Source organism: Flavobacterium sp. WC2409, assembly GCF_041200085.1.
Lineage (GTDB): Bacteria > Bacteroidota > Bacteroidia > Flavobacteriales > Flavobacteriaceae > Flavobacterium.
Genome location: NZ_CP165625.1, coordinates 2,761,512 through 2,992,197, shown reverse-complemented (window position 1 = coordinate 2,992,197; position 230,686 = coordinate 2,761,512). Strand labels below are relative to the sequence as shown.

195 protein-coding genes, 2 tRNA genes, 1 pseudogene and 1 riboswitch (1 of these 199 running past the window's edge) are annotated in these 230,686 nt (G+C 33.1%); of the genes and pseudogenes, 123 read left to right on the top strand and 75 right to left on the bottom strand.

What is annotated here, in order from left to right; all coding sequences use genetic code 11:
- The 3 genes in view from AB3G34_RS12895 to AB3G34_RS12885 are tightly spaced (at most 48 nt apart) and all read left to right on the top strand, a layout consistent with a single transcriptional unit that may run on beyond the window.
- Positions 1 to 6,582, top strand: the 3' portion of a protein-coding gene (locus tag AB3G34_RS12895) for a gliding motility-associated C-terminal domain-containing protein (protein ID WP_369752656.1). Its footprint begins 3,942 nt before the window's first position; only the last 6,582 of its 10,524 coding nucleotides appear in the window; its start codon lies beyond the left edge, outside the window; the stop codon is at positions 6,580 to 6,582.
- A 48-nt stretch (positions 6,583 to 6,630) separates the two neighbouring features.
- Positions 6,631 to 7,557: a type IX secretion system membrane protein PorP/SprF gene (locus AB3G34_RS12890; protein ID WP_367774075.1), complete on the top strand. Its 927-nt coding sequence runs from the start codon at positions 6,631 to 6,633 to the stop codon at positions 7,555 to 7,557.
- Between the two features lie 10 nt (positions 7,558 to 7,567).
- Positions 7,568 to 9,508 carry an OmpA family protein gene (locus AB3G34_RS12885; protein WP_369752655.1) on the top strand — a complete coding sequence of 647 codons (1,941 nt, stop codon included), beginning with the start codon at positions 7,568 to 7,570 and terminating at the stop codon, positions 9,506 to 9,508.
- A gap of 99 nt (positions 9,509 to 9,607) precedes the next feature.
- On the opposite strand, the gene AB3G34_RS12880 is transcribed toward AB3G34_RS12885, so the two are convergent.
- The 4 genes from AB3G34_RS12880 to AB3G34_RS12865 form a co-directional block, all read right to left on the bottom strand.
- A complete protein-coding gene (locus tag AB3G34_RS12880) occupies positions 9,608 to 10,192 on the bottom strand; it encodes a hypothetical protein (RefSeq protein WP_369752654.1) in 585 nt (194 codons plus the stop codon).
- Positions 10,193 to 10,276: 84 nt separating this feature from the next.
- The gene (locus AB3G34_RS12875; protein ID WP_369752653.1) at positions 10,277 to 13,708 is read right to left on the bottom strand and encodes a hypothetical protein; all 3,432 of its coding nucleotides are present in this window, start codon (positions 13,706 to 13,708) and stop codon (positions 10,277 to 10,279) included.
- Between the two features lie 84 nt (positions 13,709 to 13,792).
- Entirely contained in the window at positions 13,793 to 15,049 is a 1,257-nt protein-coding gene (locus tag AB3G34_RS12870) for an aspartate kinase (protein ID WP_367772314.1), read from the bottom strand.
- A 30-nt stretch (positions 15,050 to 15,079) separates the two neighbouring features.
- Positions 15,080 to 15,559 carry an N-acetyltransferase family protein gene (locus AB3G34_RS12865; RefSeq protein ID WP_367755582.1) on the bottom strand — a complete coding sequence of 160 codons (480 nt, stop codon included), beginning with the start codon at positions 15,557 to 15,559 and terminating at the stop codon, positions 15,080 to 15,082.
- Between the two features lie 168 nt (positions 15,560 to 15,727).
- Here AB3G34_RS12865 and fbp point away from each other — a divergent pair, with 168 nt between their 5' ends.
- Positions 15,728 to 16,747, top strand: a complete 1,020-nt coding sequence (fbp, locus tag AB3G34_RS12860) for a class 1 fructose-bisphosphatase (protein WP_367772310.1) — start codon at positions 15,728 to 15,730, stop codon at positions 16,745 to 16,747.
- A 46-nt stretch (positions 16,748 to 16,793) separates the two neighbouring features.
- Here fbp and AB3G34_RS12855 read toward each other — a convergent pair whose 3' ends face one another.
- Positions 16,794 to 17,231, bottom strand: a complete 438-nt coding sequence (locus tag AB3G34_RS12855) for a TerB family tellurite resistance protein (RefSeq protein ID WP_367755578.1) — start codon at positions 17,229 to 17,231, stop codon at positions 16,794 to 16,796.
- Positions 17,232 to 17,417: 186 nt separating this feature from the next.
- Between AB3G34_RS12855 and AB3G34_RS12850 the strand changes: the two genes are divergently transcribed.
- Genes AB3G34_RS12850 through AB3G34_RS12835 form a run of 4 tightly spaced genes read left to right on the top strand, consistent with a single transcriptional unit; the run spans position 17,418 to position 20,892 of the window.
- Positions 17,418 to 18,011 (top strand): HupE/UreJ family protein, encoded by a 594-nt coding sequence (locus tag AB3G34_RS12850; protein WP_367772308.1) that lies wholly within the window; start codon positions 17,418 to 17,420, stop codon positions 18,009 to 18,011.
- A gap of 4 nt (positions 18,012 to 18,015) precedes the next feature.
- Complete coding sequence (locus AB3G34_RS12845; protein ID WP_367774073.1) at positions 18,016 to 18,447, top strand: cytidine/deoxycytidylate deaminase family protein; 432 nt, start codon at positions 18,016 to 18,018, stop codon at positions 18,445 to 18,447.
- Positions 18,448 to 20,016 (top strand): S41 family peptidase, encoded by a 1,569-nt coding sequence (locus AB3G34_RS12840; protein ID WP_369752652.1) that lies wholly within the window; start codon positions 18,448 to 18,450, stop codon positions 20,014 to 20,016.
- Positions 20,017 to 20,061: 45 nt separating this feature from the next.
- Entirely contained in the window at positions 20,062 to 20,892 is an 831-nt protein-coding gene (locus AB3G34_RS12835; RefSeq protein WP_367772304.1) for an alpha/beta hydrolase, read from the top strand.
- Positions 20,893 to 20,941: 49 nt separating this feature from the next.
- Here the strand turns inward: AB3G34_RS12835 and AB3G34_RS12830 are convergent, their stop codons facing one another.
- From AB3G34_RS12830 to AB3G34_RS12815, 4 genes are all read right to left on the bottom strand, one after another.
- Positions 20,942 to 21,613, bottom strand: coding sequence for a lysophospholipid acyltransferase family protein (locus tag AB3G34_RS12830; RefSeq protein WP_369752651.1), 672 nt, complete (start codon positions 21,611 to 21,613; stop codon positions 20,942 to 20,944).
- A gap of 137 nt (positions 21,614 to 21,750) precedes the next feature.
- A complete protein-coding gene (locus tag AB3G34_RS12825) occupies positions 21,751 to 22,356 on the bottom strand; it encodes an FAD-dependent oxidoreductase (protein ID WP_367772300.1) in 606 nt (201 codons plus the stop codon).
- Positions 22,357 to 22,361: 5 nt separating this feature from the next.
- On the bottom strand, positions 22,362 to 22,565 hold the full coding sequence (locus tag AB3G34_RS12820) for a hypothetical protein (protein ID WP_367755567.1): 204 nt from the start codon (positions 22,563 to 22,565) through the stop codon (positions 22,362 to 22,364).
- A gap of 127 nt (positions 22,566 to 22,692) precedes the next feature.
- A complete protein-coding gene (locus AB3G34_RS12815; RefSeq protein ID WP_367772298.1) occupies positions 22,693 to 23,274 on the bottom strand; it encodes a MarC family protein in 582 nt (193 codons plus the stop codon).
- Between the two features lie 289 nt (positions 23,275 to 23,563).
- Here AB3G34_RS12815 and AB3G34_RS12810 point away from each other — a divergent pair, with 289 nt between their 5' ends.
- From AB3G34_RS12810 to AB3G34_RS12785, 6 genes are all read left to right on the top strand, one after another.
- The gene (locus AB3G34_RS12810; RefSeq protein WP_369752650.1) at positions 23,564 to 24,130 is read left to right on the top strand and encodes a DUF3109 family protein; all 567 of its coding nucleotides are present in this window, start codon (positions 23,564 to 23,566) and stop codon (positions 24,128 to 24,130) included.
- A gap of 343 nt (positions 24,131 to 24,473) precedes the next feature.
- On the top strand, positions 24,474 to 25,451 hold the full coding sequence (locus tag AB3G34_RS12805; RefSeq protein ID WP_187018179.1) for a ribonucleotide-diphosphate reductase subunit beta: 978 nt from the start codon (positions 24,474 to 24,476) through the stop codon (positions 25,449 to 25,451).
- Positions 25,452 to 25,630: 179 nt separating this feature from the next.
- On the top strand, positions 25,631 to 28,048 hold the full coding sequence (locus tag AB3G34_RS12800; protein WP_367755559.1) for a ribonucleoside-diphosphate reductase subunit alpha: 2,418 nt from the start codon (positions 25,631 to 25,633) through the stop codon (positions 28,046 to 28,048).
- 205 nt (positions 28,049 to 28,253) lie between these two features.
- The gene (locus AB3G34_RS12795; RefSeq protein WP_369752649.1) at positions 28,254 to 28,892 is read left to right on the top strand and encodes an NYN domain-containing protein; all 639 of its coding nucleotides are present in this window, start codon (positions 28,254 to 28,256) and stop codon (positions 28,890 to 28,892) included.
- Between the two features lie 182 nt (positions 28,893 to 29,074).
- Complete coding sequence (locus AB3G34_RS12790) at positions 29,075 to 29,266, top strand: hypothetical protein (protein WP_369752648.1); 192 nt, start codon at positions 29,075 to 29,077, stop codon at positions 29,264 to 29,266.
- A 233-nt stretch (positions 29,267 to 29,499) separates the two neighbouring features.
- The gene (locus AB3G34_RS12785; protein ID WP_367772295.1) at positions 29,500 to 30,000 is read left to right on the top strand and encodes an RDD family protein; all 501 of its coding nucleotides are present in this window, start codon (positions 29,500 to 29,502) and stop codon (positions 29,998 to 30,000) included.
- A 46-nt stretch (positions 30,001 to 30,046) separates the two neighbouring features.
- On the opposite strand, the gene metE is transcribed toward AB3G34_RS12785, so the two are convergent.
- The gene (metE, locus tag AB3G34_RS12780; protein ID WP_369752647.1) at positions 30,047 to 32,371 is read right to left on the bottom strand and encodes a 5-methyltetrahydropteroyltriglutamate--homocysteine S-methyltransferase; all 2,325 of its coding nucleotides are present in this window, start codon (positions 32,369 to 32,371) and stop codon (positions 30,047 to 30,049) included.
- Positions 32,372 to 32,524: 153 nt separating this feature from the next.
- Here metE and AB3G34_RS12775 point away from each other — a divergent pair, with 153 nt between their 5' ends.
- The gene (locus AB3G34_RS12775; protein ID WP_367755547.1) at positions 32,525 to 32,986 is read left to right on the top strand and encodes an Lrp/AsnC family transcriptional regulator; all 462 of its coding nucleotides are present in this window, start codon (positions 32,525 to 32,527) and stop codon (positions 32,984 to 32,986) included.
- Between the two features lie 212 nt (positions 32,987 to 33,198).
- On the opposite strand, the gene AB3G34_RS12770 is transcribed toward AB3G34_RS12775, so the two are convergent.
- Positions 33,199 to 34,254, bottom strand: coding sequence for a flavin monoamine oxidase family protein (locus AB3G34_RS12770; protein ID WP_369752646.1), 1,056 nt, complete (start codon positions 34,252 to 34,254; stop codon positions 33,199 to 33,201).
- A 234-nt stretch (positions 34,255 to 34,488) separates the two neighbouring features.
- Between AB3G34_RS12770 and AB3G34_RS12765 the strand changes: the two genes are divergently transcribed.
- On the top strand, positions 34,489 to 35,835 hold the full coding sequence (locus AB3G34_RS12765; RefSeq protein WP_369752645.1) for a deoxyguanosinetriphosphate triphosphohydrolase: 1,347 nt from the start codon (positions 34,489 to 34,491) through the stop codon (positions 35,833 to 35,835).
- Positions 35,836 to 35,837: 2 nt separating this feature from the next.
- Here AB3G34_RS12765 and AB3G34_RS12760 read toward each other — a convergent pair whose 3' ends face one another.
- Together AB3G34_RS12760 and AB3G34_RS12755 are read right to left on the bottom strand one after the other, a co-directional pair.
- On the bottom strand, positions 35,838 to 36,800 hold the full coding sequence (locus tag AB3G34_RS12760; RefSeq protein WP_369752644.1) for a DUF3078 domain-containing protein: 963 nt from the start codon (positions 36,798 to 36,800) through the stop codon (positions 35,838 to 35,840).
- Between the two features lie 35 nt (positions 36,801 to 36,835).
- Complete coding sequence (locus AB3G34_RS12755) at positions 36,836 to 38,617, bottom strand: 1-deoxy-D-xylulose-5-phosphate synthase (protein WP_369752643.1); 1,782 nt, start codon at positions 38,615 to 38,617, stop codon at positions 36,836 to 36,838.
- Positions 38,618 to 38,739: 122 nt separating this feature from the next.
- Here AB3G34_RS12755 and AB3G34_RS12750 point away from each other — a divergent pair, with 122 nt between their 5' ends.
- Positions 38,740 to 39,183 carry a nucleoside deaminase gene (locus AB3G34_RS12750; RefSeq protein WP_367774071.1) on the top strand — a complete coding sequence of 148 codons (444 nt, stop codon included), beginning with the start codon at positions 38,740 to 38,742 and terminating at the stop codon, positions 39,181 to 39,183.
- 49 nt (positions 39,184 to 39,232) lie between these two features.
- Here AB3G34_RS12750 and AB3G34_RS12745 read toward each other — a convergent pair whose 3' ends face one another.
- Entirely contained in the window at positions 39,233 to 40,273 is a 1,041-nt protein-coding gene (locus tag AB3G34_RS12745) for an ion channel (protein WP_367772287.1), read from the bottom strand.
- Between the two features lie 161 nt (positions 40,274 to 40,434).
- Positions 40,435 to 41,268 (bottom strand): AraC family transcriptional regulator, encoded by an 834-nt coding sequence (locus AB3G34_RS12740; protein WP_369752642.1) that lies wholly within the window; start codon positions 41,266 to 41,268, stop codon positions 40,435 to 40,437.
- A gap of 128 nt (positions 41,269 to 41,396) precedes the next feature.
- Here AB3G34_RS12740 and AB3G34_RS12735 point away from each other — a divergent pair, with 128 nt between their 5' ends.
- The gene (locus AB3G34_RS12735; RefSeq protein ID WP_367772283.1) at positions 41,397 to 42,563 is read left to right on the top strand and encodes an MFS transporter; all 1,167 of its coding nucleotides are present in this window, start codon (positions 41,397 to 41,399) and stop codon (positions 42,561 to 42,563) included.
- Between the two features lie 317 nt (positions 42,564 to 42,880).
- Here the strand turns inward: AB3G34_RS12735 and AB3G34_RS12730 are convergent, their stop codons facing one another.
- Positions 42,881 to 44,425, bottom strand: a complete 1,545-nt coding sequence (locus AB3G34_RS12730; protein ID WP_367755531.1) for an Rne/Rng family ribonuclease — start codon at positions 44,423 to 44,425, stop codon at positions 42,881 to 42,883.
- 367 nt (positions 44,426 to 44,792) lie between these two features.
- Positions 44,793 to 45,083 carry an HU family DNA-binding protein gene (locus AB3G34_RS12725; protein ID WP_016989051.1) on the bottom strand — a complete coding sequence of 97 codons (291 nt, stop codon included), beginning with the start codon at positions 45,081 to 45,083 and terminating at the stop codon, positions 44,793 to 44,795.
- Between the two features lie 134 nt (positions 45,084 to 45,217).
- On the opposite strand from AB3G34_RS12725, the gene mutY reads away from it, so the two are divergent.
- The 7 genes from mutY to AB3G34_RS12690 all read left to right on the top strand — a co-directional run bounded on the left by mutY (position 45,218) and on the right by AB3G34_RS12690 (position 51,799).
- Positions 45,218 to 46,252 carry an A/G-specific adenine glycosylase gene (gene mutY / locus AB3G34_RS12720; RefSeq protein ID WP_367755528.1) on the top strand — a complete coding sequence of 345 codons (1,035 nt, stop codon included), beginning with the start codon at positions 45,218 to 45,220 and terminating at the stop codon, positions 46,250 to 46,252.
- 51 nt (positions 46,253 to 46,303) lie between these two features.
- Complete coding sequence (locus tag AB3G34_RS12715) at positions 46,304 to 46,744, top strand: single-stranded DNA-binding protein (RefSeq protein ID WP_367755526.1); 441 nt, start codon at positions 46,304 to 46,306, stop codon at positions 46,742 to 46,744.
- 23 nt (positions 46,745 to 46,767) lie between these two features.
- The gene (locus AB3G34_RS12710) at positions 46,768 to 48,066 is read left to right on the top strand and encodes a gliding motility-associated protein GldE (RefSeq protein WP_367772277.1); all 1,299 of its coding nucleotides are present in this window, start codon (positions 46,768 to 46,770) and stop codon (positions 48,064 to 48,066) included.
- Positions 48,059 to 48,649: a gliding motility lipoprotein GldD gene (gene gldD / locus AB3G34_RS12705; protein ID WP_367772276.1), complete on the top strand. Its 591-nt coding sequence runs from the start codon at positions 48,059 to 48,061 to the stop codon at positions 48,647 to 48,649. The genes AB3G34_RS12710 and gldD overlap by 8 nt, the downstream gene beginning before the upstream one ends.
- A 268-nt stretch (positions 48,650 to 48,917) precedes the next feature.
- Positions 48,918 to 49,544 (top strand): hypothetical protein, encoded by a 627-nt coding sequence (locus tag AB3G34_RS12700; protein ID WP_369752641.1) that lies wholly within the window; start codon positions 48,918 to 48,920, stop codon positions 49,542 to 49,544.
- A gap of 196 nt (positions 49,545 to 49,740) precedes the next feature.
- On the top strand, positions 49,741 to 50,691 hold the full coding sequence (locus AB3G34_RS12695) for a hypothetical protein (protein WP_369752640.1): 951 nt from the start codon (positions 49,741 to 49,743) through the stop codon (positions 50,689 to 50,691).
- Between the two features lie 241 nt (positions 50,692 to 50,932).
- A complete protein-coding gene (locus AB3G34_RS12690) occupies positions 50,933 to 51,799 on the top strand; it encodes a DMT family transporter (protein ID WP_367755518.1) in 867 nt (288 codons plus the stop codon).
- An 82-nt stretch (positions 51,800 to 51,881) separates the two neighbouring features.
- Here AB3G34_RS12690 and AB3G34_RS12685 read toward each other — a convergent pair whose 3' ends face one another.
- Positions 51,882 to 53,297 carry a M16 family metallopeptidase gene (locus AB3G34_RS12685; RefSeq protein WP_369752639.1) on the bottom strand — a complete coding sequence of 472 codons (1,416 nt, stop codon included), beginning with the start codon at positions 53,295 to 53,297 and terminating at the stop codon, positions 51,882 to 51,884.
- A gap of 7 nt (positions 53,298 to 53,304) precedes the next feature.
- Complete coding sequence (locus AB3G34_RS12680) at positions 53,305 to 54,630, bottom strand: M16 family metallopeptidase (protein WP_367755514.1); 1,326 nt, start codon at positions 54,628 to 54,630, stop codon at positions 53,305 to 53,307.
- A 246-nt stretch (positions 54,631 to 54,876) separates the two neighbouring features.
- On the opposite strand from AB3G34_RS12680, the gene rplU reads away from it, so the two are divergent.
- A complete protein-coding gene (rplU, locus tag AB3G34_RS12675) occupies positions 54,877 to 55,299 on the top strand; it encodes a 50S ribosomal protein L21 (protein WP_369752638.1) in 423 nt (140 codons plus the stop codon).
- 23 nt (positions 55,300 to 55,322) lie between these two features.
- The gene (gene rpmA, locus AB3G34_RS12670; protein ID WP_007137428.1) at positions 55,323 to 55,589 is read left to right on the top strand and encodes a 50S ribosomal protein L27; all 267 of its coding nucleotides are present in this window, start codon (positions 55,323 to 55,325) and stop codon (positions 55,587 to 55,589) included.
- Between the two features lie 425 nt (positions 55,590 to 56,014).
- On the opposite strand, the gene ahcY is transcribed toward rpmA, so the two are convergent.
- Entirely contained in the window at positions 56,015 to 57,331 is a 1,317-nt protein-coding gene (gene ahcY, locus AB3G34_RS12665) for an adenosylhomocysteinase (protein WP_369752637.1), read from the bottom strand.
- A gap of 270 nt (positions 57,332 to 57,601) precedes the next feature.
- Between ahcY and AB3G34_RS12660 the strand changes: the two genes are divergently transcribed.
- A complete protein-coding gene (locus AB3G34_RS12660; RefSeq protein WP_369752636.1) occupies positions 57,602 to 58,249 on the top strand; it encodes a 4'-phosphopantetheinyl transferase superfamily protein in 648 nt (215 codons plus the stop codon).
- A 27-nt stretch (positions 58,250 to 58,276) separates the two neighbouring features.
- Here the strand turns inward: AB3G34_RS12660 and AB3G34_RS12655 are convergent, their stop codons facing one another.
- From AB3G34_RS12655 to AB3G34_RS12645, 3 genes are all read right to left on the bottom strand, one after another.
- Positions 58,277 to 58,666 (bottom strand): group III truncated hemoglobin, encoded by a 390-nt coding sequence (locus tag AB3G34_RS12655; RefSeq protein WP_369752635.1) that lies wholly within the window; start codon positions 58,664 to 58,666, stop codon positions 58,277 to 58,279.
- Between the two features lie 2 nt (positions 58,667 to 58,668).
- The gene (locus AB3G34_RS12650) at positions 58,669 to 58,950 is read right to left on the bottom strand and encodes a hypothetical protein (RefSeq protein WP_367772264.1); all 282 of its coding nucleotides are present in this window, start codon (positions 58,948 to 58,950) and stop codon (positions 58,669 to 58,671) included.
- A 75-nt stretch (positions 58,951 to 59,025) separates the two neighbouring features.
- Complete coding sequence (locus tag AB3G34_RS12645) at positions 59,026 to 59,622, bottom strand: Crp/Fnr family transcriptional regulator (protein WP_367772262.1); 597 nt, start codon at positions 59,620 to 59,622, stop codon at positions 59,026 to 59,028.
- Positions 59,623 to 59,724: 102 nt separating this feature from the next.
- Between AB3G34_RS12645 and AB3G34_RS12640 the strand changes: the two genes are divergently transcribed.
- From AB3G34_RS12640 to AB3G34_RS12620, 5 genes are all read left to right on the top strand, one after another.
- On the top strand, positions 59,725 to 60,462 hold the full coding sequence (locus AB3G34_RS12640; protein WP_369752634.1) for a geranylgeranylglyceryl/heptaprenylglyceryl phosphate synthase: 738 nt from the start codon (positions 59,725 to 59,727) through the stop codon (positions 60,460 to 60,462).
- Positions 60,459 to 61,082, top strand: a complete 624-nt coding sequence (pnuC, locus tag AB3G34_RS12635) for a nicotinamide riboside transporter PnuC (protein ID WP_369752633.1) — start codon at positions 60,459 to 60,461, stop codon at positions 61,080 to 61,082. The genes AB3G34_RS12640 and pnuC overlap by 4 nt, the downstream gene beginning before the upstream one ends.
- Positions 61,043 to 63,157 (top strand): DUF4301 family protein, encoded by a 2,115-nt coding sequence (locus AB3G34_RS12630; protein WP_369752632.1) that lies wholly within the window; start codon positions 61,043 to 61,045, stop codon positions 63,155 to 63,157. Before pnuC ends, AB3G34_RS12630 begins: the two co-directional genes overlap by 40 nt.
- A 24-nt stretch (positions 63,158 to 63,181) precedes the next feature.
- Complete coding sequence (arfB, locus tag AB3G34_RS12625; protein ID WP_367772254.1) at positions 63,182 to 63,586, top strand: alternative ribosome rescue aminoacyl-tRNA hydrolase ArfB; 405 nt, start codon at positions 63,182 to 63,184, stop codon at positions 63,584 to 63,586.
- A 288-nt stretch (positions 63,587 to 63,874) separates the two neighbouring features.
- Positions 63,875 to 66,085 carry a TonB-dependent receptor gene (locus tag AB3G34_RS12620; protein WP_369752631.1) on the top strand — a complete coding sequence of 737 codons (2,211 nt, stop codon included), beginning with the start codon at positions 63,875 to 63,877 and terminating at the stop codon, positions 66,083 to 66,085.
- A 57-nt stretch (positions 66,086 to 66,142) separates the two neighbouring features.
- Here the strand turns inward: AB3G34_RS12620 and AB3G34_RS12615 are convergent, their stop codons facing one another.
- Positions 66,143 to 66,556, bottom strand: a complete 414-nt coding sequence (locus AB3G34_RS12615) for a Rieske (2Fe-2S) protein (protein WP_367755490.1) — start codon at positions 66,554 to 66,556, stop codon at positions 66,143 to 66,145.
- A gap of 256 nt (positions 66,557 to 66,812) precedes the next feature.
- Here AB3G34_RS12615 and greA point away from each other — a divergent pair, with 256 nt between their 5' ends.
- From greA to AB3G34_RS12600, 3 genes are all read left to right on the top strand, one after another.
- Positions 66,813 to 67,289 (top strand): transcription elongation factor GreA, encoded by a 477-nt coding sequence (greA, locus tag AB3G34_RS12610; RefSeq protein WP_367755488.1) that lies wholly within the window; start codon positions 66,813 to 66,815, stop codon positions 67,287 to 67,289.
- Between the two features lie 49 nt (positions 67,290 to 67,338).
- Positions 67,339 to 67,728 (top strand): HIT family protein, encoded by a 390-nt coding sequence (locus AB3G34_RS12605; RefSeq protein WP_369752630.1) that lies wholly within the window; start codon positions 67,339 to 67,341, stop codon positions 67,726 to 67,728.
- 88 nt (positions 67,729 to 67,816) lie between these two features.
- Entirely contained in the window at positions 67,817 to 68,980 is a 1,164-nt protein-coding gene (locus AB3G34_RS12600; protein WP_369752629.1) for a transglutaminase domain-containing protein, read from the top strand.
- Here AB3G34_RS12600 and AB3G34_RS12595 read toward each other — a convergent pair.
- Complete coding sequence (locus tag AB3G34_RS12595) at positions 68,970 to 70,130, bottom strand: sensor histidine kinase (protein WP_367755482.1); 1,161 nt, start codon at positions 70,128 to 70,130, stop codon at positions 68,970 to 68,972. The genes AB3G34_RS12600 and AB3G34_RS12595 overlap by 11 nt on opposite strands.
- A 183-nt stretch (positions 70,131 to 70,313) precedes the next feature.
- Between AB3G34_RS12595 and AB3G34_RS12590 the strand changes: the two genes are divergently transcribed.
- Together AB3G34_RS12590 and AB3G34_RS12585 are read left to right on the top strand one after the other, a co-directional pair.
- On the top strand, positions 70,314 to 71,189 hold the full coding sequence (locus AB3G34_RS12590; RefSeq protein WP_369752628.1) for a flavin reductase family protein: 876 nt from the start codon (positions 70,314 to 70,316) through the stop codon (positions 71,187 to 71,189).
- Positions 71,190 to 71,217: 28 nt separating this feature from the next.
- On the top strand, positions 71,218 to 71,589 hold the full coding sequence (locus AB3G34_RS12585) for a DUF3127 domain-containing protein (RefSeq protein WP_369752627.1): 372 nt from the start codon (positions 71,218 to 71,220) through the stop codon (positions 71,587 to 71,589).
- Between the two features lie 67 nt (positions 71,590 to 71,656).
- Here the strand turns inward: AB3G34_RS12585 and AB3G34_RS12580 are convergent, their stop codons facing one another.
- Positions 71,657 to 72,388, bottom strand: a complete 732-nt coding sequence (locus AB3G34_RS12580; protein ID WP_369752626.1) for a phosphatase PAP2 family protein — start codon at positions 72,386 to 72,388, stop codon at positions 71,657 to 71,659.
- Positions 72,389 to 72,476: 88 nt separating this feature from the next.
- Here AB3G34_RS12580 and aat point away from each other — a divergent pair, with 88 nt between their 5' ends.
- The gene (gene aat / locus AB3G34_RS12575) at positions 72,477 to 73,118 is read left to right on the top strand and encodes a leucyl/phenylalanyl-tRNA--protein transferase (RefSeq protein WP_369752625.1); all 642 of its coding nucleotides are present in this window, start codon (positions 72,477 to 72,479) and stop codon (positions 73,116 to 73,118) included.
- 310 nt (positions 73,119 to 73,428) lie between these two features.
- Here the strand turns inward: aat and AB3G34_RS12570 are convergent, their stop codons facing one another.
- The 14 genes from AB3G34_RS12570 to rplM form a co-directional block, all read right to left on the bottom strand.
- Positions 73,429 to 74,139, bottom strand: a complete 711-nt coding sequence (locus AB3G34_RS12570; RefSeq protein ID WP_369752624.1) for a ThiF family adenylyltransferase — start codon at positions 74,137 to 74,139, stop codon at positions 73,429 to 73,431.
- Between the two features lie 65 nt (positions 74,140 to 74,204).
- Positions 74,205 to 75,329, bottom strand: a complete 1,125-nt coding sequence (gene thiH, locus AB3G34_RS12565; protein WP_369752623.1) for a 2-iminoacetate synthase ThiH — start codon at positions 75,327 to 75,329, stop codon at positions 74,205 to 74,207.
- An 89-nt stretch (positions 75,330 to 75,418) separates the two neighbouring features.
- Positions 75,419 to 76,189, bottom strand: a complete 771-nt coding sequence (locus AB3G34_RS12560; protein ID WP_369752622.1) for a thiazole synthase — start codon at positions 76,187 to 76,189, stop codon at positions 75,419 to 75,421.
- Positions 76,176 to 76,808, bottom strand: coding sequence for a thiamine phosphate synthase (locus tag AB3G34_RS12555; protein WP_369752621.1), 633 nt, complete (start codon positions 76,806 to 76,808; stop codon positions 76,176 to 76,178). Before AB3G34_RS12555 ends, AB3G34_RS12560 begins: the two co-directional genes overlap by 14 nt.
- Positions 76,801 to 77,556 carry a hydroxymethylpyrimidine/phosphomethylpyrimidine kinase gene (locus AB3G34_RS12550; protein WP_369752620.1) on the bottom strand — a complete coding sequence of 252 codons (756 nt, stop codon included), beginning with the start codon at positions 77,554 to 77,556 and terminating at the stop codon, positions 76,801 to 76,803. The genes AB3G34_RS12555 and AB3G34_RS12550 overlap by 8 nt, the downstream gene beginning before the upstream one ends.
- Positions 77,529 to 78,110: a thiamine phosphate synthase gene (locus AB3G34_RS12545; protein ID WP_369752619.1), complete on the bottom strand. Its 582-nt coding sequence runs from the start codon at positions 78,108 to 78,110 to the stop codon at positions 77,529 to 77,531. Before AB3G34_RS12545 ends, AB3G34_RS12550 begins: the two co-directional genes overlap by 28 nt.
- Before the next feature lie 27 nt (positions 78,111 to 78,137).
- Positions 78,138 to 79,961 carry a phosphomethylpyrimidine synthase ThiC gene (gene thiC / locus AB3G34_RS12540; protein ID WP_369752618.1) on the bottom strand — a complete coding sequence of 608 codons (1,824 nt, stop codon included), beginning with the start codon at positions 79,959 to 79,961 and terminating at the stop codon, positions 78,138 to 78,140.
- Positions 79,962 to 80,300: 339 nt separating this feature from the next.
- The gene (gene thiS, locus AB3G34_RS12535; protein ID WP_369752617.1) at positions 80,301 to 80,507 is read right to left on the bottom strand and encodes a sulfur carrier protein ThiS; all 207 of its coding nucleotides are present in this window, start codon (positions 80,505 to 80,507) and stop codon (positions 80,301 to 80,303) included.
- A 64-nt stretch (positions 80,508 to 80,571) separates the two neighbouring features.
- A riboswitch (TPP riboswitch) is annotated at positions 80,572 to 80,668 on the bottom strand.
- A gap of 113 nt (positions 80,669 to 80,781) precedes the next feature.
- Complete coding sequence (locus AB3G34_RS12530; protein WP_367772224.1) at positions 80,782 to 81,342, bottom strand: DNA-3-methyladenine glycosylase I; 561 nt, start codon at positions 81,340 to 81,342, stop codon at positions 80,782 to 80,784.
- A 1-nt stretch (position 81,343) separates the two neighbouring features.
- The gene (locus AB3G34_RS12525) at positions 81,344 to 82,000 is read right to left on the bottom strand and encodes a queuosine precursor transporter (RefSeq protein WP_367772222.1); all 657 of its coding nucleotides are present in this window, start codon (positions 81,998 to 82,000) and stop codon (positions 81,344 to 81,346) included.
- Between the two features lie 170 nt (positions 82,001 to 82,170).
- Positions 82,171 to 82,995, bottom strand: a complete 825-nt coding sequence (gene tsf, locus AB3G34_RS12520; RefSeq protein ID WP_367755452.1) for a translation elongation factor Ts — start codon at positions 82,993 to 82,995, stop codon at positions 82,171 to 82,173.
- Between the two features lie 139 nt (positions 82,996 to 83,134).
- The gene (rpsB, locus tag AB3G34_RS12515; protein ID WP_367772220.1) at positions 83,135 to 83,941 is read right to left on the bottom strand and encodes a 30S ribosomal protein S2; all 807 of its coding nucleotides are present in this window, start codon (positions 83,939 to 83,941) and stop codon (positions 83,135 to 83,137) included.
- A gap of 171 nt (positions 83,942 to 84,112) precedes the next feature.
- Complete coding sequence (gene rpsI / locus AB3G34_RS12510) at positions 84,113 to 84,499, bottom strand: 30S ribosomal protein S9 (protein WP_091083100.1); 387 nt, start codon at positions 84,497 to 84,499, stop codon at positions 84,113 to 84,115.
- The gene (gene rplM, locus AB3G34_RS12505; protein ID WP_367755447.1) at positions 84,499 to 84,954 is read right to left on the bottom strand and encodes a 50S ribosomal protein L13; all 456 of its coding nucleotides are present in this window, start codon (positions 84,952 to 84,954) and stop codon (positions 84,499 to 84,501) included. The genes rpsI and rplM overlap by 1 nt, the downstream gene beginning before the upstream one ends.
- A 351-nt stretch (positions 84,955 to 85,305) precedes the next feature.
- Here rplM and AB3G34_RS12500 point away from each other — a divergent pair, with 351 nt between their 5' ends.
- The gene (locus AB3G34_RS12500; protein WP_367755444.1) at positions 85,306 to 86,331 is read left to right on the top strand and encodes a LacI family DNA-binding transcriptional regulator; all 1,026 of its coding nucleotides are present in this window, start codon (positions 85,306 to 85,308) and stop codon (positions 86,329 to 86,331) included.
- Positions 86,332 to 86,406: 75 nt separating this feature from the next.
- Here the strand turns inward: AB3G34_RS12500 and polA are convergent, their stop codons facing one another.
- Positions 86,407 to 89,247, bottom strand: coding sequence for a DNA polymerase I (polA, locus tag AB3G34_RS12495; protein WP_369752616.1), 2,841 nt, complete (start codon positions 89,245 to 89,247; stop codon positions 86,407 to 86,409).
- Between the two features lie 386 nt (positions 89,248 to 89,633).
- Between polA and AB3G34_RS12490 the strand changes: the two genes are divergently transcribed.
- From AB3G34_RS12490 to AB3G34_RS12480, 3 genes are all read left to right on the top strand, one after another.
- The gene (locus AB3G34_RS12490; protein ID WP_367772215.1) at positions 89,634 to 91,079 is read left to right on the top strand and encodes a hypothetical protein; all 1,446 of its coding nucleotides are present in this window, start codon (positions 89,634 to 89,636) and stop codon (positions 91,077 to 91,079) included.
- A 180-nt stretch (positions 91,080 to 91,259) separates the two neighbouring features.
- The gene (locus AB3G34_RS12485; RefSeq protein WP_369752615.1) at positions 91,260 to 92,492 is read left to right on the top strand and encodes a metallophosphoesterase; all 1,233 of its coding nucleotides are present in this window, start codon (positions 91,260 to 91,262) and stop codon (positions 92,490 to 92,492) included.
- 73 nt (positions 92,493 to 92,565) lie between these two features.
- On the top strand, positions 92,566 to 92,862 hold the full coding sequence (locus AB3G34_RS12480) for a thioredoxin family protein (RefSeq protein ID WP_367755436.1): 297 nt from the start codon (positions 92,566 to 92,568) through the stop codon (positions 92,860 to 92,862).
- Between the two features lie 12 nt (positions 92,863 to 92,874).
- Here the strand turns inward: AB3G34_RS12480 and AB3G34_RS12475 are convergent, their stop codons facing one another.
- Positions 92,875 to 93,513 carry a polysaccharide deacetylase family protein gene (locus AB3G34_RS12475; RefSeq protein ID WP_369752614.1) on the bottom strand — a complete coding sequence of 213 codons (639 nt, stop codon included), beginning with the start codon at positions 93,511 to 93,513 and terminating at the stop codon, positions 92,875 to 92,877.
- 80 nt (positions 93,514 to 93,593) lie between these two features.
- Positions 93,594 to 96,905, bottom strand: coding sequence for a protein O-mannosyl-transferase family (locus AB3G34_RS12470; protein ID WP_369752613.1), 3,312 nt, complete (start codon positions 96,903 to 96,905; stop codon positions 93,594 to 93,596).
- A 238-nt stretch (positions 96,906 to 97,143) separates the two neighbouring features.
- Between AB3G34_RS12470 and AB3G34_RS12465 the strand changes: the two genes are divergently transcribed.
- Positions 97,144 to 97,214: transfer RNA gene (locus tag AB3G34_RS12465), tRNA-Gln, on the top strand.
- Positions 97,215 to 97,304: 90 nt separating this feature from the next.
- Here AB3G34_RS12465 and AB3G34_RS12460 read toward each other — a convergent pair.
- Positions 97,305 to 98,129, bottom strand: a complete 825-nt coding sequence (locus AB3G34_RS12460; protein WP_369752612.1) for a universal stress protein — start codon at positions 98,127 to 98,129, stop codon at positions 97,305 to 97,307.
- A 174-nt stretch (positions 98,130 to 98,303) separates the two neighbouring features.
- On the opposite strand from AB3G34_RS12460, the gene rimP reads away from it, so the two are divergent.
- The 4 genes from rimP to AB3G34_RS12440 all read left to right on the top strand — a co-directional run bounded on the left by rimP (position 98,304) and on the right by AB3G34_RS12440 (position 103,810).
- Positions 98,304 to 98,768: a ribosome assembly cofactor RimP gene (rimP, locus tag AB3G34_RS12455; RefSeq protein ID WP_367757989.1), complete on the top strand. Its 465-nt coding sequence runs from the start codon at positions 98,304 to 98,306 to the stop codon at positions 98,766 to 98,768.
- Between the two features lie 13 nt (positions 98,769 to 98,781).
- Positions 98,782 to 100,035 carry a transcription termination factor NusA gene (gene nusA, locus AB3G34_RS12450; RefSeq protein WP_367755428.1) on the top strand — a complete coding sequence of 418 codons (1,254 nt, stop codon included), beginning with the start codon at positions 98,782 to 98,784 and terminating at the stop codon, positions 100,033 to 100,035.
- Between the two features lie 110 nt (positions 100,036 to 100,145).
- The gene (gene infB / locus AB3G34_RS12445) at positions 100,146 to 103,013 is read left to right on the top strand and encodes a translation initiation factor IF-2 (RefSeq protein WP_369752611.1); all 2,868 of its coding nucleotides are present in this window, start codon (positions 100,146 to 100,148) and stop codon (positions 103,011 to 103,013) included.
- 254 nt (positions 103,014 to 103,267) lie between these two features.
- Complete coding sequence (locus tag AB3G34_RS12440) at positions 103,268 to 103,810, top strand: hypothetical protein (protein ID WP_369752610.1); 543 nt, start codon at positions 103,268 to 103,270, stop codon at positions 103,808 to 103,810.
- 381 nt (positions 103,811 to 104,191) lie between these two features.
- On the opposite strand, the gene AB3G34_RS12435 is transcribed toward AB3G34_RS12440, so the two are convergent.
- Entirely contained in the window at positions 104,192 to 104,581 is a 390-nt protein-coding gene (locus tag AB3G34_RS12435) for an SPOR domain-containing protein (RefSeq protein ID WP_367772198.1), read from the bottom strand.
- A 217-nt stretch (positions 104,582 to 104,798) separates the two neighbouring features.
- Between AB3G34_RS12435 and AB3G34_RS12430 the strand changes: the two genes are divergently transcribed.
- From AB3G34_RS12430 to queG, 10 genes are all read left to right on the top strand, one after another.
- On the top strand, positions 104,799 to 106,118 hold the full coding sequence (locus AB3G34_RS12430) for a cytochrome c3 family protein (RefSeq protein WP_367755420.1): 1,320 nt from the start codon (positions 104,799 to 104,801) through the stop codon (positions 106,116 to 106,118).
- Positions 106,119 to 106,150: 32 nt separating this feature from the next.
- On the top strand, positions 106,151 to 109,204 hold the full coding sequence (locus AB3G34_RS12425) for a TAT-variant-translocated molybdopterin oxidoreductase (RefSeq protein WP_369752609.1): 3,054 nt from the start codon (positions 106,151 to 106,153) through the stop codon (positions 109,202 to 109,204).
- Between the two features lie 38 nt (positions 109,205 to 109,242).
- Entirely contained in the window at positions 109,243 to 110,646 is a 1,404-nt protein-coding gene (nrfD, locus tag AB3G34_RS12420; protein ID WP_367772192.1) for an NrfD/PsrC family molybdoenzyme membrane anchor subunit, read from the top strand.
- Positions 110,639 to 111,163 carry a DUF3341 domain-containing protein gene (locus tag AB3G34_RS12415; protein ID WP_367755414.1) on the top strand — a complete coding sequence of 175 codons (525 nt, stop codon included), beginning with the start codon at positions 110,639 to 110,641 and terminating at the stop codon, positions 111,161 to 111,163. The genes nrfD and AB3G34_RS12415 overlap by 8 nt, the downstream gene beginning before the upstream one ends.
- Positions 111,164 to 111,170: 7 nt before the next feature.
- Entirely contained in the window at positions 111,171 to 111,716 is a 546-nt protein-coding gene (locus tag AB3G34_RS12410; protein WP_367755412.1) for a cytochrome c, read from the top strand.
- A gap of 27 nt (positions 111,717 to 111,743) precedes the next feature.
- Positions 111,744 to 113,102, top strand: a complete 1,359-nt coding sequence (locus AB3G34_RS12405) for a quinol:cytochrome C oxidoreductase (protein ID WP_367772190.1) — start codon at positions 111,744 to 111,746, stop codon at positions 113,100 to 113,102.
- A 19-nt stretch (positions 113,103 to 113,121) separates the two neighbouring features.
- Positions 113,122 to 114,276 (top strand): cytochrome c oxidase subunit II, encoded by a 1,155-nt coding sequence (locus tag AB3G34_RS12400; protein WP_369752608.1) that lies wholly within the window; start codon positions 113,122 to 113,124, stop codon positions 114,274 to 114,276.
- 28 nt (positions 114,277 to 114,304) lie between these two features.
- Entirely contained in the window at positions 114,305 to 116,101 is a 1,797-nt protein-coding gene (locus tag AB3G34_RS12395; RefSeq protein ID WP_369752607.1) for a cbb3-type cytochrome c oxidase subunit I, read from the top strand.
- Positions 116,102 to 116,179: 78 nt separating this feature from the next.
- Positions 116,180 to 117,202, top strand: a complete 1,023-nt coding sequence (gene ruvB / locus AB3G34_RS12390; protein ID WP_367755404.1) for a Holliday junction branch migration DNA helicase RuvB — start codon at positions 116,180 to 116,182, stop codon at positions 117,200 to 117,202.
- A 105-nt stretch (positions 117,203 to 117,307) separates the two neighbouring features.
- Positions 117,308 to 118,231: a tRNA epoxyqueuosine(34) reductase QueG gene (gene queG / locus AB3G34_RS12385; RefSeq protein WP_369754103.1), complete on the top strand. Its 924-nt coding sequence runs from the start codon at positions 117,308 to 117,310 to the stop codon at positions 118,229 to 118,231.
- A gap of 20 nt (positions 118,232 to 118,251) precedes the next feature.
- Here queG and AB3G34_RS12380 read toward each other — a convergent pair whose 3' ends face one another.
- The 6 genes from AB3G34_RS12380 to AB3G34_RS12355 form a co-directional block, all read right to left on the bottom strand.
- Entirely contained in the window at positions 118,252 to 119,283 is a 1,032-nt protein-coding gene (locus AB3G34_RS12380; protein ID WP_369752606.1) for a LacI family DNA-binding transcriptional regulator, read from the bottom strand.
- Positions 119,284 to 119,529: 246 nt separating this feature from the next.
- Positions 119,530 to 120,549 (bottom strand): LacI family DNA-binding transcriptional regulator, encoded by a 1,020-nt coding sequence (locus AB3G34_RS12375; RefSeq protein WP_367755400.1) that lies wholly within the window; start codon positions 120,547 to 120,549, stop codon positions 119,530 to 119,532.
- A gap of 149 nt (positions 120,550 to 120,698) precedes the next feature.
- On the bottom strand, positions 120,699 to 122,390 hold the full coding sequence (locus tag AB3G34_RS12370) for an alpha-glucosidase (protein ID WP_369754101.1): 1,692 nt from the start codon (positions 122,388 to 122,390) through the stop codon (positions 120,699 to 120,701).
- Between the two features lie 51 nt (positions 122,391 to 122,441).
- Entirely contained in the window at positions 122,442 to 123,344 is a 903-nt protein-coding gene (locus tag AB3G34_RS12365) for a carbohydrate kinase (RefSeq protein WP_367772184.1), read from the bottom strand.
- A complete protein-coding gene (locus tag AB3G34_RS12360; protein ID WP_367772183.1) occupies positions 123,334 to 124,671 on the bottom strand; it encodes a sugar porter family MFS transporter in 1,338 nt (445 codons plus the stop codon). The genes AB3G34_RS12365 and AB3G34_RS12360 overlap by 11 nt, the downstream gene beginning before the upstream one ends.
- Positions 124,672 to 124,694: 23 nt before the next feature.
- Positions 124,695 to 126,308 carry a glycoside hydrolase family 32 protein gene (locus tag AB3G34_RS12355; RefSeq protein ID WP_369752605.1) on the bottom strand — a complete coding sequence of 538 codons (1,614 nt, stop codon included), beginning with the start codon at positions 126,306 to 126,308 and terminating at the stop codon, positions 124,695 to 124,697.
- A 180-nt stretch (positions 126,309 to 126,488) separates the two neighbouring features.
- Here AB3G34_RS12355 and AB3G34_RS12350 point away from each other — a divergent pair, with 180 nt between their 5' ends.
- The 28 genes from AB3G34_RS12350 to AB3G34_RS12215 all read left to right on the top strand — a co-directional run bounded on the left by AB3G34_RS12350 (position 126,489) and on the right by AB3G34_RS12215 (position 169,122).
- Positions 126,489 to 128,495, top strand: a complete 2,007-nt coding sequence (locus AB3G34_RS12350; protein WP_369752604.1) for a glycoside hydrolase family 65 protein — start codon at positions 126,489 to 126,491, stop codon at positions 128,493 to 128,495.
- Positions 128,496 to 129,004: 509 nt separating this feature from the next.
- Positions 129,005 to 131,977: a SusC/RagA family TonB-linked outer membrane protein gene (locus AB3G34_RS12345; protein WP_367772178.1), complete on the top strand. Its 2,973-nt coding sequence runs from the start codon at positions 129,005 to 129,007 to the stop codon at positions 131,975 to 131,977.
- Positions 131,978 to 131,987: 10 nt separating this feature from the next.
- On the top strand, positions 131,988 to 133,508 hold the full coding sequence (locus tag AB3G34_RS12340) for a RagB/SusD family nutrient uptake outer membrane protein (protein WP_369752603.1): 1,521 nt from the start codon (positions 131,988 to 131,990) through the stop codon (positions 133,506 to 133,508).
- Between the two features lie 166 nt (positions 133,509 to 133,674).
- The gene (locus AB3G34_RS12335) at positions 133,675 to 136,992 is read left to right on the top strand and encodes an FG-GAP-like repeat-containing protein (protein ID WP_369752602.1); all 3,318 of its coding nucleotides are present in this window, start codon (positions 133,675 to 133,677) and stop codon (positions 136,990 to 136,992) included.
- A complete protein-coding gene (locus tag AB3G34_RS12330) occupies positions 136,985 to 140,242 on the top strand; it encodes a VCBS repeat-containing protein (RefSeq protein WP_369752601.1) in 3,258 nt (1,085 codons plus the stop codon). The genes AB3G34_RS12335 and AB3G34_RS12330 overlap by 8 nt, the downstream gene beginning before the upstream one ends.
- 35 nt (positions 140,243 to 140,277) lie before the next feature.
- On the top strand, positions 140,278 to 141,603 hold the full coding sequence (locus tag AB3G34_RS12325; RefSeq protein ID WP_367772171.1) for a vanadium-dependent haloperoxidase: 1,326 nt from the start codon (positions 140,278 to 140,280) through the stop codon (positions 141,601 to 141,603).
- Between the two features lies 1 nt (position 141,604).
- A complete protein-coding gene (locus tag AB3G34_RS12320) occupies positions 141,605 to 142,516 on the top strand; it encodes a hypothetical protein (protein WP_369752600.1) in 912 nt (303 codons plus the stop codon).
- A gap of 164 nt (positions 142,517 to 142,680) precedes the next feature.
- Complete coding sequence (locus AB3G34_RS12315) at positions 142,681 to 143,985, top strand: MFS transporter (RefSeq protein ID WP_367772167.1); 1,305 nt, start codon at positions 142,681 to 142,683, stop codon at positions 143,983 to 143,985.
- Entirely contained in the window at positions 143,978 to 145,153 is a 1,176-nt protein-coding gene (locus AB3G34_RS12310) for a glycoside hydrolase 100 family protein (protein ID WP_369752599.1), read from the top strand. Before AB3G34_RS12315 ends, AB3G34_RS12310 begins: the two co-directional genes overlap by 8 nt.
- 1 nt (position 145,154) lies before the next feature.
- Positions 145,155 to 146,093, top strand: coding sequence for a carbohydrate kinase family protein (locus tag AB3G34_RS12305; RefSeq protein ID WP_367772163.1), 939 nt, complete (start codon positions 145,155 to 145,157; stop codon positions 146,091 to 146,093).
- 29 nt (positions 146,094 to 146,122) lie between these two features.
- Positions 146,123 to 147,337 (top strand): sugar MFS transporter, encoded by a 1,215-nt coding sequence (locus AB3G34_RS12300; RefSeq protein WP_367772161.1) that lies wholly within the window; start codon positions 146,123 to 146,125, stop codon positions 147,335 to 147,337.
- Positions 147,334 to 149,205, top strand: a complete 1,872-nt coding sequence (locus tag AB3G34_RS12295) for a trehalase family glycosidase (protein WP_367772159.1) — start codon at positions 147,334 to 147,336, stop codon at positions 149,203 to 149,205. Before AB3G34_RS12300 ends, AB3G34_RS12295 begins: the two co-directional genes overlap by 4 nt.
- Positions 149,206 to 149,274: 69 nt before the next feature.
- Positions 149,275 to 149,709 carry a CBS domain-containing protein gene (locus AB3G34_RS12290; RefSeq protein WP_367755371.1) on the top strand — a complete coding sequence of 145 codons (435 nt, stop codon included), beginning with the start codon at positions 149,275 to 149,277 and terminating at the stop codon, positions 149,707 to 149,709.
- Between the two features lie 155 nt (positions 149,710 to 149,864).
- Positions 149,865 to 152,159 carry an NADP-dependent malic enzyme gene (locus tag AB3G34_RS12285; RefSeq protein WP_367755369.1) on the top strand — a complete coding sequence of 765 codons (2,295 nt, stop codon included), beginning with the start codon at positions 149,865 to 149,867 and terminating at the stop codon, positions 152,157 to 152,159.
- 44 nt (positions 152,160 to 152,203) lie between these two features.
- Positions 152,204 to 152,785, top strand: a complete 582-nt coding sequence (gene ruvA / locus AB3G34_RS12280) for a Holliday junction branch migration protein RuvA (RefSeq protein ID WP_367755367.1) — start codon at positions 152,204 to 152,206, stop codon at positions 152,783 to 152,785.
- A 24-nt stretch (positions 152,786 to 152,809) separates the two neighbouring features.
- Positions 152,810 to 159,955, top strand: a complete 7,146-nt coding sequence (gene sprA / locus AB3G34_RS12275) for a cell surface protein SprA (RefSeq protein ID WP_369752598.1) — start codon at positions 152,810 to 152,812, stop codon at positions 159,953 to 159,955.
- Positions 159,956 to 160,042: 87 nt separating this feature from the next.
- Positions 160,043 to 160,423: a glycine cleavage system protein GcvH gene (gene gcvH, locus AB3G34_RS12270; RefSeq protein WP_367755363.1), complete on the top strand. Its 381-nt coding sequence runs from the start codon at positions 160,043 to 160,045 to the stop codon at positions 160,421 to 160,423.
- Positions 160,416 to 160,787 (top strand): VanZ family protein, encoded by a 372-nt coding sequence (locus AB3G34_RS12265; protein ID WP_369752597.1) that lies wholly within the window; start codon positions 160,416 to 160,418, stop codon positions 160,785 to 160,787. Before gcvH ends, AB3G34_RS12265 begins: the two co-directional genes overlap by 8 nt.
- Positions 160,788 to 160,927: 140 nt before the next feature.
- Positions 160,928 to 161,671 (top strand): deoxyribose-phosphate aldolase, encoded by a 744-nt coding sequence (gene deoC, locus AB3G34_RS12260; RefSeq protein ID WP_369752596.1) that lies wholly within the window; start codon positions 160,928 to 160,930, stop codon positions 161,669 to 161,671.
- 19 nt (positions 161,672 to 161,690) lie between these two features.
- Positions 161,691 to 163,814, top strand: a complete 2,124-nt coding sequence (locus AB3G34_RS12255) for a gliding motility protein RemB (RefSeq protein ID WP_369752595.1) — start codon at positions 161,691 to 161,693, stop codon at positions 163,812 to 163,814.
- A gap of 184 nt (positions 163,815 to 163,998) precedes the next feature.
- Positions 163,999 to 164,901: a heme o synthase gene (gene cyoE / locus AB3G34_RS12250; RefSeq protein ID WP_369754100.1), complete on the top strand. Its 903-nt coding sequence runs from the start codon at positions 163,999 to 164,001 to the stop codon at positions 164,899 to 164,901.
- Between the two features lie 2 nt (positions 164,902 to 164,903).
- Complete coding sequence (locus tag AB3G34_RS12245; RefSeq protein WP_369752594.1) at positions 164,904 to 165,491, top strand: heme-copper oxidase subunit III; 588 nt, start codon at positions 164,904 to 164,906, stop codon at positions 165,489 to 165,491.
- Positions 165,492 to 165,533: 42 nt separating this feature from the next.
- On the top strand, positions 165,534 to 166,562 hold the full coding sequence (locus AB3G34_RS12240) for a cytochrome c oxidase subunit 3 (RefSeq protein WP_367772152.1): 1,029 nt from the start codon (positions 165,534 to 165,536) through the stop codon (positions 166,560 to 166,562).
- Between the two features lie 18 nt (positions 166,563 to 166,580).
- Positions 166,581 to 166,931 (top strand): cytochrome C oxidase subunit IV family protein, encoded by a 351-nt coding sequence (locus AB3G34_RS12235; protein WP_367755355.1) that lies wholly within the window; start codon positions 166,581 to 166,583, stop codon positions 166,929 to 166,931.
- A 74-nt stretch (positions 166,932 to 167,005) separates the two neighbouring features.
- Positions 167,006 to 167,656, top strand: a complete 651-nt coding sequence (locus AB3G34_RS12230) for a hypothetical protein (RefSeq protein ID WP_369752593.1) — start codon at positions 167,006 to 167,008, stop codon at positions 167,654 to 167,656.
- 1 nt (position 167,657) lies between these two features.
- Positions 167,658 to 168,344, top strand: coding sequence for an SCO family protein (locus AB3G34_RS12225; protein WP_367755351.1), 687 nt, complete (start codon positions 167,658 to 167,660; stop codon positions 168,342 to 168,344).
- Between the two features lie 6 nt (positions 168,345 to 168,350).
- Positions 168,351 to 168,896 carry a DUF420 domain-containing protein gene (locus tag AB3G34_RS12220; RefSeq protein WP_367772149.1) on the top strand — a complete coding sequence of 182 codons (546 nt, stop codon included), beginning with the start codon at positions 168,351 to 168,353 and terminating at the stop codon, positions 168,894 to 168,896.
- Complete coding sequence (locus AB3G34_RS12215) at positions 168,889 to 169,122, top strand: hypothetical protein (RefSeq protein ID WP_367772147.1); 234 nt, start codon at positions 168,889 to 168,891, stop codon at positions 169,120 to 169,122. Before AB3G34_RS12220 ends, AB3G34_RS12215 begins: the two co-directional genes overlap by 8 nt.
- 9 nt (positions 169,123 to 169,131) lie before the next feature.
- Here the strand turns inward: AB3G34_RS12215 and AB3G34_RS12210 are convergent, their stop codons facing one another.
- Positions 169,132 to 170,535: a DUF4403 family protein gene (locus AB3G34_RS12210; RefSeq protein ID WP_367772145.1), complete on the bottom strand. Its 1,404-nt coding sequence runs from the start codon at positions 170,533 to 170,535 to the stop codon at positions 169,132 to 169,134.
- Positions 170,536 to 170,708: 173 nt separating this feature from the next.
- Here AB3G34_RS12210 and AB3G34_RS12205 point away from each other — a divergent pair, with 173 nt between their 5' ends.
- The 7 genes from AB3G34_RS12205 to tsaB all read left to right on the top strand — a co-directional run bounded on the left by AB3G34_RS12205 (position 170,709) and on the right by tsaB (position 178,663).
- Positions 170,709 to 171,410: an ABC transporter ATP-binding protein gene (locus tag AB3G34_RS12205; RefSeq protein WP_367772143.1), complete on the top strand. Its 702-nt coding sequence runs from the start codon at positions 170,709 to 170,711 to the stop codon at positions 171,408 to 171,410.
- Positions 171,403 to 172,647 (top strand): ABC transporter permease, encoded by a 1,245-nt coding sequence (locus AB3G34_RS12200; protein ID WP_369752592.1) that lies wholly within the window; start codon positions 171,403 to 171,405, stop codon positions 172,645 to 172,647. The genes AB3G34_RS12205 and AB3G34_RS12200 overlap by 8 nt, the downstream gene beginning before the upstream one ends.
- Positions 172,648 to 172,649: 2 nt before the next feature.
- A complete protein-coding gene (locus tag AB3G34_RS12195; protein WP_367772139.1) occupies positions 172,650 to 173,915 on the top strand; it encodes an ABC transporter permease in 1,266 nt (421 codons plus the stop codon).
- Between the two features lie 37 nt (positions 173,916 to 173,952).
- Complete coding sequence (locus AB3G34_RS12190) at positions 173,953 to 175,068, top strand: efflux RND transporter periplasmic adaptor subunit (RefSeq protein ID WP_367772137.1); 1,116 nt, start codon at positions 173,953 to 173,955, stop codon at positions 175,066 to 175,068.
- A gap of 80 nt (positions 175,069 to 175,148) precedes the next feature.
- Positions 175,149 to 176,519, top strand: a complete 1,371-nt coding sequence (locus AB3G34_RS12185) for a TolC family protein (RefSeq protein ID WP_369752591.1) — start codon at positions 175,149 to 175,151, stop codon at positions 176,517 to 176,519.
- Positions 176,520 to 176,526: 7 nt separating this feature from the next.
- Entirely contained in the window at positions 176,527 to 177,822 is a 1,296-nt protein-coding gene (locus tag AB3G34_RS12180) for an efflux RND transporter periplasmic adaptor subunit (RefSeq protein WP_369752590.1), read from the top strand.
- 172 nt (positions 177,823 to 177,994) lie between these two features.
- Positions 177,995 to 178,663, top strand: coding sequence for a tRNA (adenosine(37)-N6)-threonylcarbamoyltransferase complex dimerization subunit type 1 TsaB (tsaB, locus tag AB3G34_RS12175; protein ID WP_367755332.1), 669 nt, complete (start codon positions 177,995 to 177,997; stop codon positions 178,661 to 178,663).
- A 3-nt stretch (positions 178,664 to 178,666) separates the two neighbouring features.
- On the opposite strand, the gene AB3G34_RS12170 is transcribed toward tsaB, so the two are convergent.
- The 4 genes from AB3G34_RS12170 to AB3G34_RS12155 all read right to left on the bottom strand — a co-directional run bounded on the left by AB3G34_RS12170 (position 178,667) and on the right by AB3G34_RS12155 (position 181,424).
- The gene (locus tag AB3G34_RS12170; RefSeq protein ID WP_367772131.1) at positions 178,667 to 179,491 is read right to left on the bottom strand and encodes a mechanosensitive ion channel family protein; all 825 of its coding nucleotides are present in this window, start codon (positions 179,489 to 179,491) and stop codon (positions 178,667 to 178,669) included.
- An 86-nt stretch (positions 179,492 to 179,577) separates the two neighbouring features.
- Positions 179,578 to 180,048, bottom strand: a complete 471-nt coding sequence (locus tag AB3G34_RS12165; protein ID WP_369752589.1) for a YtxH domain-containing protein — start codon at positions 180,046 to 180,048, stop codon at positions 179,578 to 179,580.
- 167 nt (positions 180,049 to 180,215) lie between these two features.
- On the bottom strand, positions 180,216 to 180,416 hold the full coding sequence (locus tag AB3G34_RS12160; protein WP_367755326.1) for a dodecin family protein: 201 nt from the start codon (positions 180,414 to 180,416) through the stop codon (positions 180,216 to 180,218).
- A gap of 108 nt (positions 180,417 to 180,524) precedes the next feature.
- Positions 180,525 to 181,424: a NifU family protein gene (locus AB3G34_RS12155; protein ID WP_367772127.1), complete on the bottom strand. Its 900-nt coding sequence runs from the start codon at positions 181,422 to 181,424 to the stop codon at positions 180,525 to 180,527.
- Positions 181,425 to 181,581: 157 nt separating this feature from the next.
- Between AB3G34_RS12155 and AB3G34_RS12150 the strand changes: the two genes are divergently transcribed.
- From AB3G34_RS12150 to AB3G34_RS12140, 3 genes are read left to right on the top strand one after another with little or no spacing between them, the layout of a single operon-like run.
- Positions 181,582 to 182,580 (top strand): type IX secretion system membrane protein PorP/SprF, encoded by a 999-nt coding sequence (locus AB3G34_RS12150; protein WP_367755322.1) that lies wholly within the window; start codon positions 181,582 to 181,584, stop codon positions 182,578 to 182,580.
- Positions 182,581 to 182,595: 15 nt separating this feature from the next.
- Positions 182,596 to 183,114 (top strand): gamma carbonic anhydrase family protein, encoded by a 519-nt coding sequence (locus AB3G34_RS12145; protein ID WP_367772125.1) that lies wholly within the window; start codon positions 182,596 to 182,598, stop codon positions 183,112 to 183,114.
- Between the two features lie 28 nt (positions 183,115 to 183,142).
- On the top strand, positions 183,143 to 183,445 hold the full coding sequence (locus tag AB3G34_RS12140) for a hypothetical protein (RefSeq protein ID WP_369752588.1): 303 nt from the start codon (positions 183,143 to 183,145) through the stop codon (positions 183,443 to 183,445).
- Positions 183,446 to 183,466: 21 nt separating this feature from the next.
- Here the strand turns inward: AB3G34_RS12140 and AB3G34_RS12135 are convergent, their stop codons facing one another.
- The 5 genes from AB3G34_RS12135 to AB3G34_RS12115 all read right to left on the bottom strand — a co-directional run bounded on the left by AB3G34_RS12135 (position 183,467) and on the right by AB3G34_RS12115 (position 187,518).
- Positions 183,467 to 184,180, bottom strand: coding sequence for a LytR/AlgR family response regulator transcription factor (locus AB3G34_RS12135; protein WP_367757981.1), 714 nt, complete (start codon positions 184,178 to 184,180; stop codon positions 183,467 to 183,469).
- A gap of 33 nt (positions 184,181 to 184,213) precedes the next feature.
- On the bottom strand, positions 184,214 to 184,924 hold the full coding sequence (locus tag AB3G34_RS12130; RefSeq protein WP_369752587.1) for a sensor histidine kinase: 711 nt from the start codon (positions 184,922 to 184,924) through the stop codon (positions 184,214 to 184,216).
- A 378-nt stretch (positions 184,925 to 185,302) separates the two neighbouring features.
- On the bottom strand, positions 185,303 to 185,662 hold the full coding sequence (locus tag AB3G34_RS12125) for a DUF4907 domain-containing protein (protein ID WP_369752586.1): 360 nt from the start codon (positions 185,660 to 185,662) through the stop codon (positions 185,303 to 185,305).
- Positions 185,649 to 186,653 carry a Kelch repeat-containing protein gene (locus tag AB3G34_RS12120; protein WP_367772121.1) on the bottom strand — a complete coding sequence of 335 codons (1,005 nt, stop codon included), beginning with the start codon at positions 186,651 to 186,653 and terminating at the stop codon, positions 185,649 to 185,651. The genes AB3G34_RS12125 and AB3G34_RS12120 overlap by 14 nt, the downstream gene beginning before the upstream one ends.
- A 16-nt stretch (positions 186,654 to 186,669) precedes the next feature.
- Positions 186,670 to 187,518: a DUF6268 family outer membrane beta-barrel protein gene (locus AB3G34_RS12115; RefSeq protein WP_369752585.1), complete on the bottom strand. Its 849-nt coding sequence runs from the start codon at positions 187,516 to 187,518 to the stop codon at positions 186,670 to 186,672.
- A 229-nt stretch (positions 187,519 to 187,747) separates the two neighbouring features.
- On the opposite strand from AB3G34_RS12115, the gene AB3G34_RS12110 reads away from it, so the two are divergent.
- Both AB3G34_RS12110 and AB3G34_RS12105 read left to right on the top strand, forming a co-directional pair.
- Positions 187,748 to 189,067, top strand: a complete 1,320-nt coding sequence (locus AB3G34_RS12110; protein ID WP_367772119.1) for a DUF4270 family protein — start codon at positions 187,748 to 187,750, stop codon at positions 189,065 to 189,067.
- Complete coding sequence (locus AB3G34_RS12105; protein WP_369752584.1) at positions 189,068 to 190,306, top strand: aromatic hydrocarbon degradation protein; 1,239 nt, start codon at positions 189,068 to 189,070, stop codon at positions 190,304 to 190,306.
- A 1-nt stretch (position 190,307) separates the two neighbouring features.
- On the opposite strand, the gene murI is transcribed toward AB3G34_RS12105, so the two are convergent.
- The 8 genes from murI to AB3G34_RS12065 form a co-directional block, all read right to left on the bottom strand.
- Positions 190,308 to 191,084 carry a glutamate racemase gene (murI, locus tag AB3G34_RS12100; RefSeq protein WP_367772115.1) on the bottom strand — a complete coding sequence of 259 codons (777 nt, stop codon included), beginning with the start codon at positions 191,082 to 191,084 and terminating at the stop codon, positions 190,308 to 190,310.
- Positions 191,085 to 191,199: 115 nt separating this feature from the next.
- The gene (locus AB3G34_RS12095; RefSeq protein ID WP_367755302.1) at positions 191,200 to 191,700 is read right to left on the bottom strand and encodes an OmpH family outer membrane protein; all 501 of its coding nucleotides are present in this window, start codon (positions 191,698 to 191,700) and stop codon (positions 191,200 to 191,202) included.
- Positions 191,701 to 191,725: 25 nt separating this feature from the next.
- On the bottom strand, positions 191,726 to 192,733 hold the full coding sequence (locus tag AB3G34_RS12090; protein ID WP_369752583.1) for an OmpH family outer membrane protein: 1,008 nt from the start codon (positions 192,731 to 192,733) through the stop codon (positions 191,726 to 191,728).
- Positions 192,734 to 192,768: 35 nt separating this feature from the next.
- Positions 192,769 to 195,498: an outer membrane protein assembly factor gene (locus tag AB3G34_RS12085; RefSeq protein WP_369752582.1), complete on the bottom strand. Its 2,730-nt coding sequence runs from the start codon at positions 195,496 to 195,498 to the stop codon at positions 192,769 to 192,771.
- Positions 195,431 to 196,171: an isoprenyl transferase gene (locus tag AB3G34_RS12080; protein ID WP_369752581.1), complete on the bottom strand. Its 741-nt coding sequence runs from the start codon at positions 196,169 to 196,171 to the stop codon at positions 195,431 to 195,433. The genes AB3G34_RS12085 and AB3G34_RS12080 overlap by 68 nt, the downstream gene beginning before the upstream one ends.
- Before the next feature lie 5 nt (positions 196,172 to 196,176).
- A complete protein-coding gene (locus AB3G34_RS12075) occupies positions 196,177 to 196,860 on the bottom strand; it encodes a DUF6089 family protein (protein WP_367772107.1) in 684 nt (227 codons plus the stop codon).
- Positions 196,861 to 197,027: 167 nt separating this feature from the next.
- A complete protein-coding gene (locus tag AB3G34_RS12070) occupies positions 197,028 to 197,912 on the bottom strand; it encodes an NAD kinase (RefSeq protein WP_369752580.1) in 885 nt (294 codons plus the stop codon).
- A gap of 56 nt (positions 197,913 to 197,968) precedes the next feature.
- Entirely contained in the window at positions 197,969 to 198,625 is a 657-nt protein-coding gene (locus AB3G34_RS12065) for a CBS domain-containing protein (protein ID WP_369752579.1), read from the bottom strand.
- A 115-nt stretch (positions 198,626 to 198,740) separates the two neighbouring features.
- On the opposite strand from AB3G34_RS12065, the gene AB3G34_RS12060 reads away from it, so the two are divergent.
- From AB3G34_RS12060 to AB3G34_RS11970, 19 genes and pseudogenes are all read left to right on the top strand, one after another.
- Positions 198,741 to 199,454 carry a pyridoxine 5'-phosphate synthase gene (locus AB3G34_RS12060; protein ID WP_369752578.1) on the top strand — a complete coding sequence of 238 codons (714 nt, stop codon included), beginning with the start codon at positions 198,741 to 198,743 and terminating at the stop codon, positions 199,452 to 199,454.
- 137 nt (positions 199,455 to 199,591) lie between these two features.
- Positions 199,592 to 200,359, top strand: coding sequence for an alpha/beta fold hydrolase (locus AB3G34_RS12055; RefSeq protein WP_369752577.1), 768 nt, complete (start codon positions 199,592 to 199,594; stop codon positions 200,357 to 200,359).
- A gap of 40 nt (positions 200,360 to 200,399) precedes the next feature.
- A complete protein-coding gene (locus tag AB3G34_RS12050; protein ID WP_367755285.1) occupies positions 200,400 to 200,744 on the top strand; it encodes a phage holin family protein in 345 nt (114 codons plus the stop codon).
- 98 nt (positions 200,745 to 200,842) lie between these two features.
- Entirely contained in the window at positions 200,843 to 201,211 is a 369-nt protein-coding gene (locus AB3G34_RS12045; protein WP_369752576.1) for a hypothetical protein, read from the top strand.
- Positions 201,212 to 201,361: 150 nt separating this feature from the next.
- On the top strand, positions 201,362 to 202,213 hold the full coding sequence (locus AB3G34_RS12040; protein WP_369752575.1) for a DUF3347 domain-containing protein: 852 nt from the start codon (positions 201,362 to 201,364) through the stop codon (positions 202,211 to 202,213).
- A 15-nt stretch (positions 202,214 to 202,228) separates the two neighbouring features.
- Complete coding sequence (locus AB3G34_RS12035; protein ID WP_367772095.1) at positions 202,229 to 202,924, top strand: DUF3347 domain-containing protein; 696 nt, start codon at positions 202,229 to 202,231, stop codon at positions 202,922 to 202,924.
- Between the two features lies 1 nt (position 202,925).
- Positions 202,926 to 203,396, top strand: coding sequence for a heme-binding domain-containing protein (locus tag AB3G34_RS12030; protein ID WP_367772093.1), 471 nt, complete (start codon positions 202,926 to 202,928; stop codon positions 203,394 to 203,396).
- 6 nt (positions 203,397 to 203,402) lie between these two features.
- Positions 203,403 to 206,630, top strand: a pseudogene (locus tag AB3G34_RS12025) (efflux RND transporter permease subunit).
- Positions 206,617 to 207,870 carry a TolC family protein gene (locus tag AB3G34_RS12020; RefSeq protein WP_369752574.1) on the top strand — a complete coding sequence of 418 codons (1,254 nt, stop codon included), beginning with the start codon at positions 206,617 to 206,619 and terminating at the stop codon, positions 207,868 to 207,870. Before AB3G34_RS12025 ends, AB3G34_RS12020 begins: the two are co-directional and overlap by 14 nt.
- A 2-nt stretch (positions 207,871 to 207,872) precedes the next feature.
- Positions 207,873 to 209,120, top strand: coding sequence for an efflux RND transporter periplasmic adaptor subunit (locus AB3G34_RS12015; RefSeq protein WP_367772089.1), 1,248 nt, complete (start codon positions 207,873 to 207,875; stop codon positions 209,118 to 209,120).
- Between the two features lie 2 nt (positions 209,121 to 209,122).
- The gene (locus AB3G34_RS12010; protein WP_369752573.1) at positions 209,123 to 210,337 is read left to right on the top strand and encodes an efflux RND transporter periplasmic adaptor subunit; all 1,215 of its coding nucleotides are present in this window, start codon (positions 209,123 to 209,125) and stop codon (positions 210,335 to 210,337) included.
- A gap of 115 nt (positions 210,338 to 210,452) precedes the next feature.
- Positions 210,453 to 211,013, top strand: a complete 561-nt coding sequence (locus tag AB3G34_RS12005) for a helix-turn-helix domain-containing protein (protein WP_367772085.1) — start codon at positions 210,453 to 210,455, stop codon at positions 211,011 to 211,013.
- A gap of 86 nt (positions 211,014 to 211,099) precedes the next feature.
- Complete coding sequence (locus tag AB3G34_RS12000; RefSeq protein WP_369752572.1) at positions 211,100 to 213,643, top strand: heavy metal translocating P-type ATPase; 2,544 nt, start codon at positions 211,100 to 211,102, stop codon at positions 213,641 to 213,643.
- Between the two features lie 51 nt (positions 213,644 to 213,694).
- Positions 213,695 to 213,832, top strand: a complete 138-nt coding sequence (locus AB3G34_RS11995; RefSeq protein WP_367772082.1) for a hypothetical protein — start codon at positions 213,695 to 213,697, stop codon at positions 213,830 to 213,832.
- Between the two features lie 23 nt (positions 213,833 to 213,855).
- Positions 213,856 to 216,177, top strand: coding sequence for a multicopper oxidase domain-containing protein (locus tag AB3G34_RS11990; RefSeq protein ID WP_369752571.1), 2,322 nt, complete (start codon positions 213,856 to 213,858; stop codon positions 216,175 to 216,177).
- A 271-nt stretch (positions 216,178 to 216,448) separates the two neighbouring features.
- A complete protein-coding gene (locus AB3G34_RS11985; RefSeq protein ID WP_369752570.1) occupies positions 216,449 to 216,622 on the top strand; it encodes a hypothetical protein in 174 nt (57 codons plus the stop codon).
- 166 nt (positions 216,623 to 216,788) lie between these two features.
- Complete coding sequence (locus tag AB3G34_RS11980) at positions 216,789 to 217,166, top strand: hypothetical protein (RefSeq protein ID WP_367755255.1); 378 nt, start codon at positions 216,789 to 216,791, stop codon at positions 217,164 to 217,166.
- A gap of 352 nt (positions 217,167 to 217,518) precedes the next feature.
- Positions 217,519 to 217,590: transfer RNA gene (locus AB3G34_RS11975), tRNA-Glu, on the top strand.
- A 184-nt stretch (positions 217,591 to 217,774) separates the two neighbouring features.
- The gene (locus AB3G34_RS11970; RefSeq protein WP_369752569.1) at positions 217,775 to 218,605 is read left to right on the top strand and encodes an MOSC domain-containing protein; all 831 of its coding nucleotides are present in this window, start codon (positions 217,775 to 217,777) and stop codon (positions 218,603 to 218,605) included.
- A 153-nt stretch (positions 218,606 to 218,758) separates the two neighbouring features.
- Here the strand turns inward: AB3G34_RS11970 and AB3G34_RS11965 are convergent, their stop codons facing one another.
- The 6 genes from AB3G34_RS11965 to AB3G34_RS11940 all read right to left on the bottom strand — a co-directional run bounded on the left by AB3G34_RS11965 (position 218,759) and on the right by AB3G34_RS11940 (position 223,918).
- Positions 218,759 to 218,977: a hypothetical protein gene (locus AB3G34_RS11965; RefSeq protein WP_367772076.1), complete on the bottom strand. Its 219-nt coding sequence runs from the start codon at positions 218,975 to 218,977 to the stop codon at positions 218,759 to 218,761.
- Between the two features lie 40 nt (positions 218,978 to 219,017).
- Positions 219,018 to 219,386, bottom strand: a complete 369-nt coding sequence (locus tag AB3G34_RS11960) for a hypothetical protein (protein ID WP_369752568.1) — start codon at positions 219,384 to 219,386, stop codon at positions 219,018 to 219,020.
- Between the two features lie 232 nt (positions 219,387 to 219,618).
- Positions 219,619 to 220,446, bottom strand: a complete 828-nt coding sequence (gene lgt, locus AB3G34_RS11955; protein ID WP_369752567.1) for a prolipoprotein diacylglyceryl transferase — start codon at positions 220,444 to 220,446, stop codon at positions 219,619 to 219,621.
- A 349-nt stretch (positions 220,447 to 220,795) separates the two neighbouring features.
- Positions 220,796 to 221,614 carry a hypothetical protein gene (locus AB3G34_RS11950; protein ID WP_369752566.1) on the bottom strand — a complete coding sequence of 273 codons (819 nt, stop codon included), beginning with the start codon at positions 221,612 to 221,614 and terminating at the stop codon, positions 220,796 to 220,798.
- A 150-nt stretch (positions 221,615 to 221,764) separates the two neighbouring features.
- Positions 221,765 to 222,715: a hypothetical protein gene (locus tag AB3G34_RS11945; protein ID WP_369752565.1), complete on the bottom strand. Its 951-nt coding sequence runs from the start codon at positions 222,713 to 222,715 to the stop codon at positions 221,765 to 221,767.
- 150 nt (positions 222,716 to 222,865) lie between these two features.
- A complete protein-coding gene (locus AB3G34_RS11940) occupies positions 222,866 to 223,918 on the bottom strand; it encodes a serine hydrolase domain-containing protein (RefSeq protein WP_369752564.1) in 1,053 nt (350 codons plus the stop codon).
- 447 nt (positions 223,919 to 224,365) lie between these two features.
- On the opposite strand from AB3G34_RS11940, the gene AB3G34_RS11935 reads away from it, so the two are divergent.
- The 6 genes from AB3G34_RS11935 to AB3G34_RS11910 all read left to right on the top strand — a co-directional run bounded on the left by AB3G34_RS11935 (position 224,366) and on the right by AB3G34_RS11910 (position 230,536).
- A complete protein-coding gene (locus AB3G34_RS11935; RefSeq protein ID WP_369752563.1) occupies positions 224,366 to 225,691 on the top strand; it encodes a trigger factor in 1,326 nt (441 codons plus the stop codon).
- 389 nt (positions 225,692 to 226,080) lie between these two features.
- The gene (gene clpP, locus AB3G34_RS11930; protein ID WP_367755229.1) at positions 226,081 to 226,755 is read left to right on the top strand and encodes an ATP-dependent Clp endopeptidase proteolytic subunit ClpP; all 675 of its coding nucleotides are present in this window, start codon (positions 226,081 to 226,083) and stop codon (positions 226,753 to 226,755) included.
- 87 nt (positions 226,756 to 226,842) lie between these two features.
- Entirely contained in the window at positions 226,843 to 228,075 is a 1,233-nt protein-coding gene (gene clpX, locus AB3G34_RS11925) for an ATP-dependent Clp protease ATP-binding subunit ClpX (protein ID WP_369752562.1), read from the top strand.
- 161 nt (positions 228,076 to 228,236) lie between these two features.
- Positions 228,237 to 229,469: a phosphoserine phosphatase SerB gene (serB, locus tag AB3G34_RS11920; protein WP_367772062.1), complete on the top strand. Its 1,233-nt coding sequence runs from the start codon at positions 228,237 to 228,239 to the stop codon at positions 229,467 to 229,469.
- Between the two features lie 192 nt (positions 229,470 to 229,661).
- Complete coding sequence (locus AB3G34_RS11915) at positions 229,662 to 230,072, top strand: VOC family protein (protein ID WP_369752561.1); 411 nt, start codon at positions 229,662 to 229,664, stop codon at positions 230,070 to 230,072.
- 29 nt (positions 230,073 to 230,101) lie between these two features.
- Positions 230,102 to 230,536 carry a VOC family protein gene (locus AB3G34_RS11910; RefSeq protein WP_369752560.1) on the top strand — a complete coding sequence of 145 codons (435 nt, stop codon included), beginning with the start codon at positions 230,102 to 230,104 and terminating at the stop codon, positions 230,534 to 230,536.
- Positions 230,537 to 230,686: the final 150 nt, after the last annotated feature.

Genomic DNA, 230,686 nt, shown 5'->3' with positions numbered 1-230,686 from the left:
GCAGGAGAGTACACGATACAATACACGATTTGTGAAAAACTAAACCCAAGCAATTGTGATACCGCTACGGTAACAGTAACCGTTGGAAAAGCGATAATCGATGCAATTGACGATGTGGTTGCCGGTCCAATCAATGGAAAAGACGGAGGAGACGCAGGAATCAATGTATTGGATAATGACACCTTAAATGGAGTAAAAGTAGTTCCAGCAGATGTAGTAATAACATCGACAGCGACTACCGCCTTAAGCGTAAACACCGACGGAAGCGTAAGTGTTGCTGCAGGAACACCAGCAGGAGAGTACACGATACAATACACGATTTGTGAAAAACTAAACCCAAGCAATTGTGATACCGCTACGGTAACAGTAACCGTTGGAAAAGCGATAATCGATGCAATTGACGATGTGGTTGCCAGTCCAATCAATGGAAAAGACGGAGGAGACGCAGGGATCAATGTATTGGATAATGACACCTTAAATGGAGTAAAAGTAGTTCCAGCAGATGTAGTAATAACATCGACAGCGACTACCGCCTTAAGCGTAAACACCGACGGAAGCGTAAGTGTTGCTGCAGGAACACCAGCAGGAGAGTACACGATACAATACACGATTTGTGAAAAACTAAACCCAAGCAATTGTGATACCGCTACGGTAACAGTAACCGTTGGAAAAGCGATAATCGATGCAATTGACGATGTGGTTGCCGGTCCAATCAATGGAAAAGACGGAGGAGACGCAGGGATCAATGTATTGGATAATGATACCTTAAATGGAGTAAAAGTAGTTCCAGCAGATGTAGTAATAACATCGACAGCGACTACCGCCTTAAGCGTAAACACCGACGGAAGCGTAAGTGTTGCTGCAGGAACACCAGCAGGAGAGTACACGATACAATACACGATTTGTGAAAAACTAAACCCAAGCAATTGTGATACCGCTACGGTAACAGTAACCGTTGGAAAAGCGATAATCGATGCAATTGACGATGTGGTTGCCGGTCCAATCAATGGAAAAGACGGAGGAGATGCAGGAATCAATGTATTGGATAATGACACCTTAAATGGAGTAAAAGTAGTTCCAGCAGATGTAGTAATAACATCGACAGCGACTACCGCCTTAAGCGTAAACACCGACGGAAGCGTAAGTGTTGCTGCAGGAACACCAGCAGGAGAGTACACGATACAATACACGATTTGTGAAAAACTAAACCCAAGCAATTGTGATACCGCTACGGTAACAGTAACCGTTGGAAAAGCGATAATCGATGCAATTGACGATGTGGTTGCCGGTCCAATCAATGGAAAAGACGGAGGAGACGCAGGGATCAATGTATTGGATAATGATACCTTAAATGGAGTAAAAGTAGTTCCAGCAGATGTAGTAATAACATCGACAGCGACTACCGCCTTAAGCGTAAACACCGACGGAAGCGTAAGTGTTGCTGCAGGAACACCAGCAGGAGAGTACACGATACAATACACGATTTGTGAAAAACTAAACCCAAGCAATTGTGATACCGCTACGGTAACAGTAACCGTTGGAAAAGCGATAATCGATGCAATTGACGATGTGGTTGCCGGTCCAATCAATGGAAAAGACGGAGGAGACGCAGGGATCAATGTATTGGATAATGATACCTTAAATGGAGTAAAAGTAGTTCCAGCAGATGTAGTAATAACATCGACAGCGACTACCGCCTTAAGCGTAAACACCGACGGAAGCGTGAGTGTTGCTGCAGGAACACCAGCAGGAGAGTACACGATACAATACACGATTTGTGAAAAACTAAACCCAAGCAATTGTGATACCGCTACGGTAACAGTAACCGTTGGAAAAGCGATAATCGATGCAATTGACGATGTGGTTGCCGGTCCAATCAATGGAAAAGACGGAGGAGATGCAGGGATCAATGTATTGGATAATGACACCTTAAATGGAGTAAAAGTAGTTCCAGCAGATGTAGTAATAACATCGACAGCGACTACCGCCTTAATCGTAAACACCGACGGAAGCGTAAGTGTTGCTGCAGGAACACCAGCAGGAGAGTACACGATACAATACACGATTTGTGAAAAACTAAACCCAAGCAATTGTGATACCGCTACGGTAACAGTAACCGTTGGAAAAGCGATAATCGATGCAATTGACGATGTGGTTGCCGGTCCAATCAATGGAAAAGACGGAGGAGACGCAGGGATCAATGTATTGGATAATGACACCTTAAATGGAGTAAAAGTAGTTCCAGCAGATGTAGTAATAACATCGACAGCGACTACCGCCTTAAGCGTAAACACCGACGGAAGCGTAAGTGTTGCTGCAGGAACACCAGCAGGAGAGTACACGATACAATACACGATTTGTGAAAAACTAAACCCAAGCAATTGTGATACCGCTACGGTAACAGTAACCGTTGGAAAAGCGATAATCGATGCAATTGACGATGTGGTTGCCGGTCCAATCAATGGAAAAGACGGAGGAGATGCAGGGATCAATGTATTGGATAATGACACCTTAAATGGAGTAAAAGTAGTTCCAGCAGATGTAGTAATAACATCGACAGCGACTACCGCCTTAAGCGTAAACACCGACGGAAGCGTAAGTGTTGCTGCAGGAACACCAGCAGGAGAGTACACGATACAATACACGATTTGTGAAAAACTAAACCCAAGCAATTGTGATACCGCTACGGTAACAGTAACCGTTGGAAAAGCGATAATCGATGCAATTGACGATGTGGTTGCCGGTCCAATCAATGGAAAAGACGGAGGAGATGCAGGGATCAATGTATTGGATAATGACACCTTAAATGGAGTAAAAGTAGTTCCAGCAGATGTAGTAATTACATCGACAGCGACTACGGCCTTAAGCGTAAACACCGACGGAAGCGTAAGTGTTGCTGCAGGAACACCAGCAGGAGAGTACACGATACAATACACGATTTGTGAAAAACTAAACCCAAGCAATTGTGATACCGCTACGGTAACAGTAACCGTTGGAAAAGCGATAATCGATGCAATTGACGATGTGGTTGCCGGTCCAATCAATGGAAAAGACGGAGGAGACGCAGGAATCAATGTATTGACTAATGATACCTTAAATGGAGTAAAAGTAGTTCCAGCAGATGTAGTAATAACATCGACAGCGACTACCGCCTTAAGCGTAAACACCGACGGAAGCGTAAGTGTTGCTGCAGGAACACCAGCAGGAGAGTACACGATACAATACACGATTTGTGAAAAACTAAACCCAAGCAATTGTGATACCGCTACGGTAACAGTAACCGTTGGAAAAGCGATAATCGATGCAATTGACGATGTGGTTGCCGGTCCAATCAATGGAAAAGACGGAGGAGATGCAGGGATCAATGTATTGGATAATGACACCTTAAATGGAGTAAAAGTAGTTCCAGCAGATGTAGTAATAACATCGACAGCGACTACCGCCTTAAGCGTAAACACCGACGGAAGCGTAAGTGTTGCTGCAGGAACACCAGCAGGAGAGTACACGATACAATACACGATTTGTGAAAAACTAAACCCAAGCAATTGTGATACCGCTACGGTAACAGTAACCGTTGGAAAAGCGATAATCGATGCAATTGACGATGTGGTTGCCGGTCCAATCAATGGAAAAGACGGAGGAGATGCAGGGATCAATGTATTGGATAATGACACCTTAAATGGAGTAAAAGTAGTTCCAGCAGATGTAGTAATAACATCGACAGCGACTACCGCCTTAAGCGTAAACACCGACGGAAGCGTAAGTGTTGCTGCAGGAACACCAGCAGGAGAGTACACGATACAATACACGATTTGTGAAAAACTAAACCCAAGCAATTGTGATACCGCTACGGTAACAGTAACCGTTGGAAAAGCGATAATCGATGCAATTGACGATGTGGTTGCCGGTCCAATCAATGGAAAAGACGGAGGAGACGCAGGGATCAATGTATTGGATAATGACACCTTAAATGGAGTAAAAGTAGTTCCAGCAGATGTAGTAATAACATCGACAGCGACTACCGCCTTAAGCGTAAACACCGACGGAAGCGTAAGTGTTGCTGCAGGAACACCAGCAGGAGAGTACACGATACAATACACGATTTGTGAAAAACTAAACCCAAGCAATTGTGATACCGCTACGGTAACAGTAACCGTTGGAAAAGCGATAATCGATGCAATTGACGATGTGGTTGCCGGTCCAATCAATGGAAAAGACGGAGGAGACGCAGGGATCAATGTATTGGATAATGACACCTTAAATGGAGTAAAAGTAGTTCCAGCAGATGTAGTAATAACATCGACAGCGACTACCGCCTTAAGCGTAAACACCGACGGAAGCGTAAGTGTTGCTGCAGGAACACCAGCAGGAGAGTACACGATACAATACACGATTTGTGAAAAACTAAACCCAAGCAATTGTGATACCGCTACGGTAACAGTAACCGTTGGAAAAGCGATAATCGATGCAATTGACGATGTGGTTGCCGGTCCAATCAATGGAAAAGACGGAGGAGACGCAGGGATCAATGTATTGGATAATGATACCTTAAATGGAGTAAAAGTAGTTCCAGCAGATGTAGTAATAACATCGACAGCGACTACCGCCTTAATCGTAAACACCGACGGAAGCGTAAGTGTTGCTGCAGGAACACCAGCAGGAGAGTACACGATACAATACACGATTTGTGAAAAACTAAACCCAAGCAATTGTGATACGGCTACGGTAACAGTACATGTAGTTGCAGCACCAATCGATGCAGTATCAGATATTGGAGGTCCAATCAATGGAGCAACGGGTGGAACAGTACCAAGTGTATTGACAAACGATACCTTAAACGGGGTACCAGTTAATCCATCAGATGTTGTATTGACAGGCACGCCAAACGGACCATTAACAGTAAATGCAGATGGAACAGTAAGTATTGCACCAAATACACCAGCGGGAGACTATACAGTACCATATACTATCTGTGAGGTATTGAACCCAACGAATTGTGATACGGCTACGGTAACAGTACATGTAGTTGCAGCACCAATCGATGCAGTATCAGATATTGGAGGTCCAATCAATGGAGCAACGGGTGGAACAGTACCAAGTGTATTGACAAACGATACCTTAAACGGGGTACCAGTTAATCCATCAGATGTTGTATTGACAAGCACGCCAAACGGACCATTAACAGTAAATGCAGATGGAACAGTAAGTATTGCACCAAATACACCAGCGGGAGATTATACAGTACCATATACTATCTGTGAGGTATTGAACCCAACGAATTGTGATACCGCTACGGTAACAGTACATGTAGTTGCAGCACCAATCGATGCAGTAGCTGATGTTGCAGGTCCAATCAATGGAACAACGGGCGGAATAGTACCAAGTGTATTGACAAACGATACCTTAAACGGGGTACCAGTTAATCCATCAGATGTTGTATTGATAAGCACGCCAAACGGACCATTAACAATAAATGCAGATGGAACAGTAAGTATTGCACCAAATACACCAGCGGGAGACTATACAGTACCATATACTATCTGTGAGGTATTGAACCCAACGAATTGTGATACGGCTACGGTAACAGTACATGTAGTTGCAGCACCAATCGATGCAGTAGCTGATGTTGCAGGCCCAATCAATGGAACAACAGGTGGAACAGTACCAAGTGTATTGACAAACGATACCTTAAACGGGGTACCAGTTAATCCATCAGATGTTGTATTGACAAGCACGCCAAACGGACCATTAACAGTAAATGCAGATGGAACAGTAAGTATTGCACCAAATACACCAGCGGGAGACTATACAGTAACATATACTATCTGTGAGGTATTGAACCCAACGAATTGTGATACGGCTACAGTAACTGTAACCGTGGCTGCAGGTCAAACGGAGTCACCAAGTATTTCAATTATAAAAACTGGAGTTTTCAACGATAGCAATAATGATGGATTTGCTCAAGTAGGAGAGACAATATCTTATAGTTTCCTTATTACAAATACTGGAAATATGCCTCTCTCAAATGTTACAGTTACCGATAATTTAACAGGATTGATTTTAACAGGTAGTCCAATAGTTAGCTTAGGTGCTGGTGAAACCAATAACACAGCATATAGTGGTGTTTATCCTGTAACGTTAAGAGATATTCAACTTGGATTAGTTACAAACTATGCGAATGTAACAGGGTCAATTTTAAATGGAACTATTGTGAAAGACGATACACAAATTGAAACGAAACTTAATGAAGAACCAATTGTTTTACCAGCTTTAGAATGTGTTATAGAAGTGTTTAATGCAGTGTCTCCTAATGGCGATGGTAATAATGATTTCTTTAGAATTGATGGTCTAGAATGTTATCCTGAAAATAAGGTTGAGATCTATAACCGTTGGGGAGTTCTTGTATTTGAAAGAGTTGGTTACAATAACACTGATAAATCATTTAAAGGTTTCTCAGAAGGGCGTGTAACTATTAGCCAATCAGAAGGATTACCTACAGGTACTTATTATTATATTTTGAAATATAAAGATAACGATGCTATAGGTCATGAAAAAGCTGGATATTTGTATTTAAATAGATAAATCTATTCCCTAAGAAATTTAATTTCTCAAGGCTTAAAATAAAAAATGATGAAAATAAAGTTATTATTAGTTTTACTTCTATTATCGGGATCGATTTATGCACAGCAAGATGCACAGTTTACCCAATATATGTACAATACGATTAATATTAATCCGGCGTATGCTGGATCAAGAGAGTCGATGAATGTGTTTATTTTGCATCGAGCCCAATGGGTTGGTCTAGATGGCGCACCGGTTACTAGTACAGCATCTATAAACACACCTATTGAAGGAAGCAATATTGGTTTAGGATTATCAATTATTAGTGATAAAATAGGACCGTCTGATGAAACCAATGTTGCAGCTGATTTCTCCTATAGTATTGAAACTTCAGATCGATATAGGTTGTCGTTTGGTTTAAAGGCAACAGCTAATTTACTGAACATTGATTTTAACAAATTGAACCAGTATGACAGTGGTGATAATATTTTTTCCACTAATGTGGATAATAAATTCTCGCCAAATATAGGAGTTGGTTTGTATTATCATTCTGACGATACATATTTTGGTATTTCTGCGCCTAACTTGTTAGAGACGAAACATTTTGATCGTTATGCAGGGACTGGTTCAAATACACATATAGCTACAGAAAAAATACATTATTATTTAATAGCTGGACATGTTTTTGACTTAACCGGAGATGTGAAATTCAAACCATCGATCCTAACTAAAGTGGTACAAGGGGCTCCTTTACAAGTTGATTTATCAGGAAATTTTTTGATAAACGAAAAATTTGTAGCAGGGATTGCTTATCGATGGAGTGCAGCTATAAGTGCTATGGTTGGTTTTCAAGCTAGTGATTCTTGGTTTATCGGTTATGGTTATGACTTAGAAACTACGAAACTTGCTAATTATAATTCTGGTTCACATGAAATCTTTTTAAGATATGAATTGTTCAATAAGTACGATAGAATAGTATCTCCAAGATTCTTTTAATTAATTTATTATGAAAATTAAATCCTACGTTTACATTGTCCTTTTAAGTCTGCTAAGTCTTAAGGGACATGCTCAAAAAGCCAAAGTAGCTGCAGCTGATAAAAAATATGAGCAGTATGCTTACATTGATGCAATTTCAACTTATGAAAGAGTAGCAGAAAAAGGGTACAAAGACGAAAAAATGTTTCAAAAATTGGGTAATGCTTATTATTTCAATGCAGAATTAGATAAGGCTGCCAAGTGGTACGGTGAACTTTTTTTGCTGAATGAGAATCAAGAGCCAGAATATCTTTATAGGTATTCACAAGCACTTAAGTCAATTGGAGAATATGCTAAAGCAGACAAAATGCTTGATCAGTTTAACAAGAAGTCTGGAAATGACTTAAGAGCTAAATTATACGAAAAGCATAAAGATTATTTAGAAGAAATTAAAGCAAATTCGGGCCGATTTAACGTCGAGGATGCCGGAATCAATTCGGAATTTTCAGATTATGGGACCTCTTTTTCAGGTAACAAATTGGTTTTTGCTTCAGCTCGTGATACTGGTGGGATTTCTAAAAAAGTTTTTAAGTGGACCAATCAATCTTTTACTAATTTGTATAGTTCTGAAGTACAATCAAATGGAAAATTAGAAGAACCAAAACGCTTTGGAAACAGAATTAATTCAAAGTTTCATGAATCTACACCCGTTTTTACAAAAGATGGTTCAACAATGTACTTTACCAGAAATAATTTTCTAGACGGCAAAAAAGGAAAAGACAGTAAAAGAATTACTTTACTAAAAATATATAAAGCAACTTTAGAAGACGGAGAGTGGAAGGATGTCACCGAATTACCATTCAATAGCAATCAATACAGTGTTGCTCATCCTGCTCTAAGTAATGATGATAAAACGTTATATTTTGCTTCAGATATGCCAGGAACTTTTGGACAGTCTGATTTATTTAAAGTAACAATTAATGAAGACGGAACATATTCAACTCCTGAGAATTTAGGCACAAAAATCAATACTGAAGGAAGAGAAACATTTCCTTTCGTCAGTGATGATAACGAGTTGTATTTTGCTACTGATGGCCGTCCAGGACTTGGAGGGTTAGATATTTATGTTGCTAAAATTGAAAAGGACAAAAGTTTTAACGAAGTCCAAAATGTAGGTGCTCCAATTAATGGACCTAAAGATGATTTTGGTTTTTTTATTGATAGCAAAAGCCGTATCGGTTTTTTTACATCTAATAGAGAAGGAGGAAAGGGATATGATGATATCTATAAATTTTCTGAAACAAAGAAGCTGACATGTGAACAAATCTTAAAAGGAACAATCACTGATAAAGAGTCAGGAGATTTCCTTGAAGATGCAAAAATGAGTTTGTTTGATGAGAAATATCAGTTGTTAAAAGGAAATGTAACTAATAAAAGAGGGCAGTATAGTTTCGAAGTTGAATGTGGAAAAACGTATTACGTACGTGCTGAGAAACGTAATTATGAAACGAAGGAAGGTTCGATTTCTATTGAAAAAGTAAATGGAGAAAGTTATTTGTCTCTTGAATTAGAAAAACGAATCAAACCAATAGGAGTGGGCACTGATCTTGCCAAAACTTTAGATATTCCAATTATTTATTTTGACTTAGATAAATCTTTCATAAGAAAAGATGCAGCTTTTGAGTTAGAAAAAATAGTTGCTGTAATGAATGAATTTCCTAAAATTAAAATTGATATACGCTCACATACTGATAGCCGACAAACAGCACAATATAATGAAGCATTATCTGATAGAAGAGCCAAGTCAACTAGAGATTGGTTGATTAAAAATGGTATAGATGCAAGTCGATTAACAGCTAAAGGATATGGAGAATCTCAATTGGTAAATAAATGTGCAGATGGTGTTCAATGTACAGAAGCCGAGCATCAAGCGAATAGACGCAGTGAATTTGTTGTTATTTCGATGGAATAATAAATGAAATATTTTTATTGCCTTTTGGTAATAGAACTAATATAAAAAGAGGCTTTTCCATTTTGAAAAAGCCTCTTTTTTTTAATTAAAAATGGAATATTACTCTTCAATATAAGTCTTGTTCCCGTTTTTGTTTATATAATATTTTCCTCCTCTAGGTCCAGTATAAACTTTTTTACCATTGTACTCACCAGTAATTTTATCAGCTACTTTTGGTGCTTTTTCTGTAGTTTCCTTAATTTTTGGTTTTACTTTTTTAGTCGTTGCTTTTGCACTTTTATTTGCTGAGCTAGTAGCAACTCTAAGGTTTTTCTTAGCTACACTAGTTGCTTGTTTTTTAGTCTCTTTCTCAGTTTCGATTTTTGTAGTTGTTTTTACAGCTTCCTTTTTTGCAGCAATTGTAGCTTTTCTCTTTTCATTTGCTGCTTGCTTTTTTGCTTCTTTCTCTGCATCAAGCTTTGCCTTTGCTTCCGCTTCTTTTTTAGCAGCAATAGTCGCCTTTCTTTTTTCGTTAGCAGCTTGCTTTTTGGCCTCTTTTTCTGCTTCCGCTTTAGCCACTGATTTGTCTGCCTTTTCTACCTTTTCTGTTGTAGCTTTAGTGACTTTCTTTTTAGCCACCGCTTCTTGTGCATAAAAACTATTTGACAACACAAATGCTAAACAAAACAACAATAATTTTTTCATAATAGTCTGTTTTTTAAGATTAAAGAATAAAAGTAATAAATTAATTATTACGAAAATCAAATCACAATAATTAAGCCAATTAATTTAAAAGTAGGCTCTCAGTTGAATGTTTCCAGTATGTATTGCTGGACTAGACTCACTCTTTCTTCCTTGGTAATTCAAGTTAATATCAAGGAACTCTGTTATGTTTTTTTGTAAGAGTAATCTCCAGGTAATATTTTGCCCTGTTTGTAGTCCTTCGAGCATTTGAAAACCTACTGAGGAGAATTCATTACCAGTAAATTTATTTTGATAAAAGGAAACTTCTCCATTCATCGTGATTTTTTTATCGTTGGCATAAGAAAAAGATGTTCCAAAACGATTTTGATTTAAAGTTTCTAAATTTCCAATGGTGTTTTCTTTGTTTTGTAATTCATAGAATATATCCCAACTTGTATTTTTGGAAAATAAATAACTGATTTTAGGAGCCAGTTGATATCCGGTAATGGTATAATTTTTTTCAGAAAAGTTTTCGGATAGTATTGAAGTTTTTATTGTTTTTGCAAATGTACTAAACAACCAACTTTTTTGGTATAAATGGGAATATTGGATTTGATGAGAATTGTTCTTGGATTGTTGTGATCCAATTGAAAGTAGATTTTTTGTTTGATTTTGAAGATAGGTATAGGTTACGGAATGCTGTTGTTTTCCTCTATTGTAAAACAAACTATTTCTGAAACTTGAACTCAGACCCAACATATTTTCTTGTGAAGATTTAAATGGATTAAATTCGAAATTATCTCCTTCATTTTTTGTTTTTCGATCGATGAGATAAGAAGTTTGATTATAAAAATAAGAGAGTATTCGTTTAAAGTTATCCTCATTTTGCCATTGATTTGGATTTAATATCAAGGATTGTGAAAACTTAGTTTGATGTGTTTTTATATAAACTCTATTTGGTAAATAAACCCGAATGTATTTTGCTTGATCAATAAAGGCGGCAATTTCAAACTCTTGTAATTCTTGAATTTTGTTATTATTGTAATCATTCCATGTATAGGCTCCTTGCCCGGCAGGAACTTCTAAGTAAGTGAATTCTTGTTGAGGAAGTGTGCCAGAATTCGTTTCGTACGAGCTGGTACTTTGAATTAATTGATTAAAAAAGCGGTCATTATACAGTATGCGTGAATTTAAGGAAGGCTCACTTTTTTTGGATTCTTCGTTATAATCCAAAACTCTATAGTTGGCATAAATTGACAAATCACTTTTGTTAGTTTGAATTAATTTAGATTTCAAATAATACGTTTTTGAGCTGTTTACTCTTTGCAATTGATTATTTTGAATACTATCATTCACCCGATTTAGAAAACCGAATTGAACATAGACTGCGGTGCTGTCACCACGTCCTGCAAAAAAACCGTATTCAGAAAATTTTTGGCTTAATGCTGTAAATTGATTTGTTGATTTGTTTTTTTCTTGGTTGTCTTCTAAACGTTGACTACTTCCAATCCAGTTTTTATAAAAATGGTAGCGTACTTGAGATTGATTTCTAATGAATTTTGAAGTATTAGTTATTGCATCACTTTTTAAGTAACTACTTTGGTTTTGAAAGCTCCAGTTTTTAAGCTGAAACTGACCCTTTAGAAGATTTCTATTTCCTGAAAAACTATCTGAGAAATCCAGTTTTTCAAATTGATAATTGATAATGCCGTTGCTTTGATTTTTATTATTTGGACTTAAATTAAAATTTAACCCCGTGACCAATAAACTTTGATTTCCTATAGTTGATCCGCCTAGGTTCCAGTCTCTGTCAAATTCTATGGTGTAAAGACGCTCGACAGTTTTAAAATTTTTCTGAGTGAATTGATAATTTGCAAATGCATCTATTGTCCATTTTTTTGAAAAAAGACGTTGCTTCGTGTTTATTTTAGCACTTATACCTTGGTTATTTGAGTCATCAATAGTTGAGAATAAATTTAGATCGTTGTTGCTAATTCCAAGTTCAAAATCAACTAAAGTTTTTTCAGAAGGATTATATTTTCCTAAAAATGTTGCTACTTGAATTTTAGTAGGTGCCACTAGTTGAATGATGGGCTCATAATCACCTTGAGGAATAGTATTTATTGGAGGAACATATTCATAAATTCGACTGAGGTTAGATGCGTCTTTTAAGACATAATTTCCTTTATTTATGCCCACTGAACTAAATCGAACATTGAATAATTCATCTTCTGAATTAGTAGAGTATTCAAAAATTTCAATAGTATTTACTATCTTTTTTGCATAGAGTACTTTATTATTCGAATAACTATCCGCATATGCCGAAGGAGCTACCATTAAACTAGTATTGTCACCTGCATTTACTAATATTTGCGCTTGTTCTGTAGATAAATTTTGTTGTAGAGGTTGATTTTTTATATCATTCTCAGAATAGATATAACTGCCAAAACTCCAGTTTTTATTTTCATGAGTTGCTCCAACATAAGTTACAAGGCGAGTGTAATTCCTGTCAGAATATTGATATTCGATTGCAATTCGCATCTCGGAAGTTATTGTAAAAAGAGGGGTGAAGATTATTTCTCCGGCATTGTAATCAATGGTGTAATCGTTATTTTCTCCTCTTTTCAGCAAAGTTCCATTGACATAAACTCTTTCCGAACCAGATACAACCAGCACATACAGCTCACCGTTTTGACCCTTCAATTTGTACGGACCTTGGTTTCCTTCAATACCAATAAAATTACTTTTGGCGTATTGCCCTTTAACAAGCGCTACTGATGTGAAAATATTAGTTTTGTTTTCGTCACTTCCAAATTCAAAATATGTCGAAAGTCCCTGTACTTTTTTATTGAAATTAAGGAATTGAGATTTATGATTTTCTAGAAATACATCACCAGCTCTTATATTCCATTTATCACTATATAGTTCCATGAAAACATTGTCAAACTGATCTAATTTTTGAGAATAACCCCCATCTTGTAAAGGGATGTTGCTGTCTTGAAGTGAAGCTCTTAAATTTACTTTTTCGGATATTTTTCCTGTAATTTGTAAATCTAAATTTGAATTTAAAACAGTATTCTGATTGTTTCCTATAGTAACGCCACGCGTAATACTTCCGGATGTACTTAATCCATCAAACGGCACGTTTTCTTGAATAGGAGTTGGATCAATTCTATACTGTTTTTCCGAATCAATATCAGTACTTACCAATCTGCTGGAATCGTAAATCTGGTATACTTTGGTTAGAAATTCTGGGTATTTTAAATAATATACAGTGATGGAATCTGTCTTGTTGTAGACTTCCTCATTTAAAATTAGTGTTCCTTTTTTAAAATCTACTTTGTAAGATTTAGAATCAATGAGTTGATTATTTGCGTTCAGTAGTTTTAGAAAACTGGAGTTTAGACTTTCGTTTTCTATATGGATGGTATCCTTAGATGGCGCAATTTTTTTGCTTTGATATAATGATTTGTTTTCCTGGGCATAAATCCCAGAAAAACAAATAATCATTAGTATTAGCAGTGCTTTTTTTAACATAAAGAGAATAACGTCTATATGTCAAAAGTAGTGTATTCTATATAATTTTCGTCTTGTAAAAAGACAGCGCAAAAGAAATGATATTTAATTTTCGCTAGTTACAATTTGCATCGTCTCCGTACTGACTTGCTTCAAAATTACTTTTTTTCCTTGTTCTACTGTTTGTGCAGCAGCATCGTTAAAATGTCTAATGGTATATAAAGTAACGTTTTGGCTAAAGTCAACTTTAAATTTCTTAGACAATATAGCATTCATTTCTGTAAAATTATCAAACTTATCTTCAACGCATACAGAGAAACTAATAGCCGAATTCTGGATTAAGTTCACTTTAAGTTTAAACTGATGGAATAAAGCAAAAATCTCACTGATATTTTCTTCCATGATAAAAGAGAAATCAATTGAAGAAAGAGAAATTAACAATTGGTTTCTTTTTACAATAAAACAAGGCAGGTAAGGTTCTAATGCAACTCCTTTTGAAACACTTGTTCCTTTTAGTAAAGGATTGATAAATGATTTTACATATAATGGAATTTCCTTTTTTTGTAAAGGTTGTAATGTTTTTGGGTGAATAACGGTTGCTCCATAAAAGGCTAACTCAATTGCTTCACGATACGATATCTGGTTTAATAAACTGGCATTTTCAAAATACCTAGGATCCGCATTCATTACACCAGGAACATCTTTCCAGATGGTAACACTTTCAGCATTTAGGCAATAAGCAAAAATGGCAGCAGTATAATCAGACCCTTCACGACCTAATGTTGTTGTGAAGTTGTTGTCATCTGATCCCAAAAATCCTTGAGTAATGTTTAAAATTTTTCTTTTTACATTTTTCGAAATATTTTTTTGTGTCAATTCCCAATCTACCTCGGCATCTCTGTAATTCGAATCTGTTTTTATAAAATTTCGAACATCTATCCACTGCGTTTTTATACCCATGAAATTCATGAAATGACTCAAAATGGTAGTAGAAATCAATTCACCATAACTTACAATTTGGTCATAAACAAAGTTGTAATTAGGTGATTTATTATGAGATAAGAAAAATTCTAAATCAGCAAATTGTAATTTTACAGCTTCAAACACATTATTTTTATCATCCTCAAATAAATCCAATAAGATTTGATTATGATATTTTTTTACTTCTTGAACAGAAGATTGTAATTCAGCCGATTTATCAAAATAGTTTTTGATAACCATTTCAAGGGCATTAGTAGTTTTTCCCATTGCAGATACTACTAATAAAACATCCTCGTAACCTACTTTTTGTAAAACGTCATAAACATTTTTAATTCCCTCAGCATCTTTTACAGAAGCTCCACCAAATTTGAATACTCTCATAATAATTTTTAAAAAATGTAATCTTATACTTTATTTTAACTTGTTTTCTAGAAAGTCATTAATTCCTTCTTCATCCATTTGGACATTATCCCAATCTCTTAATACTTTAGCGCCTGATTTTTCATAAAAATCTATTGCTGGTGTATTCCAGTCAAGAACATTCCATTCAATTCTACGAACGTTATCTTTTTTTCCTTGTTTTATAATTTCAGAATATAATGCGTAGCCTAATCCTGTTCCGCGCATTTTATCCTTTACCACTAAATCTTCTAGATGAAGTGTTTTTCCTTTCCATGTAGAATAGCGATAATAGTAAAGAGCAATACCTACTATTTCCGAATCTACTTCGGCTACAAAAACATGAAATAAGGGATTAGCACCAAAACCATCTCTTACTAAATCTTCAGCAGTTATTAAAACCGCATCTGGTTCTTTTTCAAAAATAGCTAATTCTTGAATAAGGTCAAGTACCGCAACCATATCTTCTGATTTTCCTCTTCTAATTTTCATGAATTCTTATTTTTTAGGTTATTTGCTAAAAATAAAGCTTTTTAAACACTTGTTTTTTCTTTTTTTTACACAAATATACAATAGACGCAAACTAACTAAATTTTATTCAATTCATTTTCACAAAAAAAACGATATTTGTGACTTCAAAAAAACTACAACGATTTCGTAATGAAAGAACGCAACACAACACTAGGAGAATTCATCATTGAAAACCAAAATGCCTTTCAATATTCGTCAGGTGAATTATCAAGGATTATCAATTCCATTCGTTTGGCAGCCAAGGTTGTCAATTACAAAGTTAATAAAGCAGGTCTGGTTGATATTATTGGGGCAGCTGGAGAACAAAATATTCAAGGAGAAGATCAGCAAAAATTAGATGTATATGCCAATGAAGTTTTTATTCAAACTTTAATCAATAGGGAAATTGTTTGTGGTATTGCTTCTGAAGAAAATGATGAATTTATAACAGTTGAAGGAAGTGATCATAGTCATAACAATAAATACGTTGTGCTCATGGATCCATTAGATGGCTCTTCTAATATAGATGTAAATGTTTCTGTTGGAACTATTTTTTCGGTTTATAGAAGAATAACTCCTATAGGAACACCTGTTACTTTAGAAGATTTTTTGCAACCTGGTACAAATCAAGTTGCTGCTGGATATGTTATTTATGGAACATCAACGATGATAGTTTATACTACAGGTCATGGAGTAAATGGTTTTACCTTAAATCCCGCTATTGGGACGTTTTACTTATCACATCCTGATATGAAGTTTTCTGAAGATGGAAATATCTATTCCATAAATGAGGGGAATTATATCCATTTTCCACAAGGAGTAAAAAATTATCTTAAGTATTGTCAATCCGAAGAAGGAGACAGGCCTTATACTTCTCGCTATATAGGAAGTTTGGTTTCGGATATTCATAGGAATATGATCAAAGGAGGTATTTATATTTACCCTACAAGTTCTAAAGCTCCAAAAGGAAAATTAAGATTACTCTATGAGTGTAATCCAATGGCTTTTATTGTTGAACAAGCTGGAGGAAAAGCGTCTGATGGTTTTGGAAGAATAATGGAAATTGAACCAACAGAATTGCATGAAAGAGTACCTTTCTTTTGTGGGAGTTACAATATGGTTGAAAAAGCAGAGGAGTTTATGCTTGAAGCCAAATTGAGTAAGTATTAAAAATATAAAAAAAGCTTCCGAAATTTCGGAAGCTTTTTTTATATAATTAGTTCATTTTTTCCGCTTTCTCTATTTCTAGTATGAAAGTATCTAAATCTGCTTTTTCATCTGCTAATGAAAGTGCTGTTGCAACAACAGCTTTTACGTTTTCGGGTGTGAATCCAATACCTAAACTAAGTTTTTCTAGCATCACTTCTTGGTTGTCACCTAAATGGTGATCAACGTTTACAATTCGAGCCAAATCAAATAAACGCTCAATTCTTTGAGAGTTTAAATAGGGAGGATTGATTGGGTATTTTGTTGGGTTCTCTAAAATTTCTTCGTATTCTGCTGCAGATATTTCAAGTCTTATGGCTAATTTGTCTAGAAACTCTTTTTCTTCTGGAGCAAAAACACCATCAGCTAATGCTAATCTTACTATAGAAGCAAAGTGACCTTTGTTTCTTTGTTTGAATTCGTTATCAAATAAATCTGAAAATGACATAGTTAATTTTTTATTTATATTCGACAAAGATAATTCAATTTTTAAATTATTAATTTTCTTTTTAATTTTTCTTTAACAACCTTAGTTTTAATTATAATATTATTCTTGGAATTGGGATTTCGAATCCAACATTTTCAAAATAAATCGTAAGTTTACAACCCCTTTATAAATTTAATAAAAAAACCTATGTCAGAATTTTGGATTTATTTTCAAATAGGATTAAAACATGTTTTAGATATACATTCTTATGATCATGTTTTGTTTTTAATCGCTTTGGCGGTTCCATTCTCTTTTAGAGATTGGAAAAGAATTATACTCTTAGTTTCCCTTTTTACAATTGGGCATACTATGGCCTTGATTCTTTCTGTATTTGGAATTATTGCTATTAAAGTTAATGTTGTAGAATTATTAATTCCTATAACCATATTAGTAACGGCGCTATTTAACCTTTTTACAGCTGGTAAGTCGAACAAGAAAGAAAGCATTAATTTGGTATTTTTTATTGTACTGTTCTTTGGGATTGTTCATGGTTTGGGATTTTCAAATTATTTTAAATCCATTCTTGGCGGAACGGCAACCTCTAAATTACTGCCATTAGGAGAATTTGCCTTAGGTATTGAGGCGGCACAAATTGTAGTTGTTTTTATTGTTTTAGTTTTGTCATATATTGTTCAAACCATTTTTAGGTTTTCCAAAAGAGATTGGACTTTGGTTATGTCAGCATTTATAATAGGGGTAGTATTGCCTATGATTATTGAAAATGAAATTTGGTTCAGATAATAAAATGGAAGATAAAAAGTTAAATAAGTACGATAAAGCCTACCTCAGAATTGCAACAGAGTGGGGGCTTTTGTCCTACTGTAAGCGCAAACAAGTAGGTGCTATTATTGTTCGCGACCGAATGATAATTTCTGATGGATATAATGGAACTCCTTCTGGTTTTGAAAATTGTTGTGAAGACGAAGAAGGATTAACACGTTGGGATGTTTTACATGCAGAAGCTAATGCCATATTAAAGGTGGCAAGATCTACTCAATCCTGCGAAGGAGCAACTTTGTATATTACACTTTCACCCTGTAAAGAATGTAGTAAATTGATACATCAATCGGGTATAAAGAGAGTAGTGTATCACAAAGGATATCGAGATGATTCTGGAATTCAGTTTTTAAAGAAAGCGGGTGTGGTGGTCGAACATATTCCATTATTAGAAGAATAAATGAACATCAATAAAATATATTTGCCTATAATTATTTGTGCAACGCTGTCGTTGGGGATCGTTCTTGGTAAGTATTTTAATAATTCCAATGATGATTTTCTAGTAGCAAAAAGTAGTTCTAAAAACAAACTCAATAAATTAATTGATTTCATTGATAATGAGTACGTTGATGATGTAAATACGGATTCAATTGTGAATATTACAGTTGATAATATTTTAGGACAACTAGATCCACATTCTGTGTATGTTCCGCCAAGTGAGCAAGCGCAAGTTGCAGAAAACATGAAAGGTAATTTTGTGGGAATTGGCGTTAATTTTTACATGTATAATGATTCAGTAGCGATAATAAAACCAGTTGAAAATGGCCCTTCGGCAAAAGCGGGAATCAAAGCGGGTGACCGAATTTTATATGCCGATAAGACAAAATTATTTGGTCGTAAATTATCTAGTGATAGTTTATATTCCTATTTAAAAGGAGAGAAAGGCTCGGAAGTATCGCTCACTATTTATAGAAAATCGGAGCATAAAAAATTAAAATTAAATATTATCCGAGATGTCATTCCTTTAAAAAGTGTGGATGTTTCATTATTACTAAATGCCAAAACAGGATATATAAAAATAAACCGATTTGCAGAAACCACTTATGAGGAATTTAAAGTTGGTTTGTTGAAATTGAAAAAAGAAGGTGCTCAAACATTGGTTATTGATCTTAGGGATAATGGTGGTGGATACATGGAAGAAGCCATTGAAATTGCTGATGAATTATTGAAAGATAAAGAGTTAATTGTTTTCACCAAAAATAAAAAAGGGAAGGTTGATAAAACCTATGCAACAAAAAAAGGAGACTTTGAAACTGGAAATGTTTTTGTTTTAATTAATGAGAATAGTGCTTCAGCAAGTGAGATTTTAGCGGGTGCTATACAAGATAATGACCGAGGAACTATTGTGGGACGTCGTTCTTTTGGGAAAGGATTAGTACAGCGTGAAATGGATTTTGACGATGGTTCGGCAGTTAGATTAACTGTTGCTAGATATTATACCCCCACTGGTCGCTCTATACAAAAACCGTACACAAAAGGAAATGAATCCTATTTTAAGGAGTCGGAATCTCGATTTGCTAATGGGGAATTGTACGAGAAAGACAGTATTAAAGTAGTGGATAGTCTAAAATTCAAAACGCCAAAAGGGAAACTAGTTTACGGTGGCGGAGGGATTGTTCCTGATGTTTTTGTTCCTATTGCTTTAGAACACGGAAATGAGAACACTGTTTATCTCATGCAATCTGGAATTGTTGGAAATTTTGTTTTCGAACAATTAGACAAAAACCGTACTGTTTTTAAAGGATTGTCTTTAGAGCAATTTGTTGCAAAAATGAACGAAACCGATTTGTATTTTAATGCTTTCCAAAAGTTTCTTTCCAAAAATGGATTGGATATAAAATTTGTCAAAAACAAGGCGATTGTGAAGCGATACCTTACAGCCGAACTAGCTAGACAGTTTTATGGAGAGAGCAGTTATTATGAGGTGATTTTAAAAGAAGACGCAATGATAAAAGCAGTCTTAAAATAAATACATCTCAATTTGTGATAGGTTAAGATTTTAATTTTAAAAATAATGATGAAGAAACTCTTTTTTTTACTGGTACTATTATCGACTTTTTCGGGAATTGCACAACAACAATATTCGTTAGAAAAAGACATTCATTATTATTCAGATTCACTAAGTAAAAGTGATAAATATATAGACTCTCAATGTACTTTGGATATTTATTATCCTAAAAAAACGAGCAATTTCGCTACAGTGGTTTGGTTTCATGGAGGAGGACTTACTGGAGGACATAAAGAAATACCAACTGCATTATTAGAAAAAGGTTTCGCAGTAATAGGAGTAGGCTATAGGTTTTCACCCAAAGTGAAAGCACCAGTGTATATTGAGGATGCTGCTGCGGCGATAGCGTGGGCTTTTCAACATATTAGTAATTATGGAGGGAATCCGAATTTAATTTTTTTATCGGGGCATTCGGCTGGCGGTTATCTTATTATGATGGTAGGTCTTGATAAAAAGTATTTAAGTAAGTATGGCATTGACGCCAATAAAATAGCAGGAAACATTCCTTTTAGTGGGCATACAATTACTCATTTTACCATTCGTAAAGAAAAAGGGATGAATGATATTCAGCCTTTAATAGATGAATATGCACCTCTTTATTTTGTTCGTCCTGATGCGCCACCCTTAGTACTTATTACGGGTGATCCTGAATTGGAAATGTTGGGACGTTATGAAGAAAATGCCTATATGTGGCGTATGATGAAACTTGCAGGTCACAAACGTACTACGTTATACAAGCTCGAAGGATTTGATCATGTCTCCATGCCTGAGCCTGCTTTTCCTTTATTGATAAAAGAAGTTAATGCTATTACAAAGGAAATTTTGGAGAAGAAATAAGATTCATTCCGTATCGGTTTCTTAGTAAATTGATTCTTTTTAAGGTCTTTTATTTTTCACTATCCCAATCTTTTCTAAAGCGAATAAGTTCTTTGTCAATCATTACTTTAGATGTATTTAATAAAAATTCAGCATCATCGGAATAGATTGGTGGGAAATAAGTAATCTTTATTTCGGTAGTTGGTTTTCCAAAACATTTTAAAAAATGAGGGATAAAAGTGTCGTCATTTACAAAGGCATCTGATTTTACTTTATAGTCTATTGCAACAGGAATTATTGCTGCTTTTATTTGAGTTGCAGTTTTAAACGAACCATAATTAAAAGGTAATGTGGTGGGTAAAATATCAGTTGTTCCTTCAGGGAAATTAATTATTGAAGATCCTTCATTTAGTGTTTTCTTGATCATGTCACACGTTTTCTGTCTGCTGTCTTGGCACTCTCGTTCAACAAAAATCACTCCTGATATTTTACAGAGATAGCCAATAAGTGGCCATGACGCTACTTCTTTTTTGCCTACAGGATAAGCATGAATATGACTTACAATTACTATTGGATCAAAATAAGAACGGTGATTGGCTACAATTAACCCTTGAGTTTTCGGTAATTCACCATAAACAATAGTGCGGATTCCTAAAATTTGATTTGTTGTTTTTATTATAAAATCACGTAGGATTAGGGCATTGCGATTTGTAGTTTTTTCACTCCAAAAAAAACTTGCCAAATAAAAGGTTAATGAAAAAAAGGAAATATATAGGATAAAAACGATAAGTCTGAGTAGGCCAAGTAGAAATGAAAACATAGTGTTGATTTATAAAAAAGGTAAATCTACTATTAATTTTCTAATATGCTAATTTCTATTTATCTAATGCTGTCGTGCGCATGGGTTTGGATGCCGTTATTCCACAAAGTAAGAATATCTGTAGCTACCGCAGCGCCACTTCCTGCAGCAATAGCCAGCTGGCTTCTCCATCCTGCCAAAGTTCCGATAACATAAATTCCATCAGCGACTTTATGATCTGAATTTTGTAGCTGGATTCGTTGTTTTTCGGGTAGTGCTTTTCGGTGTGGTTCTACATATTGCATTAATCCTTCAATAGCAAACGTATTTGCGGATCCTATACCAATAACAACAATTTTACTTGTATAGGTGTTTTTATTTGTAGTAATAGTAAACTCTGGATAAACCCCTTCAACTTTAAGGACTTTTTCGTTTGGTATTTGCTTTATATGAGGATAAGCCTCTGATAAATGTTGTGTACTTTCTTGTAGTAGAGTAGTCCCTAATGTTCCTGGAGCAATTCCATAGGCATTATTAAAAAGGGCGTCCTGAAGCGAAGATGCTTTTTGATGAGTGATAACCCCAATTTGCTTGTCAGTGACAAAGGATTTGTTTTTTGCAGAACCTAAGACAAGTGCACAAGATATCCCTGAAACCCCACCGCCAATAATTAATACATCGAACATAGGTGTTATAACTTATCATTCATTTTTTCTTCTATCTTTTTAGACATTCTAAAAATTAAAAGAATTAATACAGCACAAAACGAAGCGGCAATTCCTATAAAAGCAACTACGCTATCTCCTTGAAACGGGTGTTTGAAGTCTAACAAAGTAATATTGAAAACAATAAGTGCCAATGCTAGAAACACTAATATGTTAGTAAAGATTTTCATAATGTTTTTTTTTTTGTTCCGAAAATATAAAAAATATTGAGAGTGTTCTTTTTAAAAAATGTTTTTCTCTTAAAAATCAGATTATATTTACAGAGTACATTAGGGGGTAAATTTATAAAAAAATATATTAGACAAACAAACCTTTAACATTAGCGCCGAATAATTTAACAGCAATTGCCAGCAAAACAACTCCAAAAACTTTTCTGATGACACCTAAACCAGATTTTCCAAGCATTTGCTCGATTTTTGAAGATGATTTTAAAACTAGGTAAACGACGATCATATTGAGTAAAATGGCAATAATGATGTTGATTGTATGGTATTGAGATTTTAAGGATAACAAAGTGGTCATGGTTCCAGCGCCAGCAATTAATGGGAAGGCAATGGGAACGATTGAAGCAGTTGTAGATTCCTCTTCGTCCTTATATAAACGAATGCCCAAAATCATTTCTAAAGCTAGAAAAAATAATACAAAAGAACCAGCCACTGCAAATGAATTGACATCAATTCCAATTATGTTTAGCAATTCTTCTCCAGCAAAAAGAAATAGAATCATAATGATCATGGCTACAATAGTGGCTTTCTCAGACTGGATATGCCCTACTTTAGTACGTAAATCAACAATAATAGGAATGCTTCCTAAAATATCGATTACGGCAAACAATACCATTCCAACGGTAGCAATTTCTTTCCAACTTAACTCAAACATTTTTTTAATTTTTTATGGGCACAAAAGTACAATTATTTTTGATTTTTAAATGCTTTACGGAGATAGCTATTTCTCGCTCTTTTTTTGATGTAAATTGATTAAAAATGAACTATTTGTGTTAAAAAAAGAAATTGTTCCTAAATAAAAAACAGAGTTGCTGTACGGGTTTATTTATGGTCTTTAATAATAGTGGTTTAAACCGCAGTGGTTTTATTGCTTATGACGCTTTCCTTTGCAACTTGATTACTTTAATGCTACCTTTGCATTCTCAATAGTTATAAAAAAAAGCATGTTTCAGTTAGGAAAAACCATCGTCTCAGAAGATATATTAAGTAAAGATTTTGTTTGCAATTTGTCTGCTTGTAAGGGCGCTTGTTGTGTAGATGGAGATGCTGGTGCACCACTAAGTTTAGAGGAGACAAAAATTCTGGAAGAAATCTATCCAAAAGTAAAACCATTTCTTCGTAAACAAGGAATTGAAGCTATTGAGGCACAAGGAGTTTGGGTAAATGGAACAGATGGTGATCTTGAAACGCCACTGATTGACAATAAAGATTGTGCTTATGTTATTTTTGATGGCAAAACGGCACTTTGTGGTATTGAACAAGCCTACAATCAAGGAATAATTGACTGGAAAAAACCTGTTTCTTGTCATTTATATCCAATACGTGTAAAAGATTTTACTGAATTTGCCGCTGTTAATTATGACAAATGGGATATTTGTGATCCAGCCTGTTCACTAGGTCAAGAGCTTGAAGTACCTGTTTATAAATTTGTAAAAGAGGCTTTAGTTCGAAAATTTGGTGAGGATTGGTATTTAGAGCTTGAAAAAGTGGCTCTTGAGATGAAACTTTAATTCATTTGCATCTTAGATTAAAGTATTTTGTTTTCGATTCGATTATCCGAAACAAATTGTCTATTAATTTTTATTTGGAAGGAAAAAATTTAACAAAAAAACATTGTTAAATCATTGTATTTGGATTTTAAAAATCCTATGTATTACGGTGCTTAACGACACTTTTAAATTTTTAAAATACTGTTTTTCAGTCAATTGTATTTACGTCAAAAAAGAATCCTAATTTTTATGTTTGTTAAAAACTAGTGCCGATTGTGGATAAGTTTGGCTTTTAATAATGGCAATATTTTCCAATCTTTGTAATCCACGGAATACATAAATTTTCAAAAAATAAACAACTACAATGTCGCAAATTGAACCAATATTACAAGAGAATAAAAATCGTTTCGTAATTTTTCCTATCAAGCACCATGATATATGGGAATTTTATAAAAGTATGGAAGCTAGTTTTTGGACAGCTGAAGAAATAGATCTATCTCAAGATTTAAATGACTGGAATAATAAACTTTCTGATGACGAGCGTTATTTTGTAAAACATATCTTAGCTTTTTTTGCTGCTTCAGATGGTATCGTAAATGAAAATTTAGCTGAAAATTTTGTAAATGAAGTACAATATGCGGAAGCAAAATTCTTTTATGGTTTTCAAATCATGATGGAGAATATTCATAGTGAAACGTATTCTTTATTAATTGATACTTATGTAAAAGATGAAGCTGAGAAAGATGAATTGTTTAATGCATTAGAAGTTTTCCCTGCCATTAAGAAAAAAGCAGATTGGGCTTTACAATGGATTGAATCGGATTCATTTGCAGAACGATTAATTGCTTTTGCAGCAGTAGAAGGGATTTTCTTCTCAGGAGCATTTTGTTCTATTTACTGGTTGAAAAAACGTGGATTAATGCCTGGATTAACTTTTTCTAACGAGTTGATTTCTCGTGACGAAGGAGTTCATTGTGATTTTGCAGTGCATTTACACAACCATCACTTGGTGAATAAAGTGCCAAAAGAAAGAATTAGAAGTATTATTGTAGATGCGTTAAACATCGAAAGAGAATTTATTACAGAATCACTTCCTGTAAGTTTGATAGGGATGAATGCCGTATTGATGACTCAATATTTAGAGTTTGTGGCTGATAGATTATTGGTGGAATTAGGTTGTGAAAGAGAATACAATACTACAAATCCTTTTGATTTTATGGATATGATTTCATTGCAAGGGAAAACCAATTTCTTCGAAAAGAAAGTGGCTGAATATCAAAAATCAGGTGTGATGAACACGGATGGTGATGCTCAAAAAATATCTTTTGATGCTGATTTTTAGAAATTAGCTTTTAGGTTACCGGTGGCACCTAGCCCCGATGGAAGGGAATATCCTTTGTGTTTTTTTCTTTAAAAAACACAAAGATAGGAATGAGAGCGGGATTAGCTTCCCAAAAAAAATTAACAAATACCCAAAAAATAGAAAAGGGATTTTCTGTTTTTTAAAAAACAATTGAGCTTATGTATGTAATTAAAAGAGATGGTCACAAAGAACCAGTAATGTTTGACAAAATCACGGATAGAATTAAAAAGCTATGCTATGGTTTAAATGATTTGGTAGATGCTGTGAAAGTGGCAATGCGTGTTATTGAAGGACTTTACGATGGGGTTTCGACATCAGAATTGGATAATTTGGCAGCTGAAACAGCAGCGTCAATGACTATCGCACACCCTGATTATGCTCAATTAGCGGCTCGAATTGCCATTTCAAATTTACATTCGAATACCAACAAATCGTTCTCAGAAACGATGAACGAAATGTTTCATTATGTTAATCCAAGAAATGGTCAAAAAGCACCATTATTATCAGAAGAAGTACATAAAGTAATTCAAGAAAATGCTGAATTTTTAAATTCACATATTATATATAATAGAGATTTTAACTACGATTATTTTGGTTTCAAAACATTAGAACGTTCTTATTTGCTTAAAATAAACGGGAAAATTGTAGAGCGACCACAACATATGTTGATGCGTGTTTCTGTGGGGATTCACTTGGATGATTTAGATTCTGTTTTAGAAACGTATGACTTAATGTCTAAAAAGTTCTTTACACATGCTACGCCAACGTTGTTTAATTCAGGAACTCCAAAACCACAAATGTCTTCTTGTTTCCTTTTGGCTATGCAAGATGATAGTATTGATGGAATTTATGATACGTTGAAACAAACGGCAAAAATTTCTCAATCAGCAGGTGGAGTAGGTCTTTCTATTCATAATGTTCGTGCGACAGGTTCTTATATACGTGGTACTAACGGAACGTCAAACGGGATTGTTCCTATGTTGCGTGTGTTTAATGATACAGCACGTTATGTAGATCAAGGTGGAGGAAAACGTAAAGGAAGTTTTGCTATTTACATCGAAACGTGGCATGCGGATATCTTTGACTTCTTAGACTTGAAAAAGAATACTGGAAAAGAAGAAATGCGTGCTAGAGATTTATTCTTTGCGATGTGGACTTCAGATTTATTCATGAAGCGTGTACAAGAAGACGGGAATTGGACTTTAATGTGTCCTAACGAATGCCCTGGATTGTATGATGTGTATGGTGAAGAATTTGAAAAAATGTACACGGATTATGAAAAAGCAGGTAAAGGTAGGAAAACGATCAAAGCGCATGAATTGTGGGAGAAAATTCTAGAATCTCAAATCGAGACTGGAACGCCATACATGTTATATAAAGATGCGGCTAACCGTAAATCAAACCAAAAGAATTTAGGAACGATTCGTTCGTCTAACTTGTGTACGGAGATTATGGAGTACACCTCTCCAGATGAGGTAGCGGTTTGTAACCTAGCTTCACTTTCATTGCCCATGTTTGTTGAGAATGGAAAATTTGATCACGATGCTTTATACAAAGTAACCAAACGGGTAACTAGAAACTTGAATAAGGTAATTGATAGAAATTATTATCCTGTTGAAGAGGCTAAAAACTCTAATATGCGTCATAGACCAATTGGTCTTGGAGTACAAGGATTAGCGGATGCTTTTATTATGTTGCGTTTGCCTTTTACATCTGATGAGGCTAAAAAACTAAACCAAGAAATTTTTGAAACTTTATATTTTGCAGCTGTAACGGCTTCAATGGAAATGGCCAAAGAAGAAGGGCCGTATTCTACTTTCAAAGGGTCACCAATTTCTCAAGGAGAATTCCAACACAATTTGTGGGGAATGAAAGATGAAGAACTATCTGGTCGTTGGGATTGGGGTTCTTTAAGAAAAGAAGTGGTTGAACATGGAGTTCGTAACTCTTTATTGGTAGCGCCTATGCCAACAGCTTCTACTTCACAAATCTTAGGTAACAATGAAGCATTTGAACCTTATACGTCTAATATTTATACTAGAAGAGTACTTTCGGGTGAGTTTATTGTAGTGAACAAACATTTGTTACATGACTTAGTAGAACGTGGTTTATGGAACGAAACGTTGAAACAAGAATTGATGCGTAATAACGGTTCAGTTCAGGACTTAAACATTCCGCAAGATTTGAAAGAACTGTATAAAACTGTTTGGGAAATGTCAATGAAAGATATTATAGATATGTCACGTCAACGTGGTTATTTTGTAGATCAATCTCAATCATTGAACTTGTTTATGCAAAATGCTAACTATTCTAAATTGACTTCTATGCATTTCTATGCATGGCAATCTGGATTGAAAACAGGAATGTATTATTTAAGAACGAAAGCGGCAGTGGATGCGATTAAATTTACATTGAACAACGATAAAAAAACAGAACCAATAGAAATTAAAGAACAAGAAGTTGCAATTGCAGTGGAAGCAGTAGAACCAGCGGCCATGAGTGCCGAGGAATACAGAGCAATGATTGAACTGGCTAAAAATGCAGGTCCAGACGATTGTGAAATGTGTGGTAGTTAATATTTAGTTATAAAAAACAAAACCCTTGCTTATTAGTATTTAATTGCAAGGGTTCTTTATGTATTTTAAATGTGATTTCATCAATTCTTATTGTGAGAAATTGATAAGATTACTATGGGTATAAAAAAAGAAACGCCTCAAGAGAGGCGTCGGACTAAAGATGCTATCTTTAGTGTTGTTTATGTGTTGCAAATATAAGTAAAAAATGATGAGTGAAACAAATGTTTTAACAAAAAAAGAAAGAGTTATCGTTTATATAGATGGTTTTAACTTATATTTTGGGATGTTAGAAGCTGGGCTTGATTATTGTAAGTGGCTGGATTTGATTCTTTTGTCTAATAATTTATTGCAATCTAATCAGGTTTTAGTAGAGGTTAAGTATTTTACTAGTAGGGTAAGTAATAATCCTGAAAAGCAGAAAAGACAAAATACATACATTGAAGCACTTGAGGCTATCGGCGTTAATATTTTTTTTGGAAATTATCAGTCTGATAAAATTGAATGTAAAAGATGTCAAAATGTTTGGCCTAAATTTAACGAGAAAATGACTGATGTTAATATTGCAACACAAATTTTGATTGACGCTTATCAAGATAAATATGATATGGCAATGTTGATTTCTGGCGATAGTGATTTAGTTCCTCCAATGAGAGCAGTACATGAAATTTTTAAGAACAAAAGAGTTTTTGCTGCTTTTCCACCAAAAAGGCATAATCAATCTGTTTCATTGGTTGCAAAAGGGTCATTAACTATTGGTCGAAAAAAACTTGTAGATAGTCAATTTCAACTAGAAGTTATAAAGAAAGATGGATATGTTTTGAAAAAGCCAAAACATTGGTCATAATATAAAGAGCAGCTATCAATTTTGATAGCTGCTCTTTATTTGGAGTTATTTCGGTTTTTAATTGCAACTCAAAAAGCTAAACCGTTCTTTTTGTGAGGTATAATTATATAAAACTAACAAATAATTCTATAAAATGATTGAGCTGCATAGGAGGTATATTTGTAATATCAAATGGCAGAATTATGAGAGCAATTGAAAAAACTAAGGAAATAAGCAAAAAAATGATACATTTATTTTATGCTACTTGTACTAATGAATTGATTGTTTATTCAAAACAAGCTAGTAATATCGAGATATTTATTTTAGCCTTTTTTATAGAATGCAATCGTCTTTTTATTGCCGACAGTTTTTTCATGGATGTGTTTAAAAAATGAATTGAAGACTAACTCGTGTTGGCTTTTGCTAGATCGAGGATTATATTTTAAAATACAGAGCTGCCTTTTTTGGCAGCTTTTTTTTGTTCTGCCTATTCTTTATTTTTTATAAAATAGATTGATTATACTTCATAATCGTGAATATTCTGATTAATATTTTAAGAATAATTCACTATATTTGAGTAGGTTATGGTTTATTAAAATTCTTTTTTAAATTCTTAAAAAAAGCAATTATGAAAAATAAAACATTTACAATTACAGATCATTTGCTTGCTAGTCAAGGGCAGCGTTTCTTGAATCTACTACTTGACTTACTTTTCATTTATATTATTATTTTAAGCGTAGGGACATCCATTATTTTGATAGCCGATGTTGCTAATAAATTTACGGTCTCTGATTGGGTTGAAACCCTAAGTTGGGCCGCAATTTTATCCTATGGCTTGTTAATACTGTTTCTTTATTATTTTTTAACCGAGGTTTATTTCTCAAGAACACTAGCTAAATTAGTTACCAGAACTATCGTGGTTAAAAGTGATGGTTTAAAGCCTACAATCGATATGATTTTTATTCGAACTATTTGTCGTTTTATCCCTTTTGAGGGCTTGTCCTACTTAGGATCCGTTTCTTGGGGATGGCATGATCGCTTTTCAGGGACTTATGTAGTTAAGAAAAGGAAATTAGCGAAAAGCATACAGTACTTTAATCATCCAGAAGAATTTGGTAGAGCCGAATAATCAAAAAACCCTAGTGCGTATGAGACACTAGGGTTTTTGCTTTCAATTAAATAGTGGCGGTATTGGTAACGGCAATTCGCATTTTTTTAGCTGCGGCAACCATTTCGATCAATGCTTTTTTGGTTTCATCCCAATGGCGTGTTTTTAAACCACAGTCGGGGTTGACCCACAATTGATCAATAGGTATCACGGCAGCTGCTTTTTCTAATAAATGAACCATTTCTTGACTCGATGGAACGCGTGGTGAATGAATGTCATATACGCCAGGTCCAATCTCGTTTGGGTATTTGAAATAAGCAAAGGCGTCTAGTAATTCCATTTGGGAACGGGAACATTCTATTGTAATCACATCCGCATCCATATCGGCTATATTCTGAATGATATCATTGAACTCACTATAACACATATGTGTGTGAATTTGAGTGTCATCTTTTACACCACTTGCCGAAATTCTAAAAGCTTTTACGGCCCAATCCAGGTATGCCGCCCATTCTTCTTTGCGCAATGGCAATCCTTCTCTAATGGCTGGTTCATCAATTTGTATGATTTTGATTCCAGCATTTTCTAGATCTACCACTTCATCACGAATCGCTAAGGCAATTTGCGTACAGGTTTCTGATCTTGGTTGGTCATTACGTACAAATGACCATTGCAAGATAGTTACGGGTCCTGTAAGCATTCCTTTAACCCATTTAGGTGTTAAGGATTGTGCAAACTCGGCCCATTTGACTGTCATAGGTTTTGGACGAGATACATCACCATAAATAACGGGTGGTTTTACACAACGACTTCCGTAGCTTTGAACCCAACCGTTTTTTGTAAAAGCAAATCCATCGAGTTGTTCTCCAAAATATTCCACCATATCATTACGCTCAAATTCACCATGTACTAAAACATCAATGCCAGACTCTTCTTGAAAACGGATGGTTTCTTCGGTTTCTTTTCGAAGAAGGTCGTCATATTCCAATTGGGATAAGTCTCCTTTTTTAAATTTGGCTCTCCAGCTACGTACTTCAGGAGTTTGTGGGAATGAACCAATAGTGGTGGTTGGGAACAACGGTAATTGTAAAGCGTCAATTTGTTGTTGTCTTCTCACCGAAAAAGGGCTTTTTCTTCTCGAATCTTCTTCGACAATACTAGCAACTCTGTTTTTTACAGCCTCATTGTGAATGATTGTTGCTTTTTTTCTGTTGTTATTTGCCAATGTATTTTCTTCAAAAACAGCTTGATCGTTCTCCGTAATTTCGTTCGAAGCTAAATTTCTTAGAACAACAACCTCGTCCACTTTTTGTTTGGCGAAAGCCAGCCATTGTTTAATTTCTGGAGTGAGCGTTTCGTCATTGGTTTCTAAATCTAGGTCACATGGCGAATGAATTAAAGAGCAAGATGGAGCAATAAAAATACGGTCAGTTCCAAGAGCATCCTTAGCTTTCTGGATTAGTGCTAACGATTTTTTGAAATCATTTTTCCAAATGTTTCTACCGTCAATAACTCCTAGTGAAAGCGAAGTTGTTTTTGCTAATAAATTAGATTCTAGAATATCGTCTAGTTGCAATGAACAACGCACTAAATCCAAGTGGAAAGTATGAACTGGAAGGGATAAAGCAGTTGCTAAATTTTCTCCGAAGCAATCAAAATAGTTGGCAAGAATGATTTTGATGTTTGGGAATTTTTCATTGATTTTAGTATATACATACACTAATGCGGCTCTTTCAATATCCGTTAGATTTAAAGCCAAAAAAGGTTCGTCAAACTGAACATATTCTACTTTTTCCTCTTGTAATTTTTGTAAAATGTCAAAATAAACAGGAAGTAGTTTATTGATGAGGTCAATTCTATGAAAACCTTCTTGCTTTTCTTTTCCAAGAAGTAAATAAGAAACGGGTCCTATAATTACAGGTTTAGTTTGAAATCCTGCTGCTTTTGCCTCTTTGTATTCGTCAATAATTTTTTCTGAAAACAATTCGAATTCTTGATTTTTAGAAAATTCAGGTACAATATAATGGTAATTAGTATCAAACCATTTGGTCATTTCCATGGCTACAACATCTTGACCTTCTTTTTGAGCGCCTCTTGCCATAGCAAAATATAAATCGAGCACCGAATTCTCTTTTGCGAAAGCTTTATACTGCTCGGGAATAACGCCAAGCGTTAAAGATAAATCAAGTACTTGATCGTAAAAAGAGAAGTCATTTGACGGAATTAAATCAATTCCAGCATTAAATTGAAGTGCCCAGTTTTCTTTTCGGATGTTTTTTCCTGTAGAAATAAGTTCTTCGGCTGTGATTTTACCAGACCAGTATAATTCACTTGCTTTTTTTAATTCTCTGTTGCTGCCTATTCTTGGATAACCTAAATTGTTTGTTTTCATTTTTTAGTATTTATTTCTGAACAAAGGTATAAGCTTAGTATTAAATACTTAATTTTACGTTTTAACTAAGTAATATGAACTGTGTATTTTTAAAAATACAGTATTTAATTTTGTTTAGGATTTAAATAAATAACATTAGCAGTAAAAAACACTATGGAAAATCTAGATGCAACCGACATACAAATTCTAAAACACCTTCAAGAAGACTCTAATATCAACATAAAAGACCTAGCGAGTAAGTTGTTCTTAACCGCAACACCAGTTTACGAGCGTATAAAAAGATTGGAAAGGGAAGGATATATTATGAAATATGTCGCTTTATTGGATAAACAAAAAATGAATTTGGGTATGATTGTTTTTTGCAACGTACGGTTAAAAGAGCACGCTCGAAATGTAGGTAGCAATTTTGTTAAAGATATTGTTGCACTTCCTGAAATCATAGAATCGTACAATATTGCTGGAGATTATGATTTTATGCTGAAAATATTAGTGAAGGATATGGCAAGTTATCAGGACTTTGTAATGAATAAATTGTCCACTATTGACAATATTGGAAATACCCAAACTATTTTTGTAATGGGGGAAATTAAGCATAGTACAGCCTTGAATTTTTAATAGCAACAACGTTTTTTGTCGTTTTTGGAGCAGACGGTTTATTGGCTTTAGCAACATTGGTCCCGCTTTTCGCTATATCTCTAGTGTCTGCTTTCGCTTACACTAGAGGATGTCGCTACAATCGGGGCTAGCGATTACAATTGGTAGTTTTTAAGTAAATTTCCATTGGAAGTATCAATTTGGTGAAAACCAAATCCATTAATTAAAAGACTTTATTTTAATTTTAAAATAGCATTAACCGCATTTTCGGCAGCAATTACAGCCCCTTCCATATAACCAGGAAATTGATTTGCTGTTTCTGTCCCTGCAAAAAACAAACGATTTTCACAGTAAGATTCTCTAAATAAAGGATGTCCATTGTTTTGATGTGGATACATAAAACCAATTTGTTTTGCGCTTTTGGTTTGTTTTTCTTTGGCCCAAATTGTTTCGTGATAAGACATAAAATCTAGTGCGTCCTTACCAAAAACCTTAACCAATTGTGTTTTTAATTTTTCTAAACGATCTGTTTTAGAATACATTTCCATACCAGAACTAATAAAACCGCAAAGGGCAAATTTATCTAAGGAAACATTTGATTGATCGTAGAACTCGGTTATTGGACCCACATTGCTAAATAAAGTACCCGAATAATTCTTATTGCGCCAAAACGGTACTGCATAGACAAAAGCAACTTTAATAGAATCTTGCATCCAAGTATGGGTTTTATTTGCGATATCAGTTAGTTTTTGTGGAAGAGCAGGAGTAACGATAATGTCATTTGTAAACAAAGCTGGTGGCAAAGTCGAAATCACATAATCAGCCTCGAAAGATTGATTTTGAGTTTTAATTTGAATCTTTTCATTTTCAAAGTCAAGACTAGAAACGGTTTCGTTTAAGTGAATAGGAACAGTTGTTAGTTTGTTTTTTAAGGTGTCAATAAGTTGGCTTGTGCCACCCGAAACACGATAACTTGGGCTGTTTTCTGGAATCTGGATTTCTTGTACTGCAGCTGCTGAAAAGGGTTCGAAATAGGAAGTGCCTTGCATAAATTGTTCAAAATAATCCAATTCTAGTTCGCTTAAAAGATTTCTAAAGTTAACATGAATAGCATTAAACCAGGTCGCGCCCATTTCGACCTGAGCGCTATCTGTATTTATGGTGTGAATTCGTCCGCCTACGCGTTCTCTGGCTTCGATAATTTCGATTTCAAAACCTTTGTTTTGTAAGCGATAAGCAGTTAGTAATCCGCTTAATCCTGCTCCCAATATGATTATTTTTTTGGACATTGCTCTAGTAGTTATTGGTTGTAAAAATACAATCTGTTTGTTTAAAATTGACTTTTAGAGTATCAATTTATTAAATAATCTTATTGTTGTTTTTAATCATTTTTAAATGATGACTCCATTTAAGGCAAGGTTTTCTTTGGTCTCTTTTATAAATCAAGATAAACCTATTTTTAGTTATTGGTATTTCTCTATCTTTGAATAATTATCCAAATATTCAAATTCGACAAAAACAGTATGAACTGGGAACAACTTTTATCATTAAAACGACAAGGCGACACAAGCAAAAGATTACGTATTGAACAAGATGACACCCGATTGGGTTTTGAAGTAGATTACGACCGTATTATTTTCTCTGCCGCTTTTAGAAGTTTACAAGATAAAACACAAGTGATTCCCCTTTCTAAAACCGACTTTGTACACACTCGATTGACGCATAGTTTAGAAGTTTCAGTTGTGGGACGTTCTTTAGGTCGATTAGTAGGTAAAAAAATAATTGATAAATACCCACATTTAAAAGAAGTTCATGGCTACCATATGAATGATTTTGGCGCTATTGTAGCAGCAGCTTCATTGGCTCACGATATAGGGAATCCTCCTTTTGGTCATTCTGGAGAGAAAGCAATTGGAGAGTATTTTTCAATTGGAAAGGGTAAACAATACAAAGACCAATTGTCTAACAAAGAATGGCAGGATTTAATTGATTTTGAAGGGAATGCCAATGGTTTTTCGGTACTTACAGCAAGCCGTCCAGGAATTGAAGGTGGACTTCGTATTTCGTTTGCGACACTTGGTGCTTTTATGAAATATCCAAAGGAAAGTTTGCCTAAAAAACCAACCAAAAATATTGCTGATAAAAAATACGGATTCTTCCAAACGGATAAAAAGTTTTTTGAACATGTGGCTAAAGACATGGGCATGATTCCTAATAAGTCGGGCAGTGATATTGGATTTGAAAGACATCCACTGGCTTATTTAGTAGAGGCCGCGGATGATATTTGTTATACGATTATTGATTTTGAAGATGGAATTAATTTGGGATTAGTCTCTGAGGATTTTGCCTTGGAATATTTAATCAAATTGGTAAAAGACAGTATTGATACTTCAAAATACAAAACATTAGAAACAAAGGAAGACCGAATCAGTTATTTACGAGCCTTAGCTATTGGTAGTTTAATCAATGATGCTGTAAAAGTATTTGTAGATAATGAAGAAGCAATTTTAAATGGAAAATTCCCGCATGCTTTGACCGATAAAAGTAAATACAAAGCACAAATGGATGATATCATCAAAATCAGTGTGAATAATATTTATCAAAGTCGCGAAGTGATTGAAAAGGAAATTGTAGGCTACCAAATTATTCAAACATTACTAGATAAATTCATTACTGCATATGATAATAAATTTAATGGGAAGGCGTCTAATTATGATGAGCTTATTTTAAAGATGTTACCTGAAAAGCATCATTTAGAAAAAGAAAATCTGTACGAAAGACTCTTGCATATCTGTCATTATATTTCCTTATTAACAGACGGAAATGCATTAGAATTATTCAATACCATTAACGGAAAAAAAGGAATTTAGTATTAGAAAAGATAAACAATCCCAACTCCTAATACTTGTTTTAATTGAAGTTTAGGACCAACAGTGACTTGTACGCCACCAACATCTTCTTTAGCTTTAATATCGTCGTCGTAAATAAGATGAACCCCTATGTTGGTTCTCACATGTTCGTTTACGACTAAATCCAGCGATAGGTCATAATCAACATCGATATTCCCAAAGTGATGGATATAATCAGAATATAAACTTAAGCGGTTTTCAAGGGTGATATTTTTAACAATTTCTTGTTTGTAATATCCAGTCAATAAAAAACCAAGCTCAATTTTTGATTTTTCTCCTTGTCTAATTAGATTTCCGTTAATGTCATAAATTGCTTTTTCAACCCCAAAAGATCCTTGATTGGCTAATCTTTGATCCATAACAAAAGTCATTTTGGAAGTAAAAGGAGATAGATAAAGCATTCTGTCTTTCTTTTTATTGGCATATTCAGCTCCTAAACCTAAGAATATATAAGCTGGAGCAAAAGGTTTCGAAACGGAAATCTCTTTGTTTGGGTAGGAGTAACCATCCGTAAACTGAGTATTAAAATTAAATTTGGCGGTATGATACCAGTTTGAAATAGTGTCATTTCTATATCCAAAAGCAGAATTAAACTGGAAGACATCATCCGTTTTGCGAAGCTCGACACCATCTTGTTTATTCAAACCGTAACGCATAATGAGTTCGTTTGACCAATTGTAATTGTCCTTGGTATATATTCGGTTAAATTTGGTTTTCAATAAACCGGAAATAGAACTAGTTCCCCCGGCGTTCCAATTGACAAAGGCAATCTCTGATATGTCAAAACCTATTTTGTTTTTTTTAACCCAATGTGTTGTTGTGTCTTTAACTTTGGGAACGGGAAGTATAGTGGTTATAATTTTTTGTGAAAAAGTGTTAATAGAGAACAAAAATAGAAGACAAGCGAAAGAAAGAAGTTTGGTCATGGGTCGATTTGTTAAAGGGCGCAAAATAATTATTTTCATTTAGTTGAAAAAATTAATTCCAAACTTTTAACGTCAATTTTGCAAATTTGTTGTTGTTCTAATACACTTCCTTGCTCAATAAATAGATCAGGGATTCCTAATGTATTTATTTTAATAGTATATTCGTTTTGAGATGCAAATTCTAAAACTGCTGATCCAAATCCTCCGGTAATTGATCCATCTTCTATCGTTATGATTGATTTATATTTTTTAAATATAGTGTGTAGTTCCTTTTCGTCCAAAGGTTTAACGAAAGGAAAGTCAAAATGGGAGATTGTTTCTGGATTATTTAAATTATCCAAAGCCTCGATGACATTTTTCCCGATGGTTCCATTAGAAAGTACGGCTACTTCGCTTCCCTTTTTTAAACAAGTTGCTTTTCCAATTTCGATTTCTTCATAATTTCCTAGATGTTTGGATTGCCAATCAGGTGTTACGCCACGGCCTCTAGGATAGCGAATAGCGATAGGGTTTTTTAGACCTAACTGGGCAGTGTATAAAATGTTTTGAAGGGCAATTTCATTTAAAGGGGCATAAATAATCATATTTGGAATACAGCGTAAATACGAAATATCAAAAACACCATGATGCGTTGCGCCATCTTCGCCAACTAAACCAGCACGATCCAAACAAAATATAACAGGTAAGTTTTGTATTGCGACATCATGAATCACTTGGTCGTAAGCGCGCTGTAAAAAGGTCGAGTATATATTACAAAAAACGATCATGCCTTGAGTAGCCATTCCTGCTGAAAGTGTTACTGCATGTTGCTCTGCAATTCCAACATCAAAAGCACGTTCAGGAAGTGCTTCCATCATAAATTTTAGGGAACTTCCTGAGGGCATAGCTGGTGTGATACCTATAATTTTTTTATTTTTTCTGGCTAAATCTAATACGGTTAAACCAAAAACATCTTGGTATTTTGGAGCAAGATTTTCTTCCGACTTTAAATGAATTTCTCCCGATTTGGCATCAAATTTTCCAGGAGCATGGTATTTTACCTGATCTTCCTCAGCTTGTTTTAGCCCTTTTCCTTTTGTAGTTATCACATGAAGGAATTTTGGGCCTTTTATTTTTTGTAATCGTTTTAGTTCTTTGATAACTGCAAAAATATCATGACCATCAATAGGTCCTGAATAGTCAAAATTCAGGGACTTAATCATGTTGTTTTGTCTTGGATTCTTTCCTTCTTTTACAGCAGTTAGATAGTTTTTTAAAGCACCTACACTAGGGTCGATGCCAATAGCATTATCATTAAGAATTACCAATAAATTAGCATCGGTAACGCCAGCATGATTTAATCCTTCAAAAGCCATTCCGGAGGCGATGGAGGCGTCCCCAATGACTGCTATGTGTTGTTTTTCAAAGTCTCCGTTTAAATTTGAAGCAATTGCCATTCCTAATGCGGCCGAAATAGAAGTAGAGGAGTGACCTACGCCAAAGGCATCATAGATGCTTTCACTTCTTTTAGGGAAGCCAGATATACCGCCTAATTGCCTATTGGTATGAAAAGTTTCTCTTCTACCAGTCAATATTTTATGTCCGTACGCTTGATGACCTACATCCCAAATCAATAAATCCTCTGGAGTATTTAATACATAATGCAAGGCAATCGTAAGTTCAATCACGCCCAAACTAGCCCCTAGATGACCTTCTTTTACGGATACAATATCAATGATAAAATTACGTAATTCTTTAGCTACCTGAGGAAGTTGCGCTTCGTCAAGTTGGCGTAAATCGGTTGGGGTATTTATCTTTGAAAGTAAATTAGCTGACATAAAGCAAATGTACGATTTGAAATTGTATTTTTACATTCGATAAAAAAGTTGTTAGATAAAGATTAACAAACATAAGGATGATTCACAAAGAATTTAAAATTTGTGAATTTGTAGCTATTATTATGGAAAACATTTTCACCGACGAATATTTTATGAAAAAGGCTTTGAATGAGGCCGAAATAGCTTTTGAAAAAGGAGAAATTCCTGTTGGTGCCATTATTGTGATTAATAATACAATTATAGCCCGGTCTCATAATTTGACAGAATTATTGAACGATGTGACGGCACATGCTGAAATGCAAACCATAACGGCAGCGGCTAATTATCTTGGGGGAAAATATTTGAAAGATTGCACGCTTTATGTTACGCTGGAGCCTTGCCAGATGTGTGCCGGAGCTTTGTATTGGAGCCAGATTTCTAAAATTGTTTTTGGAGCCAGTGATTTGCAGCGCGGTTTTCAAAAAATGGGAACGCAACTACACCCAAAAACAACTGTTGTTCATAGTGTTCTAGCAGATGAAGCTGCCGAATTGATGAAGCGGTTTTTTGCTGGAAAAAGGAAGTGATTTTTTAAAAACCCAAAAGCGATAATTTGATTAAAGGTTAGACAAGTATTTAGTAAGTTTCTCCCGTATTTATTGCATGATTATAGCCGCTGGTTTTTAGATCAGCCCACTCCCAGCCATCATCTTTAATAAGTGACAGTAATAATTGACGTCTGGTTTTTAGTTTTTCATATTCTAAATCTACCTTTTCACCGGATATAATTTTTATTCCTTTATTCTCAAGGGCTGTAAGTTTTAGTATGGGTGGGATTTCTTTACCAGGTACTATAAAAGTGGCTGGAAGAGTAACGAGATAGCTAGAAATGGCTTTCCTCAATCTAATAAGAATGTTTTTTGAAGGTCGTTGGTCTACTGGAATATTATAAAGTAATATAGTAAGCATCTCGTCAAGGTTCGTAAGATTGAGAACAAAGGCTTCTTTTCTGTCTGAGGAATGAAAAAAGTGCAAGACAGAATAGGCTTTATGATTTTGGGCGTGTAAAATGATAGAATCTATGAGGCTTATAAAAGGTTGTTCCAGCTCTTTAAAATCTTTTCCATTCCAATAATTCAATAGAATTTCTTCTGCCGATCCACCAAGTGTATTGATATAAACACTTATTTTTCTTTTCATTATTTCAGCTGAAACCACTGGAATTAAATAGGTAATCGCTATAGAAATCAAAATCAAACCTGTAAAAGAAAGTATGGCAGTAAGTATGTCCCAAAATTCACCTGAGGATTCCATGTCACCTAAACCTAAAGTAGATAGTGTATAGCCAGTATAATAAATCTTATTAATAATTGTCGTTTTCGAATTTGTTTCAACATTCATAATTGAATTAGGATCACTAATGAACAACAAGCTAGCCGATATCCATATAAGAAAAAGCCAGTTAATCAGAATCGAAACTAAAATAAAAGCTCCTCCAAGTTCTAAAACCTTTTTGCGTCCTGTTTTTTTATTAATGACCAATAATAGACTCCAAATAGATTTGGATAACCTTTTTGAAATAAAACCGGCTCCACGAACGGATAATGATGTATTTATTAAATCGGAAGTAGTTACCAAAAGGAGAATGATTCCTAGAAAAAAAACAAAATAGTTCATAGTATTTATTTTAATCTTATCAAAAATTCAACATTAATGTTGGTCTTGTCTAGTAGTTTAGCTATAGTTAGGCAACTAATATAGGGAATAAACAGTTAATATAGTGTCGTTCTTAGAAGGTGAAAATAAAGACTCTAATTAAATTGACTTTGATTTATGATTTAATCCTTTTTAATCTCACTGGGTTTCCTATTTCTTTGTTTTCTATAATAATTTGAGAGATGACTTTCATCAGTAAAACCAAATTCATATGCAATTTGTTTGATTGATAGTTGTTTATGAATTATTCTTTTTTCAATTAGTTGTATTTTTAGGTTATTGATATAGTCTCTATAAGTTAGAGAAAAATTGCGTTTAAAATAAGTACCAAAATACGTATGGGATATATTGAAATGATTGGCAATTGTTTTGATTTGAACTAGTTTTGGATTGTAAATATTTTGATGAATATAGGAAATGATTTGATCGTTATCAATAGCGTTTCCTGTGATTTGCATATTCATGCTGCGCATAGTTTCCTTGATTAGCCCAAAAATAGAAAGTATTTGATAGAAAATGATTGGTGAACTTGAAATGTTTGTTTTGCAATTGTACTTAGTGATGTTTTCGATTGTATTTTTTAGTATTATTTTGCAAGTTTCATCGAATCTCAAAACATTTTCTTTTAGAGATTGGTCTCGCATGAAATTCTCTGGTGTGTTTAAAAGAAACTCGTCACAAGAAAGTTTTTTGTTTGAGTTAAAATAAGTGTCGGTGAATTTTATAAAGACAAATCGAGTACTTTTTTTAATGTCAAAATAATGTTCATCATCAGGTGAAATCACAAATAAATCTCCAGCTCTATAGGGTAATAGATTTTTGTTTAAATGATGAATTCCGTTTCCTTTTAAGATGTAGATGATTTCGTAATAGGTGTGACTATGCGTTGGGAGGTGAAACTTTTCTTCTTCAAATTCATCAATAACTAATGACTCAAATTGATTTAACTTTTTCATAACGGATAACTACAAGTTTATAGTGTAAATCTACAATTTATTCCATTGCTTAATAAATAAATTTGCAAAATCTAATAGCAGCTTATTTTAAAAAAAGCTGCATATTCAAATAATTAATTTTTTTTTACATGAAAAAAAGTCTTTTTTCTCTTTTGTTGGGTGGGCTAACAATAGGAATAACAGAGTTTGTAATGATGGGACTATTGCCTGATATCGCCTCTGATTTAAAAATATCCATTCCAGTTGCTGGATATTTAATTTCGGCTTATGCCTTAGGTGTTGTTATTGGTGCGCCCTTAATTGTAATAATAGCGAGAAATGAGCCGCCAAAGAAGATATTGCTGATATTAGCAGCAATGCTTGCTTTTTTTAATTCATTATCTATAATTGCACCATCTTATAGTTTGCTGTTTATTTCACGTTTGCTTTCTGGATTGCCACATGGAGCTTTTTTTGGTGTTGGTGCCGTGGTTGCTACTCGTCTTGCCGATAAAGGGAAAGAAGCGCAAGCTATATCAATTATGTTTTCTGGTTTAACGATTGCCAATCTTGCTGGGGTGCCTATTGGAACTTATATAGGACATCATTTTGCTTGGCGTTATACTTTTATAATAATTGCTTTTATTGGTATGATCACATTTGTTGCTCTTTACTTTTGGATGCCAAATTTAGAAGCTAGAGCAAAACAAACAGTTAAGAGTCAATTGCAATTTTTTAAGAGACCAGAAGCTTGGTTGGTTATTTTAATTACAGCCATCGGAACTGGAGGATTATTTTGTTGGATTAGCTATATCGCTCCGTTGCTCACAGAAGTGTCACAATTCTCTGCTTCAGATGTTTCATATATATTGGTTTTAGCTGGGCTTGGGATGGTTATAGGAAATTTAATAGGAGGGAAGTTGACCGATCAATTTTCTCCTGAAATTACAATTATATCGATTCTTCTATTTCTGTCGGTTGATTTAATCTTAGTCTATTTATTCTCTTCAAACCAATATGTGAGTTTGTTGTTAGTATTTACTACTGGATGTATTTCATTCTCTATAGGAGCTCCTATTCAAATGCTGATGATTAAAACGGCTGTTGGCTCAGAGATGATTGCTTCGGCTGCAATTCAAGCCGCATTTAATGTGGGTAATGCATTAGGTGCCTTTCTTGGTGGTTTGCCTCTAGTCGCTGGCTTAAGCTACGCAACTCCTAATTTAGTTGGAGTTGTGATGGCATTATCAGGGGTGTTTTTTACAACAATTTTTCTTCAGAGAAAGCGCCGAATATTAAAATGGCAAAACAACTAAATTTGTTAGTGACTATTGATTTATAAGTAGATAACTCTAGTTTATAGGAACAGTTTTCTTGTTTTTAAGATCTTCAACTGAATTGCAATTTGTTTTTTGTTCGTTCTGGAGAGAAGGTAATTGTATTGATAATGAAATTACTTTAGCCCAGATAGCAGTGGAAATCCTTTTTATTTTTTCTTTAAAAATAAAAAGATTGCAGCGTATAGCTGGAAGTAGCTCTTAAAAACAAATAAATTATAAATTACAGATTGTTTCGAATAATCTCGCAATGACGCACAAAAAAACCGCCAATCTCACGAAAGGCGGTTTTTTGTTTAGTCTTTTATAGCATTTCCTTTTTTGTCAAAGAAATGATATTCTAAATACGTGTAAGCGTCACGAGGTATGATTTTCACCCACTTCTTATGTTCAAAAAACCATTTTGAACGTAATGATGGAAAACCTTTGGTAAGGTATGCTGCCACAAATGGATGTACATTAAGTACAACATCTTTGTGGGTTTTTAAAACTCTTTCTAAATCAGAATTGATTCGGTCGATAATTAAAATTGGCGCTTCAATTTCGCCTTTAACATCGTTTGGATCTTCTTCTCTAGTTTTTATGTTTACTTCTGGTCTTACTCTTTGTCTTGTAATTTGGACTAATCCAAATTTACTAGGAGGTAAGATTTTATGTTTCGCTTTGTCATCGCTCATTTCTTCTCTCAAGAAGTCGAACAAAACTTTACGATTTTCAGGATTAGACATATCGATAAAATCAATTACAATAATACCACCCATATCACGTAGACGCAATTGTCTAGCGATTTCAGCAGCAGCTATCATGTTGACTTCCATGGCAGTGTCTTCTTGGTTGGTAGCTTTATTAGAACGGTTTCCGCTGTTTACGTCAATAACGTGCAAAGCTTCAGTATGTTCAATAATAAGATAAGCCCCTTTACTCATGGATACTGTTTTCCCGAATGAAGTCTTGATTTGTCTCTCTATATTGTATTTCTCAAAAATAGGTGTATCGTTTGATTGATAAAACTTAACAATTGATTGTTTTGAAGGTGCAATTTCTTGCAAATAATCCTTAGTTTGGTTGTACAACTCTTCATCATCAATTTGAATACCACTAAAGGTATCATTAAAAACATCTCTTAATATCGAAGAAGCTCTATTGAGTTCTCCTAATATTTTGGAAGGATGATGAGCGGTTGGTAATTTTTTACACATTGCATCCCATCTGCTTAGCAGGTTCTGCAAATCTTTTTCTAATTCGGCTGTATTTTTGCCTTCTGCTACTGTGCGAACAATAACACCAAAACCTTTTGGTTTAACGGAATGTACAAGTTTTTTTAGTCTGTCTTTTTCTTTTTTGTCTTCTATTTTTTGAGAAATAGAGACACGATCAGAAAAAGGAACTAGAACAATAAAACGTCCGGCAAGAGAAAGCTCAGCGCTAATTCTCGGTCCTTTGGTTGATATTGGTTCTTTTACGACTTGTACAAGAATAGATTGATTGGCATTGATTACATCAGTAATGGTGCCATCTTTATCAATCTCTTTGTCAAACTGAAAGTTTTTTAGGGAGAAATCTTTTAATTTACCTGCGCTTACAAGTTTTATGAATTTCAGTTGGGAAGATAAATTGGGTCCTAAGTCATGATAATGTAAAAAAGCATCTTTTTCGAAGCCTACATTTACAAAAGCGGCATTAAGTCCAGCAACGGGTTTTCTAATTTTGGCGATAAAAATATCTCCAACTTGAAAATTGCTTTTTTCTTCTTCCTTGTGTAATTCAATTAGTTTTCCATCTTTTAATAAGGCAAAATCTACGAAATCAGAACTAGATCTAATGATCAATTCTTTATTCATTTGTAAATTTTTATCCAAACTTTTAGTTTTAATTTAAAGTTTTAAGTTTAAAAAACTCTTAGCTCATAATTCATAACTGAATTGTAAGGATGGATTAAACAATAATTTTAACAGGTATTGAACCCGGAGAAAACTAGCTGGCAGTTTGCAGTAATAAGTGATCAGTAAACTGAATACTAAAAACTGACGACTGAATACTAATTTTCGATTTCAATGAACGTTTAAAAAGAAAAAAGTAGTTATAAACTACTTTTTCTTTTTGTGACGGTTAGCTCTCGCTCTTTTTTTACGTTTGTGAGTTGCTACCTTATGTCTCTTTCTTTTTTTACCACTTGGCATATTGTGTTGATTTTATGATTAATTAATATTATTTTGCTTCGTTATTTATTTTTACTCCTTCTACAAAAACTTTTGCAGGTTTGAATGCAGGAATGTTATGTGCAGGAATTTTTATTGTGGTATTTTTAGAAATATTTCTACCAGTTTTCTCAGCTCTTGTTTTCACAATGAAACTTCCAAAACCTCTTAAATAAACATTGTCTCCAGTTTCTAATGAATTTTTAACTTCATTCATAAAAGTCTCTACTGTTGCTTGAACATCACCTTTTTCAAGACCTAATTTTTCTGAAATTTTTGCTACGATATCTGCTTTCGTCATTTTCTTTCCTTATTTATTATATTGTAATAATTTTTTTGAGTGTGCAAATATAGGAATTTAAAAAACAATAAATCAAGCTAATTCGTTAAATTTTAATCATATAAACTTTTACTTTTGCAAACAAATATTTAATAATGATTTTTTCTAACTTGCTAATTCAATGGTATTTACAAAATAAACGTGATTTACCTTGGAGAAATACCACCAATCCTTACTTTATTTGGCTTTCTGAAATCATGTTGCAACAGACTCGAGTAGCGCAAGGAATGCCTTATTTTCTGTCTTTTACTACAGCATTTCCTACTGTATTTGATTTGGCTAAAGCCGATGAAGAACAGGTTTTGAAACTATGGCAAGGTTTAGGGTATTATTCCCGTGCTCGCAATTTACATAAAACTGCGCAATATGTAGCTAATGATTTATCAGGAATTTTTCCTGATACTTATAATGAGTTATTGAAGTTGAAAGGAGTTGGCGAATATACTGCAGCGGCCATAGCTTCTTTTTCCTATAATGAAACGGTTCCTGTTGTAGATGGAAATGTGTTTCGAGTATTATCTCGTTATTTTGATATTGAAACGGATATCGCTTTGGCTTCCGCCAAAAAAGAGTTTGCCGCTTTGGCTTTTGAATTAATGCCTAAAGATAATCCGGCAACCTTTAATCAGGCAATTATGGAGTTTGGTGCTTTACAATGTGTGCCTAAAAGTCCTAATTGCAGCATTTGTGTTTTTAACGAAAGTTGTGCAGCCTTACAAAAAAACAAAGTAGACCAATTGCCTGTTAAGTCTAAGAAACTAAAAGTTAGAAATCGTTATTTTAATTATTTAGTGGTTTCTGATGAGCGTGAGGATACGCTAATCCAAAAGAGAACTTCAAAAGGGATTTGGCAAAATCTATATGAATTTCCAGTTATTGAAACGGATAAGGTGGAAGATTTTGAATATGTAGCCATGCAGGTGAAAAATGATTTTTTTAAGAATAATGAGGTTGTCAGTATAATGGAGTGTAATGCTGAAAGTATAATTCATAAATTATCACATCAACACCTATATATTAAGTTCTGGAAAATTAAAGTAAAAGGGGTGATTGAAAATGGGGTTGACAATGTTGCTTTAAAGACGTTCCCTTTTCCAATAGTGATTCATAATTTTATTGAAAAGGAATAATATTTGGTTTGTAAAAAATGTATCTTTGATAGAAATACCATAATAAATAAAATGAACGGAACGTTAAATAAGGTGATGCTTATTGGGCATCTTGGTGATGAAGTGAAAATGCACTATTTTGATGGAGGAAATTGTATTGGACGGTTTCAATTGGCAACAAATGAAGTCTATATAAATAAAACGACTAATGAAAAAATAACTTCTACAGAGTGGCATAATTTGGTAGTGCGTAATAAAGCTGCTGAGCTTTGCGAAAAATATCTTTCGAAAGGAGATAAAATTTACGTAGAAGGTCGAATTAAATCACGTCAATGGCAAACGGAGGAAGGTGTAACAAAATTCACTACTGAAATACAGGTTACAGAGTTCACTTTTTTATCCACAAAAAAGGATGGAGAAAACAACAAGCAAATTCCCATTCAAGAATCGACAAAAAACACTAACTTTGACCCACAGAATAACGGCTTACCAATCAATGATTTGCCGTTTTAATTGTTTAACTAATCTTTTTTAATTTGGACCCAGAGCCCAGTTTAAATTTTGCCTATACATTAGATACTGATCTAGTGTTTGGTTTTGCCGGAATATTTGTATTGCTTTTTTGCTCTGCATTAGTTTCTGGAGCCGAAGTTGCCTTGTTTTCCTTATCTCAAAAAGATATTGATGAAGCAATACAGGGAAATGCCTCCAAAGGGAGAATTTTGTCTGACCTTTTAGGAAGGCCAAAAAAATTACTGGCTACACTTCTTGTCGCTAATAACTTTATTAATATTGGAGTAGTAATTTTATTTTCATTTATTGGGAATGACTTATTTGCGGCAATCAGTTCTCCTATTTTAAAATTTATATTAGAAGTAATAGTTGTGACCTTTTTATTATTACTATTTGGAGAGGTCTTGCCCAAAGTATATGCAAGTAGAAATAATATTAAATTTGCTAAAGGTGTTGCTTATCCAATAGTAATACTTGACAAGTTACTTTCGCCATTAAGTATTCCAATGCGTCAGGCCACGGTGTATTTACATAATAAATTAGGAAAGCAAAAAACTAGTTTTTCTGTGGATCAATTATCACAAGCATTAGAGCTTACTTCATCTGACGAAACTTCATCTGAGGAACAAAAAATTCTTGAAGGAATTGTTTCTTTTGGAAATACAGATACAAAGCAGGTAATGAGTCCTAGGATTGATATTTTTGCTTTGGAAATAACTGAAACCTTTAGTGAAATATATGCTAAAATTATTGAAAAAGGGTATTCTAGAATTCCTGTTTATAGAGATAATGTAGATCAAATTGAAGGGGTACTTTTTGTAAAAGATTTATTACCACACTTAAATACTACTGATTTTGATTGGGCTACATTAATTAGAGAGCCGTTTTTTGTACCAGAAAATAAAAAATTAGACAATTTGTTGAAAGATTTTCAAAATATGAAAAGCCATTTGGCTATAGTTGTTGATGAATATGGAGGGACTTCTGGTTTGGTTTCTTTGGAAGATGTAATAGAGGAAATTGTTGGTGATATTAGTGATGAGTTTGATGACGAAGGGGTTAATTTTTCTCAGTTAGATGATAAAAATTATATTTTTGAAGGGAAGATAAATCTTAAAGATTTCTACCGAATTATAGATGTTGATGAAGATCTATTTGAAATTAAAAAAGGGGAAGCCGAAACGTTGGCTGGATTTATCCTCGAAATCTCTGGGAACTTCCCAAATAAAGGACAAAAAATTTCATATGGAAACTGTTTGTTTACTATTGAAACTGTAGATAAGAAACGTATAAAACAAATAAAAGTTACAATTGATGCTTAATTTTAAAACAGCACCTATAAAGTTTAAAACAGCAGTAGTGTTTTTAATTTTATTTTCAGGGGTACTTCTTTTTTCAAGTTGTAAAGATGATGTTATTCCTAAACCATCAAGCTATTTGCGTTTGGATTATCCAGTGGCTAAATATGTGGGTTTTGAAAATAAGTGCCCGTTTACTTTTGAAATGAATTCAGAAGCTGTTATAAAAGGAGAAAAGGATTGTGGTTTTACGATTACCTATCCAAAAATGAAAGCAACTATTTATCTGACTTATAAGCCTGTAAATAACAATATTAATAAGTTATTGAGGGATGCTCAAAAACTAACTTATGAGCATGTTATAAAAGCCGATGATATATTAGAGCAACCCTATTTGAACCCGCAAAAAAAAGTGTTTGGAATGTTTTATCAAGTAGATGGTAATGCGGCTACGAATTCTCAGTTTTATGCTACTGACAGTATTAAGCATTTTGTAACGGGTTCTATCTATTTCTACGCAAAACCTAATTTTGATTCCATTATGCCTGCAGCTAGTTATGTGAAAAATGACATGCAAAGACTGCTGGAAACCTTAAAATGGAAATAAATTTTCATATAAAAGCTTCTCAATTGAGAAGCTTTTTTTTTGTTCTTATAATGGAAGGGAATCACTATATTGGGTTTGCTTAAACTATTATGAAAATCACTAAATTAGGGTATTGATTTTAAAGATTGAAAAATTTATTTTTGAAAGCAACCTCTATGTGGATTTATTAATCAAAATTCAAGCGAACTATCGGGTAGAACTGTAGGCGCAGGAACTCCAAATGTACAAAGTCCAGTAGGTAAGCCATATAATTAATAAGTGACAGTATATGAAAAAAGCACTATTTTATTTAATAGTAAGTTTAAGTTGTGTTACTCTTTATTCTCAAAGAGCAAAAGAAAACAGATGCGATAAAAAGGAAAAAACGGAGGTTATAAATGATTTTTTAGCAACTATAATAACTGATGAAAACAAGGAAATTATATTGATAAAAGAAAAAATAAATCCAAATAAAATATTAGAAATGTATAGTGGATATAAGAGAGATTCTATAGCTCAATCTGAAAATAAAAACAGTAAATTACAAGGCTCATTATATGATGAGAATGCGTTTTTAACGATGAAAAAGCAATATGCTTTGAATGATGAAAACGAATGGGTTACTAGTGATTGCTGGAAAGCTAGAGATTTTAAATTTCAAAATATTAATTTTCAAAAAGGAGACTCAGTACGATATAAAGCTACGCGTCTTTTATACGATAGAGATGACAAACGGTACATCATTAATATTTCAAATCCTATTTATTATAAAAATAAGAAATATCTTTTATTTACTTATACCATTGTTTCAGCGGCATGGTTTCATGCCTCACCAGAAACGTATCTTATGGTTATGGAAAGATTTAAAGATAAATGGGTTTTAAAACATAAAAAATGGGATGAGGTTTATTATTAGCAGTTTGTGGATAAGTTTATTTTTAAACAAAGCTGTGGAATCAATAAATCAGCTGTATTTACTAACAAATCTATTCTATTTATTAGTAAGTTTAAGCGGTGTTACTCTTTATTCTCAAAGAACAAAAGAAAACAGATGCGATAAAAAGAGAAATGGTGGGGTTATCAATAATCCCCTTAATTAATAAATTAAAAATTTGAAAAAAGTAGTGATTTATTTATTTTGTGGCTTATGTTCAATTAATTGTTCGGCCAAAAATAATGACAATATAAAAATAATAATCAATAGAATAGATTTGTTAGTAAATACAGCTGATGTTGTTGTTTTTGTGAAATCTATAGATTCAAAATTTGCAGGTAAGAATTTTGGTAATTTAGAAATAAAACAAACAGATTCTATTTATAACGATTTAGGTAAGTGTCCCTTGACTAAAGAATGGCAAATTAATAACTGGGAGAAAGTAGATCTAAATAATGATGGTAAAACAGATTTGTTATTTACGGCTTACTGGTACAGCACTTACTCTCAATATGCCATAATAGCAAAAGAGAAAAATAGTTTTCAGCTTAATGAACTCTCAGACAATATTCAATATGGTTGTAAATTAGTAAAACCTATAAAAATTGATGGAAAAAATGAGTTGTTATTGCATGATTTTAAAAGAGATGCAGATCATGTCAAAATGGATACTTCGACTTATTTTGAGGATACGTTAACTTATAAATTTGATTCTTTTATTGAAAAGCATTCAGAAAAACAAACAAACTATGAAATTGAATCAGTTGTATTTCTGTTTCAAAACCTTTTCCAGTTAGAGGTCAATAATTTAGGTGTTGCTAAGTATGAAATTATTCAAGATCCTTTTTTGGCATTTGGATATTATGGTGATTTATATAATGGAAAAGCGACAAAGAATATAACAAGAAATAAATTTGAAGAGTTAAGCGATTTGTTAGAGTATATTCGAGTGAAGGATTTAGCTGATGACTATGAAATTAATGGTGTTGATTTTTCAACAGTAGTGTTGGAGGTTAGATTTAAAGATGGAACTATTAAAAAAATTAGAGATTATGGATTTCAAGGTACTTTTGGTTTGAATTCGGTATATCAAAAAATGATAAAAATTGCGAAGGAAATTAAGTTATAAATAGAGTATCATGAATAAAAAGCGTCTCAATTGAGGCGCTTTTTATTTGAGTGAAATTCTAGGTCGCATTTTGGAAAGTTTTTTTTTTTTTGATATATAATTGTTTCAATTTTTCTGACAGCAATTAGTTGTTATATCGTATTGTACTTATTTGATGGGAGTTGTAATTTATTTCTAAAATAAATTAAAAAATGGCAGTGTATTCATAAAATTGTTACAATTTTGGGGTAAAATTACAGATATGGAATCAAAACAATTAAAATGGGGTTATTTATTGGTGCTTTCTTTGGTTTGGGGGAGTTCTTTTATTCTAATTAAAAAAGGATTAATAGGGTTGTCCGCGATTCAAGTGGGTTCATTACGAATTATATTTGCTGCCATTTTTTTGTTGTTGATTGGTTTTAAAAGTTTGTCAAAGATCCCTAAAGAGAAATGGAAATATATTGCTCTAACCTCGGTATTTGGGACTTTTGTTCCTGCTTTTCTTTTTGCATTAGCGCAAACAGAAATTGATAGTTCAGTAAGTTCGATTCTAAACTCATTAACTCCTTTAAATACGTTGATTTTGGGTGCTTTAGTGTTTGGTGTTAATTTTCAAAGAAGACAGGTCTGGGGTGTTTTTATTGGATTGGTTGGGAGTTTACTTCTCGTTTTTAACGGAGCAATGAACCATCCGGATCAAAATTATTATTATGCTATTTTGGTTGTTATTGCTTCACTTTGCTATGCTGTCAACGTAAATCTAATCAAACGATTTCTGTCTGATTTAGCTCCGCTTAGTATAACAACGGGAAATTTTTTATTTCTAATATTTCCCGCATTAACAATTCTGTATTTTACAGGATTTTATGATGTGCTAGCAGTTGAAAAAGTACAGCATTCGGTTTATTTCATTATGATCTTGGGTGTAGTAGGAACTGGGATTGCTAATATTTTATTTTTTAAATTAATCCAAATTTCATCACCCGTTTTTGCAACTTCAGTGACTTATTTGATTCCAGTTGTGGCTTTCTTTTGGGGGTTATTAGATAATGAAATGTTGACACCTGTACAGTTTTTTGGTGCATTCATTATTTTAATAGGAGTGTATTTATCGGCGAAAAAGTAGTAGCTGCTCTTTTGAATATGATATAAACAACAAAGGCCGTCTTTCTAGACCGCCTTTGTGTTTTAAAAAGAGCACTATTTTTTTATTTGTAATTCGGTTTCTCTATGGAGTTTCCATAATTATCAAAATAGGATATAGGGATATTGAGTTTTTCTAAGCCAGGGATTACTTCGGCTCCTTTACCAGCAATAATGATTCGAGTATTGTCAATTAAAAAATACTTGTTAGCAGCTTGTAGTACATCTTCTGGGGTTACCGCATTTATTGTTTTGATGTAGTTTTCGTAAAAATCTTTTGGTAGTTCTTCCGTTTCAATGTTTAATGCATATCGTGCAACGGCCTGTGGTTTTTCGACCTGCATTACAAAACGACCAATATAGCCCGCTTTGACTTCGTTAAGTGTTTGTACGGACACTTTTTCGGTTCGGATTCTTTTGATTTCTTTTATAAATTCAACGACTGCGCTATCTGTAACGCTAGTTTTAATGGATGATGCTGATCTTAATTTGGACACATATTTACCGGCACCTATAATAGCATTAGCGCCATACGTCCAGCCGTGTTCTTCTCGTAAGTTCATATTTAAGTAACTATTGAAGCCTCCTCCTAATATATAGGTAGCAATTACTGCGGGGAAAAAATCTTTGTCTCCCATTTTTAAATTTATGGTGTTGACTAATGAAATTTCAGATTGTGAAGCACTAGGGACGTCTACAAAATTTATTTGAGTAAAAGGTGCGTTTTGTGGTGCAGTATAAGTTAATTTAGGAGTATTCCTTTTTTTCCAAGTTCCAAAAAGCTTTTCGACAATTGGTTTTATTTCTTTGAATTTGACATCGCCGATGATTACTAAATAACCGTTCTCAGGAGCAAAATAGTTTGTGTAGTTAGCTTCAACATCTGCAAGAGTCACATTGTTTATAGTTTCCTCAGTAATGTATTCTCCAGATGGATGTTTTTCTCCAAATGCTAAGGCGTCAATGACTCTATTGGCAATAGCAGGAACGCTTTTTTCTTGGGATTTAAGATTTTCAAGAAGTTTGGCTTTTTCGTTATCAAATTCTTCTTGAGTGAAATCAGGGTACAAAGCGCCATAAGAAAGTAGTTCTAAAATGCGCCCCGAATATTTAGAAAGAGAACTCGCGTATGCGCCATGGGAGTTAAAACTAATATTGGCACCAAGAAAGTCTACTTCTTCATTAAAGTCATCTTTGGTTATTTTAGTACTTCCGCTTCCTATTAAATAACTGCAAAGTTCATCTACCCCTTTTTTATCGCCTTCGGCAAATGGGGGATTGTCTATCGTAAGATTAAAAGTAACTTTTGGTAATTTGTGGTTTTCGACTACCATGACTTTAAGTCCATTTGCCAAAAAGAAAGTTTGTGGTTTTTTTATGTTTACCACTGGAGCTTTTCCGGCTTTGGGTTGTGGGCGATCTTGTGCTTGCATAATTCCTGTTATAAACAAAAGGATGAGTGTAATTCTTATTTTTTTCATGATTATCTTAGTTCTGTGCTGTTTCAGTAGCGGGAACGTAATCCAATAATAATCGTTGGTTTGGATTTAAGTATTTTTTAGCCACTGTTCGAATCTCCTCTCGGGTAATAGAATGGTAAATATCAATCTCATTATTTATTAAATGAATGTCACCATAAAGCAAATAATACTTGGCTAGATTTTCGGCAACACCTTCTACATTAGAATTGTTATTTACATTTTGATTCTCAAATTGATTCAATAGTTTTTGATAGTCTTTGTCAGTAATTAATTCAGTTTGTATTTTTAGGATTTCTTCATCTATTTCTCTTAATAAATCTTCAGATGAATTAGTGCCCATTGGTAGACCATATAAAATATACATTCCGTAATCTTCTTCGCTAAGATTAACGGCTCCAATTTGTAAGGCGATTTTTTTTTGGTCAACAATTTTCTTGTATAATTTTGAACTTTTACCATCGCTTAAATAAGCAGAAATGAAATCCAAAACAACTGCGTCTCTGGTTTTCATTGAAGGCGTTCTATATGCGGCGACAAGCATTGGGATCTTGATATTTGGATCCTGATAAGTTGCTTTAATAGTTTGTGTAATCGGTTCTTCGGTGAAAATTTGTTTTTGTATTTCTTCTCCTCTTTTGATAGTTCCAAAGTATTTTTGAATCCATTCTTTAGTAATTGCATTTTCAAAATCTCCCGCAACAACCAGTACAGCATTATTAGGGGTGTAGAACTTTTTATTAAAAGCTTGAAAATCTTCCAATGTAGCGGTATCTAAATGTTCCATGGAGCCAATGGTGGACCATCTGTAAGGATGGTTAATAAACAGGTGCTCTTTTACTACGTTTATGATTTTTCCATAAGGGCGATTGTCATAACGTGATGCTTTTTCTTCTTTTATAACACCGTTTTGAGTATCAACACCAATTTGGTTGATTATAGGATGCATTAATCTTTCGGATTCCATCCAAAGAGCCAATTCCAAATTATTGGAAGGGAAGACTTCGTAATAATAGGTTCGGTCGTCAGAAGTGTTGGCATTATTAGTACCTCCATTTGAAGCTACAATTTTAAACCATTCTCCGCGTTTTATATTGGCAGTTCCTTCAAATAATAAGTGTTCAAAAAAATGGGCAAAACCTGTTTTTTCAGGATTTTCGTCTTTTGAGCCCACATGGTACATTACGGAGGTGATAACTACCGGTGCTGTAGGGTCGTGATGCAAAATAACATGCATTCCGTTGTCAAGATCATATTCTTCAAAAGCTATTTTTTGGGCAGTTGCTACTCCACCAAGCATAAGGGCAGAACTTAATACCATTATTGATTTTTTCATAAAGATTAATAAAAATGTATTTACAATAAGTTATTGAAAGTGGATTATTGTTACTCCAAAAATACCTTTTTTTTAAGGATGAAAGTGCAATAGTTTTTAATTAATACGTAAACTAATGATATTTAGGGTTTCTAAAGTCTTGAAAATGGGGAGAAAAGAGATGAAAACATTTTTTCCTTTAAGTGATTGCATGGTAAAAAATAAATTGTATATTTGCAACCTTAAAAATCAATAAATCAATTCGGTATGTATGCAATCGTAGAGATAGCAGGGCAACAATTTAAAGTAAGCAAAGACTTAAAGGTTTATGTTCATCGTTTGACTAATGAAGAAGGTTCAAAAGTTTCTTTTGACAAAGTTCTTTTATTAGATGACAATGGAACAATCACTTTAGGCGCCCCAGCTATAGAAGGTGCTTCAGTAGAAGCTAAAGTGTTACAACACTTAAAAGGAGATAAAGTAATCGTTTTCAAAAAGAAAAGAAGAAAAGGATACAAAAAGAGAAACGGTCATAGACAATATCTTACTCAAATTGTAATTGAAGGTATTACTGCAGCAGGTGCTAAAAAAGCAGCTCCTAAGAAAGCAGCGGTTGAAGCAACTACTGAAGAGGCAGCTCCAAAAGTAAAAAAAGCTCCAAAAGCGAAAAAAGAAGATACTAAAGAATAATAACAATATTAAACTAATACGTCATGGCTCACAAGAAAGGTGTCGGTAGTTCCAAGAATGGTAGAGAATCAGAATCAAAACGTTTAGGCGTTAAGATTTTTGGAGGACAAGCTGCTATTGCAGGGAACATCATCGTAAGACAAAGAGGTTCTAAGCACAATCCAGGTGAAAATGTTTACATCAGTAAAGATCACACACTACATGCTAGAGTACCTGGAATTGTAAAGTTCCAAAAGAAAAGAGACAACAAATCATACGTTTCTATACTTCCATTTGAAGTTGAAGCATAATTGATTTTCTCAATTTATTAAAAACCCGTTTCGAAAGAAGCGGGTTTTTTTGTGGATAATTCCCAGTCCTTTGCCAAAGGAGAGGGTGGCTGAACGGGAAATGGATTTTTTTGATTGTAAAAATTGTTTGTGTCAAAACGTTGCGTAATTGCAGAGCCTCACTGCAGCTCTACGTGAAAATCTGTGCAGGAAGGGATTCCCTAGCTCGTGGGAACTGCGAAAGGGATAGTAGCGGTATCCTTTTATTTCGTCTCGAAACTTCGGGAAGAAATAAAAGATATAGTGAATAGCCCGACCCGAAGTTTTTACGTAGGGTCTCGCCCAAAAACAAAAAACCCTCGCATTCAGACTGAATTTAGTTCAGTTTCTTGCAAGGGTTTATATAAATCTAAAATTATAATCAGCAATTGCTAATTTACAATCATTTAGTATCTGTAATATTCTGGTTTGAATGGGCCATCAACTGCAACACCAATGTAAGCCGCTTGATCGTCACGTAGCGTTTCCAATTCAACTCCTAATTTAGCCAAGTGAAGCATTGCTACTTTCTCGTCTAAGTGTTTTGGTAACATGTATACGTCATTGTCGTAATTTGCGCTATTTTTCCACAATTCGATTTGAGCCAAAGTTTGGTTTGTAAATGAGTTACTCATTACAAAACTTGGGTGACCTGTAGCACAACCAAGGTTTACTAAACGACCTTCAGCCAAAAGGATGATATCTTTACCATTAATTGTATATTTATCAACTTGTGGTTTGATTTCAACTTTAGATGCTCCATGGTTTGTGTTTAACCAAGCAACTGCAATTTCGTTATCAAAGTGTCCAATGTTACAAACGATTGTTTTATCTTTCATTTGCTCAAAGTGAGAACCCAAAACGATATCTTTATTTCCAGTTGTTGTGATGATGATATCAGCATTTCCAACAACAGTGTTTAATTTTTTAACTTCAAAACCGTCCATTGCAGCTTGCAAAGCACAAATTGGATCGATTTCAGTAACTGTAACAATAGATCCAGCACCTCTAAAAGAAGCAGCAGTACCTTTTCCTACGTCACCATATCCACAAACGATTACTCTTTTACCAGCAAGCATAATATCAGTTGCACGACGAACTGCATCAACTGCACTTTCTTTACAACCGTATTTGTTGTCAAATTTCGATTTAGTAACCGAGTCATTAACATTGATAGCAGGCATTGGTAAAGTTCCTGCTTTTACTCTTTCGTAAAGTCTATGAACTCCAGTTGTAGTCTCTTCAGACAATCCTTTTATTCCAGCAACTAATTCTGGGTAACGGTCAATAACCATGTTTGTCAAATCTCCACCATCATCAAGAATCATGTTCAATGGTTTTCTATCTTCACCAAAGAATAATGTTTGCTCAATACACCAGTCAAAATCTTCTTCGTTCAAACCTTTCCAAGCGTATACTTGAATTCCTGCAGCAGCGATAGCAGCAGCAGCTTGATCTTGAGTTGAGAAAATGTTACAAGAAGACCAAGTCACTTCAGCGCCAAGAGCAATCAAAGTCTCTATTAAAACTGCAGTTTGAATCGTCATGTGTAAACATCCAGCAATACGAGAACCAGCAAGAGGTTGTTCGTCTTTGTATTCAGCGCGAAGTGCCATTAAACCTGGCATTTCAGCTTCAGCTAGTTCAATTTCTTTTCTTCCCCAGGCTGCTAGAGAGATGTCTTTTACTTTGAAAGCCACAAAAGGCATAGTTGTAGTACTCATTTATAGTATATTTGTATTGTAATTTTTTGCAAATTTACGTAATAACTTATGATTTAAAAAGGATTCACTTATATTTATGAATTGTTTAATAGTGTAATCTTTTAAAAATCAGTAAAATAATAATTTAAAGACTGTTTAGCTTCATTTTCAGGAGCTAATCCCGCTGTTCACTATATCTTTTTATCTTGAACTTGTTTTGGTAAACTAAAACAATTTTCAAGATAAAAAGGATGCCGTTGCCATCGGGGCTAAAAATCACGATATAGAATCATGCCTTTATACAAGACCATAAACTTCTCCCCAAGCGTTGGGATAAATACTAAAATTCTGGTTTGGAAAATCACCGAATCTTTTGATGAACTCCATGGGGAAGTTGTGTTAAACATGAAAAACCGTATCCGACTTGATAATATGAAATCCGACTTGCATCAACGGGGTTTTTTAAGCGTTCGTAAACTCTTGCAAGAGGCAGGTTATAATGATTTAGACTTGTATTACGATGAGTTTGGGAAGCCACATCTTATAGATGGTAAATACATTTCTATTACACATTCCCACCATTTTTCAGCTATTATTCTGAGTGATGAAACCGTAGGCATCGATATTGAGCTACAAAGAGAAAAAATCATTCGCATCGCTGATAAATTTGCTGATGAAGAGTTCAACTATTTAGATATAAAAAATCACGAAGAATACATAAAAAAACTTACTGTGATTTGGGGAGCCAAAGAAGCTATTTTTAAAATTAGAAATGAAAAGGGAATTAGTTTCAAGGATCATATTAAAGTCAAAGCCTTCCGTTTAGATGATAAAGAATTAAGAGCAGAACTTCACTTTGATAAGTTAGTGAAAGATTTTAAAATATTTCACGAAGAAATAGAAGACTTTGGGCTTGTGTATGCTTTTGAGAAAAAGTAATATGTGTTGTAAAATGGTATAAATGAACTACACTTTAGTTCGGCTTTCAAACATATTCATATAAAGGAAAGTACTCATTTTTCGGGCTCTTCTTTTTAGAATATCCACATTCTCTCCTAAAAATAACTCGTCTAAGGTTTCAAACAATAAATTCAGCCAAATGCCAAATTCGTGTGATGATATTTGGTTAGTAAATAACTTGTCGATTGTATTGTGAGCCAGTATTGGGTTTCCGCTGTACTTTTTGACCGCAAATAAATTGGTTTCCCAAAAATCGGTCAGTTTTGTTACATGTTCTTCCCAGTTAAGTATGGTGTCATTAAAATAAAAACCTATTTCACTATCAGCTCTTATTTTCTTGTAAAAAGTGGTGACTAAAAGTGAAATGTCAGCTCGGTTATCAATAGTCTTTTTCATTATTAAAGATTATTTAATACAATCAATAAAGTGCTTAGAATAGTACTTGCAATAATTAGATTAAAAATTAGTTTGTGTTTCATTTGTGCTAAAATAGAAGTGTTCACTAGCATGCAAATTAGTACAATAATACTAAGTTGAATCATCTGTCCAAAAGAAGTTCCATTTGCTAATATCATCATAGCTGCAGCTCCACCGAGACAGCTTTGTCCTAATATGGCTAAAGTTGAAAAACCAATAAAATTTTTGTCGAAATTCTCTAATGTATTTTTATAAAGTGTCATAGTGTAAAAATTTAATATGACAAAGTTAGATGTATGGGACTCGTTTTATTTATGATTCAAATCATAAAGGGCAACTTAACGGTAGACCTTTCGATTAATAATTTTTAAGAGCCCTTTTTTTTCTAAAGACTTAATAGCTCGAATAACGGTTTCTACTCGAAGTCCCGTTAAATCACCAATTTGTTGCCTAGTAAAATTGATTAGATATCCATGTTGGGATTTTTTTAAATTAAAATTAGCAATCGCATAATCAATGAGTGTTAAGACTCTATGTTCGGGTTCTTCAGAAGATATTTCAGCTGCCATTACTGATTTATAGTACAATCGCTGTGCTAAGTTTTCAATTATTGTTATGCTTATTGCAGGATTATTAGCGAGCAATTCTAAAAAGCATTCTTTAGTGATGCAAATCAATTCGGTATTTTCTAAGGCAACTGCACTAGCTGGATAAACTCGATTTAGGAATAAAGGAGGTTCTCCAAAACATTGATTTTCATAAAAAAAACCTTGAATAAATTCACGTCCATCGTCATTATAATTGTTCATTTTCACTTCGCCAGAAAGAATTTGATAATAATGTGTAGGCAGTTTTCCTTCTTCAAATATAGTGGAGGCTTTGTCATATCTTTTTTTTACGGCGCCATATTTTTCTAATAATTCAATAGCAATCATTTTTTATTTTTTTGGTTTTGTTATGGAGAGCCTTTCAAGCAAATGTAATTGTTTCAAAAATAGTTATTGTGCTAAAAAAAAAACTTTTACTTTTACGTTCCAATGCAAAAAAAAACAGAAAACACATATCAAGAAATAGTAAAAAGTAAGGCAGATAGAAAAAAACTATTGGCCATTTTGTTGGATCCAGATAAAATTGTCTGGAGAGATTTGGATAATTTGATTTTGAAAATTAATCAATCTCCTGCTTCACATGTTTTCATTGGTGGGAGTTTGGTAGAATCGAATCGAATCGATGAATTAATTATTCGATTAAAGCAGAACGTTAATTTACCAATCGTTCTTTTTCCAGGCAATCCGTCTCAAATTTCAAATGAAGCCGATGCGATATTGTTTCTCTCCTTATTGTCAGGAAGAAATCCAGATTATTTAATAGGCCATCAGGTTATAGCAGCTCCAATTTTAAAACAAAGTAATCTCGAAATTATTTCGACAGGTTATATATTGATCGAAAGCGGAAATGAAACTGCCGTAGCCAGAGTTAGTAAAACAAATCCTGTAGCGAGAAGCAACGGTGATTTAGTGCTTGCAACTGCCCAAGCGGGCGAAATGCTGGGTAATAAGCTCATTTATTTAGAAGCGGGTAGTGGAGCGCAGCAAGCAGTTCCATTTGAAATGATTGCATTAGTTGCTCAAAATTTAGAAATTCCTTTAATTGTTGGGGGTGGAATTGTAGATTTACAAGGAATTCAAAAAGCATATGCTGCAGGGGCTGATTTGGTAGTTATTGGGACTGCTTTTGAAAAAGATTTTAATTTTTTTAATCACTTTAATCAATGATAGATTTTTTTTTAAATGCTTACAAAGATGTAAGTATGATGCATATTGTATTAGAGTTTATAGCTTTCGTTTTTGGGATATTAAGCGTTTGGTTTGCTAGACAAGAAAATATTTTAGTATATCCTACTGGATTGATAGCCACAATAATTTCAGTATATTTACTTTTTATAGCTGGTTATCTTGGTGACATGATGATTAACGGTTATTTTACAATTATGAGTATTTATGGTTGGTATAAATGGACTAGAAAGACAAAAGATAGCGACTCATTGCCAATAACGAGAACAAATGGTAAAGAAAAATTAATTGGTATTTTGTTGTTTTTTGTGACAATTTTCGTAGTTTTCGGGATATATAAATTATTTGATTATAAAATTCATAATGATAATTATATAGACATCATTGCCTCTGGTGTTTTCTTTACAGGGATGTGGTATATGGCCAATAAAAAAATCGAAAATTGGACGCTTTGGATTATTGGTGATATAATTGTAACACCGTTGTATGCTTATAGAGGGTTAGGGATGTTGTCTTTACAATATTTAATATTTACAATTTTAGCTGTTTCAGCTTATTTAGAATGGAGGAAAATCTTAAACAAAAGCAGTCTGCAATTATAAAAATTGCTATGTTTGGCCCTGAAAGTACAGGGAAAACAACTTTAGCAAAGCAACTTGCGGAATACTATAAGACACTGTGGGTTCCAGAGTTTGCGCGTGATTATTTGCAAGAAAAATGGGATAAGCAGCAACTTGTTTGTGATGTTAATGATATGCTACCCATTGCGTATGGCCAAACTAAATTAGAAAATGATGCTCTTGCTCATGCAAATGATTATTTGTTTTGTGATACCAACTTAATGGTGACAAAAGTTTTTTCTGAAGTTTACTATAATTTTTGCGACCCTTCGCTAGATAAAGCTGCGCTTAAACATGAATACGACTTGTTTTTTCTTACTGATATCGATGTGCCGTGGGAAAAAGATGATTTGAGGGACAAGCCAGAAGGTAGAAAATCTGTTTTTGAGGTTTTTAAAAGGGCATTGATAGAAAATAAAAAACCATTTATAACACTGTCTGGAGATAAAAATCTTCGATTAAATACTGCAATTTCTATTATTGATGATTTAGCTAAGGCTAAAGAAATGGGTTTGAGCTCCCGTGATTTTGTACAGATTTATGAATATGGGATTCCATTAGAGAATATTCGAAAACAGTTGTCGATATTTAAAAATGGTGTTAAAAAAACGGTGTTATTAGAGCCTGCAACCCTATACAATGGAATCTTAAAACTATCCGAAATTGAATTTAAAGAGAAAGCCGCTTATTTTGATTCAAATAAGGCGGAATTAAAGTTAGAGAAATTTGTTCCAGCATCTGGCGCTGCTAGTAGAATGTTTAAGTTTTTGATTACTTTTTTGAATGAATTTGATGTTGAAAACGAAAGTATTAAGGCTTATGTAAATAGAAAAAAGAATAGTAAGCTACCTGTTTTTGTGGTAGGGTTGGAAAGACTCGCTTTTTATGAAGAGATAAATAAAAAATTAAAAGAAGAATTTATAAGCTTTGACTCTCTTCATCGCAATTTAAAAAATTACTATTTTATAAAATTAATGTTATCGGAGGATTATTTTGATTTTTCTAATAAACCAAAAGGAGTTCTTCCATTTCATAAATATGAAACACATAACGCAACAGCAATAGAAGAACATTTGTATGAATGTGCTAATTACTCCAGTTCAAATGGGGTTTCAAATTTACATTTTACTGTTTCTGAAACTCATTTAGAGCAATTTGAAGATATAATAAAAGAGGTTAAACCTATAGTAGAGAAAAAAACGGAAACTTCAATAAGCGTGAATTTTTCTTTTCAAAATAAAAGCACTGATACAATTGCAGTGGGTTTAAACAATAAACCTTTTCGAAATGAAAATGGGAGATTAGTGTTTAGGCCTGGTGGTCATGGGGCATTAATTAAAAATTTAAATGAGTTAGATGCTGATATTGTTTTTATAAAAAACATTGATAATGTAACTCAAATTAATCACGAAAAAATTTCATTGTATAAAAAAGCATTAGCTGGAATTTTGATTGATTTACAAAAAAAAATATTTTTATATCTCAATGCAATTGATACTGATGCATTTGATCAAGAATTATTAGAGGAGACAATGACGTTTTTGAAAGAAAAAATAAACATGTCATTTTCTTCTGATTTTCAAAGTCTTACATTTGAAAACAGCGTTAAGGAAATTAGGGATATTTTAAATAGACCTATTCGTATTTGCGGTATGGTTAAAAATGAAGGTGAGCCAGGAGGAGGTCCTTTTTGGACGAAAGAGAATAATGGAAATGTATCACTTCAAATTGTAGAATCTTCGGAGGTAGATTTATCAGTTAAAGCACAACTGAAAATTATGGAAAATGCTTCTCATTTTAACCCTGTAGATTTGGTTTGTAGTTTAAAAAACTACAAAAATGAGAAGTTCGATTTAATGAATTTTGTGGATCATAATCGCGGATTTATTGTTAGTAAAAGTATTTCTGGGAAAGATATAAAAGCTTATGAATTACCTGGTTTATGGAATGGAGCAATGGCTAATTGGTTAACGGTTTTTGTACAGGTACCTTTAATTACCTTTAATCCAGTTAAAACAGTGAATGATTTATTAAACCTAGCGCATCAACCCCAATAGTTTTTGAATTAGTAAGAAAACATAATGGAAGTTCAAAAAATTATATCAGAATTACAGTACAAGGCGGTTCGTAGCAGTGGTGCTGGTGGGCAAAATGTAAATAAGGTCTCTTCAAAGATTGTATTGACTTTTGATTTGAAAAATTCTACTGCTTTGTCTGATGAGGAAAAAGCAGTGCTTGAAATGAGTCTTTCCACAAGATTAACCGCTGATTTGATTTTGATACTCAACTGTGATGAAGACAGAAGTCAATTAAGAAATAAGGAAATTGTCACTAAACGATTTTTGGAATTAATTAGAAAGGGACTAATTGTACAAAAACCGAGAAAAGAGACTAGGGTTCCAAAATCAGCAATAAGAAAGCGTATTAAAAATAAAAAAAACATTTCTCAATTAAAACAAAATCGGAAAAAACCGGATTTGGATTGATTTGATAATAAAGCTTCTTTTTAACTTGTTTTGTTTTATTTGTTATTCCGGTTTTATTTGCATTTTCATGTTTGATTTTTATCTTTTTTAAGATTACATTTGCCCCGTCTCAAAGGGGTGCTCTAAATAACGAGCTGAGATTATACCCAACGAACCTGGACGAGTAATGTTGTCAAGGGAAAAAATGATAAATCAGTACTGCTTACGCTGTCTGCTTGTCATAGGAACAATCATTTATTAATTTAACAAAAGAATAATTCCCCCTTTTATTCGTAATTTTATTTACGGATGAATACTATTATTGATTACAAAGTCGCAAAGTTGCAAAGCAGCAAAACTGTAAAACAACAAAAATTGACAATCTCAACGTCAATTCTTTTTTCTCTTTTTTCTTTTCTTTCTTTTTCACAAGTAAAAGATACGACTAAGGTGAATCAACTCGATGAGGTACTGGTTTCAGCGGTTCGGGTTACTACAAAAACGCCAGTTAGTTTTAGTAATTTAGATAAAAAAGACATCAAGTTTAGAAATCTAGGTCAAGATATTCCTATTTTGATGAACTATCTACCTTCGGTTATTACAACATCAGATGCTGGAAATGGAGTAGGTTACACAGGAATTCGGGTACGAGGTAGTGATGCTACCCGTGTGAATGTAACTATTAATGGAATCCCTTATAATGACTCTGAAAGTCACGGAACGTATTGGGTAAATATGCCCGACTTTGCTTCTTCAGTAGAAAGCTTGCAATTGCAACGTGGTGTAGGAACATCAACAAATGGAGCAGGAGCTTTTGGAGCTAGTTTAAATATGTTGACTGATGCCTACTCTAAAGAGAGTAATGGGGAGATTTCTAATTCTTTTGGAAGTTTCAATACTAGAAAACATACAGTTAAATTCAGTACGGGATTAATGAACAATCATTTTGAATTGGCAGGACGATTGTCAGCTTTAAAATCAGATGGTTATATTGATCGCGCTAGTTCCGACTTAAAATCGTATTTCTTACAAGGAACTTATGTAGGTAAAACAACCTTGATTAAAGCGTTGGCCTTTGGGGGAAAGGAAAAAACCTATCAATCTTGGAATGGTATTGATGCGGAAACATTGATCAGTGACAGGACATTTAATTCAGCTGGAATATTTACAGATGAATCTGGAAATACACGATTTTATGATAATGAAACGGATAATTACCAACAAGATCATTACCAATTGCATTGGAACGAAAAAGTATCTGATAACTGGAATACAAACCTAGCTTTTCATTATACCAAAGGGAAGGGGTATTATGAAAATTACAAGGAAGATGCTGATATGGCTGATTATGGTTTACAGCCTGTTGGGACAGTGACTATTACCGACCTTGTCCGTCAAAAATGGTTAGACAATGATTTCTATGGAACTACATTCTCTGCTAATTATAAAAGTGAAAAGTTAGATGTAATACTTGGAGGAGGATACAATAAATACGAAGGAAGTCATTTTGGAAAAGTAATTTGGGCACGTTTTGCTTCAACAACCGAATTGGGAGACCATTATTATGATGATTATGCCACCAAAACTGATGGAAATGTTTTTGCAAAAGCCAATTATCAAATTGCAGAGAAGTTTAGTTTATATGGAGATTTACAATTGAGAAATGTACGTTACAAAGCAGATAGTCCTGAAACAGGAGTAGTAAATGACAACTTTAATTTCTTTAATCCAAAAGCAGGATTGAATTTTGAGATTAACGACAACAATCAACTGTATGCTTCATATGCAAGAGCGAATCGTGAACCTAATAGAACCGATTATGAAAACGGAAGTCCAAGACCTGAAAAGTTAAATGACTTTGAATTGGGATTGCGTCATAGTACTGCAAAAGTAAAATTAAACGCAAATGTCTATTATATGGCCTACAAAGATCAGTTGATCTTAACGGGACAATTAGATGATGTAGGAAGTCCAATTCGCAAAAATAGCGGGGATAGTTATCGCTTAGGTGTAGAGGTTGATGCTACAATAGCAGTATTGGATAATTTAATCATTCGACCAAACTTTACCCTAAGTAGTAATAAAAATAAAGATTTTCATTTTGAAAGAGACGGAGTCTTAACTGCTTTAGGAAATACTAATATTGCCTATTCACCAGATTTTATTGCGGGGAACATAATCACTTTTATGCCAATTACTAATTTTCAAGTTTCGTTTTTATCAAAAATGGTTGGTCAGCAATACATGGGAAATATAGATTCAGAAGGGTCTAAATTGAAGTCTTATTTTGTAAACGACTTGAATGTTTCATATGAGTTTACACCGAAGTCAGTATTCAAATCAATTTTAGTAACAGGATTAGTTAATAATATTTTTGATTATAAATATGTGTCCAACGGTTATTTCTATACGTACGATGATAACTGGAGCGATCCAAATCAAATTAAAACGATAGAAGGAGCAGGGTACTATCCACAAGCTGGAATTAACTTCCTTGTAGGATTAACATTGAAGTTTTAGATAAACATAGTGAAACGTATAAAAAAGCCCGAAAGTTTTTATTTTCGGGCTTTTTTATTAATTATACACGCGTAATACATTTCCATTTACTTCAACTCGATATTGTTTTAAAGGATATTGTAATTTTCCTTGTCCAGTAAACAAACTATATTCAGTGTCATCACATGGGCAAACTACATTAATGCCTTTTAATGTCATCGTAGAGCAACTGCTAATTGCTTGATTAGGGCAGGCGGCATCAAATGCATTGTAGCCACTTCCTGTATTGAAAATATAAATTCCTTTTGCTCCAACACTAGAGTAATAGATAGCATTGCTAGGATATTGTAAGTTTGAGTAAGCAGGTAAATTCATGTTGATATCAACAGTAAAAGTATAGCTAGGTATATAGGGGTTTTTATTATTGAAATCACTGTTGCTACAGCCCCAAAAAGCAGTTATAATAACGAGTAATACGATACATTTTTTCATTAAATAATAATATTTTAAAAGTATTAGTTAAACAAATTTAAATTATTTAACTTTGAATTAGATATGATTAACATATAATTATATACTAAAAAAATAATACTATCTTTGTGGAAAGAAATCCCGTCCTGATGGGATTTTTTCTATTTATATAAGCTAAGAGAATTTAAGTTTGATTTGGGTTAAACTAAATGAAGAATGATACTCACACTTTTAATTCAAAGCTTACATATGACCCAACAAATAATATAATTAAACTATGAGCGCAATATCTTATTACACAGCAGAAGGATTAAAAAAATTAAGAGAAGAGTTAGATTATTTAAAAAGTGTCATGCGTCCAAAAGCTTCTGCAGATATTGCTGAGGCAAGAGATAAAGGAGATTTGTCTGAAAATGCAGAATACGATGCAGCCAAAGAGGCTCAAGGGATGTTAGAAATGAGAATTGCTAAACTAGAGGAGGTACATTCAAACGCTAGATTGATTGACGAAACACACCTTGACCTTTCTAAAGTATTGGTTTTATCTATTGTAAAGATTAAAAATCAAGCCAACGGAATGGAAATGAAATATACTTTGGTAGCTGAAAGTGAAGCAGATCTAAAAACAGGAAAAATTTCAGTAACATCTCCAATAGGGAAAGGATTGCTAGGAAAATCAGTAGGTCAATTTGCTGAAATTACGGTGCCGAATGGAGTGTTGAAATTTGAAATTTTAGAAATTTCACGTGACTAATTTTGTACTCAATTATCGGATATATTAAAACTTCAAATGAACTTAAATTATGAGTAGCATATTTACCAAAATTGTAAACGGTGAGATTCCTTGTTTTAAAATTGCGGAGGACGATAACTATTTGGCCTTTCTTGACGTAAATCCTAATGCTAAAGGGCATACACTTTGTATTCCTAAATTTGAAGTTGATAAAATTTTTGACATGGACGAAGCGCATTATCTGGGATTAATGCATTTCTCTAGAAAAATAGCTATAGCCTTAGAGAAAGCCGTTCCTTGTAAAAGAGTAGGAATGGCAGTTGTAGGGCTTGAAGTACCTCATGCCCATGTTCATTTAATTCCTCTTAATGAAATGGATGAAATGCGTTTTCAAAATAAAGTTTCTTTAACTAAAGAAGAATTTGAATCGTTGGCAGAGCAAATTCAATCCAATTTGTAGTTTATCAGCACAATCCAATAAAGTGGTACGGTTTTCGTTTAAAATGAAATAAGCAATTGCTAATTTTAATTTAGAGCGCACCATTACAATGAAAAATAGTTTTTTATTTCTTTTTATCACTTTCTTTTTCTCCCTGTTTTGTTTGGGTCAAGCCAAAATAGAGTACGCTTCAATTGATAAGAAAATGGCTGAAATTCCAAATCGATTGACCTTTTCTACAAATTCAATTGCGGATTATATCACATCTAATTTTAAAACTAATGACGAAAAAATTCGGGCAGTTTTTTATTGGACTGCATCAACAATCAATTATGATATTGAAAACATGCGTGTCCTTAACTATACCGATACTTTTGAAAATAGAATAAAAAACACATTAAAAACTAGAAAAGGAGTTTGTAGTGACTATGCAGAAATATTTAAAGACATTGCAATTAAAGCAGGAATTAATGCCGTAGTGATAAACGGATATACAAAATATAAAGGAGAAATTCTTACTGACCCACATGCTTGGTGTGGTGCTAATATTGATAATAAATGGTATGTTTTTGATCCAACTTGGGGTGCTGGTTATATAAGAAATGGTGTATTTGTTAAAGCAATTGATAATTATTATTTTAAAACAGATCCAAGTAAAATAATTTCATCTCACATTCCATTTGATTATATGTGGCAATTTCTTAATTATACAATATCTAATAGGGAGTTCTATAATAGTCAAACCCAAATCAATTCATCAAAAAAACGTTTTGATTTTGATTCAGAAATTTCAAGATATAATAACCTATCTGAGAAAGAGCAATTAATAAGTTCTTCGGAAAGAATTAAAAAGAATGGTGTTATCAATTCTATGATTTTGGATCAGCTTTCTTATGAGAAAAAGAAAATAGAATATTACGATCAAGTCAAAGCTTTAGACGATTTTAAAATAATAGTAAACTTATATAAAGAAGGGATTAATAAATTAAATGAATTCATTAATTATAGAAACAAGCAATTTAGACCCATTCATTCAGATGAAGAACTAAAAAGAATGATACGTAACCCCAAAGATATATTTAGTAACTGTCAATATTTGTTGAATAATTTGGGGCAAGTAGGTGATAAAAATGTTGCAAGCCTAAATTCAATAAAAAAATCTTTAAGTGTTGCAATGCAATTGACTCAAGAACATGAAAAGTTTGTGTTTAAATACTTAAGTAAATCAGAGCCAGCAAGAGAGACTGTGTTTCGTACCATCATTAGATATTAAGCGGCTTATTCTTTTTTAATACAATTTGCATGGTGGTTCCTTTCCCTATTTCAGAATTTAATACTCTAATTTTTCCTTTGTGATATTCTTCAACGATTCTTTTTGTTAAAGAAAGGCCCAATCCCCAACCTCTTTTTTTAGTAGTAAAGCCGGGTTCAAATACTGTTTTGAATTGTTGTTTCTGAATTCCATTTCCGGTATCGGACACATTTATTTTCACATAATCATTATCCTGTTCAATTTTTAACGTTAATTTCCCTCTTCCTTTCATAGCGTCAATGGCGTTTTTGACCAAGTTTTCTATAGTCCAACTGTGTAAGCTAGAGTTCAGCATAACGTATATGGGTTTCTCTGGAGCTTCAAATATAAATTCAATTTGTTTAGAAAAACGGGATTGTAAGTAGTGATACGATTGCTGTGTTTCTTCAACGATATTTTTATTTTCTAATATGGGTTCTGATCCTATTTTCGAGAAACGATCTGTGATAGTTAGTAAACGATCGATGTCTTTTTCAATTTCAGTTGTAATTGACTCAGCTACGTTATCTGCTTTTAATATTTCTACCCACCCTATTAAAGAGGAGAGTGGTGTGCCTATTTGGTGTGCGGTTTCCTTGGCCATTCCAGCCCAGAGTTTATTTTGAGTTGCAATTTTTGTACTTCGATAAAAATAATAGACTAAGGCGGCAAATAATACAATAATCAGTAATAAAGCAATAGGATAATATTTAAGCTTATTTAGTAAAGCAGAATTTCCATAATATAATTTTTGAAATTTCCCAGGGCCGTATTTAATTACAATTGGGTCATTTTCATTTTTTAAGTCATTTAAAAAAAGAGTTGCTTTATTGCTGTCTTTTATAATCACTTCATCAATATTAACGGTATTTATAATGCTGTCATTTTCGGTAAGAATGATGGGTATCGACGTATTGTTACTGAATATTTGTAATGGCAATTCGACATCAGTATTTGCATCAGCATTTATAAGTGTTTTTTGAGCATTTGCCCAAAGATTCATTTTTAAACGTTCTTCGTTTTTAAAAATTTGAAAAAAAGTATAGGTATTCCAAAGTATCAGAGAGATAATCAAAAATGAAGCAAAAATAATAATCCAACGACTTGTATTTCTTCTTTCAGAAAACTGCATAAATGTTATTTTGAGGTATAAATATAACGAAATAAATACTGGATTGTTTTAGTAGGTGAAAGAAAGTTTTTTACGTGGTATTAAACATTTAAGATTAAAATAGTGTACCTTCTTTTTTAAACTTAAACGATTTGCTTACTTTTGTAAACCTAGCGATTTAAACAAATAAAAACGATAAAAAGTATGATTAGTATTGATCCAAAAAGTGTTGGAACTGCTGTGTTGCAAGGTTATTTACAGGGTTCTGTTGGGCCAAGACCAATTGCATTTGCAAGTACTATAGATGAAAACGGAAATCCCAATTTGTCTCCTTTTAGCTTTTTTAATGTTTTTAGTGCTAATCCACCGATTCTAGTCTTTTCACCAGCCAGACGAGTACGTGATAATTCGGTAAAGCATACCTTAATTAATTGTGAAGCTACAAAAGAAGTAGTCATCAATGTTGTCAATTTTGATATGGTGCAACAAACTTCACTTGCTAGTACAGAGTATGCTGATGGGGTAAATGAATTTTTGAAATCAGGGTTTACTGCTATACCATCTGATCTGGTAAAACCTTTTAGAGTAAAAGAATCACCAGTGCAATTTGAATGTAAAGTAATTGAGATTATTGCTTTGGGGACCGAAGGCGGAGCTGGGAATTTAATTCTGTGTGAAGTGATTAAGTTGCATATTGATGAAGCTATACTAGATGAAAACGGAGCTATTGATCAACATAAAATTGATTTAGTTTCCAGGCTAGGAGGGAATTGGTATTCAAGGTCAAATCAAGGATTGTTTGAAGTACCAAAGCCATTGTCCACTCTTGGAATTGGGGTAGATGCAATTCCTAATCATTTGAGGAATAGCGTTGTATTTGACGGAAATGATTTTGGTAAATTAGGAAACATAGAAGCCTTGCCTACAACAGAAGAAGTTAGTATATTTGTAAAACAGAATTTTTCGATAAAAGCAGTTTTAAGCTCAGATGACCAAAAAAATGTGCATTTGGAAGCAAAGAAATACTTAGATGAAAACGATGTTCTTTCTGCATGGAAAGTACTTCTTGCAAAAAAATAATCTTAAATAACAATTAAAATAAAGGAAGATGGAAGTTACAGGAAAAATTAAAGTTGTTAATCCAGAACAACAAGTTAGTGCCTCATTTAAAAAGAGAGAATTAGTTGTTACTACAGAAGAGCAGTATCCACAACATATTATGATTGAGTTTACTCAAGATAAATGTGATTTGTTAAACAATTATAGTATTGGTGAACCTGTAAAAGTTTCAATCAATTTAAGAGGTAGAGAATGGGTTAATCCACAAGGTGAAACTAAATATTTCAACAGTATTCAAGGATGGAGAATTGAAAAATTAGTTGCCGATGCTCCAGCAGCTTCAGCACCTATGCCAGCAGCACAAGCATTTGCTCCTGCTACAAATATTAATGAAGATGAACCAGACGATTTGCCTTTTTAATAAAAAGAAAAACAAAAAAAAGCCTTGAGTTTATCTCAAGGCTTTTTTTGTTTAATCAATTCCCATCTCAATAATTAGGTTTTATAAGTAACCCAAATCCAATTTTATTGCCAATTTGGGGATAAATGAAAGCAGTTGTCTTTTTTGTTTTTCCAAATCGCATGGATTGAAAAGGATTGTAATACGATACTAAAATTCCCGATGCCAGGCCGATTCCTGCTCCAGTCAACACATCAGAACTGTAATGTTTGTTATTGGCTATTCGAAAAACTGCGGTAGTAGTAGCAAATAGAAAACCACTACTTGCATACCAAATATTAGAGTCTTTATATTCGTTGAACAACAGTGCTGCATTCGTAAAAGCGATGGCCGAATGTCCAGAGGGGAAACTCAAATTGTCTGATTGGTCGGGGCGTTCTTTTTTAATGGTATTTTTAAGAATCTCAACAATAATTAAACTGGTTGCGTTGGCAACGACAATATCAATAGTTTGGTGTTTAAAGTTGTTTTTGGGTTGAAAACCTAAATAACGTCCTGTATAAATTTGTGCAATTGGAACTAAAGGGAATATGTTGTCAGCTGTAGAATGGAAATTTTTTCCAAAAAAATTATTTGATTTATCTTGTATTTCCTGATTATCATCCGTATTGAGTAATATTACTCCGGCTGTGATCATAGCAGTTGGAACAATAAAAGGTTTATAGCTGAGTTTCTTGGAAGTTGATAACGTATCAATTTTTTGTCCATACATTTGTGTTGCCAATACTATAAAAACAAGTAGAATTGATTTGTATTTCATAAGGATGACTTTATTATAAGAATGAATGGGTTGAAAATTAAAATTGTATACCAAAGTTAAGTGTAATGATTTAGATATTATTTAAAATATGTATTATTTGTCTCAAGATTTATTTTTTCCAGATGTTAGTTTAACGCATTCTTCTGGTATTATTGCGTTGGGTGGTGATTTATCTCCCGAAAGGCTGCAATTGGCCTATAAAAGCGGTATTTTCCCTTGGTTTGAAGATGGTGAACCTATTACTTGGTGGTCTCCTAATCCAAGAATGGTTTTGTTTTTAGATGAATTGATTGTTTCTAAAAGTATGCGAAATATTCTAAATCGGGATCTCTTTACTGTTACATTTAATCATAATTTTAAAGACGTTATTTCTAATTGTCAAAAAATAAAACGAGACGGTCAAAACGGAACATGGATTACCAATGATATGATTGATGCTTATTGCAAATTGCATGAATTGGGAGTAGCAAAATCAGTTGAGGTTTGGCAAGATGGGGAATTAGTTGGTGGTTTGTACGGAATAGATTTGGGTCATGTTTTTTGTGGAGAAAGCATGTTCTCTAAAGTTTCTAACGCTTCCAAAGTCGCTTTTATCTCGTTAGTGAATCATTTAAAGGAAGCCAATTATAAACTCTTAGACTGTCAAGTTTATAATCCTCATTTAGAAACTCTAGGATGCCGAGAAATCGAAAGAGAAGATTTTATAACCATTCTTGAAAATAAAGGGTAGGGCCTTATCCAGCTGTCCGTTACAAGTCCTCCTTAAAAACCTTTTTTTCTAAAGTCATAAAAGGAGCTTCCTACGGTCGCTCTTTTATGACTTTAGAAAAAAAGTTTTTTAAGTCCGGGCTTTTTACTCCCATCTGGGGCAAAACACATACAATCCTACAAAGAAAACTACGACACACAATCTACATAAATCAATAAGAAACACAGTAAACAGAATAATTTGAAATCCGTTTTAATCCGTGTTTTTGCTTCAGTAAATCCGCGTCATCGGCGTTCCATTCCACACAATCAAAATTGACTTTAAGACTGACTTAAAACTTCAATTTAGTAAATTGCCAGTCCAAAGTTTTAAACAATACCAATTCATTCCTCAAACTCGGCAACCCAATAATTAATTTCAATGTTTCATGTGCCATCATGGTGCCAATCATTCCCGGTAAAGTACCCAATACACCATTTAAATTGCAGTTAGGAACATCTTTAGGATCAGGTGCCTCCGGAAATAAATCACGCAAGTTTTTACTGTCTTGGTGATTAAAAACAGCAAGTTGTCCCTCAAAACCTAGAATACTTCCATATACAACTGTTTTTCCTAAAGTTACGCAAGTGTCATTGACTAAATAGCGGGTAGCAAAATTATCGCTACCGTCGACGATAATATCAAAATTGGCAATAATTTGTATGGCATTATCTGAAGTTAATTTTTCTTGAAAAGCATCAATTTTAATTAATGGATTTAAAGACTCTATAACTGATTTTGCTATAATTGCTTTCGAATGGCCAAGATGTTTTTCAGTATATAAAATTTGACGGTGTAAATTGTGTAGTTCTACAATATCAAAATCTACTATTCCAATAGTTCCCACTCCTGCAGTGGCTATATATTGTAAAACGGGACAACCCAATCCTCCCGCACCAATAACGAGTACTTTGGCTTTTTTTAGTTTCTCTTGTCCCGCATTACCTATTTCGGGAAGCATGGTTTGGCGGTTATAGCGCAAAAAATCTTGTATTACACCCATTTTATTTTATATATTAAAGTATGAGGTTTTTATGTTTAATAATAGTCTATTGGAAGCTCTTGACTTTAATTAGACTTTTGGCTAAAAGTCCTGTCCCAATCTTTCCAAACCGGTTCATATCCGCTATTAGAAATTATTGATGCAATTTCAAAAGAAGAACGTTCGTCGCTAATTTCAAATTGTTCTAACGATTGTGGATCTACCACATATCCACCTGGATTTGTTTTAGAACCTGCACTCATACTAGTAATACCAAGTGGAATAATATTGTTTCTAAATTTTTCATCTTCACGTGTTGATAAAGAAATCTCTAGATCTTCATTCCACAAACGATACGCACAAATGAGTTGGGCTAAATCTTTGTCGTCCATAATAAAATTGGGTTTTATCACCCCTTCGGCGGGACGTAATCTAGGAAATGAAACAGTGTATTTTGTTTGCCAATAGGTCTTTTGTAAATAATCTAAATGCAAAGCGTTAAAAAAACTATCTGTACGCCAATCTTCCAATCCGAGTAAGACCCCTAAACCTATTTTGTGAATTCCAGCCGATCCCACACGATCTGGAGTTTCTAGTCGATAATCAAAATTTGATTTTTTCCCTTTTGTATGGTATTGTTTATAGACTTCTTGATGGTAGGTTTCCTGATAGACTAATACCGAATAAACACCAGCTTGATGCAAACACTCATAATCTTCTGTGGACAGCGGTTGCACTTCTACGGAAATAATGGAAAACTGTTCTTTTATCACATCTATAGCATTAAGAAAATAATTGATATTAACGGTATAGTTGGCTTCTCCAGTTACTAATAGTACATGATCAAAACCAGCTTTTTTTAAAGCTCCTACTTCAAGTTTAATTTCAGAGTCGGTTAGAGTTTTTCTTTTTATTTTGTTGTCGAGGCTAAAACCGCAGTAGGTACATATATTTTGACATTCATTACTTAAATATAATGGAGCATACATTTGAATGGTTTTGCCAAAACGTTTTTTTGTAAGTTCATGACTTAACTGTGCCATTTGTTCTAAATAGGGTTGGGCTGCAGGAGAAATCAAGACAAGGAAATCAGCTAGGTTTCTTTTAGTTTTAGCTAAGGATTGCTCAACTTCTCTTGAAGTGGTTTGGTATATTTTTGATTTAATGGTTTCCCAATCGTATTGTTCAAAAATAGATTTGAATGTTTTCATAAGCTTAAACGCAAAGTGCGCACGGTTTTTCGCAAGGTTCACAAAGTTTTGCGCGCTTACTGCCTATCTTTGTGAATTTTGCGGTTAATTTATTGATTTAAAAATGCTGTCAAGGGACTCGAAGCCATTGCGTGTTTATATTGCTGTCCCAGCTTGGCTTCATATGCTTTTCGACCTGCAATTACAGCTTCTCTAAAAGCTTCTGCCATTAATATTGGATTTCCAGCAACTGATATTGCAGTATTTACTAAAACGGCGTCTGCGCCCAGTTCCATTGCTTTTGCAGCATCAGATGGTGCTCCAATTCCAGCATCAATAATCACAGGAACTTTGGAGGATTCAATTATAATTTCAAGAAAATCAATTGTTTTAAGTCCTTTATTACTTCCTATTGGTGCGCCCAAAGGCATTACTGCTGCGGTTCCAATCTCTTCTAATCGTTTGCATAAAACAGGATCAGCATGAATATAAGGCAAGACTATAAAACCGAGTTTGGCTAGTTCTTCAGTAGCTTTTAAGGTCTCGATGGCATCTGGCATTAGATATTTTGGGTCGGGATGAATTTCTAGTTTCAGCCAATTGGTTTCGAGTGCTTCTCTTGCCAATTGTGCTGCAAAAACAGCTTCTTTAGCATTTCTAGCGCCAGAAGTATTAGGCAATAAGTTGATGTGAGGATGTTTTAGATGTGATAAAATAGCATCTGTTTCGGTTTCTAAATCGATTCGTTTCAAAGCAACCGTCACTAATTCGCTGGCAGAAGCTAAGATTGCTTCTTCCATTTGTTGGTTCGAACCAAATTTACCAGTGCCTAAAAATAAACGGGAGTGGAAGGTTTTATCTCCTAAATTAAATACTGACATATAATTTTTCGTTAAGTTGAGTAATAAGTTCTGACGGATTTTTATTTTTTGTAATTAAACTAGAAACTGCAATACCATAAATGCCAGTTTCCATTAGGTTTTCTATGTTTTCAAAATCGATACCACCAATAGCATATATAGGTATTTTTATACAGTATGTCCTCATTTTTTCTATGATATCACAATAGCCTTCTAATCCCAAAATTGGGCTCAAATTTTGTTTTGTTGTTGTGTATTGAAATGGTCCCAATCCGATATAATCACAATCTTCAGCAGCTCTTCTAAGAATGTCTTCAAATGTATTAGCAGTACCTCCAATGATTTTTGTAGGCCCCAAAATGGAGCGGGCTTCAATAATCCCCATATCTGTTAAGCCTAAATGGACTCCATCTGCGTCCAGTTGTTTTGCTAATTGGACTTTATCATTGATGATAAATGTGGATGTATAGTCTTGAGTTAACTTTTTTACGGCTTCTGCCAAAGTTAAAACTTCAAGCGCATTTGGATTTTTGAATCGCATTTGGATCCAGTTGCACCCATTGTCTAATGCGCTATGGATAGCATACAACTGTTTTTTGATTGTATTTCCTTGAGAAATGTATTGTAATTTATTATACATAATGATATCCTAATTTAGTTTGATTTGATGCTAAGTATGTTTCTATATATATTTTGGCATTATTACAAGCAGTTAATAAGTCTTGGCCTAAAGCTAAATTGGCAGTAATGGCCGATGACAATACGCAACCAGAACCGTGCTTTTGGAAAACCAAAGTGGTTTTTGGTGAAAGCCTGAAAATTTCATTCTTGCTATATAAATAATCTGTCCCAACTGCAGCTGAATTATGTCCTCCTTTAAGTAAAATTGAAGTGTATTTTGAAAGTGTTAGAGCTATTAGTACTGGGTTTTTTTCATCCAATGAAAACGATAAAATCTCATCGTAATTGGGTGTTATTAAATCTGTTTTTTTTAAGATTTCTATTAATAAATCTTGCTGTTCTACAGTTATAAAATTAAATTGGGTTGTGGATTTCAAAACTGTATCCCAAACGATTTTTGTTTTTGGCGAAAGTCGTTTGATACTTAATACAATTTTTTTTAAGTAATCCAATGAAGGTATAATTCCAATTTTCACTGCTTTTATATCATAGGTACTCAATAATTTTTCTAGTGATTCTAAAACAAAATTAATATCAGTCCATTCTATTTTGAAGAACTCCTCTTCAGTTTGGATAGTATTGGCTGTGCTCATAGCGAAACCATAAACTTGATGTTGTTCAAATGTTTTTACATCTGCTAAAATGCCAGCACCGGCTGAAGGGTCAAATCCTGCTATGCTTAGAACGAATGGGCGAATTGTTGACATAATTTAAAATTTTCTATCGGATTTTTACTGTTCCAAATGGTTCCTAAAAGGGCTACTGAATTAAAACCTAATTTGTACGTTTCTTTGATATTTTTTGAAGAAACTCCACCTAAGGCAACGAGTTTAGTTTTGAAATTAGTTCGTTGTTTTACCGTTTCGATAAGGTTCAGTCTAGGCACATAGTTTGGTTTTGAAATACTTTGATAAATAGGAGATAGGAAGGCGTAATTAAAACCAGTATTTAATGAATTGAAATCTTCTATCGAATGAGTTGAGGTAGATTCTATAAATTGGTCAGCGGTAATCCTTAATTGAAATCTTTTAGTTTCTGTAAAATGAATTCTGTTTATTCCAAAATCTTCAGCTAGATTATGGTGTTGATGCAAAACCAATTTAGAGCAGTGTTTTAATTCGATTTTAGATAAAAACGCTATCATTTCCTCGTCAGAATAATCAGGTTTGCGGACATGAAGCAACTCCAATCCACTCTCAAAAAGAGAATGAATGGTGTTGATTTCATTTGCTATGGGAATAGGGTTTGTGATTACTATCATAATCTTACTTCTTTCTTATATTTTCGTTTAAATATAAATTTCTTTCCCTTGCTCAATAAATTCTTCTGATTTTTCTTTCATTCCTTTTTCGGCTTCGGCAACATCACGGATTTCTTGTGAAATTTTCATCGAGCAGAATTTTGGGCCACACATCGAACAAAAATGTGCTATTTTAGCTCCTTCAGCAGGTAAAGTTTCATCATGAAATTCTCTAGCTGTGTCTGGATCTAATGATAAATTAAACTGGTCTTCCCAACGGAATTCAAAACGTGCTTTGCTTAAAGCATTGTCACGGTATTGTGATCCTTGATGCCCTTTGGCTAAGTCTGCTGCATGTGCAGAAATCTTATAAGTGATAACGCCATCTTTTACATCTTTTTTATTGGGTAGTCCAAGGTGTTCTTTTGGGGTAACATAACACAACATAGCACAACCGTACCAACCAATCATTGCCGCGCCAATGGCTGAAGTAATGTGGTCGTAACCAGGTGCGATATCTGTAGTTAAGGGACCTAAGGTGTAAAATGGAGCTTCGTCACAATGTTCTAGTTGTTTGTCCATGTTTTCTTTAATCATGTGCATAGGAACATGACCAGGGCCTTCAATAAAAACTTGTACATCGTGCTTCCAAGCTACTTTTGTTAGCTCACCTAAAGTTTCTAATTCGGCAAATTGTGCTGCATCATTCGCATCTGCAATTGAACCCGGACGTAAACCATCTCCTAATGAAAAAGCAACATCATATTGTTTCATGATTTCGCAAATGTCTTCGAAATGGGTGTATAAAAAGTTTTCTTTATGGTGGAACAAACACCATTTTGCCATAATCGAACCACCTCGAGAAACGATTCCTGTAACACGCTCCGCTGTTAAGTGAATGTAGCGTAATAATACTCCGGCATGAATCGTAAAATAAGAAACTCCTTGTTCTGCTTGTTCGATTAAGGTATCACGAAAAACTTCCCATGTTAAGTCCTCGGCAATTCCGTTTACTTTTTCCAATGCTTGGTAAATTGGCACCGTACCAATTGGTACTGGAGAGTTACGGATAATCCATTCTCTGGTTTCATGAATATTTTTACCCGTTGATAAATCCATAATTGTGTCAGCTCCCCAGCGGCAAGCCCAAACTGCTTTTTCTACTTCTTCTTCGATAGTTGAAGTAACTGCGCTATTACCAATGTTGGCATTAATTTTCACTAAGAAGTTACGGCCTACAATCATAGGTTCACTTTCTGGATGGTTGATGTTGTTTGGAATAATGGCACGACCTCTGGCTACTTCAGAACGAACAAACTCTGGTGTGATTTTAGATTTTGGCGTGTTGGCACCAAAACTTTGACCACCATGTTGGCACTGCATTGCTTTAGTTTGGTCATTTATTTGTTCAATTCTTTGGTTTTCTCTAATGGCAATGTATTCCATTTCGGGAGTGATGATTCCTTGTTTTGCATAATACAATTGGGATACATTAGCCCCTTTTTTGGCACGCATGGGTTTGTGCAAATATTCAAAACGCAAGTCGTTAAGTTTTTCGTCACGTAGTCGTTGTTTTCCGTATTCTGATGTGATTTCTGTAAGTTCTTCTACATCATTACGATCTAGAATCCATTGTTCGCGGATGCGAGGCAAACCTTTTCGAATGTCGATGTCGATATTTGGATCGGTGAATGGTCCCGAAGTATCGTAAACGGTAACGGGAGGATTTTTTTCAATTCGTCCATTTGACATTTTAGTGTCCGCCAATGCGATTTCTCGCATGGCTACTTTTATAGGATGAATTGTTCCGTCCACATATATTTTGGTGGAATTTGGGAAAGGAGTTCTTGATATTTTTTCTTCGTTTGTCATTTTTTTAGGTCTTAAAGTTATAAAGTCGAAAGTCTTAAAGTCTGTTTTAATTGTGTGTAATGGCACGCGGATGAGACTGATTTGCTAAAGCAGAAACGCGGATTGAAGCGGATTTTTCAGTTTGTAGTAGTTTGTTGATTTTCTTTTGGTTCTTTTATCTTGATTCTTTCCTCTGTTAAAATGCACTCTTTTCTGCTAGGGATAGCAGTGAAAAGCCCGTAAAGTGGAATCGATGTAAAACAAGGATTAGTGAAGCGACTGAAAGAAGCTTTAACTAAGACTATGTTTTATAAGATTGCAGTGCGGACTTGAAACGGATAGCCCGCCCGAGCAGCCAAATTAGCCTCCTTGGGTCGCAGAAATGATTAGAATAATGTCGGTTTCTTGTATAGAATGGGAATTCCAGTTGGATTTTGGAATAACCGTATTGTTGATGGCTATGGCAATTCCGTTTTGTTTTTCGGGAATTTCCAAGTCCAGAAGTGCTTGAACAGTTAGGCTGTCTGCGGCAAATTGTTTTGTTTGGTTGTTGATTTTAAGCTCCATTCCTTTTTAAATTTAGTATAGTTATACTTTAGGAATGGCTACAAGGGCGCATAAAAATACGCGACGAAGTCATCTTACTTTTCCCTACGCTAGTATGAACTAGATCAGGTTCAGAGGGTAATTCTCAGCCTACAATATTGTAGACACCCCTAAAGTGTGCAGCAAATGTAATGGTTTTTTTACTTAAAGGTTTTAAGTTTTAAGTTTAAAGTTGAGGTTGTTTGTGGTTTTTTGTGATATTATAAATAGGTAAGTCTACGATTGAAAGTGAAAATTAGTTGCGTTTCCAGCAATCTTGAACATGATCGTTAACCATTCCAGTGGCTTGCATGTTGGCGTAGATTACAGTGGAGCCGACAAATTTAAAGCCTCTTTTTTTTAAATCTTTGCTAATAACGTCGGACAATGGAGTAGTAGCTGGAACCTCTTTTAGGGTTTTGGGGTTATTGACAATCGGTTTTCCATCAGTAAATCCCCAAATATATTTTGAAAAAGTTCCAAATTCTTCTTGAATCTTGATAAAAGCTTGTGCATTAGAAACAGCCGATCGAACTTTTAATTTGTTGCGAATAATTCCACTGTCTAATAGTAATTCTTGAATTTTATCTTCAGAATAGTTGGCTATTTTTTTATAATCGAATGTGTCAAAAGCTTTTCTGAAATTCTCTCTTTTGTTGAGTATAGTTATCCAACTTAATCCAGCTTGAAAGGTTTCAAGAATTAAAAATTCGAATAGCGTAGCGTCATCATAAACAGGAGTTCCCCATTCTTGATCGTGGTATTCTTTATATAAATCGCTTGATAAGCACCAGCCGCATCTTGTTTTTTCTTCCATTTTATTCTTCAGTTTCTTCAGATAAGTATTTTTTAATAATATGATGCCCTAAATATATTAACGGAGTGAGTAATATAGCAATGGTTAATTTAAAAACATAACCCGTTAATGCAGATGAGATAAAAGTATCGAAATTTATTTTTCCAGGCAACCAAAATGCAATTCCTAAAACAATGAAGGAGTCAAATAATTGTGAGATTACAGTGGAACCAGTAGTACGAAGCCATATTTTTTGTTCTCCAGTGCGCTTCTTGAAAAACCAAAAGATGCTAACATCTATTAGTTGAGAAACCATAAATGCAATTATGCTTCCTACAATAATCCACATACTTTGCCCAAAAACGGCATAAAATTGATTGTCATTTACAGGACTGATGCCTACAGCTGCTGGAACATTTATGGCAAAAAACAATATGACAAAAGCATATGCTATTAAGCAAGCCGTTATTAAGGACAGTTTTTTTACGCCTGTTTCTCCAAAATATTCATTAATTAAATCAGTTGTTAGGAATACAACTGGCCAAGGCAAGATTCCTATACTCATTACAAAAGGGCCAATTTGGATTAATTTACCGCCTATTAATTCTGCTACAACAGCATTAGTGATGAAGATTCCTGCAAGGATGATAAAGACAAATTCTTTTTTTGTTTTGAGCATAAAACTAATTTAAAACTCAAATTTAATATTTTATTTTGAGTTTTAAGTTTTAATCATTGATTTAGAATATGTCTGATTTTTTTTGAAATAATAGTTTAAGTAGCATTAAATAAAAAAGAGCGATTTGAATAAACAAATCGCTCTTTTTCTATTTTGGAAGTAAATTAGGATTAACCTAAAGCCGCTCTTTTAAATCCTGTAACGATAAGATCTTTATCTAAAGATTTTACGTAGTTAGCAACACTTAATTTATTGTCTTTGATGTAATCTTGGTTTACTAAAGTATTGTCTTTAAAGAAACGAGCCAATTTACCTTTAGCGATATTGTCTAACATTGCTTCTGGTTTTCCTTCTTGACGAAGTAAATCTTTAGCAATTTCAATTTCTTTTTCGATAGTTGCAGCATCAACACCTTCTTCGTTTAACGCGATAGGAGCCATTGCAGCAGCTTGCATAGCAATATTTCTAGCTACCTCTTCACCACCTTCTAATTTTGCAGAAAGAGCTACTAAAGTTGCGATTTTGTTTCCAGAGTGGATGTAAGATCCGATAAAAGCACCTTCTAATTTTTCGAAAGTTCTGATTTCTAATTTTTCACCAATAACTCCAGTTTGCTCAATTAATTTATCAGCAATAGTAATTCCGTTGAAATCTGAAGCTAAAAATGCTTCTTTTGAATCAAAATTTAATGCTAAAGTAGCCATTTCAGTAGCCATTTTCACAAAACTTTCATTCATACCTACGAAGTCAGTCTCACAGTTTAAAGTGATCACTACACCAGCAGTTTTGTCAGCATTTACAACAGCAATTGCAGCGCCTTCAGTAGATTCTCTATCTGAACGGTTAGCCGCTACTTTTTGTCCTTTTTTACGAAGGTTTTCGATCGCTAAATCAAAATCTCCTTCTGCTTCAACTAATGCTTTTTTGCAGTCCATCATTCCTGCACCGGTTATTGTTCTTAATTTATTTACGTCTGCAGCTGTAATTGTTGCCATGTTGTATTATTTTTTAAGGTTAAAAGTAAAAATTCCAATTCTTAAATCCCAAATTCCAATTTTATTAAATTATCAACTTATTGTTTCTAATTTTTTTATGGAATTTGGAATTTAAAATTTGGAATTTAAAATTTGTTTTTTATTCTTCAGTTGCTGGTGCAGCTGTTTCAGCAGCTGGAGCTACTACTTCTTCAGTTGTAGCAGTTGCTACAGCAGCAGGAGCAGCTTTTTCAGTTGCGTCAGCTTCTTTGTCAGACCCTCTATCAGAAAGTCCTTCAGTGATTGCAGCTGTAACTAAAGATAAAATTTTATCGATTGATTTAGAAGCATCATCATTTGATGGAATTACAAACTCTACTTCACGAGGATCAGAGTTAGTATCAACCATTGCAAAAACTGGAATGTTTAATTTTTGAGCTTCTTTTATTGCGATGTGTTCAGCTTTGATGTCTACTACAAATAATGCAGCTGGTAATCTTGACATATCAGAAATTGAACCTAAATTTTTCTCTAATTTAGCACGAAGACGATCAACTTGTAAACGCTCTTTCTTTGAAAGTGTCATGAAAGTACCATCTTTCTTCATTTTATCAATAGTAGCCATTTTTTTAACAGCTTTACGGATAGTTACGAAGTTAGTTAGCATTCCACCAGGCCATCTTTCAGTGATGTAAGGCATGTTTGCAGCTTTTGCTTTTTCAGCAACGATGTCTTTTGCTTGTTTTTTGGTAGCAACAAATAATATTTTTCTACCTGATGCAGCGATTTTTTTCAAAGCTTCATTAGCCTCTTCAATTTTTGCTGCAGTTTTATATAGATTGATAATGTGTATACCATTACGTTCCATATAAATGTACGGAGCCATGTTTGGATCCCATTTTCTAGTCATGTGTCCGAAGTGAACACCTGCTTCTAGTAATTCTTTTACTTCTACTTTGTTTGACATTTTTTGTACTAGTTTACGTTCTGTTGATTAGCAATGTATGAATGGCGATTTCTCGGCTAAATACATTTAGATGCTAAACTAATTCCTACCTCGGTAGGCAACAACAACATTGTTTTAAATTCAATAATAAATTCAATAAGTCTTGAATAAATGTATTCAAGACAGGCAATATTAACGTTTCGAGAATTGAAATTTCTTACGAGCTTTCTTTTGACCGAATTTCTTACGCTCAACCATTCTTGGATCTCTTGTTAATAAACCTTCTGGTTTCAAGATTAATCTGTTTTCAGCATTTACTTCACACATAACGCGTGCTAATGCCATTCTTACAGCTTCTGCTTGACCAGTTGAACCACCTCCATAAACATTTACTTTTACGTCAAAGTTAGTTGCATTTTCTGTCATAGACATAGGTTGCATTACTTTGTACTGTAAAGTAGCTGTTGGGAAGTAAGTTGCGAATTCTTTTTTGTTTACAGTGATTACTCCTGTTCCTTCCGAAACATAAACACGTGCAACAGCGGTTTTTCTTCTACCGATTTTGTGAATAACTCCCATTACTTAAGATCGTTTAGGTTAACTGTTCTCGGTTTTTGTGCACCTTGTTTGTGCTCTGAACCAACAACAACATTTAAATTTCTGAAAAGTTCAGCACCAATTTTGTTTTTTGGTAACATTCCTTTTACTGCTTTTTCTACTAATAATGCAGGGTTTTTCGATTGCAATACTTTAGCAGTTAAAGTTCTTTGTCCTCCTGGGTAACCTGTGTGACGCATGTAAATCTTTTCGTCCATTTTGTTACCTGTAAGGTTAATTTTTTCTGAGTTGATAACAATTACGTTATCTCCACAGTCAACGTGCGGTGTGTAACTTGGCTTGTACTTACCTCTTAAAATCATAGCGACTTTTGAAGCAAGACGACCTAAGTTATGACCTTCAGCATCTACAACGATCCACTCTTTTGTAACAGTGGCTTTGCTTGCTGATTGTGTCTTGTAGCTTAATGCGTCCATAATAATTTTTTAATTAAACATTCCATCCCCATTAAAGGGGATGCAAAAGTACAATTAATTATTTTAAATACAAATACCTTAAAAGAATAATTTTCACTTGTTTTTACACTGATAATCAATTGTATATTTAGGGCGTCGCTGTATTTTTATCTTTTTGATTTTTACTTAATACATCTATTCTATTTTTACATTACTTTTGTTATCAATAATAAAATTTTTATATTGCATTCTTACCAGCTATTTTTATAGAATAATACTGTCTTTTTTATAGCATGTAAATTGCTATTATATTTAAAGTTAGAGACTATTCAAGATACTATTATTACTAATTAAGTCAACAAATACATAATTATGAAAGTTAAAGCAACTCTTAAACAAATTGCAAAAGAACTTAACGTTTCTGTTTCTACAGTTTCAAAAGCCCTAAATGATAGTCCTGAGATTAGTGATCAAACAAAAATTAAGATAAAAGAATACGCTAAACTTAAAAATTATAAACCCAATGTTATTGGTTTGAATTTAAAAAACAGAAAAACAAAAACAATTGGTGTTATTATACCCAATATTTTAAATTCTTTTTTCGCAAAAGTTTTTAGTGGTATTGAAAAAGTTGCAGATGAAAAAGGATATAATGTGATTACTTGTATTTCTAATGAGTCGATTGAAAAGGAAATAAATACATTAGAAATGCTTAGTAATGGAACTATAGATGGTTTTATTTTATCAGTTTCTGAAGAAGCACAGAAGCTTCAGGATTATTCTCATTTCTCAGCAATAATAAATGACGGAACTCCTATAGTAATGTTTGATAGAATAGCGGATGAAATTGAATGTGATAAAGTGGTGGTTGATGATTTTAATTCGGCTTTAAACTCTACTCAAAGATTAATTGATTTAGGTTGTAAAAATATTGCGTTGTTTTCATCAGTAGATGAACTTAGTGTTGGTAAATTGCGTACAGATGGTTATTTACAAGCGTTGAAAAATAATGGTGTTGCAGTAAATGAAACTATTATTTTAAGAACAAACTCAGAAGAGGATTTAAGTGCTGCTGTTTTAAATATTCCTTCAAATGAGCCTATAGATGCAATTTTTGCTTTGGAAGAAACGGATACGGTTGCTGCATTAAAGTATGGGCTAAAACATGGTTTTAAAATACCTGAAGAATTATCAATTATTGGTTTTGCAGATGGAATATTAGCTTCGAGAAGGCTAACTCCAAGTGTTACAACTGTAAGCCAACATGCGCCTGAAATTGGAGAAAAAGCAGCTTTGTTGTTAATTGATCGTTTAGAAGCTAAAGAAGAAAATTTACCTTTTAAAACGGTGGTTATTAAAACAATTTTGAAAGAAAGAGAGTCTACAAGAAACGGATAATTAGAATTTTTAATATTAAAAAAAACCACTCCTATTTATATAAGAGTGGTTTTTTTGTGCTTTTTTTAATTGAAATTAATGTGCTTCCAGCCAATCTTTACCCATTCCAAGATCTACAATTAATGGAACATCAAGTTTGAAAGCGTTCTCCATTTCGTGTTTGATCATCGGTTGGATTTTTTCTAATTCCGAGTTATGTACATCAAACACAAGTTCATCATGAACTTGAAGGAGCATTTTACTTTTCCAGTTTTCTGTTTTTAATTTTTCATGGATATTAATCATGGCAATTTTGATAATGTCGGCAGCGCTTCCTTGAATTGGTGCGTTTACTGCATTACGTTCTGCGCCACCACGAACTATTGCATTCTGCGAGTTGATGTCTTTTAAATAGCGACGCCTTCCTAGAACGGTTTGTACGTATCCGTTTTCACGTGCAAATTCAATTTGCTCGTGAATATATGATTTGAGTCTTGGATATGTTTTGTAATACGCTTCAATTAAAGCAGCGCTTTCAGAACGGGAAAGTGAAGTTTGATTGCTTAATCCAAATGCTGAAACCCCATATATAATTCCAAAATTGACCGTCTTAGCATGGCTACGTTGTTCTCTTGTTACTTCTTCTAACGGGACATCAAAAACTTTAGAAGCAGTAGATTTATGAATATCTTCATTATTTTGAAACGCTTTGATCATATTCTCTTCGCCGCTCAAAGCAGCAATAACACGAAGTTCAATTTGAGAATAATCCGCAGATACTAAAGTGTAATTTTCATCTCTGGCTACAAATGCTTTTCGTATTTGTCTTCCTCGTTCTGTACGAATAGGAATGTTTTGTAAATTGGGATTATTAGAGCTCAATCGGCCTGTGGCTGCTACCGTTTGCATATAATCAGTATGAACACGCAATGTAATTGGGTCAACTTGATTTGGCAAGGCATCGACATAAGTGTTTTTTAGTTTAATTAATTGTCTCCAATCAAGTATATCTTTTACGATTTGATTTTCGTTGGCCAAGTAGCTCAATACTTCTTCACCTGTAGCATATTGACCTGTTTTTGTCTTTTTTTGCTTGGCTCCGCCTATTTTTAATTTGTCAAATAAGATATCTCCAAGTTGTTTTGGTGAAGCTAAATTAAAATGTTCTCCGGCAATTTCGTAAATAGTAGCTTCTAGTTTTTTAATATCATTATCTAGATCATGTGATAATGATTTTAAGAAATCGGTATCTAAACGAATCCCTTCTTTTTCCATATCGGCTAGTACTTTTACCAAAGGAATTTCAATCTCTTCAAAAAGTTTTTTTGTCTCGGTTTTTTCTAATTCAACAGCAAATTGTTCTTTCAATTGAAAAGTCACATCCGCATCTTCAGCGGCGTACTCTTTGATTTCTTCTAAATCAACATCACGCATCGATTTTTGGTTTTTTCCTTTTTTTCCAATTAATGTCTCAATCGATTTTGGAGAGTACTTCAAATAGGTTTCGGCCAAGATGTCCATATTATGACGCATATCAGGATTGATCAAATAGTGAGCAATCATCGTATCAAATAATTTTCCTTCCACTGAAACGCCATAGTTGGATAGAATCTTTAGGTCGTATTTTAAATTTTGACCAATTTTTTCTATAGATTCATTTTCGAAAAAAGGAATGAATTTCTCAATCAAAATTTTTGCTTCTTCTTGATTTTCTGAAAAAGGAACATAAAAACCTTTTCCTTTTTCATATGAAAATGAAACACCAACTAGTTCTGCATGTAATGCATCTAAGCCAGTAGTTTCAGTGTCAAAACATACGGAAGTCTGTTTTAGTAAATTTTGTAATAGTAATTTACATCCTAAATCACCTTGAATAATTTGATAGGAATGTTCTGTATTTTCTAAAGTGTTATAATATTGGTGATGTGTTTCTTCTGAGGTTTCATTAGCTATTGTGCTTCCAAAAAGGTCAAATTGGTCTTCGTTTTTTGGTTGCGGTTTTTTGTATAACTTGGCTTCGTCAGCTGGATTGCTTGTAGCTATTGTGTCTCCTTTTTTGAATATGGCGTCAAATTGTTCTGCCATTCGGCGAAATTCTAATTCATTGAATAATGCATCTGTTTTTTCGACATCAGGAGTTGATAGTTCGTAATCAGTTTCGTTAAATACGACAGGGCAATCGAGTAATATGGTGGCTAAAGTTTTAGATAAAAGTCCTTTTTCTTTATTGGCTTCAATATTCTCTTTCATTTTTCCTTTTAGCTTATCAGTGTTTGCTAAAAGGTTTTCCATTGTTCCGTACTCTTTCAAGAATTTTTTGGCTGTTACTTCGCCTACCCCTGGTAGTCCAGGAATATTGTCAGCTGCGTCACCCATCATCCCTAGGAAGTCGATTACTTGATCTGGTCTTTCTATTTCAAATTTTGCAAGAACTTCAGGAATTCCCCAAATTTCTATTCCGTTCCCCATTCGAGCGGGCTTGTACATGAAAATGTTTTCAGAAACCAATTGAGCAAAATCCTTATCTGGAGTAACCATGAAAACTTTGTAGTTTTCTTTTTCAGCTTGTTTTGCTATGGTTCCAATTAAGTCATCGGCTTCAAAGCCTTTTACTTCAATTATTGGAATGTGCATGGCGCGCAATAGATCTTGGATATAAGGCACGGCTATTTTAATAGCTTCGGGAGTGGCGTCACGATGTGCTTTGTATTCTGGATAAATCTCATTTCGTAATTGACTTCCACCATTGTCAAAGGCCACGGCCAAATGATCTGGTTTTTCTCTTTTTATTACATCCATCAAGGAATTCATGAACCCCATAATTGCTGATGTATCCATTCCTTTAGAATTTATTCTAGGGTTTTTTATAAAAGCATAATAACCTCTAAATATTAAGGCGTATGCATCGAGAAGGAAAAGACGTTTTTGTTGTGACATGATTGAAATTTTATAAAGATTTCAAAAGTACAAAACTTAAAAGATATTGAAGTGCTAGAATTTGTTATTTATAATTGTCGTTTCGATTATTTAATTTGAAAGAATTTTATTTATTTAGGAGCTTGTTTTTTTGTAAAAAAAAGAGTTTTAAATTTAATTTGGCTTTTAAAAATTGTAATACATAGCTTATAAAATATTTTATTTAAGGGGTTTTAGTTAAAAATAGCAACTCTTTATCGGATTAATTAGCTTTTAATCGGTTTTATTTGTATATTTAAAAATAAGTACAACTAAATACTTAGGTAGATTGTTTAATTCTTAATTCGAATATCATGCATAAAATTACATTTTTCAAAAACTTTTCAGCTTATCTTTTTTTATTTTTCATGATATCAAATTTGAGTGTTTTTTCACAAGTAGGGATAGGGACTACTACGCCTGACGCAAGTGCTGTCCTTGATGTGTCTTCTACAACGCAAGGATTATTAACTCCTCGTATGACTACCATGCAAAAAATGGCGATAACTAGTCCAGCTAATGGTTTAATGGTTTATGATACCACGCTTAAAGCGTTTAATTATTATGATAGTTCTACTATTTCTTGGGTAAGTATTGGTGCTTCAGCTAGTGATGGAAGGTCAAAATTCAAGCGAATTAAATCTACAGATGTTTTAGCAATTGTTTTAGCTGCTGAAAAAATTGCAGGTGGAGGTACAAAGTATCTATTAGACTCTCAAACTCTATATGAGATTAATGGGACTGTTGTTGTTGATTTACCAATTGAGTTAAATAATGCCTATGTAGTGGGGCTGGATTCTAGCGATGATAAATTAGTGAAGTCTTCAGGAGATTTATTTACAGGAATAACAGGAGGGTCAATAAGGGTTTTGACATTAGTTGCTTCTTCTGGTAATGTTTTTAATATTACAGGTACAGGATCAATAGGGGCAGGAACCCAAACTCAAAATTTAATTGTAAGAGATGCTATTATTGCAAGCTCCTCTAATGTTGGTAAAATTGAAAATTTTTCTTTGGTTTTTGTTAGTATTATTCAATTTGCAGGAAATACAACTGGGATTGTTTATAAGGACATTAATAAATTACTGATTAACAATGCTGGTTGGTTTGGAAATAATAGTGGTACTTATGAAACATTACAAGGGACTTTTGGACTAGTGGCAAAAATAGGAGGGTTTACTGAAGTTGTAGGTAGTAGTGTTGGATTGAGTGTTGTCTCTAATCCAATGATTACAAACGATGCTGTTTTAAGAGAAGTAGTTTTTACGGGAGTAGTTACTTCTGGTAAGTACATAAATGGATATACGGTTGGTAGTTATTCTGGATTTAATTTTGATAATAAATGGGCGGTAAACTGTCCTGGAATTCCTGTTGAAAGTGATATGGCTTCAACTGGAGATGTTAATTTTGATTATCCAGTTGGTTCAGGAGCATCAACTTCTTTTTCGGGAAGTACTAAAACCAAATTATTAGGAACGACTACATCCAATAATTTATTTCGATTTTCAACTGATGTAACTAATAATAGGTTGAAATATTTAGGCAGTAAAAAACGGTACTTTAGAGTAAACGGTTCGCTTTCATTTCAATCCTCAGCGAATACAACTACCTATATTGTATATATTGCAAAAAATGGTACTGTTGTTAATCAATCTAAAGTGTATGTCAATTCAACAACAACAAACGATATTCTGGCAATTCCTATTGGAACTACACTTGAATTGAGTCCAAATGATTTTATTGAAGTTTTTGCTGAAAGATATTCTGGAAGTGGGAGTATGCTAACAGTTTCTTTAAATTTGTCGGTTAATTAAAAGCAACTGTGAAGGAAATGAAAATTAATATAATTTTAAGTCAGCAAGTTTTTTTGCTGACTTTTTTGTTTCTAAATACATGACAGGTTGAAAAAAAAATGGTCTCTTTTTGTTAAATATTGATTAATATAAGCACATAGTCTTTTCTTAATTTGTTATTTTGTCAAAAAATATATAATAATGGTTTTTCGTATACTGTTACTAGGTTTGATTCTTCTTATTATAGAGATTTATGCATTCCAAGCATTTAGAACATTAGTTAAGTTAAAATGGATTTTAATTTCATATCAAATAATAAGTGTTTTAGTCTTGTTGTTTATCCTCTATTCTTTTACCAAGTTTGATAGTTCGGTTGGGCAAACAAAACAGACAATGTTTACTATGGGGTTGCTCCTAATAGTATATGTTCCGAAATTAATAGTTACATTCTTGCTTCTTGGTGAAGATGTTTTTCGAATTGGTGCTGGTTCTGTGAACTATTTTTTAGAAAACAATAACGATACTTTTTTGGGTTCAAGAAGAAAATTTGTTAGCCAGATAGGGTTAGGATTGGCGGCAATTCCATTTATGTCATTGATTTATGGTATTACAATAGGGAAGTATAATTATAAAGTAATAAAGCAACGTATTTTCTTTCCGGACTTACCAGATGCTTTTGATGGTTTTACTATTACTCAAATATCAGATGTTCACAGCGGAAGCTTTGATAATCCTGAGAAAATTAATTATGCAATTGATTTAGTTAATGAGCAAAATTCAGATATGATTCTTTTTACAGGAGATATTGTGAATACTGATGCTAAAGAAATGCATCCGTGGTTAGAGACCTTCAACCGAATTAAAAAGCATGAATATGGCAAATATTCGGTGCTAGGGAATCATGATTATGGAGAATATGTGACTTGGCCTTCAGAGAAAGATAAAGCAGATAATTTTCAAGCTATAAAAGATTTGTACGGAAAAATTGGTTTCACACTAATGTTGAATGAGCATACTTATATTGAAAAGGGAAATGATAAAATTGCTCTAATCGGGGTTGAGAATTGGGGACATAATTTTAAAAAAGCAGGTGATATAAACAAAGCTTCTCAGGATGTTGCTCAAGATGATTTTAAGATTTTAATGAGTCATGATCCGAGTCATTGGGATTATGAAATTAAAAATCATGTAAAAAACTTTCATCTTACATTGTCAGGACATACACATGGAATGCAATTTGGAATAGAAATCCCAGGTTATTTTAAATGGAGTTTGGCACAATATGTTTATGCACAATGGGCAGGTTTATACGAAAATTTAGGTAGATATGTCTATGTGAATAGAGGGTTTGGGTTTCATGCTTACCCTGGAAGAGTGGGAATTATGCCCGAAATCACAGTCATTGAACTAAAAAAAGGCAAGAATGTGGCATAATTCGTTAAAAATGCTACATTTGTAAATTATATCTATTTTTTTTAATAGATTTAAAAATTAAATTTTTGGTTTTATGTCAAAATTTGGAGAACTTATAAGCGCACAAGTACCTGTGTTAATCGATTTTTACACAGATTGGAATGAATCATCCGTTTCGATGCATCCAGTTATTAGAGATGTTGCAGCAGCTCTTGGTGACAAAGCAAAAGTCATCAAGATTGATGTGGATAAAAATCAAGAATTAGCAGATGCTTTAAGAATTAAAGGGCTTCCTACCTTAATGATTTATAAAGAGGGACAAATGATCTGGAGACAATCTGGTGAATTGGATGCGAATACTATCATTAGTATTGTTCAGGAACAACTTTAGTTTTACTTTCTATTATTCTAAAACTTCGCAGGATAATTTATTTTCAGCTATATAATCTAAAACTTTAGGCAATGTATATTTGAGGTTATCAAATGCCTTTATGCTATCGTGAAAGACTATTATACTTCCTGATCTCATATTGGAGATCACATTTTCTAAACATTTTTCCTTAGTTATTGCTTGGTCGAAATCAGCACTAAGTACATCCCACATAATAATTTTATATCCCTGGGCTTTTAATATTTTAGCTTGATTGGATTTTATTTTGCCATAAGGAGGACGAAATAAAGTTATTTTTCCCTTTTTAAAGTTAGAAATTGAATCTGCACAAAGGGAAACGTTATGTATATATGTTTCTGTAGTTGTTTTCCATCCTTTTAAGTGGTCGAAAGTGTGATTCCCTATTGCGTGACCTTCATTTATTATTTGATTAAAAATGGCTGGATTTGTTTCGATGTTCTTCCCAATACAAAAAAAAGTAGCTTTGACGGAATGTTTTTTCAATTCTGCTAGCACCCATTTGGTAATTTCTGGTGTGGGACCGTCATCAAAAGTAAGATATATTTTATTTTCAGTATTGGGTAAATCCCAAATGTATTTTGAAAATAATTTCTTTATTATTGAGTGTGTTTTTATCCAATAAAAGCTCATTTGTTTTTTTATAAAATTAAAAAAAATGCAGCAAAGTCAGAAGATTTTGCTGCATTTTTTAGATTAAAAATGATTTAAAGTTATTCTTTTTTACGTCCAAAACGTTCAAACATCGTAATGTAGGTATTGAATACAACTTTGTTTTGGTTGTAAAACGCACTGTCGCCACTTTCAATCATTACTTGTAGCAGTCCTCTGTAGCGCTCAATATCTGTAATGATGTCAATAGCGATACTTGTTTGTTCTGATGGAGCTAGTTTTGAATAATAATTTAAGTTTTCTCTGTATTTTGTAATTAGCTTCCCTAAAAGTTCTTGTGCTTTTGCTTTTTCTCCAACTTGATAATATCCTCTTGTAAAAGGCTCTAGAAGGGAATAATAGCCAAATTTTTCTAATGGCATTTTTTTCATTGCCAAATCAATTACTTTTTTGGCTTTGTCCATTTTTCCTTCCACAATTAATTGGTCCATTAGTCGAGCAAGATTTGTTCTATAGGTTATGCTTTCTCTTCTGGTTTCTGGGTCATGATAGATTTTATCGCTATCACTATTTCCCCAATCCCATTTCATAATATTGGTATACATCTTATCAGAATCAATTTGCCCCATATCTAGTGGGCTTCCATCTTTAGGAATAGCGGTTTTTATTGGGACTAGTTTATAAACCATTCCGTCCAATTGAAGGTAGTTTTTCATCCATAAATAATCTTCATCATCAAAAGCTCCTGGGCTGAAGAAAATAGGTCTTTTCCAGTTGTTATTGGCTACAATGTCCAACATCATTAATCTGTTTTTATACAATGCATTTCCTTTGATGTCTAAATCAATGTAGGGAACAATAGAGTCATTGTATTTTGTAGCAACCACTTTGTTTTTTATGATGCTATTTTTGTCTACAGGAATTCTGATTTTATTAGTTGGGTAAAAATGGATTCTTTGTCCATTTTGCATATCAACTGTTGATTTTGGATTTTTTATAAAATTTATAAAATCCTTTATTTCCCATCTGCTTTCTGTTTTTGGAATATGAACTACATAATCCAGTTTGTCTCCTACATATTGGTCATGTGTAAATGAAATAGGCAATGGATTTGATTCGTAAGTTTTTGTTTTCATTTGATCGATATACCAATCGGTCATGAAAAGGCTTGTATTCACAATTTTTACGTCGGTTCTTACTTTTTCTATTTCTTGGGCATACCAAAGTGGGAAGGTGTCGTTGTCTCCTATAGTGAATAATATGGCGTTAGGGTCGCAAGAGTTAAGGTACGCTTTTGCCATTGCAGTTGCAGTATATTTGCCAGAGCGATCATGATCATCCCAGTTTTGAGAAGCCATAAGTACGGGAGCGGCCAATAAAGAAGCAGCAATAATAACTGGTCCAGCTATTTTTGGAGCTAAGTATTTTTGCAAACTTTCGTAAAGAGCATATACTCCAAAACCAATCCATATGGCAAAGACATAAAAGGAACCTACGAGGGCATAATCTCGCTCACGAGGTTCAAAGGGTCTTTCGTTTAAGTAGATTTTCAATGCTAAACCCGTGAAAAGGAATAGGGCTAGCAAGACATAAAAACTTTTTAAATCTTTATTGGCATGATACATTAAACCTATAAGTCCAAGAATGAATGGAAGAAAGTAATATACGTTACGTCCTTTGTTGTTTAAAACATCCGAAGGTAAATTATCTTGAGAGCCAACATGTAAATTATCTATAAAATTGATTCCACTTATCCAGTTACCATCTTGATTGTCATATCTTCCTTGTACATCACTTTGACGTCCAACAAAATTCCACATTAGATATCTCCAGTACATATAGCCAAATTGGTATTCGACCATAAAACTTAAGTTGTCAATTGTTGTTGGTTTTTCAATTATTAGATAATCGCCGTAACTTTTTAGAAACTTAACGTATCCGTCATTGTCAATTTGCTTTTGTGCGTAGGCGTGTCTAAATTCCGTAACTGTTTTTGCTACTTCATTTTTCAACTGAGCGATTGCTTTATTGTAATCTTCTTCAGATAATTTACTAGCGTCAATTCCGTATTGCGCTAAATCATTTTCATAAGGATAAGCTGGATTTATTTTGAACTCAGGAGGATTGGTGAAGTTCATATAATTTGAAATATGATCAGCGCTCCACATTCTTGGCAAAATAGTTTTTTGATTATCATCGCTATTTTGCTCTGCATTTTTAAAGTTATTTACAATAACGTACTTGCCTGTTTTGTAGTCTCTCTCGTAATTTGGAGCTTTGTCAAGGTAAGGGTTGTTTTTGTCTAATCCGGCAAATGTTTCTGTGTATTGCGGTCCGTAGAATAATGGATTTACACCATATTGTTCTCTGTTGTAATAAGCCAGTACTTCGGCAGCATCAGAAGGTTTATTTTCGTTAATAACGGTATTGGCATTTGCTCTAATAGGAAGCATCATCCATGTTGAAAATCCAATAAAAATAAATAAAACACACAATAATAAGGTGTTATATTGAACCATTTCTTTTTTGCGAGTGTAATTTAATCCAAAATAAAAGAAAGCTATTAATGCTAGAGTAACAAATATACTTCCAGAGTTAAAAGGCATTCCTAGGCTGTTAACCATGAATATTTCTGTTTTACCAAAGAAAGCCATTGTTAACGGAAGTAATAGTTTGAAAATGAACAATAGGATAGAGATTACAACAACATTGGCTATGAGGAAGTTTTTGATTGTAACCGTTTTGTAATGTTTGAAATAATATAAAAAACCTATAGCAGGAATGGTCAATAATGCCATGAAGTGAACACCAAATGAAAGACCAATTACAAGCGAAATTATGAGTAACCATTTATTTCCTCTTGGAGAATCCATGTCTTGTTCCCAGCGTAACCCAAGCCAAAAAAGTAAAGAAATAAGCAGTGAAGCCATAGCGTATACTTCCGCTTCAACGGCATTGAACCAAAAACTATCTGAATAAGTGTAAGCTAAAGCGCCAACAAATGAACTTCCTAAAACTACAATCGCATTGCTTTTAGTAAGAGTTGAGTCTTGATTGTTATCATTCGTATTGTCAGTAACTCTTAAAACTAATTTTTTTAAAATCATGGATGATGACCAAAAAAGGAATAAGATCGTAAATGCACTTGAGAATACGGATGTCATGTTAACCATCAATGCGATGTGCTGATTGTCTGAGGCAAACATGGCGAAAAATGCGCCAATCATCTGAAATAAGGGTGCTCCAGGTGGATGACCTACCTCGAGTTTAGCGGCAGTTGCTATATATTCTCCACAATCCCAGAAACTCATTGTGGGCTCCACTGTAAGCGTGTATGTTATTAGTGCGATTCCAAATGTAATCCATCCTATTATCGTATTCCATTTATTGAAATTGAATGTCGCCTTATTCATGTATTAAAATTTAGTTATATTTTAAGTTACAAAGAAAATGTTTTTTTATTTAAGGATGTAGGCATTAACAAAATTTTCTGGGAAACTATTTACATTTGGTAACGTATTGGTTTTTAGTATTTTTCAAGGTTTTGCTTAATTTTATTGGTTTCTGACGTAAATTTTTTTGATAAAAACTCTAAAAAAGTTTGCGCAAACTAAATTTTATTATAAATTTGCACTCGCTTAACAGCAATGATGGTCTATGGTGTAATGGTAACACAACTGTTTTTGGTGCAGTCGTTCAAGGTTCGAGTCCTTGTAGACCAACATAAAGCCTCTCAATTTTTGAGAGGCTTTTTTTTTGGATTAAATTTAGAGTGAGAAATGATTTTATTTAGTCAGTTATGATTTTTTTGGCTAAATTTTAAATGTTATTACGGGTTTAATAGCATGGTTTACTAAATCTTCGGATACGCTTCCTGAAAAGAAATGTGATAATCCTGTTCTGCCATGTGTGCACAAGCCTATTAAGTCAGCATCTATTTTTCTTGAAAAATTAAGGATCCCTTTTTCAATGTTAACATCATTGTAAATATGCGTTGAATAGTTTTTAATATCGAATTCAGCTAAAAAGTCATTCATTATTTTCTCTGAAAGTTCAGTAGTTTTAAAACTATTAGGGGTGCAAATCATGACTAAGTGTAAATTTGCATCAAAAAGATTAGTAAACTCAATCATTTTTTTAAATGGTTTTTTTATTTCTTTTGAAAAATCAGAAGCGAAAACAAAATCAGCAGATTTAAATTCAGGGATGCTTTTTTTAATTACTAAAACAGGGGTATCTGAAAGGCGAACTACTTTTTCAGTATTAGATCCAACTAGAATTTCTTCGATGCCCGAAACGCCATGTGATCCCATGACGATTAAATCAGGGTTGTTTTTTTTACTGTAAGAAAGAATGCCTTCGAAAGCTCTTTCAAATTTCACTTGCTCAGTAACTTGTATGCCGTTTAGGTAGTTTTTTTCTTTAAATTTTTGTAACGTTTCATTGGCTTTTTTAATAAATAACATGACTTCTGGGATGCCTGTTGCTCCAGTAATAGCATCGTTCATTTGAGTTGGAATTTCTAACATGTGAAGCAAATGGATTTCGCTATTATTTTTTTTTGCAATTTGAGCAGCTACTTTTAAAGCGTTTTCAGAATGAGCTGAAAAATCGATAGGAACTAGAATTCGTTTCATAATTTATAGAATTAATTATTCAGAAAACCTTTATTTAAATGCTCCAATAAAGATAAGAAATATTTTAACAGCAATCAATTATTTTGGTTTATAAAAAAAACACTATATTTGCACCGTTATTTATTAAAATCTAGATAATGAGGGGACTAAATGTCCCCTCTTTTTATAAAAAATATGACATTTAAAGAAAAAGTAAATACATTGTTAGCGGAAGGTCTTGTGGATAAGCCCTCTATCTTCTTAATTGATCTAATTATTACGGATGCTTTTAAAGTAATTGTGAACTTAGATGGAGACAATGGTGTGGCTCTTCAAGATTGTATTGATGTGAGTCGTTTTATCGATGCTAATTTAGATAGAGAAGAGCAAGATTACTCTCTGGAAGTAGCGTCAGTAGGAGTTGGATCACCTTTAAAATTGATAAGACAATACAAGAAAAACATAGGTAGAATGTTGATTGTTAAAACGGGAACAGAAAATATAGAGGCAGAATTGGTGGAAGCTAATGATGATTTTGTAATTTTGTCGTGGAAAGCAAGAGAACCTAAAAAAATTGGAAAAGGTAAGGAGACAGTTCAAAAAAGACTTGAGATACCTTATGTAGACATAAAAGAAGCAATTGTTACAGTAACATTTTAATTAAAGAATTCGCATGGAAAATTTAGCATTAATCGATTCATTCTCAGAGTTTAAAGATGATAAACTTATTGATCGTGTAACGCTTATGGCAATTTTGGAAGATGTATTTAGAAATGCATTGAAGAAAAAATACGGTTCAGACGATAATTTCGATATTATTATAAATCCTGATAAAGGAGATATGGAAATTTGGAGAAGAAGGGTGATCGTTGCTGACGAAGATTTAGATTTTGAAAACGAAGAAATTACACTTACTGAAGCTAGAAAAATAGAAGAAGATTTTGAAATTGGAGAAGAAGTTTCTGAAGAAGTGAAGTTAATTGACTTAGGAAGAAGAGCAATTTTGGCTTTACGCCAAAACTTAATTTCTAAAATTCATGAACATGACAACACGAATCTTTACAAGCAATTTAAAGATTTAATTGGTGAAATTTATACTGCCGAAGTGCATCATGTAAGACCTAGAGTTGTTATTTTAGTTGATGACGAAGGGAATGAAATTGTTTTGCCAAAAGAAAAACAAATCCCATCCGATTTTTTCCGTAAAGGAGATAATGTTCGTGGTATCATTGAAAGCGTTGAGCTGAAAGGAAACAAACCTCAAATTATTATGTCTAGAACTTCTGAGAAGTTTTTAGAGAAATTATTTGAACAAGAAATTCCTGAAGTGTTTGACGGATTGATAATGGTTAAAAATGTAGTGCGAATTCCTGGTGAAAAAGCAAAAGTAGCTGTTGATTCTTATGATGATAGAATTGATCCTGTAGGAGCTTGTGTTGGGATGAAAGGATCACGTATTCACGGTATTGTTCGTGAATTAGGAAATGAAAATATAGATGTTATTAATTTTACAAGTAACATACAATTATATATTACAAGAGCATTAAGTCCAGCCAAAGTATCTTCAATTAAAATTAATGAAGAAACTAAAAGAGCTGAAGTGTTTTTGAAATTGGAAGAAGTTTCTAAAGCAATTGGTAGAGGTGGACACAATATTAGATTAGCAGGTTTATTGACAGGTTATGAATTAGATGTGATTCGTGAAGGTGATGTAGCTGGAGCAACTGCTGATGAAGATGATGTTGAATTAACTGAGTTTTCGGATGAAATTGAAGAGTGGGTAATAGAAGAATTTGCAAAAATTGGATTGGATACTGCAAAAAGTATTTTAAAACAAGATGTAGAGGATTTGGTAAGAAGAACTGACCTAGAAGAGGAAACGATTCTAGATGTAATGAGAATATTGAAAGAAGAATTTGACAGTTAGTCAATGTATCTTCAACGATAAACATGCCACTTTATAATTTTCTTGGTCAATAAGTGCCTAGTTGGGAGTAAAGTGAGGAATAACAAAAAAGGTAATAATAAAAAGGTTTTATGTCTGAAGAGAGAATTATTAGAATAAACAAAGTTTTAAGGGAATTGAACATTTCTTTGGAAAGAGCTGTGGATTATCTAAAAGATAAAGGGATTGCTATTGAAGCAAATCCAAACACAAAAATTTCTGATGATGTGTACAATGTCTTGTGCGGTCAATTTGCAGGTGACAGAGGGAAAAAAGAAGCTTCGAAAGAAGTAGGAGAAGAGAAAAGAAAAGAGAAAGAGGCATTGCGTGTGGAGCGAGAAAAAGAAATTGAAGATAAACGCAAGCATGACGATGAAGTTCTGAAACAACAACAAGAAGTGATAAAAGCGAGAGCTGTAGTTACCGGTCCTGTTCAAGTTGGGAAGATAGATCTTAATCCTAAAAAAGTAGTTGCTCCAGTAAAAGCGGAAGTTGAAAAAACAGAGGCTCCAAAAGCAATAGTTCCAGTTGAAAAACCAGTTGAAAAAGAACCAGTACAGGAAAATCTTGTTTCAGACAAAAAAGAAGTAAAACCTACTGTTGAAGTAAAAGAGGCAATAAAGGAAGAGAAAAAAGAAAATGTTAAGAAAGTGGTTGCTAAGGCAATTGTTCCTGAAGCAAAAGTCGTTCCTAAAACTGATGAAGCTCCTGTTGAAGAGGCAATCACAACGCAGTATCAAAAATTATCTGGTACTAAATTAACTGGTCAAACAATTGACTTGTCTCAATTTAATAAGCCAAAAAAGAAAAAAGAAGAGCCTAAAATTACACCTAATAAGCCTGGTGCTCCAGGAGCTGCTGGTGCAAATAAAAATAAGCGTAAAAGAATTGCTCCAAAACCTGGAACACCTAGACCTCCTGGAGTTCCTGGTGCGCCAAACCCAAACAAAATTACACCAAATACTGGTGGGGGTGGTTTTAATGCAAATAGAAGTTCTAGACCTGGATTTGTTAAAGGGAATAGACCAGCTATTGTAGCTAAAGTTGAGCCAACAGAAGAGGAAGTTAAAAATCAAATTCGTGAGACTTTAGAAAAACTTCAAGGTAAAAAAGGAGGTAAATCTAAAGCAGCGAAATACAGAAGAGACAAAAGAGATACGCACCGTCAAAAATCGGATGAGGAGCAAAGAGCAATAGACGAAGGTAGTAAAACTATTAAGGTTACTGAATTTGTTACCGTTGGTGAAATTGCGATAATGATGGATGTGTCAATTACTAAGGTTATTGGAACATGTATGTCGCTTGGAATCATGGTTACCATGAATCAACGTTTGGATGCAGAAACATTAACTATTGTTGCTGATGAATTTGGTTATGAAGTTGAATTCATAACTGTTGATATTGAAGAAGCAATTGAAGTTGTTGAAGATAAAGAAGAAGACCTAGTGTTTAGAGCGCCTATTGTTACGGTAATGGGTCACGTCGATCACGGTAAAACATCTTTACTGGATTATATTCGTAAAGAAAATGTTATTGCAGGAGAGTCTGGAGGAATTACACAACACATTGGTGCCTACGGAGTAACTTTAGATAACGGACAAAAAATAGCATTCCTTGATACACCAGGTCACGAAGCGTTTACCGCAATGCGTGCACGTGGAGCTCAAGTTACAGATATTGCAATTATTGTAATTGCAGCAGATGATGATATCATGCCGCAAACTAAAGAAGCAATCAGTCACGCTCAAGCGGCTGGTGTGCCAATTATATTTGCAATTAATAAAGTGGATAAGCCAAATGCTAATCCTGAAAAAATTAAAGAGAAATTAGCAGGTATGAATTTACTTGTTGAGGATTGGGGTGGTAAATACCAATCTCATGATATTTCTGCAAAAGTGGGAACCGGAGTTAAAGAATTATTAGAAAAAGTTTTATTAGAAGCGGAAGTTTTAGATTTAAAATCTAATCCTAATAAGGCTGCTCAAGGAACTGTTGTTGAGGCATTCTTGGACAAAGGGAAAGGATATGTTTCTACAATTTTAGTTCAACACGGAACGTTGAAAGTGGGAGATTATATGTTAGCTGGAAAACATCATGGTAAAATTAAAGCTATGCATGATGAAAGAGGAAATATCGTTACTGTAGCAGGTCCTTCAACACCAGTTTCAGTATTAGGTTTAGATGGTGCAGCTACTGCAGGAGATAAGTTTAATATTTTTGAAGATGAAAAAGAAGCGAAACAAATTGCTTCTAAACGTTCTCAATTAATGCGTGAACAATCCGTACGTACACAACGTCATATTACACTTGATGAAATTGGACGTCGTATTGCTTTAGGTCAATTTAAAGAATTGAACGTAATCCTTAAAGGAGATGTTGATGGTTCTGTTGAAGCATTATCTGATTCGTTCTCTAAATTATCGACTGAAGAAATTCAAATTAACATTATACATAAAGGAGTTGGAGCAATTACGGAGACTGACGTTATGTTGGCTTCTGCTTCAGATGCGATTATTATTGGATTTAATGTTCGTCCTGCAGGAAATGCGAGACAACTGGCTGATAAAGAAGAAATCGATATCCGTTACTACTCAATTATCTACGCAGCTATTGATGACTTGAAAGATGCAATGGAAGGAATGTTAGCTCCTGAAATGAAAGAAGAAATTCTAGGTACTGCTGAAATTAGAGAGATATTTAAAATTTCTAAAGTAGGATCTATTGCAGGTTGTATGGTTATGGACGGTAAAATAGCTAGAAGCTCTAAAATTAGAGTTATCCGTGAAGGAGTTGTTGTTCATACAGGAGAGCTTATTGCACTGAAACGTTTCAAAGACGATGTGAAAGAAGTAGCTAAAGGGTATGACTGTGGTATTCAAATTAAAGGATACAACGACATTGAAGAAAGAGATGTTATTGAAGCGTACCATGAGGTAGCGATCAAGAAAAAATTGAAATAGAATTTTCAATATATTTGTTAAAAAATCCCGAGCAATCGGGATTTTTTTGTTTTTAAGTGTTTATGTATTTTGAGGGTTTAGATTTTTTTGGATTAGATTTGTTTTAGGCTTTTATTTTTTTTGTTGCTACGGATTGCAAAGCCTAGTTTTTTGAGGTTTAAAAAAATAGTTATGAATAAATTGAAATTATATTTAGTGTTTTTGTCTTTCATTTTGTATTATCCTGCCAAGATAAATCTGCTCAGGAGCAGAAATTGAAATTAGGCTATTTACAATTCTTAAGAGAATACCCAAAGGGACTGACAAGACATTTCCCAAATGAAAAGGAAATAAAATCCGATTATCAGATTCATCATAATTATTTGTCAATGTATTCACCTTCGCAATTAATTGTTAGGCAGAAAGAATCCAAATCAATGGTTGATTCATTAATCTCGGTTTCTCGCAAAATTAAATATTCAGATTCATCATATTATATTGTAAATAAATACCTCAGAGATTCAAATATATTAAGCATCACTAAAAATCATGAGCAATTTAAAGCACAAATAGAACACCAAAGTGCAGTTCCAATACCGAATTTTTATAAAGTAAGTGATTTTGATGGGGATAGGTATAATTTGTTGAACAAATCATATGCAATATATTTAATTGAAGCCGAGCCTAAACAATGTTGTTCTGAAAAATTTCATCACGGAACTTGGTATATGCCTAATGAATGGAAAGATGGATTTAGTAGAGGATATGCAATCGATTTAGAAAATAATTTGGTTATTTATTGGTTGGTAATTTGGTAATGACAAGTTCTCGTTTTTGTACCTGAACCTAGAGATTATCGAAATAAATGATACAATGTATTTAATTCATTGCACGGACTAAATAAATGCTTTTTTATACTATTGAGAAATGTCCTTGGTAATAAAAATATAAAATAATGATAAGTGATTTAAAAGGACCGTGCATGTATAATGAGCTCTGAAAGCGTTCTCCTGGTTATAGTCAATAGTTACTATGGGTATTTACCAAGTTTCTAAAAAAAGCAGTCTCAATCTATCTAACGTGAGCAATATTTAATTCAAATTATCATCAAGGGCATATTAAATAAGTCAAAAAGCACAAAAGCAACTCGTAAAAGGAGTTGCTTTTTATATTAAAATTATTTTTTTTCTGTTTAGAATTTATTTCTGTGGTTTTATTAAAAGGACATTATCGTATTTTTTCTTAATTTCTACTAAATACTTTTCTGCTTCAATGCGAGTCCTGAAATCTCCAATCCACACTTTGTAATTTGGGGTATTAAACACTATTGTACCGTCTAAGTCTCTAAATTCTTGTTTGCAGTCATTAAGTGCTTTTTTTGCTTTTTCACTTTCTCCACTAAAAATTTGGATTTTATAGCGCTCATTAACAGCTGATGAACTGTTTGTTTTTCTCTTTTCAATCAATAATTGTTCAAACTTTGGATCTTGGCGAATGTTAATGTTTTGATCTTGTGCCATTAATTTACTTGTTGAAATACTAAGGGCTATTGTAAAGAAAATGAATTTTGAAGTTGTTAAAATTCTCATAACGTGATGGTTTTTAAGCAAAAATACTATTTATTGAATGATTGTAAAACATAAATATTATTTAGAATTAATATAAATTGAAATTAAGACTATTTTAAGGTTTTGAGAATAGTTCATAAGTCGTATTTTTGTCGAAGTTTTAAAATAAAGGAACAGTTTTCTATAAGTCTATATAGAAAAAATTGTGCCAATTTTTAGTAGATAATCATTATACTTTATGAAAAAGGTGGGTAACCATAATTCGACTTCAAGGAAATTATTTTATAGCTTAGCTTTAATGCTAACTTTTTCCTTAACTTCATTTGCGCAAGTTGTTGCACCTGCGGCAGCAACGGAAGCACCAGTAGCTACACAAGGTGGTGACCCAGTAAAGGGTAAAGAGCTTTTTAATTCAAATTGTGCTGCGTGTCATAAGCTTGATGCGAAATCAACAGGTCCTGCTTTAAGAGGGGTTGCTGGTAAGCACGAAATGGCTTGGATTTACAAGTGGGTTCACAATAGCTCAGAACTTATTAAATCAGGAGATGCTGCAGCTGTTAAACTTTTTGCGGATAATAATAAGTCAGTAATGACTGCATTTCCACAATTAGCAACTGGAGATATTGATAATATAATAGCTTATACTTCTGAAGTTAAGGCTGAGGCACCGGCTCCTGTACCAGGAACTGCTGTTGCGGGATCGGCTGATCAAAGTGGTGTTTCTAATAATATAATCTTAGGTGCTTTGGCTCTTGTGATGCTTATGTTAGTTGTGATGTTGTTCTTGGTGAACAATGTTTTAACTAAGGTGGCAAAATCAAATGGAATTGAAGTAGCTCCTAAAACACCAACTACGCCTATATGGAAGGCATTTGTTAAAAATCAATTTTTAGTGCTTATTACTTCAATATTTTTATTATTGGCCAGTGGGTACTTTGTTTATGGATTTTTAATGCAGGTAGGAGTTGATCAAGGATATGAGCCAATACAGCCAATTCATTATTCACACAGAATTCATGCTGGTGATAACGAGATAAATTGTAAATATTGTCACTCTGCAGCTAGAGTGAGTAAAAATTCTGGAATTCCTTCTTTGAATGTTTGTATGAATTGTCATAAAAACATTTCTGAAGTTGCTGAATCTACTGCTACTCCTGAGTACAGTAAAGCATTTTATGATGAGCAAATCCAAAAATTGTATACTGCTGTGGGTTGGGATAAAGCAACGCAATCTTATACTGGTAAAACACAGCCAGTTAAATGGGTTCGTATTCATAACTTGCCTGACTTCGTTTATTTTAATCACTCACAACACGTTACTGTTGCTGGAATTGAATGTCAAACTTGTCACGGTCCAGTTGAAACTTACGAAATTCAAAAACAGTTTGCTCCATTAACGATGGGATGGTGTATTAATTGCCATAGAAAAACCGATGTTAAAATGGAAGGAAACGACTATTATACTAAAATTCACAAAGAACTTTCTAAAAAATATGGTGTAGACAAATTGACTGCAGCTCAAATGGGAGGTTTAGAATGCGGTAAATGCCACTATTAATCAAATTATTAAGATTTTAATATTTATATACAATGTCATCAAACAAAAAATACTGGAAAAGTGTTGAGGAACTAGAAAATAGTTCTATTGTTGAGACGCTTAGAAATAACGAATTTGTTGAAGAAATTCCTACTGAAGATTTTTTAGGAAATAATGATGCAATGTCATCTTCTTCAACATCACGTCGTGATTTTTTAAAGTACGTTGGGTTTAGTACTGCTGCAGCCACGCTTGCGGCATGCGAAGGTCCTGTGAACAAGTCGATTCCTTATGTATTGCAGCCAGAGCAAATCATTCCTGGAGTAGCTGATTATTATGCTACTTCTGTTTTTGATGGTTTTGATTTTGCAAATCTACTTGTTAAAACACGTGAAGGGCGTCCTATTAAAATAGATAATAATACTATTTCAGGAGCTAAATTTGCTGCTAATGCTAGAATTCATGCGTCTATATTATCTTTATATGATAGTATGCGTTTGAAAGAGCCTAAGTCAAAAGGTAAAAGTGCTACTTGGTCTGCAGTTGATGCAGATATAAAAGCAAGTTTGGCTGAAGCTAAAGCAAATGGTAGTCAGGTAGTATTGTTAACTAATACTTTAGCTAGCCCGTCCACTGAAAAATTAATTGGAGAATTTATTGCGTTAAATCCTACTGCTAAGCATGTGGTTTATGATGCTGTTTCTTCATCTGAAGCTTTAGATGCTTTTGAGTCAGTTTATGGTGAAAGAGCTTTAGTTGATTATGATTTTTCAAAATCATCGCTAATTGTTTCTGTTGGTGCGGATTTCTTAGGAGATTGGCAAGGTGGAGGATATGATTCTAGTTATGCACAAGGTAGGATTCCTAAAAGTGGAAAAATGTCTCGTCACTTTCAATTAGAAGCTAATATGACTTTGTCTGGTGCTGCTGCTGATAAGCGTTTGGCTATGTCAACTGCAAATCAAAAACAAGCGTTAGTACATATATATAATGTTATTACTGGTTCTTCTGTAGCGGTAAATTTAGATGATAAATTTAAAGCTGAAGTTAGTAAAGCGGCACAACAGTTGAAAGCTGCTGGGTCAAATGGAGTTTTAGTTTCTGGTATTCAAGATGAAAATGCTCAATTGTTAGTTTTAGCAATTAATCAAGCTTTATCAAGTGAAGCTTTTATAACTTCTGGAACAAGACAAATTAGAAAAGGGTCTAATGAAAAAGTGGCTCAGTTAGTAAGTGACATGAATGCGGGTAGTGTTCATACCTTAATAATGAGTGGTGTTAACCCAATATATACTTTGGCCGATTCAGGTTTATTCGCTGAAGGTCTTAAGAAAGTTAAAACGTCAGTTTCTTTATCTTTGAAAGAAGATGAAACTGCTTCTGTAACTACTATTGCTATGCCAGTTCCTCATTATTTGGAATCATGGGGTGATTTAAGTTTGACAAAAGGAACTTATAGTTTAACGCAACCAACAATTCGTCCTTTATTTGATACAAAACAATTTCAAGATGTTTTAATGTCTTTGAATGGAATGTCAGGTACTTATTACGATTACTTAAAAGCAACTTCTGCTTCAGTTATTGCAGGTGCTTCTTGGAATAAAGTGTTGCATGATGGTGTTTATGTTGGAGATTCTCAATCTTTATCTGGAGGTTCTGCTGATTATTCTGCTGCTGCAAATGCTTTAGCAAAATCAAAAGCTGGTGCTGGATTTGAATTGGTACTGTATACTAAAACAGGTATGGGTGATGGACAACAGGCTAATAACCCTTGGTTACAAGAGTTTCCTGATCCAATTACAAGAGTGTCATGGGATAATTATGTTACTGTTTCTAATGTAGATGCAAAACAATTGTTGATGACTAATGAAATCGTTGCTAATGGTGGTTTGAATGGTAGTTATGCTACAATTACTACTGCTGACGGTTTAAAATTAGATAATGTGCCAGTTATTGTTCAGCCAGGTCAAGCTGTAGGAACTATTGGATTGGCATTAGGTTATGGTCGTAAAGCGGCTTTGAAAGAAGAAATGCAAGTAGGTTTAAATGCTTACGCTTTATATAAAGGTTTTAATGATGTACAATCTGTTAGTTTAGTTAAAGCTAATGGAGAACATGAGTTTGCTTGTGTTCAAGGTCAAAAAACATTAATGGGTAGAGGGGATATCATCAAGGAAACTACCTTGGAAATCTTCAATACTAAAGATGCTAAATTTTGGAATGAAGTACCTATGGTATCTTTAGACCATGAAGAAGTAGAGGCTACAAAAGTTGATTTATGGGATTCATTTGATCGTTCAGTTGGACATCATTTTAATCTTTCAATTGATTTAAATGCTTGTACTGGATGTGGGGCTTGTGTAATAGCATGTCACGCTGAGAATAATGTGCCAGTTGTAGGTAAGTCTGAAGTAAGAAGAAGTCGTGATATGCACTGGTTGCGTATCGATAGATATTACTCTTCTGAAAGTACTTTTGCAGGTGATAATGAAAGAAAAGAGAATATAGCTGGTTTGTCTAGTTCTTTGTCTACTTTTAATGAAATGGAAAAAGCAGGAGATAATCCTCAAGTTTCTTTTCAACCTGTAATGTGTCAACATTGTAATCACGCACCTTGTGAAACAGTTTGTCCTGTTGCTGCGACTTCTCATGGTCGTCAAGGTCAAAACATGATGGCTTATAATAGATGTGTTGGTACTCGTTATTGTGCTAATAACTGTCCTTATAAAGTACGTCGTTTTAACTGGTTCTTGTATAACAAAAACAGTGAATTTGATTATCATATGAATGATGATTTAGGACGTATGGTTTTAAATCCAGATGTAAATGTTCGTTCTCGTGGAGTAATGGAAAAATGTTCAATGTGTATTCAAATGACACAAGCGACAATTTTAAGTGCGAAGAGAGAAGGTAGAGCTATTGTTGATGGAGAATTTCAAACGGCGTGTTCAAATGCTTGTTCTACTGGAGCAATGGCGTTTGGAGATGTTAATGATACAGAAAGTCAAATTGCTAAATTAGCTGCTGATGATAGAATGTATCATTTATTAGAGCATGTTGGGACAAAACCTAATGTTATCTATCACGTTAAAGTTAGAAATACCTAGTACAAAAAATTATTAATTAAGAAACAATATAAAGTATTATGTCGTCTCACTACGAAGCAACCATTAGAAAACCCTTAGTTATAGGTGATAAATCTTATCACGACGTAACAGTAGACATAGCTGCACCTGTTGAAGGAAAAGCTAACAAGCATTGGTGGATTGTATTTACAATCGCATTAATAGCCTTCCTTTGGGGAGTGAGCTGTATCATTTACACCGTGTCTACAGGTATAGGAACATGGGGATTAAATAAAACTGTTGGATGGGCATGGGATATCACGAACTTCGTTTGGTGGGTTGGTATTGGTCACGCAGGAACATTAATATCTGCAGTTCTATTATTATTCCGTCAACGATGGAGAATGGCAATTAACCGTTCTGCAGAAGCTATGACAATCTTTTCTGTTATTCAAGCAGGTTTATTTCCAATTATTCACATGGGTCGCCCTTGGTTGGCCTATTGGGTATTGCCAATTCCAAATCAATTTGGCTCACTATGGGTGAATTTTAACTCTCCATTACTTTGGGATGTATTTGCAATATCAACTTACTTATCAGTATCGCTTGTTTTTTGGTGGACTGGTTTATTACCCGATTTTGCAATGCTTAGAGATAGAGCAATAACTCCTTTTAATAAAAAGATATATTCTATCTTGAGTTTTGGATGGAGTGGTAGAGCTAAAGACTGGCAACGTTTTGAAGAAGTATCTTTGGTTCTTGCAGGCTTAGCAACTCCACTTGTACTTTCTGTACATACTATTGTATCGATGGACTTTGCTACTTCTGTTATACCAGGATGGCATACTACTATTTTCCCTCCTTACTTTGTTGCAGGAGCAGTTTTTTCAGGATTTGCAATGGTAAATACTTTGCTTATTATCATGAGAAAAGTTTCTAATCTTGAAGCTTACATTACTATACAGCACATTGAGTTGATGAATATCGTAATTATGATTACGGGTTCTATAGTCGGGGTTGCTTATATAACTGAGCTGTTTATCGCATGGTATTCAGGAGTTGAGTATGAACAATACGCCTTCTTGAATAGAGCTACTGGACCTTACTGGTGGGCTTACTGGTCGATGATGACATGTAATGTTTTTTCACCTCAGTTTATGTGGTTTAAAAAATTAAGAACAAGTATTATGTTTTCTTTTATCATATCTATTGTTGTAAACATAGGTATGTGGTTTGAAAGATTTGTAATTATTGTTACTTCTTTACATAGAGATTATTTACCATCTTCATGGACTATGTTTTCTCCTACGTTTGTTGATATTGGAATTTTCATTGGAACAATAGGTTTCTTCTTTGTATTATTTTTGTTATATTCTAGAACTTTCCCAGTTATAGCTCAAGCAGAGGTGAAAACAATATTAAAAGGAACAGGAGATAATTACAAAAGAGAAAGAGAAGCAAATAAAGATTCACATCATGAGTAATAAAGTAATATACGCCATATATAATGACGATGATATATTGATGGATGCGGTTAAACAAACCAGAGCAGCTCATCATCATATTGAAGAAGTTTTTACTCCATTTCCGGTTCACGGTTTGGATAAAGCGATGGGGCTTGCTCCAACAAGATTAGCTATCTGTGCTTTCATGTACGGTTGTGTTGGTATAACAGTAGCAACAACAATGATGAATTATATAATGATTCAAGATTGGCCTCAGGATATCGGAGGTAAACCAAGTTTTAGTTTCATTCAAAATATGCCTGCATTTGTACCTATTATGTTTGAAATGACTGTGTTTTTTGCAGCGCATTTAATGGTAGTTACTTTTTATATGAGAAGTAAAATATGGCCTTTCAAAAAAGCTGAAAATCCAGATGTTAGAACAACAGATGATCATTTTTTAATGGAAGTTGCAGTGAATAATAATGAAGAGGAATTAGTTTCTTTTTTCAAGAATACAGGAGCTGTAGAAGTTAAAGTAATAGAAAAGCATTAATTTAGATATGAAAACGATATATAAAATAACACTATTATTTGGCATCACTATATTAGTAACGTCTTGTCATAATAATTCCGCACCAAACTATCAGTATTTTCCAAATATGTACGAGTCTGTTGGGTATGAAACATATTCAGAGTCTAATGCATTCAATAATGGTAAAGAGGGACAACTTCCAGTAGCTGGTACTATAAATAGAGGTTTTGAGCCTTTTGCTTATGAGAATACAACTGCTGATTATGAACTAGCTAAAGCTAACCTTAAATCTCCATTAGATTCTTTAGATAGAAATTCTGGAAAAGGTAAAGAACTTTTTGAAATTTACTGTATTAGTTGTCATGGTGCAGCTGGAAATGGTAAAGGTAAATTAGTTGAAAGAGAAAAATTTCTTGGAGTGCCTAGTTATAAAGATAGGGTTATCACAGAAGGGAGTATTTTTTTTGTTGAAACTTATGGTTTAAATGCAATGGGGTCTCATGCTAATCAATTAAGCGCTCATGAGCGATGGTTAGTTGCTGACTATGTTTTAAAACTAAAAAGCCAATTATAATTGTTGAACAAACTGATCGTAATAGATATGTATACATTTTCAAGTAAATTAAAAACTTTTTCTCTCGTCTTAATGGCTATTGGTCTTTTAGGAATTGGATATGGTTTTTTAAATGCACCTAAAGATATTCAAGAAGTGGAGAAAATTCTTGCTTCTGAAAGCCATGAAGGTCATGGTGAGGTTAAGCATGAATCAGCTGATGAAGCTCATGCTGTTAAAGCTTCTCATGAAGAAGTTAAAGATACAAATGAAGCTACAGAGCATAAAGAGCACTTAACTCATGTTTTGCATCAATTGCAAAATAAGCCTTGGGCAGCATTATATGTAGCTTGTATTTTCTTTATGTTGCTTTCAATGGGAGTATTAGCTTTTTATGCAATTCAGCAAGTTGCATTAGCAGGTTGGTCTCCAGTTTTGTTTAGAGTAATGCAAGGAATCACAGCTTATTTGCCTGTAGGTTCAGTTATATTCTTTGTTATCTTGATTCTTTGTGGTCTTCATTTTAATCATCTATTTGCTTGGTTAGTTGAAGGTGTTACAGATCCTACTAGTCCTAATTTTGATAAAATTATTGCTGGTAAGTCAGGATATTTAAACTTTCCTTTTTGGATTGTTAGAGCCGCAGTATTTTTAATTGGATGGAATCTTTACAGGTTTTATTCAAGAAAGAATTGTTTAGCTCAAGATGAAGCAACAGATGATGCTTTCTACAAAAAGAATTTTAACATAACGGCTGGTTTTTTAGTATTCTTTATCGTTACTGAATCAATTATGTCGTGGGATTGGATCATGTCAATAGATCCTCACTGGTCTAGTACTTTATTTGGATGGTATGTTTTTGCTAGTTTCTTCGTAAGTGGTATCACAATGATTGCGATGGTTACTTTGTATTTGAAATCAAGAGGGTATTTAGAATATGTAAATACAAGTCATATCCATGATTTAGCTAAATTTATGTTTGGGATTAGTGTTTTCTGGACTTACCTTTGGTTCTCTCAATTTATGTTGATTTGGTATGCTAATATTCCTGAAGAGATTACTTATTTCGTAACTAGAATACAATTATATAATTTGCCCTTTTTTGGTGCTGTTGTTATGAATTTTGTATTCCCAATACTAATTTTAGTAAATACAGATTTCAAAAGAATTACTTGGATACTTGTTATGGCAGGGGTAGTAATATTAACTGGACATTATATTGACTTTTTTAATATGATTATGCCAGGAACAGTAGGTGATAAGTGGTTTATTGGAATATCAGAAATTGCTTCTGTACTTTTCTTCTTAGGTTTATTTATTTATGTTGTTTTTACAGCATTGACTAAAGCGCCTTTATTGCCAAAAAGAAATCCTTACATCGAAGAGAGTAAACATTTTCATTATTAATATTTAAAGAAATAAACAGATGACAAGTTTGTTGGTAATTATAGTTTTAGTTTTATTAGCTGTTGCTTTATGGCAATTGACTAAAATATTTGACCTTACGCAAGTAGGTTCTGATTCAGACAGTTCTCAGATAGCTTCTGATAATGATAATAATGTTCAAGGTTATTTGATGTTTGGCTTTTTAGCTTTCATATATATATTTACTATATATGGTTTGTTTCAATGGGGACCTTTAGTTCTTCATACACCAGCATCAGCACATGGAGGTCAGGTTGACAACTTGATGAACATTACTTGGGTTTTAATTTTTATTGTTCAAGCAATTACGCAAGTTTTATTACATTATTTTGCTTTTAAATATAGAGGTAAAAAAGATCAAAAAGCATTGTATTTTGCTGATAATAATAAATTAGAAGCGATTTGGAGTGTAATTCCTGCAATTGTTTTAGCTGGATTAATTCTTTACGGATTATATGCTTGGACAAATATTATGTTCATCGATGATGAAGATGATACTGTTGTAGTAGAATTATATGCACAACAATTTAAATGGACAGCTAGAATTGCAGGAGAAGATAATGTTCTTGGAAAAGCAAATGTTAGATACATTGAAGGAATCAATACTTTAGGTGTTGATCTTGCAGATCCTTATTCTCAAGATGATATTGTGGTTTCTGAATTACATATTCCTAAAGGAAAAAAGATTCATTTTAAAATGAGATCTCAAGATGTATTGCATTCAGCTTATATGCCTTACTTTAGAGCGCAAATGAATTGTGTTCCTGGAATGGTTACAGAATTTGCTTTTGAACCAATTTATACTACAGCTGAATATAGAGAATTACCTTATATGGTAGAAAAGGTTTCTAATATTAATGCTTTAAGAGCTAAGAAAAGTATTGCTTTAGTTGCAAAAGGAGAAACTGCTCTTGATCCTTATTCATTTGATTATTTGCTTCTTTGTAACAAAATTTGTGGTGCATCTCACTATAATATGCAAATGAAAATTATTGTTGATACTCCAGAAGACTATAAAAAATGGTTGTCTGAGCAAGCAATTTTAGTACAACAAGTAAAAGAAGCTAATACACCAGCTCCTGTTGAAGGTGCAATAAGTACAGATTCTTTAAAATCAAAAGATACAGCAGCTATTTCTAAAATAGCTATGAAATAATTAATAAGAATATTTAAAGTATACATATATGTCAGCAGAAGGTCACGATCACGGACACGATCACGAACACGAACATCATCATAAAGACACTTTCATTACTAAATACATTTTTAGTATTGATCATAAAATGATTGCTAAACAATACCTTATTACTGGTATTATTATGGGAATTATTGGAGTTAGTATGTCAATGCTTTTTAGAATGCAATTAGCATGGCCAGAGGAGTCTTTTAAAATATTTAATATATTATTAGGAGACAAATGGGCTCCCAATGGTGTAATGGCTAACGATATTTATCTGTCTTTAGTTACTATTCATGGAACTATAATGGTATTTTTTGTACTTACCGCTGGGTTAAGTGGAACTTTTAGTAATTTATTGATTCCACTTCAAATTGGTGCTAGAGATATGGCTTCTGGTTTTATGAATATGATTTCGTATTGGTTATTCTTTTTGTCTAGCGTAATCATGATTGGGTCTCTTTTTGTAGAATCAGGTCCTGCTAATGCTGGTTGGACAATCTACCCTCCTTTAAGTGCATTGCCTCAGGCTATTTCAGGTTCTGGTTTAGGTATGACTTTATGGTTAGTTTCAATGGCTATATTTATTGCATCTTCTTTAATGGGATCTTTGAATTATGTAGTTACAGTAATTAATTTGAGAACAAAAGGAATGTCTATGACTAGACTACCTTTAACTATATGGGCATTTTTTGTAACCGCTATTATTGGTATCGTTTCATTTCCTGTTCTTTTATCAGCTGCTTTATTATTGATTTTTGATAGAAGTTTTGGTACTTCTTTCTTCTTGTCTGATATATATATTGCGGGTGAAGTATTACATTATCAAGGTGGTTCTCCAGTATTGTTCGAACACTTGTTTTGGTTTTTAGGACATCCTGAGGTTTATATCGTTTTGCTACCTGCATTGGGTATTACTTCTGAAGTTATTGCTACAAATTCACGTAAACCTATTTTTGGTTATAGAGCGATGATTATGTCAATTTTAGCTATTGCATTTTTATCAACTATTGTTTGGGGTCACCATATGTTTATCTCAGGAATGAATCCATTTCTAGGTTCTGTATTTACCTTTACAACTCTATTGATTGCAATACCATCTGCCGTTAAAGCTTTTAACTACATTACCACTCTTTGGAAAGGTAATCTACAATTAAATCCAGCAATGTTATTCTCTATCGGATTAGTTTCTACTTTTATTACTGGTGGATTGACTGGAATTATATTAGGAGATAGTACATTAGATATTAATGTTCACGATACTTATTTTGTTGTAGCACACTTTCACTTAGTAATGGGTATTTCTGCTCTTTATGGTATGTTTGCGGGAATCTATCACTGGTTTCCTAAAATGTTTGGAAGAATGCTTAATAAAAACTTAGGGTATGTTCACTTTTGGGTAACTGCGATTTGTGCTTACGGTGTTTTCTTTCCAATGCACTTTATTGGACTAGCAGGTTTACCAAGACGTTATTATACAAATACTAATTTTCCTTTATTTGATGATTTACAAAACGTAAATGTATTGATTACTACTTTCGCATTAATTGGTGGAGCTTTTCAATTGGTATTTTTGTATAACTTTTTTAGCAGTATTTTCTACGGTAAGAAAGCGGTACAAAACCCTTGGAAATCTAATACTCTTGAATGGACAGCGCCTGTAGAACATATGCATGGGAACTGGCCTGGAGAAATTCCGGAAGTTCATAGATGGCCATATGATTATAGTAACCCAAGTCATGTCGAAGATTTTGTTCCTCAAAATATTCCAATGAAACCAGGTGAAGAAGTTTTACATCACTAGATTTTATTTATATATAAAATGCCTTTCTAAATGGAAAGGCATTTTTTTTTAGTTCTAACTTTGTCTTATCTTTGTTGTATGAATGAGAATCTAGATCCAACTACCAATGGTTATAATTCGGAAGAATTTGATCTTGAAAAAAAATTAAGACCTTTATCATTTGATGATTTTGCTGGACAAGATCAAGTGTTAGAAAACCTTAAGGTTTTTGTTGAAGCAGCTAACCAAAGGAATGAAGCTTTGGATCATACCCTTTTCCATGGACCTCCAGGATTAGGGAAAACTACATTGGCTAATATTTTGGCTAATGAATTGCAGGTGGGTATAAAAATCACATCTGGTCCTGTTTTAGATAAACCGGGCGATTTAGCTGGTTTGTTAACTAATCTTGAGGAAAGAGATGTTTTATTCATTGATGAAATCCATCGGTTGAGTCCCATTGTGGAAGAATATTTATATTCAGCAATGGAGGATTTTAAGATCGATATTATGATTGAATCTGGACCAAATGCGCGTACGGTCCAAATCAATTTAAATCCATTTACATTAATAGGTGCCACTACTCGTTCAGGTCTTTTAACGGCTCCTATGAGGGCTCGTTTCGGAATATCATCACGCTTGCAATATTATACAGCAGAACTATTAACAACTATAGTAGAACGTAGCGCAAGTATTTTGAAAATGCCTATTTCTTTAGAAGCAGCCATTGAAATTGCTGGTAGAAGTAGAGGAACACCTCGTATTGCAAATGCTTTGTTGCGTAGGGTACGTGATTTTGCCCAAATTAAAGGAAACGGAACTATTGACGTTGCTATCGCTCGTTATGCCTTAAAAGCGTTAAATGTTGATGCACACGGATTAGATGAAATGGACAATAAAATTCTAAATACTATTATTGATAAGTTCAAGGGAGGCCCTGTAGGGTTATCTACTTTAGCAACGGCGGTTTCGGAAAGTAGTGAAACAATTGAAGAGGTATATGAACCTTTTTTGATTCAAGAAGGTTTTATTATGAGAACTCCTAGAGGAAGAGAAGTCACCGAAAAAGCATATAAGCATTTAGGGAAAGTTAATTCTAATATTCAAGGAGGTTTGTTTTAATTTTTAAGAAGCTATTTCCTGCTGTCCGCTATATCTTTACTTGCATAAAGAAAGCAAGTAAAGGATGCCGCTGCCATCAGGGCTAAAACATCATTTATAAGATATATTATTAATTCTAAAACAAAATATACCCAATTTATAAAAGCAGAAGCGAAACGGCTCGGTTTCCTTTCATGTGGTATATCCAAAGCTGGTTTTTTAGAACAAGAAGCACCAAGATTAGAAACTTGGCTAAATAACAACCATAACGGACAAATGTCCTATATGGAAAATAATTTTGACAAACGTTTAAACCCTACTTTACTGGTTGATGATTCAAAAAGTGTGGTTTCTTTACTCCTAAATTATTACCCAGAACAATTTCAAGAAACTGATTCTTATAAAATTTCAAAATATGCTTATGGTAAAGATTACCATTTTGTCATCAAAGAAAAATTAAATGAACTTCTTTTTTCTATTCAATCTACAATAGGAGAGGTGTCAGGACGTGCTTTTGTTGACTCAGCTCCAGTGCTGGATAAAGCTTGGGCAGCCAAAAGTGGTTTGGGATGGATTGGTAAAAACAGTAATTTATTGACTCAAAAAGCAGGTTCTTTTTACTTTATTGCCGAATTAATTATTGATTTGGAATTAAACTATGATTACGCTACTACTGATCATTGCGGTACTTGCACTGCTTGTATAGATTCTTGCCCCACAGAAGCAATAGTTGCTCCTTACGTCGTGGATGGCAGCAAATGCATCTCTTATTTTACTATCGAACTTAAAGAAAATATTCCAATAGAGATGAAAGGGAAATTTGATGATTGGGCCTTTGGTTGCGATATATGTCAAGACGTTTGTCCTTGGAATAAGTTCTCTAAACCTCATAGTGAACCATTATTTAATCCAAATCCCGAATTATTAAAGTTTAGTAAAAAAGATTGGAATGAAATTACTGAAGAAACTTTTAAAGCGGTATTTAAAGACTCTCCATTAAAAAGATCAAAATTTCAAGGTATTAAGCGTAATATTGATTTTATTAAGTAGCTATTCTTTAGTGGGTAAGTCTAATTATCGGTTTTTAATGAGGACTCTCTAATTAATACGTTGGTTTCTAGTTCGATAGTTCTAGGTGTAAACTCTATATCATTTTTATGACAGTTCATCTCTTCTAATAGTAGATTAAATGATACAACACCCATTTCATTACTCGGTTGATCTACAGTACTCAATTTTGGAGTCAATACTTGCGACATAAACCAATTACTAAATCCTATTATTTTTACTTGTTCTGGAACTTTAATTTTATGATCGTTAAAATAGGACAATACACCTACTGCTACTAAATCAGTGATTGCAAATATTCCGTCTACATCTGGATGTTCTTCTATTATGTGTTTGGCAAAATAAACACCTTCGTCAAATGTAACATTTTCGCAAGTGTATACTAATTTTGAATCAAAAGGAATGTTGTTTTTCTCTAAAGCTTTTTTATATCCAATATAACGATCAATAGAATTTTGAGGGTTTAATGGGCCACGCAAATGAACAATTTTTTTGCACCCATTATCAATTAAATGCTGAACAGCGTTAAAAGCCGCTTTTTGATCATCAATAATTACTTTAGAACACTTAGAAAGTTTAGATATTTTATCAAACATGACAAATGGAATCTTTCTATTTATAATTTCCTTTATATGTTCGTCATTATTTGATTCATTAGATAGGGAGATTAAAATCCCGTCTACTCGTTTGTTAATTAGTAGTTCAACTTGTTTTTTTTCTAAGGCTAATGACTCGTTTGATTGTAAAATGATAACCAGGTAACCATTTTTTTCAGCTTCATCAATTATTGCATTAATAATATTGGAAAAAAAATGATGCATTACTTCTGGAATAATTAAACCAATAGTTTTGGATTCTTTTGTTCTTAAGTTTACTGCAAAACTATTTGGGGTATAATGCAATTTTTGTGCAAGGTCAATGACCGCTTTTTTAGTTTTTTCACTAACATCAGGGTAGTTCTTTAATGCTTTAGATACGGTCGTTATCGAAATACCTAATTTTGTTGCAATTTCTTTAAGAGTGATGTCTTTCATGAACTAATTTTCTAATAGTTTAAGTTTAAAAAATACATTTTCGAATCAACTATTTTTCTATTTTAAGGTCTGGAACTCGTTTAGACTTATTTTTAAATAAAATGGAGGTGTAATTTTCTTTACCAAGATATTAATTTTTATCTTAAATGTGTGTTATTTTTTTTATTTAACGAATAAATTAGATTAGTTAAAATTCAGGTAGTATTTATTAAAAATAAATTCACAAAGAATAATCTAGATTAAATTTTATGCAGAATCCCTTTCAATTATTTTAGTTTCTAATTCAATGGATTGAAAGACGACAGGTTTGTTTTTCTTTTTTAAGTCAATTTCATCAAATAAAATGGAAGCCGCTCTGTTGCCAATTTCAAATCCTGGTTGGTCAATTGTTGTTAGCTTTGGAGTTATTATTTCGGACATGAATGAATTGCAAAAGCCAAAAACTGCTATTTGTGCGGGTATTTTTAGCTCTATATCATTAAAGTATTTTATTATTCCAACTGCCACGAGATCAGTTATAGCAAAAATGGCTTCAATATCTGGGTGTTCCACTAAAACTTTTTTCGCATTTTCATACCCGTCTTCAAAATCGGTATTATTATCACATAAATATACTAGTGAGGGGTCATACACAATATTGTTATCTTCAAGTGCTTTTTTATAACCTAAAAAACGATCTATAGAATTTTGTGGCATATAGGATCCTCGAAAGTGGGCAATTTTTTTATGCCCTTTTTTGATAAGATAATTTACAGCATCATAAGCTGCTTTTCGATCATTGATTGCCACTTTTGAACAGTTGACTAATTTTGCGATTTTGTCAAAAAGAACTAAAGGAGTTTTATGTTTAATTATGTTTTTAATATGATTAAAATCCCCAGTTTCATTAGAAAGTGACATTATAATTCCGTCAACTCGTTTGTTTAATAAAAGTTCAATTTGTTTTTTTTCAACCTCTAGCTTTTCATTGGAGCGTAATATTATTACTTGGTATTTTCTTTTTTCAGCTTCTTCTAGCACACCCTTGAAAACTTTGGAAAAAAAATTGTAATCCACCGTGGGTATTATAACTCCTATAATTTTTGATTCTTTTGTTCGTAAGTTAACTGCAAAACTATTTGGGGTATAATTTAGTTTAATTGCTAAGTCTACAATCTTTTTTTTTGTTTTTTCACTAACATCAGGATAATTTTTCAGTGCTTTAGAAACAGTTGTAATTGACACCCCTAGTTGAGTAGCGATTTGTTTAAGAGTAGCTTCTTTCATGAATTGATTTCCAGATTGTTTAGAATGAAAAACTGTTTATTTGAAAACAAACTTACAATTTATTTATTGTAATTCAGATTTCAAATAAACAGTTACATTAAAAATTATAGTTGATTACGCTATGTGGTAGTTGAACTAATTATTCTAAATCAATCAAAATGAATTATCATCGCCTCATAGGGTCTTAATGAATTGCTTTTAACTTTATTATAATCTTCATAATTATCTAAAATCACTTCATGTTTGCCTAGCTTGAAATTTAAATTATAGGTAGCTTTTTTATTGGTAAAATTTAATAAAACCAATATTTTTTTATTGTTGAGTTCTCTTGTATAGGCATATACAGCTGAGTTGTTCTCATCCAATAAGGTATATTTACCATAAATAAGTGCGGGAATTTCTTTACGGACTTGAACTAATTTTCTAAAGTAATTCAAAACTGATTTTGGGTCCTTTTCTTGCTCTTCAGCATTTACCGTTTTAAAGTTTTGATTTACCTTCAACCATGGAGTTCCTGATGTAAAACCTGCATTTTTTGTAGTGTTCCATTGAAAAGGGGTACGTCCATTTTCTCTTGAAGTTTGTTTTTGTCCTTCTAAGAATCCTTCTAAATCTCCATTCTTGTTTTTCAACCCGATGTATTTGTTACGGGTATCTACATCTTGATAATCTTCAATAGAATCAAAACGAATATTAACCATTCCTAATTCATCTCCATTGTAATAAAAAGGAGTTCCTCTCATAGTCAGGATAAAAGTTGAAAGCATTTTTGAAGAGATTTCTCTAAATTTAGGGGTGTCATTTCCAAATTTACTCACCATTCTTGGTTGATCATGATTAGCAAGAAAAATGGCTAACCATCCTTTGCCTTTGAATGCATTATCGTATCTCGAAAATATTTTTTTATATTTTACTAAGCCAAAATCAAGCACATGCTTACCAATGTCAACACTTTCAAAATGATACGCAATGTCCAGTTCTTTTCGATCTGGATCTACAAATTGTAATGCATCTGCTGGTGAACTTCCAGCACCTTCGGCTACAGTCATGATGTCGTATTTGCTAAATACTTTTTTATTCATTTCTTGTAAATACTCATGTAAATGGGGTCCTACACCATAGTATTTTATAATGTCTTTTTCATACCCTTTTGGTAATTCTGGCCAAGTTGTATCTTTTGAGGCAAATTGAAAAGCATCCATTCTAAATCCATCAATTCCCTTGTCCAGCCAAAAACGCATGATATCGTATACTTCTTCTCGTAATTTTGGGTTTTCCCAATTCAAGTCAGGTTGTTTTTGTGAGAAGTAATGTAGATAATAGGAATCCGTTTTCGCATCGTATTTCCAAGCTTCACTATTTACATCAAAGAAACTCCATCTGTAGGGAGGCTTTCCTTTTTCGGCTGGCCACCAATGGTAATAATCTCTATATGGGTTGTCACGAGAACTTCTGGATTGTTTGAACCAATCATGTTCATCACTACTGTGATTGACCACTAAATCCATGATAAGTTTGATTTTGCGTTTATGCATTTCTTTCAACAAAACATCAAAATCTTCCATAGTCCCAAAATCCTTCATGATTTCCCGATAATTACTAATGTCGTATCCATTATCGTCATTTGGAGAAGTATAGATTGGATTTAGCCAAACGGCATCAATTCCAAGACTTTTTATATAGTCTAATTTAGATATTATTCCTTTCAAATCTCCAACTCCATCACCATCGCTATCTTTAAAACTTCTAGGATATATTTGGTAAACAACAGCTTCTTTCCACCATTTGGCATCTTTAACTGGGATTATTAGATTTTTATCAATTTGTGCGTTAATAGTCATGCTTATAAATAATAGCGTTAGTGTAAAAACAGATATAGGTTTCATAATTACTTATATTGGATTCATGAATTTAGTTATTTTTGAATTTGAAATTATTGGGTTAGCTCCTTCTTTTTCAGCAACAAGAGCTCCTAAAGCACAAGCAAAGTCAATCGCTTTTTGAGGGTCGTTTTGGGTTAGTAATTCACTAATTAAACCGGCCAAAAATGAATCTCCAGCTCCAACAGTGTCCGCTACCTTTATTTCATATCCACTATTGTAATAAAACGTATCGTCATAATATAAAATGGCTCCATGGCACCCTAATGTTACACATATGCGACTTGTATTTGTTGTTTCAGCTATATAAAGGATATTTTGCTTTAAAGAATGGTAAGGTGAATTTAGAAACTTACTTATTTCGTACAACTCTTCATCATTAAACTTGATAAAATCAGACTGCATCATCAAATTAATAAGTACTTTTTTCTTGTAAAATGGGGCGCGTAGATTGACATCAAATACTTTGTATTTAGCGTATCCTATTAATTCAACTAAGGTCTCAAAAGAGGTAGAATCTCTGCAAACTAGGCTGCCATAAATAAATGCATCTGCTTTTTTTACTGTATTTTCTATTTCTGGATTGCATTCAATTTTATCCCAAGCCACAGGATAATTAATAGTGTAAGATGCCGATCCTTTGTCGTTTAATTCTACTATTACTTCACCCGTTTTATAAAGAGGATCAACCTGAATCAAATTTGTTTTTACTTTGTTTTTCTTTATGAAAGACAGGAGTTCTTTTCCAATTTCATCATTACCAATACGACTTACTATTTGAGTATTTATGCCCAGGGATGCAAGACGTAAAGCCACGTTTAGTGGTGCTCCACCAATTTTCTTGTGCGTTGGAAAAACATCATAAAGCACTTCTCCAAAACATACTACATTAGGTTTTTGTAAATTATTTTCCATTGCTAAGCATTTTATGTTCTAAATCTTCTAGTGACAAACCTTTTGTTTCAGGCATCATAAATAAGACAAATATTAACTGTAATACCATCATAAACGCAAAGAAAGCGAAAATTGGCCAAGGATTTTCTTTGAATAAATCGATTACTACTGGACCAGCCAAAGTGATTAAGGCAGCAAAAATCCAATGGATCCCTGTTCCAAATGACTGTCCATTTGCCCTAACGTTATTTGGAAATATTTCAGAAATAAACACCCAAATTACTGCTCCCTGACCAATGGCGTGAGAAGCAATGAATACGAGAATTGATACCATTAAAACAATTGGTCCTAGATTATTAAGAAAGGCCAAGGCCACCATTCCCAAACTTAAAATGTAACCAATAGATCCTATTAACATTAATTGTTTTCTTCCTAGAACATCAATTAACCGCATCCCTGCAAGGGTGAAAATCAGGTTTGTAAATCCAATTAAAATAGAATTCATTAAAGATTCTTTAGATCCTAATCCCGCCATTTCTAATATTTCTGGGGCATAATATAGGATGAAATTGATTCCAGATAATTGATTGAAGAAAGCCAGCAAAAAAGCTAGGATTACAGGTAGTTTATATTTGTAAGAGAAAATAGTTTCTTTAAAAGCTGAGTCTTCAACAAGGTCCTTTTTTATTTCGTTAAAATTGGCTAAAGCATCTTCTTTGTTATAAATCATTTCCAGTACGTTCATGGCAGTTGTATCATCCCTTTTTTTCAAGATCAACCAGCGGGGACTATCGGGTATTTGTGTGACAATTAAACTATAAACAAGTGCAGGTAAAGCTACTATTCCTATCATCCATCTCCAATCATTAACTCCTCCAAATCCTTCAAATAAATAATTGGAAAAAAAGGCGATTAAGATTCCAAAGACGATATTGAATTGAAACAGGGTACCTAATTTACCTCTGTTTTCAGGAGTAGATATTTCTGATATATAAATGGGTGCCGCAACAGACGAAGCTCCTACGCCAATACCACCTATAAATCTAAAAAACGAGAATATATATGGATTAGGTGCTAATGCCGAACCTATAGCCGATACCAAAAATAATATTCCAATCCAAAATAATGTTTTTTTTCGTCCCCATTTATCACATGGTATTCCTCCTAGTAATGAACCTAATACTGTTCCCCATAATGCCATTGACATTATGAAAATTCCGTGAAACAGGGGAGTAGTATGCCACAATTCTTTGATTGGCAAGTTGGCTCCGGAGATGACGACAGTGTCAAATCCAAATAAAAATCCCGCTACCGCTACGGTGAGAGACCAGTTTCTAACTTTATTCATTTATTGGTTTTTTGGTTGTTTATTTATTGTTTTTTGGTTTGTTTTTTATTCCAAATGTCTTTTATATAGTGGATTGTGAAATCTTTTATATCTTGATTTTCACTCGATATTAGGATCATTTTTGTGTACGGTTTATTTGGAAAAATTTGTTCAGTAAAGCTATAAATCCCTCCGTTTAGAAAGATTTCAATTGATGACCAATCCATGATGATTTGATAATCAATAGTTTTCGAAATAACATTAGGAATTACTGTTTTGTGAATTTGTTTCCCAAAGCTTTCTTCAAAAGCGACAATTCCGGAATGGCGCCTGTCTATAGAAAATGTTTTCTGCTTGGCATTGTACTCTACTCTTAAAGAATCGTGTGCTTCATTTGAGAAAATAAACTTTAAATCTTTATTTTCTCCTGTGAATTTAATTTCAGATTGATTTAAATTTCCATAATTAACAACTGCTTTTTCGTTTGCTTTCAAAGCAATTAGTTTATTCGAATAGTCCTGTTTTAATTGTTTTTGTAGTTGTTCAACAGGTTTGCTTTTTAATACATAATTATTGCTTATTTTTTCAAGTGAAAGTTCTCTCGGTAATGTCATAGCGCTTCTCCAATTTTTAGTTGGCGTATATCTTGCATAATTCCAGTTACTCATCCAACCAATAAAAATACGCTTGCCATCAGGGGTGTTGTTGTAGGTGACACCAGCATAATTGTCTGTACCGTAATCTAGCCATTTGATGTCTTTTTGATCGCTTATGAAATTTTCACCGTCATAGTCACCAATGAAATATTGAGTACCTGAACCACCATTCGGTGCGCCAGGGTTGATGCTTATAAGCAACACCCATTTTTCTTCCTTTGAATCGGCTACTTTTAGTTTGAAAATATCGGGGCATTCCCAAACACCTCCATGTGCTCCTATGTTTTTTCCAAATTCACTTTCAAACTCCCAATTAATTAAGTTTTTGGAGGTGTAAAATTGAGCGTGATCACCTGCTACTAAAACTAAATTCCAAAGATTTGTCTCTGGATTCCAAAAAGCCTTCGGATCTCTAAAATCTTTTTGGTTGGTGTTTTTTATGATTGGATTTCCATTGTACTTCAGCCAAGTATTACCTTGGTCCAAGCTGTAAGCTAATCCTTGTGTTTGAAAATCTTTTCTACCTGATTTCTCACCTTCCATATTATGATAAGTGAAAATCGCAACCATGGGAGGGTTTTCAAGAGTTCCTAATCCTGAATTATTTTTTAAATCGGCAACGGCACTTCCTGAGAATATAAGTCCAAGTTTGTCAGGGAATAGTGCTATTTTTTTATGTTCCCAATGAATTAAGTCAGTACTAGTAGCGTGCCCCCAATGCATCGGTCCCCAAACGATGTCATCTGGATAATACTGATAAAATAGATGATAGATGCCTTTATAATAAACTAATCCATTTGGATCATTCATCCATTTTATTTCTGGAGTAAAATGAAATTGTGGTCGGAAAGGCTCTTTGTACCGTTTTGTTGAGTCAACTACTATTTTTTCATTAGAATTAACAGTTATTGCTGTTTTTTCTAATTTTTTAGCGCAAGAATAGAATGATAATACTACCGAAATTATGCTTAAAAATAATATTTTTTGTAATTTTATATTCATTTAATTATGGGTTGTGTTTTTTTATCATAAAATTAACATTCATTTTGAATAAATCACATTTGAAAAAATCGATAACGTTTTCGAAATTCCGAAAACGTTATCGGTTCGGCTTTTTAAGAAATAAAAGGATGCTTAAGTATTTAATTATGTAAGTTTGAAATATTAAAAAATAGAAATATTATGATTGTATACAGGAAGATTTTTTTATTAGTGCTTTTAGTGGGCTCAGTTGTTTTTGGACAAACAAAATCAGATGAATGGCATTTGTACGCTAATTCAAGAGCTAATTATTATGGTGTGGCTATGGCCAATGGTCAAATTGGAATCGTCACTGATGATACTCCGTTGAAAACAAAAGAAATTATTTTAAATGGCGTTTATGAAGGCAGTCCTGAAAATGGAATAAGTAGAATTGTGAGAGGAATTGAATTTTTAAACCTTCATTTGTCGATTAATAATCAAGAAATTAAATCAGATAATATTGATAATTGGAGTCAGGTGGTTTCAATGAAAGAGGGAATGAGTACTACTTCATTTACTTTTAAAGATTTGGTTGCTGTAGATTATACTATTTTGGCCAATAGGGCAATTCCGTACTCAGCTATGGCTATTGTAGAAATCACCCCTAAAAAAGATATAGAAATTGTAGCTAATAATTATATGGTTGTTCCTGATGAATTGAAAGAAGCCAAAAGTCAATTTCGTGTTTTAAAAGACAATCAATATATGATGCCAGTTTTTGGAACTACGGCAAAAACTTTATTTGGGAAATATATTGTTTCGGCATCTACTACATTTTTGTTTGATGGACAAAATGAGACTTTAAAGCAAACAGGAAATGAAGTTGGTTTTTCGAAAAAACTTTTGAAAGGCAAAAAATATAGATTTGCGATTGCTGGTGGAATTTGTACTTCCAAAGATTTTACGGATCCTTTAAATGAATCCGAAAGACAACCCATATATGCACTTCAAGAAGGAATTGATAAATTATTAGATAAACATAAAAAAGCTTGGGCTGAATTATGGAAAACGGGAGACATACAAATTGAAGGAGATCTAGAATCACAACAAAGAGTGCGTTTTGCATTGTATAACTTATATTCATTTATCCGTCCAGAAACAAGACAAAGTGTTGCGCCAATGGGATTGTCTTCTCAAGGATATAATGGACACATTTTTTGGGATTCTGAGCTTTGGATGTATCCAACACTTTTGGCTTTACAACCTGATATGGCTAAATCATGTTTAGATTACCGTTCAGATCGTTTACAAAAAGCAAAACAAAAAGCAACTGTTTATGGGTATAAAGGAGCAATGTTCCCATGGGAATCTGATGATACAGGTGAGGAAGCAACTCCAACTTGGGCATTGACAGGTATTTTTGAACAACATATTACAGCTGATGTTTCTATAGCATTTTGGAATTACTACACCTATACACAGGATAAATCTTGGTTAAAAAAAGAATGGAATGTTTTGAAAGAGACTGCTGATTTTTGGGTGAGCAGAGTGGTAAAAAATCAAGATGGTAGTTATTCTATATTAAATGTTGTGGGTGCAGATGAATATGCGCAACATATAGATGACAATGCTTTTACTAATGCATCGGCTATTGAATCTTTAAAGAATACAATTAAAGCGGCTACAATTCTAGGAGAACCAATTGATCCTAGATGGATTGAAGTTTCGGATCATTTGGTTATTCATTCAAAAAACGGGATTACTCAAAATTATAAAGGATATGACGGACAAATAATTAAACAAGCCGATGTGAATTTATTAGCGTACCCTTTACATGTAATTACAGATAAAAAACAAATTGAAAAGGATTTGGAGTATTATGCTGCTAAAATAGACCCTAAAGACGGACCAGCCATGGCTTCCGGAGTTTTATCTGTTTTGTATGCCCGTTTGGGAGATAGGGAAAAAGCGTATAGTTACTTTGTAAAATCATATATGCCAAACAGTCGCCCTCCTTTTGGGGTATTTTCTGAATCAGCTAATAGTAATAACCCTTATTTTGCAACAGGGGCAGGAGCGATGCTTCAAGCTGTAATTTATGGTTTTGGTGGAGTAGAACAAACTGATGAAGGCTTGAAGTACAACAAAGGACTTTTGCCAAAACAATGGAAATCTTTAAAAATAATAGGCCTTGGTGTAGATAATAAGACCATAAAAATAGAATAGTTCCTTATTATTTATTTAACATTTTTTTACCACAAATGCATCTATCCAATGAAATGAGGATAGATGCATTTGTTTTTTAAATTTCCCTGTATATTCTCTGCTTTAATAGGTATGTTGTTGGTTTTAGGTTTTTTAGGATAAATAGTACGAAACGCATAGGTAATAAGTTTAAATCTGTTTTGAATAAAAATCAAAAAAAATGGCAAAAGAATAACTAATCTGCAACGTTTTCTAGTTTAGGCCGTTTTTTTTAACAAAAATGCAATCATTTTACCTCTAAAAACTTAAAAAATCATGACAATTAATAATTATTCTTATTTTTTTTATGTTTTATATAATTTTATTATTAAATTTTTGAAGGATTAATTTTAAAATCGAAAACGTTTTCGGCTTAACGAAAACGTTATAGTTTAAAGGTTTCTTAAAATTTTCATAAATTTTGTCTAAGTTTGGTTTTGAATTTAAACAAAACCATTTAAACAATTTATTAACCAACTTATTTATTACGTATGAAAAATAGTCTAATCAAAGGCTTGATGGTGTTTCTAACGGTACTATGTACAAGTTTGACGTATTCGCAAGATGTGTCTGGTACAGTATCTGACGCTAGCGGTCCACTTCCAGGGGCTTCAATATTAGTTAAAGGAACAACAATTGGAGCACAAACAGATCTCGATGGAAAGTTTACTATCAGAAATGTTGGAGCAAATGCAGTTTTAGTTTTTAGTTACATTGGTCTTAAAGCTCAAGAAGTAAATGTAGCAGGAAAAACTTCAGTTAAGGTTATCTTAAAAGAAGACTCAGCTGAATTACAAGAAGTGATTGTTGTAGGTTACGGTACAGTTAAAAAGAAAGATGCAACTGGTGCAGTTGACCAGATTGGTGCAAAAGATTTTGACAATGTAGCTTCTCCTTCACCAGCACAATTATTAAGAGGTAAAGTAGCGGGTGTACAAGTGACACAATCAAGTGGGGAGCCAGGAGGTGGAGTTGCAATTAGAGTTCGTGGTAATACTTCTATTCGTTCAGGTAATGGACCACTTATCGTTATTGATGGTGTGCCGTTAGATGGAGGAAGCGTTTCTGGAGGTGGAGATAATTTATTAGGAGCTTCTTCTGCAAGAAATCCTTTGAACTTCGTAAACCAAAATGATATTGAAAGCATTAGTGTATTAAAAGATGCTTCTTCTACAGCTATCTACGGTTCTCGTGGAGCTAATGGAGTAATTGTTATTACAACTAAAAAAGGAAAATCTAAAGAACCACAATTAGCATACAGTAGCTCTGTGACATTTAGTAAAATGGCAGGGAATTTTGATGTGATGACTCCAGAGCAATTCGTTGCTGCAGGGGGTGATGATAAAGGATCTAGAAGTTACAATTGGAAAGATGCTGTTTTACGTAATGGTTTTTCTATGAATCACGATTTATCTTTTACAAAATCAACTGAGAATTCGAATACAAGAATCTCTTTGGGTGCATCTAATACTGATGGTATTGTAAAAAATACAGGTTTAGATAAATATTCGGCTACTGTTTACAACTCAAATGACTTCTTTGGTGGAGCTTTGAAAGTAGAAGAAAGAATTATGTATGCTTCATTAAAAGATGAAACGACTATCTTGTCTAACGATGCTGGATATATTGGAAACATCATTGGTACTGCTTTGTACTGGAATCCAACTTTGCCAATCTATAATACAGATGGTACTTATAATGTAGTTAGTAATACATATTTGAATCCAGTTCAATTATTGAATTCTTATAAAGATTTTACAAACACTAATAAATTTTTAGGAAGTATCAATACAACTTGGAAAATCAACAGTAAATTGAAATACCAATTCTTATTTGGTATCGAAAGTTCAACTTCTAGTAGAAAAAGTCAATTGTTACCTACAATGGATATTCAGAATGTGGCACAAGCTTCAGTTCCTGGATCTACAGATGTTAAACATGGTCAAGCGTCAATTAATGCTATTAATAAGTTTAATAAAACTTTTGAGCACACATTGAATTATAATAATGATTTTAGTGATAATTTTAATTTAGATGCTTTAGTTGGTTATTCTTACTATGACTATACTTATGATGCAAATTCTGCAATAGGTAAAGGGTATGACATGGCTCAAACTAATTTGATTGACAATATTGAAGGTGGTCTTCAAAATGAGTTTAGAGTTTATTCTGCTAGAAACAGATCGGAATTACAGTCTTATTTCGCAAGAGTTAATGCAACTTTATATAATAAATTAATTCTTACTGGAACTTTACGTTCTGACGGTTCTACAAAATTAGGGGTAAATAATAAATACGATTATTTCCCATCTGTAGGTATCGCTTACAAAGTAGTTGAAAATAAAGACGGGATTGTAAATGATTTTAAAATTAGAGGAAACTTTGGTAAAACAGGTAACCAAGAATTTGCACCTAACTCAGCTATTTCAAGAGGGGCTTATGGTCTAAACGGAAGTTTGAATGTAGATAGTAACGCAAATGCTGATTTGAAATGGGAAACTACTAAGTCGTATGGTGTAGGTGCTGATTTTGAATTATTCAATAACAGATTAACTGGTACAGTTGATTATTTCCAAAAAGACACTAAAGATTTAATCTTCCCTGTTCCTGCTGCAGCAACGCAACCAGGTCCTCCATCTCCACGTTTCAAAAACTTACCAGGAAACTTAATCAATAAAGGTTTTGAGGTTTCTTTAAGCTATAAAGTGATTGACAAAGAAGATTTTAGTTGGGATGTTTCTGGGAATGCTTCATTCTTAAGTAATAAAATGACAAATTTTGCGGGTTTCATTTCTACAGGTGGAATTAACGGTCAAGGTTTATCAGGTGCTTATGCACAAGTTATTACTAATGACAAACCAATCTATTCTTATTACATGTATGAGTGGAGAGGATATGATTCAACTGGAAATTCAATTTACGCTGATGCAGCAGGAAATGATACTGGTTTAGGTACAGCAGCTAAAAAATTATTAGACAAACAACCGTTACCAAAAATCAATGTTGGTTTCAATACAAACTTTACTTACAAGAATTTTGACTTAGGAGCTTCATTCTATGGTGCTTTTGGACATTACATTTACAACAATACTACGAATGCTTATTTCTTTAAAGGAGCTTTCTTAGGTGGTAGAAACGTAACTCAAGAAGCAGCTACATCTGCTCAAGCGCAAGGAGATCCAAATTCACCTTCTACTAAATACTTAGAAAAAGGAGATTTCTTAAGAATGGGTAACTTAACTTTTGGTTATACAGTTAAAGGTGCTATTTTGGATAGATTTAAAATGTCTACTGCAAGATTATATGTAAATGCTTCTAATTTATTTATAATAACAGGGTATTCAGGAACAGATCCTGAGGTAGATACTGATAAATCATTGAATGGTGTTCCTTCAGCTGGAATGGAATATTTATCATATCCAAGAGATAAAAGTGTATCTGTAGGTCTTAACGTAACATTTTAATTAAAAAACGATGAAAAGAATTAATATTATAAAAGGCATCTTATTAACTAGTACGATAGTATTAGGTGTAAGTTGTACTAATCTAGATGAAGAAGTATTAGATGGTGTTGTTATCTCTAATACGGGTGGAGGAACAGTAAACGCTGCTTCACTTTTAACTAGTTCTTATGAGGGTTTAAGAGGCTTTGAGACGCAAGGGCAAATGTTTGCTTTGGACGAAATGTCATCTGATGCATTAGTTGGACCAACACGTGGAGGTGACTGGGATGATAACGCTACTTGGAGACAAATCCACGTGCACACTTGGGCTCCTGATCATAATGAGGTTAAAAATGCTTGGAACGCTTTATTGTCTCAAGTGTACAATTGTAACTTAGTTATTGAAAATGGTTCAGGTTCACAAATTGCTGAAGCTCGTTTCTTAAGAGCTTTTTATTACTACAATGTAATCGATTTGTTTGGACAAGCTCCTTATAGAGAAGCTGGGTCGCCGTTAACTGATGATCCTAAAGTATGGACTAGAACAGAAGCAACGGAATTCGTAATTAGCGAATTAGAAGCTATTGTAGGTTCGTTGCCTGCAAGAACAGCTGGAGATGCAAGTTTAGCAAATGCTGATGCTGCTCACTTTTTATTAGCTAAATTGTACTTGAATAAAGGGGTTTTTGAAGCAGCAGATGCTTCTGGACCATTTACTTTTGCTGCTGCTGATATGACGAAAGTGGTTACAAATGTTGATGCAATAAATAGTTCTTTAGCTACAGATTATTGGGATAACTTTAAACCAACAAACAATACATCACCTGAAATTTTGCTTTCTTCTAAAAATGTTCAAGGTGGTGCAGGTGGAGGAATCCAATACCACTGGAGAATGGGGATGCATTACAACCAAACTCCTGATGGATGGAATGGTTTTGCAATTGTAGCAGAATACTACAATAACTTTAATCCTAATGACAGACGTATTAAAAATTCAGATCCACAAATCATTGCTGATTTTGGTAACAATGTTGGGATGCAAATAGGTCAAATGTATAAACCGGGTGGAACTGTTGCTTTAAAAGACAGAAATGGAAATCCTTTATTTTATACATCTGCAATAACATTGATTACTAGTGGAGCTACACTAGAAACAGCAGGTATTAGAATGGAAAAATACATTCCAGATGCTGCCAATCTTGGTGCACCTAATAATGATTTTGTATTCATGAGATATTCTGATGCTTTAATGATGAAAGCAGAAGCAATAGCTAGAGGTGGTGCTGGTACAAATGATGTAGCTAAATTGGCAACAATCGTTTCTAGATCTGGGCAAATTGGAGTTTTTCCAACTACTCTAGATGGAATATATAAAGAAAGAGGTAAAGAATTGTGGTTAGAAGGATGGAGAAGAAATGATATGATTCGTTTTGGAACATTCCTTGCTGCAAGAGAATTAAAACCTTACGTATCTGATAAAAGATATGCTTTGTTTCCTATTCCAGCAGATGCGTTATTTAACGCAAATTTGAAACAAAACCCTGGTTACTAGGTTTTAGAAAATATTATTATGTTTTGAGTTAGTTATAAAGAGGGCAATCGTATTGCCCTCTTTATTTTTTTAATTTTAACGCTATTCATTGTTTTATTTACTGAATATTATATAAATTAGACCTTTCTTTCCTTTCAAAATGTCTTAACCAAATACTACGTATAATATGTTTAATCGTTCTATTTTCTTTTCAATTTTTATTCTTCTTTTTGTCAATTGTTCCCAAGAAAATTCTGATAATAAAAATGCCCTTTTTTCCAAACTTGAAACTTCACAAACCGGTATTAATTTTATTAATGAGGTGAAAAATGGGGAGGATATGAATATATTCAAATACCGAAATTTCTATAACGGAGGTGGTGTGGCTATTGGTGATATCAATAATGACGGGCTTTCTGATATCTATTTTACTTCAAATCTGGGTGCTAATAAATTATACTTAAATAAAGGAAATTTCAAATTTGAAGATATATCTAAAAAAGCAGGTGTTGAAGGGACTAAATCCTGGTCAACTGGTGTAGTAATGGTCGACCTTAATGGGGATGGATTATTAGATATTTATGTTTGTAATGCAGGAAGTATTAAAGGTGATAATCAAAAAAACGAACTTTTTATTAATAATGGAAATGGTACTTTTACAGATAAAGCTGAACAATATAATTTGGCCGATACCGGAATAACAACCCATGCTGCATTTTTTGACTATGATAAAGATGGAGACCTAGATGTATATATCTTAAATAATAGTTTTATACCTGTAAGTAGTCTTAATTATTCTAATAAAAGAGAATTAAGGGATAAAGACTGGGATGTTGCCGACATTCTAAAAGGTGGTGGAGACAGATTATTACGTAATGATAATGGTAAATTTGTTGATGTAAGTAAGGAATCTGGGATATATGGAAGCCTTATTGGTTTTGGTTTAGGAGTCACAGTAGGTGATGTAAATGGAGATTTGTATCCAGATATTTATATCTCAAATGATTTTTATGAAAGAGATTACTTATACATAAATAATAAAAATGGAACCTTCACTGAGCAAATTCAAGGATGGGCTTCTCACATCAGTCAATCTTCGATGGGTGCTGACATGGCCGATGTTAATAATGATGGTAAGGCGGATATATTTGTAACGGATATGTTGCCTGAAGGAGATGAGCGATTGAAAAACACTACTAGTTTTGAAAATTACGATTTATATCTTCGAAAATTGAATTTGGATTTTTTCAATCAATACATGGAAAATACCCTTCAAATTAATAATGGCAACAATCAATTTTTGGAAATTGCTAATTATGCGGGTGTTTCAAAAACAGATTGGAGTTGGGGCGCTTTGATGTTTGATATGGATAATGACGGATACAAAGATATTTATGTTTGTAATGGTATTTATCATGATTTAACCAATCAAGATTTTGTTGATTTTTTTGCGAATGAATTTATGCAAAAAATGGTTGTTACTGGTAAAAAAGAACAAATTGAAACCATTATAAATAGGATGCCAAGCACACCTATTCCTAATTATGCCTTTAAAAACAATAAAAATTTAACCTTTACAAATGAAGCTCAAAACTGGGGATTAAGTACGCCTAGTTTTTCAAATGGTGCGGCATATGGTGATTTAGACAATGATGGAGATTTAGATTTGATTGTCAATAATGTTAATATGGAGGCTTTTGTTTATAAAAATAATTCAGAGAAAAACAAAAAAAATCATTTTGTAAAAGTGAAGTTGAAAGGCGATAATCTGAATAAATTTGGTGTAGGGAGTGTTGTAGAATTGTTTTCTGGAAATGAAATTATACGACAAGAATTAATTCCTTCAAGAGGGTTTCAATCGTCTATAGATTATGTAATGACTTTTGGTATTGGAACTAAAAAAATTGACTCATTACAAGTAATTTGGCCAAATGGTAAATTTCAAACCATTAATAAAGTGGTCAATAATACGACACTTAATTTGAATGTTGCAGATGCTAAATTAAATTATATTCCTAAAGTTGATAAAACTAAACCTTTATTTACAGAAAAGAAATCAAATTTCATTACACATAAAGAAAATGATTATATCGATTTTGATTACGAAGGTTTAATCTCAAAAGAACTTTCTCAAGAAGGACCTTCACTAGCGGTTGGAGATATTAATGGTGATGGGAATGAGGATCTTTATATTGGTGGCGCTAAAGGAGCCCCAGGGAAAATATATTTGAATAAAGGAAATGATAATTTTGCTATCACAAGCCAAGTTGATTTAGATTCGGATGCTAATTATGAAGATACGGCTGCCAGCTTTTTTGATGCAGATGGCGATGGCGATTTGGATTTATTAGTTGGTTCTGGAGGAAATGAAAAAGCAGATCAGGCGAATTATAAAAACCGTTTGTATTTGAATAATGGAAAAGGGATGTTTACCAAAAGTAAAACGGTTGTTCCTACAACTAACAGTAACGTTTCTGTTATAGCAGCTTATGATTTTGACAATGATGGGGATGTTGATGTTTTTATTGGTAGCCGATCTGTTCCTGGGGTTTATGGAATTAATCCCAAACATTTACTATTAGAAAATGATGGAAAAGGAAATTTCACAAACAGTACTGATAAAGTGGCATTCAAATTGAATGAAGTTGGAATGGTTACAGATGCAGTTTGGGAAGATATTGATAATGACTCCAAAAAAGATTTAATCCTTGTTGGGGATTGGATGGCTCCAAGAATATTTAGAAACACAGGGAGAAGATTGGCTGAATTCAAGTCTAATCTTTCAGAATATTCCGGTTTTTGGAATGCAGTAACCTGTGTTGATTTGAATAATGATGGAAAAAAGGATTTGATTTTAGGAAATAAAGGAACAAACACAAATTACAAGGCTACAAAGGCAAATCCGATGCGTTTATTTGTAAATGATTTTGACAATAATGGAACAATTGAGCAAATTGCAACGCGTTCTATTGACGGAAAGGATTTACCGCTGAACTTAAAACAAGATGTTGCAAAACAAATTCCGATGATTAAAAAGAAGAATTTAAGTTATGCTGATTATGCTAAAAAGACTTTTCAAGAATTATTCGCTAAAGAGGTTGTTGACAATACAATACAAAAAGAGGCTACGATTCAGGAAAGTGTAATTGCTATTAATAAAGGGAATGGACAATTTGAAATAAAATTGCTTCCTAAAGAAGTTCAGTTCTCTTGTGTAAATACAATTTGTACTATGGATGTGAATAAAGATGGTATTTTAGATATTCTTTTGGGTGGAAATCAATATGAATTTAAACCTCAGTTTTCTAGATTGGATTCAAACTATGGAAGCCTACTTCTAGGAAATAAAAACGGAACCTATTCTTGGGTTCCCTATAATAAATCAGGATTCTTCATGAGAGGGGAAGTAAAACATTTAAAATCAATAAAAAATGCAAATAACTCTGTTTCGGTTATTGCAGTTATTAACGACAACTCACCAAAAATATTTAAAAGCAATGAATAATTTTTTTCGAATAGTACTATTTTCCTTTTTGGTGGTAAGTTGTACTAAAAAACAAAACCATTTATTTGAGAAACTAGCTTCAGACAAAAGTAATATTACGTTCAACAACCAGTTAGACCCATCCAAAAATATTTCAATTCTGGACTACCTTTATTATTATAATGGAGGTGGAGTAGCGCTTGGAGATATAAATAATGATGGACTAGTAGATATTTATTTCACTTCAAATCAAGGTAAGAATAAGTTGTATTTAAACAAAGGGGGAAATAAATTTGAAGATATTACCGTAAAAGCGGGAGTTGAGGGTCAAAGTGATTGGAGTTCAGGCACCGTGATGGCTGATGTAAATGGAGATGGTTATCTAGATATTTATGTTTGTGCAGTAGTTGGAATCAATGGATTCGAAGGGCATAATGAATTATTTATCAATAATAAGAACAATACATTTACAGAAAGTGCTGCAGAATATGGATTGGATCTTGATAATTATAGTTCATCAGTAGCTTTTTTTGATTATGATTTAGATGGGGATTTAGATATGTATTTATTAAATCACGCAGTCCATTCGGAAGAGTCTTTTGGAAATTCAGATATTAGAAATAAAAGAAGTTACGAATGTGGAGACAAGTTATTTCGAAATGATAATGGAAAATTTGTTGATGTAAGTGAAAAAGCAGGAATTTTTGGTGGAGCTAATGGGTATGGGCTTGGATTGGCTATTTCAGATTTTAATTTAGATGGTTATCCAGATATTTATGTAGGGAATGATTTTCATGAAGATGACTATTATTACTTGAATAATGGAGATGGAACTTTTACGGAAAGTTTAAAAAGTCATTTTGGACATACTAGTAGATTTTCTATGGGAGTGGACGTAGCCGACATTAATCATGATGGTTTTCCAGATATCTTAACTTTAGATATGCTTCCTGAGGATGAAAAAGTATTAAAATCTTCATTAGGAGATGATAATGTTCAGATGTTGAAAATGCGAACTGAAAAATTGGGGTATCATTATCAATATACTCGAAATATGCTGCAATTGAATAATGCTGGAAATAACTTTACAGAAACGGCATTACTAAATGGTGTTGCAGCTTCAGACTGGAGTTGGAGTGCTCTTTTTGCGGATTATGATCAAGATGGTGAACAAGATATATTTATATGTAACGGAATTCCTAAGCGTCCAAATGATTTGGATTATGTGAAATATTACTCAAATGATCAAATAAAAAATAAAATTACATCTACAAAATTACTAGATAAAGAAGCGTTGAAAAAAATGCCGAAAGGAAATGTGACCAATTTTGTTTTTCAAGGATCTAAAGATTTGCAGTTCAAAAATAAATCAAAGCAATGGATTGAAAATGATTCTATAATTTCAAATGGTAGTGGATATGCTGATATTGATAATGATGGAGATCTTGATGTGATCACAAATAATTTAAATAGCATTGCATCAGTTTATATTAATCGAACGGATACTGCCTCAAATTATTTAAAATTGAAATTGGAGTTTGAAGGGAAAAACACCTTTGGAATAGGAGCAAAAGTAATTTCATATGTAAAAGGCAAAAAACAATTTAAAGAATTGCAAACTACAAGAGGTTTTCAATCTTCGTCTGAACCAATGATCCATTTTGGATATGGGAAAACAACCATCGTAGATTCTTTAGTTGTGATTTGGCCAGACAAAACATATCAAACATTAAAAAATGTAAAAGTAAATCAAACGCTTATTGTAAAGGCAGCTAAAAACAGAAAAGTATTTGATTACCAAAAGTTGCATCCTATGGTTTCGCCAGTTTTTAGAAAGAACGAAACTAATTTGGGGATTAATTTTGTTCACCAAGAAAATGATTATATTGATTTCTTAGCACAAAAGATGATACCATACCAACGTTCTGATCGTGGTCCAGCAACAGCTATTGGCGATTTGAATGGAGATGGTAAAGAAGATATATTCTTTGGAGGTTCTAAAGATAAAAAAGCGAGTATTTACATTCAAAACTCAAATGGGTTTTCAAAAAAATCATTTGCTGAAATTGAAAAAGATTCTATTTATGAAGATGCATCTGCGGTTATAGGTGATTTTAATAATGACAAACTAAATGATTTATTTGTTGTCTCTGGAGGTGGTGAAAACGCCTCTAATTTGCAAGATCGTTTGTATCTTTCTATGAATAAGCAACTGGCCAAAACTACATTGACGGAATTAGCTCAAAATGCTTCAGTTGTCAGAATGTTTGATTATGATAATGATGGGGACCTGGATCTTTTTATAGGGAATAGTTCAATAAACAATCGTTTTGGAAGTATGCCAGATTGTTTTTTACTAAATAATAATAAAGGGGTATTTACTAAAGTAGAAAATAATACTTTTTCTAAAGTTGGGATGGTTACAGACGCTGTCTTTACTGATTTCAATAAAGACGGTAAAGTGGACATTATAGTTATAGGAGAGTGGATGAAACCAACATTTTTTGCGAATAAAAATGGAAAATTTACGGATGTAACTGCAACCGTTTTTCCAGAAAAAAGTAATGGTTTATGGCAAGCTATTATTCCGTTTGATATTGATAATGACGGAGATTTAGACTATATGGTTGGGAATTGGGGATTAAATTCCAAGTTTAAAGCTTCTGATGAATTTCCAATGAAAATGTATTATGATGATTTTGATGCTAATGGCTCTTTTGAAACAATTGTAGCCATTGAAAAAAATGGAAGATACTACACTACATTAGGTCTTGATGAGCTTGCCGAACAATTCAGTGGGATGATAAAAAAGAAATTCAAATCGTATAAATCATTTGCAGGAAAAACGGTAGAAGAGGTTTTTAGTCCGCAAATGCTTTCTAAAGCTAAATTGTTTGAGGTTGATAATTTGAAATCAGGTTATTTGAAAAATCAAAATGGTAAATTCATCTTTGTACCTTTTTCAAATGATTTACAAGTGGCACCAATTAATTGCTTTGTAAAATCAAATTTTGATTCTGCTAAAAAAGAATCTGTATTTGCAGCTGGAAATTATTTTGGGGTAGCTCCTTATCATAGTAGATTTGATGGATTTTCTGGTGCTTTAATTAAGAACCAAAAGGAAATAATATTAGGGAGTAAAATAGGTATTGATTTGTCACAGAAGGCAGTTAGACATTTAGATATTATAAAATTTAATGGTAAAAAGTACCTATTAGTAACTGTTAATAATAATAAAGCTGAGGTATTCGAAATACCAATGGCTCAATAATTCATTCTAAAATAAATATTAAAAAACAGATTAAAATGAAAACTAAATTTTTTATAATCGCTTCGTTAAGTCTCCTTTTTGTTTCTTGTAAAAAAGAAAAATCGATTATAGTAACTCCAGATGAATATAGTGCTGCTGTTGAAAATGTGACCCAAATTATGGTTCATGATATTTTTTCGCCACCAGTTGCTAGTAGGATTTTTGTATATCCAAATATTGCAGCATACGAGATAATTGCTCAAAACAGTAAGACCTACGGAAGTCTTCAAAATCAATTGAAAGGCCTAGATTCTATTCCAAAATTGGATCCTAAAAGCGGAGTGAATATAGAAGTTGCAGCTTTAGTTGCCCATATGGATGTTAGTAAACAATTGGTTTTTTCTGAAGAATTAGTGGAAAAATTCAGAGATAGTTTGTACCAAAAATGGAGTAAAGAAAATGAAAAGGAATTTGAAGTTTCTAAAGAATACGGGCTAAAAGTGGCTGCTCGTATAAAAAAATGGATGGATAAGGATAATTACAAGGAAACGCGTACAATGTCTAAGTTTTCTGTACTTCCTAATGTTGCTGGTAGATGGCAGCCTACACCTCCAGCATATATGGACGCAATTGAGCCTCATTGGGCTGAGATTAGAACTCTGGTTTTAGATTCAGCTTCACAATTTAAACCCATTCCAGCTCTTCCTTTTTCATTAGATAAAAACTCTCCTTTTTTCAAAGAAGTACAAGAAGTTTATGATATCAGTTTGAAGATGAAAAAAATGGGAGATACGTGCAACGAGGTAAAAATGGCTCAATTTTGGGACTGTAACCCGTATGTATCAGTGAGTCAAGGGCACATGATGTTTGCTAAAAAGAAAATTACTCCAGGTGCACACTGGATGGGGATTACAAAAATTGCATGTAAAACATCGAAAGCTAATTTTGAGAAAACGGTATTCGCTTATACAGAAACCTCAATCGGGATGTTTGAAGCTTTTATAAGTTGTTGGGATGAAAAATTCAGAAGTAATGTAATACGTCCAGAAACTGTAATTAATCAAAAAATTGATGAAAACTGGAAACCCGCTTTACAAACTCCTCCATTTCCTGAATATACAAGTGGGCATTCAGTTGTTTCTACAGTGTCTTCAAATATCTTGACTTCTATTTTCGGTGATAATTTCTCTTTTGTAGATGATTCAGAATTACAATTTGGTTTGCCAAATAGGACATTTAAATCGTTTAATGAAGCATCAAAAGAAGCGGCTATGAGTCGTTTTTATGGAGGGATTCATTATAGAGCAGCAATTGAAAACGGGATAGTTCAAGGAAAGGAAATAGCCGATTTTATAGTTGATAAATTAAAAATGAAGAAGTAAAATGAAAACAAAGAAAATAATAATATTAGTTTTTAGTTTTGTTTTCTCTCTTTTCTTAATCTGGTATCTATTTATTAAAGAAAGTGACTATTGTATTTCATTTAAAATTAAAACTGCGACTGGTACTGTTTTTCAAGGAGTTCAAGAGTGGTCAAAGACACGTATGACTACTGATAAAGAAAATTTTGTTCTTGTTGAAAAGAAAAACTTTGGTTTTCTTAAGCAAGAAATGACAAAAGATAGTACTAAAATGGAATATACTTGGGATTTTAATTCCATAAATGATTCTATTACTATGGTGAATGTAGGTATAAAGGAGCAAAAGAATAGCATATACAATAGATTGACAGCGCCCTTTTATAATACTAGCTTTAAAAAAGAACAAATTAAAAAGATTACTGATTTTAGAAATGGTTTAAATAAGCATTTAGAAAATTTTAAAGTTAAAATTGATGGGTTAGGACAATCTGAAGAAACTTTTGTGGCCTATATCAGTTTAAAAAGTGTACTGCAGGAAAAGGCACAAACCATGATAATGAATGATGCTGCTATTACTGGTTTTTTGGAACAAAGTAAAATTAAAATTATAGGAAGGCCCTATTTAGAAATTGAAAATTGGGATCTTGACAAAGAGCAACTTGATTTTAATTATTGCTTCCCTATTGATAAGGATGTAAAAATGATCAATAATGGGATTGTAAAATTTAAAACGATAAAAGCAGTAAAAGGTCTAGAAGCCACTTATTATGGCAATTTCAGAACGTCAGATAGAGCTTGGTTTGCTTTGTTGGATTATGCTAAAGCCCATAATTATAAATTAGTTAATAAACCTCTTGAACACTTCCTTGCTAACCCTTTCAACGGAGGGGATGAACTATCTTGGGAAACTAAAATTGTTATCCCATTTGAGTAAAACTACAAAGTTATAATTTAAGTTTATTTTAAGAATTCGAAAACGTTTTCGGTACTTCCGAAAACGTTTTTATTTTTATAATGCAATAAATTGTCGATTTAAAAATTAATTTTAAATAAAATATCTAAAAAATTTACGAAATAATTAATTTATAAAGAAGTGCAATGAAATTAAAGCTTAGTTTTTGGCAGATAATTAATATGAATGTTGGGTTTTTCGGAATTCAATATAGTTTTGGATTACAACAAAGCGCCGTTAATCCCATTTATGATTTTTTGGGCGCAAGTCCTGATCAATTACCATTGCTTAATCTTGCTGGTCCACTAACAGGGTTGTTGATTCAGCCAATTATAGGTGCAATGAGTGACAAAACATGGTCTCCAAAATTAGGAGGAAGAAGAAAGCCATACTTTTTTATTGGAGCTTTGATATGTAGTATCGCTTTATTTATGTTTCCTTTTAGTAGTTCGTTATGGATGGCCGCAGGGTTACTTTGGATATTAGATGTAGGTAATAATACAGCTATGGAACCTTATAGAGCTTTCATTGCTGATACACTAGATACTGATCAACAGCCTACAGGATTTCAAGCTCAAAGTTTTTTTACAGGTTTTGGGCAAACTTTGGCAAACGTTTCACTATTTATTTTCCCATTAATTTTTATTGGAACAACAGGGAAACTACCCACTTGGGTATTTGCTTCCTTTTTTCTTGGTGCAGTTTGTTCGATTGGATCCGTTTGGTGGAGTTCACATACTACTAAAGAAATTCCGCCTACTGAAGAAGAATTAAAAAAAATTAAAGAGGAACCCTTACATGTTTTTACTCCATTTGTGGATATATTTTCAGCAATAAAAGACATGCCAAAAGTAATGTGGCAATTGGCTTTGGTGTATTTGTTTCAATGGTATGCCTTATTTTGTTATTGGCAAAATTCATCAAAAAGTATTGCTCTTTCTGTTTGGCATACTACTCCTCAAAAAGACATGAAATTATATGGAGAGGCTGTTAGTTGGACTGGCTTAGTAAATGGATGGTATAATGTCGTTACTTTTTTATGCGCTTTTGGATTGGTCTATTTTGCAAAGAAATATTCGCCAAAAATGGTGCATTTTTCATGTTTAGTATTAGCAGCAATAGGATTTTTAATATTTCCGCATATTGAAAATAAATATTTATTATTCCCGGCTATAACTGGTTTTGGAATCGGTTGGGCAAGTATGATGGGAATCCCTTATTTAATGGTGGTGAACAATATTCCTAAAGAACGTTATGGGGTTTATATGGGAATCATTAACATGATGATTGTTATTCCTATGTTTATCCAAACGATTACTTTCGGGTATATTTTAAAACATTTTTTAAACAATGATCCTAGATTAGCGATCACATTTGCAGGAGTACTATTGGTTATTAGTGCGATATGTACCTTATTTATTAAAACAAAAAAAGTGGAATTAAGTGAATGATTTAAATTACAAAAAGGCAATGGAATTGTTGCATAAAGCTTCGTCATCTGAGGGGTTTTTAGCGAGTGCTCAGGATATTTCTAATTACAAAAGAGTTTGGGCTCGTGATGGAGTAATTTGTGGATTGGCCGCTTTAGCATCTGGGGATAATGATTTGATAGAAACCTTTCGTAAAACATTAGACACATTGGCTGAAAATCAACATTATAACGGAACAATCCCTTCAAATGTAATGACAAATGGAGCCGATGTAGAAGTTAGTTATGGTGGATTAGCAGGAAGAGTGGATGCAGTTACTTGGTTTGTTATTGGAATTTGTCAATATGCTTTTTATAAAAAGGATCCTTCTTTCGTAATAAAATACGAACAAAACATTCAAAAATGCTTGCAACTTCTTGAGGCTTGGGAGTTTAATAATAAAGGGCTGTTGTATGTCCCGCTTTCTGGAAATTGGGCTGATGAATATATAACGGATGGCTATGTTTTATATGATCAATTGCTCCGAATTTGGGCATTAAGAAGTTACAATCATTTTGCAAAGAAGGAGTCAATTACAGAAAAAATAGAAGAAATAACGGAACAGATTGAAATTAATTTTACTCCAAATTCAGTTGGAGAGAAATACCATGAAAGAGCATACAACGAAATAAATATTAACAAATTTATGCCTTGCTCTTTTTCACCAGCGGGTTACAAAACCCAGTTTGATGCTTTTGCTAACTCATTGGCGCTATACTTAAATATTGGATCAGAAAATTTTCAGCATTCTATTTTAGAGTATTCAATTGAACTGAAAAAGGAAAGACCTCTACAATTGTTGCCCGCCTTTTGGCCTCCAATAGAGGAAAGTGATATTGATTGGAATCTTTTGAAGAACAATTGCAAATATGAATTTAGAAATTATCCAAATGAATTTCATAATGGAGGTAGTTGGTCTATGGTCAATGGGTTTTATGGATTAGCATTACAATCTAAAAACAAAAGTAGCGAAGCATTAGAAATATTAGAGGCTATAAATGCAGTGAACAAAGTGGAGGATTATAGTTTTTATGAAAATTTCAATAGTGAAACTCAAAAGCCAAACGGAGTTCCATTTTGTGCATGGAGTGGCGCCGCAACAGTAATGTTGCATCAAAGTATAAATACAAATTTTAAATTTTTAGTTTAAATTGGAAAAGAAAATTGACATAATCTGTGCAGGGGAAGTACTGATAGATTTTATAGGACACGAAGTAAATACTTCAATAAACAGAACAAAAGATTACCACCGATTTTTAGGTGGCTCTCCAACTAATGTAGCGGTGAATGCGGCAAGGTTGGGTTTGAACTCTGTTTTAGTGGCAACTTGTGGTCAAGACGGATTGGGAGAATATATTGTTCGTAAACTGAAAGCAAATAAGGTGATTACTTCCCAAATAAGAAAATCAGATACAGAGCCAACTTCTGTTATTTTTGTTTCAAAATCGACTGGAACTCCTGATTTTATTCCATATAGAGAGGCAGATTACCAAATTCATCAGAGTCAAATTCCAGACGATTTATTGGCAAGTGCCAAAATTTTTCATACAACCTGTTTTGCATTAAGCAAAAACCCAGCTAGAACGACTATTTTAGAAAGTGCAAAAAAAGCCCAATCGTTAGGTTTGCAAACAAGTATTGATATTAATTTTTCGGAGAGAATTTGGCCAGATAGAGAGGAAGCTAAGCTGGTTTTGAAAGAATATTTGGGAACAAACCCATTTGTAAAATTAAGTGAAGATGATTGTTATCGTCTTTTTGCTGAAACAAAAACCGAAGATTTTATTTTTGACTATTTTCATGATTTGGGTGCGGCAACAATATGCTTGACTAAAGGGAAAGATGGGGTGGTCTTATCTGATAAAAATTTTGGTATGTTTTATCAAAAAGCACAAAAAATTGATGAGATAAAAGACACAACTGGTGCTGGAGATGCTTTTTGGACTGGTTTTTTGTATGCGCAATTATTGAATAAAAATTTTGAAGAAACCATTACGATTGCTCAAAAGTTAGCCGTTTTAAAATTGCAAAACGTAGGGAGATTACCAGAGGGGATTAATATTGCTACCTATTTGAATACGGACAGCTAGTTTTTATAAAATAATAAAACCAATTAAAAATGAAAAAAAGTACTATTAAATTAGCGATGTATTTGAATTATTTTGTCTTTGCTATTCTATTGAATAGTGTAGGAATAGTGATTTTAAAAGCCCAAAAAAATTATGGAGTAGATGAGTTACAAGCTAGTATTCTAGAGGCTTTTAAAGATTTACCTATCGCAATTGTCTCTTTTTTGATCGCTTCTTTTTTGCCTAGATTAGGTTATAAAAAAGCCATGCTTATTGGTTTAGCTTTGGTATCTGTAGCTTGTATTACGATGTATTTTGGAAATTCATTTGAAACAGCTAAAATACTTTTTGCGACTGTTGGAGTTTCATTTGCTTTGATAAAGGTGTCCGTTTATTCTCTTATTGGAACCGTTACTGAAAATCAAAAAGAACATAATAGTTTAATGAGTAGTATTGAAGGGGTTTTTATGATTGGAATTGCGCTGGCATATTTTTTATTCCCCGCTTTCAACTCAGAATCTGATCCTGATGCATGGTTGAATGTGTATTGGTTATTAGCGGGAATTTCATTGTTATCATTTGGATTCTTGTTCTTTGCCAAATTTGAAGACCAAACCGATATTCCTGGAGTTGATTTAGCGGATGATTTTAAACAAATGTTCAAGCTGTTTGCTAAACTACTGACTATTGTTTTTGTAATTAGTGCCTTTCTATTTGTAATGATTGAACAAGGAATTATGTCATGGTTGCCTACTTTTAATAGTAAAGTATTACACCTTCCAGAGAATATAAGCATAATGATGGCGAGTATTTTGGCTATTACTTTGGCGGTAGGACGATTACTTGCGGGTGTAATTACTAAAAGTATAAATTGGATTTGGGTACTTAGTTTTTGTATTGTGATGGCCATGTTAATCGTTATTTTTGTATTGCCAAGGACGGTTGGGCTGGATGTTAAAGAAATCAATTCGCTAGGAGATATTCCTTTAATAGGATTTGCATTTCCTCTTGTGGGATTGTTTATCGCTCCAATATATCCCCTTTTAAATTCAGTTGTTTTAAGTGCTTTGCCCAAGAAACTGCACAGTTCCATGACGGGTTTAATTGTTGTTTTTTCAGCATTAGGAGGTACATTAGGTTCAAGAGTAATTGGGTATTTGTTTAAAAATGAAGGGCCTGAAAATGCGTTCTATTATACTTTGATTCCAATGTCTTTATTATTAGTCTCTTTCTTTATATTAAAAAAACTAACTGCTAAATCATGAAAATTTCACTAAACATAGATAAAACATTTCGCGAACTTTTGCTTCAAGAGGATACTGATAATGATAAAAAGATTACAAAGGATGACAATGGTCCTAAAAGATTCGTTTTAGTTGATGAAAAAACTAAAAAAGAAAGAGTAATTGAAGGAACCTATCATTTGGCAAATTTACTTCAAGAACTGGCAGTCCTCAAAGATAAAAAAACGGAATTGGGTGAAGTCGATTTAACACGGATTCAAGAGGAGCCTGTAGATCGTATTTCGAGAAAAATCAGAGAGGATTATTGGGATGAACTTACTAGAACTATTGATAAGAAAGGCCTGATGCAAATTCTACAAGATGAAAAAACGACAAATGAAATACCAACTCTATATGTTTCCGCTAAAGATAAACAAGGGGTGAAGTATTTTCAGGATTTAGAAAAAGAACTGCAAAATTTCAAAGTAGGAGTTTTACCGGAAGATTATACAGAAGAGTATGTTGATACGTTGAATACAAAACCCGGGATTCTTGCGTTGGCTTTAGAGCAAAAATTATACAGTTTACAAGGAGTTCCATTTGTTGTCCCAGGTGGGAGATTTAATGAAATGTATGGTTGGGATAGCTATTTTATTGGTGTTGGATTGCTAATTGATAATCAGCTGGAGAAAGCGATGGCTATAGCAGATAACTTTAAATATCAAATTGTTCACTACGGAAAAATACTAAATGCCAATAGGAGTTACTATTTAACTAGAACACAGCCACCATTATACTCCTCTTTATTAGTTGAGATTGTAAAGAATAAAGTTCCAAATTTAGAATGGTTGAAAGGCCATCTAGAAACGGTTATTCTAGAATACAATACAGTTTGGATGGTGCAAGGCGGTCGATTGACTCCTACAGGATTAAATAGATATAAGTCAGGTGGTGTAGGAATGCCTTTTGAAGTGGAGCCAGGACATTTTGATGATGTTTTAGAATCGTATGCAATAAAATATAATTTGCCAATTAGAGAATTTGAAAAGCAATATTTAAATAGAACTATTGTTGATGCTGAACTTGATGAGTATTTTGTTCATGATAGAAGTTTACGCGAAAGCGGACATGACACTACTAATAGATTGATTAATACTTGTGCTAACTTAAATTCAGTTGATGTAAATAGTTTTCTTTACAAATATGAAAAAGATATAGCCTTTTTGATTAAGAATTTCTATGATGATAAAATACAAATAGCTGATACTCATTACACATCTAAAGATTGGGAATCCAAAGCAAATTCAAGAAAAGAAAAAATGGATGAATTATGCTGGAATGAAGAATCAACTATGTATTTTGATTATGATTTTGTAAATAATAGACAATTCCCTTTTGAAGCTGCAACTACTTTTTTCCCTTTATGGGCCGGATTATGCAATGCTCATCAGGCAAAACAATTAGTCGAAGTAGCCTTGCCACAATTTATAAAAAGTGGAGGAATTACAGGAAGTACAAAAGCAAGTACGGCAAATTTTCCTGAGGATGCGCCACAAAGGCAGTGGGATTATCCTTTTGGGTGGGCTCCACACCAAATGCTGTTGTGGGAGGGCTTACTTAATTATGGTTTTATTGATAAAGCCCAAGAAATGGTGTACAGATGGCTTTGGTTGATTACTAAAAATGCAGTGGAATACAATGGAACGATTCCAGAGAAATTTGATTTGGAAACCAGTTCCCATAAAGTTTTTGCAGAGTATGGTAATGTTGGGACGGAATTCGATTATATTTCTAAAGAAGGTTTTGGATGGGTTAATGCGTCCTATCAATATGGATTGCAAATACTAAACGATCATTTGAAACAAGAACTAAATAGACTTACTTCTCCGGAAGATTTATTTAAAGGCTAATTTTTTTTTGTAAAGCTGTATTTTGTATGTTATTTTTTTTAACTTTATAGTCAACTAAATTTTTTCAACATGACTGTAAATCAAATATTAAGCACAAAAGGAAAGGATGTTCATTCTATAGTTTCTACAATCACCGTATATGATGCATTGAAAGTGATGGGAGAAAAAAATGTTGGAGCAGTATTAGTCATTGAAGATAATATTTTAAAAGGAATACTTTCTGAAAGAGATTATGCTAGGAAAATTGTCCTAAAAAATAAAGCTTCAAAAGATACGTTTGTACATGAAATCATGGAAAAGGATGTCATTACGGTAAAACCAACGGATGATCTTGATTTCTGTATGGGAATTATGAGTAAAAGAAGGGTTAGACATTTACCAGTTGTAGAAAATGATGCCGTTACTGGTGTTATTTCAATTGGTGACGTAGTGAAAGCAATAATAGAAATTCAAAAAGAAACAATTCAGCATTTGGATTCTTATATTAGTGGATCAAAAGGTTAAAATAGAATTTAAAAATAAGTATAAATAGCTGCAATTTAGTGCGGCTATTTTTTTTTCTACAAATAGGGTTTGGTTTTTTTTTAAAAGAATAGAAGAAAAGTCTGCTTTTTAAACCAAGTCTTATATCTTTGTAAGCTAGAATAAAACATTAAAAAATGAACAAAAACAGCAAAAGAAGAGAAGCGTTATTATATCATGCAAAACCTACTCCAGGAAAAATTCAAGTAGTTCCAACTAAGAAATATGCAACCCAAAGAGATTTATCTTTGGCTTATTCACCTGGTGTAGCTGAACCTTGTTTAGAAATTGCTAAAGATGTAAATAACGTATATAAATATACAGCTAAAGGAAATTTAGTTGCGGTAATTACTAACGGAACTGCAGTTTTGGGTCTAGGAGATATTGGACCTGAAGCTTCAAAACCAGTTATGGAAGGAAAAGGATTATTGTTTAAGATTTTTGCAGATATTGATGTTTTTGACATTGAGATTGGTACTAAAGATATTGAGGAATTTATTCAAACCGTAAAAAATATTGCTCCTACATTTGGAGGGATAAATTTAGAAGATATAAAGGCACCTGAGTCTTTTGAAATTGAACGTAGGTTAGTTGAAGAATTGAATATTCCAGTGATGCATGATGATCAACATGGAACAGCAATTATATCTTCTGCAGCTTTAATAAACGCATTGGAATTAGCTGATAAAAAAGCTGAGGATGTGAAAATGGTAGTTTCAGGTGCAGGTTCAGCAGCATTAGCTTGTGCTGATTTATATGTTTTACTAGGAGTTAAAATAGAAAATATATTGATGTTTAACAGTAAAGGAGTCTTGACAAAAGACAATCCATCACTATCTGTTATGCAATTAAAATATGCAAAAGATATAAAGCCAGTAAGTCTTGAAGAAGCTTTAAAGGGAGCAGATATTTTCTTAGGACTATCTTCTGGAGATATTATGAGTCCTCAAATGTTATTGGGAATGGCTGATAATCCAATCGTTTTTGCAATGGCAAATCCAGACCCAGAAATAGATTATAATCTTGCTATTTCAACACGAAAAGATATTATCATGGCTACAGGAAGATCTGATCATCCTAACCAAGTGAATAATGTACTTGGGTTTCCATATATTTTTAGGGGTGCTTTAGATGTTCGCGCTACTAAAATAAATGAAGCGATGAAAATGGCTGCTGTTAAAGCATTGGCTTTATTAGCTAAAGAGTCAGTTCCAGAGCAAGTTAATGTTGCTTATGGCGCTACTAAATTAGTTTTTGGTAGAGATTATATTATCCCAAAACCATTTGATCCAAGATTAATTACTATTGTGGCTCCTGCAGTTGCTAAAGCTGCTATGGATTCTGGTGTGGCATTAAACCCTATTACTGATTGGCATAAGTACGAAGAAGAACTTCTAGACCGATTAGGGAATGATAATAAAATGGTTCGATTGATTACCAATAGAGCTAAAATGGATCCTAAAAGAATTGTATTTGCAGAAGCAGATCATTTAGATGTACTTAAGGCAGCACAAATTGTATTAGAAGAAGGAATTGGACATCCTATTTTATTAGGAAACAAGGAAATTATTTTAGAATTAAAAGAAGAATTAGGTTTTGATGCTGATATTGAGATAATTGATCCTAAAATAAAAGAAGAAGACGCTAGAAGAAATAAATTTGCGACTACCTATTGGGAAACTAGAAAAAGAAAAGGAATTTCTTTATATGATGCTGAAAAGTTAATGCGTGAAAGAAATTATTTTGCTGCCATGATGGTCAATGAAGGAGAGGCTGATGGATTAGTTACAGGTCATTCTAGAAGTTATTCTTCTGTAGTGAAACCAATGTTGCAATTAATTGAAAAAGCGCCTGGAGCCTCTATTGTGGCGACTACAAACATGATGATGACTGCTCGTGGTCCAATGTTTTTGTCAGATACTGCGATAAACATCGATCCTTCTGCAGATGACTTGGCAAAAATTGCTATTATGACTGCTAAAACAGCAAGAATGTTTGGTGTAGAGCCAGTAATAGCGATGGTTTCATTTTCTAACTTTGGTTCTTCTAGTGATGCTAATGCTACTAAAGTAAGACAGGCAGTAGCTTATTTACATGAGCATCATCCAGACCTTATTATTGACGGCGAAGTTCAAGCAGATTTTGCCTTGAATCCAGAAATGCTGAAAGAGAAATTCCCGTTTTCTAAACTAGCTGGAAAAAAGGTAAACACTTTAATTTTTCCTAATTTAGATTCTGCTAATATTACTTATAAATTATTGAAAGAATTAAACAAAGTGGATTCAATTGGGCCTATTATGCTTGGAATGGGAAAACCAGTTCACATTTTTCAATTAGGTGCAAGTGTAGAAGAGATGGTCAATATGGCAGCAATTGCTGTAATTGATGCGCAGGAAAAACAAAAGAAAAAACAAATTAATGCTTCTTTATAATTAGCTTTATAAAAACAATAAATTGTTTCATATACAAACTATAAATGATAGCACATTTACAAGGGAAATTAGTGGAAAAAACACCAACACATATCGTAATTGACTGCGGTGGTGTTGGTTATCATGTAAATATCTCGTTACATACTTATTCATTGCTTCCTAATACTGATTTTGTAAAGTTATTTACACATCTTCAAGTTAAAGAGGATTCGCATACTTTATTTGGATTTGTAGAAAAATCTGAGAAAGAGATTTTTAAATTGTTAATTTCCGTTTCGGGAATTGGGGCCAATATTGCGAGAACAATGTTGTCGTCATTAGATCCTAAACAAATTACAAATGCGATTGCTTCAGGGGATGTAGTTACAGTTCAATCGATAAAAGGAATCGGTAGTAAAACAGCTCAAAGGGTGATACTTGATTTAAAAGAAAAAGTGTTGAAACTATATGATTTAGATGAAGTTTCAATGGTGCAAAGCAATACAAACCGAGATGAAGCGTTATCAGCTTTGGAGGTATTAGGTTTTGTTCGAAAAACTTCTGAAAAAATCATTGAAAAAATTGTAAAAGAGGATCCAGATGCTTCTGTTGAATCAATTATTAAAAAAGCTTTAAAGAACTTATAAAAGGAACTCGGAAACACGAATTATATGCAGAAAATTTGTCTTTTTTTGTTAGTTTTATTTTGTGGTTTTGCGTCTAGGGCTCAGGTAAAAGAAGAAGCTCAAGATACAATTAATAAGGGTTTCTCTTTAGGAAAAGTCCAAATAAAAAACCCTCAAAGTATTCTCTCGGCCTATACTTATGATCCTGTTACGGATAGGTATGTTTATACTAATTCTGTTGATGGGTTTTCTATCAATTACCCTATTATATTAACTCCAAAAGAGTATGAAAGTTTAGTCTTGAAAGAATCTATGAGAGATTATTTCAAGAAAAAAACGGATGCTATCGATGGTAAAAAAGAAGGAAGTGAGGCTGCGAAAAAAGATTTATTACCTAAATATTATGTGAATTCGGGTCTTTTTGAAACTATTTTTGGTAGTAATACAATTGATGTTAAGCCTACAGGTTCCGTTGAAATGGATTTGGGTGCTCGATATACCAAACAAGATAATCCTTCTTTCTCTCCAAGAAATAGATCTAATTTGTCTTTTGATTTTAATCAAAGGATAAGCATGAGCTTAATGGGGAAAGTAGGTACAAGGTTGAATGTTAATGCAAATTATGATACGCAGTCTACTTTCGCATTTCAAAATTTAATTAAATTAGAATATGCTCCTTCAGAAGATGATATTATTCAAAAAATTGAAGTTGGAAATGTAAGTATGCCTTTGAATAGCTCATTAATTAGGGGAGCGCAAAGCTTATTTGGTGTAAAAGCCCAATTGCAATTTGGAAAAACTACAGTTACAGGAGTCTTTTCAGAACAAAAATCAAAAACAAAAAGTGTAGTTGCAGAAGGTGGTGGAGTAATTCAGGACTTTGATATGTATGCACTTGATTACGATAATGACAGGCATTTTTTCTTGTCACAATATTTTAGAAATAAATACGATGCTTCGTTAAAAAACTACCCTTTTATTGATAGTAGGGTTCAAATTACAAGACTTGAAATTTGGGTTACTAATAAACAAACTCGTGTTAGTACTAATTCAAATAACTTACGAAATATTATTGCGCTTCAAGATTTAGGAGAATCGCAATTATCGGGCTTGGCAGATAATGAAGTGGTAGTGCTTGATCCTTCAACAGGAATATTTAATAATCCAATAAATTCGCCCACAGACAACTCTAATAACGATTATGATCCAGCACAAATTTTAACTGGTTCAGGTTTGTTAAATAGTAATATTAGGGAAATAGTTACTTCTAATTCTGGATTTAATGTCACTGTTAGCGAAGGTCAAGATTATTCTAAATTAGAAAATGCTCGAAAATTAACTTCAAATGAATATACCTATAATGCTCAATTAGGATATATATCGTTGCAACAACGATTAGCAAATGATGAGGTGCTAGCCGTTGCTTATCAATATACAATAGGTGATAAAGTGTATCAGGTAGGTGAATTTGGTAGTGATGGTATCGATGCAACTGTTGTAACGGGGACTAATTCTTCCCAAGCAATTATCACTCAAAGTTTAATTTTGAAAATGTTGAAAAGTAATTTAACAAATGTCAAAAATCCAGTTTGGAACTTGATGATGAAAAACATTTATCAAATACCAGGAGCTTATCAAGTGAAACAAGAGGATTTTAGGTTTAATATACTATATACTGATCCGTCTCCATTAAATTACATTACTGAAGTGTCTGGAAGTCCTTTTCCTGCAAGTCCATCACCTGATAATAAAGTTGCTGAAACTCCTTTATTGAAAGTATTTAATTTAGATAAATTAAATTATAATAATGATCCACAAACTGGAGGGGATGGTTTTTTTGATTTTATGCAAGGCATCACTATTGATTCCCAAAATGGAAGAATAATATTTACTACCAAAGAGCCATTTGGTGAATTATTGTTTTCCAAATTGTCAAACACAGGTTCAGGAGAAAACTATAACGATGCTAATACTTATAATGCAAATCAAAAGAAATATGTGTTTCGTAATATGTATCGCAACACCCAATCTGGAGCATTGCAAGATAGTGACAAGAATAAATTTCTTTTAAGAGGTAAATATAAATCATCAGGAGGTGATGGAATTCCTATTGGAGCGTTCAATGTTCCTCAAGGTTCCGTTGTAGTGACTGCTGGAGGACGAGTTTTAGTTGAAGGAATTGATTATAGTGTAAATTATCAATTGGGTAGGGTTCAAATTTTGGATCCATCTCTTCAAGCATCAAATACGCCTATTAATGTTTCTCTGGAAAATAATTCTGTTTTTGGTCAGCAAACCAGAAGGTTTATGGGGGTAAATGTAGAACATAAAATTTCGGATAAGTTTTTGGTTGGAGCTACATTTTTAAAAATGACTGAAAAACCCTTTACTCAAAAATCAAGTTTTGGTCAAGAATCGGTAAACAATACTATTTTTGGTTTTAATACTAATTATTCTACTGAGGTTCCTTTCTTTACTCGATTAGTGAATAAACTCCCTAATATTGATACCGATGTGCCTTCAAATCTTTCGGTACGTGGAGAAATCGCTTTTTTGAAACCAGACACACCAAAAGCAGATCAGTTTCAAGGAGAGTCAACAATTTATGTAGATGACTTTGAGGGATCTCAATCTACAATTGATATGCGTTCTGCTTATGCCTGGAGTTTATCTTCTACACCAGATAGAAATACAAGAAGTGCCTATGATTTTAACGCTAACGCTAATGATTTAAGTTATGGGTTTAAAAGAGCGAAGCTAGCTTGGTATACTATTGATCCCGTTTTTTATACGCAAAAACCATCTGGAATTTCAAATGATGATTTGTCATTGAATACTACAAGAAGAATTTATAGTGAAGAATTATACCCATTAACTGATATTGCTCAAGGACAATCGCAAGTTGTTAATACTTTGGACTTAAGTTATTATCCTTCTGATAGAGGTCCTTATAATAACAGTTCGAGTTTTTCTGCAAGCCCCGGAACTAATTATGGTGGAATTATGAGAGCTATAAATTCAACAAATTTTGAACAAGGAAATGTGGAATATATTCAGTTTTGGGTAATGGATCCCTACGTTGGTAAAGGCCAGGTTCCAAATGATAATACTGGAAAAATATATTTCAATTTAGGGGAGATATCAGAAGATGTTTTGAAAGATGGGCGCAAACAATATGAAAATGGACTAGGGCCAGATCAAATATTAGTAAATCCAAAGCCTATTTGGGGAGATGTTCCTGCGTCACAATCTTTGATTTATGCTTTTGATACTAATGCTGATAATAGAAAGAACCAAGATATAGGTTTAGATGGATTGTCTAATGCGAATGAAGGGACTGTCTATACTAATTTTGCTTCAGAGTCTGATCCAGCAGCTGATGATTATACCTATTACTTAAACATTACAGGTAGTGTAAAAGAGCGATATAAGAACTATAATGGTGTTGATGGAAACTCAGCTGTAAGTGTAAGTGATCCCAATAGAGGTTCATCAACAGTTCCAGATGTTGAAGATATTAATAGAGATAATACAATGAATACCATTAATGCTTATTATGAATATAGTGTGGATATTCAACCGAATATGAATGTTGGTCAAAACTATATTACTGATGTGAAAAATACGCAAGTAACATTAGCAAATGGTGAAGTTACTGATGCAAGATGGTTACAATTTAAAATCCCTGTTTCTCAGCCAGAAAATACAATAGGAAATATTTCAGATTTTAGATCCATTCGTTTTATGAGAATGTTTATGACTGGTTTTAATCAAGACGTAACTGTTCGTTTTGGTGCTCTAGATTTGGTCAGAGGAGAATGGAGAAGATATACGAATACATTGGATTTTAATGATACAAACGTAGCTGATGATGGAACTGATTTAGATGTGTTAGCAGTGAATGTTCAAGAAAATAATGACAGATGCCCAGTTAATTATATTATCCCTCCTGGAGTGCAACGAGAACAATTGTATAATAATAATACGATTATAAATCAAAATGAACAGTCGCTGTCACTTAGAGTTTCTGGGAACGGTCTTGAGCCGGAAGATTCAAGAGCCGTTTTTAAGAATGTTAGCATCGATATGAGGCAGTTCAAAAAATTAAAAATGTTTTTGCATGCAGAATCATTGCCAAATCAAACAGTACTTAGAGACGATCAAATGATTGGATTTATTCGTTTTGGAAATGATTTTACACAGAACTTCTATCAGATAGAAATTCCTTTAAAAGTAACGACTCCTTCTTCTACTTCAGGTTCTAATTGTTCCGCATTGAGCGCAGAAGAGGTTTGGCCAGAAGATAATAATATTGATTTAACGCTAGCCTTGTTGACTCAGCTTAAAATTCAGGCAATGAGTATCGATTTGAGTACTCTACCATTGGATGGAATCTATTATCAAAATGAAGATGAGTTAAACCCAAGTCTGGCCAATAAAACAAATAAGTTGAGATTGGGGATAAAAGGAAATCCTAATTTTGGATTGGTTCGTACACTTATGGTTGGTGTGAAAAGCAATGAAACACACCAAGATATAAAAGGAGAAGTTTGGTTCAATGAACTTCGCTTAGCTGATATGGATAATCAAGGCGGTATGGCGGCAGTTTTAAATGTTGATACAAACCTTGCCGATTTTGCAACTATTTCCGCAACAGGTAAAAAAAGTACTATTGGTTTCGGAGCTTTGGAGCAAGGGCCAAATGAGAGAAGTCGGGAAGATATTGAACAATATAATATTGTCACTAATCTTAATTTGGGGAAATTACTGCCAGTAAAATGGGGGATAAATTTACCATTTAATTATGCCGTTGGAGAAGAGACAATCACACCAGAATATGATCCTTTTAATCAAGATATCAAACTAAAACAGTTGTTGGACAATACAACCGATACTGCGGAGAGAAATAATATTACAAATAGAGCAGTAGATTATACAAAACGAACAAGTATTAATTTTATTGGTGTTAGAAAACAAAGAACTGCTGAGCAAAAACAACATGTTTATGACCCAGAGAACTTTACTTTTTCTCAGTCATACAATAAGGTAGAGCGACATGATTTTGAAATTGAAGATTATATTGATCAACAAGTAAATACGTCAGTGGATTATGCTTATAGTTTTCAGCCAAAACCTGTTGAGCCATTCAAGAAAACGGAATTCATGAAAAAAAGTAGTTATTGGAAGTTGCTTAGTGATTTCAATTTTAATTATTTGCCTTCAAATGTTTCTTTTAATACTAATATAATTAGACAATACAATCGTCAACAATTTCGTCAAGTTGATGTTGAGGGGATTGGTTTGGATCCTTTGTATAGAAGAAATTTTTCCTTTAATTATCAGTATGGATTTAATTATAACCTTACAAAATCTTTAAAACTAAGTTATACAGCGTCATCTAATAATATTGTAAAAAATTATTTAAATCAGGATAATGAACCTATTGACAGTTTTACGATTTGGGATAGCTACTGGAACATAGGAACGCCCAACCAACACATGCAACAATTGGTTTTGAATTATGAAATTCCAATCAATAAGATTCCTTTATTTAGTTTTGTGAAAGCAAATTATTCCTATACAGGAGACTATAGCTGGCAACGTTCGTCAAACGCATTGTCACAAATAGAAATAGGAGGAGTAGATTATAATTTAGGAAATACGGTTCAAAATGCGCGTTCGAATACTTTGAATGCAACTTTTAATATGGATATGCTTTATAAGTATTTAGGGTTAACAAAAAATAATGCTAAAGTAACAAGTAAACCCAAAGCTTCAGCTCCTAAACCAGGAGAAAAGGTGGTGAATAATACAGCAAAACCAGTTGCTCAAAACAATGAATTTGTAGATGGACTTATGGGTGTTTTAACGAGTGTAAAAAATATTCAGGTAAATTATACGGAGAACAGCGGTACAGTTTTACCGGGTTATACTCCAAGTGTAGGTTTCTTTGGGTCTTCAAGACCTACTTTAGGGTTTATATTTGGTAGTCAAGATGATGTTCGTTATGAAGCTGCTAAAAATGGTTGGTTGACCAATTATCAGGATTTTAATCAAAACTTTTCACAGGTAAGTAATAAGATGTTTAAGTCAACTGCGAATGTAGATTTGTTCCCCGATTTAAAAATTGATTTAAATGCAGACAGATCGTATTCTGAAAATTATTCAGAACAATACGATGTGACTAATGGAGAATATAATTCGAGATCTCCTTATACATACGGACTTTTTTCAATATCAACGGTTTTGATTAAAACGTCTTTTTCGGCAAGCAATGAAGTTTCTTCAGTGGCATTTGATGACTTTAGAAGCAATAGATTAATAGTTGCTAATCGATTGGCATCACAACGTGGTATTGATGTTACTAACCCAGCTAATTTGGATGAAGATGGATATCCGTTAGGGTATGGTAAAAATAATCAAGCAGTTTTATTGCCAGCTTTTTTAGCTGCCTATTCTGGCAGTAGTGCCTCAAATATTTCCTTAGGGATTTTTAGAAGTTTTCCAATACCAAACTGGGCTGTAAAATACAATGGATTAATGCGTTATGATTTGTTTAAAAGGAATTTTAAACGATTCTCGTTGCAGCATAATTATAGAGCTTCTTATACCATTAATCAATACCGATCTAATTTTGATTATGATAATGACAAGAATGGAGTTGATGCAAGTGGTAATTTTTTGAATAAAACAATCATGTCAAATATTAACTTAGTGGAGCAATTTAGTCCGCTGATTAGAATGGATTTTGAATTGAAAAGCTCATTAAAAATTCTTACTGAAATTAAAAAAGATAGAGCATTATCGATGAGTTTTGATAATAATTTATTGACCGAGGTAAAAGGAATTGAATATGTTGTTGGGCTAGGATATCGATTTAAAGATGTTATCTTTTCTTCTAGACTGGCTGATAATCCATCAGGCATTATAAAAGGAGATATTAATATGAAAGCTGATTTTTCTTATCGAAATAATCAAACAATTGTACGTTATTTGGACTACGATAATAATCAATTGGCGGGAGGTCAAAATATTTGGTCATTAAAATTAACTGCTGATTACTCTTTCAGTAAGAATCTTACCGCCATATTTTATTACGATCATTCTTTTTCTAAAGCTGTAATATCGACTTCATTTCCATTAACAAATATCCGTTCGGGGTTTACACTTCGTTATAATTTTGGGAATTAATTTTTTAAAATCTAAACCAATTTTCATTAGAAGATTGTTACATTTGCCGTACAAAAAATCAATTATCAATTATCAATTAGTATTTATATGAATATACCATCAAATTTAAAGTACACTAAAGATCACGAATGGGTTAGTTTACAAGGGGATGTTGCAACAGTAGGGATTACTCATTTTGCTCAAAAAGAATTAGGAGATATTGTTTATGTTGAAGTAGAAACGTTAGATCAAACTCTTGAAAAAGATGAGGTTTTTGGAACTGTTGAAGCGGTAAAAACAGTTTCTGATTTATTTCTTCCATTAGCTGGAGAAATTATTGAATTCAATGATGCTTTAGAAAGTACTCCAGAAACTGTAAATTCAGATCCTTACGGAGCGGGGTGGATGATAAAAATAAAAGTTTCTGATGTTGCGGATTTTGATTCGTTACTATCTAGTGAAGCTTACAAAGAATTGATCGGTGCATAAACAATTGTATTTTTGGATTGCAGTTTTTTGGACTATAATAGTTACTTTTCTTTGTTTAACACCGTCAAGTAATATTCCAGAAGTAAGTATTTTATATCTTGATAAATTGATTCATATCTTTTTTCATTTTGTGTTTACTACTCTTTGGGTTTTGTTCTTCAAAGTAAAAATGCAAAGTCCAAATAATTATAAGCCTTTTTTTTATTCATTTGTTTTATCTGTTTTTTTTGGAATTACAATTGAAATATTACAAGAAGTATTGACCACTACCCGAACTGCTGATGTTTTTGATGTTTTGGCCAATATAACGGGAGCGAGTTTAGCAATCGTTGTTATGATTCTATATTTTAAAAACAAGAAATAAACAGTATATAATTCAATTTAAATCCCACTTTGGTGGGATTTTTTTATAGTAAAAATTTAAAAAGTAATTACATATAATTAACTCTTTTGAATATAAAATGTATTTTTGTAACCTATCATTTATAATGGAATAGATTTAACATGAACATTAGACAATATTTAGATTCTACCTATTTAAAAACGGCGATTCAAGCGGGACTTGATGAAGACCAGAATAGTGTTGTAGTTAAGAAGTTTATTCAGGAAGCTATTGATGAGAATTTTAAACTCATTATGATTCGGCCTAATATGGTTGCTATTGCAAAAGAAATGATAACTACAGCCAATTCTAAAGTAGGAGTAGGAACAGTAATCGATTTTCCAGATGGGAATTCAAATGTGGAGGACAAGCTTGTTGAAGCTAATCTGGCAATACAAGATGGCGCGGATGATTTAGACTTTGTTTGTAATTATAACGCATTTATTGCGGGCGATAGCGACTTAGTTAAAGAGGAAGTTTTAGAGTGTACTAAACTTGGTCTGGAAAAGGGAAAAGTAGTAAAGTGGATAATTGAAGTGGCTGCCCTTGATGATAAGCAGGTCGTTCAATTAACAGCTTTAATAAAAAATGTAGTTGTTTCAAATTTCAAAGAAATTTTTTATAATTCGGTTTTTGTTAAATCTTCAACTGGTTTTTTTATAACCCAAGGTAATCTTCCGAACGGGGCTACAATTTCAACAATTACCATGATGCTTGAAAATGCGTTTCCGCTTCCAGTTAAAGCGGCTGGAGGAGTCCGAACGTATGAGGAGGCTGTTGCAATGATTCAATTAGGTGTAAAGCGAATAGGTACCTCTGGAGCGAAAATAATTGCAAATGGTGCAGGAACACAACTAGAATACTAAATTCACAATCAAAATTAATATGAGAAAAAGTTTCTTAACTTTATTTATATCATTTATATCTTTTTTTACGTATTCTCAAGTTGAAGATACTAATAATTTGCAAGCCAAATTGTCTACAGAACGGTTCCCCGTTTTTCCTAAATGTCAAAATTTAGAATCTGTAGCGTTAGAAAGTTGTTTTTATAGTGAAGTTCAAGATTTTGTTTTTCAAAATTTTGTTGTGCCAGAAACTTTAATGAAAAATAATTTCCGAGGGAATATAAAAGTGCTTTTTGAAGTAGACAGTAATGGTATTTTTAAAGTAATTTATGTTAATGCAGTAGATGAAGAGTTAATTCAGGAAACCAAAAGAGTTTTTAGTAAGTTTCCTAAAATTAGTCCTTCTACTTACAATGGAAAAGCAGTCTATTCTAGATATAATATTGCGATTTCAATTCCGTTGAAAAGCCAGGAAACAATCGCATCAGAAGCACTGGCTAAAGCAGAAATTATTCAAAATAATGCAAAACAACTTACAGAGTTGGATAGTATCGTTTATAAGAAATACAAGAATCCTGAGTTTGAAAGCCATCTAAATATACCTTTCTCTCATAGTTATTATGCTCAGTTTGATGGTGCAATGAATCAAGTAGGAAGTAATAATCACACTGCTTCTAAGCCCTATACTTATCAAGAAGTTTCTAAATATTACAATCTTAAAGAAGCAAATGAAAAACTCAAAATAAAGGCCTCGAATTGGTGGGCAAAAAAATTATGGAATGAAAATGCAGTCGAAATCCAAGGAGATGGATATTGGCTTACATTAAATCCAATATTAGATTTACAAGTTGGAAAAGCAACACATAGTGATGTTTCCTATACCTACGTTAATACACGAGCACTTAATTTTAGAGGAGGAATTGGGAAACAACTTAATTTCACAACTACTGTTTTTGAAAGCCAAGGACGATTTGCTGATTATTTTAATCAATATGCTGAATCTATTGCGCCTGCAGGAGGGAATCCTGCTATTATACCTGGAATAGGAATAGCTAAAGACTTCAAAACAAATTCATATGATTTCCCTTTGGCTGAAGCCAATATTACATTTGCTCCAAATAAAAATATTGACTTGCAATTGGGCTATGGCAGAAATTTTATTGGTGATGGGTATCGTTCACTTTTGGAAAGTGATGGTGCCAGTCCTTACCCTTATTTTAAAATAAATACTAAGTTTTGGAAAATTAAGTACACGAATACCTATATGTGGTTAAAAGACGTTCGTCCCGAAGTTACTCTAGAAAGAACGTATGCTACCAAGTTTATGGCTAATCATTATCTAAGTTGGAATGTTTCGAATAGATTAAATATTGGTCTTTTTGAATCAGTAATTTGGACTAATACCAATAATAGAGGTTTTGATGTTAGTTTTGTAAACCCAATTATTTTTTATAGATCTGTTGAGTTTGCTTCTTCAGCAAGAACTGGAAACGCACTTTTGGGTTTTAGTTATAAATACAAATGGAGTAATCAAATCAATTTTTATGGTCAGTTCCTTTTGGATGAATTTTCACTTGGAGATATTAAAAGGGGGGATAATAGTTGGAAAAACAAATATGGTTATCAGCTAGGAGTTAAATATTACAATGCATTTAAGGTTGATAATTTATTGTTGCAATTAGAATACAATCATGTTCGTCCTTATGTGTACTCTCATAGTGAACCGATAACTAACTACGGCCATAATAATCAAAGTATTGGGCATCAGTGGGGAGGTAATTTTAAAGAGTTTATAGCAATTGCTCGTTATCATAAAGGAAGGTATTTTGCTGATGCAAAAATTACTGCGGGTACCCGAGGTTTGGATTTTGATACAAGTACTGATAGTTTTAATTATGGAGGAAATATTTATAAGGATTATGATGAGAATCGTCCATTTGATAGCGGAGTAAAAGTAGGTCAAGGAAACAAAACGGCAGTTTTTATTGCAGATATTCAAGGAGGGTATTTGATCAATCCGACAACCAATTTAAAACTTTTTGGAAGTTATATTTATAGAAGTTTTGATCCTACGCAAAATACAAAAACTGCGTTTACTCAAAGTACTAATTGGTTTACGATAGGTTTAAGAGCTGATGTCTTTAATTGGTATTTTGATTATTAGTATTTAATCGAGATTCGCAACGGGTTTAATTATAAGTGAATTAATAGTTGTGTTTTGGTTGTGTAAAAACGGGTAATAATTACGCTATGAATATTAGTTTTAAAAAATCTAAATTCTTCATTCTTATTTCTACATCTAATTTGTACCTTTGCACCAGTTTTATAAAAACCTAATGGATACCGGATTGAATACTACAACAAATACATTTTCTCTAAAGAGGATTTTTTTAGATTTTAAAGAAATTACTAAAGCTGGACTTGCTATTAGTGTATTGTTTTCTTCTATTGCTGGATATTTTTTAGGGATAGATGATGCAAATCCTTTTCAGTGGTCTGTGTTAATAATGCTTATCATTGGTGGGTATTGTATGGTAGGTGCTTCAAATGCTTTTAATCAAGTTATTGAAAAAGATTTGGATGCATTGATGGATCGAACTAAAAATCGTCCTGTCCCAGCAGGTAGAATGTCTCCAAATACTGCTTTGATTGTAGCTAGTTTGCTAACAATCGTTGGAATTTCATTGCTTTACGCTATTAATCCGAAGTCGGCCATGTTTGGGGCGATTTCAATATTTTTATATACGAGTGTGTATACTCCTTTGAAAACGATGACATCGTTGTCAGTTTTTGTAGGGGCGTTTCCCGGAGCTATCCCATTTATGTTGGGTTGGGTTGCGGCAACTGGAAATTTTGGAATTGAAGCGGGAACTTTGTTTTTAATACAGTTTTTTTGGCAGTTTCCTCATTTTTGGGCAATAGGTTGGTTTTTGTATGAAGATTATGAGAAGGCAGGTTTTTTTATGCTTCCTACTGGAAAAAAAGATAAGGGTACGGCTTTACAGGTTATTTTATATACCATCTGGTTGATTATAGCTTCGTTATTGCCAGCATTAGGCTATACGGGAAAATTATTTTTAACGCCAGTTGCGGCAATTTTGGTTTTTTTATTGGGAATATGGATGTTGTATTATTCAGTCCAATTGTACAAGTTAAGAAGTGCAAAAGCAGCAAGAACTCTTATGTTAGTAAGTGTTTCGTATATTACGTTGTTGCAGTTAGTTTATATATTTGATAAATTTTTAAGATAGTTATGGAAGTTACAATGACAACGAATGAACATAGATTAAGAACCGCAAGATCCTATAAGCTGATCTTGTTGTTTGCGATGGTTAGTATGACTATGATGTTTGCAGGGCTTACAAGTGCTTTTGTGGTAAGTAAATCGAGAGTGGACTGGTTGAAGGATTTTCAATTGCCTACAGCATTCTATTATAGTACGATTGTTATTATTGGTTGTAGTGTTACATTCCATTTAGCAAAAAAAGCGATTCAAAAAGACAATAAAAGTGCGACTACTACATTTCTTTTATCTACTTTAGCGCTGGGGATTTTATTTGTTGTTTTACAATTTGTCGGCTTTGGACAAATAGTAGAAAACGGGTATTATTTTACAGGAAGTGAGAGTTCAATAACAACAACATTTTTATATATTGTTACCGTTGTGCACTTAATTCATCTTGCTGGAGGGCTAATTTCTCTCCTTATTATAATTTATAATCATTTTAAACAAAAATACAATTCGACTCAAACTCTTGGAATAGAACTAGGTGCAATGTACTGGCACTTTCTTGATTTCCTATGGCTTTATTTATTTGTATTTTTATATTTCTTTAAATAAGAAAAAAACGTAAATTTGGGAACTTTTTAACGAATAACTTTTATGGAAGCGACAGTTACTACTGCAAATAGTGAAGAAAAAACTTGGGGAGGCGGCAATGAGCCAATGGGAGCAAGTTATGGTAAATTAATGATGTGGTTTTTTATCGTGTCAGATGCCTTAACGTTCTCTGGATTTTTAGCAGCTTACGGTTTTTCTCGATTTAAATTTATTGAGACATGGCCATTGGCCGATGAAGTGTTTACTCACTTCCCATTTATGCATGGTGTATCTGCACCGATGTATTATGTGGCATTAATGACTTTTATTTTAATTTTCTCATCTGTGACAATGGTATTAGCCGTTGATGCAGGTCATCAAATGAAAAAAAACAAAGTTGTTGTTTATATGTTTTTAACCATTATCGGTGGTATGATCTTCGTAGGGTCACAAGCTTGGGAATGGAAAAATTTCATAAAAGGGGAGTATGGTGCAATTGAAACAAAAGGAGGTAGTTTACTTCAGTTTGTCGATAAAGAAGGGCATCGTGTTGCTTTAGCTGATTTCGCCGCAACTTTGAATGAAGGTAGAGAACGATTAACTGGTAATAAAGGAGATTGGTTTATTAGTGAGCCAGCTTTGCCATCTTATTCTGTTGCTGAAGTTCAGGCAGGTTTTAAGGCACATCCAGATTTATTAATCAGAACAGAAGTTATTTATGAAGGGGACGAGGCAATTGCTAAAGATCCTAAAATTAATCATGAATTAACAAAGATTAAACACAAAACGATTCTTACTAGACAAGAGTCTGAGTTGAGGTTGGCTCAAGCAACGTATGTTGTTGAAGGTGCAAACTTGACAAGAAACGAATACGGTAGTAAGCTGTTTGCTGATTTCTTTTTCTTTATAACAGGATTTCACGGTTTTCACGTATTCTCAGGTATAATTATAAATATCATTATATTTTTTAATGTACTTCTTGGAACATACGAGAAAAGAAAGAGTTACGAAATGGTTGAGAAAGTTGGTTTATACTGGCACTTTGTCGATTTAGTTTGGGTATTTGTATTTACAGTATTCTATCTAGTTTAATTTTTAAAGATTATTATTATGTCACACGAACACGTTTCTAATACAAAGAGAATTTGGTTTGTTTTCGGATTATTATCTCTTGTAACAACTGTTGAGGTTTTTCTTGGGATTATAAAACCAGAATTTTTACACCTTAACCATTTTCTTGGCATGAATTTGCTGAATTGGATATTTTATATTTTGACTGTTTTTAAAGCTTATTATATTGTATGGGCATTTATGCACATGGAAGGTGAAAAAAGTAGTCTAAGATGGGCGGTTGTTTTGCCTGTTATTTTCTTAATTTTATATTTACTTTTCATTCTTTTGACTGAAGGGCATTATATTTATGGGGTTTTTAAAGATTCGACCATTAAATGGAATTTTTAACAATATATTAATTCAAAAAAAGGGTACGCATTGCGTGCCTTTTTTTATTTTTGTACTTTAATTTTTATCCAGTAATGAAAAAAAATATTGTTCTTTTTATTCTTTTTATTTTACCTATCGTTGCTTATTTGTTTTTTGCTTCAGGTATAAATAGTTTTACAAAATTACCTGTTATTACCCCAAAAGTTGCTGACCTTGGAAATTGGGAGTCTTTAAATAATGAAAAAGTTACTTTAGATAATAAAATAACTATTTTGGGTTTTTCTGGAAGTGATGTTTTAAAAAACAGAGGTAATCTATTTAATCTAAATGAAAAAATTTACCAGCGTTATCATACATTCAAAGATTTGCAATTTGTAATGATTTGTCCACTTGGTACTGAAAACGATATCAAAAGTATTTTAGATGCACTTGATGAATTTACAGATGTTTCACAATGGCATTTTGTTTTTACTACTCCCCAAGAAATTAATGGATATTATAAACAACTTAATTTAGTAGGAACCCTTGATAAAAATTCAGGAACTCCACTTGTTTATATTATTGATAAAGAAAGAAATCTTAGAGGAAGAAAGAAGAAGAAAGAATATAAAGAAGGCTATAATACTTTTCACCCTGCAGACTTGAGTAATGAAATGTTAGATGATTTTAAAGTAATTTTATATGAGTATCGTGCTGCTCTTAAAAAAAATCATAATGCTACTAAACAACTATTAAAAGAGTAATATGTTTAAAAATAAATCATATATCGGTATTTCATTTGTTATTTTAATCTTTGGGATTTATGCTGTTCCTAAAATTATTGATAGAATACAAAATGGGGAAGTTGTAAAGGCAGATCGTTTAGATCTGGTTAAAACCGTATCTAATAAAGAGGGTAAATTAGTAAAAATTGGTCCGGCACCTAAGTTTGAATTGGTTAATCAAAATAATGAAAAGATTACTAATGATAGCTATAAAGGGAAAGTATACGTTTTAGAGTTTTTCTTTACTACTTGTCCTTCAATTTGCCCGAAAATGAATCAAAGCATGTTGCTTATTGAAAAGAAATTTTTTGGAAACCCTAATTTTGGTATTGCTTCAATTACAATTGATCCAAATCACGATACTGCAAAAGTTTTAAAGGATCATGCGGAGTTATTAGGTGTGAAATCCTCTAATTGGAATTTTTTAACTGGTGATCGTGAATACATATATAGTTTGGCTAATAAAGGATTTAACCTTTATGCTGCAGCCAATAGTAATGTTGCTGGAGGATTTGAACATTCAGGATTATTTGCTTTAATAGATAAAGACGGTAATATACGTTGCAGAAGAGATGATTTTGGAAATCCAATCTTATATTATGATGGTCTTGACAAAAAAGGAGTTAAAGATATTCAACAAGATATTAATGTTTTATTAGAAGAATAAAGGAATATGAAGGAGAGTGAACAAAATTTAGAAAATAAATATAATAAATGGATTGTGCTGTTGTCAGTTGCAATTCCTTTAGTGGTCGTTTTGCTTTTTAGTGTTAATTTGCGTAAGATGGGTTTTGATGTTGAGCCTCTTACTTTTTTGCCACCTATTTACGCAACAATTAATGGTATTACTGCTGTCTTGCTTGTTTCGGCTGTTTTAGCTATAAAAAACGGAAACAGGAAATTGCATGAGAACTTAATGAAAGGAGCAGTAGGCTGTTCTATTGCTTTTCTAGCAATGTACGTTGCCTATCATATGACTTCTGATTCTACAAAATTTGGAGGTGAAGGTGTAATTAAGTATGTTTATTATTTTATTCTAACCTCTCATATCATTCTTTCAGTAATTATTATTCCGTTAGTATTAGTTACTTATGTTCGTGCTTTAGCTCAAATTTTTGATAAACATAAAAAAATTGCTAAAATCACTTTTCCTATTTGGTTGTATGTAGCCGTTACTGGTGTTATAGTTTATTTAATGATCTCTCCGTATTATGTTTAAAAATAAAAAAAATCAATATTTATTTCTTGTTTTCTTTTTTATCTATTCTGTATCGTCAAGTGCACAATGTGCCATGTGTAGAGCAGCATTAGGGGGTGAAGGAAATAAGGCACAAGCTCAAGCTGTAAATGATGGAATTGTATATTTAATGGTTATACCCTATTTATTAGTGGCTCTTCTAGGGTATGCTATTTATAGAATGAGAAAAAAGAAAAAATTGGATTAATTCAACTAGTTATTTTAAACCATCTACTGAAATATTTATTTCACCATTTACTTTAATAAAAGCAATAATGGCATTTTTTGTTAATTCGATTTTTTGAAATTGAATGTCATCCATTTTACCGTTTACAAATACACCTGACATTGGAGAATAATTTTTAAGGTAAGTTGTCATGGTTCTCTTTCCTTCTTCTAAATTAGGTTGAATGGAATAACGACAGTTTTCTTGAATTTTTCTTAAAACTATTCCTTGTGCTAGCCAATTAGCAGTTCTCATTAATTTGTTTTTGGTGTCTAAAACATAGTCTAATTTGTCAAAATAGATTTCTTTTGTTTTATCATCATACTGTGGAAATCCAGCTAAATAAATTGTTCCATTTACAGAACCAATTAATTCCAGTGCTATAACCATTTTTCCATTTTTATGCCAAATAGATACGTCTTGAATTTTGACTTTCTTAGATCCAGATCCAAAATCTTGACCTATAAAATTTTTACGTATTATCTTTGATGCATCTTGATAGGTGGATACCGCTACAATATTTGCTGTAATTTGATTGGGAATTTTCAAAACAGGTTTTAATGTGATTTTATTGGCATCAAATTTAGATTCGGGTTCTAGTCCGATTAATGTCTCCATATTGCATTTCATACCCATTTGCAATAAAAAAGTATCATCTTTTAATTTAGCTGCGGTAGTGTATATTTCAACTGGGACAATCCTAAGCCAACTTTCGTATGCTTCATTCATCTGAAAAGGGGTGCAAATTTTCTCTAATGCAGTCAACACATTAGGTTTAAAGTCCATTGATTTTTCAATTGCTTCGTCGATTTTTCTTTCAATTTTCGATTTAAAAATTTGGATTGCAGGGTTGATTAGATACGTGACTGGAACATTTTTCCCGAAAACGGTCATTGTAGGACTTTCATTCCAATCGAGTGATTTTAATTGAGTCTTTGTTTTTAATTTCCAATTATTTAATGCCACATCACTGTTCAAAGTAAGTACGCCATTTAAATTAAATTCTCGTGTATTATACAGTTCAACCCCCATTGTTTTTGTTCCTATTCTATATTTAATTATAGCTTTTAGAGGTAAAATGGTTTTTATTTTTTCACCAGAAACTGCATTCTCATTTTGGATAGTAATAGGAGCCAATTTCCAAATTTTTATCTCAATATCATCATCTTCTATGTTTGTGTCTTCATAGATTAATCCATTCAACAGTGAGTTGGTTTTGTTCTCGATATCTTTCAGTTTAACGCTGATGGGTAAGTTGATAAAGGAAGGAACATTTTCATAGACTATCGGACTTGCATCATCAGGGGCGGGTCTTAATGTGTCAATTTTTTGTGAAGTGGAGCAGCTCAATAGAAAAGAGCAAAATAGGGCAAGACTCGCAATGTATTTCAGCATTTTGTTATGTTTTGAAGCTGTAAAATTAATAAAAGAAATATATTTTCTAATGAAACTGTAACAATTATATTATAATTAAGTCTTATGCATTAAGATGTTAGGTGGCGATTCAGCTTTAGGGTTGATAATGGTTTTATTATTCGAATAAACTATTATTATAAAATATAAATATTATGATAGAAATTAAAGACTTACATAAATCCTACAAAATGGGAAGCTCCGAATTACATGTCTTAAAAGGCATTAATTTTAATATTAAAGAAGGGGAACTAGTTGCTATAATGGGTTCTTCTGGTTCTGGAAAATCGACTTTACTAAATATTCTTGGGATTTTAGATGAAGCGGATTCGGGAAATTATATATTAGATAAAGTTCCAATCAAAAAATTAAATGAGACTATCGCTTCAAGATACCGCAATCAATTTTTAGGTTTTGTTTTTCAATCTTTTAACCTGATTAATTATAAAAGTGCATTAGATAATGTGGCTATGCCTTTGTATTATCAAGGTGTAAAGAGAAAAGAAAGATACGAAATTGCGATGCGATACCTTGAAAAAGTGGGATTGGGTACGCATTCACATCATTTACCTTCGGAACTTTCTGGAGGACAAAAACAACGTGTGGCTATCGCTAGAGCATTGGCATCAAACCCAAAAGTATTATTGGCCGATGAACCTACAGGGGCTTTGGATACTAAAACTTCATATGAGGTAATGGAATTAATTCAAGGTATTAATGATGAAGGGAAAACGATATTAATTGTTACTCATGAGCCGGATATTGCAGCTATGTGTAAAAGAAATGTTGTTTTAAAAGACGGATTAATCATTGATGATAAAATGGTAGAACAAGTTAGAGCAGCTGCTTATGTTTAATACAGAACGCTGGCAGGAAATATTTGAAGCTATTGCTAAGAATAAACTGAGAACATTTCTCACGGGTATTTCTGTGGCTTCTGGTATTTTTATTTTAGTGATACTTCTGGGCGTGGGTAAGGGGCTTGAAAACGGGATATCTAAACAGTTTGAAAACGATGCAGATGGGGTTATTTGGATTTGGGCCGGAACCACCACAAAAGAGTATAAAGGATTAAATCCAGGAAGGCAGATTCAGCTGCATAATATTGATTATGAGTTGTCAACGCAAAAATTTGATAAACAAATAGACAAAGAGAGTTCCAATTATGCGCTTTGGAATGCGAATATTGTTTATGGTAAAGAAACGGGGAACTATGATAATCAAGGAGTAACTCCCGAGCATCAGGCAATAGAGAGACTTACTATTATAAAAGGCAGATTTATAAATGCGAATGATTTAATTAATAGTACAAAAGTCGCAGTAATTGGTGAAAAACTAAGGTTGGATTTATTTAAAGATAAAGAAGCAGTAGGGGAAGAAATTGCTATAAGTAATATAAAGTTCAAAGTTGTTGGTGTCTTTATGGATCCTGGTGGAGAAAGAGAAGAATCTAGAGCTTATTTGCCATTGACTACTGTACAAAAGGTTTTTGTGGGTAGTGACAAGATTAGTAATTTGGCTTTTACACTTCATAAAAAAGATACTTACGAAGAGGCTTTAGCAGAGTCAGTTAAGTTTACTACAGAGATTAGCCAAATGCTTAAAGGTAAAAATACTGTTTCACCAGATGATTTGAGTGGTATTGGAATCAATAGTACAATTGAAAACGTTAAGCAATTTTACGATTTAAATTTATATATCAGATTGTTTTTTTGGTGGGTCGGAATTTGTACCATCATTGCTGGTGTTGTTGGGGTAAGTAATATTATGATGATTATTGTAAAGGAAAGAACAAAAGAAATTGGAATCAGAAAAGCGCTAGGTGCTTCTCCATTCTCTATTGTTGTAATGATTTTACATGAATCTATTTTTATAACTACTATTTCTGGATTTGTAGGGCTTTTATCAAGTTTGTTATTACTAGAATTTGTAGGTCCGCTGGTTAAAAGTGATTATTTTTTGAATCCTGAAGTGAATTTTGGAGTGGCTTTAACTACTTTAATTTTACTTGTCTTTGCAGGAGCTTTAGCTGGTTTTTTTCCAGCTTATAGAGCAGCAAGTATTAAACCGATTGTAGCACTTAGAGACGAATAATTATGTTTGATAGAGATAGATGGATTGAAATTTTAGAGGCGCTAACGGCAAATACTTTCCGAACTGTTTTAACTGCTTTCGGTGTTTTTTGGGGAATTTTTATCTTAGTAATTTTATTAGCTGCGGGTAAAGGTTTAGAAAATGGTGTTAAAAAGGGTTTTGATGGAATTGCTACAAACACCATGTTTATGTGGAGTCAAACTACTTCAAAACCGTATAAAGGGCTTCCAAAAACAAGGCAGTATCATTTTATAAACAATGATGTTGTCGCCTTAAAGGAAAATTTTCCAGATCTTCTATATGTTTCTCCAAGAAATCAATTAGGTGGGCACAATGAAGCCAGTAACGTTATCCGAGGAACAAAAACGGGTTCGTATACCATTTTTGGAGATTATCCGGAGTTGGTTAAACAAGAGCAAATGGAAATTGTTAATGGACGTTTTGTCAATCAACAAGATATTCTATTGAAACGGAAAGTAGCAATTATAGGCCGTGGTGTAATTAGTGAATTGTATGATAGAACTGAAGATGTTATTGGTTCTTATATTAAAGTTAATGGCGTAAATTTTATGGTGGTGGGTGTTTATAATTCAAAATCTAGAAATAATGGAGATGCTGAATCGGCTCAAAAAAATATATTTATACCATTTTCTACTTTTCAGCAAGCTTTCAATTATGGGGATACTGTGGGATGGATGGCATTAACTGCCAATGATAATGCGTCGATAACAACTTTAAAACCTCAAATATTAGACTTTATAAAATCCAGACATTCAATACATCCTGATGATGATCGAGCCATTGGTAATTTTGACTTATACCAAGAGTTTAGTAAGATCCAAGGATTGTTTTTAATTCTAAAATTTATAGCTTATTTCGTAGGGACTTTGGTATTGCTATCTGGAGTGATAGGGATTTCAAATATCATGTTAATCGTAGTAAAAGAGAGAACTAAAGAAATAGGAATTCGTAGAGCCTTAGGAGCTACGCCAGCTGCAATTCGATCTCAAATCTTATTAGAAGCTATTTTTTTAACAATCATTGCAGGGATGTTTGGTATTGCCATGGCGACTGGAGTTGTTGCACTTATTAATATGGTATTAGATAGTATGCCTAGTGAGGGAATGATGTTTGCTAACCCCAGTGTTGACCTGACTGTAGTTTTTATTGCCTTATTTATATTAGTAGGATCAGGTTTGTTAGCTGGATATATTCCTGCACAAACGGCAATAAATATCAAACCAGTAGATGCATTACGAACGGAATAAATTATCAATCAAAAAATAAACGAATAAATCAAAACAAATGAAAAAAGGAGTAACCATAACTATTTTAATTTTTATCGCCTTAGTCTTTTTTGGAGCGTTATATTATTTATATGCAAAAAATCAACAAGCTCCCGTAGTTTTTAAAACGGATAAAGCGGAAATTAAAACAATTGTTAAAAATACTATTGCTACAGGAAATATTGTGCCAGATGAAGAGGTCTTAATAAAACCTAATATTTCGGGAATTATTGAAGCTGTCTATATTAAAGCCGGGCAAAACATTAAAGCAGGAGATTTAATTGCTAAAATTAAAGTGGTTGCTAATGTTTCTAATTTAAGTAATACGCAAAATCAATTGCAGTCGTCTAAAATTGAATTAGATAATCAAGAAAAATTACATCAAAGACAAAAAACATTGTTTGATAAAGGGGTTATTTCAGCAAATGATTACGATGCGGCTCAATTAGCGTATAATAGTGCAAAGCAAAATTATAACGCAGCTAGAAGAAGCTTAGATATTGTTAAAACAGGAACTACATCTGGACTTGGGGGTTATGCTAATACTTTAATCCGATCTACTGTAAACGGAATGGTACTTGACGTTCCTGTAAAAGTGGGGAATCAGGTTATTGAGAGTAATAACTTTAATGAAGGGACGACAATTGCCAGTGTTGCTGATGTAGGAAGAATGATTTTTGTTGGTAAAATTGATGAATCAGAAGTAGGTAAAATAAAAGAAAAGTTACCTATCGAAATTACTGTAGGCGCAATTGAAAATAAAAAATTTGATGCTGTTTTGCAATATATAGCACCAAAGGGTGTGACGGAAAATGGTGCGATTCAATTTGAAATAAAAGCCTCTTTAGAAAATAGAGATGACACCTTTATTCGAGCTGGATTAAGTGCTAATGCTTCTATTATTTTAGAAAAAGCAGATAAAGTTTTAGCATTAAAAGAAGCGCTAATTCAATTTGATAAAAAAACACAATTGCCTTATGTTGAAGTAGAAACTAGCTCCCAAAAATTTGTTAGAAAGGATCTTGTTTTAGGTGTGAGTGATGGGATTTATGTTCAAATAAAAAGCGGAATAACGGCTTCTGACAAGATAAAAATTTGGAATCAAGGTTTAAAAGGCCCAGATTCTAAAGAATAAAAAACAGATTAAAAGATTTTTAGTTTATAGATAAATGTTAAATTTGTGTAGTACCTTTGTTACACTTCCATTCAAAATATATGAAAAAAAATAGTTGGATACCTTTAGTTTTACTCTTTGCCTTTAGTTTGTCATCAAGTGCACAAACTAAAAAATGGACTCTAGAAGAGTGTGTGAAATATGCATTAGATCATAATATTTCAATAAAACAAACAGCATTAGATAGTGAGTCCGCTTTAATTGATAAAAAAGGAGCACTGGGTAGTTTTCTTCCTTCGGTTAATGCTTCAGCCTCTCATTCATGGAATATTGGTTTGAATCAAGATATTACTACGGGGCTTTTGCAAAATAAAACTACGCAATTTACCTCGGCTGGTGCTAGTGTTGGTGTTGATATTTATAAAGGACTGCAAAACCAAAATACACTTAGAAAAGCAAGGCTTTCAATAATTGTAGCAAAGTATCAATTAACAAAAATGCAAGAAGATATTGCACTTAATGTTGCGAATGCTTTTTTACAAGTGCTCTTTAATAAAGAAAATTTAAAGGTGCAAAATGAACAATTGAGTATAAATGGAAAGCAGTTAACTCGTTCCAGAGAATTGGTAAATGCTGGAACAATACCTAGGGGTGACTTATTAGACATTCAAGCTACTTTGGCATCGGATAATCAAAAAGTCATAGCTGCCGAAAACTCGTTGTTGATCTCAAAATTAAGTTTAGCGCAATTACTTCAATTGGATAGTTTTGAAAATTTTGATGTAGTTGATGATACAATGGCTAAAGATGAAAATAATATATTGTCTCAAGAGCCTACTGCCATTTACGATAAAGCAAAAGAGGGAAGAACAGAGTTAAAAATTGCTCAAACTAATCTAGAAATTGCCGAAAAAAATGTAGCTATTGCAAAAGGGAAATTTCAACCTACTTTACAAGGTTTTTATAATTTTAATACGAGAATATCATATGCTGATATTGCGTTAAGAGATAGCAATGGAGCTGTTATCGGAGTACAGTCTGCACCACCGTTCTTTAATCAGTTTAGTGATAATAAAGGGCAGTCTTATGGTGTACAACTGAATATTCCTATTTTTAATGGATTCTCTGCTAGAAATAATGTAGAGCGCTCTAAAGTAAGTTTAGAGAAGTCTAAGATTGCATTAGAACAACAAAATTTAGATTTGCAAAGAAATGTTTATACTGCATTTGCGGATGCAAAAGGAGCATTAAAATCTCATGAATCTGCTCTTGTGGCATTGGAATCGAGACAAGCTTCTTATAATTATGCCAAGGACAAATTTGATGTTGGTTTGATGAATTCTTTCGATTTGAATCAATCACAAACATTACTGTCGAATGCGCAATCAGAAGTTTTGAGAAGCAAATACGATTACATTTTTAAAATTAAAATATTAGAATTCTATTTCGGAATTCCTATCATTAAAAACTAAATACATTATGTCAAAAAAATCAATTTATTATATAGTTGGTGGAGTAGTTCTACTTATAGTTGCATTAATAGCGCTTTCAAAAGCTGGAATAATAGGAAATAAGGACAAAGGTACCGAAGTAGAAATTGCTCAGGTAAATACTTCAACAATTGTTGAAACAGTATCGGCAACTGGAAAAATTCAACCTGAAATCGAAGTGAAAATTTCATCAATGGTTTCTGGAGAAATTATTTCATTACCTGTAAAAGAAGGGCAAGTCGTGAAAAAAGGAGAATTATTGGTAAAAATAAATCCGGATTTATATACTTCTAGTTTAAATAGAACGATTGCTGGTCTATCAGGTTCAAAAGCAGGATTAACTCAAGCTGATGCTCAGTTTAATGAGGCTAAGTCAAGTTATGAAAGAAATAAAACTTTGTTTCAAAAAGGAATTATCTCTAAATCTGATTGGGACAAAGCCATAGCTTCTTATGAAGTGGCCAAGGCGACAAAACAATCGGCATATTTTAATGTACAAAGTGCTTCGGCATCTGTAAATGAAGCTAAAGACAATTTAGGGCGTACTATTATATACTCTCCTGCAGATGGAACAATTTCTATGCTTAATGTTGAATTAGGAGAGCGTGTTTTAGGAACACAACAAATGACAGGTACTGAGCTTTTAAGAGTAGCCAACTTGAATAATATGGAAGTTGAAGTGGATGTAAATGAAAATGACATCGTTAAAATTAAAGAAGGGGATGAAGCTAACGTTGAAGTTGATGCTTATTTAAAAAAGAAATTTAAGGGTGTGGTTACAAGTATTTCTAATTCTGCAAGTAGTACTTTGACTTCAGATCAAGTAACTAATTTTAAAGTTAAAGTACGAATTGTTAAAGAATCGTACCAAGATTTATTAGTAGGGAAACCGGCTACTTATTCTCCTTTTAGACCTGGAATGACAGCTACAGTTGATATTATGACTAAAACAAAAGCAAACGTGCTGAATGTTCCAATTAGTTCTATCGTTATCAAGTCTGATACAGCAGCAGTAAAAGAAGTTAAAATGGTGGAGACTCCCGAAGAAAAAAATGCAACTCCAAAAAGCGATAAAAAGTTTGAGTGTGTTTTTGTGAAAGTGGGTGATAAAGCTAAAATACGGATTATTAAAACGGGAATTCAAGACGATATAAATATTGAAATACTTAGCGGTTTGAAAAAAGGTGATGTTGTAATTACGGGACCTTATACTACTGTTACAAAAGAATTAAACTCTGGTGATAAAGTAGTGTTGAAATCAGATAAGAAAGAAGATAAAAAATAGATTATTCAATAACTAGTATTGAATATTTTTAAAACCCTTTGTGAGAGCAAAGGTTTTTTGTTTTCAATTAAGAAGTCTTTCAATTTTTGAATTGTTTTCTATGCCGTTTTTTTATTCCTTTGCAGAGCCTTTGATGGTTCCTTTTTTTTTCTAATTTAAATCTCATAATGACGTGTCATATATTCTAAATATTGAAACAGCTACAAAAAACTGTTCTGTTGCAATTGCAAAAGAGGGTAAAACGATTGTTTGTAATGAAATTGCTGAAGAAGGATATTCTCATGCAGAGCGACTACATGTTTTTATGGAGTCGGTTTTGACAGAAGCAGGAATTACATTTAAAGATTTAGCCGCAGTTGCTGTAAGTCAAGGCCCAGGATCGTATACAGGACTTCGCATTGGCGTTTCAGCAGCCAAAGGACTCTGTTTTGCCTTGTCAATCCCTTTGATAGCTGTAGATACTTTAAAAGTGTTGGCAGCACAAACGAAAGTCTCAGATGGATTAATTATTCCTATGATTGATGCTCGAAGAATGGAAGTGTATAGTGCTATTTTCTCTGCTGAATTAGAAAATAAAAGAGAAACTCAAGCTGAAGTTATTACTGAAAATTCTTTTGAAAATATAAAAGAGCCCATTTATTTTGTAGGTGACTGCGCTGAGAAATGTAAAACGGTATTAACAAAAGATAATTTTATATTTCTTGATGATATAAAATACCCATCAGCTAGAGAAATGTGCGCTCTTAGCTTTGCGAAATATGCAATAAACGATACTGTCGATGTAGCCTATTTTGAACCTTATTATTTAAAGGATTTTATGATTACTACTCCAAAAAAGTAATGGTTAATTGCTTTGAGACATTTCTTTCACATACGGTTGTATATTGATTCCAGCATTGTCAAATGCTGCTTTGCAGTTTTCCAAAGTTTCTGTAAAAACAGCTCCAAAATCTTCATTAGTTGCCCAAGGTCTTACTGCTAATTGAATAGCGCTATCAGTTAGGTTTTTAACAAAAACCTCTGGTTTTGGAGTTTGAAGCACTTTTGGGTTATTGTTTAAAATTTCAATAATTAAATCTTTTGCTTTTTTAATATCCGAATCATAAGAGATAGAGAAGGTCAAATCAGCACGTCTGTTTTTTTGTAAAGAGTAATTTATGATAGTGCCGTTAGACAATACTCCATTTGGAATAAAAACCGTTTGATTGTTGGCGGTGATTAATTTGGTTACAAAAATTTGAATTTCATTGACTGTTGCGAGTGTACCTTGAGCTTCTATTGTATGTCCCACTTTGAATGGCTTAAATAGAATAATTAGCATTCCTCCTGCAAAATTAGATAAGGAACCTTGTAATGACAGTCCTACAGCAAGTCCCATTGCACCTAAAATAGCAACAAATGAAGAAGTCTCAATTCCTAGTTTAGAAATGAATGTTACAAATAGTAATACTCTTAAGACCCATAATAAAATATCAGCTAAAAACTTGGTTAGTGTGGGGTCAAGCTCTCTTTTAACCATTATTTTTCTAATAAGCCTATTGATAATGCGAATTGAGTATAACCCAATGAAAAGAATAATAAAAGCTGATATCAGTTTAGGAGAATAAGTAATAAATTCTTTAAAATATATGTTGGCATAATTAGTAACAACATCGGTAGTTAGGGTCATTTTTAGGTAATAAAAAACCTTCTATTATAAAGAAGGTTTGTGTTTATAAAGCAAAATTACAAAAAATAATAGAGTAATTAATTGACTTATTCTCCAATTTTATTTTGAGCGTCTTCTTGATTGTCTTGCGGTGTTAAAGATTTAATTTTATCACTTGCTATTCCTTTGGCTTCGACCGCTAAATGATCTATTTTGTCTTTTGCAATTTCGGCATTTTCTTTAATAGAAGCGATAGTTTTTCCTAATACATCCCCAGCTTCTTGACTGAACTCGCTGATTGTCTCTTTAGCTTGGTCTGCATAATCTTCAACTTTTTCTATCATTGGAGCAGCTGCTGTTTTTGCACCTTCCATCGCTTTTTCTGTTTTTGAGGCTAATTCACTAGCGGTTTCTTTAGCCTTAGCCATTGTCTCTTCGGCAAAATTTTCTGCTTTCTCAATATAAGGAGTTGACGCTTCTTTTGCTTGCTCCAACTTAATTTCTGCTTTATTAGCTAATTCACTCGAAGATTCTTTGGCTGAGCCAAATAAATTTTTAAAAAATGATGATACTCCCATAATGTTTTATTGTTTTAAATTTCTAATACAATATTAAACAATTTTATTGCAATTAATTTATTGGTTATCAATATTTTGTGATTTTATTTTAAAATGTAGAAACAATGATGTAGTTGTACAAAAAAAGCGTTTCGTAAGAAACGCTTTAATTTTTTTTAGAATAAAGTTTACTCAAGTTCGAATGTTACTTTAAGTGTTACTCGGTATTCTGATATTTTGCCTCCATCTACTGATGCACTTTGATCTTTAACATATACAGATCGTATATTTTTTACAGATTTTGATGCTTTCGTTATGGCTTTTTGTGTTGCTTCTTCCCAACTCGTTTTTGAACTTGAGAGTAATTCAATTACCTTTAATACTGACATAATTTCTACTTTTTTAGTTAAACTTAAATTTAACTAATTTTTTAATTTTCCCCCTATAAAAAAGGTTAAATATATCATAATTATCAGTAAATCAGTATTTTGTAATTATTAGGCGTTAGCGGCTTCTACATTTATTTTATCGTCGTTAAGCATGCTTTTTAGCATGTTTTCTATTCCGCTTTTTAAAGTAAATGTTGATGATGGACAGCCACTACAAGCTCCTTGGAGTGTTACTTTTACGGTTTTAGAAGTTTCGTCATAGGATTCAAAGGCAATGTTACCACCGTCAGCAGCAACAGCAGGTTTTACATATTCTTCTAATATATTAATGATTTTTTGAGAAGTTTCGTCTAATGAATCAAAATTTGCATCTTTTGTTTTTTCGTCTTTTACAATAGTTTGAATTAGACTTTCGTCTAAAACTGTTCCTCCATTTTCAATATATTGTTTGATGAAGCTTCTTAATTCCAAAGTAATTTCCTCCCAGTTATTGACCTCATATTTGGTTACTGAAATATAATTTTCATCAATAAAAATTTCTTTTACATATGGGAATTTAAATAATTCTTTTGCTAAGGGAGATGAAGCAGTTTGGTCAATGTTTTTAAACTCAATAGGATTCTTAGTTAGCATTCTACTAACGACGAATTTTAAAGCTGATGGATTTGGTGTTGTTTCTCCATAAACAGTAATAGGCTGTTTTTTTGTTTTATTTTCCTCAATTGTAATTATGGTACCTCCATTAGTAACAAATGTTTCAATTTGTTCAGCAACGGCATCTTTTACATCATCCCATTCTACAATACTATATTTTTCAACAGCAATAAATTTTCCAGAAATGTATATCGTTTTTACAAATGGTAAATAGAATAATTGTTGTGCAAGTGGTGATGCTTTTGCTTCATCAATGTTTTTAAACTCAAAACTTTCATTTTTAGTAATGAAATCTTCAAATTCAAATTTTAGTATAGTTGGGTTTTGCGTTTCTTTTATGGTAACTTTTGTCATAACTTTTGTAAATTTTTACAAATTTAGTAAAGTTATTTTCTACGAATAACTATATTTGATATATTAATGAATAAATTAACTTTAGTTTAGTATTATTACGGACTATCTATTCTTTTTCTGTAACACTTATATTCATTTTTTATATAAAAGTATTTCAATGTATATCAAAATTAAAATTTTATTTGTACTTTTTTTTATTACTTCCTATTCTTTTTCACAAGAAGGTATCGCTGTATATTCTGATTATTTATCAGATAATTACTATTTGATCCATCCTTCGATGGCAGGTGCGGCAAATTGTGCAAAAATAAGACTTACCTCTCGTTCGCAATGGGCTGGTCAAGAAGATGCTCCTAAACTCCAAACAGTAAGTTTTAATGGCAGGGTGAGTGAGAAAGCAGGGGCAGGGATTATTCTTTTTAATGATAAAAACGGATATCATTCTCAAAAAGGAGTTAAATTATCCTATGCTTACCATCTTATGTTTTCTAGAGATGAAATAGATTTGAATCAATTGTCTTTTGGAATTAGTGCTGGTTTGATCCAGAGTCAGTTAGATGAAACTAGTTTTCTTCAATCAGGCGATTTTGATCCTATTATTGATGGAACTATAGTACAAAAAGATTCTTATTTCAATATGGATATTGGAGCTTCTTATAATTTTTTGGACTTTTATGTACATGGTACTGTAAAGAATGTACTTGAAACTAGAAGAGATATTTATACAGAATACGAAAGTGATAATTTAAGAAAGTTCTTATTGAGTACGGGATACGTTTTTGGGGACAAAGATAGAATTTTATGGGAACCATCTATTTTATTTCAATTAGTAGATAAAACAAAAGAAAAATCATTTGATTTTAATTTGAAAGCATATAAAAACATGGATTTTGGAACACTATGGGCGGGATTGTCCTACCGTAGAAGTTTAGATGGTGCAGAGTATTCAGATGCTTCAGGGATTTCTACACAAAAATTACAATATATTACTCCTATTATTGGAGTAAATTACAAAAATGTGATGTTTGCTTATACTTACTCTCATGTTTCTGGCGCAGTTAAATTTGATAATGGAGGATATCATCAAATTACTTTGGGGCTCAACTTGTTTTGTAAGCCTGAAAAATACGAATGTAACTGCCCTGCGATTAATTAATTCTAATTTTCTTTCATGTTAATAAAGTCGGTCAACGGAAAAACACCACTGATACCAAAAGATTGTTATGTTGCTGAAAATGCGACTATAGTCGGTGAGGTTAGTTTTGGTGATTCATGTAGTGTATGGTTCAATGCTGTTATTCGAGCAGATGTGAATTTTATTAAAATTGGTAATAAAGTAAACATTCAAGATGGTGCCATAATACATTGTACATATAAAAAGCACCCAACTATAATAGGTAATAATGTTTCCATTGGGCATAATGCTATTGTTCATGGCTGTACTGTACATGACAATGTTTTGATAGGTATGGGAGCGATTGTAATGGATAATTGTATTATTGAAAGTAATTCAATTGTTGCTGCTGGAGCTGTTATTACTCAAAATACAGTTGTTTCTTCAGGTTCGATTTGGGCTGGTGTTCCTGCCAAGAAAGTAAAAGATATTGATCAGTCTAATTTTGCAGGGGAAATTGAACGTATTTCTAACAATTATGTAATGTATTCCAGTTGGTTCAAAGAAGAAGAATAATCAGTTTTACTTTTCAATAATTAATAGGATGGGAAAAAGAAAAGATAAAGCATCACATATATTAAATACGTCATCAACTTTATTAGGAATATGTTTTTTAGTACTTACTTCTATTAAACTCAATAACAGCAGCGAGACTACAATTATTGATCAACTTATAGCAATTTCTATTGTGATGTTTATGACAAGTAGTATTCTGTCTTTTTTATCCATGCGAAAAACTAAAAAACCAAGTGCTCATTTTGAAAAAATAGCAGATTTAATTTTCTTGATAGGTCTTTTTTCATTGTTCATCATAACGATGTTGGTCACTTTGAACATCATTAAATGATAGGGTTTATATAATAAAAATTTATAAATTGATTCGTTCAAAGAAGGAACTCTTGTAGCTTTCGCTAATAGGTATTCTTTTTTCGGCAATTACTACTTTGTTTTTCTGGATTGACTTGACGTGTTTTATATTAATGATGTAAGAACGATGTATTCTAGAGAATCCCTTTGATGAAAGTAAGTTTTCGAGTTTTATTAAGCTAATTAATGTCAAAGTATATTTGTTGTCAGTGGTATATATTTTGACATAGTCCTTCAAGCCTTCAATATATAAAATATCCGAAAAATTCAATTTAACATTTTCATATTCAGCTCTTACGAACATAAAATCTTGCTCGATTTCAGGTGCAGAAATCAAATTTGTATTTGTTGGTACATTTTGTGGGTTGAAAATTTGTTGCGCCCTCATTACTGATTTCAAGAATCTATGAAATGGGATTGGTTTTACTAAATAATCTACAGCACCAAGATTAAAACCCTCCACAGCATAGTCAGAATAAGCTGTGGTAAATATTATTAATGGTTTTTTATCAATTGCATTAATAAAGTCAATACCGGAAAAATGGGGCATTTCTATATCTAAAAAAATTAAATCTACATTAGATTGGTTGATTATTGATATTGCATCAATGGCGTTGTTGAAGGTGTTAACAAGTTCAAGTGAATCTACTTTGCTAACAAATTCTTTAATCAAATCAACCGCTAGTGGTTCATCATCTATAATAACACATTTCATCATATTTTCTATTTAATAACTTTTTATTTTAATCTAGATAATGGTTCCTTGTGTTTGATCTAAAATCAGATTTAAATGTACGCTATAATTATTTTCAGTTTCAGTTATAGTCAGTTGATGCGAATTTGGATAGAGAAGATCGAGTCTGCTTTCAATGTTTGTTAGTCCAATTCCAGAGTTTTCAGGATCTTTTTTATAATTTTCCATTTTATTTTCTATCCAAAAATCCAAAACATTCTCGGTAATACTAATTTTAATTTTTACATAGGCTACTCCTTTGTAATCCGTCCCGTATTTGAAAGCATTCTCTATAAAAGAAATTAAAAGTAAGGGTTCTATATATTTATTTCTAGTTTCTCCATGAATATTTATATAAATATTTTCAATATTGTTAAGTCGTAACTTTTGTAGTTCAATATAATTTTTAATGTAGTTTATCTCTTTTTCAAGAAATACAGTTTTATTATCTGTTTCATAAAGCATATAACGCATCATTTCGGATAAGGTAACTATGGCATCTGGAACCAAATCAGATTTCTTATAAGCTAATGAATAAATGCTATTGAGAGCGTTGAATAAAAAATGTGGATTGGTCTGTTTTCTCAAATAGTTTAGTTCAGTAGTAGTTTTATGAGTTTCAGCTATAAGCTTATTTTGCTGATTATTATAAAATTCCGATAACGTTTTAATAATTGTACTTGTAGCTATTATAAAAACATAAAAAATGGAGGGAAATATTTTCATAAAAAAAGGAGCCCTTCCCTGAAAAACCTTTGATCTTATCATTTCATGGCCTGAGGAGTCGAACATTCTTGGATGAGCGAACTCTTTGAAACTTGGCATGAAATAGATTGACCTTATAATCATAAAAAAAGTGATTATCGATAGTATTACTGCTAAAAAGAACCAGTATTTTTTATTCAAGAGTAATTTTGGGACAAAATAAAAATAATTTAAATAAAACAAAATGATGCCAGTAGTCCATTGTACGTAGAAATCAGGTTTTATAAATAAAAGATTTTCTGAAAAAGAAATTAAAGAAGTAATAATAAAAAAGCACCAAATGATACTATGTACTAGTATTTTGTTTAAATTGTTATTCTTAATTCCGTCTAATTTCATCTAGGTTTTTATAGCTAATAAAAATAAATCTTTTTTTGTTACAGTAGGGGATAAATTGTCTTTCAGTTTTTGCAATACTAAATTACCCACTTTTAAGGCTTCTTCTTCGGTTTTGAAGCTTTTATTCTCACTTATTACAGGGATTACCGTTTGTTTAATAATTATTTTTTCATCTTTAGTTATTATATATCCCCAACCAGAATCATTTTTTAAAGATTTTACTTTTAAATTTTCGGTGTGATTACACGAAATAAATAAAGAAAAACTAAATATCAATAAAATAGTGTATTTGTTTACTAGAAATAGATTCTTCTGGATTGTTGCCCAGAAGAATCTATTGTTTAAATTAATTGTCATCATCGCTTTGTTCGTCTAATGGTTTAAATTCCCAAGAATCATCAAAATAGGAAGATCCTGACCTTCCTAATAATAGGAATCCACGTTGGTTGATTGCAAACCCTGTTGCATCAGTTCGTGCAGATCCCTCAAGAGACGTTCTTTCTTCCCAAATATCGTTTGTAGGATCGTACTCCCAAACGGATCTGGTACCTTCTCCACAGGCTACATATCCAAATCCATTCATTGAAAAACTGGATGCATTAGACCTTACAATTACATAGTCATCATTGTATGAATAATCATCATCGTCGTCTTGATCGATATCACGTTTTCTTGTCCATATGTCAGTTGCAGGATCAAACATCCAAAAATCTACTTGATATGTTCCACTATTAACCCCTAACCCTAAGTATACTTTATCATCAATTACAAAAATACTTGCGCCTCTACGTTTGTTTCCACTAAAGCCATTTACTAATGTCCAAGTGTTTTCCGTTGGGCTATATTGGTAAAAATCTTTAAGGTAATTTCCATCATATCCCGTTCCAAAGTAGGCTTTTCCACCTGCTTGAAACCCTACTGCAGAATAGCGCGCTGTCCCAGCAAAATCGGCTTTTTGAGTCCAACTATTACTTACTGGATCATATTCATAAAAGTCTTTCAATTTATTCGTCCCATCATAACCAAGACCTACATACCCTTTAGAATTTAATTCAAATCCCGAGGCCGCACTTCTTTCTACACCTGTAAAGTCTGCTTTTTGCTCCCAGTAATCGCCATCTGAATTGTATGCCCATAGATCTTTTAAATATTCATCTCCTGTATATCCTGTTGTAACATATGCATAACTACCAATCACAAAACTTGTTGCACTGGATCTTGCAGGACCATCAAAGGAGGACTTTTTAATCCAGTTTCCAACTAAATCATCATCGTCATCATTGCTACAACTTACCAATACTAAACTCATAATAAGTGTGGTGAACAACATTCCTTTTTTTAAACTATTCATATATTTATTGTTTTTGTTAATGTTTGAATTTTATACCTATATTAAAAATGTATCCGTTGTTACTATTAAAATCATATTTTAAATCCCCTTTATTATCCGTTAGATAATATTTATTATGGAATCCGTAACCTCCTTTGAAATTTATTGACCAGGAAGAATCTATACTTCTTTCGTATTCAAGTGTTGTTGCCATTTGTGAATAGGTCATTTTTGTTGCGTTATTATAATTGTCATTTGGCTCAGGAGTATCTAAATTGTAAATAGCCCCTTGGAAATTATTTTTAAACAAGAATGTGTTTTTATTATTATTCGAATATGAAAACTGTGAATTTGGGAACCCAATCTCAATTGCCATATTTTGATGCATACGATGTAGGAATGAAAATGTTGGCAGAATAGTTGTTTTTCCAAAAAGGGTACTTCTTTGAGTACCTATAGATATTGAGTTTGAAGGATTAAAAATGTGATTTATTTTTAGTCCGCCTAATATATTTACATCTGAAATCCCTACATTTTCTTCAAAATTGATTGTTGGTTTAATTTCGATATTCAAGCTTGTTTTTCTATTTAAAGCATATGTAATTTCAAAATTATTTTCAAAACTGGAAAAATTAGTAAGGTTATCTTGTAAGTTGTATTTTTCTAATTCATAATTTATTCCTGTTTTTTTGTATTTTAAAGTATTTGTTATTTTAATTTCCGAACCAATGTTTTTTAAAACACCAAACCCAATTTCGGTTTCGTTCCTAGTTATTTTTTCTGTTGGTTCTGTTTTTGTATTTAATTCTAAAGAGAAACTGCTTTGGGCAGAAATATCTAAAATTGAAAACAGAAACAGCAGTGCTGCATAAATCTTTATTCTCATTGTTTTTTTATTGTTTCAAAAGTAGTTGCATTATCTAATCTAAAAAAAGAAGATATATATACCCGCCTATTTCATAGACAAACGGGTCGTTTATATAGCTGAATCAATATTACAGTTGAGTTATTGCAGTTGTAGTCATAATGTGGCTTTTTATAGAGATAAAACTAGGAACGGTATATGTTATAATGCACTATAAAAATGGCTCTTATATATTTGTTCAAAAACATTTATGTATAAGTTATTGTTGTTGCTTTTTCTTGGAGCTGTAATAACCTCTTGTAATTCTGATGTAGATACAGGAGAGTTCGTTGTTGGGTCGGATTATTTATCAGTAAATAATAAAGTTATATTGATAGATACTTTGACGGTTGATGTTTCGACAATTAATTTGGATTCATTAATAACGTCAAGTCAAAAAAGAATTTTAGTTGGAAATTATGACGATCCATATTTTGGGAAGGTAAAATCAGATAGTTATTTTCAATTGTCTTCGTCGGGGTATACTTTAAATACGGATAATTCTGATACTGATGCTCCAAACTATGTTTTTGATTCTATACGAATGATTTTGAGGCCTGATAAGTATTACTATGGCGATACTACTAAAGTACAAACAATTAGTATTCATCGATTACTTCAAAAAGTGAAGCCAAATGTTGATGACACCAATTTTTATAATGATTCCAGTCTTGACTTTGATTCTGAAAGTTTAGGTTCTGTTTCATTCAGGCCAAAACCCCACAGTAAAGATTCTGTTGTTGTAAATATTAAAGATGTTTTTGGAGATGCTCTTTTTCAAAAAATAAAAAAAAGAGAGATAACAAATTTTGACGAGTTTACTGAATATTTTAGGGGACTTGTTATAAAAACAACAACTAGTGGTTCTTCAAGTATTGTAGGTTTCAATACGGCTAGCGTACTCCGATTGTATTATTCAAAATATTTGGGAAATTCTGATGAGTCACTAGTCAAGGATTTTAATATTTTGGATGCGACAAAGCAGTTTAATAATATAAGTTTGGACAGAAGCGGTACTTTAATAAAGGACTTGCCAGTTTTTACAGACCACTTGTCTAGTTTGCAAACTGGAAATAACGCATTCATTCAATCTGGAACAGGCTTGGCATGTAGAATTGATTTTCCAAATATAAAACAACTGAAATACATTTCGGATAAAGGGGCAATTGTTGATGCTCAACTCATTATTAAACCCATAAGCAATTCCTATTCTGATTCCTATCCATTGGTAGATTCCTTACGAGTTTTTGTGGCAGACAAATTAAATAGAATTTCAGGTACTTTGAATAGTACGGGCAGTGCTACGTATGCTATTTTGAATACCGATGCTGATGAGTTTAATGAAAACATAGGGTATAAAGTATCTATTGGTACTTTTTTGCAAAATGAAATGATAAAAAAGTCTGATTCAAGGTTGTCATTAATTCTCACTTTACCAAGTATTTCCAAAGCAGTAGATCGATTACTAGTGGGAGATCAAAAAAATAGCAACAATAAAATTCAATTGAAAATTTATTATATTTCTTATTAAATGAAAAATAAAATAGCGCTTGCAAGTTTATTTATGCTTTTTACCATAAATACATTTTCACAAAGTATATCAAGTTCACCTTATTCCATGTATGGTTTGGGGAGCTTATATGATTCTGATTTCGGTTCGATTTCTTCTATCGGCTCTTCGGGAATTGCTTTGCCTTCCAATCGATTTATTAATAATCTAAACCCTGCATCTTTGGGTTATATGTATCAAAATCATTTTTTGTTTGATGTGGGTGGGAAGTCCATTTTATCCACTTATGAAAACAGTTCAAAAAAAGAAAGTAGAAATAATTTTCAGTTTTCTCATATTGCTTTAGCTTTTCCTGTAACGTCAAAATCTGCTGTTAGTGTTGCTTTACAACCGTATTCAAGCGCTGCTTTTAAAATATCAAATTTACTTTTGCCAATTGAAAATAGTGCTGACACTTATGTTTTGAATGCTTCTGGTTCAGGAGGGTTAAATGACTTTGACCTTTCTTATGGATACAGAATTGGAAAAAAAATTGCATTAGGGATTTCAACTAATTTCCTTTTTGGTAATACAATAGATAATAGAGACTATACTGTTTCGAACTCAATAACTACCATAAATAAAAAATCGTATTACAATGGAGTAAGGGTATCATTTGGAAGTCAGGTACAAATTGATTCTACATTGTCATTGGGTGTGAATTTTAAATCGCCGAGTCAAATTAAAGCTTCAAAAGTTCAATCTGTTATTTCGTATAATAACTCAATAACTACAACAATTGAAACGGACGCAAATTATGATGTAGATGATTATTATTTGCCTTTAGAAATTGGAGTAGGGTTAAGTAAGGTTTTTAAGAATAATTTAAACTTTACTATAGATTATAAAAAAAGCCTGTGGAATGGTACGAATCAATCTGATATATATGGGAATTATCTCAATCAAGATAAATTTGCTATGGGATTTTCGTATAGTAAAACGAAGAGTATAAGAAGTTATTTTGATAGAATTCAATATGCAACGGGATTTAATTATGATTCTGGATTTTTAGAAATTGATAATAAAAGAATTAATAATCTATCTTTTTCGGTTGGTGTTTCATTACCAGTTGAGAATCAAACTTTTTCAACTCTTAATGTGACGTATTCTTATGGTCAAAAAGGGAGTATTAGTAATGGTCTAATTAAGGAAAATTATCATAAAATTTCACTTAATTTAAGTTTAGATGGGATTTGGTTCGTTAAAAGAAAATTTGAATAAACTAAAAATCTCTTTCTATAACTTCATATTTGTTTTCTAAAATTTCTTTTAAGACTTTAGGATTAGTATTCGTATAGAAAACGGGGTTGCTATTTTCTTCTGTGGAAAAACCAATTTTATTATTTAATATATTTTTAGTTTGTTTGGCCACAGCTTCACCTGAATCTATTATTTGAATATTATCTGGTAGAATCTTTCTTATTTGTGGAATTAGGTAGGGATAGTGGCTACAGCCTAATACAAGGTAATCGATGTCAGCCTCAATCATAGGTTGCAAATAGGAGTGAAGTAACTCGCTCATTTCAGGAGAGTTTATTTCACCGTTTTCAATTAGCTGTACTAATCCGTGACCTACTTGTTCTATTATTTTTGTGTTTTGAAATTTTTGTGTTGTATTGTAGAACAGTTCACTGATTAATGTACCTTGAGTGGCCAAAATGCCAATTGTTTGTGTTTTGGAATTAGTAGCCGCCGGTTTTATTGCAGGTTCAATACCAATAAAAGGGATGTTGTATTTTGCTCTTAATTCTTTAATTGCATTTGTGGTAGCTGTATTACAGGCAACAACAATCAATTTACAACCCATTTCAAGTAATAGATCTGTATTTTTCATACTCAGAGCTATGATTTCTTGTTTTGACTTTTGTCCGTAGGGCGCATTTTTACTGTCAGCTAAATAAATGGTTTTTTCATTAGGGAGTAAATGGTGAATCTCTCTCCATATTGAAGTTCCTCCTATGCCTGAATCAAAAATTCCTATGGGTTGATTGTTATTCATTAAAACAAAGTTAAGTGCTCTACATTAAATATCCTAAAAAATAGTGCTACAAAAAAACCGCTCATTTCCTGTGTTAGGATGAGCGGTTTTTTAAAATATTATGATTTGTATTCTACTAGAAACCTAAATCTTTTTTTACATCTGCAGTTAAGTTTGGACCGTCAGCAAGTAAAAGTGTAGAACCATCAAGAACATATTGGAAACCTTTTGCTTTTCCAACTTTTTCAATTGATGCTCTTACTTTTTCCATTAATGGTTTTACTATATCTGATTCTTTTTGTTGCAATTCTTTTTGAGCGTTATCTCTAAAGTCAACAATTCTTTTTTGCATGTCTTGTACTTCTTTAGAACGGTCGCCGTTTATAGCGTCAGTAACAGTTGCAGATTCAGCTTCGTATTTTTTTAATTTTGCTTGGTACTCTTCAACCATTTTTTTGTAATCTGCATCGTAAGTAGTACTTAATTTTTCAAGTTGTTTTTGAGCATCTAACATAGCTGGCATTTTTGCCATGATTTCACTTACATCAACATGTGCTGTTTTTGCTTGTGCAGTAATAGTTTGATTTGCTCCAAGAATAAATAGTGCAGCAATTAATAAAGTTTTAATCTGTTTCATCGTTTTTAAAATATTAAGTAATTAATTATTGTTTTAGTTTAATTTGTTCTTCTCTTGATTTTTTTATGGAATCCCTCACTTGGAGTATTCGTATTCTTCTGTCCTCTACTGCTTTTTTACGGTCTTCAATTACTTTTTTACGTTCTTCTAATTTTTGAGCGTTAGCGTCGATTTGTTTTTGTTTAGCTTCTTCGGCTTTTGTCTTAGCACTTTCTTTTTCAGAATCGTTATTTACCGAAGTAGTAGCTTCTGTTTTTGTAGAGGCAGAAACCGTGCCATTTTTTTTAGCTTCTCTGTCAGCTATTATTTTTTGTCTTCTTTCTTCAAAATCTTTTTTCTTTTGTTCTTGGGCAAGTTTTCTTTCTTCAATAATTTTATCCCTTGCTATTTTCTTTTCTTCTAATGCTTTCTGTCTTTCGGCTAATACTGGATTTTCATCAGCAGCATCTTCTTTATTGTCTTTAGCTTCTTCAGCAGCAAGTTGCTTTTTTGTTAGTTGCTCTCTTTTTTCAGATCGGTTTATTACTCGCAACACTTGGTCGCTTATGTCAAACCTTTTTGCAGCAAAAAGCATAGTTAAATCCGAAGATTTGTCAAAAATAAAATCATATTTTTTTACTTCTGCAATATCTTGTACTGCGGTAAAAACTTGATCTTGGATTGGCTTTGTTAATACGGATTTTTGAATCATCAAATCTCCATTAGGACCAAATCTTTTTTGTTGGTAATCTAACATTTCTGTTTCAAGAAACTTAATTTCTGTTTCTCTTTCTCCTATTAATTCTTTTGTTAATAAAGCTTTTTCAGCACTTAATGCATCCTTTATTTTACTTATTTCAATTTTTTTGGCCTCAATTTCTTGCTTCCATTTTTGTGCTTTTTGTTCTAATTGTACAGTAGCTTCTGTGTAATTGGGTACATTCTGTAAAATGTATTCCATATCAATGTAGCCAACTTTTGTTCCTCTGGTTTGCGAATGAATCGTATGTGCTACAGTCATCGCTAAAAATAAAAATAAAAATTGTTTTCTCATAGCTTCATGGTATTAGAAAATCATATGCCAATCTATTAAAATTGTTGTCCAATAATGAAATGGGTTTCCCATCCATTAGCTTTTGTCTGTCCAGGTAACGCGTCAAAACCATTACCGAAATCAATACCCAATAAACCAAATGCAGGCATGAATACACGTAACCCAACTCCCGCTGATCTGTTTAAAGCAAAAGGATTGTAGCTCTTGAAATCAGCATAGGATGAACCTGCTTCTAAAAAGGCTAATGCATATATAGAAGCTGATGATTTTAAAGTTATTGGATAACGTAGTTCCATAGAGAATTTATTGTACACTGTTGCACCAATTTGTTCTCCAGCACTATTTATAGGAGTCAATGAGTTATTAGGATATCCTCTCAACTGTATTGTCTCTCTACCATCCATTGAATAGTTGGCTAATCCATCACCTCCAACATAGAATCTTTCAAAAGGAATTACACCTCTATCTTGATTGTATGCACCTAGGAATCCAAACTCAGTCAATGTTCGTAATACTAATTTACCATAAACTTTGGTATACCAGTCTGCTTTGAACTTTATTTTGTAATATTCTAACCAATTAAATTTCTTTTGATCCACTAATGCTGGGTCTGCGGCAGCATCTTTATAATTGAATACTTTGTTTCCCGCAGCATCGATATAGTCACCAATATTAACAGTATTTCCATTAGCATCGACTTGATTAGATCTGTCAGTAGTGTTTTTTAATTTATATTCTTCTTTATCTCCTAAAGTGGCATAGTCTATACCATTAAGTAAAGAGTAAGGAAGTGAAAATTTTCCTGTTAAGCTAAATTCTGAACCATAAGTTGGGAAAATAGGGTTAACTCCTTTATTACTTCTGGATATACCAACTGTATATGCTAAGTTTCTCGAAGCTCCATTTCCAAATGTAAATAATCCAGTGTTGTAATTATGTAAATCATAATGTTGGTAACTTAATGATTGTGATAATACAAAATAATCATCTGGTACGGTTAATCTTTTTGCCAATCCTACTGATAATGTTAAGATATTAAAACTTTTACTTTTATCAACTCTTTGAGTAATGTAATTGTTTAAAAATTGCTTACTGTATGAGATAGATGAGCTAAACTGTACTGGTTTCTTTTGTCCAAACCATGGTTCAGAAAAGGATACGCTATAGGTTTGAAAATAAGTACTTCCTTGTAATCGTAAGGATACTTTTTGTCCATCACCCATCGGTAAAGGTTTGTAAGCTTCTTTGTTGAGTAAGTTTCTTGCTGAAAAGTTATTAAAGGACAAACCTAATGTACCTATGAATCCACCTCCACCGTAACCTCCTTGAAGTTCAATTTGGCTAGATCCTTTTTCAACTAGATTGTATTCAATATCTACTGTACCTGCTGCTGCATCTACATTTTTGAATTTAGGATCGATTGCTTCAGGATCAAAAAATCCTAATTGACCAATTTCACGAATTGTTCTTACTAATAGTTCTTTACTGTATTTTTCTCCTGGTTTCGTTCTGAGTTCTCTATAAATTACACGGTCATTCGTTTTGTCGTTTCCTACCACTGTTATGTGATTAAAATAAGCCAAAGGTCCTTCAGTAACTCTAATTTCGAAGTCAATCGTGTCATTTGCCGTTTTTACTTCAACCGCATTTATATTCGAGAATAAATATCCGTTATTTTGATATAAATTGGTAATATCTTCACCATCTGGTTTTGATTTATCTGCAATTCTCTTTTCTAGAAGTACACCATTATACGTTTCTCCTTTTTTCACTCCTATTATTCTGTTTAAAAATTGATCAGAATAAACGGTGTTTCCTAAAAACTTAATATTTCCAAAGTAATATTTATTTCCTTCTTCTACATTTATTTTAATAGATAAGGCATTTTTATCTTTATCAAATGCAACAGTGTCTGATAGGATTCTTGCGTCTCTATATCCTTTTTCTTTGTAAGCTGCTATAACCTTTTCTAAATCGGCTTTGTATTTTTCTTTTATGAACTTTGAGGCTTTTAATATGCGTATTGGATTTTTTTGTTTTGTATCTTTCATTGCTTTGCGTAAAGCCTTGTCAGATATTTTTTCATTACCAATAAAGTCAATTTTACTAATTTTAACTTTATCACCTTTGTCGATATTAACCACCATATTAACTTGGTTAATGGTAGTTGTATCTTTAATTATATTAATATTAACTTTAGTATTAAAATAACCGTCTTTTTTGTATTTATTCTCGATGTAGTTTCTAGTAGTTGTTATTAAATTTTCATTTACAACTTTACTTTTTGTTAGTCCGTTATCTTTAATTAAGGCTTCCGTTTTGTTTTTCTTGATACCAACAAACTTAACTTGTCCTAATTTGGGTAATTCTTTAATGTCTAAATCTAAGTAAATACTATCATTTTCAACTCTATTGATATAGAATGAAATTTCGTCAAATAGACCCAGTTTCCCTAATTTTTTTATAGCTGCGCTTATTTCTTCTCCAGGAATAGTGATTTCTTGTCCTTTTTGAAGTCCGGCAAATGTTACAACAGTTTGTTTGTTGAAGCTAATGTTATTTGTAACAGCTACGTCTGCTAAAATGTATTTTTTACCTTGATCAAAGGGAACTCTGTCTTGCGCTTTAATTTGTGAAAAACTTCCCAATAATAGTAGGGTAAGGACTGCTTTTATACTTTTATTCAACACTAAAAAATTATTTAATTTGTTCACTTGTTTTTCCAAATCTACGTTCTCTTTTTTGATAACTAATAATAGCCTCATATAAATTCTGTTCTTTAAAGTCTGGCCACAATACATCAGTAAAATACAATTCAGCATAGGCTATTTGCCACAACAGAAAATTACTTATCCTATGTTCTCCACTTGTTCTTATTAATAAATCTACATCAGGTAAATTTTGCGTGTAAAGATGCTCATTTATAATTGAATCGTCAATAGAGTCTATTGAAATTATATTATTTTTAACTTTATTACTGATGTTTTTTACTGCATTTACAATTTCCTCTCTTGAACCATAACTCAATGCTAGTGTTAGGGTCATTCGGGTATTGTTTTTGGTTTTTTCAATAACGTCGATCAGCTCTTTTTGCGCTGATGCTGGCATTTTTTCTAAATTACCAATTGTATTCAGTCTGATATTATTTTCTTGGAGCGTTGTCAGTTCTTTTTTTAATGATTTGATGAGTATCTTCATTAAAGTGTCTACTTCCAGTTTGGGCCTATTCCAGTTTTCTGTGGAAAAGGCATACAAAGTAAGGTTTTGGATCCCTAATTTGGCACAAGTTTTAATAATGATTTTAACGGATTTGGTTCCACTTTCATGACCAAAAGCGCGTAATAACCCCTGTTGCTTAGCCCAACGCCCATTACCGTCCATAATAATGGCCAAGTGCTCTGGTAATTTATTTTTATCTATACTGTCTAGTAAATCCATTTTTTTTAGTCTGCACAATAACAAGGTTTGTTTCCAAAAGTATACGTTAAAGTAATACCTGAAAAAACATACCAATCATTATTATTTATATTTCCAAATTGTAATGTTTTCAAACTTTCATTCTTTGGATTGCTCCCATCAAGATTGTCCGTAAGTGTGTAACGTGCTCCTACTTCTAACGCTAATATTAAACGCGGAGTAATATTTGATTTTACTCCTAGAACCATAGGTATAGCAAATGTATTCTCTGCTTGATCTTTTCTTGTTTCTCCTGATATAATGTACAACTCGTCATACCTAAAATAACTAATTCCTGAATATACATAAGGAGTAGTTTTTCTATCTAATTCATGCAGGTTAAAATCAAAAAAATTGAATTCAAGGCCTAAAGATACTTCTTTTATATTATTTTCAAAACGATAGCCTCTTTGGCTTCTGCCTGGTTCTTTTGAATCAAGGTCATTTGAGGTTATTTTTGATTGTGTATAAGAGAAACGATAGGCGTGTCTTGGACTTTTATTCCACTTATAAAGTAGTCCAAAAGCAGGCTCATGTGGAGCTATATAAGTAGTGGGGCCAACGTCTCCAATATAGTTGCTTCCACCTAGAAAAACTCCAACTTCATGTATCTGAGAGTGCATGGCTATACTCAAGAATAAGCATATAAATAAGCTGAAGATTTTAGTCATTTTAATTTAAAATTGCGTGCAAATATAATAATTATCAATAGGAATCAATATTCATTGTGTTAAATGTCATAATTATTTCATTTATGACCGCCCAATTGATATGAATTGAAGTTGTTAAAGCAAAACGAAAAAAAATGATAAAATCGTATAGCGCAGTAATAAAAAAATTAATTTCTTTTGTCTTCTCCCCAAAGTAGTTTTGTGCGAAGTGTTTTAAGAAACGTTTCGTCGGGGATTTCCACCATGTTTATTTGGAAAGGGGTTTTCTTAATTGTCAATATAGATTCGTTTCCTACAGAAGTAATTCGGGAATCCAGTGAAACTAAATAATTTTCTTCTCGACCGGAAACTTTTAGTTTAATTTCAGTCTCATCAGGAATGACAAGTGGTCTTGCATTAAGATTATGGGGAGCTATTGGGGTAATAACTAAGCTTTTTACATCGGGAGTCAGTATAGGGCCACCACAGCTTAAGGAGTAACCTGTAGATCCTGTAGGGGTTGATATAATTAATCCGTCAGCCCAGTATGAGTTTAAAATCTCGCCATTTAAAAAGGTGTCAATTGTAATCATGGATGTGGTGTCCTTGCGACTTACCGAAACTTCGTTCATTGCAAAGTTAATATCCTGAAGTGCTTCGTTAGGCGGGTCACAGGTTAAACTTAATAAGGTTCGTTTAGAAATAGTATATTTTTTATCAATCACAATTTGTAAAAATTCATGAATGTTTTCTTTTTGAACAGTGGCAAGAAAACCCAATCGACCTGCATTTATTCCTAAGATCGGCACACCAGAATCACGAACTAAAGTGGCTGCTCTCAAAATGGTACCATCGCCACCAATGCTTACCAACAGATCAAAAGTAGCGTCAAGCTCTGCATGGGAAAAAAAGGTATTGTAATCTTTTTGAATAATTTTTTTTTCATATAACATGTCCAAAAAATTAGCTTCAATGACCAATTCTACGTTGTTTTGATTAAAAAAAACAAAAATATCTCTTATGATTGGTTCTGTACTGTTTTGATAATATTGACCGTAAATGGCTACTTTCATTTCTTTATTTAATCGTTTGTTTGGAATTTTTAATCTAATAATTGCCTCAACTATTTTTATATATTAAGGTATTTATCTAAATAGTCTGAGCGCTCTTTCAAGTTGTTTATATAATCATCCTCATGATGTTCAGATGTAATTTCGTAATTGTATCTTCTAAATGTTTGAATGATCTCGTTGATGGCGCCTAAACTTATTTTCATCGTAACTTCAATAGTGTCTACATCAGCTTCAGAGATGAATAATCCTAAAAGTTTACCATTATTGCTTTCCACGATTTGAGTGATTTGACTCATGGAATAATCAAGAATTCCTTTTTTTACCTTTATAATTCGTCCTTGCTCTTTCAAGAAGGGAGTTTGGTGAAAAAAGCTCATGATGTCATCTATTTCATAATAGCCTACATAGGTATTGTTTTCGTCTAAAACTGGAATCAAATTAGAATGGTTTTTCGCAAAAACTTCTAAAACTTCAAGCCATAAAGAGTCTGTTTTAGTAAAAAACCCTTCAAGAGTATATCTGTAGTCAATTACTTTTTTATCATTTTCAAAAGTTTCTAAGTCTTCAGATGCAATGCTTCCTATATATATCCCTTCTTCCACAACTGGAAAATGAGAAAAGTTCAAATCATCAAAAAAATATTTAACAGTCTCGATGGTATCTTGACTGTCAATGGCTTTAAAATCAGTGGTTATGTAGTTTGTAATTTCCATCTTAAATAAATCCTCAATTTTTATGCAAAATAATCAAAAAAAGGCAAAAACTCCTACCTTTTACTTTGTATTTTTGCTTCTATTAAACAGTTATTTATAATCAAAAAGTATTCCAATGACAAAGTTAAGTGTAAATATCAACAAAATAGCTACTTTACGTAATGCTCGTGGTGGAAATGTTCCTGACTTATTGAAGGTAGCCACCGATATTCAAAAATTTGGAGCTGAGGGAATCACCATTCACCCTCGTCCTGATGAACGCCACATTCGCTATCAAGATGCTCGCGATTTGAAAGCCATTGTTTACACCGAATATAATATAGAAGGAAATCCACTACATAATTTTATCGATTTGGTTTTAGAGTGTAAACCGGACCAAGTTACTTTAGTTCCTGATGCTATTGGAGCCATTACATCGTCTGCGGGTTGGGATACCATAAAAAATCAATCGTATTTGACCGAAATGATTCAAGAATTTCAACGCAACGGAATCAGGACTTCCATCTTTGTAGATCCAGTTTTGGAAATTATTGAAGGTGCCAAAAAAACAGGAACGGATAGAATCGAATTATATACCGAAGCTTTTGCCCACCAATATAGTTTGGGGAATCAAAACGGAATTGATCCGTATGTAAAATCAGCAGTTTTAGCTAACGAACTAGGTTTAGGAATCAACGCAGGACATGATTTGAGTCTGGACAACATTCAGTTTTTTAAACAAAATATTCCGGGCTTATTAGAAGTTTCCATTGGGCATGCACTAATTTCGGAGGCTTTATATTTAGGACTAGAGAATGTGGTTAATATGTATTTACAAAAATTAAAATAAAATAATTGGGGCGTGACCCGCCAAAAAAGGCGGGTCGGGCTATTCGCTACAATCTTTTTTTATTCCGCTATCGCTCCATATAAAAAGGATTTCCGCTACTATCCCTCACGCAAACCCAGAATAAAAAGAACAAACAAATGCTGTATTCAAAAATAGAAGGCGAAGGAAAGCCACTTTTAATTCTTCACGGATTTTTAGGAATGTCTGACAATTGGAAAACACTTGGAACACAATTTGCTTCAGATGGTTTTCAAGTTCATATGTTAGACCTTCGCAACCATGGTCGAAGTTTACAATCAGAGGAATTTAGTTATGAATTTATGGTGCAGGATGTTGTTGAATATTGTCAAGGCCATAATTTAAATTCTATAGATATAATAGGACATTCTATGGGTGGTAAAGTTGCAATGCTGTTGGTAACTAGTTATCCAGAATTGATCGATAAATTAATCGTAGCCGATATTGGGCCTAAATTTTATCCGCAACACCACCAAACTATTTTAGCAGGATTGAATGCAGTAGACTTTGCTAACAAACCAAGTCGTTCAGATGTTGAAGCAACCCTATCAGAATATATAACGGATTTTGGTACAAGGCAGTTTTTGCTAAAGAGTTTGTATTGGCAAGAGCCAGGTCAATTGGCCTTTCGATTCAACCTATCCGTTTTTAATGAAAAAATGGAGGAAATAGGAGTGGCACTTCCAGAAAATGCAATTTTTAATAAGCCTACACTTTTTATCCGTGGTGGAAACTCTAATTATATTTTGGACAGTGATTTTGAAGTGATAAAAAAACATTTTCCGAATTTAAAAATTGAAACAATCCCTAATGCAGGTCATTGGCTTCATGCCGAAAATCCAAAAATGTTTCATGAATTGGTAATTTCTTTTTTAGAAATAAATTGATTCATTTAAAAATTTAGTACTTTTAATTAAAATAAAAAACATGAAATTACTTTTTAGAATTCTTATAACATCTGTTTTAGTACTTTTACTTTCGCATTTTATGACTGGTGTTCATGTCGCAGGTTTTACTACTGCATTGATTGTAGCGGTAGTTCTTGGATTGCTAAATATTTTTGTAAAGCCTATCTTGGTCATTTTGACATTGCCTATTACCTTTATAACTTTAGGTTTGTTCTTATTAGTAATTAATGCGTTAATCATTTTATTATGTGATAATATAGTAGGTGGATTTAGTGTTGATTCCTTTTTTACAGCCTTGTTATTTAGTATTATACTTTCTGTTTCTCAGTCACTTATGTATTCGATATTAGGGGAAACTAAATAAAACAGTAAGAAAAAAGTGAATTAGTAAAGTTGTTTTAACAATTAATTAGTGGTTATCTAAATATAGATTTACTAATTTTGTTCCTTATTACAATAAAAATGAAAAAAATCCACATCATACTAATCGTTTTGCTTGGCGTCTTCTTGATGCCAACTTCAACTTTTGCATGTGGTAATCATTCAGAAAAAAGTTCTTGTTCTAAAGAAATGTCTTCAAAAACAGGAATGAAAGATTGTTGCAGCACGAATTCTCATTCAAAAAGCAAAAATCACAATGGTTGTAATGGAAAATGTGGACATGCTATGTGTAGCGTTTCATCATTTAATATAGGGGTAGTTTCTTCTATTCCATTAGAGGTTCAAGACAATGTCTTTAATTTTTCTACCAAAAAACAAAAATTTTACCAATCCGAATCTTTTACTTCTGCGGGCTATTCTTCTATCTGGCTTATTCCTAAAATAGGCTAAATTCTTTTTTTGACAGCCAATCGTGTGTCAAATTCAAAGCTAATATTGCTTTAATCAATTATTTATGGTCATTACAATTGGACAAATTATAGTTTAATTACTATCTTTTGGATATTGATTTGCCCTATTCAACTTCAAATTATTTATACAATGAAATCACTAAACAAATCAGTGATGGCAATAATATTATTGCTATCAGTCGCATTTACTAATGCGCAAATTAAAAATGCCAAAACCGAAACGGTAAAGATTTTTGGTAACTGTGGAATGTGCGAAACTACCATAGAAAAAGCAGGCAGTCTTAATAAACTAGCCAGTGTAGACTGGGATAAAGACACCAAAATGGCCGCGATTACCTATGACAGCGCTAAAACCAATCCAGATGAAATTCTAAAACGAATTGCATTGGCAGGTTATGATAGTGAAAAATTCCTTGCGCCAACGGATGCATTCAATACACTTCCAGGATGTTGTCAATATGAAAGAGAGGCTAAAGTTGCTGAAAAAATGGAAATGTCTTCAATGAATACAATGGGTGGGCATGATAATCATTCGGATGTCGGAGTTACGACAAAAGAACAAGTGAATCAGTTAAAGTTAGTTTTTGATGATTATTTTTTACTTAAAGATGCCTTAGTTAAAACAGATGCTTCAGTGGCTTCAATGAAAGCAAAAGAATTATTGACAGCTATTGCTACCGTAAAAATGGAAGATTTAAAAATGGAAGAGCACATGGCTTGGATGAAGGTTTATAAAGAGCTGGGTTCAGATGTTAAAAGTATTTCTGAAACACAAGATATTAAAATTCAGAGAGATTTTTTTAAATCGGTTTCAAAAAACATGTATGAGTTGATGAAAGTATCAAAAACAGACACACCAACATATTATCAATATTGTCCGATGGTAAAAGCAAATTGGTTAAGCAAAGAAAACGAAGTTAAAAATCCATATTACGGTTCAAAAATGATGAGTTGTGGTAAAACAGTTGAAACTATTAAATAATTTAAAAACAAAAAAATGAAAAACGTATTCAAATTAAGTATCATCCTTTTAGTATTGGCTTTTGCTTCATGTAAGGACAATAAAACAGAAACTAAAAGTGAAGTAAATTCAGAGAAGACTGCAGATAATCAATTGTATTCCTGTCCGATGCATCCAAAAGTGACAGGAGCCAAAGGCGAGGCTTGTTCTGTTTGCGGAATGTCATTGTCAGAGCCAGTTGTTGAAGCTAAACCAGTTGTTGAAGCGGTGAAAGAGGTGGAAATTATTAAAAGTAACTCTTCATTTTCAATTGACCCTATTTTAGATAATTATTTGAAATTAAAAAATGCATTGACAAAAGACGACTCTAAAGGGGCAGCCGAAGCAGGAAAAGAATTGTATGCTACTTTAAAAAATTCGAACTCGGATAAAATTGAAGCTAATATTAAAAAAACCTATGCAGATATCACTGATGATGCCAAAGAACATGCCGAACATATTGGTGATAATGCAGGTAAAATTGACCACCAAAGAGAGCATTTTGCCATGTTAAGCAAGGATGTAAATGATTTGATTAAAATCTTTGGAACAGATAAAAAAATATATAAAGATTATTGCCCAATGTATGATCAAGGGAAAAGTGGCTATTGGATTAGTGAGGTTAAGGATATTAAGAATCCCTATTATGGATCCGAAATGCTAACCTGCGGTGGAATTACTAAAGAATGGTAAAATGAAGAAAGTTTTCAAAAAAATAGCCGCAATTGCATTTATTGTTTTTTTGTTGATGCAATTGTATCAACCTGTTCGTACGATTGATTATGTACCGGTTCCAGCTTTGGATTTTATGAATGCTTATGCAGTTCCAACAAAAGTGGAAACTATTTTGAAAACTTCTTGTTATGACTGCCACAGTAATACTACAAATTACCCTTGGTATTCAAATATTCAGCCTGCAAGAATGTTGATGGATAGTCATATAAAAGAAGGCAAGGAAAATTTGAATTTTAGTGAGTGGGGGAATTATTCTCTTAGAAAACAAGGAAACAAATTAAATGAAATTAGTAAACAAATAAAGAAGGGTGAAATGCCTTTGACGTCTTACACACTAATTCATAGAAACGCAATCCTTACTTCAGTTCAAAAAGAAGAAGTAGTTCAATGGATCGATAAAGTGAAAGATAGTCTTTCTCAAAAAAAATAAGCAATTATGGTAGAAAAATTAATTTCATTTTCTCTAAAAAACAGAATAGTTGTCTTGCTAGTTTCGGCCTTTTTATTTGGTTGGGGGATTTATAGTGTGCAACAAAATCCTATTGATGCAATTCCGGATTTATCCGAGAATCAAGTGATTGTTTTTACGGAATGGATGGGTCGAAGCCCACAAGTTATAGAAGATCAAGTAACGTATCCCTTGGTTTCTAATTTACAAGGGATTCCAAAAATCAAGAATATCCGTGCTTCCTCCATGTTTGGGATGAGTTTTGTGTATATCATTTTTGAAGATGATGTAGATCCTTATTGGGCTAGAACCCGTGTATTGGAGCGACTGAATTATGCGCAACGGCTATTGCCCGAAAGTGTAGTTCCCACACTAGGACCTGATGGAACAGGGGTTGGTCATGTTTTTTGGTATCACTTAGAAACTAATGGAATGGATTTAGGTGAACAGCGCGCTTTGCAAGATTGGTATGTGAAGTTTGCCTTGCAAACGGTTCCCGGAGTGGCGGAAGTCGCTTCTTTTGGTGGGTTCGAAAAACAATACCAATTGGTTTTAGATCCACTCAAAATGCAATACTACAATGTTAGTATGATGGAAGTGATGAAAGCGGTCAAAAGCAGCAACAATGATGTGGGTGGCAGAAAATTTGAAATGAGTGACCGATCGTATGTAGTAAGAGGATTGGGATATATCAAAAACATAAAGGATGTGGAGGAAATTGCCATTAAAAACTACAATTCGGTTCCGGTAAAAGTCAGTGATATTGGATCGGTACAAATGGGTGGCGATTTGCGTTTGGGAATTTTTGATGCTAATGGTGAAGGGGAAGTGGTAGGCGGAATTGTAGTGATGCGTTACGGTGAAAATGCCGATAAGGTTATTCAAGCAGTAAAAGCCAAAATGAAACAAGTCGAAAAAGGCTTGCCAGAAGGGGTGACTTTCAAGACGTCGTATGACCGAAGTGAATTGATAGAAAAAGCAATCGAGTCTGTTAAAGGAACTTTGATAGAAGAAATGATTGCAGTGTCGATTATTGTTTTATTATTTCTTTTTCATTGGAGAAGCGCACTTATAATTCTGATACAATTGCCTATATCCGTGGCGATAGGATTTATCTTTCTTCAAGCCTTTGGGATTTCATCCAATATTATGTCGCTTACAGGTATTGCCTTAGCAATTGGTGTTGTGGTTGATGATGGGATTGTAATGGTGGAGAATGCCTATCGAAGTATCTCTGAGAGACAGGAAGAACTGGACAATAAACATTAACCAACAGCAATGAAAAAAATATTTAAAAATATATTCAAAAAAGAACATGATCCAGTGTCTTCTGAAGAAAAAATGAAACTGATTGAAGACTCCTCAAAATTAGTAGGGCCGGGTGTTTTTTATTCTACATTAATCGTGATTGCTTCTTTTTTACCCGTTTTTCTATTAACAGGAATGGAAGGGAAATTGTTTAGCCCGTTAGCGTGGACGAAATCATTTATTCTAATTGTGGATGCTTTTTTAGCTATCACATTGACGCCGGTTTTAATCAGCTATTTGTTAAAAGGAAAATTGCGTCCCGAGAATAAAAACCCAATTAATAGAAAATTGGAAAGTATATATACGCCTATTTTAACTTTTTGTTTGAAATGGAGAAAATCAGTATTGGCAGTAAACATCGTCGCTTTATTAATTGGGGGATTGATGTTTACTCGATTGGGGTCTGAATTTATGCCACCATTGGATGAAGGTTCAATCTTATTTATGCCAGTAACTTTACCTGATGTTTCGAATGCAGAGATTAAGCGAATTTTGCAGGTTCAGGATAAATTGATAAAATCAATTCCAGAAGTAACCCATGTTTTGGGAAAAGCAGGAAGAGCTAATACAGCAACGGACAATAGTCCGATAAGTATGATTGAAACCATCGTTTTACTAAAACCTCATAATGAATGGAGAGAAGGGAAAACTAAAAGTGATATTATAACTGAAATCAACAATAAGCTCCAAATTCCAGGTGTGACTAATGGATTTACTCAGCCCATTATCAACCGGATCAATATGCTATCTACAGGAATTAGAACCGATGTAGGAATTAAAATTTACGGTGAAAATCTGGACACGATAGATGCATTGGCACAAAAAATAAAAAAATCCTTAGAAGGCACAGCAGGAGTAAAAGACTTGTTTGCGGAACCTATTACAGGAGGGAAATACATTGATATTGTTGCTAAACGAGAAGTTATAGGTCGTTATGGTCTTAGTGTTGATGATGTAAATAGTGTGGTAGAAGCAGCGATTGGTGGAATGACATTAACGACTACAATTGAAGGACGACAACGTTTTTCTGTCAATGCACGCTATGCACAAGAATACAGAAATAGCCTAGAAGCCTTGAAAAAATTACAGGTGCAAACAATGGAATACGGACCAATACCATTAGAAACTGTTGCTGATATTAAAATCAGCGATGGACCGCCCATGATTAATAGTGAGAACGCCATGCTCCGTGGAAGCGTTTTATTTAATGTTAGAGATCGGGATTTAGGGAGCACTGTAAAAGAAGCGCAGGACAAACTGAATGCGATGATGACCAAAATGCCAAAAGGATATTACGTGGAATGGAGTGGACAGTGGGAAAACCAAATTCGGGCCAACAAAACATTAAGCTTGATTATGCCTCTTGTTGTAGTAATAATATTTTTGATTTTATTTTTTACTTATGGCTCCATGAAAGAAGCATTCGTGACCATGATTACAGTTCCTTTTGCTTTGATTGGTGGAATTTTCATGGTTTATTTTTATGGGATTAACTTATCTGTGGCTGTGGCTGTCGGGTTTATTGCTTTATTTGGTTTAGCCATTGAAACAGCCATGTTGATTACCATTTATTTAAATGAAGCCATGATTAAAATGGTCGAAAAACATGGAAATAGTAGTGAAACCATTACAGAAGATATTTTGCGAGATTATATTATTTATGGTTCGGCCAAAAGGTTGCGCCCTAAATTAATGACGGTTTCTGTGGCTTTGTTTGGATTAATCCCCATTCTATGGTCAACAGGAACTGGAGCGGATGTAATGATTCCAATTACAGTACCACTTATTGGAGGGACAATTACTTCCACTATTTATGTATTATTAGTAACGCCAGTTGTTTTTGAAATGACAAAACTTCGTGAATTAAGAACAAAAGGTAAAATAGAAATCATCAATGCGAAACATTAAAAAGTATATCATTATAAGTGGACTGATGTTCGGATTTGCAAATGTAAATGCGCAATCACTTTCATTAGATGAAGTTTTGGGGACCATCAAGACCAATAATCCTCAATTGAAAATGTACGATGCCGATATTCAAAGTATGGACGCTGCCGCAAAAGGGGCTACAAGTTGGATGGCACCACAAATTAATACTGGTTTATTTATGACACCTTATAATGTCAAAATGTGGAAAGCAGATGAAATGAATCCAGGAATGGGCGCATATATGGTAGGCTTTACGCAAATGATCCCCAATGCATCCAGACAAAAAGCCGATTTTAATTACATGAGTGCTATGTCATCTGTGGAAGCAGAAAATAAAAATTATACTGCCAATCAGTTGGAAGCTTTAGCAAAAACTAATTATTACCAATGGATCGTATTGGATAAAAAAATAAAAATAGCCAATGACAATTTGTTGCTTATGGATTACATGATAAAAAGCATGGAAATTCGCTACCAGTACAACATGGATAAATTGTCAACGTACTACAAAGCCAAATCAAAATACAACGAATTGCAAAGTATGGTGGTTATGTTGCAAAATGAAATTTCTCAAAAAAGAATTATGTTGAATACGTTGATGGCAAGAGATAAAAAACTGTTGTTTGAAATTGATCCCAATTATACTTTAAAAGAGTTTGATTTATTACAAACAGATACCACGGCACTTTCTCAAAACCGAAGCGATGTGAAGGCAATTGAGAAAACAATGGAATTAAATCAGTTGGAAATTGCCACCGAAAAATCAAAGTTATTACCCGAGTTTGGAGTAAAATATGATCATATGTTTGCTTTTGGGAAGAACCCACAACAGTTTAATTTGATGGCAATGGTCACTATTCCGATGCCATGGTCTACTAAAATGAACAAGGCCACAATCAATAGTATTCAAATAAAAAATGAGAGCTTGGAATGGCAAAAGCAAATGATTTTGAACGAAGCAACAGGTATGATTTCAGGAATGCAAACCGAATTGACAAACTTAAAAAAACAATATGAGATCGCTGATAAAAGCATCATTCCAGCTTTGAAAAGGAATTATGATACGGCAGTTTTGGCTTGGCAAAATAATACGGGTGAATTATTTGTGGTGCTAGATGCTTGGGAAGCATTGAACATGGCTCAAATGGATAAGTTAGATAAATTACAAGCTATTTTGAATACTCAAGTAGAAATTGAAAAACAACTGGAAACAAAATAATTATGAACAAATATTTAAAATATAGTTTATGGACTATTGCCGTTGTAATGGTGGGTTTTGCCGTATATTATTTTGTCGAAAAAGCCAATAATTCAGCGACGCATAAGCAGAAGGAAGAAATTTATACTTGCTCGATGCATCCCGAAATTATACGAAATGAACCGGGTAATTGCCCTATTTGCGGAATGAATTTAGTAAAAAAAGTCTCTGAAAGTCAGCCTGTTGAAAGTCATTCAATTGAACATTTATTAAAACCGACAGATGGTTTTGTGGTGGGAGATTTTAAAACAACTACCGCCAAAGATACTGTTCTCAATAGCTCCATAAATTTACCTGGACTGGTGGCGTATGATCCCAATTCAGCTGTGAATATAGCCGCACGAATTAATGGAAGAATTGAAAAAATGTATGTTCATTATAAATTTCAAAAAGTTACAAAAGGGCAAAAACTATTCGATTTGTACAGTCCAGAATTAGTAACGGAACAGCAAAATTTTATTTATTTAGTTTCAAATGATTCTGAGAATACAGCCATACTAAAAGCATTAAAGCAAAAATTAGCGCTTTATGGGATGAGTACCAATCAGATTAATGCTTTGGCTACAGCCAAAAGAATAAATCCAGTAATCTCAATTTACAGTCCAGTGACTGGAATTGTGGATGGAACGGATGGTATGGTTTCTACTAGTATTGGCACTATGCAAAATACAACGGCAACAACGACGGCTTTAAATTTGAAGGAAGGGGATTATATTACAAAAAACACTGTGGTTTTTAAATTAGTAAACACGAATAAAGTTTGGGGTGTTTTTAATGTTATCCAAGGCTATAATAGTCTAATAAAAGTCAATCAGTCGATTCAAATTTCATCAGAATTGGACGCAGATGCGATTGTCAATGCAAAAGTAAATTTTATTGAAACACAACTTGATCCAACAGATAAGACCAATCGCATTCGCGTGTATCTCAATAATGAAAAACTGCAATTCCCTATTGGTTTGAGATTGCAAGGGAAAGTAGCAACGAATGCAGTAGAAGGGATTTGGCTTCAAAAACAATCTTTGGTTAGTTTAGGTAACAAAAAAATAGTTTTTATCAAAAAGGGAAATGGTTTTCAAACTGCCGAAATAAAAACGGGTATCGAAATAAATGGCTTTGTACAAATAGTAGATGGTATTTCAGTTTCGGATATTCTTGCTGATAATGCCCAATATTTGATAGATAGCGGAAGCTTTATAAAAACAAAATAATAATGAAACAGCTCAAAAAAATCGGTTTTCTATTGCTGGCATTCACCTTGGTTGTGGCCTGCAATACTAAAAATAAAGAGGAACACGAGAAGCATCAATACAAAGAAAGTATTTATTATACGTGTTCGATGGATCCTCAAATAAAAGAAGACAAACCTGGAAAATGCCCCATATGTCATATGGATTTGACTCCAATACAAAAAGACAATGGAGCTTCAAATGAAATTTCATTAAGTGACCAGCAAATGAAGTTAGGCAATATTACTACTGCCATTATTTCAGAGTCACAAAGCAGTTTGCAAGCAGGTTACACTGGCGTTTTGACGATAAATCAAGAGAAAATAAAAAGTATTTCGGCTAGAGCAATGGGCCGAATCGAAAAATTATATTTTAAAACTGAAGGGGATTATATTCAAAAAAACCAGGCGGTTTACCAACTTTATAGTGAACCTATTGCCATAGCCAAACAAGATTATGTAACCGCTTACAGGCAACTGGCTATGCCAGGAGATTTTGGTAAAAATGCAAAGAATATGCTGGATGCAGCCAGACAAAAACTAGTATTTTATGGACTTTCCAATGCGCAGATTGAATCCATTAAAAAGACGAATGAAGTTTCGCCATATACTACTTTTTATAGTACCTATAGTGGTACCATTTCTGAAATTGTTGCGACCGAAGGTAGTTATGTGATGGAAGGGGCGGCTATTATTAAATTGGCCGATTTAAGTAGTCTTTGGTTAGAAACGCAAGTCAATGTAAATTATGCCAAAAGTTTGCGATTGGGTCAAACAGCTACAATTTCTTTTATGGATTATCCCACAAAGACTATAAAAGCAGCCATTTCTTTTATCAATCCAGAAATTAATCCGGATTCTAGATTGCTGTTAATTAGAATGGAAGTACCCAATCCTAATATGCTTTTAAAACCAGGAATGCAGGCCAATGCACAATTAATACAATCCAATTTAAAAGGAATGTTTATTCCTATTGATGCCGTAATCAGGGATGAAAATGCCACTTTTATTTGGGTCGAAAAAAGCCATGGTGTTTTTGAAAATGTAATGGTTGAAACAGGTGTGGAATCAAATGGGATGATTGAAATCAAATCGGAAATAGATCCTAATAAAAAAGTAGTAATTACTGGAGCGTATGCTATCAATAGCGAATATAAATTTCGAAAAGGAAATGATCCTATGGCAGGAATGAAAATGTAAATTAAATTAATTACTTGTATTTCAATATTTTAAATATTAATATTCTGTCAAAAAAGCCTCGTTTTAATTCAAAAAGGTTGAACTTTGATAGCATGTTCTAACAAACACTTTATAAATGAAGCTTACTATTAAAAATATGGTTTGTGGCCGTTGCGAAATGGCTGTAAAATTGGAGTTAGAAAGAATGAAGCTTCCTGTAAGTTCCATTAAATTAGGTGAAGTGAATTTGTCTCGAGAATTAACGGATATTGAAATTCAGGAACTCAGTACTAACCTGGAAAAACTAGGTTTTGAATTACTGGAAGATAAAATAAGCCAGACAATTGAACAAATTAAAAACTTGATCGTTGAACTAGTACATTATAAAAAAGATCAGTTGAAAGTCAATTTATCGACTTATTTATCTGAATGTTTAAATCAGGATTATAGTGCTTTGAGTAAGTTGTTTTCGGATAATGAAGGCACAACAATTGAACATTATTTTATTGCCCAGAAAATCGAAAAGGCGAAGGAATTGTTGGTTTATGATGAACTTACTTTAAGTGAAATTGCCATAGCACTCAATTATAGTAATGTAGCCCATTTGAGCAACCAATTTAAAAAAGTGACTGGATTTACACCTACCTATTTTAAAAAAATGAAAGAGAATACCCGAAAACAAATAGACTCTTTGTAAATTATACAAATCACTTCCACAATTGTGTAATAATAAAAATGGGTTTCATTCGGATATTTGTACTATAATTTTAAATAGCGATAAAAATGAAACATACATACACAATTACTGGAATGTCTTGCGATGGTTGCCGAACCAAAGTGGAGAAAACACTCAATGGAGTGGAAGGAGTTGAAGCGGTGGTTTCTCTTGATCCACAAGAAGCTGTTATTACAATGGAAAAACACATTCCAACACCCGTTTTGCAAGAAGCATTGTCAGGAGTTGGGAAGTACACTATAGAAATGAGCCATCCTAAAATGGCGATGGATAAAACAGTTGAAGAGACTAAAGCTAAAGCGTGTTGTAGTAATGACGCGCATCAACATCATAAAAAGGAAGGCAATGTGATTCCCAATACACCAGGTAAATATTATTGCCCCATGCATTGTGAAGGCGATAAAGTATATGATAAAGCGGGAGACTGCCCTGTATGTGGGATGGATTTAGTAAAAGCGCCAGATTTAACTGCTGTCAAAACACAATATACTTGTCCGATGCATCCACAAATCGTGCAGGACGGACCAGGTTCTTGCCCGATTTGTGGTATGGATTTGGTTCCAATGGAACCCACAGCTAGTGAGGAAAATAAAACCTACAATGACTTGGTGCAAAAAATGAAAATTGCACTTCTTTTTACCGTGCCCATTTTCATAATAGCCATGTCAGACATGATATCCAATAATCCTTTGATGCAAATCATGGATATGAAAAGCTGGAATTGGGTGCAGCTAGTTTTGTCTATACCAGTTGTTTTTTATGCGACTTGGATGTTTTTTATTCGCGCTTGGAAATCAGTCGTTACATGGAATCTCAATATGTTTACCCTAATTGGAATTGGTTCTGGAGTCGCTTTCTTGTTTAGTATTTTTGCTCTTTTTTTTCCAGATGTTTTTCCAGCAGAATTTAAAAATGAAAATGGAGCCGTTCATTTGTATTTTGAAGCGACAACAGTAATCCTAACATTAGTTTTATTAGGACAATTATTAGAAGCTAGAGCGCACAGTCAAACGAGTGGTGCGATAAAAGAATTATTAAAATTAGCGCCTACAGAAGCTACTTTGGTAGCTGAAGGAGGAGATAAAGTAATATCGATACATGATATTAAAAAAGGAGATTTATTGCGTGTAAAACCCGGAGATAAAATTCCAGTTGATGGTAAAATCACAGATGGCGAAAGCACCATTGACGAGTCGATGATTTCAGGAGAGCCTATTCCTGTTGATAAAAAAGTCGATGATGGGGTTGTGGCTGGAACCATAAATGGGAACAAATCATTTGTGATGGTTGCTGAGAAAATTGGTTCAGAAACCTTGCTTTCGCAAATTGTACAAATGGTCAATAATGCCAGTCGATCTAGAGCACCCATTCAAAAATTAGCCGATAGAATTTCGAAGTATTTTGTGCCTATCGTTGTCGCCGTTTCGGTGGTTACGTTCTTTATTTGGGCAAAGTTTGGACCAGAACAAAACGCATTAATCTACGGTTTTATTAATGCTGTTGCAGTTTTGATTATCGCATGTCCATGTGCATTAGGATTAGCAACTCCTATGTCAGTAATGGTGGGAGTGGGTAAAGGAGCGCAATCCGGAGTTTTGATAAAAAATGCCGAAGCACTGGAAAATATGAATAAGGTGAATGTTTTAATTACGGATAAAACGGGAACCATTACCGAGGGAAAACCATCAGTAGAAAAAGTTTTTCCATCTGATAATCAAGAGGATGATTTGTTGCAAAATATAGCTTCACTTAATCAATACAGTGAACACCCTTTGGCGCAAGCCGTAGTCAATTTTGCGAAAGCGAAAGCAGTTTCGTTAATCGAAGTTAAAGATTTTGAAGCTGTTTCCGGAAAAGGAGTAATAGGAACGGTTTCAAATAAAAAAGTAGCATTAGGAAATAAAAAACTAATGGAACTAGTAAGTGCTTCAGTGTCGGAAGATATTGAAAACAAAATAATTGCCGAACAAAAACTAGGTAAAACAGTCTCTTATATTTCAGTAGACCAAGTTGTTTTGGGTTATGTGACCATCACAGATGCCATAAAAGCGACAAGTGTTGCGGCCATAAAAGAATTGATGCGTCAAGGAGTTGAGGTGATTATGCTTACAGGTGATAACGAGAATACGGCTAAGGCTGTGGCCAATGAATTGCAATTGACTTCCTTTATTGCAGGTTGTTTACCTGAGGATAAACTCAAAGAAATTAAGCGCTTGCAAGCCGAAGGTAAAATTGTAGCGATGGCTGGTGATGGAATTAATGATGCTCCTGCATTGGCACAATCTGATATTGGGATTGCGATGGGAACAGGAACGGATGTGGCGATTGAAAGTGCCAAAATTACTTTGGTAAAAGGAGATTTACAAGGTATCGTGAAAGCCAAAAAATTGAGCCATGCAGTGATGAAAAATATCAATCAAAACTTATTCTTTGCCTTCTTTTACAATGCATTGGGAATACCAATAGCCGCTGGAGTTTTATATCCGTTTTTCGGGATTTTATTATCTCCTATGATTGCCGCTTTGGCGATGAGTTTTAGTTCTGTTTCGGTAATTGCAAATGCATTGCGATTGCGTAGTTTGAAATTGTAATAGAATAAAAATTAAATTATTAATAAAGTATAAACCTAAACCTAAAAAGTTATGAATGATCATGGTAATGAAGGAATGCACATGGGATCCTATATGTTTATGGGAATGCATGTTTTTTGGTGGGTGTCCATATTGATTTTTGCTCTAGTATTATTAGCGGTAGCTCACAGGTATAGAAAAAGGAAATAATTTATTATAAAGAAAGTAAAAAAATGAAATTTAAATTAACGGTATTAGTAGTACTAATTGCATTTATTTCAAACGCTCAAAAAGTGGTGCGTTACGATTTGTACGTAAGAGATACTATTGTCAATTTTTCAGGAAAAGATAAAAAAGCGATAGCGGTCAACGGACAAATTCCGATGCCAACCCTAACTTTTACAGAGGGTGATATTGCTGAAATTTATGTGCATAATGAACTTGAAGAAGGAACTTCCTTGCATTGGCACGGTTTGTATTTACCTAATAAAGAGGACGGAGTGCCATTTCTTACTCAAATGCCGATAGCGCCTCACACTACTCATAAATATACATTTCCAATTGTACAAAATGGAACCCATTGGTATCATAGCCATAGTGGTTTACAAGAGCAAATAGGTATGTATGGGGCTTTAATTTTGAAGAAAAAAACAAGCGATCCTACTTTCAGAAAAGGAATTGATGATTTGCCTACGCTTCCTGTTGTTTTGAGCGAATGGACGGATTACAACCCTAAAAATGTACATCGATTGCTACATAATGCTTCAGACTGGTTTGCCATTAAAAAAGGAACGACTCAAAGTTATGCCGAAGCCATTCGAAGCGGACATTTTAAAACCAAATTCAATAACGAATGGAAACGGATGTTGGCCATGGATGTAAGTGATGTGTATTACGATAAATTCTTGATTAATGGATCTAATGAAGCTATGGCTAACGTTTTAAGTAAATCTAAAGCGGGAGACAAAGTACGTTTGCAAATTTCAAATGCAGGGGCTTCCTCTTATTTTTGGTTGACTTATGCCGGAGGGAAAATCACGGTCGTTGCCAATGATGGGAATGATGTAGCACCTGTTGAAGTGGATCGCTTAATCATTGGAGTTTCGGAAACCTATGATGTTGTAGTTACCATTCCTGCGGATAATACAGCGTATGAATTTTTAGCAACACCCGAAGACAGAACCAAATCAGCTTCATTGTATATAGGCAACGGTATCAAACAATTAATATCTCCATTACCAAAATTGAATTATTTTGAAGGAATGAAGATGATGAATGGTATGATGAATATGGATGGAACTATGGACGATATGGGTATGGACATGAGTCTTCAAAAAATGGACATGAATACGGTGATGTACCCAGAAATCACGGGTAGTTCAGCAATGAAAATGGACATGAAGTCGGACAAAATGGATATGAAGGATTCAAAAATGGATCACTCAAAGATGGATCATTCCAAAATGGATATGAAATCAGAAGGAATGGATGGGAATGATTCCAAAATGGATCATTCAAAACATACCATGGGTTCTGATGAAATTGTAACCTTGAATTATGGGATGTTAAAATCACCTACTGTTACTACGCTTCCTAAAGATGCTCCTGTACGAGAACTGCATTTTGAATTAACAGGAAACATGAATCGGTATTTGTGGAGTATGGATAATAAAGTGCTATCGGAATCAGATAAAATTCTAATCAAAAAAGGAGAAAACATTCGAATAGTAATGCATAATAATTCCATGATGCGTCATCCAATGCATTTACATGGTCATGATTTTAGAGTATTGAATGGACAAGGAGCGTATGCGCCATTGAAAAACGTACTGGATATTATGCCAATGGAAACAGATACGATTGAGTTTAATGCGAATGCGGATGGAGATTGGTTTTTTCATTGTCATATTTTATATCATATGATGGCAGGAATGAACCGGGTTTTTAGTTATGAAAATTCGGCACCAAACCCACTTTTACCCAATAAAGATTGGGCTTATAAAAAATTACAATCTGAAAGCAACGGACTTCATCTTATGGCTGAAAATGATTTTGCTACCAATGGAAATGATGGTAAAGCGATGGCGCAAAATGCAAGATGGAGTTTTGGTACTGAATGGCGTTTGGGGTACATGGACGAACACGGTTATGAAACCGAAACACATATTGGTAGATACATCGGGAAAAATCAATGGTTAATGCCGTTCATAGGTTTTGACTGGCGTTATAGAAAGTTTGGAATGAACGAAGTAGAAAAAAATGTTTTTGGTCAAAAGAATACTAAAGACAATCGTTCGGTAGTCAGTTTAGGGGTTAATTATACCTTGCCACTTTTAGTTATTGCACAAGCTGAGGTTTTTCATGATGGTAATGTTCGTTTGCAATTAATGCGAGAAGACATTCCAGTTTCTAAAAGATTACGAATGGCGCTTATGGTAAATACCGATAAAGAATACATGGCGGGATTAAAATATATTGTAGGTAAAAATATTGGAATAACGACCCATTACGATAGTGATATGGGTGTAGGTTTTGGAGTGAATGTGAATTATTAAATCTATTGAGAAGTAATTTTTAAAAAAAGTATAGGCGGATATTGTATTGCTAAATACCGACAACTAGTATTCATTACTTAAAAAAGCCAGCTTACTATCTAAGCTGGCTTTTTAATAAGCTTAAAATAAGGTTGTTGTGTGTAGTACATTCACAAAACATGTGAATTATATAATCATTATAACGAATTGTATGACACTTCTGAAAAGGGATAGGGTTATTTTTGTTTAACTGGAACACATTGATTTCGGACCATTATTTAAAATTATTTATATGAAAAACCCTTCAGCACCAAAGAAAATTACATGGATTATAGGATTGATTTTTGGTATCCTTGGAATAATCGGGCATTTTGCAGCTGTTCCGTTTTTAACAGAACACAATTACACGCTATTGCTTTTTGGTTTCATTGTTTTAGCAGTAGGAACCACTTTCAAAGAAGTTTAAATAATTTGGAATAATGCCCCTAAATTTTACTTATAAATAGCTACTCATTGAATTAGTGATGGTTTGATTCATGAGGCTACTATTGCAAAATAAGAAAAGTAGTGCATCTGTTTAGCGCACAATTTTTACAATTTAACACAAGTATTAATATAATAAATATATAATTATGTCAGGAAAAAATAAAAAACAATTTGGAGTTTGGATGGATTCACATCAGGCAACTATTGTAGGGAGAGAAAATGTAGATTCAGGTAAGTTCGTTGTTTTAGGTCACGAAAATGTTGAAGATCAATTTGTACATACAAGCGAAAACGCATCAAACAATGCAGAAAGAGATATGCTGCATAAATTATTCAAGAACATCACTGCACATATGCAAAATGTTGATGAACTGCATGTGACTGGAACTGGAATTTCACAAGAACAATTTATTAATTATTTGAATGAGACGCCACAGTATAAAAATGTGGAGGCTAAAGAAAGTACTTCTATTAAGATGAGTGACGACAGTTTAATTGAATATATGGCTGCTCAATTCAACTAATCAGTTTTAAATACAAATATAACAGATTAGTCTGTTTACATAAATGCCCTCAAATAGTAAGATACTATTTGGGGGCATTTTTTATATAACGAAAAGGCAATTGTCGATTTTAAATTTCGACACGTAGCCGCTGTTTTAAAATAGAGTGGGCTAATGAAGTTGTGTCTTTATTTTAAAAGTAAGAATTTACATTTTAAAAAAAACTTTGTAATTCTTTTTTACGGTAAGTGCTAATTCTGAATTAATTATAATTTGTAAATAAAAAAAAAGGAGTTTTCACTAGCCCGTTTTGGAATTTGGCTTGGTACATCTCAAAAATAGTGCTATTTTTGCACCCGAAATAGAAAAGCAAGGCCCGTTCGTCTATCGGTTAGGACGCATGGTTTTCATCCATGTAAGAGCGGTTCGATTCCGCTACGGGCTACAATATTTTACATATAAGGATTTCAGTATTTTTTGAAAATGGAATTTACTTTTTGAATGTGTAAATTAATTCAATTTCCTTCCTAGAAACAAAAAGTAAGCCTCGAAAACTAACCCTTTCGAGGCTTTTTTTGTTGTTTGTGTTGGCTGTACTTTTTTGTAGATTTGATAAAAATAAAGTAGTTATGCTTCAACTTTCTGAAATCTGGATTTATCCTGTAAAATCATTAGGAGGAATTCTCCTTCAAGAATCTAATGTTACACATCGTGGACTTGAACACGATCGCCGCTGGATGTTGGTAGATGAAGATGGTGTTTTTCTATCGCAAAGAACCACTCCTGAATTAGCCCTTTTCCAAACTGAAATTGAGGGCGAGTTTTTAATTATTACTCACAAAGAAAACCCAACTAATAAAATAAAAGTACCACTGAATCCTTCACCTGTGGAAGAAAAGAAGGAGAATATAAAAACAGTTCTTTGGGAAGATGCAATTGATGCGTATGAAGTCGATAAAGAATTATCGCATTGGTTTTCTGAAATTTTAAAATACTCCGTTCGATTGGTGTATATGCCCGAAGAAAGTCACCGAAAAGTAGAGCCTAAATATGCCATTTCAGGGAATGATATCAATTCGTTTTCGGATGGATTTCCTTTTTTAATTATTGGGCAGTCGTCTTTAGATGATCTGAATTCCCGTTTGAAAGAAGCAGTGCCCATGAAACGATTCCGCCCCAATTTTGTGTTCACTGGAGGACAAGAATACGAAGAAGAAAATTGGAGTGAATTCACCATAGGAAATTTTCCTTTTTATGGTGTGAAACCGTGCGGAAGATGTGTAATGGTTACTGTAGATCCCGAAAAAGGAATCGTTGCCGGAAAAGAACCTCTATTTACTTTGTCTAAATATAAAAGAGTAGGTAATAATGTGATTTTTGGTCAAAATTTAATTGCACAACAGGAGGGAAGTGTTAATGTTGGTGCTATTATAGAGGTGTCTAAAAAAGGAGTTGTTTAAAGTTACTTAAGATACTCATAAAAATACAAATGCCATGAAGTACTCATGGCATTTTTTATATCCAATTGAGCCATTATACATGGCATGATTGCATTATTGTTATGAAGAAAATGACAAGATGAATTTTAAATTAGAATGCTAAAAGCAATGAAATCAATCTTTTTTATGGTGTTGTTCGGTTTGATTTTGTTTGTTGTGCGTCATGTTGTCGCCTACATTCATTCCGTTTGACATTCCTATCATAAATGCGGTTAGGAATAGCATGATTTTTCTTTTAGCCCAAAGAATAGGGCGCTTGGATGGCTCCAAACGAGATTGGTTTTTGTTTTTATACATGGTGTAAATGATAAATGATGAGACATTAGGTATCATTGTTATGCGTGGAATAGCATAAATGCGTAGAAAGACTTTTCTAGGCTATGTATAAAATGGTATAAGAGTTGGTTGAAGTACTTTTCTCGTTTATAAAGAGTTGTTGTTCGATAAATGAACTTACTTTTTGATAAACCTGTGTTCTTAATTTAAATAGAACAGGAATGGTAAGACTGTAACTAGTTGCAAACCGAAGGTATTTAAAAGGAATCGAAATCGCTGTTTTTATAGCGTTTACTAGATTGAAAACGTATAATTTAGAACGGCTAGTTTTCCATTCACTACCTACAATTGCATTGGAATATTGATAATATTCAACCGAATTAGATCGAGATTCTAAAACGCCATCATTCACCATCAAGCCAAAAGCCAGAAAGAGGGAAAGAAGGTATTTTAAATGTTTTGTCAATTGTATATGTTTAAATTATAATTCAAAAGTACAAAAGTTGCAGCTAGTTAAATTTTTATCTTACACTAAACTTACATGCTTTGCGCGAGCGTCTCGCTCGTGTCCGCAATCAAAATCAATTGCTAATTATTTTAAAAGTAGATAATCATTAATTAACTAAATTTCCTGTTGCTCTTTTTATACTTTGTGTTCACGAGCAAGATGCTCGCGCCAGCAGACGGGGGCTGGTTTTTTATTTAGGTTCGTTTTTAAGTATATTGAAAGCCACAAAGTATAATCCCAATAAAACAAAGGGAATACTCAATATTTGTCCCATATTTAAACTCATTCCTTTTTCAAAATCTACTTGATTTATTTTAATAAATTCTATTAAAATCCTCATTATGAATATTAAAGTTATTGTTAAACCAAACAAAAATCCATTTCCTAACTTTATGTTTTTAGTTTTATAAATAGTGAAGACTATAATGAAAATTAAAAAATACGAAATCGCTTCATAAAGTTGTGCTGGATGTCTTGGTATATTATCAACACGTTTAAAAATAAATGCCCAAGGCATTGAAGTCGGATTGCCAATCATTTCAGAGTTCATTAAATTCGCAAGTCTTATAAATGTTGCTCCAAGTGGAGCGACGATTGCTATTAAGTCAAGTGTTTTAAGATATTTCATTTCATATTTTTTTGAATATAAATAAAGTGAAATAATTAACCCAACTGTTCCTCCGTGACTAGCTAAACCTGCAAAACCGATAAATTTGTATTCTCCATTTAGAGTTTTCTTAATTGGTAAAATAATTTCTAATAGATTTTTAGAATAATACTCAAAATCATAAAATAAACAATGCCCTAATCTTGCTCCAACAAAAATCCCAACTATTCCGTAAATAAACAATGCTTCGTGTGCACTATCTTTTAAGTTTTCTCTTCTAAAAATTCCTTTCAGAATGTACATAGATAAAAGTAATCCACAAGCAAATAAAAGTCCGTAATATTTTAATGGAAAACCATAAATGTTTATTATTTCGGAGTCAAAATCCCAATTTATGTACAATGCAATCATATTCTTTTTTATTAATTTTTGTTTTCTGCGATTTTTAGGTAAACTCGCGACTAAAGTTATGCTGCTACAGCGGGTTTGGGATTAAATTAAGCCCTATTTTCCCTTTGCTCGCGCGAGCGTCTCGCTCGTGCCCGCAATCAAAATCAATTTCTAATTATTTTAAAAGTAGATGATCATTAATTAACTAAATTTCCTGTTGCTCTTTTTTTACTTTGTGTTCACGAGCGAGACGCTCGCGCCAGCAAGGGCGGAATTTTATACTCGAAAAATAACCGACATATAACCCTCTTAAAAGTTGTTGATAACTTAATGATGCTTTACATAGGAACAGCTGTTGTGCGATTGCTATTTACCATATAATTTTATCGTTTTTACTATCATAACTTTTGCTGTCAAATGTTTCTACTTCTACAAAACTTTTGTCAGCAACTCTTTTGAAAATTGATTTTCTTGCAGCAAAAAACTCAATTTTATTATCAACTACATCTTGCCAAAGTACAATATTTGTTCCACTAAATTCAGATTTGACACTTGCATAAATAATTCCATCTATTTCTGGAAATTGTTCTTTTATGTAATTTGAATATGCACAAGTTATTTTGTAATTTGATTTATGTTTTTCTAAATCAAGTGTGAATTCATTTGCTATAAATTCATTTAAGATTTTTACATCTTCAAAATGTTCACTATCATCTAATTTATTATAATCTTCTTTCAATTTGTCAAATTCACTGTTGATTCCAAAATTCTCATTTTTTGGTAAAATCACAGCAAGTTTTAATTTCTGATTAACATTCCAAGTTCCAATAGTTAATATTTCATCATTACTTTCATCATTACCACGGAATACAGAAACAATTTCGGCTATTCCAGTAGTTTGATTTTCATTATCATTGCAATAAAAATATCCTTGCCCAGGTTCATTTAATCTACCAAAATTATTTATGTTTAATATATCTTTTCTGTATGTTAGTTCTTCCGAACTTTCAAAAAAATCCTCATCGTTATAATGTTTTCTATATCTAATCAATCTAAAAGGTTGGAATTCTGAATATATGATTGGAATTATTTGATTTTTTAAAATGTTTTTAATATGTGTATAACTTGAAATAGAATTATCTTCTTTCAATTCTTTTAATTTAGCAATGATTTGTTCAGATGTTCTCATTTTTTTTTTAGCTATCGCACAACGTTTTGCCTGCTTTGAGATGGCTGGAAAATCGTAACCGCTCAGTTTTCGGCTTAACGAAAACTTGATGCGAAACGGTAATCCCACTAAATTCCAGCTAGCTCAAAGCATCTATGTGCGTTCGTTTTTTTATTTTTTTTCAACTTTTTTTAATTTTCGATCAACGTGGATTACGTTTTGATTGTTCAATTGTTGATTTCCGTATTTAAATATTATATCATCTTTTATACTGTAAATTATATTTTCATATTTTTCATCAAATAATCCATTTTTTCCTTCTGGATAAGAATTATAAACATCTTTATTTTCTAATTTGACTTTGTTTGATTTTGAGAAAAAATTTATATATGCCTTTTCAGCATCATAATAAATTGATTCGTTATTGGGTAATTTGAATAGATTTTTATTTTCTAAATAATCACTTGGACTTATTGTTTTTACTTCATGTATGTCACTAATTTCTAGCAAACAGATACAAAGTTCTTTTGAAATTTGCATTCCTTTTTGGAATGGTTGAGTTGTTGTTAAAATTCTTTGAATATTACTATGGCTTTTAATCCGCCTACCTATAAATTGTTTTACTGAATGACCAATATATTTAATATCGAATTCTAAAAATTTATTAATTTCTCCATTTAGATTTACTTGCCATGTTTTGTTACTATACTTTTGTAAAATTGTATCAGGTGTCAATAATTTTGTAAAATTTTTTTCTTCGGGAATTTTTACGATTATTACATCAATGAAATTATTGAGATTATTTTCATCCTTTAGGCTTTTATTGTAACAAAGATGAAATTCAATATTCATTATTTTATCAAATTCAATTACGTCTTTTTGATATAATGGCAATTCAAATTCAATATAATTCTCAGTATATGGTTGAACAATTTCTCCTTTTATAAGCTTTGAAGTATAAATTAAATTTCTGAAGATTAAACAAGGTCGTTGAAGAATAAAATATAAAGAGGCATTTTCTGCGATTCTTTTTAATTCTATATCTTCATATAAATAACTAAAATCGTCAAGGTTAAAAATACCCAGTGGATTTTCAAATTCTACATGAATGTTTTTCTGCACTTTCTTTTGTTTAAAATGACGCACAACGTTATGCCACTTAGCGAGGTTGTGGACTTTTGAAAACGAGTACTTTCTGCTGAACGTAAACGTTATTAAAAACGATAATTCCACTAAAACCACAATCTCGCTAAATGGCGGTTAGGCGATCGGTTATTTTTCAATTATTTTGTTCGGAAGTTTATATTTTTGGTTTTTCAATATGGCCATAATCGCATCTGAAATTTCAAAAACTTTTCCGTTATAGTTATTGTCTAACAGAATTATTGTAAACTTTTTATTAATATCTGAAACTAAAATTGTTTCGTAATTTCCAGCTCTTCCATGGTGTAAATGCTCAATCAAGTTTTCGTTTTTATATTTTGCTTGTCCCAAAGCTGATTGAGTTTCTTCCAAATCAAATTGTTGACCTATTTCATAAATGGACTTTTTATTAATTACTTTATTGTTATGAAGACAATTTGACCATTTTAATAAATCAATAGTTGTGAGGTAAGTTCCTCCTGTTATTGGTAAATCTGTTTTGTCAGGCACTAAATTATTATTAAATCCTTTAGCTATATTTTTTTCGCCGACTAACGGAGTCAATTCAGCCAAATCCATTTCACAAGGCTTGAATATGAATTTTTCCGCATAAGTTTTAAAAGGCATTTTAGTTAATCGTTCTACAATAAACTGTCTTAAAAAAATATTATTATTGTTATAATCGTAATTTGTACCTGGTTTAAAATCAAGCGTGTCAATGAGCATTAAACCATCAAAAAGGTCTTTGTCATTTTTAATACTTTTCCAATTTACATTAGGTATTCCACTTTTGTACTGTAATAAATCTTCAATCGCAACTTCATTTGCCCATTTTTTTAATTCGGGAATAAATTGCGAAACCTTATCGCTGAGTTTTAGTTTACCTTGTTCTTGTAATTGCATTAAAGCAACCGCACTAAATTCTTTTGTAATTGATCCAATATTAAATCTGTACTCAGTCGTTAATTTTTTCGTTTTAGTTGCATCAGTAAATCCAAATGAAGCGTTGTATATAATTTTATTATTTTTTGAAACAAGTACATTTCCATTAAAAATTCCAATTTGATTTGACCACTTCATTAAAGAGTCAATTTGGTTAATTTGTTTAGTTTGAGCAAATACATTATTTGTCAGAAGTAATAGAACTATATAATTTAAGAATAATTGTTTATTATATTGCATAATTTGATTTCTTGTTTTCTTTACGGTTTTTGGGTTAACTGTCGCCTAACTTGTATATATCATCAAATATATACAACTTTTTCCGCTTTCTATTTATGGAATGTAATTGTTTTCTTTCGAATCGTGTTGATTTGAAACTTGGGGTTGACTTTAAGACTTTCGACTTTCTAACTTTTGACTAGGAACTGCGTGAAGGATGGCAGTGGAGCTCTTTATTGTTTTATCCCGCAGGGTAAAACAATAAAAGCGGGAACGAACAGCCTGACCCGCACTTTTTAGGAAGGGTCACGCCCAAATGCTTAGGAAAATCTTTGTTATTGCAGTGTAAAACGCATAGAAATTTCATTCTGTATTGGCGCTTCAGTATCGGCGGTAAAAAAGCTTGGTTGGCTTGGAAAAATTTTATAATTTTGCAGGCGAATTTTATCATGTAAATTAAAGAAGAAGATGGATATCAAAAGAGTAGCAATAGACGCTGTAAACGAAACGATTGTAATGACAGTGGTTCACATGGATTACAAAGGTCAAGTAGCAAAAAGAATAAACGAAAAAATGCCTTTGGCAACAGTTAAAGGATTTAGAAAAGGAGCTGTGCCTAAAGATCTTGTTGAAAAACAATACGGTAAAGCGATAAAAGAAGAAGAAGTTAAAAAAGTGGTTGACTTGGCTTTAGAGCGTTTTGTACAATCAGAAAGATTAAACCTTCTTGGGACTCCACTTCCTAAAGTAAACGAAAACTTTGATTGGGCTGCTGAAGAATTGGTTTTTGAATATGAAATTGGTTTGGTTCCTAACTTCGAATTGGATTTAGAGGCTAAAAACGATATCGTGAAATATGTAGTTACTGCTGACGATAAATTAATCGATGGTCAAGTAGCTCGTATCCAAAAACAATTTGGTACTGCAATTCCTCAAGAGGTTGTTGCAGCTGACTCGGATGTTACTGGAACATTCTCTAACGAAGAAAAAGGAATTAATAACGCAACTACTATTGCTGCTGATCTTTTTAAAGACAAAGCGACTTTTGATTTATTCATTGGTAAAAAAGTAGGTGACGTGGTTACTGTAAATACTAAAGGTTTATTTGAAGACGACCACCAATTGATGGACGTAATGAAAGTAAGTCATGATGATGTTCACGGTTTAGATGCTGATGTAAACTTCACTATTGAAGCAATCAACGCAGCGGAACTAGCTGAATTGAATCAAGAATTGTTTGACAAATTGTTTGGTGCTGGAACTGTAGCTTCATTAGATGAGTTGAAAGCAAAAATCAAAGAAGATGCTGAGGCGCAATTTGCAACTCAAGCGGACCAAAAATTATTAGGAGATGTTACTGAGTTCTTAATCGAAAACACAAAATTTGATTTGCCTTCAGAATTCTTGAAAAAATGGTTGCAAACTGTTGGAGAGAAAAAATTATCTCCTGAGGAAGCTGAAGTTGAATATGCACGTTCTGAAAAAGGATTGCGTTTTCAATTGATCGAAGGTAGAGCAATGGCTCAATCAGACATCAAAATCACTTTTGAAGATTTGAAAACATTTACTACAAAAAACATCCGTCAGCAAATGGCACAATTCGGACAAACAAATCCTACGGACGAAGAAGTTCAAGGAATTGTTGCAAGAGTTTTGTCTAACCAAGACGAAGTAAAAAGACTTTCTGACCAAGTGGTTGCTGAAAAATTGTTGGAATTGTTCAAAGAAAAAGCACAACCAACTACTAAAGAAGTTACTTACGACGAATTTATCGCTGCGTCTTACGGAGAATAAATTTTAGTCCTTAAAGTCAAAAGTCATAAAGTCAAATGTCAAAAATTATGATTTTATTACAAAGACTAAATAATAAAAAATAGTTATATTTGAGCGTCAAATGAATTTTTTTCTTTGACGCTCTTTTATTTGAATCAATTTCAGAAGCTAATCCAGCTCTTCGTTTCAAGTTTTTTCAACTGTTTCAGTTTTTATTCTTCTTGTAAGAGCTTCTTTCAGTCGCTTTACAAGAATGAAAAAACTAAAAAACAGTTTTCAAAAAGCTTTACACTGCGATCTGGGCTAGAAAAGGAGACAAATTGACATTATTTGTATTTAGGGTATGAACTTTGACTTACGGATTATGTAACTTTCAGACTTTAGACTTTCAAACTTTTAAACTTATAAAAATGAACTACGGTAAAGAATTTAAAAAATTTGCTACAAAGCATCAAGGAGTAAATGCAATGTATTACGATAAAATCGTAGCAGCAATGAATCCTACAAATATGACTCCATACATCATCGAGGAGCGCCAGTTGAACATCTCTCAATTAGACGTTTTCTCAAGATTGATGATGGACAGAATTATTTTTCTAGGTACAGGAATTGATGACCAAATTGCAAATATCGTTCAAGCACAATTATTATTCTTAGAAAGCGCTGATGCTTCTAAAGATATCCAAATTTACTTAAACTCTCCAGGAGGAAGTGTTTATGCTGGTTTAGGAATCTATGACACGATGCAATACATCAAGCCAGATGTAGCGACTATTTGTACAGGAATGGCAGCTTCTATGGGAGCGGTTTTATTATGTGCAGGAGCAGCAGGAAAGCGTTCGGCATTGCCACATTCAAGAGTAATGATTCACCAACCATCAGGAGGAGCACAAGGTGTAGCAACTGATATGGAAATCAACTTACGTGAAATGTTGAAACTAAAAGACGAATTGTATAAAATCATTTCGCACCATTCAGGACAAACATTCGAAAAAGTACACAACGATAGCGAACGTGACTACTGGATGATTGCTGATGAGGCAAAAGAATACGGAATGATTGATGAAGTTTTAAGAAGGAGTTAAAAAAAATAGTTACAAGTTTAAGGTTTAAGGTTTAAGGTTGCTGTGGTAACTTTAAACTTTAAACGTTTAAACTTTAAACAAAAAAAGATGGCAAAAGAAAAATTAGAATGCTCATTTTGTGGAAGGAAAAAACCGGAAACCCAACTATTAATAGCTGGAATAGATGCGCATATCTGTGATAAATGTATCGAACAAGCGCATGGAATTGTACTGGAAGAAATAAAATCATCGGGCAGTTCTAAATTAGTAGGGGATCTTATTTTAAAGAAACCAAAAGAGATTAGAGCGTTCTTAGACCAATACGTTATTGGGCAAGACCAAACTAAAAAAGTAATGTCGGTGGCAGTTTACAATCACTACAAACGTTTAATGCAACAGCAATTAGATGATGAAGTAGAGATTGAAAAAAGTAATATCATCATGGTAGGACAAACTGGAACTGGAAAAACATTAGTAGCTAAAACCATTGCTAAAATGTTAGACGTTCCTTTGGCTATTGTAGATGCTACGGTACTTACTGAAGCTGGTTATGTGGGTGAAGATGTCGAAAGTATTTTGACTCGTTTACTACAAGCTGCGGATTATGATGTAGCTAAAGCAGAACGCGGAATTGTATTTATTGACGAAATAGACAAAATTGCTCGTAAGAGTGATAATCCATCTATTACACGTGATGTTTCAGGTGAAGGAGTACAACAAGCCTTATTGAAATTACTAGAAGGAACGGTAGTTAATGTACCACCAAAAGGAGGACGTAAACACCCAGACCAAAAATTTGTTGAGGTAAATACACAAAATATTTTGTTTATTGCTGGTGGTGCTTTTGATGGAATCGAAAGAATTATTTCGAAACGATTGAACCGTCAAGCGGTTGGTTATTCTACTTCTAAAAATGTGGATAACATTGATAAAGACAATTTGTTGCAATACATTATTCCAAAAGACATCAAAGATTTTGGATTAATTCCTGAGATTATTGGTCGTTTGCCAGTGTTAACGCACATGGATCCATTAGACAGAGAAACATTAAGAGCGATTTTAACTCAGCCTAAGAATGCTTTAATCAAACAATATCAAAAATTATTTTTGATGGATGAAGTAGATTTCAGCATTACTGATGAAGCATTGGACTTTATTGTTGATAAAGCATTAGAATACAAATTAGGGGCTCGTGGATTGCGTTCTCTATGTGAAGCGATATTGACGGATGCGATGTATGAACTACCAAGTTCTGATGACAAAATATTAGAAATTGATGTTGATTATGCTAAAGAAACGTTGAATAGAAATTTATTGAAACGTTTGGAAATTGCTTCTTAAAGATTGCGTTTTTCTCAAAAATATAAACCTGTTCATTGATTTGAACAGGTTTTTTTATGGGTACTTTACACTATTTGTTATTGTAAAAAAAAACAAACATTATTCTTTTATATCTACAATAGATTGCCGATTTTTGTTCGCGTAAATCAATATTAAACAAAATGATAACAGAAGATAAAGAGATTATTTTATTAAAAGTTTCTGGTCAGGATAAGCCTGGTGTAACAGCTGGTTTAACTTCTATATTAGCAACTTATGATGCTATTGTTTTAGATATTGGTCAAGCTGATATTCATGATACACTTTCTCTAGGAATTTTATTCGAAATACAATCGGGTTCTTCTTCAGCACCTGTTTTAAAGGATTTATTGTTTAAAGCCTATGAGCTGGGAATCAAAGTGAAGTTTATTCCAATCACAATCCCAGATTATGAAATTTGGGTAAAAGCGCAACGCAAGCAACGTTACATCATCAATATTTTGGGAGAAACATTGACAGCTGTTCAATTAGCGGCGGTTACTAAAATCATGTCGGATCAAAATTTAAATATTGATGCTATCAAAAGATTAACGGGTAGAACTTCTGTTGTAGAAAAGGAGGAATTTCCTCGTTCTTGTGTACAATTATCCGTAACAGGTAATATTGTAGATAAAACGTTGATGACAGCTAGTTTTATGGAAATTTCCAGAACTTTAGATGTCGATATTTCTTTTCAAGAAGACAATATGTACCGAAGAAACAGACGATTGGTTTGTTTCGATATGGATTCTACTTTAATTCAAACGGAAGTAATTGACGAATTAGCGGATCTTGCAGGAGTAGGGGAGCAGGTGAGAGCCATCACTGAATCAGCGATGAACGGCGAAATTGATTTTAGCGAAAGCTTCAAGAAACGTATGGCTTTGCTTGAAGGTTTAAGTGAAGAGGTTTTACAAAAAGTAGCTGTTAATTTACCAATAACGCAAGGAGCACATCGCTTGATGAAAGCCCTGAAGTATTATGGATACAAAACGGCTATATTATCTGGTGGATTTACCTATTTTGGTAAATATTTGCAAAAGGAATTGGGGATCGATTACGTTCATGCCAATGAATTAGAGATTATTGATGGAAAACTAACAGGAAAATATATAGGGGAAATTGTTGATGGAGCTAAAAAAGCCGAATACCTACAAGCCATTGCCGATAAAGAAGGAATACACATCAACCAAACCATTGCAGTAGGTGATGGAGCCAATGATTTGCCAATGTTAAACTTGGCAGGTTTAGGAATTGCTTTTCATGCTAAACCTACAGTAAAAGAAAGTGCTTCTACTTCAATCTCTAGTTTGGGTCTTGATGGCGTTTTGTACCTTTTGGGGTATCATGATAGACATATTGATATGATGGAGTAATATTAATATTATTATTATTATAAAAGTTATAAATGGCCTTAGTTCTTATGGAATTAAGGCTTTTTTTTGTTAATATTTTCATTAAAAAAGGATTTGATTTTAAATAAGTTGTAATTTTAATATTCGTTTTTTATTAATAATAGTAAACTTCAATTGAACACGGATACTGAAAACAATTTAAAAGGTAGTAAAATGACAAAACAAATCTGGCTTAATTTACCTGTTAAGGATGTTAAGAAATCAAAAGTATTCTTTGAGAAAATAGGCTTTTCTTTTAATGATAAAAATGAAACAGCGCATTCGGTTTGTATGATAGTAGGAGATAAAAATTTTGTGGTCATGCTTTTTGAGGAATCTGTTTTTGGTCAATTTTCACAAAATAAAATTACCGATACTAAATCTAGTTCGGAAATATTAATTTCGTTAGATGCAGAAAGTAAGAAAGAAGTAAATGAATTGGCAAAAAAAGTAACTGATGCTGGTGGTGGTGTTTTTTCTAAACCTGCTGAAAATGAAGGATGGATGTATGGCTTTGGTTTCGCAGATTTAGATGGACATCGTTGGAATGTTTTATATATGGATTTTGGAAAACTTCAAAAGTAGATAATTTAATAATTTAAAAAAATAGAATTATGGCAACAATCAATCCTTATTTAATTTTTAATGGCAATTGCGAAGAAGCATTTTTATTTTACCAATCAGTATTTGGGGGTGAATTTCCTTATGTCGGAAAATTTAAAGACATGCCAGCTGGCGATGGTAACCCAGCACTTTCTGAAGAAGACGCCAATAAAATCATGCACATTAGATTGCCAATGGGTAAAGGAACAGAATTAATGGGTAGTGACAGTAATTCAGCAAGTGGCGCCGTTGTTTTTGGAGGAAATGTTTCTCTTTCTATCAATGCTGAAAGTAAAGAAGAAGCGGATAAATTGTTTGACGGACTGTCTGCGGCAGGGAATCCTTTTATGCCAATGAATAAAACGTTTTGGGGGGCTTATTTTGGAATGTTTGTGGATAAATTTGGAATTCACTGGATGGTGAATTTTGATGAAAATGAAAATTAATTCTCATTAAAAACAAGGGTATGCTTCTTAATTTCCATAGATTTTAGATGATGAGGAGCTTTGCATATTCCTCTGGCGCCACATCGCATGCGGTGTGGTCCGCAGGAGGCAAGTAGGGTAATACTAACTAATAAAAGTAAGACTTTTTTC

What these genes read in the sequence shown, in the direction of transcription:
- AB3G34_RS12890 (WP_367774075.1), top strand. Translation starts at nt 6,631, where the DNA reads ATGAAAATAAAGTTATTATTAGTTTTACTTCTATTATCGGGATCGATT.
- AB3G34_RS12885 (WP_369752655.1), top strand. Translation starts at nt 7,568, where the DNA reads ATGAAAATTAAATCCTACGTTTACATTGTCCTTTTAAGTCTGCTAAGT.
- AB3G34_RS12880 (WP_369752654.1), bottom strand. Translation starts at nt 10,192, where the DNA reads ATGAAAAAATTATTGTTGTTTTGTTTAGCATTTGTGTTGTCAAATAGT.
- AB3G34_RS12875 (WP_369752653.1), bottom strand. Translation starts at nt 13,708, where the DNA reads ATGTTAAAAAAAGCACTGCTAATACTAATGATTATTTGTTTTTCTGGG.
- AB3G34_RS12870 (WP_367772314.1), bottom strand. Translation starts at nt 15,049, where the DNA reads ATGAGAGTATTCAAATTTGGTGGAGCTTCTGTAAAAGATGCTGAGGGA.
- AB3G34_RS12865 (WP_367755582.1), bottom strand. Translation starts at nt 15,559, where the DNA reads ATGAAAATTAGAAGAGGAAAATCAGAAGATATGGTTGCGGTACTTGAC.
- fbp (WP_367772310.1), top strand. Translation starts at nt 15,728, where the DNA reads ATGAAAGAACGCAACACAACACTAGGAGAATTCATCATTGAAAACCAA.
- AB3G34_RS12855 (WP_367755578.1), bottom strand. Translation starts at nt 17,231, where the DNA reads ATGTCATTTTCAGATTTATTTGATAACGAATTCAAACAAAGAAACAAA.
- AB3G34_RS12850 (WP_367772308.1), top strand. Translation starts at nt 17,418, where the DNA reads ATGTCAGAATTTTGGATTTATTTTCAAATAGGATTAAAACATGTTTTA.
- AB3G34_RS12845 (WP_367774073.1), top strand. Translation starts at nt 18,016, where the DNA reads ATGGAAGATAAAAAGTTAAATAAGTACGATAAAGCCTACCTCAGAATT.
- AB3G34_RS12840 (WP_369752652.1), top strand. Translation starts at nt 18,448, where the DNA reads ATGAACATCAATAAAATATATTTGCCTATAATTATTTGTGCAACGCTG.
- AB3G34_RS12835 (WP_367772304.1), top strand. Translation starts at nt 20,062, where the DNA reads ATGATGAAGAAACTCTTTTTTTTACTGGTACTATTATCGACTTTTTCG.
- AB3G34_RS12825 (WP_367772300.1), bottom strand. Translation starts at nt 22,356, where the DNA reads ATGTTCGATGTATTAATTATTGGCGGTGGGGTTTCAGGGATATCTTGT.
- AB3G34_RS12820 (WP_367755567.1), bottom strand. Translation starts at nt 22,565, where the DNA reads ATGAAAATCTTTACTAACATATTAGTGTTTCTAGCATTGGCACTTATT.
- AB3G34_RS12815 (WP_367772298.1), bottom strand. Translation starts at nt 23,274, where the DNA reads ATGTTTGAGTTAAGTTGGAAAGAAATTGCTACCGTTGGAATGGTATTG.
- AB3G34_RS12810 (WP_369752650.1), top strand. Translation starts at nt 23,564, where the DNA reads ATGTTTCAGTTAGGAAAAACCATCGTCTCAGAAGATATATTAAGTAAA.
- AB3G34_RS12805 (WP_187018179.1), top strand. Translation starts at nt 24,474, where the DNA reads ATGTCGCAAATTGAACCAATATTACAAGAGAATAAAAATCGTTTCGTA.
- AB3G34_RS12800 (WP_367755559.1), top strand. Translation starts at nt 25,631, where the DNA reads ATGTATGTAATTAAAAGAGATGGTCACAAAGAACCAGTAATGTTTGAC.
- AB3G34_RS12795 (WP_369752649.1), top strand. Translation starts at nt 28,254, where the DNA reads ATGATGAGTGAAACAAATGTTTTAACAAAAAAAGAAAGAGTTATCGTT.
- AB3G34_RS12790 (WP_369752648.1), top strand. Translation starts at nt 29,075, where the DNA reads ATGAGAGCAATTGAAAAAACTAAGGAAATAAGCAAAAAAATGATACAT.
- AB3G34_RS12785 (WP_367772295.1), top strand. Translation starts at nt 29,500, where the DNA reads ATGAAAAATAAAACATTTACAATTACAGATCATTTGCTTGCTAGTCAA.
- metE (WP_369752647.1), bottom strand. Translation starts at nt 32,371, where the DNA reads ATGAAAACAAACAATTTAGGTTATCCAAGAATAGGCAGCAACAGAGAA.
- AB3G34_RS12775 (WP_367755547.1), top strand. Translation starts at nt 32,525, where the DNA reads ATGGAAAATCTAGATGCAACCGACATACAAATTCTAAAACACCTTCAA.
- AB3G34_RS12770 (WP_369752646.1), bottom strand. Translation starts at nt 34,254, where the DNA reads ATGTCCAAAAAAATAATCATATTGGGAGCAGGATTAAGCGGATTACTA.
- AB3G34_RS12765 (WP_369752645.1), top strand. Translation starts at nt 34,489, where the DNA reads ATGAACTGGGAACAACTTTTATCATTAAAACGACAAGGCGACACAAGC.
- AB3G34_RS12760 (WP_369752644.1), bottom strand. Translation starts at nt 36,800, where the DNA reads ATGACCAAACTTCTTTCTTTCGCTTGTCTTCTATTTTTGTTCTCTATT.
- AB3G34_RS12755 (WP_369752643.1), bottom strand. Translation starts at nt 38,617, where the DNA reads ATGTCAGCTAATTTACTTTCAAAGATAAATACCCCAACCGATTTACGC.
- AB3G34_RS12750 (WP_367774071.1), top strand. Translation starts at nt 38,740, where the DNA reads ATGGAAAACATTTTCACCGACGAATATTTTATGAAAAAGGCTTTGAAT.
- AB3G34_RS12745 (WP_367772287.1), bottom strand. Translation starts at nt 40,273, where the DNA reads ATGAACTATTTTGTTTTTTTTCTAGGAATCATTCTCCTTTTGGTAACT.
- AB3G34_RS12740 (WP_369752642.1), bottom strand. Translation starts at nt 41,268, where the DNA reads ATGAAAAAGTTAAATCAATTTGAGTCATTAGTTATTGATGAATTTGAA.
- AB3G34_RS12735 (WP_367772283.1), top strand. Translation starts at nt 41,397, where the DNA reads ATGAAAAAAAGTCTTTTTTCTCTTTTGTTGGGTGGGCTAACAATAGGA.
- AB3G34_RS12730 (WP_367755531.1), bottom strand. Translation starts at nt 44,425, where the DNA reads ATGAATAAAGAATTGATCATTAGATCTAGTTCTGATTTCGTAGATTTT.
- AB3G34_RS12725 (WP_016989051.1), bottom strand. Translation starts at nt 45,083, where the DNA reads ATGACGAAAGCAGATATCGTAGCAAAAATTTCAGAAAAATTAGGTCTT.
- mutY (WP_367755528.1), top strand. Translation starts at nt 45,218, where the DNA reads ATGATTTTTTCTAACTTGCTAATTCAATGGTATTTACAAAATAAACGT.
- AB3G34_RS12715 (WP_367755526.1), top strand. Translation starts at nt 46,304, where the DNA reads ATGAACGGAACGTTAAATAAGGTGATGCTTATTGGGCATCTTGGTGAT.
- gldD (WP_367772276.1), top strand. Translation starts at nt 48,059, where the DNA reads ATGCTTAATTTTAAAACAGCACCTATAAAGTTTAAAACAGCAGTAGTG.
- AB3G34_RS12700 (WP_369752641.1), top strand. Translation starts at nt 48,918, where the DNA reads ATGAAAAAAGCACTATTTTATTTAATAGTAAGTTTAAGTTGTGTTACT.
- AB3G34_RS12690 (WP_367755518.1), top strand. Translation starts at nt 50,933, where the DNA reads ATGGAATCAAAACAATTAAAATGGGGTTATTTATTGGTGCTTTCTTTG.
- AB3G34_RS12685 (WP_369752639.1), bottom strand. Translation starts at nt 53,297, where the DNA reads ATGAAAAAAATAAGAATTACACTCATCCTTTTGTTTATAACAGGAATT.
- AB3G34_RS12680 (WP_367755514.1), bottom strand. Translation starts at nt 54,630, where the DNA reads ATGAAAAAATCAATAATGGTATTAAGTTCTGCCCTTATGCTTGGTGGA.
- rplU (WP_369752638.1), top strand. Translation starts at nt 54,877, where the DNA reads ATGTATGCAATCGTAGAGATAGCAGGGCAACAATTTAAAGTAAGCAAA.
- rpmA (WP_007137428.1), top strand. Translation starts at nt 55,323, where the DNA reads ATGGCTCACAAGAAAGGTGTCGGTAGTTCCAAGAATGGTAGAGAATCA.
- ahcY (WP_369752637.1), bottom strand. Translation starts at nt 57,331, where the DNA reads ATGAGTACTACAACTATGCCTTTTGTGGCTTTCAAAGTAAAAGACATC.
- AB3G34_RS12660 (WP_369752636.1), top strand. Translation starts at nt 57,602, where the DNA reads ATGCCTTTATACAAGACCATAAACTTCTCCCCAAGCGTTGGGATAAAT.
- AB3G34_RS12655 (WP_369752635.1), bottom strand. Translation starts at nt 58,666, where the DNA reads ATGAAAAAGACTATTGATAACCGAGCTGACATTTCACTTTTAGTCACC.
- AB3G34_RS12650 (WP_367772264.1), bottom strand. Translation starts at nt 58,950, where the DNA reads ATGACACTTTATAAAAATACATTAGAGAATTTCGACAAAAATTTTATT.
- AB3G34_RS12645 (WP_367772262.1), bottom strand. Translation starts at nt 59,622, where the DNA reads ATGATTGCTATTGAATTATTAGAAAAATATGGCGCCGTAAAAAAAAGA.
- AB3G34_RS12640 (WP_369752634.1), top strand. Translation starts at nt 59,725, where the DNA reads ATGCAAAAAAAAACAGAAAACACATATCAAGAAATAGTAAAAAGTAAG.
- pnuC (WP_369752633.1), top strand. Translation starts at nt 60,459, where the DNA reads ATGATAGATTTTTTTTTAAATGCTTACAAAGATGTAAGTATGATGCAT.
- AB3G34_RS12630 (WP_369752632.1), top strand. Translation starts at nt 61,043, where the DNA reads ATGGAGGAAAATCTTAAACAAAAGCAGTCTGCAATTATAAAAATTGCT.
- arfB (WP_367772254.1), top strand. Translation starts at nt 63,182, where the DNA reads ATGGAAGTTCAAAAAATTATATCAGAATTACAGTACAAGGCGGTTCGT.
- AB3G34_RS12620 (WP_369752631.1), top strand. Translation starts at nt 63,875, where the DNA reads ATGAATACTATTATTGATTACAAAGTCGCAAAGTTGCAAAGCAGCAAA.
- AB3G34_RS12615 (WP_367755490.1), bottom strand. Translation starts at nt 66,556, where the DNA reads ATGAAAAAATGTATCGTATTACTCGTTATTATAACTGCTTTTTGGGGC.
- greA (WP_367755488.1), top strand. Translation starts at nt 66,813, where the DNA reads ATGAGCGCAATATCTTATTACACAGCAGAAGGATTAAAAAAATTAAGA.
- AB3G34_RS12605 (WP_369752630.1), top strand. Translation starts at nt 67,339, where the DNA reads ATGAGTAGCATATTTACCAAAATTGTAAACGGTGAGATTCCTTGTTTT.
- AB3G34_RS12600 (WP_369752629.1), top strand. Translation starts at nt 67,817, where the DNA reads ATGAAAAATAGTTTTTTATTTCTTTTTATCACTTTCTTTTTCTCCCTG.
- AB3G34_RS12595 (WP_367755482.1), bottom strand. Translation starts at nt 70,130, where the DNA reads ATGCAGTTTTCTGAAAGAAGAAATACAAGTCGTTGGATTATTATTTTT.
- AB3G34_RS12590 (WP_369752628.1), top strand. Translation starts at nt 70,314, where the DNA reads ATGATTAGTATTGATCCAAAAAGTGTTGGAACTGCTGTGTTGCAAGGT.
- AB3G34_RS12585 (WP_369752627.1), top strand. Translation starts at nt 71,218, where the DNA reads ATGGAAGTTACAGGAAAAATTAAAGTTGTTAATCCAGAACAACAAGTT.
- AB3G34_RS12580 (WP_369752626.1), bottom strand. Translation starts at nt 72,388, where the DNA reads ATGAAATACAAATCAATTCTACTTGTTTTTATAGTATTGGCAACACAA.
- aat (WP_369752625.1), top strand. Translation starts at nt 72,477, where the DNA reads ATGTATTATTTGTCTCAAGATTTATTTTTTCCAGATGTTAGTTTAACG.
- AB3G34_RS12570 (WP_369752624.1), bottom strand. Translation starts at nt 74,139, where the DNA reads ATGGGTGTAATACAAGATTTTTTGCGCTATAACCGCCAAACCATGCTT.
- thiH (WP_369752623.1), bottom strand. Translation starts at nt 75,329, where the DNA reads ATGAAAACATTCAAATCTATTTTTGAACAATACGATTGGGAAACCATT.
- AB3G34_RS12560 (WP_369752622.1), bottom strand. Translation starts at nt 76,189, where the DNA reads ATGTCAGTATTTAATTTAGGAGATAAAACCTTCCACTCCCGTTTATTT.
- AB3G34_RS12555 (WP_369752621.1), bottom strand. Translation starts at nt 76,808, where the DNA reads ATGTATAATAAATTACAATACATTTCTCAAGGAAATACAATCAAAAAA.
- AB3G34_RS12550 (WP_369752620.1), bottom strand. Translation starts at nt 77,556, where the DNA reads ATGTCAACAATTCGCCCATTCGTTCTAAGCATAGCAGGATTTGACCCT.
- AB3G34_RS12545 (WP_369752619.1), bottom strand. Translation starts at nt 78,110, where the DNA reads ATGATAGTAATCACAAACCCTATTCCCATAGCAAATGAAATCAACACC.
- thiC (WP_369752618.1), bottom strand. Translation starts at nt 79,961, where the DNA reads ATGACAAACGAAGAAAAAATATCAAGAACTCCTTTCCCAAATTCCACC.
- thiS (WP_369752617.1), bottom strand. Translation starts at nt 80,507, where the DNA reads ATGGAGCTTAAAATCAACAACCAAACAAAACAATTTGCCGCAGACAGC.
- AB3G34_RS12530 (WP_367772224.1), bottom strand. Translation starts at nt 81,342, where the DNA reads ATGGAAGAAAAAACAAGATGCGGCTGGTGCTTATCAAGCGATTTATAT.
- AB3G34_RS12525 (WP_367772222.1), bottom strand. Translation starts at nt 82,000, where the DNA reads ATGCTCAAAACAAAAAAAGAATTTGTCTTTATCATCCTTGCAGGAATC.
- tsf (WP_367755452.1), bottom strand. Translation starts at nt 82,995, where the DNA reads ATGGCAACAATTACAGCTGCAGACGTAAATAAATTAAGAACAATAACC.
- rpsB (WP_367772220.1), bottom strand. Translation starts at nt 83,941, where the DNA reads ATGTCAAACAAAGTAGAAGTAAAAGAATTACTAGAAGCAGGTGTTCAC.
- rpsI (WP_091083100.1), bottom strand. Translation starts at nt 84,499, where the DNA reads ATGGGAGTTATTCACAAAATCGGTAGAAGAAAAACCGCTGTTGCACGT.
- rplM (WP_367755447.1), bottom strand. Translation starts at nt 84,954, where the DNA reads ATGGACGCATTAAGCTACAAGACACAATCAGCAAGCAAAGCCACTGTT.
- AB3G34_RS12500 (WP_367755444.1), top strand. Translation starts at nt 85,306, where the DNA reads ATGAAAGTTAAAGCAACTCTTAAACAAATTGCAAAAGAACTTAACGTT.
- polA (WP_369752616.1), bottom strand. Translation starts at nt 89,247, where the DNA reads ATGTCACAACAAAAACGTCTTTTCCTTCTCGATGCATACGCCTTAATA.
- AB3G34_RS12490 (WP_367772215.1), top strand. Translation starts at nt 89,634, where the DNA reads ATGATATCAAATTTGAGTGTTTTTTCACAAGTAGGGATAGGGACTACT.
- AB3G34_RS12485 (WP_369752615.1), top strand. Translation starts at nt 91,260, where the DNA reads ATGGTTTTTCGTATACTGTTACTAGGTTTGATTCTTCTTATTATAGAG.
- AB3G34_RS12480 (WP_367755436.1), top strand. Translation starts at nt 92,566, where the DNA reads ATGTCAAAATTTGGAGAACTTATAAGCGCACAAGTACCTGTGTTAATC.
- AB3G34_RS12475 (WP_369752614.1), bottom strand. Translation starts at nt 93,513, where the DNA reads ATGAGCTTTTATTGGATAAAAACACACTCAATAATAAAGAAATTATTT.
- AB3G34_RS12470 (WP_369752613.1), bottom strand. Translation starts at nt 96,905, where the DNA reads ATGAATAAGGCGACATTCAATTTCAATAAATGGAATACGATAATAGGA.
- AB3G34_RS12460 (WP_369752612.1), bottom strand. Translation starts at nt 98,129, where the DNA reads ATGAAACGAATTCTAGTTCCTATCGATTTTTCAGCTCATTCTGAAAAC.
- rimP (WP_367757989.1), top strand. Translation starts at nt 98,304, where the DNA reads ATGACATTTAAAGAAAAAGTAAATACATTGTTAGCGGAAGGTCTTGTG.
- nusA (WP_367755428.1), top strand. Translation starts at nt 98,782, where the DNA reads ATGGAAAATTTAGCATTAATCGATTCATTCTCAGAGTTTAAAGATGAT.
- infB (WP_369752611.1), top strand. Translation starts at nt 100,146, where the DNA reads ATGTCTGAAGAGAGAATTATTAGAATAAACAAAGTTTTAAGGGAATTG.
- AB3G34_RS12435 (WP_367772198.1), bottom strand. Translation starts at nt 104,581, where the DNA reads ATGAGAATTTTAACAACTTCAAAATTCATTTTCTTTACAATAGCCCTT.
- AB3G34_RS12430 (WP_367755420.1), top strand. Translation starts at nt 104,799, where the DNA reads ATGAAAAAGGTGGGTAACCATAATTCGACTTCAAGGAAATTATTTTAT.
- AB3G34_RS12425 (WP_369752609.1), top strand. Translation starts at nt 106,151, where the DNA reads ATGTCATCAAACAAAAAATACTGGAAAAGTGTTGAGGAACTAGAAAAT.
- nrfD (WP_367772192.1), top strand. Translation starts at nt 109,243, where the DNA reads ATGTCGTCTCACTACGAAGCAACCATTAGAAAACCCTTAGTTATAGGT.
- AB3G34_RS12415 (WP_367755414.1), top strand. Translation starts at nt 110,639, where the DNA reads ATGAGTAATAAAGTAATATACGCCATATATAATGACGATGATATATTG.
- AB3G34_RS12410 (WP_367755412.1), top strand. Translation starts at nt 111,171, where the DNA reads ATGAAAACGATATATAAAATAACACTATTATTTGGCATCACTATATTA.
- AB3G34_RS12405 (WP_367772190.1), top strand. Translation starts at nt 111,744, where the DNA reads ATGTATACATTTTCAAGTAAATTAAAAACTTTTTCTCTCGTCTTAATG.
- AB3G34_RS12400 (WP_369752608.1), top strand. Translation starts at nt 113,122, where the DNA reads ATGACAAGTTTGTTGGTAATTATAGTTTTAGTTTTATTAGCTGTTGCT.
- AB3G34_RS12395 (WP_369752607.1), top strand. Translation starts at nt 114,305, where the DNA reads ATGTCAGCAGAAGGTCACGATCACGGACACGATCACGAACACGAACAT.
- ruvB (WP_367755404.1), top strand. Translation starts at nt 116,180, where the DNA reads ATGAATGAGAATCTAGATCCAACTACCAATGGTTATAATTCGGAAGAA.
- AB3G34_RS12380 (WP_369752606.1), bottom strand. Translation starts at nt 119,283, where the DNA reads ATGAAAGACATCACTCTTAAAGAAATTGCAACAAAATTAGGTATTTCG.
- AB3G34_RS12375 (WP_367755400.1), bottom strand. Translation starts at nt 120,549, where the DNA reads ATGAAAGAAGCTACTCTTAAACAAATCGCTACTCAACTAGGGGTGTCA.
- AB3G34_RS12370 (WP_369754101.1), bottom strand. Translation starts at nt 122,390, where the DNA reads ATGACTATTAACGCACAAATTGATAAAAATCTAATAATCCCAGTTAAA.
- AB3G34_RS12365 (WP_367772184.1), bottom strand. Translation starts at nt 123,344, where the DNA reads ATGGAAAATAATTTACAAAAACCTAATGTAGTATGTTTTGGAGAAGTG.
- AB3G34_RS12360 (WP_367772183.1), bottom strand. Translation starts at nt 124,671, where the DNA reads ATGAATAAAGTTAGAAACTGGTCTCTCACCGTAGCGGTAGCGGGATTT.
- AB3G34_RS12355 (WP_369752605.1), bottom strand. Translation starts at nt 126,308, where the DNA reads ATGAATATAAAATTACAAAAAATATTATTTTTAAGCATAATTTCGGTA.
- AB3G34_RS12350 (WP_369752604.1), top strand. Translation starts at nt 126,489, where the DNA reads ATGATTGTATACAGGAAGATTTTTTTATTAGTGCTTTTAGTGGGCTCA.
- AB3G34_RS12345 (WP_367772178.1), top strand. Translation starts at nt 129,005, where the DNA reads ATGAAAAATAGTCTAATCAAAGGCTTGATGGTGTTTCTAACGGTACTA.
- AB3G34_RS12340 (WP_369752603.1), top strand. Translation starts at nt 131,988, where the DNA reads ATGAAAAGAATTAATATTATAAAAGGCATCTTATTAACTAGTACGATA.
- AB3G34_RS12335 (WP_369752602.1), top strand. Translation starts at nt 133,675, where the DNA reads ATGTTTAATCGTTCTATTTTCTTTTCAATTTTTATTCTTCTTTTTGTC.
- AB3G34_RS12330 (WP_369752601.1), top strand. Translation starts at nt 136,985, where the DNA reads ATGAATAATTTTTTTCGAATAGTACTATTTTCCTTTTTGGTGGTAAGT.
- AB3G34_RS12325 (WP_367772171.1), top strand. Translation starts at nt 140,278, where the DNA reads ATGAAAACTAAATTTTTTATAATCGCTTCGTTAAGTCTCCTTTTTGTT.
- AB3G34_RS12320 (WP_369752600.1), top strand. Translation starts at nt 141,605, where the DNA reads ATGAAAACAAAGAAAATAATAATATTAGTTTTTAGTTTTGTTTTCTCT.
- AB3G34_RS12315 (WP_367772167.1), top strand. Translation starts at nt 142,681, where the DNA reads ATGAAATTAAAGCTTAGTTTTTGGCAGATAATTAATATGAATGTTGGG.
- AB3G34_RS12300 (WP_367772161.1), top strand. Translation starts at nt 146,123, where the DNA reads ATGAAAAAAAGTACTATTAAATTAGCGATGTATTTGAATTATTTTGTC.
- AB3G34_RS12295 (WP_367772159.1), top strand. Translation starts at nt 147,334, where the DNA reads ATGAAAATTTCACTAAACATAGATAAAACATTTCGCGAACTTTTGCTT.
- AB3G34_RS12290 (WP_367755371.1), top strand. Translation starts at nt 149,275, where the DNA reads ATGACTGTAAATCAAATATTAAGCACAAAAGGAAAGGATGTTCATTCT.
- AB3G34_RS12285 (WP_367755369.1), top strand. Translation starts at nt 149,865, where the DNA reads ATGAACAAAAACAGCAAAAGAAGAGAAGCGTTATTATATCATGCAAAA.
- ruvA (WP_367755367.1), top strand. Translation starts at nt 152,204, where the DNA reads ATGATAGCACATTTACAAGGGAAATTAGTGGAAAAAACACCAACACAT.
- sprA (WP_369752598.1), top strand. Translation starts at nt 152,810, where the DNA reads ATGCAGAAAATTTGTCTTTTTTTGTTAGTTTTATTTTGTGGTTTTGCG.
- gcvH (WP_367755363.1), top strand. Translation starts at nt 160,043, where the DNA reads ATGAATATACCATCAAATTTAAAGTACACTAAAGATCACGAATGGGTT.
- deoC (WP_369752596.1), top strand. Translation starts at nt 160,928, where the DNA reads ATGAACATTAGACAATATTTAGATTCTACCTATTTAAAAACGGCGATT.
- AB3G34_RS12255 (WP_369752595.1), top strand. Translation starts at nt 161,691, where the DNA reads ATGAGAAAAAGTTTCTTAACTTTATTTATATCATTTATATCTTTTTTT.
- AB3G34_RS12245 (WP_369752594.1), top strand. Translation starts at nt 164,904, where the DNA reads ATGGAAGTTACAATGACAACGAATGAACATAGATTAAGAACCGCAAGA.
- AB3G34_RS12240 (WP_367772152.1), top strand. Translation starts at nt 165,534, where the DNA reads ATGGAAGCGACAGTTACTACTGCAAATAGTGAAGAAAAAACTTGGGGA.
- AB3G34_RS12235 (WP_367755355.1), top strand. Translation starts at nt 166,581, where the DNA reads ATGTCACACGAACACGTTTCTAATACAAAGAGAATTTGGTTTGTTTTC.
- AB3G34_RS12230 (WP_369752593.1), top strand. Translation starts at nt 167,006, where the DNA reads ATGAAAAAAAATATTGTTCTTTTTATTCTTTTTATTTTACCTATCGTT.
- AB3G34_RS12225 (WP_367755351.1), top strand. Translation starts at nt 167,658, where the DNA reads ATGTTTAAAAATAAATCATATATCGGTATTTCATTTGTTATTTTAATC.
- AB3G34_RS12220 (WP_367772149.1), top strand. Translation starts at nt 168,351, where the DNA reads ATGAAGGAGAGTGAACAAAATTTAGAAAATAAATATAATAAATGGATT.
- AB3G34_RS12215 (WP_367772147.1), top strand. Translation starts at nt 168,889, where the DNA reads ATGTTTAAAAATAAAAAAAATCAATATTTATTTCTTGTTTTCTTTTTT.
- AB3G34_RS12210 (WP_367772145.1), bottom strand. Translation starts at nt 170,535, where the DNA reads ATGCTGAAATACATTGCGAGTCTTGCCCTATTTTGCTCTTTTCTATTG.
- AB3G34_RS12205 (WP_367772143.1), top strand. Translation starts at nt 170,709, where the DNA reads ATGATAGAAATTAAAGACTTACATAAATCCTACAAAATGGGAAGCTCC.
- AB3G34_RS12200 (WP_369752592.1), top strand. Translation starts at nt 171,403, where the DNA reads ATGTTTAATACAGAACGCTGGCAGGAAATATTTGAAGCTATTGCTAAG.
- AB3G34_RS12195 (WP_367772139.1), top strand. Translation starts at nt 172,650, where the DNA reads ATGTTTGATAGAGATAGATGGATTGAAATTTTAGAGGCGCTAACGGCA.
- AB3G34_RS12190 (WP_367772137.1), top strand. Translation starts at nt 173,953, where the DNA reads ATGAAAAAAGGAGTAACCATAACTATTTTAATTTTTATCGCCTTAGTC.
- AB3G34_RS12185 (WP_369752591.1), top strand. Translation starts at nt 175,149, where the DNA reads ATGAAAAAAAATAGTTGGATACCTTTAGTTTTACTCTTTGCCTTTAGT.
- AB3G34_RS12180 (WP_369752590.1), top strand. Translation starts at nt 176,527, where the DNA reads ATGTCAAAAAAATCAATTTATTATATAGTTGGTGGAGTAGTTCTACTT.
- AB3G34_RS12170 (WP_367772131.1), bottom strand. Translation starts at nt 179,491, where the DNA reads ATGACCCTAACTACCGATGTTGTTACTAATTATGCCAACATATATTTT.
- AB3G34_RS12165 (WP_369752589.1), bottom strand. Translation starts at nt 180,048, where the DNA reads ATGGGAGTATCATCATTTTTTAAAAATTTATTTGGCTCAGCCAAAGAA.
- AB3G34_RS12160 (WP_367755326.1), bottom strand. Translation starts at nt 180,416, where the DNA reads ATGTCAGTATTAAAGGTAATTGAATTACTCTCAAGTTCAAAAACGAGT.
- AB3G34_RS12155 (WP_367772127.1), bottom strand. Translation starts at nt 181,424, where the DNA reads ATGACAAAAGTTACCATAAAAGAAACGCAAAACCCAACTATACTAAAA.
- AB3G34_RS12150 (WP_367755322.1), top strand. Translation starts at nt 181,582, where the DNA reads ATGTATATCAAAATTAAAATTTTATTTGTACTTTTTTTTATTACTTCC.
- AB3G34_RS12145 (WP_367772125.1), top strand. Translation starts at nt 182,596, where the DNA reads ATGTTAATAAAGTCGGTCAACGGAAAAACACCACTGATACCAAAAGAT.
- AB3G34_RS12140 (WP_369752588.1), top strand. Translation starts at nt 183,143, where the DNA reads ATGGGAAAAAGAAAAGATAAAGCATCACATATATTAAATACGTCATCA.
- AB3G34_RS12135 (WP_367757981.1), bottom strand. Translation starts at nt 184,180, where the DNA reads ATGAAATGTGTTATTATAGATGATGAACCACTAGCGGTTGATTTGATT.
- AB3G34_RS12130 (WP_369752587.1), bottom strand. Translation starts at nt 184,924, where the DNA reads ATGAAAATATTTCCCTCCATTTTTTATGTTTTTATAATAGCTACAAGT.
- AB3G34_RS12125 (WP_369752586.1), bottom strand. Translation starts at nt 185,662, where the DNA reads ATGATGACAATTAATTTAAACAATAGATTCTTCTGGGCAACAATCCAG.
- AB3G34_RS12120 (WP_367772121.1), bottom strand. Translation starts at nt 186,653, where the DNA reads ATGAATAGTTTAAAAAAAGGAATGTTGTTCACCACACTTATTATGAGT.
- AB3G34_RS12115 (WP_369752585.1), bottom strand. Translation starts at nt 187,518, where the DNA reads ATGAGAATAAAGATTTATGCAGCACTGCTGTTTCTGTTTTCAATTTTA.
- AB3G34_RS12110 (WP_367772119.1), top strand. Translation starts at nt 187,748, where the DNA reads ATGTATAAGTTATTGTTGTTGCTTTTTCTTGGAGCTGTAATAACCTCT.
- AB3G34_RS12105 (WP_369752584.1), top strand. Translation starts at nt 189,068, where the DNA reads ATGAAAAATAAAATAGCGCTTGCAAGTTTATTTATGCTTTTTACCATA.
- murI (WP_367772115.1), bottom strand. Translation starts at nt 191,084, where the DNA reads ATGAATAACAATCAACCCATAGGAATTTTTGATTCAGGCATAGGAGGA.
- AB3G34_RS12095 (WP_367755302.1), bottom strand. Translation starts at nt 191,700, where the DNA reads ATGAAACAGATTAAAACTTTATTAATTGCTGCACTATTTATTCTTGGA.
- AB3G34_RS12090 (WP_369752583.1), bottom strand. Translation starts at nt 192,733, where the DNA reads ATGAGAAAACAATTTTTATTTTTATTTTTAGCGATGACTGTAGCACAT.
- AB3G34_RS12085 (WP_369752582.1), bottom strand. Translation starts at nt 195,498, where the DNA reads ATGAGGCTATTATTAGTTATCAAAAAAGAGAACGTAGATTTGGAAAAA.
- AB3G34_RS12080 (WP_369752581.1), bottom strand. Translation starts at nt 196,171, where the DNA reads ATGGATTTACTAGACAGTATAGATAAAAATAAATTACCAGAGCACTTG.
- AB3G34_RS12075 (WP_367772107.1), bottom strand. Translation starts at nt 196,860, where the DNA reads ATGACTAAAATCTTCAGCTTATTTATATGCTTATTCTTGAGTATAGCC.
- AB3G34_RS12070 (WP_369752580.1), bottom strand. Translation starts at nt 197,912, where the DNA reads ATGAAAGTAGCCATTTACGGTCAATATTATCAAAACAGTACAGAACCA.
- AB3G34_RS12065 (WP_369752579.1), bottom strand. Translation starts at nt 198,625, where the DNA reads ATGGAAATTACAAACTACATAACCACTGATTTTAAAGCCATTGACAGT.
- AB3G34_RS12060 (WP_369752578.1), top strand. Translation starts at nt 198,741, where the DNA reads ATGACAAAGTTAAGTGTAAATATCAACAAAATAGCTACTTTACGTAAT.
- AB3G34_RS12055 (WP_369752577.1), top strand. Translation starts at nt 199,592, where the DNA reads ATGCTGTATTCAAAAATAGAAGGCGAAGGAAAGCCACTTTTAATTCTT.
- AB3G34_RS12050 (WP_367755285.1), top strand. Translation starts at nt 200,400, where the DNA reads ATGAAATTACTTTTTAGAATTCTTATAACATCTGTTTTAGTACTTTTA.
- AB3G34_RS12045 (WP_369752576.1), top strand. Translation starts at nt 200,843, where the DNA reads ATGAAAAAAATCCACATCATACTAATCGTTTTGCTTGGCGTCTTCTTG.
- AB3G34_RS12040 (WP_369752575.1), top strand. Translation starts at nt 201,362, where the DNA reads ATGAAATCACTAAACAAATCAGTGATGGCAATAATATTATTGCTATCA.
- AB3G34_RS12035 (WP_367772095.1), top strand. Translation starts at nt 202,229, where the DNA reads ATGAAAAACGTATTCAAATTAAGTATCATCCTTTTAGTATTGGCTTTT.
- AB3G34_RS12030 (WP_367772093.1), top strand. Translation starts at nt 202,926, where the DNA reads ATGAAGAAAGTTTTCAAAAAAATAGCCGCAATTGCATTTATTGTTTTT.
- AB3G34_RS12020 (WP_369752574.1), top strand. Translation starts at nt 206,617, where the DNA reads ATGCGAAACATTAAAAAGTATATCATTATAAGTGGACTGATGTTCGGA.
- AB3G34_RS12015 (WP_367772089.1), top strand. Translation starts at nt 207,873, where the DNA reads ATGAACAAATATTTAAAATATAGTTTATGGACTATTGCCGTTGTAATG.
- AB3G34_RS12010 (WP_369752573.1), top strand. Translation starts at nt 209,123, where the DNA reads ATGAAACAGCTCAAAAAAATCGGTTTTCTATTGCTGGCATTCACCTTG.
- AB3G34_RS12005 (WP_367772085.1), top strand. Translation starts at nt 210,453, where the DNA reads ATGAAGCTTACTATTAAAAATATGGTTTGTGGCCGTTGCGAAATGGCT.
- AB3G34_RS12000 (WP_369752572.1), top strand. Translation starts at nt 211,100, where the DNA reads ATGAAACATACATACACAATTACTGGAATGTCTTGCGATGGTTGCCGA.
- AB3G34_RS11995 (WP_367772082.1), top strand. Translation starts at nt 213,695, where the DNA reads ATGAATGATCATGGTAATGAAGGAATGCACATGGGATCCTATATGTTT.
- AB3G34_RS11990 (WP_369752571.1), top strand. Translation starts at nt 213,856, where the DNA reads ATGAAATTTAAATTAACGGTATTAGTAGTACTAATTGCATTTATTTCA.
- AB3G34_RS11985 (WP_369752570.1), top strand. Translation starts at nt 216,449, where the DNA reads ATGAAAAACCCTTCAGCACCAAAGAAAATTACATGGATTATAGGATTG.
- AB3G34_RS11980 (WP_367755255.1), top strand. Translation starts at nt 216,789, where the DNA reads ATGTCAGGAAAAAATAAAAAACAATTTGGAGTTTGGATGGATTCACAT.
- AB3G34_RS11970 (WP_369752569.1), top strand. Translation starts at nt 217,775, where the DNA reads ATGCTTCAACTTTCTGAAATCTGGATTTATCCTGTAAAATCATTAGGA.
- AB3G34_RS11965 (WP_367772076.1), bottom strand. Translation starts at nt 218,977, where the DNA reads ATGATACCTAATGTCTCATCATTTATCATTTACACCATGTATAAAAAC.
- lgt (WP_369752567.1), bottom strand. Translation starts at nt 220,446, where the DNA reads ATGATTGCATTGTACATAAATTGGGATTTTGACTCCGAAATAATAAAC.
- AB3G34_RS11950 (WP_369752566.1), bottom strand. Translation starts at nt 221,614, where the DNA reads ATGAGAACATCTGAACAAATCATTGCTAAATTAAAAGAATTGAAAGAA.
- AB3G34_RS11940 (WP_369752564.1), bottom strand. Translation starts at nt 223,918, where the DNA reads ATGCAATATAATAAACAATTATTCTTAAATTATATAGTTCTATTACTT.
- AB3G34_RS11935 (WP_369752563.1), top strand. Translation starts at nt 224,366, where the DNA reads ATGGATATCAAAAGAGTAGCAATAGACGCTGTAAACGAAACGATTGTA.
- clpP (WP_367755229.1), top strand. Translation starts at nt 226,081, where the DNA reads ATGAACTACGGTAAAGAATTTAAAAAATTTGCTACAAAGCATCAAGGA.
- clpX (WP_369752562.1), top strand. Translation starts at nt 226,843, where the DNA reads ATGGCAAAAGAAAAATTAGAATGCTCATTTTGTGGAAGGAAAAAACCG.
- serB (WP_367772062.1), top strand. Translation starts at nt 228,237, where the DNA reads ATGATAACAGAAGATAAAGAGATTATTTTATTAAAAGTTTCTGGTCAG.
- AB3G34_RS11915 (WP_369752561.1), top strand. Translation starts at nt 229,662, where the DNA reads ATGACAAAACAAATCTGGCTTAATTTACCTGTTAAGGATGTTAAGAAA.
- AB3G34_RS11910 (WP_369752560.1), top strand. Translation starts at nt 230,102, where the DNA reads ATGGCAACAATCAATCCTTATTTAATTTTTAATGGCAATTGCGAAGAA.